Source organism: Mesorhizobium sp. BR-1-1-10 (genome assembly GCF_020165595.1).
Taxonomy (GTDB): Bacteria; Pseudomonadota; Alphaproteobacteria; order Rhizobiales; family Rhizobiaceae; genus Mesorhizobium; species Mesorhizobium australicum.
Map to the genome: position 1 here is coordinate 111296 of NZ_JAIUIL010000008.1, position 190917 is coordinate 302212.

Sequence of the window (190917 nt, forward strand, 5' to 3'; positions counted from 1 at the left end):
CCGGTTGGCGTCTTTCGGGCGCAGGACCGGCCCGGTGAGCTGATGGCCAGCCAAACAAGGAATTGAAATGCCCCAACCACGCAAGATCATCATCGACACCGATCCCGGCCAGGACGACGCCATCGCCATTCTGCTGGCGCTTGGCAGTCCTGAACTGGAGATCGCCGGCATATCGGCCGTCGCCGGCAACGTGCCGCTGAAGCTCACCGAAAAGAACGCCCGCAAGATCTGCGAACTGGCCGGCCGGCCCGAAATCAAGGTCTACGCCGGCGCCATCCGTCCGTTGGCGCGCGAACTGGTCACGGCCGAGGAGGTCCATGGCAAGACCGGCTTGAACGGACCGGATTTGCCCGAACCGACAATGAAGCTGCAGGACCAGTACGCCGTCGATTTCATCGTCGAGACGCTGATGAAGGAGGAGAGCGGCACCATCACGCTCTGCCCGCTCGGGCCGCTCACCAATGTTGCGCTGGCGCTGATCCGAGAGCCCCGGATTGCGCCGCGCATCAAGGAAATCGTGCTGATGGGCGGTGGCTTCTTCGAGGGCGGCAACGTCACGCCCACGGCCGAATTCAACATCTATGTCGATCCGCATGCCGCCGACGTCGTCTTCCGGTCCGGCATCCCGATCGTGATGATGCCGCTCGATGTCACCCACAAGGCGCTGACCACGTCCAAGCGCATCGAGGCGTTCCGCAAGCTCGGCACCAAGGTCGGCATCGCCGCCGCCGAGATGTTGGAATTCTTCGAGCGCTATGACGAAGGCAAATACGGCACGGATGGAGGGCCGCTGCACGACCCCTGCGTCATCGCCTATCTCCTGAAGCCCGACCTGTTCAAAGGCCGCCATTGCAACGTCACCGTGGAAACCGCCTCCGAACTGACCATGGGCATGACCGTGGTCGACTGGTGGGGGGTCACCTCCAGGGAAAAGAACGCCATGGTGATGCGCGACATCGACCACGATGGTTTCTTCGCGCTGCTGGTGGAGAGGCTGGGGCGGCTTAACTGACGTTTGGAAGCGCCGACAAGCGCGCGGTGTCACCGGCGCGCGTTGTCACCCATTGAGCAATCGGTAGGTGTCGACGCCGTGCTTGTGGTGTTGACGTTCAATAGGAACGAGCGAGCCAACAAGATGCGGTCGCTCGACGTCGTCGTCGATCGAAATCCGCGTGTTGTCGTCATCAAGGCGCACGTCGTAGGTGTAGTATAGATTGTGACCTACCATGGCATACGGGCTGACAGGTTTCACTCTGATGTATTCGACCACGGCCATCACGCGTTGAGTGGTGACGACCAGATTGGCCTGGAGCCCTACAATCGCAATGGATTTCATCAGCGCAAAGGCGCAAAAGAAAGCGGTGCCGACCACTGCGTCGCTGTACTCGTATTGCCAAATAAGCAAGCGATCCCGAAAGGAAACGTTTGATTTGCGCATAGTGAAGAGTTGTGCAGCAGCGTACAATTCTTCAATATGTCTCCGCAAAAATTTATGGAGAAGGCGCTTTCGCCGTTACTTTGCCTTCGAAAACGCCAGCCACACACCGCCGCCGACCATGAAGCTGCCGCTGATCCGCGACAGGAGCTTGATGCGGCTGGCCGACAGCATGCGCCCGGCGCGGCCGGCGGCGAGCGCATAGGTCGAGTCCGACATGGCGGCGAAGATCATGGCGGTCAGGCCCATGATGACGATCTGCAGTGGGTAGTTGCCGGCGGGAGAGATGAACTGCGGAAAGAAGGCGCCGAAGAAGATCAGCGTCTTTGGATTGCTCAGCGCCACGGCCAAGCCCTGCAGGAAGAAGCCGCCGCGTGGTTTGCGGGCGGTTCCGTCGGCGTTCAGCGTGCCCTTCGAGCGGAACATCTGCACGCCCATCCAGATCAGGTAGGCCGCGCCGATCAGCCTGACCCACTCGAACCAGTGGCCCATGCCCGAAATCAGCGTGTTGAGGCCGATGCCGACGATGGCGATCATGACTGCAAGGCCGGCTTGCGTGCCGACGACGTTGGCGAGGCCGGCGCGGGAGCCGTGGCGGATGCTGTTGGCGATGATCAGGGTCACCGTCGGCCCAGGCACCAGGATCATCACGATGCAGGCAAGAACATAGGCGGCGTAGAGTTCCAGCGACATGATTTTCCTCGCAATGCCGCCATCGCGGCCTAGCATGCAACAATCAATGCATGACGGCGAGGACGACGCAAGCCGGCGCGCCGGTCTGGCTCAGGCTCCGGCGGGCCAGGGCAGCGTCGTCTCATAGGCAGCCGCAGCCTTCAGCACGGCGAGGTCGCCGCGTGGCCTGCCGACCAGCTGCATGCCCATCGGCCGGCCCCTGTCGTCGAAGCCGACGGGAACATTGACCGCCGGGCAACCGCCCAGGGTGGCGAAGGCCGAAACCTGCATCCAGCGATGATAGCTGTCCATTGCCCGCCCCCCGACTTCGCGCGGCCAATGGGTGCCGACATCGAACGGAAAGACCTGCGCGGTCGGCAGCGCGATGAGGTCGAAGCGGTCGAAGATCGACAGCAGCGTGCGGTACCAGGAGGTTCGGACGACCGAGGCCGCGCGTATCTGCGGCGCCGTCAGCCGCATCGCGTTTTCCACTTCCCATACGGCTTCCGGCTTCAGCAGGCCACGCCTGGCGGGGTCGTCATAGTGTACTTTCAGAGCGCAGCCGCTGCTGGCCTGGCGCAGCGTCACGAAGGCCTGCCAGAGTGCCTCGAAATCGAAATCCGGTCGCAAGGGCTCGGTCAGGAAAGATACATCCGTGAACCGTGCGAGTGCTGCCTCGCATAAGTCGAGGATGCCGGGCTCGATCGGCAGATGGCCGCCGAGATCGCCGAGCCAGGCGATACGGCCACCGGTCGCCGCCGTCGCCAGGCCTTCGAGGAAGGAGCCTTGCTTCTCATAGGAGAGAGGCGCCTGCGGATGGTAGCCGGCCTGCACGTCGAGCAAGAGCGCCATGTCGGCGACGTTGCGGCCCATCGGCCCCTCGACGCCCATCTGCGCGTGGAAGACCTCGAAGTCGGGACCGCTGGGCACGAGCCCCTGTGACGGCCGGAAACCGTAGACATTGTTCCAGGCCGCCGGGTTGCGCAGCGAGCCGCCGAAGTCGCTGCCATCGGCGACGGGCACCATGTCCAGCGCCAGCGCCACCGCCGCTCCGCCGCTTGAGCCGCCGGCGGTCAGCGCCGGATCGAAAGCGTTCAGCGTCGGCCCGAAAACATTGTTGTAGGTGTTGGAGCCGAGCCCGAATTCGGGAACGTTGGTCTTGCCGATGATGATGGCGCCGGCGTCGCGGATGCGTTCGACGAAGAAATCGTCTTCCCGCGGCACGAAATCGGCGAAGATCGGCGAGCCGAACGAGGTCCTGAGGCCGGAGGTCGAGGCAAGGTCCTTGATGGCGATCGGGAGGCCAAAGAGCGCGCCGGTGCCATCGGTCTGGCTGATATCGGCGGCATCGGCCTCGCGCAGTATGTCGGCACGGTCGCGCAGCGAGACGATGGCGTTGACCAGCGGGTTGACCGCGTCGATGCGATCGAGGAACGCCGTCACCACCTCGCGCACTGAGAGTTTCTTCCGGCGGATCGCATCGGCAAGCTCGACAGCCGACAGGCGGCAGATGTCGCTGGCCGCGGGTACGTCATGCTTCGTGCGGGGACGCATCATTTCAACCGGCCTCTTGCAGAGCCTGGTCGACGTTCTTGGCCAGTGGGATCGCCGGCTGGGCGCCGGGCTTGAGGCAAGCCAACGAGCCGGCGGCGCCGGCACGCGCCAATGCCTGTTCGAGCGTGAGGCCCGACGACAGGCCGGCGGCGAAATAGCCGCAAAAGGTGTCGCCGGCGCCGACCGTGTCGACCGGTGTGATTTGCAAAGCGGGGACGGTCAGGAATTCGCTCGGCGTCGCCGCCATCACGCCGTCGCCGCCGAGCGTGACGACGATGATGCGTCCAGTCTTGCTGGCATAGTCGCGCATGCGCGCCGCACGATCGCGGCCTTTCAGGGCAAGGGCTTCGCCATAGAGGTCGAATTCGGTTTCGTTCGCGACCGCATAGTCGGCCTTGCCGAGGAAGGCGGCTGCCCCGCCATGGAAAGGGGCCGTGTTGAGGACAGTGATCGCGCCGGCCGCCCTTGCCTGGTCGAGGGCCGCATCGACCGTCGCGAGCGGAATTTCATGCTGCAGCAGCACGACGTCGCCCTTTGTCAGAAAAGCCTTGGAGAGGTCGCCGGGCACCACGGAAGCGTTGGCGCCGGGCACCACGGCGATGATGTTTTCGCCGTCATCGCCGACCATGATCAGCGCCGTGCCGGTCGAGGCAAAGGTCTCTCCCACGCCCGACAGGTCGACCTTGGCCTCGCGCAGCAAAGCCAGTGCCTCGGGGGCGAAATTGTCCTTGCCAACGGCGCCGACCATGCGCACCTGAGCGCCGGCACGCGCGGCGGCGAGTGCCTGGTTGGCGCCCTTGCCGCCGGGGGCCGTCGTGAAGCTGGAACCGCTCACCGTCTCACCGGGGCTCGGCAAGCGATCGACACTGGCGATAAGGTCGAGGTTGATCGAACCGACTACGATAATCAAGAAATGCCTCCTGCTGATGCGCGGAAGCTATCCTGCCAAGCCGCTCGATGCCAGACCACGCGAATGGTCCAGCGCGATTTGCCGCCTCACTCGCATCGCACGGTGACGATGCCCTGATAGTTGCCGGCGGGAAAGATACCGCTCGACTTGGTGGCGATGAGGTCGATCTGCATGGCGTGGGTGCCATTGGCGACCCTTTGCGGCACGCCCCCATTGTTGTCGACCCCCGAGCCATCGAGGCGGAAGACCGAGGCGAAGGTCACGTTGGTGCCCCCGCCGCTCGGCGCGGAAGAGAATGCGGCAGGCGCCGGCGCTGAAACCGAATAGCAGTCCAGCAAGTTGAGCAGCGAGCACAGCAGGGAACTTGCCACCACGGTGGCGCTGGCGCTTGATCCGCCTGCCTGCTTGGAGCCCAGTATGCCGATGGCCGGATTGGCGGTCATCGTGCCCGATGCCCCGACCATGATGGTGCAGGTGCCGATGATCGCGGCCTGCGCCGGAAGGCAGCAGCCGGCGAGCGCGGCCATCGCGAGCAGCGCGCGGCTATTTCTTCTTCTTTTTCTTGCCATCGCCGCTTCCGGTCCTGATGCTCCAGCCTTCGTTGGCCCATCCGGGTGACGCGGCCACGGGCGTAGGTGCGCTGGCGGCCACGCTCGCGGTCGGCCCGTCACCGCCCAGGCCCATCTTGAGGAGCTTCAGCTCCAGCTGCAGGCGCTCGACCTCAAGCTCGTAGAGGCGGCTGCAATCGACGCGCTTCGGCGTACGCCCGATCGGAATCACCACGCGGCCGTAGGTGGCGATGTCGTTGTTCGCCTGATTGTTGCCTCTGATGACGCCAAGATCGAGATAGGCACCGGTGCCCGATACGGCGGAGCGGCAGGTGGTTCCGTCGGAAGCGTGGACCTCATCCTGCCCTTGCGGCAAGGTCACGCCGGGCAGGTTGAAGCCGCTCTCATTCTGATTGAGGTTGTAGACATCCTCGGCCAGAACCGGCGAGATCCCTGCCCAGGTTGCCGCAAACGCGACTGTCAGGACTTGCGGTGCCCAAAAAACTTTCCGCATATCTGTGCCCTTATCTGCGTCTGTTGATTGGGAAAGGGGATGCTCTCGGTACAGATACGCACTTTACGCTCGGCAGCGCCGCCGAAGGGCACGACCACAAGGACAGGACGGGAAGCCTGCGAGCCCAGTTGGAAAACGCTCGGAGAGATCTTGGCATCCACTGGCTGAAAATTCTGATCGTAGACGTGGATTTCGACCTTGATCTTCTGGCCGTAGGGATTGGCGGGAAACACGCGGACCGCGAAGGCGTCGGTGAAACTGTTGACCTCACCCCGCATCGGCGACATCGACTGGGCGTTGGCGGCAATGGCCGGCAGGCCGACGGCCAGCGCCGCCGCCAGGATTCGTGCATGTTTCAAGGATCCCTCCTTCGCGACGGCTATTCGCAGCGCAGTGTTACCGTTGCCTGATAGTTTCCGGTGGCGAAGCGGTTGCTGCCGCCCTTGGTGCCAGCGAGATGGACCGAGACAAGGTCGGCGCCGGGGACAGCGAGGGCGGTGGCGGCCCCCGTTTCAGCGGTCGTGTGGGCGCCGCTGGCCGAATAGGTCGGTGTCCAGGTGGTGGCGGTGCTGTCGGCGGCGGGCACGGTGGTGAGGGTCACCGGATCGACGCTAAGTGAAACACCTCCGGTGGTGGTGAGCGTGACTGTTCCAGCCGAACCGCCGCTGTTGTGGGAGCTCAGCGACTGAAGGTCGGCGCTCACCGTCATGGTGCCGTTGGTGCCGACGACAAGCGTACAGGTCGCGGTGACCGTGCCATTGAAGATGACATTCTGCGTTGTGGCCATCGCCGCGTGGTCCAGGCACGTGACCAGCAAGGCTGCACCAAACACGGTGCGGAACAACTTCATCGAGATTCTCCTATTAAGTCGGATCGCCCGAATTAATATGGGTCATCATCGCTTTATCGTGGTTAATTTAGCGTAAACTTAAATAAGATATCGAAATAACGCTCGTGAAGAAACCGGCGGTTGTCCACGGTTGTATCCAGAAGTTCCAAAATCAAGCGCAATAATACTGCGTATTTCCAAATACTCATATATTTTCTGTGGCAGAAAGCAAAAATCGACATTTCACGACGAAATCTGCCCTGCCTCCCAGCCGAGGATGGCGCGCTTGCGGGTCAGGCCCCAGTGATAGCCGGTGAGATCGCCTGATTTGCCGATGGCGCGGTGGCAAGGCACCACGAAGGAGAGCGGGTTGGCGCCGTTGGCGGCGCCGACCGCGCGGCTGGCGCTCGGCGCACCGATGCTGGCCGCGATCGAGGAATAGGTACGGGCCTTGCCCATCGGAATCTGGAGCAGCGCCTCCCAGACGCGGACCTGGAAGTCGGTCCCGATCATGACGACATGAAGCGGCTGATCGGCGCGCCACAGCGTCGGCTCAAAGATGCGCGCGGCATAGGGCCCCGTCGCTTCCCTGTCCTCGATATAGAGCGCGTTCGGCCAGCGGCCTGACATATCGGCAAAAGCGGTGCGTTCCTCGCCTGCGTCGCAGAAGGCGAGGCCGGCAAGCCCGCGGTCGGTGGCCATGATCAGAGCAGTGCCGAACGGGGAGGTGTGATAGCCGTAGCGGATGGTGAGGCCGGCGCCGCGCGTCTTGTAGTCGCCCGGTGACATCGCCTCATGGGTGACGAACAGGTCGTGCAGCCGGCCGGGGCCGGACATGCCCAGTTCGAAGGAGGTTTCGAGCAGAGGCATGCCGGAATCAAGCAGCCTGCGCGCATGATCCAGCGTCACCGCCTGCAGGAAAGCCTTGGGCGACAGGCCGGCCCAGCGGGTGAAGAGTTTTTGCAAGCCGGTCGGCGTCTCGCCGACCTCCTCGGCCAGTTCTTCCAGCGATGGCTGGTCGCGATAGTCGAGACTGATCTTTTCGATGGCGCGGCGTACGATTTCGTAGTCGCTGCCCTCAGGCGTGATGTCCTTCTTGAGGACTGCCGTGTGTGTGCTCATGGACTGTCTCCTTGGGCTGGAATATCGCCCCTCGGGGCGCCGATCGCCACCCGAAACCTGCCTTCTTGCAGCACTTGCCCAGATAGACTCGGGATTCGAGCCAGGGAGCCGCTGATGGCTGGCGAAAAAGTCCATCTGACAGGGGCAAAAGAGACCTTGCTCATGACACTCTACGGCAAGGCTTTCCCGGAAATTTCCTGGAATTGCTTTTAGCGCGCCTTGGCGGTCGCCAGCGCGCGCGAGAAGGCGGTGGCGAAGCTCTCGCGCGAATCGGGGTCGAGGAAGCCGCCGATCGGCACGTTCTGGCCTTGTGCTTCCACGGTCATTTTGGTGATGCCGATCTCGGCGTGCCGGGCGATCGAAAACCGTACCCAGAACGGATTGAAGCGATGCGCTTCCGACTTTCCCGAGGGGCCCGTCTTGCGAATGTCGAGGCTGGTGCGCGAGACCGACACTTCCTCGCGGGCGCGTGCAGCCCGGTAATTGACGCGGAAGGCGATGTAGACGGCCACCACGTCGAGGCCGAAGAAGCCGAACACCGGCCAGGCACCGCGCGACAGGAAAAACGCACCCGTCACCAGCCAGCCGAGCATCAGTGCGCCCATCAGGATCAGGAAGCCCGTCCTGCCCAGCGACCGGTGCGGGGTCAGCAATGCATGAAAGAAGGGCTCGTCAGCCTGAAACGAGGCGTTTGTGTCACTCATGACACACTATTATAGGAGGGAAATGGCGCGTCCCAAGTCCAATGAGTCTTCCATGCCCGAAAAAGAGCTGCCGGCCGGACGCCGTGATGGCTCCAATGCCAAGCCGCGCCCTCGGCCGGCGCGGCGCTCGTCCCGCTACAGCCCGGCTGAAGTGCATGAGATTTTCCGGCGTTTTTCGGTGCAGCGGCCGGAGCCGAGGGGCGAACTCGAACACGTCAATGCCTTCACACTGCTGGTGGCGGTGGTGCTTTCGGCGCAAGCGACCGATGCCGGTGTCAACAAGGCAACGCGGGCTCTGTTCAAGGTTGCGGACACGCCGCAAAAGATGCTGGCGCTCGGTGAAACCAAGGTCGGCGACCATATCAGGACCATCGGTCTCTGGCGCAACAAGGCCAAGAACGTCATCGCCCTATCGCAGGCGCTGATCCGCGACCATGGCGGCGAGGTGCCGGATGACCGCGATGAACTGGTCAAGTTGCCCGGTGTCGGGCGCAAGACCGCCAATGTCGTGCTCAACATGGCCTTCGGCCAGCATACGATGGCGGTCGACACGCATATCTTGCGCATCGGCAACCGGCTTGGCCTGGCGCCCGGCAAGACGCCGGAACAGGTAGAGCAGGGGTTATTGAAGATCATCCCGGACGAATATATGCGCCATGCGCATCACTGGCTGATCCTGCACGGACGCTATGTCTGCAAGGCGCGCAAGCCGGATTGCCCGGCCTGCGTCATCGCCGATATTTGCAAGGCAGAGGTGAAGACGACCAGCATTCCGGCGCCCCTGGTGCCGATCGCCCCGCTTGAAACTGTCGCCGCCGAAGATCAGGCGCCGTAGCCGCGCGCCATCGCCGCCGCGAACACCGGGATCAGGCTCGGCCGGATTATCAGAAGAACGACTATCTGGGCTGGATCGGCCGCGCCAAGCGTCCGGACACCAGGCGAAAGCGGCTCGACCAGATGCTGGATGAATTGCAGTGTGGCGGTGTCTACATGAATATGGTTTGGCACGGCTGAAGTTCTGCTTCGATTACTTAGACCTTCCCTGGATGATGGCGCGTATCGCCCTGGCCCTTGCACCGCACCAGCGATTTGCTAAGCGCTGAGGATCAGCGAGGCATATCGTCATGAAAAATCCGCACGGTGTTCCGGTCATCGAGACCGAGCGAACCATTCTAAGGGCGCACCAACTGGAGGATTTCCACGCCTATACCGCCATGTGGGCCGACCCCGTCGTCACCCGCTTCATCGGCGGCAAGCCGCGCACGCGTGAGGAAAGCTGGATGCGCTTCCTGCGCCATGCCGGCCTGTGGTCGCTGCTTGGCTACGGCTTCTGGGCCATCGAGGAGAAAGCGACCGGCCGTTTCATCGGTGAGGCCGGGTTCCACGATCTGAAGCGCGACATGGAGCCGTCGATCGAAGGCATCCCCGAGGCGGGGTGGGCGCTCGCACCGGCCGCGCACGGCGCCGGCCTTGCCACGGAGATCGTCAGCCGCGTGCATGGCTGGGGCGACGAGACGTTCGGACGTGCCAGAACCGTCTGCATCATCGATCCCGAAAATACGGCTTCGCTGAACGTCGCCAGGAAGTGCGGCTATATCGAGCTGACGCAGACCCTCTACCATGATGCGCCGACCATGCTGCTGGAGCGGCTGCCCTGAGGGGTGTCAGGCGAGGCGAGGGCGCCGACAATCACCCGGCCAGGCGCTACAAACGCGCAATCCGGACGGAAAACCGCTGCACACCTTGACCTGCCGCAACCGGCCTTGGGCGCGCATTTCCTTACAGGGGCGGCGAGCGGAAGTTGGAGGCCTTTCCGACGCCATAACCGCTGAGCTAGGGCTAAGCCTCCGTCGCGAGGCTCGCCTGCTCCAGCATGGAGGCATCCTCGCCGAAGGCGCGAGTGGCGCGGGCCGCCGCCTCGAGCAGCGGGCGCTTCATGCGCTCAAGGAACGCAGCGTCGACGCGCGTGCTTGGACCAGCCAGCGTCAAGGCGCCAAGCAGCGCGTGTCCCGGCCCGAAAACCGGCGCCGAGACGCCTGCCGTTTCGGGGTCGCGGTCACCCACAGCGAGACAATTGCACGTTTTGCGAATGGTTTCGTAGGGTTCGCCCTGCTGTCCCGAAAAGGCCGCCAGCACGCGCCCGCCCGAGCCGGCCAGCAGAGGCAATACGTCGCCTTCGCGTATCGTGTAGCGGATCGGACGCTTGGATTCGACCCGGTAAAGACAGGTGCGCACGTCTCCCGAGCGGACGTAGAAGGCAACACTCTCCCAACTTCGTTCGGAGAGATCGCGCATGATCGGCAACAGGATGTCCACCGCCACCACCGAACGCTGGTAAAGCGCGCCCAGCCGAAAGGCGGCGGGTCCGACGCGATAGCGCCCATCGTCCAGGCGCTCGAGCAGTTGCCCGCGCAACAGCGAATTGGCGAGCCGCAGGATCGTGCTTTTGTAAAGACCGGTGCGCATCGCGATTTCAGCAAGACTTAGCGAGCAGTCGGCCGTGCTGAAGGCATCGAGGATGGCGATCGCCCGGTCGAGTGCCGCAACACCTTCGACGGAGGTGCGCCGGATTTCCCCATCAGCCGAGTTGCCTGGTAAGTCCATTGCGGTTCCCAATTCGGTGAAGCCCGAGCGGAACCACTCTGTCGCGCCACCGGACCGTTCTGTCCAGTAGAATGTCGTTCCTGTTGACGGAACAAGGTAAAATCTGCTTGAACTTGATCACGGGTCTGTGAACAGGCGCGTTTTGGCAGGCACCGGAGGAGGTGTCGTGATCTGGAGGAATCCCATGCTGAACAGACGCAGATTTTTGATGAGTACGGCGGCGGCTGGCGCGGCCGGGCTGGTGGCATCGCATTTCTCACCCGCCTTCGCCGAAGGTGCGCCTCAAGTCCAGATCTTCGTGCCGGCGGCACCTGGCGGCGGCTGGGACCAGACGGCGCGCACGATGGATCAGGTGCTGCGCGGCGAGAAGCTCATCTCCGGCTCGCAGATCACCAATGTCGGTGGTGCCGGCGGCACGGTAGGGCTGCCGCAGTTCATCAATCAGTGGAGCGGCAAAGGCAATGCGCTCATGGTCGCGGGCATGGTCATGGTGGGCGCCATCATCGCCAACAAGGCGGCCAACAACCTGACCCAAGTCACGCCCATCGCCCGTCTCACCGGGGAATTCGAGGCGCTGGTGGTGCCGGCGGACTCGCCGTTCAAGACGGCCGCCGATTTCGTCGCGGCACTCAAGGCCGATCCGACGAAGGTTCCTGTCGCGGGCGGCTCGGCCGGTGGGTCCGACCACATCCTGTTCGGCCTGATCGCCAAAACGGTCGGCGTTCCGGCTCCCAGCCTCTCCTATGTACCGTTCGCGGGCGGCGGCGAAGCTCTGTCGGCATTGCTCGGCAACCAGGTGGCGGCCGGCATTTCCGGCTTCGGCGAGTTCTCCGAGCAAGTCAAGGCGGGCGCGCTCAGGCTGCTCGCCATTTCGGCCGACAAGCGCCAGGACGGCATCGACGCGCCGACGCTCAAGGAAGCCGGTATCGATGTGGAACTGTTCAACTGGCGCGGCGTCTTCGCGCCGCCCGGCATTTCCGACGCCGACAAGGCGGCCATGATCACGCTGGTCGAAGCCATGGCCAAGAGCGATGCATGGGCGACCGAATGCAAGAACCGCAACTGGACGTCCATCCTGCTCACCGGCGACGACTATGCGAAATTCGTCACTGAGGATTCGGCTCGCATCGAGGCCATCCTCAAGGATCTCGGTCTCGCCTGATTTCCCCAAGGGGGCGGCTTGTGCCGCCTCCTCCTTTTCTCGACGCATCGATCGCATGCGGCCATGCAGCGTGAAGGTACGACGAAGCCGGCTGCTGGAGGCGGCTGTTTTGGCCACCAGATCGTAGCCATCCATAGCGGGGAGGACATTCATGAGCACCACCGACCAGCAGGCAGTGCCGCCGCGACTCGCCGTACCGGAATTGTTGATCGGCGTCGGCCTCCTGGCCTGCGCCGGGGCCGTGGCCTGGCAGACGCTGGCGATCCCGGTCTCGCCGCTCTATTCCAAGGTTGGTCCGACCGTCTTTCCCTATCTGACCATGGTCGGCCTGGTTGTGCTTTCCCTGCTGCTCATCCTCGCCGCGCTTCGCGGCGGCTGGCAGCCGGAGGAGGAAAAGGAAACGCCGACCGACTGGAAGGCGATGGGCTTCGTCGTCATCGGTCTGCTGGCCAATCTTGTGCTCATCCAGCCGCTCGGTTTCACCGCCGCGTCGGTCATCATGTTCGTTCTCGTCTGCTACGGCTTCGGCAGCAGGCATACGCTGCGCGATGTGCTCACCGGCCTGGTGCTGGCGCTGGCTGCTTATTTCGGCTTTGCCAAGGCGCTCGGCGTCAACATCGGCGCTGGTGTCGTCGAGAACCAGCTGAACATGGTGATCGACGCGTTCACCAGCACGCTGGGAGGCTGACGCCATGGATACGCTCGGCCATCTCGCACACGGTTTCGCGGTCGCTTTCAGCCCGACCAATCTTTTGTGGTGCCTGCTCGGGACGACGCTTGGCACCGCCATCGGCGTGCTGCCTGGCCTTGGGCCAGCACTGACCATCGCGCTGCTCCTGCCGATCACCTATCAGGTGGCGCCGGAGGCGTCCTTCATCCTGTTCGCCGGTATCTATTACGGCGCCATGTATGGCGGCTCGACGACGTCGATCCTTCTCAACACGCCCGGCGAGAGCGCAACCATCGTGACGGCGCTGGAAGGCAACAAGATGGCCCGCTCCGGCCGCGGCGGCGCAGCACTCGCCACCTCGGCGATCGGCTCGTTCGTCGCCGGCACACTCGGCACGCTCGGCGTCGCCTTCCTGGCCCCGGTCGTGGTCAAGTTCGCGCTGGCCTTCGGCCCGGCGGAGTATTTCTCGCTGATGGTGCTGGCATTCATCACGGTTTCGGCGGTGCTTGGGTCGTCGTCGGTGCGGGGCCTGACCAGTCTGTTTGCCGGCTTTGTAATCGGGATGATCGGCGTCGATCTGCAGACGGGCCAGCCGCGCTTCACCTTCGGCATGACGGAATTGCTCGATGGCGTCGACGTCATCATCGCCGCCGTCGGCCTGTTCGCGGTTGGCGAGACGCTCTACATGGCCTCGCGCCGCTATGCCGGCAAGGACGAGATCGTGCCGCTAAAAGGCTCGCTCTACATGACGGCGGCCGAATGGGGCCGCTCGTGGAAGGCCTGGCTGCGGGGAGCGGCGATCGGCTTCCCAATCGGCGCCATGCCGGCCGGCGGCGCCGAGATCCCGACCTTCCTGTCCTATGCCATCGAAAAGAAACTGTCGAAGCACAAGCAGGAGTTCGGTACGGTCGGCGCCATCGAAGGCGTTGCAGGGCCGGAAGCCGCCAACAACGCGTCCGCCGCCGGCGTGCTGGTGCCGATGCTGACGCTTGGGCTGCCGACCTCGGCGACGGCGGCGATCATGCTCTCGGCCTTCCAGAGCTACGGCATCAATCCGGGGCCGTTGCTCCTGACGACACAAGCCGACCTTGTCTGGGGCCTGATCGCCAGCCTGTTCATCGCCAATGTCATCCTGGTCATCCTCAACCTGCCGCTGATCGGCCTGTGGGTGCGGCTGCTGAAAATTCCCGCGCCGCAGCTTTATGCCGGGATCCTGGTATTCGCCACTGTCGGCACCTATGGCATCTCGCAGTCGCCGATCGATCTCGTCATCCTTTATCTCCTGGGCGCCGCGGGCTTCCTGATGCGGCGGTTCGATTTCCCGACCGCGCCCGTCATTATCGGCATGATCCTGGGGCCGCTCGCCGAAACCCAGTTCCGCCGGGCGATGACCATCTCCAACGGCGACTGGTCGGTGTTCTACAAGCATCCGCTGTCGCTGACCCTGCTGACGCTCGCCTTCATAGGCCTGGTCGGGCCGCATATCTGGGCCTTCATCGAGCACCGGCGGCGGCGCGGTCCCGAACATGTGCCGGGCGATGCCTGAGCGATCTGAAAAGATATGACAGACCTGCTTTCCGGTATCCGCGTCCTCGACCTGACCAATGTGCTCGCCGGGCCTTACTGTGCCTATCAGCTGGCCTTGCTGGGAGCTGACGTGATCAAGGTCGAGGGGCCGCAAGGCGGCGACTTGGCGCGCCAGCTTGGCGGCTCTCCAAAGCTCAACAGTGCCGGCATGGGCGCATCCTTCCTGGCCCAGAACGCCGGCAAACGATCGGTCATGCTCGACCTCAAGAAAGAGACGGATCGCGAGCGCTTCCTCGACCTGGTCGCCAGCGCCGATGCGCTGGTGGAGAATTTTCGACCCGGCGTGATGACACGCCTCGGGCTTGGCTACCAAATGCTGAGGGCGGTCCGCCCGGGCCTCGTCTATTGCGCGATATCGGGTTTCGGGCAGAGCGGGCCGATGCGCGACAATCCGGCCTATGACCAGATCATCCAGGGTCTTTCCGGGATCATGAGCATAACCGGCACGCCGGAAACCGCGCCGCTGCGCGTTGGCTATCCCGTCGCCGACACGCTGGGAGGCTTGGTCGGCGCGTTCTCCATCGCCGCGGCACTGGTCAGGCAGAAGACATCGGGCGAGGGTGCGTTCCTCGACGTGTCGATGCTCGAATGCACGCTTTCCGCGCTTGGCTGGCCTGTTTCCAATTACCTGACGGCAGGGGTCGATCCCAAGCCGATGGGCAATGAGAACATGACGGCGGCTCCCTCCGGCGCCTTCCGCACCGGCGATGGGCTCATCAACATCGCCGCCAACAAGCAGGAGCAGTTCGTGACGCTGTGCCGGCTGATCGGACGGCCGGAACTGGCGTCGGACCCGCGCTTTGCCGAGCGTGAGACCCGCAAGCAGAACCGCGCCGCGCTCAAGGTCGAGATCGAGGATGCTCTGGCAAGCGATCCGGCGGCAATTTGGGAAGAGACGCTCAACCGAGCCGGCGTGCCGGCGGGCCGGGTACTGACGATCCCGCAAGTGCTGACCGAACCACAAGTGCTCGAACGCCAGGTGACGGCTCGTTTCGAGGATGTGGCTGGCATGGATGGGCCGCTGACCGTCCTGCGCGGCGGGTTCATGGTAGACGGTACGGCACCGTTGCCGACGCGGCCGCCGCCTGTGCTGGGCGAGCACATGGACGAGGTGTTCGCCGGCCTGCCGCCGCGCGCCAAGGCAAAGGCCCTGACATGAGCGGCGTGGAGAAGAAAACAGGCCGCGCGCGCGGCGAGGAATGGTGGCAGACCGGCATCATCGAGATGAGCCCCGGTGTGATCCGGCTGCGCGGCTACGAGATCCAGGACCTGATCGGCCGCGTCAGCTTCCCGGCTGTCATCTGGCTGATGCTGCGTGGCGAATTGCCCAGCGAAGACGAGGCGGCACTGCTCGGCATTGCCTTGGGGGCGGCCGTCGACCACGGGCCGCAGGCGCCGTCGATCGCCATCGCCCGCATGGCGGCCACCTGTGGCGTCGGCATCAACAGCGCCATGGCCTCGGCCATCAACGTGCTGGGCGACGTGCATGGTGGCGCCGGCGAGCAGGCGCTTTCCTTCTATGGCGATATTGCCGTGGCGCTTGATGGCGGCATGGGCCTCAACGAAGCGGTTTCGACACGTCTCGACCGGTTCTTCGGGCAGGAGAAGGGCTATGTGCCGGGGCTTGGCCATCGCTTCCATCCTGTCGATCCGCGCGCGCCGCGCCTGCTGGAACTGGTCAGAGATTTTGCCGCGCGTGGCGTGGTCAACGGCCGCTTTGCCGACATTGCCGAGGCGATCGAGGCCGACGTCGCGCGGCGCAAGGGCAAAAAAATCCCGCTCAACATCGATGGCGCCACCGCCGTCATCTATGGCGAGCTCGGCTTTCCGCCGCCGCTGACGCGCGGACTCTTCGTGCTGTCGCGTTCCGTCGGCATCCTGGCGCATGCCTGGGAGCAATCTCAGCAGTCCGAGCGCAACAAGGGGCCGCTGCCGCGCGAATGGCTGTGGGCCTATAGCGGCCCGCCGGCACGGCCGCTTCCTGAAGATGAGGGCGCGGACAATTGAGGCTTATGCCTGCTCGAGCGGCGCGGGTCCGGGAAACTTCAAGGTGTTCACCAGCGTCGAGAGATCGGGCTCGTCGATGAGCATCGCGGCGTCGGCCGGCGCCAGCCAGGCCCGCTGCCGCCGCTTGGCTTCCTGCCAATCGGCAAGCTCTTCCGTCACTTCCAGCAGAAACACGACGACGTCGACGCGGACAAAGCGGTTGGCCAAACGTTTCCAGTAGGAATAGGTGCCCGCCGGCTGCTTCAGCGTCTTGCCGAGCACGCCGGCTTCCTCCAGTGCCTCGATGGTGGCTGCCTTGCGCCCGCTCTTGCCTTTCATCGGCCATCCCTTGGGCACGATGAAGCGTCTCGTGGTTCTCGATGTGACCAGCATCACCTCGATGCCGCCATGCGCATTCAGCCGGAAGGGGATCGCCGCCACCTGGCGGATCCTTTCGCCTTTCTTGGCTTGGCGTACGGTCTTTTTCTTGGTGGCTGCCATCTCGATAATCCAGTCGCTGCAATGCCCCTTAGCGTGCTGCGACGCCTTTGCAAAATCCAAACTGCCGCAGGGGCACCTGAAGTGCCCTATCATGTAAGTCGGCTAAATAAAAGAAGCTGCCGTTCGTCAGCGGCAGGTGCTCACGGCGGTGTTGCCGATTATCTGCGTCTGGCAGCTCGGCCTAACCTGCGGCACGACCGGCGGCGGTTGCTGGACGATGATGCGATCCTGGGCACGATACTGCTGTTGCTGCTGCTGAAACTGCTGCCGCTGAACCCGGTTTTGCAACGCCTGCAGATCGTTCTGCTGGATGACTGTGTTGTTTCTGACCGTGGGATTGAGCACCTGCGCGGAAGCGGGCATCGCAAAGCCGGCGCAAACCGCTCCAGCCAGCACCACCAAGGTTGATATCATCGATGAACGACGCGCACACATCCATCTATTCCTGCAAAAAAATCTCATCACACCAGATATATAGGGCTTTTGCCCGACGATGCCATGCGAGAATGCCGATCACCCTCACACCAACCGCGCCCGCTCAAGGGCTGCCACCCGCGCTGGCTGCGTGTTTCCGGCAAGGAAGAAGGGTCGGTTGCAGGCTTCAACTTTTTTCCACCAAGGAGTGGGAGATCGAAGGCCGCTTCGGCGCGGCGGAGAATCTGCTGGCACCCCCCGCATTGCACTTGACGGAGGCGATCGATTCGCCGCTCTATCGGGTCGGCGCCGGCCTCGAGCTGAATTGCGTCGATGGCGTCGGCATGTCCGTCAGGTATAATGGCGCCTTCGGGGAAACGGTCAAACAGAATGCAGTCAGCGCGTCTCTCAAGGTCAGTTTCTAGGCTGGCTCGAGGCGGAGCCGGGCGGGAGAGATCTTGATGAGGAAATACGCGTATTTCGCAGCAGTGCTGGGTGCTGCCTGCATCGCAGGCCTGCCGGCCATGGCGGCGCAAACCAAGGGCGACAAGGTGGCGGCAACGCCGCCCGCCGCAGCTGACGTGCCGCAACTGCCGGGTGGTGCTTCGGCCTTGTCCGAAACCCATGGCGACTGGACGGTCAATTGCCAGATATCGGGCACGAACAAGGTCTGCAGCCTGTCGCACCAGCAGTTCAACAAGCAAAGCAACCAACGGCTTTTGGCGATCGAGCTGTCGAGCAAAACCGGCGAGGATGCGACCGGAACGCTTGCCCTGCCTTTCGGTCTGGCGCTTGCCAAGGGTGTCGCGCTGACCATCGACGATCAGAAGCTCGACGGCAGCCTGCCGTTCAGCACCTGCCAGGTGGTCGGCTGCCTGGTGCCGGTGGCGTTCGATGCCAATGTCACGTCGCTGCTCAAGAACGGCACCACGCTCAAGATCGATGCGTTCGCGGCCGATACGGGGCAAGTCGTAAGCTTTTCCATCCCGCTCAATGGCTTCGGCGGTGCGCTTGCCCGCACGGCGGAGCTTTTGGCCAACTGACGGCTTGGCTCACCGCAAGCGACAGGATGTTGGCGGCAAACGCTTCCGCCGGCACTTGTCAGACGACGATGATTTTCAACCGCTCGGCGACGAGCGCGGCAAGCCGTGCCGCTACCTCGTCCTTGGTCATTTCAGGCCATTCCTCGACGCCGGCCTTCGACACGATCCGCACCCGGTTGCGATCACCCCCCATCACGCCTGAAGGACCGATGCCGCTTTGGTGCGACACATCGTTGGCGACGATGAGATCGGCCCCTTTCTTCGTGAGCTTGGCCTCGGCGTTGCGCAAGAGATCCTGCGTCTCGGCGGCAAAGCCGACGACCAGGCCTGGTCGCTGCTTGTGATGGCCGACACCCGCCAGGATGTCGGGGTTTTCGACCATGCGCAGCACCGGCGGGCCTTCGCCCGCGACCTTCTTGATCTTCTCACCGGCTGAATTCTCGGTGCGCCAGTCGGCAACGGCGGCGACGAACACCGCGGCGTCGGCGGGCAGAAGCTGTTCCACCGCATCGCGCATCTCCTGCGCCCGTTCGACATGGAGGGTCTTCACTCCGGCCGGATCGGCGATGGTGACGGGACCGGAGACGAGGCGCACATCGGCGCCGAGCCTTGCCAATGCCGCGGCGATGGCGTGGCCCTGCTTGCCGGACGAGCGGTTCGCGATATAGCGCACCGGGTCGATCGGCTCGTGCGTCGGGCCTGACGTGACGATGATCTTGCGCCCCGCCAGTGGCCTGGGGCCGGCATCGAGCAGCGCCTCGACCGCGGCGACGATCTCAAGCGGTTCGGCCATGCGGCCTTCGCCGGCCTCATTGCTCTCAGCCATCTCACCCTTGGCAGGGCCGACGAAGGTGATGCCGTCCTTGCCCAAGCTCGCGCGGTTGCGGCGGGTGGCGGGATGCGACCACATCCTGGGGTTCATCGCCGGGGCCATCAGCACCGGCTTGTCGGTGGCGATGAGCACGGTCGAGGCCAGATCGCTGGCATGGCCATTGGCGAGCTTGGCCATCAGGTCGGCAGTGGCGGGCGCCACCACCAGGAGGTCCGCCTCGCGCGACAGCCTGATGTGGCCGACATCGTGCTCATCATTGCGGTCGAACAGGTCAGTGAAGACATGGTCGGCGGAGAGCGCGCCGACCGACAGCGTGGTGACGAACTCCTGCGCCGCCGATGTCATGACGACGCGCACCGCCGCGCCGCGCTCGCGCAGCCGGCGAATGAGATCGAGCGCCTTGTAAGCGGCGATGCCGCCGCCGATGATAAGCAGGATGCGCCTGTTGGAAAGCGTGCCTCGCGGCAAGCTCTTGCCTGCTAATGCTGACGCCGGGGTCGGGGTGCCTTGCGAGGTGGCCAGTTCGTGCAGCGCTTTCTCGATCTGGTCGAGACGGCCAACAGGGCCGACCTGGCTGTCGACGGCGGCCCGGATCATCACCCGCGCCTGTTCTTCCATGGAGCGATCGTTTTCCGCGGCCAGCCGGCGCAGCAACTCCTTGACCTCATCGTCCAGGTTGCGGATCGTGATGCTGGCCATGTGATTGCACTCTACTCATCCCGCTTGATGGCGATGATAGCAATGCAATCAAATTGCCGCAAGCAGCTGGCTTGCCGCGAATACGGGCCTAATGAAGCTGCCAGGCAATGTAGACCAGCGTCAGCGCGATCACCCATAATGCGACACGGCCGGAACGGCTGTAGCGCGCTTCGGCCTTGCCTATGGCGCGGGCGGTCGCCTCATCGAAGCGCAGGCCGTGCTCGGCCATCAGGTCGATCTCTCGCGACAGCCGTTCCATACGGGCCGCGAGTTCCGGCGCCTGGCGGATCAGCGCCAGCATCGCCTTGCCGCCGTCGCGCGCGTCGGCCAGCAAGCCGCGTGGCCCGAGGTTCCCGGCTATCCAGCCGCCGACCACCGGTTCGGCGGTCTTCCACATGTTGAAAGCCGGATCGAGCGTGCGCGCCACGCCCTCGACAACCACCATGGTCTTCTGCAGCAGGATCAATTCCGGCCGTGTCGCCATGTCGAAGAGTTCGGTCACCTCGAACAGCAGCGTCAGAAGCTTGGCCATCGAAATGGTTTCGGCGGGTTGGCCATGGATCGGCTCGCCGATGGCGCGGATCGCCTGCGCGAAGGCAGAGACATTGTGCTGGCGCGGCACATAGCCGGCCTCGAAATGCACCTCGGCGACGCGCAGATAGTCGCGTGTGATGAAGCCGTAGAGGATTTCTGCGAGGAAGCGGCGCTCCTTCTTGCCAAGGCGTCCGGCAATGCCGAGATCGACGGCAACGATGGTGCCGTTCGCCTCGACGAACAGATTGCCCGGATGCATGTCGGCGTGGAAGAAGCCGTCGCGCAGCGTATGGCGCAGGAAGGACTGGATGAGGTTGGTGGCGATTGCCTTCAGGTCATGGCCGGCGCTTTGCAGGCCGGCGATGTCGTTCATCTTGACGCCGTCGACCCATTCCATGGTCAGCACGTCGCGGCCGGTGCGTTCCCAGTCCACCGAAGGGACGCGAAAGCCAGGGTCTTCCCTGGTGCTTTGGCCAAGTTCCGAGAGCGCGGCCGCCTCGAGGCGCAGGTCCATCTCGATCCTGGTGGTCTGCGCCAGCGTCTCGGTCACCTCGACCGGCCTCAATCGGCGCGACGACGGTATGTATTTCTCCTGCAAGCGGGCGGCGAGGAAATAGCTTTCGAGGTCCTGGAAGAAGCGGCGGCGCACGCCCGGCCGGATGACCTTGACCGCTACCTTCCTGGCGACGCCACCATCGACGGTTTCAGCGGCATGGACCTGAGCGATGGAAGCCGCGGCGACCGGGTCGCCGAACTGCTTGTAAAGATCGCCGAGTTTGCGCCCGAGCGAGGCTTCGATGGCGGCCACCGCTTCCGCCGTCGGGAAGGTGTGCATCTTGTCCTGCAGCATGGCGAGATCGAGCGCCATGTCGTTGCCGACGACATCGGGCCGCGTTGCCAGGAACTGACCAAGCTTGACGTAGGATGGGCCGAGCCGGACCACCGCCTTGGCCAGCCGATCGCTGCGCTCATAGGCGAGCGCGCGGCGGCGGGTGAACAGCCGCGCCAGCCGCCAGCCGAATTTCGGCAGGCCGGATAGTTCCTCGCCGGGCAAGGCGGCAACGACGCCCTCGCGCACCAGCACCCAACCGGCCCGTACGAGCCGGAACGCCGCGCTGACGGTGCTCATGGCCGCGTCCGCCCTACCGGTTCATCGAACTGGCGCAAGGCTCGTCGCGTGAGGAAGATCGGCGACGGCTTCAAAGCTTCCAGCCCGAATGCAGGGCCGCTATGCCGCCGGAATAGTTGCGGAAGGAGACGCGGTCGAAGCCGGCCCGAGAAATCATCGCCGCGAAGTTTTGCTGATTGGGGAATTTTGCGATCGATTCGACCAGATAGGAATAGGGCTCGCCGTCCCCGGTGACCAACTTGCCGATCCTGGGGATGGCATTGAACGACCAGGCTTCGTAGACCTTGTCGAGCAGCGGCATCTCGACCTCGGAGAACTCCAGGCACAGGATACGGCCGCCGGGCTTCAGCACGCGGAACGCCTCGCCCAGGGCCACGTCGATATGCGGGACATTGCGAATGCCGAACGCGATGGTGTAGGCGTCGAAGCTGGCGTCAGGGAAGGGCAGTTCCTCGGCATTGGCCTCGACGAAATCTGTGTTGCCGGACAACCCCTTCTTTTCAGCCCTGTCGCGCCCGACGGCAAGCATCGAGCCGTTGATGTCGAGCACGGTGGCATGGGCATGGCCATGGCTGGCATCGACGATGCGAAAGGCGATGTCGCCGGTACCACCGGCAACATCGAGCACGCGCCAGCCCGCGCGCTTGGGCGGATTGAGCCAGGCGACCATGGCATCCTTCCACAGCCGGTGCAGGCCAGCAGACATCAAATCGTTCATCAGGTCGTAGCGGTTGGCGACCTTGTGGAAAACATCGTTGACCAGGGATTGCTTCTCGCCTTCCCCTACACGCTTGAAACCATAGGAGGTTTCCATGCCGCCGGCGGCCGTGGCTCTCTCAACTGACATTTTTTTGATCCGTCATAAAACCGGCGGGACCATAGCCGATCGATGATGCGGGCGCTATTGTTTAAGGCGCGGTGTTCAGCCGCGCTTCCAGGTGGTGGGTTTCAAGACCTGGACTGACCGACGGGATGTTTGAATGCCTCTGAAAGCGGAACTGCACTGCCACATCGAAGGGGCAGCGGCGCCCGATCTCGTCATCCGCCAGGCGCAGAAATACGGCAAGGACACCTCGCCTTATATCCAGAACGGTTGTTTCGCCTGGCACGATTTCACCTCCTTTCTCGCGGCCTATGACTTCTCCGCCGACCTGTTCCGGACCGAGGAGGATTATGCGCGGCTGGCCGACCACTATCTGACCAGCCTGGCCCGCGATGGCGCCATCTACTCCGAGGTGTTCACCTCGCCCGACCACGCGACGAAAGCCGGGCTGTCACCCAAGGCCTACACCGATGCGCTCGGCGAAGGCATGCTGCGCGCCAAGGCAAAGACCGGCATCGAGGGCCGCATGATCGTCACCGGCGTGCGCCATGTCGGTGTCGAGTCGATCGAGCGCGCGGCACGCTTCGCGGCGCGTTGCGGCCATCCGCTGGTTACCGGGTTCGGCGTCGCCGGCGATGAGCGCATGGGCGAGATGGAGGACTATGTCAGGGCTTTCGAGATCGCGCGCGAGGCCGGGCTCGGCATCACCGTCCATGCCGGCGAACTGACGGGCTGGGAAACCGTCCAGGCGGCACTCGACCATATCCGCCCGTCGCGCATCGGCCATGGCGTGCGCGCCATCGAAAACCCCGACCTTGTCCGGCGCATCGCCGACGAGGGTGTCGTGCTGGAATGCTGCCCCGGCTCCAATATCGCGCTCAAGGTGTTCGACAGTTTCGCCGACCATCCCTTTCCCGCCCTGCAGGCAGCCGGCTGCAAGGTGACGCTCAACTCCGACGACCCGCCCTATTTCTGGACCTCGCTGAAGCACGAATACGATATCGCCGCCGAACATTTCTCGATGAGCGAAAAGGCGCTTGCCGCCGTCACCAGGACCGCCATCGAAGCCGCCTTCGTCGACAGGAAGACCAAGACAGCGCTTCTTGGTCGGTTGGACGCGAAAGTTCGATGAACAGTGAGTAGTCAGTAGTCGGTAGTGACGGTGCACGCATCGAGCGGTTGAAGGCCGGCGCTTTCACTGACGCAGGGACTCGCAAATCGGCTCACTATTCACTACTCACTGTTCACCACTCACTATTCCGTCGGAGCACATCATGAAGGGCGTCACCGTCGTCGATCATCCGCTTGTCCAGCACAAGCTGACCATCATGCGCAAGAAGGAGACCTCGACGGCCGGCTTCCGGCGGTTGCTGCGTGAGATATCGCTGCTGCTCGGCTATGAGGTCACCCGCAATCTCGAACTGACGACGACAACGATCGAAACGCCTATGGAGACGATGGAGGCTCCGACGCTGGAGGGCAAGAAGCTGGTCTTCGCCTCGGTGCTGCGCGCCGGCAACGGCTTGCTCGAAGGTTTGCTCGACCTGGTGCCGGCGGCCCGCGTCGCCCATGTCGGCCTCTACCGCGATCATGAAACGCTGGAGGCCGTCGAGTATTTCTTCAAGGCGCCGAGCGACCTCGCCGACCGGCTGGTCATCGTCGTCGACCCGATGCTGGCGACAGCCAATTCGGCGATCGCGGCGATCGACAAGTTGAAAGAGCGCGGCGCCACCAACATCCGCTTCCTGTGCCTGCTGGCGGCGCCCGAAGGCATCGAGCGCTTTACCAAAGCGCATCCGGATGTTCCGGTCTTCACCGCGTCCATCGACCGCCAGCTCAACGAGAAGGGCTACATCATGCCCGGCCTTGGCGATGCCGGCGACCGCATGTACGGGACGAAGTAATACCCGAGCAATGTGCTTGGTATTTTTTACCAGGCGTTTACGCAAAGACGTGGTTCCGGCGCGCGTTAAAGCGGCAAACACCATCCGGCGCTAATGATCAGCTCTTCACAAAGGCCGATCCATGCTGCGCAAGCTTCTCATTCTCAGCGTCTTTGCCGGTGCGTCGGCATCGATCCCGGTCGTCTACCAGTCGAATCCGCGAATATTCGAAAACCTGCTGAAATCGGCGGTGACGGCCAAGCCAGCGGCCGAGACGCAACCGGATGTCAGCCTGGCCTCCGTTCCCGACAAGCCGGTAGCGCCGCTGCCGACCGGCCGGAAGGTCGTGGTCGCGGCGGACGGGCGCGGACACTTCTCGTCGACCTTCAAGCTCAATGGCCGTCAAGTCGACGGCATGATCGACACCGGTGCGACGCTGGTCGCGGTCAATATGTCGACGGCACGCCGGATCGGACTGTCGCTCAATCCCTCCGATTTCAGCCACGAGGTCAACACCGCCAACGGCACCATCAAGGCAGCCGTGGTGACGATTGATCGCTTGCAGATCGGCAGCATCAGCGTCGAGGGTGTGCAGGCGATCGTACTCGACGACAGGGCACTGCGCACCAACCTGATCGGCATGAGCTTTCTCAACAGACTCGGCAAATACCAGGCCGAAAACGGCACATTGCTGCTGGTTCAGTAGGTCCACTCAGCCACGCGGCAGAATCCGCCGGATGACCGACTTGTCGGCGGCCGGCTTCGAAGCGCCGATCGCATAGGCTGAAAGCACGGTCGCGGCCGCCGTCTCGGCATCGGACGGTGAGCGGGCGTGGATCAGAGCCAGCGCATCTCCGGCGTGTACTTCCGCGCCTATGGGCAGCAGCCTTGTGATGCCGACCGAGGGGTCGATCCTGTCCTCGGGCCGGGTGCGCCCGCCGCCCAGGCCGACGACCGCAAGACCGATGTCGCGGGTGGCGATGCCAGTGACGAACCCCTCCGACCTCGCCTTCACCGCGATTTCCGTTGCTGCTTCCGACAGATATTTCTCTGGCTTCTCGATGAAATCGGCGGGGCCGCCAAGCACCGTCACCATGCGCGCGAAGGTGGCGGCGGCGCGGCCGCTGGCGAGCGTCTCGGTGGCGCGGCGCATGCCGTCCTGGTTCGACGATACCAGTCCCGCCGACTGCAGCATTTCGGCGGCCAGCGCCAGCGTCACGTCCTCCAGCCGCCGGTCGCGCAGGCGGCCGGTCAGGAAATCGACCGCATTGCGCACCTCGACGGCATTGCCGGCAGCGGAGGCAAGCGGTTCGTTCATGCCGGTGATCAGTGCCGAGACTTTCAGTCCGGCGCCGCTGGCGACTTCGACGAGGCTGTTGGCAAGCGCGGTCGCATCCCGGGATTTCTCCATGAAGGCGCCATTGCCGACCTTGACGTCGAGCACCAGCGATTGCAGGCCCGCCGCGAGCTTCTTCGACAGGATCGATGCGGTGATCAGCGGCACGGACTCCACGGTTCCGGTCACGTCGCGGATGGCGTAGAGCCGGCGATCGGCAGGTGCCAGGTCGGCGGTCTGGCCGATGATGGCGCAGCCGGTTTCCAGCACGGCTTTGCGGAACAGCGTGATGTCGGGTTGGCTGATATAGCCGGGAATGGCATCCATCTTGTCCAGCGTGCCGCCGGTATGGCCGAGGCCACGGCCCGAGATCATCGGCACATAGGCACCGCAGGCGGCAACGATCGGCGCCAGCATCAGCGAGACATTGTCGCCGACACCGCCCGTGGAATGCTTGTCGGTGACAGGGCCTGGCAAATCCGACCAGTCGAGCACGTCGCCGGAATCGCGCATGGCCAGCGTCATCGCCACCGCCTCGTCGCGGTTCATGCCGTTGAAGAACACCGCCATGGCAAAGGCCGCGACCTGGCCGTCGGTGACGGTACCCGACGTCACGCCGTCGATGAAGGCGGCGATCTCGTGAGGCGCCAGCCTGTGGCCGTCGCGCTTGTGACGGATGATTTCCTGTGGAAGCATCAGCTCTCCAGCAGCCCGTCACGGAACACGCGCTGCAGCACCGTTGCCAGCCGCGATCCGCCAACCGGCGCCATGTCCTTGGTTTCCTGGTGCGAAAGCTCGGCTCCGGTCATGCCGGCGGCCAAATTGGTGATGACCGAACAGGCAGCGACGCGAAGGCCGAGGAAACGCGCGAGAATCACTTCCGGCACGGTCGACATGCCGACGGCGTTGGCGCCCATGATGCGCGCCATGCGGATTTCGGCCGGCGTCTCGAAGCAGGGGCCCGAGAACCACATGTAGACGCCCTTGTGAAGCGCAGTGCCGGTCGCCTTCGCCGCGCCTTCGATCGCGTCGCGGATGCCGGCATCATAAGCTCCGATGAGGCCGACGAAACGGCGGTCGCTGGGCTCGCCGATCAGCGGGTTGGTGCCGGAGAAGTTGATATGATCGGTGAGCAGCATCACCGAACCCGGCGGCATATCCGGATCGACCGAGCCGGCCGCGTTGGTGAGGATCAGTTTCGTGATGCCGATGCCGGCGAGCACTTCCAGTACCGGACGCATCGCCGCGGCATTCCCATGCTCATAGTAGTGGGCGCGGCCGGACAGCATGAGCACCGGAACGCCGGCAAACAGCCCGGCGACCACTTGGCCGGCGTGGCCGCTGACACCGCTCCTGGGAAAGCCGGGCAGGTCGGCATAGGAGACGCGGATGGGATTCTCGATCCGGTCGACCAAGCCGCCCAGGCCCGAACCCAGCACAAGCGCGGTCGACGGCGCCAGGCCGTCCAGCCTTTCGATAAGGTGGTCGACCGTTTTTTGCGTCATATCAGCCAGCTCTTCATTTCAGAATGTCGCCGCGGAAGCCGTAGGGCAGCATGTCGCCCATGGTCACGGTTTCGGCCACGCCGGTGTTGTCGCAGAGATAGAGCTTCGTTTCCGGGCGGCAGAATTCGGCCAGTCGCTGGCGGCAGCCGCCGCAAGGCGAGCATTTGGCCATGCGTTCGGCAAGGACGGCGATTTCAACGATCTTGCCGCTGCCGCCCATGATATAATGGCCAAGCGCGGTGGTCTCGGCGCACCAGCCTTCCGGATAGGAGGCGACCTCGATGTTGGCGCCGGTGTAGACGCGTCCGTCCTCGGTGCGTATGGCGGCACCCACCGGGAACTTGGAATAAGGCGCATAAGCCTTGGCCATGGCAGCCTTGGCCGCTTCGAACAGATCATGCGACATTCAGGTGTTCTCTCCGATGATCGTGTGCAAAACCCGGCGCTCGTCTGCGCCGAACTGTCGACCTTTAGCGTTCCTTGACATAGGGCACGCCGCCGGCGCGCGGCGGGATGGCCTTGCCGATGAAGCCGGCAAGCAGGATGACGGTGAGGATATAGGGCAGGGCCTGCATGAACTGCACCGACACCTTGCCGACAATGGGCAGCGGCGTTCCCTGCAGGCGGATCGACGCCGCGTCGAGGAAGCCGAACAGCAGACAGGCGAACATGGCGTTGACCGGCTTCCATTTGGCGAAGATCAGCGCGGCCAGCGCGATGTAGCCCTTGCCCGCGGTCATGTCCTTCACGAAGCCGCCATTCTGCACCATCGAAAGATAGGCGCCTGCAAATCCGGTCAGGATGCCCGTGCAGATCAGCGCGCGATAGCGCAGCCAGGCGACCGAGATGCCGGCGGTGTCGACCGCGGCCGGATTCTCGCCGACCGCGCGCAGCCTGAGGCCAAAACGCGTGCGAAACAGCACCCACCAGGTGAACGGCACCATCGCAAAGGCGAAATAGACGAGGATTGAATGGCCGGAGATCAGTTCGGCATAGATCGGACCGACGATCGGCACGCCCCTGATTGCATCGGCGCCGGGCCAGATGATCGCCTCGAATCGTTCGCCCGGTTGCAGCGCCGGCGTGCGGCCACCCTGCTGGAACCATGCCTGGCCGAGAATGATGGTCGATCCGGCGGCGACGAAGTTGATCGCAACGCCCGAAACGATCTGGTTGCCGCGATGGGTGATCGAGGCAAAGCCGTGCACCAAAGCGAAGGCGACAGAGATCAGGATCGCCATGCCGAGACCGATAAGCGCCGAATGGAACACGGAAGCCGCGGCAGCACCCGCGAAGGCGCCGACCAGCATCTTGCCTTCGAGGCCGATGTCGAAAATGCCGGCCCGCTCCGAATAGAGGCCGGCGAGGCAGGCAAGCAGCAGCGGCACCGACAGGCGGATGGTAGAGTCCAGCACCTGGATGACCGCGTTGAAGATATCCATCTCAGGCGCCCTTCCCGTTGACAGCCTGCATGCCCACCGATTTCGGGCTGAACGATGCGAACAGAGCCTGGATATAGGGCCTGAACATATGCTCCAGCGCGCCGGCGAAGAGGATGACCAACCCTTGGATGATGACGATCATGTCGCGGCTGATTGCCGGCATCTCGAAGGCGAGCTCGGCGCCGCCCTGGTAAAGCATGCCGAACAGGATCGCCGCCAGCACGATGCCGACCGGATGCAGGCGGCCCATCAGCGCTACGGCGATGCCGACGAAACCGGCGCCCGAAACGAAGTCGATCGCGACATTGTGCTGGTCGCCCATCACAGGGTTGAGCGCCATCATGCCGGCCAGCGCGCCCGAGATCATCATCGCAGTGATGATGATGCGGGTTTCCGAAATGCCGGCATAGCGGGCAGCTTTCGGGCTGTGGCCATAGGTGCGCATCTCGTAGCCGAGCTTGGTGCGCCAGATCAGCAGCCAGACCAGGAAAGCCATCACCAGCGCCAGCAGGAAGCAGATGTTGAGCGGGGCCGAGCGGATCTTGGCGCCGAACAATTCGATGATCCAGTTCAGTTTCGGCAGCTCCGCACCGGCGAGGAAGTTGCGCGTCTGCGGCGCCTGCGACCCTGCCGGCTTCAGCGGACCGACCAGCAGGTAGACCATGATCGAGGCGGCGATGAAGTTGAACATGATTGTCGTGATGACGATGTGCGAGCCGCGCTTGGCCTGCAGGTAGGCGGGGATAAACGCCCACAATGCGCCCACGAGCGCCGAGGCGACGATGGCCAGCGGAAAAGTCAGCCACCAGGGCAGTGTGCTGTCGAAGGAAAGGCAAACGATGGCGATGCCGAGGCCGGCGATGTAGGCCTGTCCCTCGGTGCCGATGTTGAACAGGCCGCAATGCGCCGCCACGGCCACAGAAAGCCCGGTGAATATGAAGGTCGTGGCGTAGAAGAGGGTGAAGGCGATGCCGGTGCCCTTGCCAAAGGCGCCTTCGACCAGGATGACGGCGGCACGGAAGGGGTTTTCGCCGACCAGCATGACGACGAAGCCAGCGACGATGAAGGCGACCGACAGGTTGATCAGCGGGATCAGCCCGTAGTCGGCCCAGGCCGGCAATTTGGCGTAAGGCGTGCTCATTGCGCCGCCTCCCGATGCTCGACACCGGCCATCAGCAGGCCAAGCTCGCCTTCGGTCGCGTCGGGGCCGCGCTCGCCGACGACCCGGCCGGCAAACATCACCAGGATGCGGTCGGAGAGCGAGCGGATCTCGTCTAGCTCGACCGAGACCACCAGCACCGCCTTACCCTGGTCGCGCATGGCGATCAGGCGCTTGTGGATGAACTCGATGGCGCCGACGTCGACGCCCCGCGTCGGCTGGCCGACGATCAGCACGCCGGGGTCCTGCTCGATTTCACGCGCGAGCACGATCTTCTGCTGGTTGCCGCCGGAAAAATTGGCCGTCTTCAGGCGCGGATTGCCGGGACGAATGTCGTATTTCTCGATCTTGTCCCTGGCATCGGCCATGATGGCATCGATGTTGAGAAACGGTCCCCTGAGGTAACGGGGATCGTCGTGGTAGCCGAGGATGGAATTCTCGTTCTCCTCGAAGGCCAGCACCAGCCCGACATGGTGGCGGTCTTCCGGTACGTGGGCGAGGCCACGGTCGCGCAATTCGCCGGGATCGGCCTTGCCGGTGAGATCGATCGGCTTGCCGTCGAGCGTCACGGAACCGGAAACGGCGTGCCTGATGCCGGAAATCGCCTCAAGCAACTCGGATTGCCCGTTGCCGGCAACGCCGGCGATGCCGACGATCTCGCCGGCGCGCAAATCGAAGGAGACGTCGTCGACCATGGTGACGCCACGGGAATCCCTGACCGTCAGGTTCTTGACCGCGAGCTTGACGGCACCGGCCTCGGCTTCGCCCTTTTCGACCCTCAAGAGGACACGCCGCCCGACCATCAGTTCGGCCAGTTCCTCGACGGTGGTTTTCCTGGTCTCCCGGGTCGCCACCATCGTGCCCTGACGCATCACCGACACGGTGTCGGTGATGGCCATGATCTCGCGCAGCTTGTGGGTGATCAGCACCACCGTCTTTCCCTGTTCCTTCAACTGCCTGAGGATGCGGAACAGGTGGTCGGCCTCGGCCGGCGTCAAAACGCCCGTCGGCTCGTCGAGGATCAGGATTTCGGCGCCGCGATAAAGCGCCTTCAGGATTTCCACACGCTGCTGCAGGCCGACCGGCAGTTCTTCGATGATCGCATCGGGATCGACGTCCAGCCCGTATTCGCGCTCCAGCCGGTCAAGCTCGGAGCGCGCCTTGGCGATGCTGCTCTTCAGAAGCGCATCGGTTTCGGCGCCGAGGATGATGTTCTCCAGCACCGAGAAATTGTCGACCAGCATGAAATGCTGGTGCACCATGCCGATGCCGAGCGCGATCGCGTCGTTGGGTGTCTTGATCGATGCCGGCTTGCCGCCGACGCGGATCTCGCCGCTGTCGGCCTGGTAGAAACCGTAGAGGATCGACATCAGCGTCGACTTGCCGGCGCCGTTCTCGCCGACGATGCCGTGGATGGTGCCGCGCGCGATCTCCAGATTGATGTCGCGGTTGGCGCGCACCGCGCCGAAACTCTTGTTGATGCCGATCAGTTCGATTGCGGCTTGCGCCATGCAGCCTGTCCCACTCTTATTTTTTTATCGCTTGGTCAAAACGCCTAGCATGGCGCTCCGCCCATGCCAATTGTCCGGAGCAGCATCCACTCTCGACAAATCCCCGCGCGCTTGTCAATTTCGAACGTGGCCGAAGCTCTCACATTCGCTACTATGGCGAGGTCGATTTGACGTTGCGGCGCAAGGTGTCGCGGTACAAACTGGGGACTTTGCATGATCATGCCCGCCGACCGGCTGACGACGCTGGAAATCCGCGCAGCGGAGCAGGAGAAGACCATCGAGGAACTGTCGGGCCAGATCGCCGAGCAGTGGAAGGTGATCGAACGCATGCAGCGCAAGCTTGATGCGCTGACAGACCGCTTCCTCGCGCTTGAAGAGCAGGCGGCACCGGATGTGCCGGTGACCAAGCCGCCACACTGGTGAGGAGAGGGGGAGGGCACGGATCATGGCCGGTGAGAGCGATCGTATCGCAAGGGCCGGCGACTATGTGCTGGGCCTGATGAACGATGCCGAGCGCGAGCGGGCCGAGCGCGATCTCGAGATCGACCCTGCGTTCCGCGACGCGGTGGTGCAGCTGGCCGAGCGCATGCATGTCTTCGATCGCGCCGAAAAACCAGCCGGCGTCAATCATTGGGAACTGGTTACGCAGCGACTCGCCGAATTGCCGCAGATGCAAGGCGTTGGCCTGGGCGGCAATGATGCCAAGTCGCCGACAGTGATCCGAAGCTTGTCCCGACAGCCGTACGGCGTTGGCGTGCATTCGCTCGGCGGTAGGCGTGGACTTGTCGTGATGGCCGGGCTGATTGCGGCCTTCGCGCTCGGCTATCTCCTGGGCACATTGTGATCGAGCCGGCGCGACATCAGCATCATCGTTTCGCCGTCCTGTTCGCACAGCTCGATCGCGTCCCAGCCGAGCGCCACGTAGAACTCGCGCGCTTGCCAAGTGTAGAGGTAGAGCGTCTCGACGCCGGCTGACGCTGCATGCGCTTCGATCGCCTTGACCAGCGCGGTGCCGGTTCCCTTGCCTCGATGGCCGGCATCGACGACAAGCCCGGCCAGCCACGGTGTCAGATCATGCGCCGGTTCCAGTTCGTGGCGGACCAGCAGGCAGGTGCCTATCGGCACATCGTTCACACGGGCAACCAGAGCCTTTTCGAGGCCGTCGCTGGTCAGCAGGTTGCGGAGCCCTGCCGCATCCTCTTCCAGCGTCCTTCCCGTGCCCTCGAAGAAGGCGGCAATCCGCAGTCGCGCGACGACTTCGATGTCATGCCCGCGGATGGGTTCGATCGTTGGCTGCATTCCTCGCTCCATGCCAGCTTCGTTCGATCGGCAAAAGCAAAACCGCCGGGCTTTCGTCCGGCGGTTGCAGATCATGGCCGTACGGTGCCGCCGATCAATAGGGGCAGGCGTTGTCGGCGGTGTAGTCGTGCACCTTGACAGTACCGGCGATGATGTCGGCCTTGGCTTTTTCGACGGCCGCCTTCATTTCGTCGGTCACCAGTGCCTTGTTGTTGTCGTCCATGGCGTAGTCGACGCCGCCTTCCTTGAGGCCGAGATTCTCGACGCCACCCTTGAAGGTGCCGTTCTTGCCATCCATGAAGGCGGTGTAGACGGCAACGTCGACGCGCTTCAGCATCGAGGTCAGCACCTTGCCGGGCTGCAGTCCGTTCTGGTTGGAATCGACGCCGATGCCGAGCTTGCCGGCATCGGCCGCCGCCTGCAACACACCGACGCCGGTGCCGCCGGCAGCCGCGTAAACCACGTCGGCGCCCTGGTCGATCTGCGTCTTGGCGATCTCGCCACCCTTGGCCGGATCGTTCCACGCCGCCGGCGTATCGCCAGTCATGTTCTGGATGACGTCGGTCGCGCCAGCGGACTTGGCGCCGCCGACATAGCCGCATTCGAACTTACGGATCAGCGGGATATCCATGCCGCCGACGAAGGCAACCTTCTTCGACTTCGACGCCATCGCGGCCATGATGCCGACGAGATAGGAGCCTTCATTCTCCTTGAACACCAGCGAGCGGACATTGGGCAGGTCGACCGCATCGTCGATGATAGCGAAGTTGAGGTCCGGGTATTCGGCCGCGACCTTCTTCAGTGCATCCTCCCAGGCAAAGCCGGCCATGACGATCGGGTTGTGGCCGTCCTCGGCGAAGCGGCGCAGCGCCTGCTCGCGCTGCGAGGCATTGGACACTTCGAACTCGACATAGGCGACGCCGGTCTCGGTCTTGAATTTTTCGGCGCCATGGTAGGCAGCCTCATTGAAGGATTTGTCGAACTTGCCGCCCAGATCATAGAGGATGGCCGGCTGGACATCCGCGGCGAAAGCCGGAAGAACCATTGCGGTTGCGGCCAGAAGGCCGAGAACGATACGTTTCATGTGATCCACACCCTGTCGGTTATTTTTTCCGTTGCACACCGCCTGCAGCCCGGTTCTCCGGCAAGCAAACGACGTTAGCCAGGAGTGTATTGCCCTCCCGCTCCCGGGCAATCTGGCACGGCCCGAAACAAAATTCACGCGGAATTTTGACCTTTTGGAAAAGCGTGCCACGGGCAAGCCACGCCGCGATCCGATCTTGCGCGCAGCTTTCAGCAGCCGGCCGGAACGGTGCGGGAGATGGGTTCAGTTCGCGGCGAACTGTCCCGTGCGCCGCTGCCGCCGATAGCCGATGGCGTACAGCAGCAAGGCCAGCACCGCGAAGACGGCAAAGCCCGGCTGGTTGAGCACCCAGGCGATGACTGTGTCCCACAGCAGCGGACTGGCCTTGGCGCGGACGAAGGTTTCGAAGGCGGCCCGCGTGTCCGGCGAGACGGCCAGCCAACTGGCGTTGAGCGGGGTCAGCACAAGGGCCGAAGCCGCCACCGTGCGCGTCGTGTCGAGCACCGCCATAATGACGGAAACCGATAGCGCGACCATGGCCGCAAGACGAAAGACGAAGCGAAACATCAAGGCTCTCCCCCGGTTCCCCCTGGACGCTGACCAGAAGACCGCCGGTACATGTCCGAAACAGAAATAGAATGCGTGCGGTTCAGCTGCAATCGCGATACGCGAATTTAAGGCCCGCGCTTTTCTGGGCCCTATGCGACCGGCTCGCGCCTGGGGCGGTGAACGAGCCAGACGGCAAGAATGCCTCCGGCAATGGCGCCGACCACCAGCCCGGCCAATCCGATGAAGGCGGCAAAGTAGCCGCAGCCGCCCTCGAAGCAACTGACCTCGGCGACATCGGCGATCACCGAGCCAGCCAGGAAGCCGCCAACCGCGCCAATGATCGCGCCCAGGACGATGCCGAGCAAGGCAGCCACGATGGAAACGAAGACCGACGGCGCTTCGATCCGCGACCTGGCATAGACGCCCTCGGCGCCGGACCCACGGCGCAGCAGATAGATGCAGAGCAGGCCGATGGCGATTTCGACGCCGCCGATAAGCAGGCTCCTGGCGGAAAAGACGAAATCGGGCACGGCGAGCACATAGGCCTGCCTCGCCAGCACCCAGGCGATGGTCGCCACCTGCCAGATGATGAACTGGCGCGGGAAGCGCGCCGAGCGGCCAAAAGCAAGGCCGAGCAAATAAAGCCCCCACAGGATGGTGATGATGTCGACGGCAAGCCCGCCAAGGAGGAAATAGAAAATCCTGTCCGGCAGGCCGGAATTGCCGGTCAGCCACCAGGCGGAGGCCAGGCCGTAGACCGACCACGCCATGACGAAGATGAGCCAGCCCACCGGCACGTAGGACAGCCCGCTGTCCGGGCGCCCGGTTGGCGCCTGCCCCGGCATCCCGCCGCCCGGTTGTTCACTGCCTGATGTCATGCCCGGACGATGCCCCCCGCAAAGCCTCCGTTTCACTCGACAGGTGGCCCGCGACGAAGTCAAGCGCGGCCGGCCTTGCCGGCTCGCCTGTGCACATCATTTGGGGCGTCGGCACCTTGAAACGGATGACGCCGCGCCCTCGCGAAGCGCTGTGTGGCCGGCAAAGCGAATAGACTGTCGTTATGGCTTGGCATTCGGCGCGGGATCGACTAGATGAGCCCCGCGCCTGTTGCTTTGACGGCTCAGGTGCCGGGGAGAGGTGTCCGCTGGTTGGCGGCACCCATAGCGCGGAAATCGCTACTCCTCCCTGAAGGGACTGCATTGTCCCCAACCCGCGCGGCGAAACCGGCCGTCGCGAAAAATGCAAGGACGGAGAGGTGGCCGAGTGGTTGAAGGCGCACGCCTGGAAAGTGTGTTTACGGGAGACCGTAACGCGGGTTCGAATCCCGCTCTCTCCGCCATTCTACAGAAGGTCCGTTCCGGACACATAGGTTACGGTTTATACCGGAGACATGGGTAACACTTTTGGCCCGAAGGGGTTTTGGAGTGGTTCGAGCCTGCATGTCTCATCGTCGAAATATCCCAAATCATAGTCCATGAAGCTAGCCAGCCAGATATGGTCCTCGACCTGTTTGATGCCGACGCTCTGGCCGGCGAAAACGAGGCTGAGGTTGATCTTCTTTCTGTTATAGCAGATGCGGCCGCAGGTAGTGACGATGACAGCCTTGTCGTGAAACGGATAATCGAGATCTGGCAGGCCGGCATAGGGTCGCGTTGAGGGTGCGTAACGCTCTGCCGGACAGTCCATGCCGAGGGCCTGGTGGGGGCGTTCTGAGTTGAACTCGTCGATGAAGTCATCGAACCTGGCCTGCTGCTGCAGAAAGTTGGCGCCTGCCGGTTTGGTGGTTTCCTTCTTCAGGGTCAGGTGCATGCGTTCATGGCGCCCGTTCTGCTGCGGGCAGCCCGGTTTGATGCGCTCGATGTCGATGCCCAGGCGCAGCCACCAGACCGACAGTTTGCTGAGGTTGAACAGCGCATTGGGGCTGGCGAAGGGAACACCATTGTCGGTCCTGATCGCGCTGGGCAGGCCGAACTCCTTGAAAACCCTTTCGAACACGGTGAAGGCATAGGCTTCCTTCGTGGTCGACAGCGCCTCGCAGGCGATGAGATAACGGCTGGCGAAGTCGGTGATCGTCAGCGGATAGCAATAGCGCCGATCGGCGAGCATGAACTCGCCCTTGTAGTCGGCACACCAAAGATCGTTTGGCCGACAGCCGTTGGAAAGCGGTGTTCCCGTCGCCCTGTTGCGCCTTCGCTTGCGGTGCTCGACCATCCCGTGCCGGTCGAGCACGGCGTGCACGGTCGAAATCGCGGGCCGGTGCACATCCGGATATAGCCGGGCCAGCCGCTCGCGTATCTTCGGCGCACCCCAAGTCGGCTTGTCTTGCTTCAGACGCACAATCAGCTTCTCGATTTGAAACGGAAGCTGATTGGCATGGCGGTAGGGCCGGCGCGATCGATCCGTCAGCCCCTCCAAGCCGCTATCATTGTAGCGCGTGAGGATCTTGTAGCCGGTCTTGCGCGAGATATCGAACTCACGGCAAAGCACGGCCATCTTCTCGCCGTCCAGCAGCCGCGCGACGAACTTCAGCCGCTCGTCCATGACGTTACACTCCTTCCAAGGCACCTTGCTCCCCTTGCAAAGGGCCGAAAGTGTAACCCATCTATCCGGAATGAACTGTCACCCATCTCTCGGGAAGGGCAGAATAGCTGAATTTATTCAGCAAAATCAGGACCTCAGTGGATCGACCACCGGCGACTTAGACCAATTACTTAGACCAAACTGGCATCATTCCTCAATCTGCCCTCGGGCACGCTTCGCCGTCTGCCTTGCGACAATAGGCGGTAAGTATACTAGTGTGCCGTTCTGGTGATCTGACCATCGTGCGACGGACACGGCCCTGGAAGGAGACTTGTGCTCGTTAGAGTTATTTGGATTGTGGCTATCATCTGTTGCATCTATTGGTGGGTTCGAACCGTGGTGCCAACGATCCGGTTAGCTCTTTATTCTGGCATCCTAAAGGTGCGCGGGCGAGTTTACCTGCGCGAGATGCAACCCATCCGTTTCTGGCTCGGAGTTACTTTCAACTTCTTTGTCATATTCCTTTTTTTGCTCGGTCTGTGGGCTCTATTGAGCCCAGGGTGTTGTGGAGAAAAGGCCCCGGGCGGGGCGATAGTGGGAGCTTGGGACATCCCGCCTATGCCCAACGACCCGGGGAAGTTGAATTAGAGCCCATGCGCCTTCCGGGCCGCTGCTATGGCCTGAGCATGCCCATGGAACACATGCCATTCACCCTTGGCCGCAGCCCTGCGGAGCGCCGGGTAATCGGCCTCGTCGACATGCTCGAAGTAGGTCTGAAGGTTCAGCCCATGCTGCCGTAGCACGTTCCTATCGAGGTGCTGACTGAACGCAGTCTCGACCACAGCCACCTCAACCTCCTCGATCCCGAAGGCTTCACCCACGGGTATCTCTCCGGTCGCGACGTAGGCGTCCACGATGAATTGCTGCTGGGCCTCGCTGTGGGTTTCCCTGAAGCGGTCAAGGCCCCGGTCGGCCATCCGCACAAACTCGGCATGTTGCTTCTCTTGCTTCTCGTCGTCGTTCAGTTCGTCGTCGGCCTCGGCGTCCTCGGCATTGTCCACGGCGGGCAACTCAGGGGCCGAAGCCCCCTCGCCACTCTCGGCCCCCGTGGTTACCTGAAAGACTTTGGCGCGGTGTAGCCACGGGCAGCCAGACCGTCGACCTCGGCCTTGTTGAACTCGTCCTGCGTGATCTGCCCTCGGCCATGTCCTTGGCCTGCTGGTATGAAACCTCGATACCGCCGAGGACCTTGACCGTGGTCTTCTCGACCTCTGCCGTAGGCGGAACAATCCCGACGTCCTGATACCGGATTGCCCTTGGGTCTTCACACCCATGCGCTGGGCTGCAAGCTGCTGGTTGAACTTGGACATCGAGAGTTCGACAGCACGGTCAATCTCCTCCTGCTTGGCCAGCTCTGCCGCCTCGGTAGCAAGGGCACCTTGCTTGGCCCTGTCAGCGTCAGCCTGTGCTTCCTGTGCCCGGAACAGGCCCTTGGCCACGAGGGTGTTGTCGGTATGGAACTTGTTCGGGTTGTGCTCGACAAGAACCGGTCGTCGCGCATGCGCTCGACGGCTTCGGCCAGGCAGGCCAATGATTGTTCGGTTGGCGGATGGTGGCGAGCGCTTGTGCCGGCTCTGGGCAAGGTTGCATAGTCCAACAAAGCGACTCAGCGTGCTGTGCGCATCGGCTCGGAGCAATCGTGATTGGACTTTATGACATCTGGCCTGCTTTTGTGGTCGTCGCGCTGCTTTGGCCGCTTGCGGGCATGCCGCTGTTTCAGCGGGTAGGTTTCGGATCGAACTCCTCCAGGGTGCGGGCAATAGACGGAATGCGAGGCTATCTGGCGCTTGCCGTCGTGCTTCACCACGCCGTCATCTACCATGAAATGCTGGCGACCGGCGCATGGAAGTATCCGCCCTCGGCTTTCTATGGCCCACTGGGACAGGTAGGCGTATCCTTGTTCTTCATCATCTCTGCCTATCTGTTCTGGGGGAAACTGCTGTCGGCCAGGTCCTCCGTGGATTTTCCGACCCTGTTCCTCAAGCGGGCTTTCAGGATCGGGCCGCTCTATGTTGTGGCCGTCGGCACGGCGATGGCTTTGGAGGTCGCCGATGGCGCGATCGACTATTCGGCCTTCGCAACTTACGAGCAGGCATTTTTCGATCTGCTGTTCGGTGTCTTCGGCTACGTCCCGCTTTCGAGTTCCCGCGTCTGCGCATTGGCCTGCGTAACCTGGACCTTGCCCTATGAATGGCTGTTGTATTTCAGCCTGCCGATCGCGGCGATATTCAGCCGGCATCCGGTGGCCCGCATGGGCTTGCCAGCCGTTCTCCTGGTTTTTTCAATTCTCATGTCAGTGAACGGAGGCCGCCCCGCCTACGGCTTTCTCGGACTTTTCGCGGGCGGAATGTTGTGCGCAACGCTTGAAGCACACGGCCTGCTGGTGAGGTGGCATCGGCATGCCTTGTCCGCCGCCGCCCTTGTGATGCTGGTGTGTATCTTCGCTGTCTATAAGACTGCCTACGCGCCGGGGCCGATGCTGCTATGCATTGCCACCTTCTTCCTGGTGGTGACGGGCGCTGATTTCTTTGGTCTGCTGACGGCCTCACGCTCAGTGCGGCTGGGCGAGATCAGCTTTGGCATCTATCTCTTGCAGGGACTAGCCTTCGTCTCGACATTCTCCATCGCGCCCGTGCGGGCCTTCGCCATGGACAACCCCGCCCAATATTGGCTCGTGATATTGATTGCGATGGTGCTTCTGATCCTCCTGGCGCTGGTCGCGCATCTTGTGGTCGAAAAGCCGGGCGTCTCGCTGGGGAACCGTCTTGCGGCAGTTCTTCGCCTGTCGACGCATCGCGAGGTGCGTGAGACGACAGCCGCTGACGCGGCGCAGCCCTGGGGCATCGCGGACGTCTCACAAGACAGTCTGCAGGCAGCGCATAACGTCCAAGAGCGATGATTTCCGGGCCGTTCGAATGCTGATTGGCCTGTGCTGGCGGGAACGATGGGGGCATGCGATCAGAGCACGACAGCCGCTTTTCATGTGAAATCTCCCGGCCCGGAACCTCTTGGCCCGCGGCGCGTTTCACGGCGTCCCGTCCGTGGACCAGCCCGGATATTTCTCCTGGCGCTGCTATAATCAGGAGCCCGCTTCATGTATGACAAGCTGTTTCATTCGCCCGTCGCACTGACCGTCGGTCTCGGCTTCAAGCGCGAAATCGCCTCGCTGGCCGAAATGCACGATTTCCTCACCAACTGGACGACCTCCCGACGTGGTCCGCTTTATCGCAATGCCGTCGAGGCGTGCAGCCTGGCCTTGGAAGGCTGCATCACGAGGGACGAGGCGCGCCATGCGCTTGTTGAATTCGCGGAAGCCACCGGTATTCTCTGGCCCGAGATCGAGCCGGTCATCGTGGCGAGGGCCGTCGCACGCGGCCATGGAGGCTACGCCGCCTGATCGTTCGAGCTGTCATTGCGATGGCCGGTTCGTACGGCCGCTCCCCGAAAGCCCGGCTTGGCCCTCCGAGCCCGGCTTTTCCGTTCCATCTTGCGGAGGGTCCGCAGACCAGGCCGCGGTCAATCGCACCAGTTCGATGAGATGACGAGCGATGCTTCGAAGACATGGCGCCCGCTCTCGTCGCGCACCTTCACGGTGATGGCCGTTCGGTCGTTTTCGATCATCTCGTCGCGAATGATGTCGGGCAGGATAAGGATTGCCTCGCGCCGCAGACGCTCGCGCGAGTCGAACACCTGACCATGGTCATCCACCGTCAGGCCATCGCCATTGTAAAGGTCGAGAAAGTATCTGGGCATGATGCGGCCGGATCCCGAGCTGATGAAATTTCCAAAAGAGACTTGAGCGACAATTCGCGGGCTAAGCCGTTGTTCCATCAGAGATGATCTTCGTTGGCGAATAAGCGCCTTCTAACAAATGTTAATGCCCGCCGGCGCCCGACGACCTAGTGCTTCGGTAGCCGCCCCTTGCTTTCGACAGTTGGCGATCGGCTCTGAGCCCTTTCGCTGGAGATAGCGGTGCTGGAATCCCTGTATCTGAATCTCGCCCAGCACGACGCGCTTTCCGATGCCGAAAAGGCGCTGCTGGCTGAGGCCATGACTTTCGAGCGGCATTTCGCGGTCGGGCAGGATATCGTCGCATCGGGCGCGCGGCCCACCTATTCGACCCTGATCCTCGACGGTTTGGCGGCGCGCTACAAGGTGCTCGAGAACGGCGGCCGGCAGTTCACCTCGCTGCAGGTGCCTGGCGATTTCGTCGATCTCCACGCCTTCCTCCTGAAGACGATGGATCACGGCATCGTTGCCATGTCGCCCTGTCATGTCATGTTCGCCGATCACAGCCGGCTTCGCGCCATCACCGAGGAAGCGCCGCACCTGACGCGGCTGCTGTGGCTGGACACGCTGGTCGACGGCGCCATCCATCGCGAGTGGATCGTGGCGATGGGCCGCCGCTCCAAGACCTCACACCTGGCCCATCTCCTCTGTGAGCTTTTCGTACGGCTGCAGGTGGTGCAGCGCACCAACGGCATGAGCTTTCACCTGCCGCTCTCACAGGCCGAGCTGGCCGATGTGCTCGGTCTTTCCGTCGTACACATGAACCGCGTCATCGGCGCCTTGCGCAAAGTCGGCGTCGTCAACTGGGCAAATCACACGGTGACAATCCTGGATTGGCACAGGCTCCAGGAAATCGCCGAGTTCGATCCGACCTATCTCAGCCTGACGCGGGAGCCGCGGTAGAGCGTTCCCAGCAAGGCCGCAAAGCGCGGCGGCATATCCTTCCCGGCAATCCGCGTCGACGAACTGCTCTTCGACGGCGAGCCGCGCCGGAAACCTTTATAGAATTCCTATTTCTTTCCCATCCGCCCCGTCTCGATCCTTTATGGCGATCGGGTCCATATTCACGTCGAGCAAAAGCCGTCGGACGCCGCCCAATGCGGCGCGCCGTCTCACGGTATTGCCGACCTGTCTTTGGCGGGCGAACAGTAGAAACTGGAAGCAAGGAAAAGCACAATGGACATTATTGTTCTTGGGATCGGGGTTTTGTTCTTCGGCCTGTCCATCGTCTACGTCAAAGCTTGCGACAGAATTTAAGCTGAAAGATCGAGCCTATGCTTGTCGATTACATCCTCGGCGGTGGCGTGACCTTGTTCCTGCTCGCCTACCTCACCTACGCGCTCATTCGTCCAGAACGCTTCTGAAGGCACGGAAAGCCACAGCCATGACACTGAACGGATGGATACAGATCCTCCTCTATTGCGGGATCCTCGTTTTGCTGGTGAAGCCGCTTGGCTTCTACATGCACCGCGTCTTCAATGGCGATCGCACGCCGCTTTCGCCGATCCTCGGCCCGCTCGAGCGCGGGCTCTACCGCATTTGCGGAACCAGCGAGCGCGAGGAGCAGCACTGGACCACCTATGCGGTGGCTCTCCTGCTGTTCAACCTGGCGGGCTTCCTGGTGCTCTATGTCCTGCAACGCCTGCAAGGCAGTCTGCCCTACAATCCGGCCGGCATGAGCGCGGTCGACCCAGCGCTCGCCTTCAACACCGCCGTAAGCTTCACGACCAACACCAACTGGCAGAACTACGGCGGCGAAAGCACGATGTCCTACCTCGTGCAGATGGCCGGGCTGACGGTCCAGAATTTCGTTTCGGCCGCCACCGGCATCGCCATTGCAATCGCGCTGATCCGCGGCTTCGCCCGCGCTTCCGGAAGATCGATCGGCAATTTCTGGGTCGATATGACGCGCGCCACGCTCTATGTGCTCTTGCCGCTCTGCGTCGTGCTCGCCCTGGTCTATGTCTGGCTCGGCATGCCGCAGACGCTGGGGCCTTACGTCGACGCCACGACGCTTGAGGGCGCCAAGCAGACCATCGCGCTGGGGCCGGTCGCCTCGCAGGTCGCCATCAAGATGCTCGGCACCAATGGCGGCGGTTTCTTCAATGCCAACGCGGCACATCCATTCGAGAATCCCGACGCCATCTCCAACCTGATCCAGATGCTGTCGATCTTCGTCGTCGGCGCCGCATTGACCAACGTCTTCGGCCGCATGGTCGGCAATCAGCGCCAGGGCTGGGCGATCCTCGCCTCCATGGGCGTGCTGTTCATCGTTGGCGTCGCCGTCTGCTATTGGGCGGAAGCCGCGGGCAATCCGCTGGTGCATGCGCTGGGCATCGACGGCGGCAACATGGAAGGCAAGGAGACCCGCTTCGGCATCGCGCTCTCGGCTTTGTTCGCCGTCATCACCACGGCCGCTTCCTGCGGCGCGGTTAACGCCATGCACGATAGCTTCACCGCGCTCGGCGGCATGGTTCCGCTCATCAACATGCAACTCGGCGAGGTCATCGTCGGCGGCGTCGGCGCCGGCTTCTACGGCATGCTGATGTTCATCCTGATCGCCGTCTTCGTTGCCGGCCTGATGGTCGGCCGCACGCCCGAATATCTCGGCAAGAAGATCGAGGCGAAGGAGGTCAAGATGGCGATGCTGGCCATCCTATGCCTGCCGCTGGCGATGCTGATCTTCACGGCGATCGCGGTGGTGTTGCCGAGCGCGGTGGCGTCGATCGCCAATGGCGGGCCGCACGGCTTCTCCGAGATTCTCTACGCCTACACCTCGGCGGCGGCCAACAACGGTTCGGCTTTCGGCGGCCTCAGCGGCAACACGCCCTGGTACAACATCACGCTCGGCATCGGTATGCTGATGGGCCGCTTCCTGGTCATCATCCCGGCGCTCGCCATCGCCGGCGCGCTGGCGGCGAAGAAGACCGTCCCCGCCTCAGCCGGCACCTTCCCGACCGACGGTCCGCTGTTCGTCGGGCTGCTGGTCGGCGTCATCGTCATCGTCGGCGGCCTGACCTTCTTCCCGGCGCTCGCCGTCGGACCTGTCGTCGAGCACCTGGCGATGATCCATGGACAGACATTCTGAGGCAGACATGTCCTGGTTCAGCAACAAGCGCCGCAATATCAGGCATCGGGCCGATCCGGGGAAGGAGGGGCTGCCGCCTCCCTTCCCGACCATGTCGACGTTTCTTGGGCTTGCCGCCGCCATGATCGCGCTTTGGCTGCTGGCCTACGGGCTTCCTCATCTTTTTTCGGCATCCGACCAGTCGCCGCCGCACACCAACACTGAAGCCGGAGCTTCAAAATGAGTCAGTCAAAGTCAGCCAGCATCATGGATGCCGGCATCCTGTGGCCCGCCATCGGCGGCGCCTTCCGCAAACTCGATCCGCGCACGCTGGCCCGCAACCCGGTGATGTTCGTCGTCGCCGTCGTCTCGGCGCTGACATCGGTGCTGTTCGTCAAGGACCTCGTCACCGGCGGCGGTGATTTGCTGTTCACGCTGCAGATCATCATCTGGCTGTGGTTCACGGTGCTGTTCGCCAATTTCGCCGAAGCCGTCGCCGAAGGGCGCGGCAAGGCGCAGGCGGATTCGCTGCGCAAGGCTCGCACCGAAACCCAGGCCAAGCTTTTGACGGGCGCGGACCGCACCAGGTTCAAGCTGGTACCCGGCACCAGCCTGAAGGTCGGCGATATCGTTCTCGTCGAAGCCGGCGACATCATCCCGTCCGATGGCGAGGTGGTGGAAGGCGTCGCCTCGGTCAACGAGGCGGCGATAACGGGCGAATCCGCGCCGGTGATCCGCGAATCCGGCGGCGACCGATCGGCCGTCACCGGCGGCACGCAGGTGCTGTCGGACTGGATCCGCGTGCGCATCACCGCCGCCGCGGGCCACACATTCCTCGACCGCATGATCTCGCTGGTCGAAGGCGCCGAGCGCCAGAAGACGCCCAACGAGATCGCGCTCAACATCCTGCTCGTCGGCATGACGCTGATCTTCGTGCTGGCCACAGCGACCATCCCGAGCTTTGCCCACTACTCGGGTGGCTATATTTCGGTGACCGTGCTCGTCGCGCTGTTCGTGACGCTCATCCCGACCACGATCGGCGCGCTGCTGTCGGCCATCGGCATTGCCGGCATGGACCGGCTGGTGCGCTTCAATGTGCTGGCCATGTCGGGTCGCGCCGTCGAAGCCGCCGGCGACGTCGACACGCTGCTCCTCGACAAGACCGGCACCATCACGCTCGGCAACCGCCAGGCGACGGAATTCCGCCCGGTCAAGGGCGTCAGCGAGCAGGAACTGGCGGACGCGGCACAGCTTGCCTCGCTCGCCGACGAGACGCCGGAAGGCCGCTCGATCGTGGTGCTGGCCAAGGAAAAGTATGCCATCCGTGCCCGCGACATGGCGACATTGCATGCTGCCTTCGTGCCCTTCACCGCCCAGACCCGCATGAGCGGCGTCGACATCGACGGTTCGTCGGTACGCAAAGGCGCGGTGGATTCCGTGCTCGCCCATGTCAGCCAGGCGACATCGACCAGCCGCGCGACGCGCACGAACAGCGACACGATCAGGGATTTGCAGGCGATCGCCGACGACGTCGCGAAATCCGGCGGCACGCCGCTGGCGGTCGAGCGGGACGGGCGCCTGCTGGGTATCGTGCACCTCAAGGACATCGTCAAAGGCGGCATCCGCGAGCGTTTCGCCGAGCTGCGCAAGATGGGCATCCGCACGGTCATGATCACCGGCGACAACCCGATGACGGCAGCCGCCATCGCGGCCGAAGCCGGCGTCGACGACTTCCTTGCCCAGGCGACACCGGAGGACAAGCTGAAGCTGATCCGCGACGAGCAGGCCAAGGGCAAACTGGTCGCCATGTGCGGCGACGGCACCAACGATGCGCCAGCCCTTGCGCAAGCCGATGTCGGCGTCGCCATGAACACCGGCACGGTCGCTGCTCGCGAGGCCGGCAATATGGTCGACCTCGACAGCGATCCGACCAAGCTTATCGAGATCGTCGAAATCGGCAAGGCGCTGTTGATGACCCGCGGCTCGCTGACTACCTTCTCGATCGCCAATGACGTGGCCAAGTATTTCGCCATCATCCCGGCCATGTTCGCCGTCTTCTACGTCGCGCCCGGCCAGACCACAGGTCCGCTGCAAGCGCTCAACATCATGCATCTGGCGACACCGCAGAGCGCCATCCTGTCGGCCATCATCTTCAACGCGCTGATCATCATCGCGCTGATCCCGCTGTCGCTGCGCGGTGTGAAGTACCGGGCGATCGGCGCGGGTGCGCTGCTCAGCCGCAACCTTCTCGTCTACGGTCTCGGCGGCATCGTCGTGCCGTTCGTCGGCATCAAGACAATCGACATGGCCGTCACCGCCCTTGGCCTTGCATAAGGATCATTCCGATGCTCAAGCAGATCAGACCCGCGATCATCATGATCGTTTTCTTCACCGTGCTGACCGGGCTCGTCTATCCCATCGGCATGACCGGCATCGCCCAGGCGCTGTTCCCGCGCCAGGCCAATGGCAGCCTGATCGAGAGGGGCGGCAAGGTGATCGGCTCCGAACTGATCGGCCAGGCTTTCGCCAGCGACACGTATTTCCACGGACGGCCGTCGGCTGCCGGCAACGGCTACGATGCCAGCGCCTCCGGCGGCTCCAACCTCGGTCCGACCAACCCGAAGCTGATCGAGCGCATCAAGGGCGACGCGGAAAAGCTGATGGCTGAGAACCCGGACCAGCCGGTGCCGATTGACCTGGTGACGACGTCCGGCAGCGGCCTTGATCCGCAGATCAGTCCCGAGGCCGCTTATTTCCAGGTTCCGCGCGTGGCCAAGGCAAGGCGCATCGACGAGGCCAAGGTCAAGGCGCTCGTCGACGGCCAGGTCGAGGACCGGGAATTGGGCGTGCTCGGCGAGCCGGCGGTTAATGTGCTGGCCCTCAACCTGGCGCTGGATGCCGCGAAGTAGGTGATGTCCGGCGCCGGGGATCGACACGGTCCCCGGCGCCATTCATGATCGGACCCGATGCCGGACGACAGAAGCTACGTCGAAAACAGACCATCTCCCGACGCGCTGCTAGAGCATGCCGTGCGGGAAGGGCGCGGCCGTCTGCGCATATTCCTGGGCGCGGCACCTGGTGTCGGCAAGACTTACGAGATGCTGATGTCGGGTCGTGCCAGGGTGGCCGACGGTGCCGACGTGGTGATCGGCGTGGTCGAGACGCATGGCCGCAAGGAAACACAGGCCCTGGTCGAGGGGTATGAAGTCATTGCCCGCCGCAGGGTCGACTACAAGGGGCGCGTCCTCGACGAGATGGATATCGATGCCATCCTTGCCCGGCGTCCGGCGCTGGTCCTGGTCGACGAACTCGCCCACACCAACGCGCCCGGCAGCCGCCACCCCAAGCGCTATCTCGATGTCCAGGAAATCCTGGCGCGGGGCATAGACGTCTATACGACGCTGAACATCCAACATGTCGAAAGCCTGAACGACGTCGTCGCCCAGATTACCCGGGTCAGGGTGCGCGAGACGGTTCCAGACTCCATCATCGACCAGGCGGATGATGTCGAGATCATCGATCTGACGCCCGACGACCTGATCAAGCGGCTGGAGGAGGGCAAGGTCTATTTCCCCAACACCGCGCAGCGCGCCGTCGAGAACTATTTTTCGCCCGGCAATTTGACGGCGTTGCGGGAACTGGCGCTGCGCCGAACCGCCCAGCGCGTCGACGAGCAACTGCTCAACCACATGCAGTCCCACGCCATCCAGGGTCCGTGGGCGGCGGGGGAGCGGGTTCTTGTCTGCGTCGATGCCCGTCCGGGCGGGGCAGCCCGCATTCGCTACGCACGCAGGCTGGCTGACAGGCTTCGTGCGCCATGGATGGCGCTTCATGTCGACACGCCCCGCTCCGCCGGCATGTCCGAGGACGACAAGGACAGGCTCGCCACACTGCTGCGCCTCGCCGAGCAGCTCGGTGCCGAGGTGACGACCATCCCGGGCCAGAGCGTCGCGCAGGACATCGTTCGCCATGCGACGGCCAACAATTTCACCCACATCGTGGTCGGCAGGCCGACCCGCTCGCGCTGGCGCGAACTGATCGAAGGGTCGCTCACCTATGATCTGATCCGCAATGCCGGCGACATCAGCGTCCATGTCATCTCCGGAACGGAGCGGGACACCGAAACGTCTTCCAGGAGAGTGAACGCGGCAGCCGAGGAAAGGCATTTCCAGGCCAAGCCGTATTTGCTCGCCACGGCTTACGTTGCCGGATCATTGGCCGTCAGCACCGTTCTCGACCAGTTCCTCGACGTTCGCAATCTGGCGATCGTCTTCCTGCTCTCCGTGCTGACGTCGGCGGTGGCTGGTGGTCTCTGGCCGGCGCTTTACGCCTGTTTCCTCAGTGTCCTTGCCTTCAACTATTTTTTCCTCGAGCCACGCTACACGCTGACGATCCGCGATCCCGAGAGCATCGTCGCGATTGCCGTCTTCGTCGCCGTTGCCGTCATTGCCAGCAACCTGACGGCGCGCGTGCAGCGTCAGGCCGCCGCCGCCCGCTCGCGGGCGCGGGCAACCGAGGACATCTATCTGTTCTCCAAGAAGCTCGCGGGCGCCGGCACGCTCGACGACGTGCTCTGGGCCACCGCCTTCCAGATCGCCTCGATGCTAAAGCTGCGCGTGGTGCTGCTGCTGCCGGAAGATGGCACGATCACCGTCAAGGCAGGCTATCCGCCCGACGACACGCTGGCCGAGGCCGACATTGCCGCCGCACGCTGGGCCTGGGAGCACAACCGTGCCGCCGGACGCGGCGCCGACACGCTTCCTGGCGCCAAGCGCCTCTATCTTCCCTTGCGCACGGGACGCACCGCAATCGGCGTCGTCGGCCTCGACAATGACAAGCAGGGCCCGCTTCTGACGCCCGAGCAGCAGCGGCTGCTCGACGCGCTGGCCGATCAGGCGGCGGTGGCGATCGAACGCATCCAGCTCGTCGCCGATGTCGACCGCGCCAAGCTCGCGGCCGAAGCCGACCGGCTGCGCTCGGCGCTGCTGACCTCGATTTCGCATGACCTGAAAACGCCGCTCGCCGCCATCATGGGCGCGGCCGGCACGCTCAAGGAATTCGCGCCCGACCTCCCCGAGCAGGACAGGGCGGAGCTGCTGTCGACCGTGATCGACGAATCGGAGCGGCTGAACCGCTTCATCGCCAACCTGCTCGACATGACCAAGATCGAATCCGGGGCGATGGAGCCGAACTACGCCCTCCATTATGTCGGCGATATCGTCGGCACGGCGCTCGACCGTGCCCGCAAGATCACCAGCGAGCACAAGATCGAGGTCGATATTCCGCCCAACTTGCCGATGCTGCGGCTCGATCCCGTGCTGTTCGAACAGGTCCTGTTCAACCTTCTCGACAATGCCTCGAAATATTCGCCGCCCGGCTCGACGATCCGCGTCCAGGCCTGGGCGGACAATGGCTCCGTCATCGTGCGGATCATGGACGAGGGATCGGGCATTCCGGCGCAGGACCTGGAACGCGTCTTCGATACCTTCTACCGGGTGCGCAAGGGCGATCAGGTGCGCGCCGGCACCGGGCTCGGCCTGTCGATCTGCCGTGGCTTCGTCGAGGCGATGGGCGGCACGATCGCGGCCGCCAACCGGACCGACCGCCCCGGTGGCGCCTTCACCGTCACGATGCCGGTGCCGGCGCAAGCGCGCGATATCGGCAACCGCGGCGACGAGCCCGGCATGGATCAGCCTCGATGACCAATTCGAATGTCAGGATACTGGTCGTCGACGACGAGCCGCCGATCCGCAAGCTGCTGCGGGTCGGCCTTGGCAGCCAGGGTTACGCGGTCAGCGAGGCGCCGAACGCCAAGCTGGCGATCGAGCTGATGGAACAGGAGAAGCCGGACCTGGTGCTGCTCGATCTCGGCCTGCCCGGCATGGGGGGCCATGACCTCCTGCGCAAATGGCGTGAGGAGGGCGTCGACGTTCCCGTTGTCATCCTCTCCAGCCGCACCGACGAGGCCGGCATCGTCAGCGCGCTCGAACTCGGCGCCGACGACTATGTCACCAAGCCGTTCGGCATGAACGAACTGGTGGCACGCATCCGGGTGGCGCTGCGCCACAAGTTCCAGCAGCAGGGTGAGAAGCCGATATTCCAGAGCGGTGACCTCAGCGTCGATCTGGTCAAGCGCGTCGTCAAGGTCGAGGACAGGGAGGTAAAGCTCTCGCCGAAAGAGTACGACATACTGCGCATCCTGGTGCAGCATGCCGGCAAGGTGCTGACCCACCACTTCATCCTGAAGCAGATCTGGGACGATTCGACAGACGTGCAGTACCTCAGGGTCTATGTCCGTCAGCTCAGGCAGAAGATCGAAAAAACCCCCGACCAGCCGCGCTACATCACCACCGAGACCGGTGTCGGCTATCGCCTGCGTGTCGAGTGAAATAGCCTGTCCGATAAACCTGCGTCAGCCGATCGCCTCCAGAGGCCGATTTGCCGCCGCCGATATCCGCAAGGCGGCGAGACAGCCCAGAATGCCGAGCGGCACGAAGGCAAGGAACAGCCAGCTCGCGACATTGGCCGCGGCGTCGTGATTCAGGCCCTGCGAAAAGCCGCTGGCGTTGGCGACGATGCCGGCAATGGCGGCGCCCACTGCATAGCCGATGCGCTGCATGGTCGGCACCGCGGCCGAGGCGATGGTCTGCTCCTCGGCCGGTGCGGAGGCGACGATGACGCGGGTCAGGAACGGCCAGGCAATGCCGAAGCCGCCGCCCTGCAGCAGGGCGCAGACCAGGATCAGCGGGATCGAGCCCAGCGGTATCGTGTAGGCGAAGCCGGCGATGCCCGCCGCGATCATCAGCGCGCCGCAGACAATGATCAGCCTTTCGCGCCGCGGCGGCGCGTTGGCGACGAGGATCGACAGGATCGACCAGGCGATCGATTCGGCGGCGATGATGTAGCCGGTGGTCAGCAGCGGAATGTCGTGCAGGCTGGTCAAGAGCAGCGGCCCGTAAACGCCGAAGGAGCAGGTCGCGATGGAAAAGGCGGCGACCATCGTCATGCCGGCGCCGACCGGCGTGCGCCAGGAGAACAGCCGCGCCGGGAACAGCCTGGAGCGCGGCTTCAGCGCGTCGACGTAGAAAAACAGCGCGAGGCCCGTCAGGCCCAACACGATCAGCAGCGAGGAACGCAACAGGGCGATGTCGACGCCGGCCGAGGCGATCAGCACCACGGCGACGGCAAGACAACCAAGCGCCACGAAAGGGAAGGGCGGCGCCTTGCCGGCACTCGTGCTGGGTTTCTTCGCCTCCGGCGTGTTGAGTACGAGGAAGCTTGCCAGCGCCATGGCGGCGCCGCCGAGTGTGAAGACGCCGAAGGCCCAGCGCCAGGACAGCACTTCGGTCATAACAGCGCCGAGCAACGGTCCGCTGAACGCGGCGACGCCCCAGATAGCCGACATGATGCCGAAAAGCTGCGGCCAGATGGCACGCGAAAACAGCCGCTCCACAGAGACGAAGGCCAGCGACACCAGCGCGCCGCCACCGAGGCCCTCGATCAAGCGGCCGGCAAGGAACAATTGCATCGAGGGCGAGGTGGCGCAGATCAGCGCCCCGGCGGCATAAAGCAGGGCCGCGACCACCATGTTGGTGCGCAGCGGAACATAACTCACCAGGCGTCCGGCGGCGGCACCGGCGACGATGGCGCCGAGTTCGTAGATCGCCAGGGACCAGCCGACGAGCTGTACGCCGGCCAGTTCGCCGACCATGGCCGGCATGACCGTCGCCACCATCGTCTCATTGGTGGCGTGCAGCAGGATGCCGAGGCTGATGAAGCAGAAGCGGGCGAGGTCGCCGCTTGCCCACAATGCGCGCCAGTCTACCTTGTTGCTGGTGATTTCAGTCATGTTCACCCCTGCCTTTGCCTATCTCGCTTGTAGCGCATGGTGCCAGAGGCCAGTGCGGGCTTCCGGCAGGACCATAAGGATCGACAGCGCCGTATCCAGGCGCTGTCTACCCAAGGGCAGGCTTCTAAAACCTCAAGCATGGTTGAGTTCAAGCGGCGTTTTTGCAGACGTTCGCGAAGCCTCTCAATTTCGTCATCCACGGGCGGAGCAGCCGCGTAGCGGCGTGGCGAAGACCCGAGGATCCATGCCACGACCTGGCTGAGGGGTGCAGCGGTGCTGGGTCCTGGACCGCTGCAGCGCTTCGGAGCCCCGGCATGGATCCTCGGGTCTGCGCCGCGTCGCTACGCTCCTAGCTCCGCCCGTGGATGACGAATCGCTGCGGAAGCCGCCCTCATGGCCCAGTCAATTCTCGGTGCTGCGCAACTGGAATTGGCTGACGCCGATGGCGAGATTGATGCCGGTCTGCGTCTGCAGGCTGAGCGGCTGCAGGGTAAAGGCCTGCGAGGAGCCGCCGACCAGGAGATTGGCGCCGGCGCCGACGGCGGCGGTCACTTCGGCGCTGGCGCCGATATAGTCGCCCGCCAATGCACCCGGCGCGTAGATGTTCTTCAGCGGCGTCAGCACCAGCCAGCGCATCACCGCCTGCTTGGTCGTGCCAATATCGAGTCCGTATTTGTTGACGGCGCCGAAATAGGCTTCCGGCGCGAAGCTCCTGTCGGCCGGGGTGAAGGTGCAGCTCAAATCCTTGCTCGAGCCGAAGATGAAGCCGGTGCCGCCTGAAATGGCGCATTCAAGCGCACCGAGTTCGATACCCTGGTCCTGCGCTCGTGCGGCGCCCGCAAGCATGATCGTGGTCGCGGCAGCGGCGATGGCTGTCCTGAACATGGCGGTCCCCTCAAAATCAAACGGCGCGGAACCATACTATCTGGTTCCGCGCCGCAGGGTGAGGGGTCGTGGAGCGCGTGGCTCCGTGCAATCACTTGAGCGAGTGGATCAGCTCCAGCGAGGTGACGGCGACCGCCAGGTTGACGCCGGTCTGCGCCTGGACGCTGAGTGGCTCCAGCATGAAGGCGCTGTCGAAGCCACCGACCAGCAAGTTGGCGCCGCCACCGGTGACGACGCTCGCCTCGGCGTTGACGCCGTAGTAGCTGCCGGCAAGGTCGCCCGCGTCACGGTCGCGGGTCGCGGCAAACACCGCCCAGACCAACTGGCCCTGGTGCGTCTTGCCGAGATCGACGCCGAGTTTCGAGATGACGCCGGTGTAAATTTCAGACGGCCCGTGATGATAGGGCCGGAACACACAGGACACGCCCTTGTTGGAGGTCACGAGATAGCCGGTGCCGCCATCGATGGTGCAGTCGAGCGTGCCGAGCTGCAACCTGCCGGCGCTGGCCGGGGCGGCAGCGAACATTGTCGTTGCAAGGGCGGCGGCGCAGACGAGTTTCTTGATCATGGGAGGGTCCTTTCGCAATCAGTCTTCAGTAACGTCTCGAGCGCCGCGACCGTTCCGCCGAAAACTTGGCGCGAACAAGGCGAGGGTTAACGGCTTGTCGCGGGGGTTAATACAGGGTTGCCGGATTGGCGGCGATCTTCAACGCCGCGTGTCCTTTCGGATACGCACGATGCAGTGCGCACCTTGCCGTGGGCCTGATGAGCCGACGTCAGCTGACGCGGGCGAGGCCATCCTTGGCCGGCTGGTAGCTGGGGTTGAGGCGCACAGCCTCGCGATAGGCCTTCGCCGCCTTTGCCTTGTCGCCGCGCCGTTCGTAGATCAGCGCCTGGTTGGCCCAGGCCTCGGCATTCTGGCCGTCGAGCTTGATGGCCATGTTGAAATCGGAGAAGGCGTTATCCTCGTCGCCGGTCGCCAGATAGGAGAGGCCGCGGCCGTTATAGGGCTCGGCGGCGTCGGGGGCCAGCGAGATAGCGGTCGAGAAATCCTCAATGGCGAATTTGTGCTGGCCCTGGCTCTGATAGATCAGGCCGCGATTGTGATAGGCGCGGGCGTCCGTCGTGTCGAGCTGGATCGCCTTCTGGAAGTCGTTGAACGCATCCTGGGTGCGGCCCGCCTTACGGTAGAGATTGCCGCGGCCGATATAGGCGGCGTCATAATTGCCGTTGATCTGGATCGAGCGATTGTAGTCGGCAAGGGCTGCTTCCTGGTTGCCGAGGAAACGCTGGATGAGGGCCCGGTTCGAATAGGCCTGGTAGAAATTCGGATTGAGCTGGATGGCCTGGTTGAAATCCTTGAGCGCCGCCTGGTACTGGCCGCCGCGGCCATAGGCCGAGCCGCGGACATTATAGCCTTCCGGATCCTGGGGATTGCGCTGGATGACCGCCGACAGCGAGGAGATATTCTCGCTCGACCCTTGCGCCTTGTCGATGTTGTTGAATTCACCGGCCGGCCCCGATGTCTGGCAGCCGGCAAGCATCAGTCCGGAAAGCAGGGCCGCTGTCAGGGCGAAACCACGCAATGCGGTCCCGCGCTCCACGCTTGTTGCGTTCATGTCTGCCCTGTCCTCACTTGCGCCGTCGTTCAGGTCCGGTTCCCCCTCCGGGCCGGGTCACATCAAAATAAAAGGGTGGCGGCGATTCCGCATCGCGCCACCCTGGTATCCTTCGAAAAGGACGAAATATTGGCGATAATCAGCGCGGCGGACGCGCTGCACCGGCGGCACCGCCAGCAGCGACCGGACGCGGGGTCATCGGCAGCAGGCCTTCGCGCTGTGCGCGCTTGCGGGCCAGCTTGCGGGCGCGGCGAACGGCTTCGGCCTTTTCACGGGCGCGCTTCTCGGAAGGCTTCTCGTAGTGGCCGCGCATCTTCATTTCGCGGAAAATGCCTTCGCGCTGCATCTTCTTCTTCAGCGCGCGAAGCGCCTGATCAACGTTATTGTCGCGGACGAGTACCTGCACGGGCAATCCTGTCTTTCGGGTTTGATATCAACAGGCAAGCAGCCATAGCCGCAAGCCTCCGCGGCGCTCCACACCACGAATTGTGGCGGCTGATAGCAGAATCAAGCCTCGCTGTCCACAGTCGAAATGAGAGACGACAGCCAAATTGCCACGTCGCCTGGAGATAGTGTGCCCGTTACGCCGTCGCCAAGTGCAGCCGCTCGAAATCCTCGAAGAACTCACCGTAGTCGCAGGTGATCTCCTCGCCGATGGCGATATCCCGGGTCGCGGTCGCACCGCCATATTGCGAAAAGTCGGTGTTCGGGGTCGCCGAATGGTTCATGAAGCGGCCATTGTCGACCTCGTAGACCATGAAACCGGGCTTATCCGGGCTCGGATAGGCATAGCGGTCGAGCAATTCCTTCAGGGGCTGGGCTGCGGCCTCATATTTGTCCATCGGAATCAGCCGGTCGAAATCCGGATCCAGGCGCCAGATCGAGGCGCCCTTCCGGATTGGTTCGGCGGCGAACATGCCGACGCCTTCGATTGCGCTCTGGGCGACATAGGTTCGGACCAGCATCATGGTTTCACAACCCGTCTTGGCAAGAAGACCCGTTTCGACAGGAAACGGAATCGCCAAATCGCGCCGAAAAAGCAAGAGCGGCGGCCTGCGTCACAACGACGAACAGGCAGTTCTCCGTAAAAATCCTTCACGTCCGGTTGATCGACACACCGCCATCGGCAAACAACGCGGTACCCGTGGTGAAGCTCGAGGCGTCAGAGGCAAGGTAAAGCGCCGAGCGGGCGATCTCTTGCGGCTGGGCCATGCGTTTCAGGGCATGGAGGCCCTCGACGAAGGCGCGGGCCTCGGGTGTGGTCGTCGTCGCACCCGGTGTGTCGGTGCCACCCGGCAGCAGCGCGTTGACGCGCAGTCCCTTCGGTCCATATTCGGCGGCCAGCACCTGCGTCAAACCGATCAGGCCTGCCTTGGCGGCAGCGTAGGCGGCCATGCCGGGCATGCCGGCGGTGTAACCGACAAAGCTCGATGTGAAGATCAGCGAGCCGCCGCCGCGCTCCAGCATGGCCGGTATCTGATACTTCGCGCCGAGAAAGGCGCTGGTCAGATTGGTATCCATCGTCCCGTGCCATGTCTGTGCCGACATGTCGGGGACGGAGCCCATCAATCCGACGGAGCCGGCATTGTTCAACGCGATGTCGAGCCCGCCGAAGCTGCCGACCGCCAACTCGACGAGGGCTTTCGCATAGGTCTCGTCGGTGACATCTCCCGCGAGAACGACGGCCGTGCCGCCGGCGTCCTCGATTTCGACTGCGAGTGCATCAAGCGCCGTTTGGCGGCGAGCGGAAATGACGAGCTTGGCGCCTTCCTCGGCGAACAGCTTTGCCGTGGCGCGGCCGATGCCGGAACTGGCACCGGTGACGATGGCGATCTTGTTGGCGAGTGCGAGCATGTTTGGCATCCTTGTCCTTCGCGCCAGCTTCGCCGGCGATCGGATGCTTGGTCGCAAATCGGCAGAACAGCAGCCACCCGAAAGCTGCAGAGATTCGCGCCACTACCGCCGCAGCAGCCATGCCAGACGATCCAGCGAGAACGCGTAGCTGATGACGATCAGCAAGGCCATGATGATGGCCGTAATGGTATGGCCCGCCAAATGGAAACCCGCGCCGCCGCCGAACAGGACGATGAATTCCAGCGCCAGCCTGACAGCGCCCGGTACAGGCACCGGTGCCCGGCCCGACCGGCTTGGATCGTTGAGGACCGCGAAGATACCCCATGCCGCGGCTGCGGCGAGCGGCAAGGCAATGGCGAGGACCCAACGCCACGCTTCGTCCGAAAGGCTCCAGCCTGCCATGCCGAGGCCGAGCAAGGCGGCAAGCTCCAGCAGGAAGCGCAATGTGAGATTCCACCAGGCGTTGCCCATCATCATCCTCCGAATCCCAGCGCCGAGAAGTGTGACTGAAGGCAATCGTGGGAGCCAGGCCGGATAGCTCTTTTTCAGCGCGGCGCAAAACGGCAAGCGCCGTCGCAAACAGCGCAAGGGTGGCAGCGCTGTTTCGCTAGTGATACACCTCGCGCGCCGGGGCTTGATGATGAACGCCCGGCTGCCATTTGCGAGGCTGGAACGTGAAGAAATATTCGGTATTCGCCATCGCCCGCGAGGCCATGCGCGGCCACAAGGGCTGGGAGGAACAATGGTCCTCGCCGGAGCCGAAGAAGGAATACGACGTTATCATCGTCGGCGCCGGCGGCCATGGGCTGGCAACCGCCTATTACCTCGCGACCGTGCACGGCATCACCAATGTCGCGGTGCTGGAAAAGGGCTGGCTGGGCGGCGGCAATACCGGCCGCAACACCACCATCATCCGTTCCAACTATCTCTATGACGAGAGCGCCGGGATTTATGACCATGCGCTGAAGCTCTGGGACGGGCTCTCCCAGGAGCTCAACTACAACGTCATGTATTCGGCGCGTGGCGTCATGATGCTGGCGCACAATGTGCACGACATCCAGGTGCTGAAGCGCCATGTGCACGCCAACCGGCTCAACGGCATTGACAATGAATGGCTGACACCCGAGCAGGCGAAAGCATTCTGCCCGCCGCTCAACACCTCCAAGGACGCACGCTATCCGGTGGTCGGTGCGGCGCTGCAGCGTCGTGGCGGCACGGCGCGCCATGACGCGGTCGCCTGGGGTTATGCGCGCGGCGCCTCGGCGCGCGGCGTGCACATCATCCAGAACTGCGAGGTGACCGGCGTCAAGCGGGCCGCCAATGGCGCGGTGACGGGCGTCGACACGACGCGCGGCTTCATCGGCGCCAAGAAGGTTGGCGTCGTCGCCGCCGGACACTCCTCCGTCATCATGAACATGGCCGGCGTGCGCATGCCGCTGGAAAGCTATCCGCTGCAGGCGCTGGTGTCGGAGCCGATCAAGCCGGTCGTGCCTTGCGTTGTGATGTCGAACACGGTGCACGCCTATATCTCGCAGTCCGACAAGGGCGAGCTGGTGATCGGCGCCGGCACCGACCAGTATGTCTCCTATTCGCAGACCGGTGGGCTGCACATTCTTCAGCATACGCTCGACGCCATCTGCGAAATGTTCCCGATCTTCACGCGCATGAAGATGCTGCGGTCGTGGGGCGGCATCGTCGACGTCACACCCGACCGCTCGCCGATCCTGGCCAAGACGCCGGTGCCCGGCCTCTACGTCAATTGCGGCTGGGGCACGGGCGGCTTCAAGGCGACGCCGGGGTCCGGGCATGTCTTTGCCCACACCATTGCCAAGGACGATCCGCACCCGATCAACGCGCCCTTCACCATCCAGCGCTTCCGCACAGGCCGCCTCATCGACGAGGCGGCGGCCGCGGCGGTGGCGCACTGATGATGATGGCCGAGGTGGCAGTCGCGGTGCCGCTGATGCTGGCGGGGGAACAGGGCATGTTCCATGTTCCGACGGCGCAGGAAGTGCGGCTGCAGCCGATCAGCCGTGCGGGAAACGAGACCGGCTGGCCGTTTTCTGTCGACGAGGGAATGCTCGCCTGCGTCTGGAGTGTCGGCCAGAAAGTGGTGATGTTCTTCGAAGGCAGGCCGCATGGGCTGGATGAAGACGAGGATTTCCAGCCGCGTGGCGTCATCGTTACGACAGATCCGATGCAGCTGACGCTCGGCAACATGGCCAACCGCGATCTGTTCAGCGCGGCGACGAGCGTCGAGGAGCGGCTGCGGCTCGTCGCTCCCTTCATGACCATGGGCCAGAAGCTTTGCGATCAACCGGCTGGCGCGCGCGTCGGCCACGGCGAATTGTAGGAACAAACACGATGCTTCTCATCCGCTGCCCCTATTGCGAGGAAGAGCGCCCGGAACTCGAATTCCGCAACGCCGGCGAGGCGCACATCGCACGCTCGGCCAACATATCAGGCGAGAGCGACGACGACTTCGAGAAGTTCTTCTTCATCCGCTCCAATCCAAAGGGCATTATCTATGAGCGCTGGCGCCACATGCATGGCTGCGCGCGCTTCTTCAACGCGGTGCGTGACACCGTGACTGACAAGTTCGTCATGACCTACAAGGCCGGCGAACCGAAACCCTCCAAGCTGCCCGGAGTAGCGAAATGAGCGGCGCGTTGCGCATTCCCGGCGCCGGACGCCTTAGCCAGGCCAAGACCGCGCGGTTCAGCTTCGACGGCCAGTCCTACGCGGGCATCGAGGGGGACACTCTGGCATCGGCGCTGCTCGCCAATGGCGTGCATCTGGTCGGCCGATCGTTCAAGTACCACCGCCCGCGCGGCATCCTGTCGGCCGGCGCGGAGGAGCCGAACGCGCTGGTGCAGATCGTGCGCGACGACGCGCGCAAGACGCCGAACGTGCGCGCCACCGTGCAGGAGCTCTATGACGGGCTCGCCGCCAATTCGCAGAACCGCTGGCCGTCGCTGTCCTTCGATGTCAGCGCGGTCAACGACCTGGCCTCGCCGCTGTTCTCGGCCGGCTTCTACTACAAGACCTTCATGTGGCCGAAGGCGGCCTGGAAGAGCCTTTACGAACCCAAGATCCGCGAAGCCGCCGGCCTCGGTGTTTCGCCCGACAAACCCGATCCCGACCATTATTCCTCGCGCTACGCCCATTGCGACGTGCTGGTGCTGGGTGGCGGCGCGGCCGGCATTGCGGCGGCACTTGCCGCGGCGGAGACCGGCGTGCGCGTCATCCTGGCCGACGAGCAAGCCGAGTTCGGCGGCAGCCTGCGCTTCGAATCTGGTGCGAAGATCGACGGCCAGGACGGCTTTGCCTGGGCACAAGCGGCGATCGCCAGACTGAGCGCGATGGACAATGTCCGGGTGCTGCCGCGCACCACGGCGTTCGGCTATTACGCGCAGAATTTCGTCGGTCTGGTCGAGCGCGTCAGCGATCACCTGAAGGTCCCCGGCCACGATCTGCCGCGCGAACGGCTCTGGCAGGTCCGCGCCAAGCGCGTGGTGCTGGCCTCCGGCGCCATCGAGCGTCACATGGTGTTTGCCAACAATGACAGGCCCGGCATCATGCTGGCGGGTGCGGCGCGCACCTTCCTCAACCATTATGGTGTCGCGGTCGGCCGGAATGTCGGCGTCTACACCGCCAATGATTCGGCTTACGGCGCCGCGATCGACCTGAAGAAGGCCGGCATCAACGTGGCGGCGATCGTTGATTTGCGTGACAACCCGACCGGCCCGGTGATCGATGAGGCCAGGGCCCTCGGCATCGAGATCAATTTCGGCCGTGCCGTGATCCGCGCCGGCGGCAAGCTACGGGTGTCGTCGATGACGGTGCAGCCGAAGAATGGCGGCGGCGAACGCACTATTCCCGTCGATGCGATCCTGATGTCCGCCGGCTGGACGCCGTCGGTGCATCTGTTCTCGCAATCGCGCGGCAAGGTCGCCTTCAACGACGAGACCAAGCGCTTCGTGCCCGGCACCTACGCGCAGGACTGCGTGTCGGTCGGCGCCTGCAACGGCACCGACGGCCTGACGGCGACCGTGGACGAGGCCTATGCGGCGGGCGCCAAGGCGGCGAAAGAAACAGGCGGCAAGGCGTCCAAGGGCGCCAAGCCGAAGGTCGAAGCCTCGGAAAGCTGGTCGCGCGGCATGCTGGGTGCTGGCCCCGGCGCCGGGCCGGACACGACGGTGAAAGCCTTCATCGATTTCCAGAACGACGTGACCGCCAAGGACATCCGCCAGGCGGTGCATGAAGGCATGCGCTCGATCGAGCATGTCAAGCGCTTCACCACCAACGGCATGGCGACCGACCAGGGCAAGACCTCTAACATGCACGGACTGGCGATTGCCGCCGAAACGCTGGGCAAGCCGATCCCGGAAGTCGGCCTGACCACGTTCCGCGCCCCCTACACGCCTGTCACCTTCGGCGCGATCGTCAGCCACGCGCGTGGGCCGCTGTTCGACCCGACACGCAGAACCGCGATCCATCCCTGGGCCGAGGCGAAAGGCGCGGTGTTCGAGGATGTCGGCCAGTGGAAGCGCGCCTGGTACTTCCCCAAGGCAGGCGAGGACATGCATGCGGCGGTCGACCGCGAATGCGTCGCCGTGCGCAACCAGGCCGGCCTGTTCGATGCCTCGACGCTGGGCAAGATCGAAGTGGTCGGCCCCGACGCGGCGAAGTTCATGGAACTGCTCTACACCAATCCGTGGGAGAAGCTGGAGCCGGGCCGCTGCCGCTATGGCATCATGCTGCGCGAGGACGGCTTCATCTATGATGACGGCGTCGTCGGCAGGTTGGCGCCGGACCGCTTCCATGTAACGACGACGACGGGCGGCGCGCCGCGCGTCATGAACCACATGGAGGATTACCTCCAGACCGAGTTCCCGCATCTTAATGTCTGGCTGACCTCGATCACCGAGCAGTGGGCGGTCATTGCCGTTCAGGGGCCGAAGTCGCGCGACATCATCGCGCCGCTGGTCGAAGGCATCGACATGTCCGACGAGGCGCTGCCGCACATGTCGGTGCGCGAGGGCAAGATCTGCGGCGTGCCGACGAGGCTGTTCCGCATGTCGTTCACCGGCGAGCGCGGTTTCGAGGTCAATGTGCCGGCCGACCATGGCCAGGCGGTCTGGGAAGCGTTGTGGGCCGAGGGCCAGAAGCATGGCGCCGCCGCCTATGGTACCGAGGCGATGCACGTGCTGCGCGCCGAGAAGGGCTACATCATCGTAGGCCAGGATACGGACGGTACGGTGACGCCAAACGATGCCGGCCTCGACTGGGCGGTCGGCAAGAAGAAGGCCGATTTCGTCGGCATTCGCGGCCTGACGCGGCCTGATCTCGTCGCCAAGGGGCGCAAGCAACTGGTCGGCCTGAAGACCAAGGATCCAAAGGTGGTGCTGGAAGAAGGCGCGCAGATCGTCCAGGATCCCAAACAGGCGATCCCGATGAAGATGATCGGCCATGTCACGTCGAGCTATTGGTCGCAAAATTGCGGCCGTTCCATCGCGCTCGGGCTGGTGGCCGGCGGCCGTGACCGGATGGGCGACACGCTCTATGTACCGATGCCGAACGGGGTCATCGAAGTGGAGGTTACCGGCATGGTGTTCTTCGACGAGACGGGAGGGCGCCTCAATGGCTAAGGCTGCTGCAAAGACGGCCACGATGGCTTCACCATCAGCAGAGCGGCGTCCGGCATTGGCCGGGCGCACTGTCTCCGCAACGGGTGTCAAGGTCGATGTGCTGCCGCCGGCCGAGCGTATCTCGCTGCGCGCCCCGGAGGCTTCAGTCGCCGCTTTGTCGAAGGCGCTCGGCCTGACCTTGCCGAAGAAGCCAAAAACCTCGGCGTCGAAGGGCGGGCGTACGGCGCTGTGGCTTGGCCCGGACGAGTGGCTTGTCATCGACGAGGCCGGCAAGGACCCACTCGCCGATTGCGCAGGAGTTTCCGCCTTGCATTCGTCGGTCGGCATCTCGCATCGCAACATCGCGATTTTAGTCGCCGGTCCGGCGGCGGAAGCCGCGATCAATTCGGGCTGCCCGCAGGACCTGTCGCTCGACGCCTTCCCGGTGGGCGCCGCTTCGCGCACCATTCTCGGCAAGGCCGAGATCGTGCTGCTGCGCACGGCCGACGAGGCCTTCCGGGTCGAGTGCTGGCGTTCCTTCTCGGACTATGTCTTTACTTTCCTGTCCGAGGGAGCCCGCGACGCCGCCGGCTGACCCCGGAACGTTTGCCGCCCGCGTCCGTTGAGCGGCGACAGTCGAGGGAGAGATGCCGATGCCGTCGAAGTCCGCGCCGAAATCGCCGAAGACCGCGGCGGTCCGTTCGCTCGAACATGAGCGGCATTACGAGGCCGACGCCGAAGAGGAACTTGAGGAAGGCCTCGAGGACACGTTCCCGGCCAGCGATCCCGTGTCGATTACCGGGTCGTCCATTCCTGGAGCACCGGCGAAACCCGGCAAGGCCAAGACCGTCCCCGGCCGCAAGACCCGCAAACCCTGATTTCAGAATTTTTGGCTGACGGCCTCTTCCCAAGACCTCCGTGGATGCGATATTCAAAGCGCTTTGGAGAGGAAAAATGCCTGTTAGAGCCGTTGTCTGGGGTGAAAACGTCCATGAACAGACCAATGCTGCCGTGCGCGACCTCTATCCGCTGGGTATGCATGGCACCATTGCCGCCGCACTCAACCAGGACAAGGGCGTCGAAGCGACCACCGCCACCTTGCAGGAACCCGAGCATGGCCTGAGCGAGACGCGCCTGGCCGCCACCGACGTGCTTTTATGGTGGGGCCATGCCGCCCACGGCGAGGTCAAGGACGAGATCGTCGAGCGCGTGCAGAAGCGGGTCTGGGAAGGCATGGGGTTGATCGTGCTCCATTCCGGCCACTACTCGAAGATCTTCAAGCGGCTGATGGGCACGCCCTGTTCGCTGAAATGGCGCGAGGCGGGCGAGCGCGAGCGTGTCTGGGCGATCAACCGCGGCCACCCGATCGCGCAAGGCATCGGCGAATGCCTGGAGATCGGCGAGACGGAAATGTATGGCGAGCCGTTCGCGGTGCCGGAGCCGCTGGAGACGGTATTTGTCTCCTGGTACCAAGGCGGCGAGGTGTTCCGATCGGGGCTGACCTATCAGCGCGGGGCGGGAAAAATCTTCTACTTCTCGCCGGGCCATGAGACCTATCCGATCTATCACAATGAAGGCGTTCAGCAGGTGCTGCGCAACGCCGTGCATTGGGCGCACAACCCGGCCCCGGCCTGGTCCGGCATCACCAATGCGCCAAACGTGTCGACGGACAAGGCCAAGGAGAAGATCGTCCAGAAAGGCCTGCGCCTGCATGCGGACGGTGACAGGGGACTGAGCTGATGCACCGCCTGCTTTTGCTCGGCACCGGTTGGATCGCGGCGCATCATATCGAGGAGTTCGGTCAGGTCCCGGGCTGCGCCATCGTCGCTTGCGTGGACCACCTGCCGGGCCGCGCGGCGGCGTTCGCAGCCGCCAACAAAATAGGCACTTTCTTTGAAAGCCTCGATGCGGCGATCGCTTGGGGTGAGTTCGATGCCGCCATCAACGCCACGCCCGACCAGGTTCACAAGGCGACGACGCTGGCCCTGCTGGCCGCCGGGAAACATGTGTTCTGCGAAAAGCCGCTGGCGCCGAACCACGCCGATGCGCTTGCGATGAGCGATGCCGCCGAGGCGGCCGGGCTCGTCAACATGGTCAACCTGACCTATCGCAACACTCCGGTGATCCAGGAGGCGCGGCGCATGGTGCAGGCCGGCGAGATCGGCGAGTTGCGCCATGTCGAGGCGGGCTACCGGCAAAGCTGGCTGGTCAGCAAGTTCTGGGGCGATTGGCGGATCGACGACAAATGGCTGTGGCGCCTGTCGGGCCGGCACGGTTCGACAGGTGTTTTGGGCGATGTCGGCATCCATATCCTCGACTTCGCGACCTATGGGGCGGCCGAGGATATCGTCAGCCTGCATGCCGATCTGGTGACGTTTCCGAAGGCGGAGGGCGACCGCATCGGCGACTATGTGCTCGACGTCAATGACAGCTTGGCGATAACGGCGCGGCTCGGTTCAGGCGCGCTGGCCACGATCATGGCCAGCCGCTACACGACAGGCCACGGCAATGATTTGTCGCTGGCCCTGCACGGTACCAAGGGCGCGATCAAGGTCGAGACCGACGGCAAGGTTTCGAAACTGTCCGCTTGCCTGGGTGACGACGTCGATCAGCACCGTTGGCGGACGCTGACGCCTCCAGGCGTCAAGCACAACGCCCAGCGCTTTGTCGATGCGCTGGACACGGGACAGAACGGTGATCCGTCGTTCCGGCGGGCCGCCGACATGCAAAGGCTGATCGACGCCGCCTTCGAAAGTTCAGCGACCAAACTGCCGGTCTCGATCGGCTGAAATCACCATCCGGCCGGCTGAGCCGGCCAGAACCTACTTTCGAAAAATCTCAGTAGGCGCTCGGCATGATCCACGGGTTCACCGTGATGCCGAGCCGGGGACCCTTCCCGTCGGTCGTGGCTTCCGTGGAGGCCTCCTTGTCGACTGAGCCGGTCGAAGCGCAATCGAGCTTCATATTGGTCTTGGTGTCGACGCAGGTCGCGGCGGGAACGTGCTTGACCGCGTGGGTGGCGTTGGCGGCAAAGGCCGAGCCCGAAAGTGCCAGCACGGCGGCGAGGGTGAGGAGTGTCTTTTTCATGGTCTGTCTCCGGTTTCGGCGGGTGAATTTTTTCCGTACATGTACGTTATCTCGTACAGATACGTCCGTCGATCGCGAAGTTCAAGAAAAAATCGTACGCGTACGGTAGTTTTTTGTTAACCAAGAAAGTCGCCGCGGAAGGCTTGGAGGGGCGGTGCGGAATCTGGGAGAACAAAGGATATAGCGCTCAGCAGTTGACCGGTGTCTCGGTCAGTGGCGGCACATATTGCGTGCTGAGCGTGGCAAGGGTGAAGTCGCACATCCGCTTCACGAAAGCCTGCGGGTCGCCGAACGGGTAGAAGGGGAAGGTGATCAAAAGCGAGATCGTGCCATGGCCGACGGCCCACAATATGGTGGCGATGGCGCGTGGATCGCCATGCAATTTGCCGGCGGCGACACAGTCCTCGACCCTGCTGATCAGCGCCTTCATTGCGGGGTTGCTTTCCTCCATGTCCTCGTAGCTCCTGCCTTCCGGCAGCTTGGTCTTTTCGGTCATGAAGACGGTGCGGTATTCGTTGGGGTTGCCGAGCCCGAAGGCGGCATATTCGGTCATGACCGCCTGCAAGGCCTCGATCGGATCGTCGGACGGGTGCTCCTCGATGCGTCGGGCGAGCGTTTCGAACGCGTCCTCGGCCAGGGCGAACAGGATGTCCTGCTTGTCGGCGAAGTAGGAATAGACCGACATCGGCGCATAGCCGACCCGCTTGGCCAGCTTGCGGATGGTCAAGCCTTCATAGCCTTCTTCCTGGACGAGCTTGTGCGCGGCCGCGACAAGCTCCGAGCGCAGTTCGGCCTTTTGTTTCTCGCGGCGTTTCTGGACGCTCAGCGGCAAGTCCGTTGCCCTTGTCTGGTTGGTGCCTGGCTAAATTATATACGCTGTACGGAAACGGACAAGGGCGCCGCGGGTTCCCACGCGGCAGGCGTCAGATCGCGCCGACACCGCCATCGATGGCCAGCGCATGGCCGGTCATGAAGGAATTGGCCGGGTCGGCGGCAAACAGGATGGCCGTGGTGATCTCGTCGACTTCCGCCACGCGCTTCATCGGTATGCCCCGGGTCAGCTCGGCCAACGCCTCTGCCTCCGGAATGCCGGAGACGCTCACGAAACCGTCTATCATGCCCGTTCTGGTGTGGGCGGGGCAGATGGCATTGATGCGCAGACCCTTGCTGGCATATTCGACCGCCGCCGAGCGGGTCAGGCCGATCACGCCATGCTTGGCGGCTGCATAGACCGAAAGCTTCGGCGCGCCCGAAAGGCCGGCGGCCGAGGCAATGTTGACGATGGCGCCGCCCTTGCCGGTCGCCTTGAACTGCCGCTCCATTTGCGGGATCTGGTGCTTCATGGCGTAGAAGACGCCGAGCAGGTCGATCTCGAGCACCCGGCGGGCTTCGTCCGATGGAACCTGCGGCAGGCGCACGAAACTCTGAACGATGCCGGCATTGTTGACGGCGACATCCAGGCGGCCAAATTTTTCCAACGCCAGCGCCACCAGTGCTTCCGACAGTGCCTCCTCGGCAATGTTGCCTGCCAGCATCGCGGTCTCGGTATCGAGCGTCTCGGCGAAACTCATCAGGGCCGTTTCATCCAGGTCCGAGAGAACCAGCCGGGCGCCTTCGGCGGCAAAGCCCTTGGCGGCGCCACGGCCGAGGCCGCCGGCCGCGCCCGTGATCAGCACCGTGGTTCCATCAACGCGGCCCATTGCTTAGTCTTCCTTGTCGATCAGCTCGGCGGCGAGGTGCGACAGCAGCTTCACCGCCTCGCCATAGGTCCTGGCTTTTTCCGGATTGGAAGCATTGCCGTCCAGCGCCCGCTTGTAGACACCCTGGCAGATTGCCGCCAGGCGGAAGAAGGAGAAGGCGAGGAAGAACGTCCAGTTGCCGATGCCGGCGAGGCCGCGCCGCCGGCAATAGGCAGCGACATAGTCTTCTTCCAAGGGCAGGCCGAGGGCCGGGCGATCGATGCCGCCAAGGCCGCGAAAGCCGGAGGCATGCGGCAGGCGCCATTGCATGCATTGATAGGCGATGTCGGCGAAGGGGTGGCCCGATGTCGACAATTCCCAATCGAGCACCGCCAGTACCCTCGGCTGGTCCGGCGCAAAGATCAGATTGTCCAGCCGATAGTCGCCATGCACCAGCGATATCAGGCCGTCATCGACCGGCAGGTGGGTTTCCAGCCAGGCGATCAGCCGGTCCATGTCGGCAATGATACCGGCTTCGGAAGCACGGTACTGGCTGGTCCAGCGTGCCAGCTGCCGCTCGAAGTAATTGCCGGGGCGTCCGAAATCGCCAAGACCCACGGCCTCGACATCGACATCGTGCAGGGCGGCGAGCGTGGCGTTCATGGCGTCGTAGATCGCGGCGCGTTCCTCGTTGCCGTGCGCCTCCGGCAGTGCCGGATCCCAGAAGATGCGGCCGTCGAGGAAATCCATGACGTAAAACATGCGGCCGATGGGCGAATCCTCGGTCGACAGGTGCAGCATTTCGGGCACTGGTACGGCGGTGCCGGAAAGCGCCTTCATCACACGGAATTCGCGGTCTACCTGGTGAGCCGATTTCAGGAGTTGGCCTGGCGGTTTGGCGCGCAGCACGTAACGGCCGCTTGCCGCCGTCAGGAGATAGGTCGGGTTGGATTGGCCGGATTTGAATTTTTCGATGGCCGCGAGTCCGAAAAAACCCGGGATATGCGCGTCGAGGTAAGGCGCGAGCGTCGCCTGGTCGAGCGCGTTGGCGTCGTTCATGCTGTCTCGGGCTGGCGTTCAAGCAAGGTCAGCGTCAGCCAACGGGCGGTGAGCGCCGGTTTTTTGGAGCCTTCGATCTCGATGGTCACGTCGTGCGCCGTCTGCACCCAGCCCGACGGCCTGACCTTGACGTCGGCCAGCACGAAACGGGTGCGGATGCGCGCGCCGGTCTTCACCGGGGCGAGGAAGCGCAGCGAATCGAAACCGTGATTGACGCCCATCTTGCCGTTTTCCAGCGGCGGCATGGTTTCGAACGTCATCGCCGACAGCAGCGACAGCGACAGGAAGCCATGCGCGATGGTGCCGCCGAACGGCGTTTCGCGCTTGGCCCGCTCCGGATCGCAGTGGATGAACTGGTGGTCGTCGGTGGCGTCGGCGAACTGGTCGATCATGCGTTGCGTGACCACCCGCCAGGGCGAAACGCCGACCTCCTTGCCGACACTGGCCAGAAGCACATCGAGACTGATTGGTTCCACGCTCATGTCCTCCAGTTCACCTCCGGCTTCTGCGGCCGGAAAATGTCATTCCTTGAACAAGGTCAACCCATGCTGCACCGACTGCCCGCCGTCGATCGGAAGGATGGCGCCGGTGACATAGCTGCCTGCACGGCTGCACAAATAGAGCGTTGCGCCGGCAATGTCATCCGGTGTGCCGATGCGGCCGATCGGGACATGGCCGCCGACATGCCTGGCCTGCTCGTCCGTGCCGGTGGCAAATGCGGTCATGCGGCTCTGGAAGGGACCGGGGGCAAAGGCGTTGACGGTGATGCGGCGGCCGGCGAATTCGAGCGCCAGCGTGCGTGTCAGGTGATGAACGGCCGCCTTGGAGGCGGTGTAGGAATAGGCGTCGTCGGCCAGCGGCTGCGTTCCCATCACCGAGCCCAGATTGATCACGCGGGCAGGATCTTCGTCGCTGGCGGCGGCATCGAGCAGCGGCAGCAATTCGCGCGTCAGATGGAAGACCGCGGTGACATTGACGCCGAACACCTTGGCCCATGCCGAATAAGGGAAGCTCTCCAGCGGCGCGCCCCAGGACACGCCGGCATTGTTGATGAGGATATCGAGTTTGCCGGTGCGCGCCTTGACCTCGCCGACCAAGGCGGCAATGCCGGCTTCGCTGGAGACGTCGCCGGCAAAGCCTTCCGCTTGGCCCGGAGCGCCAAGCCCGTTCAATTCACTGGCCACCTTGACGCAGTCCTCGCCCTTGCGCGAGGCGATCATCACGCTGGCGCCGGCATTGACCAGCGCGGTCGCCGCCATGCGGCCGATGCCGGTCGCGGCTCCCGTCACCAGCGCGGTCTTGCCGGTGACCGAAAACAGATCGTCCAGATAGCTCATCACAATCCTCCGCACGGCCTGCGGGCAAACAGTTCGCGTTGACAAGGCTATCCGAAGTACGGTCATCCTTGCCACTGACAAAATGCCCGGCCTGCATGAAGGGTTAGCGACCGATGACGGAGATGAATCTCGGCATGACCGAGCGGTTGAGGCCGATCCACGCCCGCGTCGCGGCCATGGTGCGCGACGAGATCATGCCGCTCGACAAGGAATTCCTGAGCGAGGTCGGCAAGGCCGGCGACCGTTGGGTCTACAGCAAGCGCCAGGGGGAGATCCTTGAGGGGCTGAAGAAGACCGCACGGGAGCGCGGCCTGTGGAACTTCTGGCTGACCGGCTCGGAGCGCGGCTACGGCCTGTCCACCGTCGAATACGCCTATTTGGCCGAGGAGATGGGCAAGGCGCATCTGGGCGCCGAAACCTTCAACTGCTCGGCACCCGACACCGGCAACATGGAGGTTCTGGAACGCTACGGCTCGGCCGAGCACAAGCGGGAATGGCTCGAGCCGCTGCTGGACGGAAAGATCCGCTCGGCCTATCTCATGACGGAGCCGGACGTCGCCTCCTCCGACGCCACCAACATTTCCATGCGCTGCGAGCGACAGGGCGGCGACTATCTGCTCAACGGCGAGAAATGGTGGGCGTCGGGTGCCGGTGACCCGCGCTGCGCCATTTACATCGTCATGGTGCGGACCGCCGGCGATGAAGAGCCACAGCACCGCCGCCATTCGATGATCCTGGTTCCCTCGGGCGCGAAGGGTGTGACCAAGGTCCGGGCGATGCAGGTCTATGGCGACGATGACGCGCCGCATGGCCACATGCATCTTCGCTTCGACAATGTGCGGATATCGACGTCGAACCTGATCCTCGGCGAGGGCAGGGGCTTCGAAATCGCGCAAGGCCGGCTCGGCCCCGGCCGCATCCATCACTGCATGCGCGCCATCGGCCAGGCCGAGATGGCGCTGGAGATGCTATGCCAGCGTTCCCTACGCCGCGAGGCCTTCGGCCAGAAGCTGGCGAAACTCGGCGCCAATCTCGACATCATTGCCGAATGTCGCATGGAGATCGAGATGGCCCGGCTGCTCTGCCTCAAGGCGGCATGGATGATCGATCAGGGCGACTCGCGGGCCGCGGCCCCCTGGATCAGCCAGATCAAGGTCATCGCGCCGCGCGTGGCGCTCAAGGTCACCGACGAGGCGGTGCAGATGTTCGGCGCGCAAGGCATCAGCCAGGATACGCCTCTCGCACGCTCGTGGACGCATCTCAGGACGCTGCGCCTCGCCGACGGGCCCGATGCAGTGCATCGGCGGCAGGTGGCACGCATGGAGCTGAAGAAATACACGCATGAAAAGATCTGAGCGCTGCCCGGCAGCGTTGCCGCTGACAAACAAGGAATACCGTCAATGACGATCCCCTCCGAAATGAAGGCGCTGCTCTTGGTCGGTGACGGCTATACGAGGACGCCGAGCGGCAGTGCGCTCGAGGCGATGGAGCCGTATCTCGAGCCGGGCAGCATCCCTGTGCCTGCGCCCGGACCTGGCCAAGTGCTGATCAAGGTCAGCCTCGCTTCGATCAATCCATCGGATGTCGCCTTCATCAAGGGCCAGTACGGCCAGCCGCGCGTTATGGGCCGTCCGGCCGGCTTCGAGGGTGTCGGCACGGTCGTCGCGGGCAGCGAGGAGCCCTATCCCAAGAGCCTTGTCGGCAAGCGCGTCGCTTTCGCCACCGGTCTGAGCAATTGGGGCTCGTGGGCTGAATATGCCGTCGCCGAGGCGGCGGCCTGCATTCCGCTTCTCGATACGGTTCGAGACGAGGATGGCGCTGCGATGATCGTCAATCCGCTGACCGCGATCGCCATGTTCGACATCGTCAAGCAGGAAGGCGAAAAGGCCTTCGTCATGACCGCCGGTGCGAGCCAGCTCTGCAAGCTGATCATCGGGCTGGCGAGGGAGGAAGGGTTTCGGCCTGTTGTCACGGTGCGCCGTGACGAGCAGATCGCGTTGCTGAAACAACTTGGAGCGGCGCATGTCCTCAACGAGAAGGTGCCTGATTTCGAGGCCACGCTGCGCGAGGTGATGAAGGCCGAACAGCCGCGCATCTTCCTCGATGCCGTCACCGGGCCGCTGGCGTCAGCCATCTTCAACGCGATGCCAAAAAGGGCGCGCTGGATCATCTACGGCCGGCTTGATCCCGAGGCAACGATCATCCGCGAGCCTGGCCAGCTGATCTTCCAGCACAAGCACATCGAAGGCTTCTGGCTGAGCGAGTGGATGCGGCAATCCAGGGATCGGCGAGGTCCGGCGGTCCTCGAGGCACAGAAGCGTTTTTCCGACGGACGCTGGTCGACCGACGTGACGGCGGTCATTCCGCTGGCCGAGGCAATGGCGCGAATGCCGGCGGAACTGGCCAAGCCCAACGGCAAGGTGTTCATCCGGCCCTGATGCCGTCTTATGCGGCGCCGGAAGGGCGATCGCAGGCTTTCTGGACGCTTTTTCCAGTTCGGTCGACCATTCTTGGCGATCCCCGAAATTGATCGCCGCGTCTTTCGACCCCTATGCCTCGCCGCTTTGTCCGTGATATGTCGCCGCCATCGAATGCCGGGACGGCGCCAAGGCTGAGGCGTCTTCCCCAATGGCGTGCGGGGTGAATTGATGACGATTTCCAAGCCGGTTTTCGATCGTTTGGGGCTGGGCATGTGGATCGGGGCATTCCTGATCGTTCTCGGCCTGGTGCTATGGTCGCCCGGCACGCGCACGGTGACGCAGGCCTATGGATATGGCAGCGAAGCGTTCCTGACCGGGCGGCCGCTGTACAATCTTCAATCCGAGATGGGGTACCTGTATGCGCCAGCCTTCGCCGCGCTCTACCTGCCGGTGCTGAAGCTCGGACCCTATCTGGGCGGCGTGGTGTGGCATGTGGTGGGCTTCGCAGCGCTCACCTTCGCGGCGATGCGGCAAGTGCGCAAAATCGGCGGTGAGGAATTGCCATGGCTGCTTTCCTTCGGCCTCTTCCTTGCCCTGCCGATGGCGCTGGGTGCCATCCGCAACGGCCAGGCGACGATCCTTTTGACCGCGGCCTGCTGGCTCCTGACCCTGTCGGCGCTCGAAGGGCGGCGCGCCGAAACCTTCTTCTGGGCTTCGGTCGCCATCATCGCCAAACCGACCGCGATCATCATGCTTTTGCTGGTGGGAGCCCTGCGCCTGCGGCTGATACCCGTGCTCGTGCTGGCAGTGCTGTTGGTACTGGCCATACCGTACGCGTTCGCGCCTGCCGGCTACCTCAACCAGCAGTACGGCGATTTCGCCCGCATGTTGACCTCCATGGCCGTCGACAAGTCCGGCCACTTTGTCCCTACCGACTTCACGGCGCCTTTCACCTCGGCCGGGCTGCCCATGCCTGAGTTCGCCGCCACGATCGTGCGCATCGTCGGGGCATTGCTTACGCTGTCGACCGTCCTCTGGTTCGACCGCAAGCTCCAGCCTGGAATAGCCGCACTGGCGATCTTCCTGGCGGCTGCCTTCTACATGTGCGTCTTCAATCCGCGTGTCGAGCCAAATACCTATGCCATGATCGCCGTGCCCGCCGGCCTCGCTATCGCCACACTATGGCGGGAGGAGCGTGGCGGCGTCCTGGCCTCGGTGCTGTCGACGGTATTGTTCCTCACAGGTTTGACCAGCGTCGAGCGCCACATGCATGATTTCTTCTATCCTTGGTTCCGGCCGATCGCGGTCACCTTCATCGCCTGTTCGCTGATCTGGTGGTTCTGGGCCAAGGCGCGCGAAAAGATCGTGAGCGTCGGACCCGTTGCACATGGCTGATCTGCGTCAAAAACTCGACATCGTGGCGCCCTTCTTCAACGAGGCGCAATCGGCGCCGGCCTTTGCCGCCCTGCTCGACAGGCTCGAGGAAGCGGTATCAAGCCGTTTCGGCATGGCCGTCCACAAGATCCTGGTCGACGACGGCAGCCTCGACGATGGCGCCAGGCGATTTTCGCAAGCCCTGTCGGGATCGTGGGAGATCGTTCGCCTCAGCCGCAATTTTGGCAAGGAGGTCGCGGTGCTCGCCGGCCTCGACCAGTCGCGGGGCGACATGGTGCTGATCATGGATTCGGATCTGCAGCATTCCATGGATATCAGCTTGAAGATGATCGCCGAGCTGGTGGAAAGCCCCGATATCGACGTCGTGTACGCGCAGAACGACCGCCGCGAGGCGAGCTGGCGGCGCAGCCAGCTGGCGCGACTTTTCTACAGCCTGATCAACAGCAGCCAGCGTTTCGACATTCCGGAGAACGCCGGTGATTTTCGCGTCATGCGCGGTCCCGTGGTGCGTGCGCTGACCAGCCTGCGCGACAAGCGGCGCTTCAACAAGGGCCTGTTCGCCTGGGCCGGTTTCCGTCAGAAAGCCATACCCTATTCGCCGGAAAACCGCCCCATCGGCACGTCGAAATGGAGCCGGCTCAACCTGATCGCCTTTTCACTGGAAGGATTTACATCGTTTTCCGTCATCCCGCTGCGCATCATCAGCTTGAGCGGGATGCTGGCGGCGCTGGCGGGCGTCGTTTACGGCGCCAAAGTGTTCTTCGAGGTGATGTTCTACGGCGTTGCCGTGCCTGGTTACCCCAGCCTGATGGTCGCCGTCGTGCTGCTCGGCGGCCTCAACCTCACCTTGCTCGGCCTGATCGGCGAATATGTCTGGGTCACGCTGTCGGAGAGCAAGGACCGGCCAGTCTATCTGGTGCGCGATGTGGTGCTCAGCGAGACCGCTCGGGACAAGCCGCCGGGCGCGTCCCGCGGATGACGCGGCGCATTCGCCTGATCGCCGACGACTACGGGCTGGCACCAGGGGTTTGCGCCGGCATTCTCGACCTGCTCGACCGCGGACGCCTGACCGGCACCAGCTGCATGACCGGTTTTCCGGAATGGGCCGAGGCGGCGGCGCGCATAAAGCCGCTGCGCGGCCGCGCGGCGATCGGGCTGCACCTGACCCTTACGGACCAGCCAGCGGTCACAGGCAAATCGAGCCTGGCGCCCGGGGGCCGGTTGCCGCCGCTTCGTTCGCTGGCCCTGCCAGTCCTGCGCGGGCGGGTCGACGAGCGCGACGTCCATGCCGAACTCGACGCGCAATATAGCCGTTTCGTCGAGGCGCTGGGCCGCAAGCCCGACTTCATCGACGGTCATCAGCACGTGCATTTCCTGCCTGTCGTGCGCGGCTGGCTGCGGACACGTTTTCCCGACACTGCCGGCAGGCCGGTGCTGCGCGGCGCTCCGGCGCTGGGCGATGCCGCCGCCGCACCAAAAATCGCGGCAATCGCTGCCGTGGCCGCCGGCTTCAACCGATCGATGCAGCGCGCCGGCTTTGCCGTTTTGAAGCCGCTCGCCGGCATCTATGACTGGCGGCAACCTGAAAAGTTCGCCCCCTTGCTGGAGGCTGCCATCGAAGCGCTGTCGGATCGCGGGCTGTTCATGTGCCACCCTGGCCATGTCGACCAAACGCTGTGCGCGCGTGACCCCATGCAAAGCGTGCGCGAAGTGGAATTCGGCGTTTTGGCTTCGGATGCGTTCGGCGCGAGCCTGGCCCGAGCCGGTGTCGAGATTTTGGACGGCCGGGAATGAATGGCGTTCAGCCACGGCGTTCGACCGGCAGCAAGATCGTCCGTTTTGCGCTGGTCGGACTGGCAAATACGGCCATCGACCTTGCCGGTTTTTTCCTGCTGCTCAAGCTGCACGCCCCGCCGTTGTCCGCCAATGTCATCTCTTGGTCGATTGCCGTCGTCTTCTCTTTCGTGGCGAATGGCTTCTGGTCGTTCGAACGCAATCACGCCATTCGGCTGCATGATGCCTTCCTGCGCTTCGTCTCGGCTGGGGCGTTGATTTCGCTCGGCGTGTCCAGCCTGTCGATCGCACTCTTCGCCGGCATCGGCGGTGTGTGGCCGGCAAAGATCGGCGGGGTCATCGTGGCGGCCGTGCTGAACTTCCTTGCCGCGCGTTGGTCGATCGAGGGCCGGCTGCTGAAATAGGTATCTCTATTCCGCCGGTTCCACGTTGGTGTAGGCGGCTTCCTCGAGTTCGCGCTTCAGCCGTGCTTCCTCATGGGTCTTCGGTGTGACGAAGCGGCCAAGCAGGAGATAAGCGACCGGGGTCAGGAACAGTGTCGAGATGGTGGCCAGGCCAAGCCCGCCGACAATGACCCAGCCGAGCGCCACGCGTGCCTCGGCGCCAGCGCCGGCGGCCAGCACGAGCGGCACACCGCCAAGTATGGTGCAGATCATCGTCATCATCACCGGCCGCAGGCGGATGGTGGAAGCCTGCTCGATCGCTTCGCGCACGCCCAGGCCCCGATCTCGCAGCTGGTTGGCGAATTCGACGATCAGGATGCCGTTCTTGGCCATGACGCCGACCAGAAGCACCAGGCCGATCTGGCTGTAGGCGTTGAGACTGGTGCCTGAAAGCAGCAGCGCGAAAATGGCGCAGGCGAGGCCGAGCGGCACCGTCGCCATGATGATGACGGCGCTGACGAAACTCTCGAACTGAGCGGCCAGCACCAGGAGGATGATGACCAGAGCGAAGCCGAAGATGGTGACCATGGCGCTGTTGGTTTCACCCAAAGTCGCTGCCTCGGCCAGGGGCAGGATGCGGCTTCCAGGCGGCAGGAGCGGCGTGGCGATCTGCTCGGCGCGTGTCAGCGCATCGCCAAGCGCGAAATTGCCTGAGAGGTTGGAGGTGATCGCCACCGATGGCTGCTGCTGTTCGCGCGACAGCGACGGCGGCACGGCGCGCTCGGTCAAGGTGGCGATGGTCGACATCGGCACGAAGCGGCCATCCGCCGTCTTGAGAAAGACATTTTCCAGGTCGGTCGGATCGTTGATCGGATTGGTGGTCGAGACCAGTTTCACGCCGTAGCTGCGGTCGGCGATGTAGACATCGACGACGTCGTTGCCGTCGAGCATGGCTTGCATGGTGTTGGCGAGCCCCGTGATGTCGATGCCGAGATCGGAGGCGCGCTCACGATCTATAGCTACGGCCAGTTGCGGCTGCGTCGGGTCGATCGACAGGCGCGGCGTCTGAAAGCGCTCATCCTTCTGCATTTCGGCGATGATCTTGATCGCTGCATCGCCAAGCGCCTTCCGGTCGTTGCCAACCAGAGCGAATTGCAGGCCGTTGCCGGCGCCGCGGATGCCGAGACTGTTGGGTTGGACCGGGAAGATCCGCACGCTGGGCACCTGCCTGGTCAACTGACTGATCTCGGCCATGATCTCCTGCTGGCTGCGGCTGCGCTCGTCCCACGGCGCCAGCGTCATCACCATGAAGCCCGAATTGTAGGAGCCGTTCTGGCCGGCGTTTTCGAAGGTCGAGCGGATCTCGCCGGAATCGCGCATCGGCTGGATCAGCCGCTCGATCTTCTGCATCTGCTGCGTCGTGTAGTCGAGGCTGACGCCTTGCGGGGCGTTGATACGCAACAGCACGGCGGCGCGGTCCTCGGTCGGCGTCAGTTCCTGGCGGATGGTGCCGAACAGCGCGAAGGCGACGCCGGCAAACAGCACCGCGACCAGAACCACGATCCAGGGCGCGTCGAGGCAAGCGTGCAGCGCGCGCTTGTAGCCGGCATTCAAGACGCCGCCGATGCGAGCGCCGACGCCTTCGCCGCCTTCGTGGTGAAGCGGCGCGCTGGTCAGCATGCGCGAAGCAAGCATCGGGCAAAGCGTCAGCGCGACCACGCAGGACAGAAGCACCGACATCGCAAGCACGAAGCCGAATTCGCGGAACAGGCCGCCGGTCTGGCCGGGCAGGAACGAGATCGGCACGAAGACGGCGACAAGCGTCAGTGTCGTGGCGACGACGGCGAAGAACACTTCCTGCGCGCCGAGCACGGCCGCCGCACGCGGCCCCATGCCTTCGTTGCGGCGTCGCACGATGTTTTCCAAGACGACGATGGCGTCGTCGACGACAAGGCCCGTCGCCAGCACCAAAGCGAGCAGCGTCAGGATGTTGACGGAGAAGCCGGCCAGATAGATGGCGGCGATGGTGCCGATCATGGCGACCGGCATCGACAGGCCGGGGATGAGCGTGGCGCGCCAGTCGAGCAGGAAGATGTAGATGACGATCAGCACCATGGTAACCGACAGCCCAAGCGCGATCTCGACCTCGTGCACCGCACCCTTGACGAAGACAGCGTCGTCGCTGGTGATCTTGATCGACATGCCCTTGGGCAGGTTCTCCTGCAGCTTGGCGACGGCGGCCTGGACACCCGTCGAAATGTCCAGCGTGTTCGATTCCGCCTGGCGGATAATGCCGAGGCCGATTCCGGTCTTGCCGTCCGAACGCAGCGTCGTCTGGCCAACATCGGGGCCGAGCGTGACGGTCGCTACATCGCGGATGCGCGTCGTGCCGCCGATGATGATGTTTTCGAATTCCTCGGGCGTCGTCACGTCGGCCGTGGTGCGGACGATCAGGTCCTGGTTGGTCGTTGTGATCGACCCGGCCGGGGAATCGAAGGCGACGGAGGCAAGCGCCGCCCGGAGGTCGGCGACCGTGAAGCCGAGGCTGGCGAGCTTGTTCTGGTCGACATCGATGCGAAAGATCTTGTCGCGGTCGCCATAAACCTGGACGTCGGCGACGCCGGGCACGGCGGCCAGTTCGTCCTCGATCTGGTCCTGGACCACCACCGTCATGTCCTGGATCGACATGGTGTCCGAAGTCACCGCCAGCCGCATCACCGCGTCGGAATTGGCATCGGCCTTGACGATGCGCGGCGGATCGGCGGTATCGGGCATCTGGTTGGCGACCCGGCCGACGGCATCACGCACATCCGAGGCGGCGACATTGAGATCGACACCGTCGTTGAACTCGATGGTGACGCGGCTCGAGCCGAAGGAGGAGGAAGATGAGATCGACTTGACGCCGGAGACGCGGGCGACGGCGCCCTCGATCGTGTCGGTCAGTTCGCGGTCGACGGTTTCGGCGGCCGCGCCTTCGAAGGTCGTGGAGACCGTGACGACGGCGCGGTCGACGTCGGGCAGTTCGCGGATCTCGACACCGTAGAAGGCAGCGAGGCCGGCAACGGCTATAAGGGTGTTCAGCACGAACGCCATGACCGGCCTGCGGATGAACAGTGCGGTGAAGCCGGTATCGCTGGCGGCGTTGACGGAGCCGGTCATGAGCCTTCCGCGGCGTTGGTGGCGCGCTGCTCCTGGCCCGCGATGCGAACCTCGCCGCCTTCGCTGACACTTTGGGTGCCTTCGGTGACCACCATGTCGCCGCTGTCGATCTCCGCGTCGATCAATACGGTCTCGGTGTTGCGCTGGATGATGCGCACCGGCACGCGCCTGGCCTTGCCGTCCTCGACTTGCCAGACATAGGCGCCGTCCGAACCCCAGAGGATCGCCAGCGGGCTGACGGCCGGATAGGTCTCGCCGGGGAATTTCATGGTGATGGAGAACGACATGCCGGCGCGCAGCGAATCGGCCGGATTGGCGATGGTGGCCTTGACCAGAAGTGTGCGGCTCTTTTCGTCGATATGATTGTCGATCGCCGAAACCGTGCCGGTGTATGCGTTGCTCGGATTGGCGATCGGCGTCGCCGTCAATTGCGCGCCGACCTTGACGGCGGCGGCGAAGCGCTCGGGTACCTGGAAATCGACCAGGATAGAGGACCGGTCGTCAAGCGTGGCGATCGCCGACTGGTTGGTGACGTAATTGCCGGCCGAGATCGGCAGGATGCCGACCGTGCCGGTGATCGGCGCCAAGATCGAGCGGCGCTGCAGTGCAAGCTCGGCATCCTGAAGCGCCAGCTTGGCGCCGGCCAGAACCACTTCGGCATCGGCGACCGCGACCGGTGTCGCCGCGTTGGAGGCACGCAGCGACTTGACGCGGTCGAGCTTGGACTGAGCATCCTGCAAGGCAAGCTTGGCGCGGTCCTGTGCGATGATCTCCGTCTCGGAATCGAGCGTTGCGATGATCTGTCCCTTGTCGACATGAGTGCCGGATTCGACCAGCAACTCGGCAAGACGGCCGGAACTGTAGGGATTGACGGTCACCGAGGCGTTGGCACGGCCGGTGCCGATCGCCTGCAGGCGGTCGTTTATGGTGGCCGTACCGGCAGGCAAGGCGACGACGTTGACCTGCCGGACTCCATTGCGATTGCCAGCCTGTTTCGCGCCGTCCGCACCGCTTCTGGCGGGAGGCGTTGCCGCGTACGCCCAATCCATCCCCCAGCGCGCCAGCACTTCCGGCGCGCCTGGATAGAAGCGTGCCCAGGCGGCCGCGGCGGCGACCACGATCACAAGCGCAACGACAATTTGCTTCCAGGTCCGCATCGACACTCCGGTTTCAGAAATCGTCGGCCATTCCCGAAGGAACGGCACAGTGACGATGCGGGCGGGCGGCAAAAATCCGGCCACGCCACACCCCGATATCAGCGGTTTATGGCAATTATCACGCAATCGTGCACATTAAATCTCGGTAACGTGAAACCGAGACGGCCGCGAAGCCGATGCAATGATCCGGAGGATTCTGCCTATCGCAGGCCTTCCATCTCGCGGATGCGCCGGGCGCCGTCGGCCTCGAGTTGCCTGGTGACGGCGCCGATCAGCGTTTCGGCGACGACGAAAAGTGCCGCTGAGGAATCCCATGCGGAAGGCACGGCGGTTCGTCCGGCGATGACATGGCGAGCAAAGCGGGCGATCGGCGACAGCCACTGGTCGGTGAACAGTACGATCTGAACGCCGCGCTGATGCGCCTTCTCGGCGAAGCGGACGAGGCTGTCCTGGTAGCGCCTGATGTCGAAGATCACCAGCACGTCGCGCTTGCCCATGTCGATCAGCCGGTCACGCCACATGCTCTCCTGGCCGGCGAGGTGAAAGACATCGGGCTGGATGACGGCGAGATGGGCGGCCATGTAGCGCGCCAGGGGGTCGGTAAAGCGGCCGCCGATCAGGAATGTCTTGCCACGCCGCTCGGCCAGCCTGGTGGCAATGTCGGCAAGCTGCTTGTCGGACAGGTGCCTGAAGGTCTCGCGCATATTGTCGAGCGTTGCTTCCAGCATGGGCGACACCGTGCCGCCAATAGGCGAGGGCGGGTTGAGCGTTCGTATCGCCGGCGATTGCAATTGCGCCGCCAGTTCATCCTGCAGGCTCGACTGGAACTCGGGGTAATTCTGGAAGCCCAGCCGGGCGACGAAACGCAGGATCGTCGGCGAGGAAACGCCGGCCGCGGATGAGAATTCGGCGACTGTCTTGAGGCCGATCATCGGATAGCTCGCGATCAGCGTCTGCGCTGCGCGCCGTTCGCCGGCGGGCATCGCGCCGATACGGTCGGCAATCAATTCGGCAATGTTGGAAATCATCTTTTCCCCACCCTTGGCCCGCCGACCGTCTTTTCCCCAGATCGCATTTGACAAAGCCAAACAAACTGTATGAAATCATCCACCGGGACGCAATGAAACAAAATACGTAACATACGATACAGCGCTCCCAGGGGACGGCAGGACTATGGAGACAGCGCGGCCCGCCAGCCTTGCATCGTCTGATACCGTGAGGGTGACGAACCCCGGCGGATCGAGCCCCTTCGTGCTGACCTGCGATCACGCTTCCAATTTCCTTCCGGCTGAATTCGGCACGCTCGGCCTTGCCGTCGACGACCTGTCCCGCCATATCGCTTGGGATCCCGGTGCTTTGCCGGTTGCGCTGCGGATGGCGCAGGCGCTCGATGCGACGCTGGTCGAAGCCCGCATTTCGCGTCTCGTCATCGACTGCAACCGGCCGCTCGATGCGCCGGACCTGGTGCCGCCGGTCAGCGAAACCACTGCCATACCGGGCAATACCGGCTTGTCGGAAAAACAGCGCGCGGCGCGGGTCGCCCTGTCATGGCAACCGTTCCATGGCGCCATCGAGCGCATCGTCGAGGACCGGTTGGCGCGCGGCCAGGAGACCCGCCTGGTTTCCGTTCATTCCTTCACGCCGGTCTATAAAGGCCGCAATCGGCCCTGGCATATCGGCATCATCCATGACGATGATCGCCGGCTGGCGTCGCCGCTGATATCGGCGCTGCAACGGCTCTCAGGCATCACCGTCGGCATCAACGAACCCTATTCGCCGGCCGACCGCGTCTATTTCACGCTGGAACGGCATGCGCGCTCGCGCGGGCTACCCTGCGCGATGATCGAAATCCGCAACGATGAAATCTCCGGCGAAACCGGGCAGCGGAAATGGGCGGATATGCTCACGGGCATTTTTTCGGATCTGGAGCCAGAGGAGGCCAAGGGCTCTCGACGAAGCGCAGTCGGAAAGTCAGTTCAATCGGCCAGCTAAGAACCAACAGGGGAACTCTGACATGACAACACCTGATCACTCTGACAAGTCGGAGGACACAAAAATCCTCCACAGTATGGGCTACGCCCAGGAACTAGCGCGCCGCATGAGCGGCTTCTCCAACTTCGCCATTTCCTTCTCGATCATCTGCATTCTGGCGGGCGGCATTACGTCTTTCCCGCTGGCCATGGCGACCGGCAGCGGTTTCGAGGCGACCATCGGCTGGGTCATCGGCGGCGTCTTTGCGCTCGTGGTCGCGGCTTCTCTCGGCCAGATTGGATCGGCCTATCCGACAGCCGGCGGCCTCTATCACTGGTCCTCGATCCTAGGCGGACGCGGCTGGGGCTGGGCCACGGCCTGGATCAACTTGCTCGGCCTGATCTTCGTCGTCGCTTCGGTGAATGTCGGCGTCTACCTGCTGTTTCAGGGGCTCGTTGCTGGCCCGATCTTCGGCTGGGACACATCGGCCTGGGGCTTCTGGCAACAGACGGCGGCAGTCGTCTTGATTACAGTTACCCAAGGTCTGTTCAATCATCTCGGCATCAAGACGACGACGATGTTGACCGATTTTTCCGGCTACCTCATCCTCGTTGTCGCGGTCGTGCTGACGCTGACCTTCCTGATCTGGGGCGCGCATGGCTTCGACCTCGCGCGGCTGACGACTTTCGTCAACACGACCGGCGATCTCGGTGGTGGCTATGTTCCGACGGCCCGCACCGCACTCGTGGCCTTCCTGATTGGCCTTCTCTACCCGCTTTACACGATCACCGGCTTTGACGCCTCCGCGCATACCGCCGAGGAAACGCACAATGCCCGCGTCGCTGTGCCCAGAGGCATGATCCACGCGGTCCTCTGGTCTCTCGTCTTCGGTTTCGTCATGGCGGTCTCCTTTGTCCTTGCCAGCCCCGATCTCGTGGCGACCGCCAAGGACGGCGGCAATGCCTGGTTCAACCTGTTCAACAATCTGCCGGCGCCAACGTGGCTCAAGGCTCTGCTCGGCATCGCCATCGTGCTGTCGAACTATCTGTGCGCGCTAGCAGGGCTCACTTCGACCTCGCGCATGATCTTTGCCTTTTCGCGTGACGGAGGTCTGCCGGGGTCTTCTTTATGGAAGCAGGTTTCGCCGACCTGGCGCACGCCCGTCCCAGCCATCTGGCTCGGCGTCGTTCTGTCGATCGCCGCCACGCTCTATTCGCCGGCTTTCGCGGCGCTGGCAGCCGGCTGCGCACTCTTCCTCTACGTCTCCTACGCCATGCCGATCGCGGCCGGACTTCTTGCGGAAGGAAAGAGCTGGACCGAGTTCGGGCCATTCCGGCTCGGCATCTGGTCAAAGCCGTTCGCCGTCATCACCGTGCTTGGTGTTCTGGTGTTGATGTATGCCGGCATCCAACCGCCCTTCGACATCTTGATCAACTATGCGATCGGATTGATCGTTCTGCTTGTCGTTTTGTGGTTTGCCGTCGAGAACCGCCGCTTCCAGGGGCCGCCCATCGGCGAGACGGCAATCGCCAAGCGCAGGGCGATCATCGCAGCGGCCGAAAAGGCCGTCGGCGAATCCGCCTAAACAACCAATCAAGCCGTGGCGGGTTCGCTCGCCACGGTTTTTTGTTCTCGTTCAATATGACAAGCCCGAAACGCCAAGCACTGGAGTGCCAAAGGAATGGCCGGAAGTTTCTCGTTCGATCAGTTGAAGAAAGCGGTCTCCAGCGGCGAGATCGACACGGTGCTGGCATGCATTGTCGACATGCAGGGCCGGTTGGCGGGAAAGCGGTTCCTGGCGCAATACTTCGTCGATTCCGCGCATGACGAGACGCATGGCTGCAATTACCTGCTGGCGGCCGACATCGATATGGAGCCGGTGCCGGGCTACAAGGCGGCAAGCTGGTCGAAGGGCTATGGCGACTTCGTCATGAAGCCGGACCTGGCGACGCTGCGGCGCATTCCCTGGCTGGAAAAGACGGCGCTCGTCATTTGCGACGTGCTCGACCACCACACCCATGACGACCTGCCGCATTCGCCGCGCGCCATCCTGAAGAAGCAGGTCAAGCGGCTGAGCGACCGCGGCTATATCGGCTATTTCGCTTCCGAGCTCGAATTCTATCTGTTTAACGAAACCTACGATTCCGCCCGCAAGAAGCATTGGCAGGGGCTCGATACAGCCTCGCCCTATATTGGCGACTACCAGATCGGCATCACCACCAAGGAAGAAGGCGTCATGCGCCGGCTTCGCAACGAGATGGAAGCCGCCGGTATTCCAATCGAGAATTCCAAGGGCGAGTGGGGTCCGGGCCAGGAAGAGATCAATGTGCGCTACGCCGAGGCGCTCGACATGGCCGACCGCCACGTCATCCTGAAGAACGGCGCCAAGGAGATTGCCGAGTCCGAAGGCAAGGCGATTTCCTTCATGTCCAAGTATAATTACGGTCTCGCCGGCAATTCGAGCCACATCCACAATTCGCTGTGGAGCGCGGACGGCAAGACGCCGCTGTTCTTCGACAGACAAGCCGACTGGACCTTGTCGACGCTCGGCCAGCAATGGGCGGCCGGGCAGCTGAAATACGCCAAGGAATTCACCTGGTTCCTGGCGCCCTACATCAATTCCTACAAGCGCTTCCAGGCCGGCACTTTCGCGCCGACCAAGATCATGTGGAGCGAAGACAACCGCACCGCCGGCTTCCGCCTGTGCGGCGAGGGCACCAAGGGCATCCGCATGGAATGCCGCATCGGCGGCGCCGACCTCAATCCCTATCTCGCCTTCGCGGCGCTGATCGCGGCCGGCCTCGCCGGTATCGACGAGAAGCTGGAATTGCAGAAGCCTTTCGTCGGCGACGCCTATCAGGCTTCTCGTTTGCCGGAAATTCCAAAGACGCTGCGCGATGCGACCGAGACGCTGGCGAAATCGAAGATGCTGAAACAGGCGCTCGGCGAGGATGTGCTCGAGCACTATGTCCACACAGCGAAGTGGGAACAGTTCGAATACGATCGGCGTATCACGGATTGGGAACTGCACAGAGGGTTCGAGCGTTACTAAAGCTTTATGCAGCTTTATTGTTGACAATGTAGTTAATGTAGCTCATAGAAGGCTGCAAGCTGCAATTGTTGGGGAGTTCGCAATGTCCAAATATGCGCCGCTGAAGGAATTTCTGGTCGCCCAGAATGCCGACCGTGTGCCTATGTCGTTCGATCAGATCGAAAGCGTGCTTAGTCTGCCGTTGCCGGCATCGAAGCGATACCCCGCGTGGTGGAGCAACAATCCGAGCAACAATCCCATGACCAGGGAGTGGCTCGAGGCCGGGTTCGAAACCGAATCCGTCAACGTAGGCGCTGGCAAGCTTGTCTTTCGCCGCGTTCGCAAGATGCCGACCGGTGACGCCGCACCCGCGGTGCGTACGCACCGTCACCCTGGATTTGGTTTCATGAAGGGCTTGATAGCAATCGAGGCCGGGTTTGATGTCACCAAACCGTTCGATGATGAGCCTTGGGATCGGGGTTATCTGGGCGGTGAAACTCAGGCGCAGCATGGCAAACACATGACGCGCAAATGAGTGAAGAGCCGAGCCTGCTTCTGGACACGTGCGCGATGATCTTCATTGCAAATGACAGCAAAATCGACCCTCAGGCAAGTCAGGAGATTTCCGACGCGGCCTATGATGGTCGCCTCTATCTCTCGCCGATGTCAACATGGGAGATCGGCATCGGTGTGGCCAAGGGCCGGCTCAACTTGCCCATAGCGCCGCTCGATTTCGTAGAGCGGTTCATTGAGCGCATGTCCGCAAAACTCAGCGCGATTTCGCCGGCCATTCTGATCGCGTCTTCCAACTTGCCGGGTTCGCCCCATGGCGATCCTATGGATCGAATACTGATTGCCACTGCAAGGGCCTTGGACATGGTTCTTGTGACGCGAGACGAGCCCATCCTTCGCTACAGCCGCAACGGACATCTGCGTACATTAGCCTGCTAAATGGAGCACCTTTTGGAAACCGTAAAACTCAAATCCCCCATCGACGGCTCGATCTATGCGGAGCGGCCGGTCGCTACCGACCAGGCGATCAACGCCGCGGTCGAGCGTGCCAAGGCGGCGCAGGAGAAGTGGGCGCAGTCGCCGATCGTCGAGCGCGGCAAGTATATGCTGGCGATGCTGGAAGCACTGGTCGCGATGACCGACGAGATCGTGCCGGAGATCGCCTGGCAGATGGGGCGTCCCGTTCGTTATGGCGGCGAGTTCGGCGGCGTCAAGGAGCGTACCAACTACATGGTCGAGATCGCGGAAGCGGCGCTCAAGTCCGTGCCGGCCTCCAACCCGAAGGACGGCTTCCGGCGCTATGTGAAGAAGGATCCGCTTGGGGTGGTCATGGTGATCGCGCCATGGAACTATCCCTATCTGACAGCGGTCAACACCATCGTGCCGGCGCTGATGGCCGGCAACGCCGTCATCCTGAAACATGCCGCGCAGACGTTGCTGGTCGGCGAGCGCTTTCAACAGGCTTTCGACAAGGCCGGCCTGCCAAAGGGCGTGTTCCAGAATGTCGTGCTCAACCATGCACAGACGGAAAAACTGCTGGGTTCCGGCAAGATCGACCATGTCAATTTCACCGGCTCGGTCGCTGGCGGCCGTGCTATCGAAAAGGCGGCGGCAGGCACCTTCATGACGCTTGGGCTCGAACTCGGTGGCAAGGATCCGGCCTATGTGCTGCCCGACGCCAAGATGGACCATGCCGTGGCCAATCTGGTCGACGGCGCCTTCTTCAATTCCGGCCAGTGCTGCTGCGGCATCGAACGCGTCTATGTGCACGAAAAAGTCTATGACGAGTTCGTCGAAGGCTTCATCGCCGAGACCAGGAATTATGTCGTCGGCAATCCGCTGGAGCAGGCGACGACGATGGGACCGATGGCGCAGGCGCGCTTTGCCGACCTGATCCGCGAGCAGAAGGCCGAAGCGCTGCGCAAGGGTGCCAAGGCGCACATCAACATGAAGGTGGCTAACGACAAGGCCGGCTCGCCTTACCTGGCGCCGGAGGTGTTGACGCAAGTCGACCATCAGATGAGCGTCATGCGTGAGGAAAGCTTTGGCCCGATCGTCGGCATCATGAAGGTGCGCAACGATGAGGAGGCGATCGCTTTGATGAACGACAGCCCCTACGGGCTGACGGCCTCGATCTGGACGCGCGACACCGAGCATGCGGTGGCGATCGGCGACCGCGTCGAGACCGGCACGGTGTTCATGAACCGCTGCGACTATCTCGATCCCGCGCTGGTCTGGACCGGCGTCAAGGACACCGGCAAGGGCGTTGCCCTGTCGGCGCTGGGCTATGACAATCTGACCCGGCCGAAATCCTTCCATCTGCGTGAAGCCATCTAATTTTCGAAAGACAAAAATGTCCAAGCTCATCTCCAAATGGAACTACCCCACCACCGTTCGCTTCGGCGCCGGGCGCATCAAGGAACTGCCGGAGGTGCTCGCGGCCACCGGCATCAAGCGGCCGCTTTTCGTCACCGATCCGGGATTGGCGAAACTGCCGGTCGTCGCCTCGACGCTCAGGATTCTCGACGAGGCCAAGGTGCCCTATGGCGTGTTCTCCGAGGTGAAGCCGAACCCGGTCGAGTCCAACCTCACCGCCGGCATCGGGGTGTTCAAGAGGGGCAAGCATGACGGCGTCATCGCCTTCGGCGGCGGCTCGGCGCTCGACCTCGGCAAGCTGATCGCCTTCCAGGCCGGCCAAGTCAGGCCGGTCTGGGACTTCGAGGATGTCGGCGACTGGTGGACGCGCGCCAACTCTGACACCATCGCGCCAATCATCGCGGTGCCGACCACCGCCGGCACCGGCTCGGAGGTCGGCCGCGCCGGCGTCATCACCAACGAGGAGACGCATACCAAGAAGGTCATTTTCCATCCGAAGTTGTTGCCGGCGATCGTCATCGCCGATCCGGAGCTTTCGGTCGGCATGCCTTCCTTCATCACCGCCGGCACCGGCATGGACGCGCTCGCCCATTGCCTCGAGGCCTATTGCGCGCCGGGCTACCATCCGATGGCCGACGGCATTGCCGTCGAAGGCATACGCCTGGTGTTCGAGAACCTGCCGAAGGCTTATGCCAATGGCAAAGATCTCGTCGCCCGCGCCCACATGATGAGCGCGGCCGCCATGGGCGCCGCGGCCTTCCAGAAGGGGCTGGGTGCCATCCACTCGCTGTCGCATCCGATCGGCGCGCTCTACGACACCCATCATGGCATGACCAATGCCGTGTTCATGCCATATGTGCTGGCCTTCAATCGCGACTCCATCGAGGAGCGTATCGCCCGGCTCGCCGCCTATTGCGGCATCAAGGGCGGTTTCGACGGCTTCGCCAAGGCTGTTATCAAGCTGCGCAAGGAGTTGAAGGTGCCGCACGCGCTGCCGGGCCTGATCAAGGGGCTCGACATGGACAAGAAGCGCAAGGGCCTGATCGCCGACATGGCGGTGGTCGATCCGACGGCCGGCGGCAACCCGGTCAAGCTGACCAAGAAGGCGGCGCTGACGCTGCTCGAAAACGCCATCGCCGGGACGGTCTGAGGCCGGTTCCTGGATGCGGAAGTTGATCGGGAAACGAGGGGAAAGGAGAGGGGAAGGGGCGATATAGGGGCGGATTAATGATTAGCCGGAAAATTAAGTGATGGCTAATTGCTACAGTCCGTTAAAAAGAGTTAACTTTTCACGCTGCGAGGCGCCGGTTTCACAAAGCTTTCATCTGGCTGTCACACGAAAACGATACCGCATCGCAGACGTCCAACGGCGTCAGTTCAATGGAGAGAACACATGTTCAAATTCACGGGGAAAGTGCTTTCCCTTTCGGCCGCGACCCTGATGGTGTCGTCGGTGATTTCGTCCGCCGCTTCGATGGACGATCTCATCAAGGCCGCCAAGGCCGAAGGCCAGCTCACCACGATCGCCTTGCCGCATGACTGGTGCGGTTACGGCGACGTCATCGCCGGCTTCAAGGCGAAGTATCCGGAAATCACCGTCAACGAACTCAACCCCGACGCCGGCTCCGGCGACGAAGTCGAGGCGATCAAGGCCAACAAGGACAACAAGGGCCCGCAGGCTCCTGATGTCATCGACGTCGGCCTGTCCTTCGGCCCGACCGCCAAGGCCGATGGCCTGTTGATGCCATACAAGGTGTCGACCTGGGACTCGATCCCGGACAGCGCCAAGGATGCCGATGGCGCCTGGTACGGCGACTATTATGGCGTGCTGTCGTTCATGGTGAACAAGGACCTGATCAAGGAGTCGCCGAAGGACTGGGCCGATCTCCTCAAGCCCGAATTCGCCAACGCGGTCGCCGTCGCCGGCGATCCGCGCGCTTCGAACCAGGCCATCCAGGCCGTCTACGCCGCGGGCCTTTCCGGTGGCGCGGCTGCTGGTGAAGCCGCTGGCACCGCCGGTCTCGACTTCTTCAAGAAGCTCAACGCCGCCGGCAATTTCGTGCCGGTCGTCGGCAAGCCGGCAACGCTTGCCCAGGGCCAGACCCCGATCCTGATCAACTGGGACTACAACGCGCTCGCCGGTCGCGACACGCTGAAGGGCAACCCGCCCGTCGACGTCATCGTGCCGAAGACCGGCGTTGTCGCCGGTGTTTACGTGCAGGCGATCAGCGCGTTCGCGCCGCATCCGAATGCAGCCAAGCTGTGGATGGAATATCTCTATTCCGACGAAGGCCAGGTCGGCTGGCTGAAGGGCTATTGCCACCCGATCCGCTTCAACGATCTGGCCAAGAACGGCAAGATCCCCGCGGACGTTCTGGCCAAGCTGCCGCCGGCGGAATCCTACGCCTCGGCCGCCTTCCCGACGCTCGACGAGCAGGGCAAGGCGAAGGAGACCATCAGCAAGAACTGGGACGCCGTTGTCGGCGCCAACGTCAAGTAAGGCTTGAAATCCACCGGGCGGCCGCGAGGCCGCCCGGCTTCCCCTCGAAGACGGTAGCCGGCGCATGACCGATCTTACGCTTTCAAATCAGTCTGTCACCACCAAGCCCGCGCCGCCGAACGAGGCGACCACTTTCCGCTTTCCGATGCAGTGGATTGGCGTGGCGCCTTTCTTCATCTTCGTCCTGATGTTCCTGATCCTGCCGACGATCTATCTCGTCCTGGGCGCTTTCCAGAATGGCGACGGTCAGCTGACGCTGGACAATATCCTGCAGCTGGTCAGCGATCCCTCGATCAGCGCTTCCTACTGGGTTTCGATCAAGATCAGTTTCTGGTCGGCGGTCATCGGTGCCTTTGCCGGGCTCGCGATTGCCATCGCCATCGTGCGCGGCGGGCTTCCTAACTGGACCCGCTCGGCGACCTTGACTTTTTCGGGCGTCGCCTCGAATTTCGCCGGCTTGCCACTGGCCTTCGCCTTCCTGGCGACCCTCGGCCGCGTCGGCATCGTCACGACGCTTCTGCGTGACGTTCTCAATGTCAACATCTACGCGATGGGTTTCAATTTCCTCACGACATCGGGTCTGATCGCGGTCTATCTGTTCTTCCAGATTCCGCTGATGGTGGTCATCATCGTGCCGGCCATCGACGGCTTGAAGAAGGAATGGGGCGAGGCCGCCGCCACGCTCGGGGCCACCCAGTCGCAGTATTGGCGCATGGTGGTCATCCCGGTCTTGTGGCCGAGCTTCCTCGGCACCGTTATCCTGTTGTTCGCCAATTCCTTCGGCGCCATCGCCACGGCTTATGCGTTTGCCGGCCCGGCACTCAACATCGTTCCCATCAAGCTCTATTCGCAGATCAATGGCGACGTGCTGCACAACCCGCAGCTCGGCTATGCCATCGCCTTCGGCATGATCGTCATCACGGGCTTGGCCAACGTCTTCTACATCTGGTTCCGGACCCGGTCCGAAAGGTGGCTGAAATGAAGTCGGGCAAATTCTGGGCCTGGGTCGTCTTCATTGTCGGCGCGGCCTATTTCTTCATTCCGCTGATGGCGACTGTCGAGTTCTCGTTGCGCATGCGCCGCGGCGTCCATTCCTTCGACGCCTACCAGATCGTGCTGGGCGACGCTCGCTTCCAGTCGACCTTCCTGTATTCGGTGGTAGCGGCCGTCTTCACCATCATTCTCGGCGTGCTGATCGTGGTGCCGGCGGCCTACTGGATCCGGCTGCGCCTGCCGCAGCTCAGGCCGATCGTCGAATTCATCACGCTGTTGCCGCTGGTCATTCCGGCCATCGTCATCGTCTTCGGCTATATCAGGATGTACGGCTCGAATTCCCCGCTGCCGTTCCTGGGCAGCAATATGGGCGCCAATGCCTTGCTGGTGATCGGCTATGCGACGCTGGCTCTGCCCTACATGTATCGCGCCGTCGATACCGGGCTGCGCACCATCGATGTGCGGACATTGACCGAAGCAGCGCAGATCCTGGGCGCCGGCTGGGGCACGATCATTGGCCGGGTGATCCTGCCCAATGTCCTGATCGCCGTGCTGTCGGGCGCCTTCCTGACCTTCGCCATCGTCATCGGTGAGTTCACCATGGCGAGCCTCCTCAACCGTCCGGCCTTCGGCCCGTATCTGCAAAACGTCGGCGCCAACCGTGCCTATGAGCCGGCAGCCCTAGCCATCATCGCCTTCGCCATTACCTGGGGCTGCATGTCGCTCATCCAGATCCTGTCCCGCTTCGCGCCGAAATCGGCGAACCGCCCGAATTGATCGAAAAGCACCTGACCTGAGAGAAAAAGCCATGGCCGAGCCATTCCTGTCCATCCAGCATGTGCGAAAGTCCTACGGGTCCAACACCGTGGTGCAGGATTTCAGCCTCGACGTCGAGCCGGGCGAGTTCGTCTCGTTCCTGGGGCCATCCGGATGCGGCAAGACGACGGTGCTGCGCATGGTCGCCGGCTTCGAGGAGCCGTCGGCCGGCAAGATCGTCGTCGCCGGCAAGGACATCACGCGGCTGAAGCCCAACCAGCGCAACGTCGGCATGGTGTTCCAGGCCTATGCGCTATTCCCGAACTTGACGGTGGCGCAGAACATCGCTTTCGGGTTGAAGGTTGCCGGCATGCCGAAGGCCGACGCGGACAAGCGCGTCGCCGAGATGCTCGACATGATCAGGCTGCCGCAGATGGCGGACCGCTATCCCTACCAGCTCTCCGGAGGCCAGCAGCAGCGCATCGCGCTGGCGCGTGCTATCGCGCCGAAACCAAAGCTCCTGCTGCTCGACGAGCCGCTGTCGGCGCTGGACGCCAAGGTGCGCGTGTCGCTGCGCGAAGAAATCCGCTCGATCCAGAAGAAGCTCGGCATCACCACCATCTTCGTGACCCATGACCAGGAAGAGGCGCTGTCGATCTCCGACCGCATCGCCGTCATGTATGGCGGCAAGGCCGAGCAGGTCGCGACGCCGTTCGAGATCTACAACCGGCCGGCGACCAAGTTCGTCGCCAATTTCGTCGGCACGCTGAACGTGCTCGAAGGCAAGGTCACCGACGCCGTCTCCGGCAAGGTGCAGGTCAACACGCAGGAAGTCTCGCTCAAGGGCAAGCTCAACGGCTCGAAGTCCGGCGACACGCTGTCTCTGGCGCTGCGACCCGAGGCGATTTCGCTCGGCCGCCAGCCCGGCCGCGACTCCAGCCTGACCGGAGAGATTTCCGAAGTGCACTTCCTCGGCTCGGTTATCCGGGTCCGTGTCGGCATCGGCGGCAACACGGTCTCGCTCGACACGTTCAACAACTCCGCCACCCCGCCGCCCGCAGTCGGGGAGAAGGCCGAGATTTCGTTCTCGTCGAGCGATATGCTGGTGCTGCACTAGGTAGTCCGCTGTCGGAAGGCGTCCCAAACGGGCGCGCTCCAGCCATCGGGATTTCTCATGCTGCCGACGGCGACACGGCCCGTGCCAGAGGTGTCCCTGTTGTTTCACGACCATGACTTTGGCACTGCCAATCGCCTCGTTCGGCGGCTACGATAGAGCATGGCTCTTTTCGAACTGACGCTTATCCTCCTGTTGATTGCAGTCGCGCTGACGGCGCTGTCGCGGCGGCTGCAAGTTCCTTATCCGTCGCTGCTGGCGCTGGCGGGCGCGGGCATCGCCTTCCTGCCCGGCATGCCCACCATCGAAATCGACCCGGAACTGGCGCTGGCCCTGTTCATCGCGCCGGTGCTGCTCGACGCCGCCTATGACACCTCGTTGCGCGATCTCAATCGCAACCGGCTGCCGCTCGCCCTGCTGGCCTTGGGGGCGGTCGTTTTCACCACCGCAGCGGTTGCGCTGCTCGGCTGGAAGATGGCAGGCCTGCCGATCGCCGCGGCCGTCGCCCTTGGCGCCATCGTAGCGCCGCCCGATGCCGTCGCGGCGTCGGCCGTGCTCGGACAATTCAAGGTGCCGCATCGCATCACCACCATCCTGCAAGGCGAGAGCCTGCTCAACGATGCAACCGCGCTGCTGATCTACCGTATCGCTGTCGCCGCCGCCCTCGGTCCGTTCCTGTTGAGCAGCGCCGCGCCCATGGTCGTCTTGTCGACCGTTGGTAGCCTGGTGGCCGGCTATGTACTCGGTCGGCTGTCGCTTGCCACGCTGAGCCGCATCGAGGACGCGGCCAGCGGTACCGTGGTGCAGTTCGCCGGTACGTTCGGTGTCTGGATCCTGGCGGACAGGTTGGGTCTGTCGGCGATCATCACCATCGTCGTCTACGCCATGACCATCGCGCGGACCGCGCCACGCCGAATGTCGGCGAGAAAGCGTGTCAGTTCCTATTCGGTCTGGGAGACGGCGGTGTTCGTGCTCAACGTGCTGGCCTTCGTGCTGATGGGTCTGCAGGCGCGGTCGATCGTCGGACGGCTCGCCGGTACGGGAGAGCTCGACGCATTCGTCTTTGCCGCGGCTGTGCTGGCGGTCGTCATCGTTTCGCGCCTGATCTGGGTGCTGGGCTGCGGTGCAGTCATCAGGTGGTTTGCCCGCTTTGGCGGCGCCGAGCATCAGCCGGATACGCCGTCCTTTCGCGGCGGCGTGCTCATCGGCTGGTGCGGCATGCGGGGACTGGTAACCCTTGCCGCGGCATTCGCCCTGCCGGTCGAATTTCCTGCTCGCGACCCGATCGTGCTCGCCGCCTTCACGGTCGTGCTCGGCACCCTGGTGCTGCAAGGAATGAGCCTGAAGCCGCTGCTGCGCGTCCTGAAGCTGGATCCCGACGAAACGGTCGACCGGGAGGTAGCGAAGGCGCGCGTCGTGGTCATGCAGGCCGCGCTTGATGTATTGAGCGGAAAGACCTCGAGCGCCGCAGCCGCGGTGCGCGAGCAATATGCCGCCCAGCGCAAGATCGCCAAAAATCCCGAGGATGCCCAGGCCGCGACCGAATATGACAGGCTGCGTCTCTATGCCATCAAAAGCCAGCGCGATGCCCTGGAGGAGCTGCGCCGCAACGGCACCATCGGTGACGAAGCCTATCACCGTCTGGAGGAAGAGATCGACTGGACGGAACTTGCGGCATCGCCGGCAGGCCGGTTCCAGCCGCTGACCACCGACTAGCAGATACCGCGTCTCGGCCGCTGCCCTGCTGGCCCAAGCCCCGTCCGTCCTCCTGCACATTGCAAGCGATCGGCCGAACCGTTACTGCCACCATCGAAAAGTGAGCCGGATAAGCAATGAAGCTGGTCAGCTACAACATCCAGTACGGATTCGGCAGCGACGGGCGCTACGATCTTTCGCGTGCGGCACGCCTTGTCGCCGGCGCCGACATCATCGCCTTGCAGGAGGTCGAGCGGCACTGGCAGCGCAGCGATTTCGATGACCAGCCGGAGCTGCTTTCCCAATTGCTGCCTGGGTATCACTGGGTCTACGGCCCAGCCTTCGACATGGATGCCAGCGAGCTGCGCGACGGCCGTCTGGTCAATCGCCGCCGGCAGTTCGGCACCATGGTTATGTCGAAGCTGCCGATCGTCTGGTCGCGACTGCACGCGCTGCCGATGCGCCGCACGCTGCGGCCGCTCAACACCCGCAACGCCGCCCTCGAATGCATGATCCGCACGCCGGCCGGGCCGGTCAGGGTGCTGTCGCTGCATCTCGCGCACATCGCGGCGGAAGAGCGGCTGGAGCAGATCGATTATCTCATGGCCGAGCACCGCCGGGTACCATCGGAAGGCGGACCGTGGAGCGGCGCGGACGACGAACCTTCGCGTAACTGGACACATGGGGAAGTCGAGCCGGAAAATCCGCTGGCGACGATCTGGATGGGCGATTTCAACATGGAACCCGGCAGCGCCGAATATCGCCGCATTGTCGGCAGCACGCCCTATCATCGGGGCGCTGCCTATCTCGACGGCTTCGTCGATGCCGCTTCTGTCGCCAGCGAGCCGGTAGCGGATTTCCATACGCATGAGAAGATCATCGACGGCAGGCTGGCAAAGCGCCGGCTTGACCATTGCTTCGTCGGCGGCATGTTGGCCGGGCGTGTGCGTTCGGTTGGATCAGACATGGGCGAGGTGGCTTCCGACCACTTCCCGGTCCGGGTCGACATCGATCTCGAGACGCCCTTCGGCCTGGGAGGTCGATGAGCTCCCCATGACGCTTTTCGTCTTCTTCGCGGTGCTTGCCGCGGCCGCCATGCACGCGATCTGGAACGCGCTGGTCAAGGTGCATCTCGACCGCTTCCTGTCGATCACGCTGATGACGCTCGGCATGGGCACTGCTGCCCTCGTCGTGCTGCCCTTCGTCGAGGTGCCGAAGGTGGAGGTCTGGCCCTACATCATCGCTTCGGTGATCTTCCACATGGGCTATCGCACCTTCCTGATCGGCGCCTACCAGGCCGGCGATTTCGCCCAGACCTACCCGCTGGCGCGTGGCACGGCACCCCTGCTGGCCGCGATTGGCGGCATGTTCGTCGTCGCCGAAGTGCCGGCGCCGCTTGCCATCCTTGGCATCCTGCTGTTGTCGGCAGGCACGCTGGTGATGTCGTTTCGCGGTGGCGCGCATCTGGAGAAGCTGAATCTGCGCGCGGTCGGCTATGCGCTGGGCACGTCGATCTTCATCGCCAGCTACACCCTGTCCGACGGCAGCGGCGCGCGGCTGGCGGCAACGGCGCAGAGCTATGCCGCCTGGCTGTTCATCTGCGATGCATTTGGGGCGCTGGTGCTGTGCCTCGTTTTCCGAGGGCCCAAGGCGCTGCCCGTTCTGGCGCGCGACTGGAAAACGGGACTGTTCACCGGTGTGCTTTCCGGCGCCGCCTACTGGATCGTCATGTGGGCGATGACCAAGGCGCCGATCGCCTCGGTGGCGTCGCTGCGCGAGACCTCGATCCTGTTTGCCATGATGATCTCGGTCTACGCCCTCGGCGAAAAGATGACAGGCTGGCGCGGCGCCGCCGCGCTCAGCATTGTTGCGGGCGTCATCGCGTTGAGGATGGGTTGACCTCTCAGCCGAGCACCGTCATTACCTGGCCGCGCCGCTCCGGACTGAAGCGGATGACGACGATGATGCAGACGGCGACCACGCCGGCAAAAAGCGCCAGCGCATAGCCATAGCTGCCGCCGGGGGCTTCGGCGATCCCGGCCTGATATGGACCGCCATAGGAAGCGGCGAGATTGCCGGCCTGGTAGATGAAGCCGGGCAAGGTGGCGCGCACCGCACCGGGAGAAAGCTCGTTGAGGTGGACCGGGATGACGCCCCAGGCGCCCTGGACCGCGACCTGCATGACGAAGGCGCCGATGGCCAGCATGAACGGCGTTGAACTGTAGGCCCATAGCGGGATCGCCGGCAGGGCGATGATGCAGGCGAGTGTAATGGCGTTGACGCGGCCGATCTTCTCCGACAGCGCACCGAATGCCAGGCCGCCGACGATGGCGCCGATGTTGGCAACGATGGTGATCCAACTCACCGTATGCGGATCGAAGCCGTGCTGCTTCTTCAGGAAGGTCGGATAGAGATCCTGCGTGCCATGGCTGAAGAAGTTGAAGAACATCATCAGCACGACGGCATAGAGCGCGACGCCCCAGTGCTTCTGCAAGGTCTCCAGCATCCCCGGTCGAGCGGTTTTCTGTGCCTCGACGAAGGCAGGAGATTCCGGCACATGCGAGCGGATGAACAGGACGACCAGCGCCGGGACGAAGGAGAGCAGGAACATGGCGCGCCAGCCGATCGTGTAGCCGCCGATCGTCTGCTGGTAGAGCAGGCCATAGACCACCGCCGCCAGCAGGTAGCCGGCCGGATAGCCGCATTGCAGGATGCCCGAGACAATACCGCGGGCGCTCGGCGGGACGGATTCCATGGCAAGCGAGCTGCCGAGGCCCCATTCGCCGCCCATGGCGATGCCGAACAGCGCGCGCAGCGCCAGGAAGATGCCGAGATTGGGCGAGAAGGCGGCGAGCGCCCCGATCACCGAATAGCTGACGATGTTGAGCATGAGAATGGGCTTGCGCCCGTATTTGTCGGCTAGCATGCCAAAGAAGAACGCGCCGATGAAGCGCGTGGCCAAGGTCAGGAACAGTGCCTTTGAGACTGCCGGGACATCCGTCTGGAATTCAGTCGCAATATCGGTGAGCAGGAATGTCAGAAGGAAGAAATCAAAAGCATCGAGCGTCCAGCCCAGGAATGAGGCCAGGACGGTTTTCTTCTGCTCGGTAGTGAGGTTCAAGGCGTCCTCCTTTGCATCCCCCAAAGGAACGATATGTCGCCCTGTCGGCAAAAGAGAACAGCGATCGGCCGGCTTTCGAAAGGCCGGCGGTCACTTTTTCGTAAGATCGAGATCGAAGACCATCAATCCGTCCGCGCCGCCTTCGAGAGCCGCGACCAGGCGAGCGCCGGCACGCTGATGCGCCTCATGGACGAGATAGGCGTCGCGCGCCGCGGCATCGCGGAAATCGATGGTGAAGCCATAGGTGAACCCGCGCGCGAAAGGCTCTGGGCTGACATTGGTGCTGAACTGGACGGTGTCCATGCCTTCGACCACCTGTCGCAACGCCTCGAGGCCGGCGTGGATGGCCGTGCGCTCGGTCGACGACACATCGCTGCGAAATCTGGCGAAAACGCAGTGCCTGATCATTTTACCACTCCCTATGCAGCACGATTGCCGGAAAACACTGCCGGCGGCAGCGGCTCGCGGCCGAGGATCAGGTCGGCACCCTTTTCGCCGACCATGATCGTCGGCGCATTGGTGTTGGAGGAAGGCACGCGGGGCATCACCGAGGCGTCGCAGACGCGCAGGCCCTCGATGCCGCGCAGTCTCAGGTCCGGCGTCACCACCGCCATCTCATCATGGCCCATGCGGCAGGTGCCGACAGGATGGTGATCGGTCTTGGAGGTGCGGCAGGCATAGTCGATCAGCTCATCGTCGCTGGCGAGCGACGGGCCGGGCAGCACCTCGCGCAGCACGTAAGGGGCAAGCGCCTTCTGCCGCATGATCTCGCGCGCCAGCCGCAGCCCTCTCAGCGACATGTCGCGGTCATAGGGATCGGACCAGTAGTTGGGGTCGATCAGCGGGTGGTCGGAGGGATCAGCGCTTTTCAGCCGCACCGTGCCGCGCGAGCGCGGGCGCAGGAAGGCCGAGTTCAAGGTGACGCCCGGGTTTTTCAGCTTCTCGACGCCAGCCTCGATGCCGGAGCCGAGGCCCAGATGGAACTGGATATCGGGCGAGGCGGCGGTCGGGTCGGCGTACCAGAAGCCGCCGGTCTCGAACAGGCTGGACGCCACCGGCCCCTTCTTCAACAGCAGATATTGCAGGCCAGCCCAGGCCGTGCGGTGCAGCTTGGCATAATTGTCATAGGTGTGGTCGCCGGTGCATTCGGCGATGACGAACAGGTCGAGATGGTCCTGCATGTTGGAGCCGACGCCGGGCAGGTCATGCACCGGCGTGACGCCGACCGATTTCAGATGGTCGGCCGGGCCGATGCCCGACTGCATCAAAAGCTTAGGCGAACCGATGGCGCCGGACGAGACGATCACCTCGCGGTCGGAGCGCAGGATTTTTGTTTCGCCGCCCGGCCTGTCGACCACCTCGACGCCGATGGCGCGACCGTTCTCGACGACGATGCGGGTGACCAGTACGTCGGTCCTGACGGTGAGGTTCTTGCGAGCGCGGATCGGCCTGAGATAGGCGACCGAGGCGGAGGAGCGCCGGGCATCCTTCTGGGTCAGCTGGTAATAGCCGACGCCTTCTTGGGCAGCGCCGTTGAAATCCGGATTGAAGGGAATGCCCATCTCCTGGCCGGCGCGGAAATAGGCTTCGCAGATCGGCAGCGGCGCAATCGGGTTCGAAACGCCGAGCGGGCCCTGGTCGCCGTGGAAATCGTTGGCGTAGCGCTGGTTGTTTTCGGCCCGTTTGAAATAGGGCAGCACGTCGCGGTAGCCCCAGCCGGCCAGCCCTTCCTCCTTCTCCCAGGCGTCGTAGTCGCGCGCATTACCGCGCGTGTAGATCTGGGCGTTGATTGAGGAGCCGCCGCCGACCACCTTGGCCTGCGTGTACCAGAAGACGCGGTCGTTCATGTTTCTCTGCGGCACCGTCGACCAGCCCCAGGACGCAATGCCCTTGGTCATCTTGGCAAAGCCCGCCGGCATGTGGATATAGGGATGCCAATCCTTGCCACCGGCTTCGAGTAGCAGCACGGAGTTGGAGGGATCCTCGCTCAGCCGGTGGGCCAGCACGCAGCCGGCAGGGCCGGCGCCCACGATGATGTAGTCGGTCATTGTCTCATCCACTCACAGCCGAGGCACGGAAAGCGCGCCGTCGACATTGATGATCGAACCGGTCGAAAAGCCCAGTCTCCCGGCAGCGAGCGCGGCCACCATGGCGCCGATGTCGGAAACTTCGCCCCAGCGTTTCGCCGGCACCAGGCCGCCGTCTATCAAAGCGTCGTATTTGGCGGTCACGCCCGCCGTCATGTCGGTGCGGATAATGCCCGGCCGCAGCTCGAACACGCCGATGTTTTCCGGGGCGAGCCTGAGCGCCAGATTCTTCACCCACATCGAAAGCCCTGCCTTCGACATGCAATATTCGGAGCGTTCCGGCGAGGCCATCTCGGCGCTGACCGAGGTGATGGTGATGATCGATTTCGCTTCATCGCTGGGCTGGCGGAGCATCGCCTTGGCGACCGCCTGGCTGAGAAAGACGGTGCCCCGCAGGTTGACGCAGATCGCGCGGTCGAAATTGTCGGGTTTGAGGTCCAGCAGGTCGCCCCGCACCACGGCGCCGACGCCGGCATTGTTGACCAGGCAGTCTATGCGGCCGAAGGCGCGCATGGCGGTTTCGACCAAGGCGGCGTGGCTGGAAAGATCGGCGATGTCGCAGCTGACATAGGCGAATTTGGCGCCGCGTTTGGCGACGTCTTGCGCAAGCTCGTCAGCGGGTTTCGCGGCAACATCGGCGACAAGGATGTCAAAGCCGGCATCAGCGAGTGCCTGAGCGCAGGCAAGACCAATTCCGCGCGCGCCGCCGGTGACGATGGCTGCGGGGCGGGTCATCGGATACTCATCCTTATGTCAGCGCCGCCCCTCATCGCCCTGCCGGGCACTTCTCCCCGTATAGTGACGGGGAGAAGGACGCTGTTATCGCCTGCTTCACCATGCGCCAGCATTGCAGAAAAAGCGCCGAGATTGCGGCCAGCGTGCTTCTCCCCGTTTACGGGGAGAAGGTGCCGGCGGGCGGATGAGGGGCGGCGCTGACCGATCATGCGGCGAGGTCCGTCTTGCGGATGTGCTCGGCGACGCGCAGCGCCTGGGCGGCGATCGACAGCGCCGGGTTCACGGCGGCCGAGTTCGGCAGAAAACCGGCGTCGACGACGAACAGGTTCCGGTGATCGAAGGCACGGCAGAACGGATCGAGCGGCGACGTCGCCGGATCCTCTCCGATTTTCACCGTGCCGCACTGGTGCGAGGGCGTGCGTTTGTCGAAAGGGCGCGACAGCACCAGGGGATAACCGCAGGCGCGAAAATTCTCGCGCATCACCTTGGTCAGCCCGTCGAGCGACTGCATGTTGGAGCGCCGCCATTGCATGACGATGTCCTTGCCGTCGGCCATGATGCGGCTTTCGGGATCTGGCAGGTCCTCGCACATCAGGTACCAGTCGACCGCATGGCCGGCCATGAAATCGAGCGCGAATTTCGGCACTCGTTTCACATTGGCCTTGAGCATGTTGCCGTCGATCTTGCCGAGAAGCTGGACATTGCCGAGCGGTTTGCCGCCCTTGCCGTCGGAGAGGTAATAATCGTTGAGCATCAGCGTCTTCTGGTAGACGGCATCGTTCCGGCGGCGCGGATCGATCGCCAGCATGGCGCTCGAATTGTGGTTCATGAAGTTGCGGCCGACCTGGTCGGAGCGGTTGGCCAGGCCCTTGCCGCCCCCCTTGCCATTGCTGGGTGAGGGCGAGCGCAGCAGGATGACCGCTGAATTGACCGCGCCGGCCGACAGGATGACCAGTTTTGGCGACAGCTTTTTCAGCTCGCCGTTCTGGCGGTAATGAACCGCTGATACGGTTTTACCGTCCGGAGCAGTCTCGAGATATTCGACATGGGCGCCGGTTTCGAGCTTGATGTTAGGATCGTTCAGTGCCGCCGCCAGCGGTGCGGTCTGGGCGTCCATCTTTCCCTGGCCAGTGTTCGGAAAAGCGTCCCAGCCGGTCCTGCCTTCCCTGAGCCAGGTGTCGATATCGACGCCGAGCGGCAGCGAGGCCGGATGCAGGCCCAGCTCCTTGAGCTCGGCGCGGGCACGGGCGATCGGCGCCTCGTCGGGCACGGGCTTGTAGGCGTAGGGGATCGAGTGGAACGGCTCGGTCGGGTCCTCGCCAAGCGTGCCGCGGACGCGGAACAGTTGCTCAGCCTTGGAGTACCAAGGCTCGAATTCGTCATAGGAAAACGGCCAGGCCGGAGAGACGCCGCCGAAGTGCTCCATGGCGGAGAAATCCTCTTTGCGGTAGCGGATCAGCACCGCGCCGAAGAATTTCGAATTGCCGCCTACATAGTAGTAATTGCCCGGGTTGAATGCAGCGCCACCGGCCTCGCGCCACATCTCCTTCGGCCGGTAGTGGCCGTCAACGAAGATCGAGCGCGTGTCGCGCGCATGCGGCGTTGCCGGCAAAGGCTCGCCGCGTTCCAGCATCAGGATCGAGGCGCCACTGCCGGCTAAGCCGGAGGCGATCGTGGCGCCGCCGATGCCGGAGCCGATGATGACGATATCCGGGTTTGTCATGGCCTAAAGCGCGCCGCTTTTGAATGGACACATGCGACGCGCTTTAGGTCTATTGTCTTGATGCATGTCGTTGCCCCAAAACCGAACCCACTTTTGGGCGACGCGCATTAGCGAATACGGCTCTCGGTCGCCGGATCGAAGAACACCGCCTTGGTCAGGTTGAAGGCGAGCGGCGTGTTGGTGCCGGGCTGGATGTTGGCATCTGCGCGCAGCCGCGCCACCACGCCTTTGCCGCCGAGGTTGGTGACGGCGAAGGTATCGGAACCGGCCGGCTCGACGACCTCGATATGACAATCGGCGGTGGCGATTTGCGAGGCGTTGCGCTCGGCGCCTTCCGGATCGGTGAGCGCCTCGGGGCGAACGCCGAAGATGACCGGCTTGCCCTTGAACGCCGACAATCCGGCCGGGGCATTGGCCATCGGCAGAGTGATCGGCTGGCGTGCCTCGCGATCGAGCACGACGGCCAGGTCGCCGCCATTGCCGTCGATGGTCGCCGGGATCAGGTTCATCGCCGGCGAACCCATGAAGTCGGCGACGAAGACATTGCTGGGGTTGTTGTAGATCTCGGCCGGCGTGCCGAATTGCTGCACCTCGCCATCGCGCATGACGGCGATCTTGGTCGCCAGCGTCATCGCCTCGATCTGGTCGTGGGTGACATAGACGATGGTTGTGCCGGTGGTGGCATGCAGGCGCTTGATCTCGATGCGCATGTCGACGCGCAGCTTGGCGTCGAGATTGGACAGCGGCTCGTCGAACAGGAACAGCTTGGGGTCGCGCACCAGCGCCCGGCCCATGGCGACGCGCTGGCGCTGGCCGCCCGAAAGCTGGCTCGGCTTGCGGTTCAGCAGATGGCCAATCTGCAGCACCTTGGCCACCTTGTCGATCGCCTTCTGGCGTTCGTCGGTCGGCACGCCGCGCATCTCCATGCCGAAGGAGATGTTCCCGGCGACCGTCATGTTCGGGTAGAGCGCGTAGCTCTGGAATACCATGGCGATGTCGCGCTTGGACGGGTGCAGATCGGTGATGGTGCGGCCATCGACGCGGATATCGCCGGAGGTGATCGTCTCCAGTCCGGCGATGGTGTTGAGCAAAGTGGACTTGCCGCAGCCGGAAGGACCGACCAGCACCAGGAAGCCGCCCTTTTCCAGTTCGAGATTGATCCCCTTCAGGATCTCGACCTGGCCGAAACGCTTCCTCAGACCATCAATTTCCAGAAAAGCCATTGGGTTATCCTTTGACCGCGCCCGCCATCAGGCCACGCACGAAATAGCGGCCGGCGAGCACGTAGACGAGAAGGGTGGGCAGTGCCGCGATCATCGCGGCCGCCATGTTGACGTTGTATTCGACGACGCCTGTCGAGGTGTTGACGACGTTGTTGAGCGCCACCGTCATCGGCATGGCGTCGCCGGTGCCGGCATAGGCGGAGGCGAACAGGAAGTCGTTCCAGATGTTCGTGAACTGGTAGATGACGGTGACGACGAAGATCGGCATCGAGTTCGGCAGCATGATGCGCCGAAAGATCTGGAAGAAAGAGGCGCCGTCGACCTGCGCGGCCTTGACCAGTTCGGTCGGGAACGCCTCGTAATAGTTGCGGAAGAACAGCGTGGTGAAGCCGATGCCGTAGACGACGTGGACGAACACCAGGTTCACCGTCGGGTTGCCGAGGCCGAAGCTGGTTCCGACCGTGTTCTGCAGCGACACGCCAAACCGTCCGAGGCTGCCCAGGATCGTCGCCATCGGCAACAGTACCGACTGGAACGGGATGAAGCAGGCAAACAGCATCAGCCCGAACACCAGGGTCGCGCCGCGAAAACGCCATTTGGTCAGCACGTAGCCATTGAGCGCGCCGAGCATGGTCGAGATCAGCACGGCCGGAACCACCATCTTTATGGAGTTCCAGAAATAGCCCTTGATGCCGGCGCAGGTGAGGCCTACGCAGGTCTCACCCCAGGCCTTCAGCCAGGGGTCGAAGGTCGGCGCCTTTGGCAGCGCCAGCATGTTGCCGTTCTGGATCTCGTCCATGGTCTTGAACGAGGTCACCAGCATGACGAACAGCGGCATCAGGTAGAACAGCGCGAACAGCGCCAGAAGCCCGTAGATGACGATGCGGTTGACAATCTTGACGTTGACGCCGCCGCTGGCCCGGCGGGCGGGAGTGGTCACGGCGCTCATCGCGATTTCTCCCTAAGTTCCGAATAGAGATAGGGCACGATGATGGCGACGATGGTCATCAGCATGATCACGGCGCTTGCCGAACCGACCGCCATTTCGTTGCGCTTGAAGGTGTATTCATACATGAAGTTGGACGGCAGCCAGGCCGAGCCGCCGGGGCCGCCGCTGGTCAGTGCCACGACCAGGTCGTAGGATTTGATGGCTAGGTGCGCGAGCACGATGAAGGCCGACAGGAAGATCGGCCGCAAGAGCGGAATGACGATGCGGCGATAGAGCTGGAAGGTGGTGGCGCCGTCGATCTGCGCCGCCTTCATGATCTCGCCGTCAATACCGCGCAGGCCGGCCAGGAACATCGCCATGATGAAGCCGGAGGCCTGCCAGACGCCGGCGATGACCACGGTGTAGATGACGAAATCCTTGTTCTTGATCCAGTCGAAATGGAAGCTCGTCCAGCCCCATTGATGCAGCGTCTGTTCAAGACCGAGGCCGGGGTCGAGGAACCATTTCCAGGCAACGCCGGTGACGATGAAGGAGAGCGCCATCGGATAGAGGTAGATGGGGCGCAAAACGCCTTCGCCGCGAATCTTCTGGTCGAGCAGGATGGCCAGGAACAGGCCGAGCGCCAGGCAGATCAAGATGTAGAGAAAGCCGAAAATGCCCATATTGGTGATCGACGTGTACCAGCTCGATGGCGGGTCGGTGTCGAAGGTCCAGCCCCACAATCGCTGATAGGCGCGTGCGCCTGTTATGGCATAGGACGGGAAGGTCTTGGAGTTGGTGAAGGACAGATAGATCGTCCACAGGATGAAGCCGTAGACGAAGACGATGGTGATGGCGAAGCTCGGCGCCAGCACGATCTTGGGCAAGGCATCCTGCAGGCGCGAGCGCACCGAGGTGCGCGACCGCTCCGGCGTCAGCTTGATCTGGGTTGTCGCTACACTGCTCATGGGGTTCCTCCCGTCGGCATCCGGCCGATCGGCCTCACGGACCGGAAACCTTCCCCGCCGGAGCGGGGAAGGTGTTTGTGGCCGGCGCTTACTTGGCGTCGTCGATCGCCTTGACCAGTTCGGTCACGGCTTCGTCCGAGGTCTTGATCTGACCGTGGACAAACTTCGAGATGACGTCCTTGTAGGCATTGGCGACAGCCGGAGGCGCGCCATAGCCCTGGGCCAGCGAGCCGAACAGCGTGCCGCCTTCATTGGCCTTCTTCAGGTCGGCGATACCCTTCTTGCCGCAAGCGTCGAAGTCGGTGTCAGGCACGTCGGTGCGGGCCGGAACCGAACCCTTGACGACGTTGAAGGCCGATTGGAAGCTCTTCGACAAGGTGGCGGTGGCCAAAGCGATCTGGGCGGCCTTGCGGTCGTCCGGAACGTTGAACATGCCGAACATGTCGGAGTTGTAGATCACCGAGCCGTCGGTGCCCGGGAAGCGATAGCAGAGGAAGTCCGTACCCGGTGTCTTGTTGGCGGCGTGGAACTCGCCCTTGGCCCAGTCGCCCATGACCTGCACCAGCGCATCGCCCTTGATGACCATGGCGGTGGCCAGGTTCCAGTCGCGGCCAGAGAAGTTCGGGTCGACGTAGGTGACGAGCTTGGCCAGATTGTCGAACGACTTCTTCATCGTGTCGGACTTGAGCGACGCGTCGTCGAGGTCGTTCATCGCCTTCTTGTAGAACTCAGGTCCGCCGGTCGACAGCACGACGGAATCGAACATGGTCGCTTCCTGCCAGTTCTGGCCACCAAGCGCGAGCGGGGTGACCCCGGCCGCCTTGGCCTTGTCGAGCAGGGCGATGAAATCATCGAAAGTCTTCGGCTCGGTGCCGCCGATCTTGTCCATCACCGCCTTGTTGATCCACAGCCAGTTGACGGAGTGGACGTTGACCGGAGCGGCAACCCACTTGCCGTCATAGACGGAGAACTTCTGCAGCGCGGCCGGAACCGACTTGTCCCAGCCTTCCTTCTTCGCCGTCTCGGTGAGGTCGCCCATCACGCCGGCAGCGGCATAGTCGAGCACGGTGTAGCCGAGCATCTGCGAGGCGGTCGGATAGTTGCCGGCCGCGACCATCGCCTTCAGCGCGGTCATGGCGGCATCGCCGCCGCCGCCGGCCACGGGAACGTCCTTCCAGGCATAGCCTTCCTTGGCCAGATCGCCCTTGAGCACGTTGAGAGCAGCTGCTTCGCCGCCCGACGTCCACCAATGCAGCATCTGCACTTCCTTGACGTCCTCGGCATGGGCCGCGAAAGCCAGGCCCGAAGCGAGCGCCGTTCCGATAAGCAGTTTGCGCAACATGTACTTCCTCCCTTGTTGCATTACACGACCGGTGGCAGCCCACCGGGTTCTTCCCAACTCAGCCGACCCACCAACCGGTGCGCTGGCCGCGATGAAACTGGATTGTCTTTTCCTCGGTATAGTCCTCAACAGCGCGCTTGCCGAGTTCGCGGCCCAAGCCCGACTGCTTGTAGCCGCCGAACGGCAGTTCTGGATAACCTTCCATGAACGTGTTCACCCAGACAGTCCCCGAACGCACGCCCCGCGCCACCGACATGCAGGTGTCGATGCTGGCGCTCCACACACCCGCCGACAGACCATAGGGCGTGTTGTTGGCGATGCGCAACGCCTTTTCAATCGATTCAAAAGTCAGCACCGAGAGCACCGGCCCGAACACTTCCTCGCGCGCGACCGTCATGTTTTCGGTGACGTTGCGTAAGATCGTCGGATCGAGATATTGGCCGGCATTGGAAGGGCGTTGCCCGCCGCCGCTGTAGATACTGCCGCCTTCACTCGCGGCAGCCGCGACGTAACCCGTCACCTTGGCCAGATGGTCTGACGAAATCATCGCGCCGACCTTGGTTAGGTCGTCGAGCGGATCGCCCACGGTTACCCTGGCGGTCAATGCCTTCACGGCGCCCAGGAAGTCGTCGGCGATCGCCTCATGCACGATCAGCCGGCTGCCGGCATTGCAGCACTCGCCGGCGTTGAAGAAGCCGCCGAATACCGCGGCATCGGCAGCGGCTTTAAGATCGGCATCGGGGAAGACGATCTGGCCGTTCTTGCCGCCGAGTTCCATCGAAACTCTCTTAAGGGAATTCGAGGCCGCAGCCATGGTCATCTTGCCGACGCGGGTGGAACCGGTAAACGAAACCATCTCGACCAGCGGATGGCTGACCATCGGCGCGCCGACATCGGCGCCGAGACCTGCGAGGATGTTGACGACTCCAGCGGGAACGCCGGCTTCCAACAGGATATCGCCAAGCACGAAAGTCGAGGCCGACGTCATTTCGCTTGGCTTGACCACGGCCGTGCAGCCGGCGGCGAGCGCGAAAGGCAGTTTCTGGCTGACGATGAGGAATGGGAAATTCCACGGCGTGATGATCGAGACGACGCCGATCGGCTCACGCAGGACGACGCCCAGCATGGCATCGCCAAGATTGGCGTAGCTTTCGCCGTGCAACGTTCGGGCCAGTGAGGCGGCATAGCGCCAGATGTCGACGGCGCCGCCGATCTCGCCGCGCGCCTGGGCGATCGGCTTGCCGGATTCCAGCGCATCGAGCCGGGCGATGTCTTCCAGCCGGATCTCGATCAGGTCGGCGGCCTTAAGCAGGATCGCGGCGCGTTCGGACGCTTGCATGCGCGGCCAGGGGCCGGTCTCGAAGGCCCTGTGCGCCGCCTGCACCGCGGCTTCCACTTCGGCGGCACCCGCCTGAGCATAGTGTGAAACCATGAAGCCGTGGCCGGGGCTCTTGCGTTCCAGCATGCGGCCATCGCGGGCATCGACATGCTTGCCGTCGATCAGAAGCTTGTATGCCTTGGGGGCCACGGAGGCCTCGGCAGGCATGGGAATCTTCAGAGGTGCATTCATGTGATTTCCACTCTGTCCTACGAACGCGAAAACACGGGCTTCTGCTTGGTCTTGAAGGAGCCGACGCCGGCCTTGAGATCACCGGTGAGCGCCATGAAGCCGCTGGCCAAGGCTTCTGTCGCAGCGGCGCTTTCCTCGCCCTCCGCCACCGCAATCATCAGCTTGGCGGCTTCGGTGGCCAGCGGTCCGCGTTCGGCGATTTTTTCAGCCCAGATCCTGGCTTCATCCGAGGCCTTGCCGGTTTCGACGACGCGGTCGACGACGCCTAGCGCAAGCGCTTCCGGCGCCAGAAAAATCTCGCCACCGACAGCCATGCGACGCACCGTCTGGGCGCCGAAGCGACGCACCGCGCGCTGCGTGCCGGACCAGCCGGGGACAACGCCGATCGAGGTCTCGGGGAAGCCGAGCTTCACCTGCGTTTCCGCGACGCGGAAATCACAAGCCACAGCCAGTTCCAGCCCGCCGCCGAGCGCATGACCGGACAGAACGGCGATGGTCGGTTGCCGCAGCCGCGCCAGCCGGTCGAAGACACGGTGGCCGTAGCGCACCCATTGCACCTGGAAATCGGCGGCGCTCATGCTCCCCCAGGCCTCGACATCGCCGCCGGCGCAAAACCCCTTGCCTTGACCGCATATGAGGACGATGCGGACATGCTGAGCGCTTTCCGCCTCGTCCAGCGCCGCTTCCAGCGCGCGCAGCATCGGGATATCGAGCGCATTGAACTTTTCCGGACGGCGCAAGGTGACAATGCCGATCGCGCCATCCTGCTCGAAGGTGACGAGGCGCTCAGCCATGCGCGCCTCCGAGCGAGGCGCCGCCATTCAGCGACAGGCCGATCGGCCGATCCTGGTAGAGTGCCGCCGGCGTCACCTTGAGGTCGTTGGCTACGTTGAGCGGGATCTCGGCCTGCGCCAGCACATCGCGCTCGAGGTCGATGCCCGGCGCCAGTTCCATCACCATCAGCCCATCGGGCGTCAGCTTCATGACGCAGCGCTCGGTGACATAGGTGATGTCCTGTCCCTGCGCGACGGCGCGCTTGCCGGAGAAGGAGATGTGCTCGACCTCCTCGACGACTTTCTTGACCTTGCCTTCCGCGTCGATGCGGATGCCGCCATTGGCGAGCGACAGCTTTGCCCCGGCATTGAAGAAGCCGGAAAAAACGATCTTCTTCGCCCGTGACGTGATGTCGACGAAGCCGCCGGCGCCGGCGGTGACATGCGGCCGCGCCGAAAGCCTGGACACGTTGACCGAGCCGTGGCGATCGATCTGCAGGAAGGAGAGCAGCGAAGCGTCGAAGCCACCGGCCTGGAAATAGATGAACTGGTGCGGCGAGGGCATGATCGCCTCGGCGTTGGAGGCGCAGCCGAACTTGAAGTCGAGCAACGGCACGCCGCCGACCGCGCCCTGTTCGATCAGCCAGGTGACCTTGCCGTGCTGGCCTTCTTCCAGAAGAATACGCGGCACGTTGGCCGAAATGCCGAAGCCGATGTTGACGGCCATGCCGTCGCGAAGCTCCATGGCGACCCGGCGCGCGATCACCTTTTGGACATTCATCTCGGCATTGCGGAAGCTCGACAGCGGCCGGAAGATCTCGCCGGAGATTGCGGGATCGTAGGGCGTCAGCGTCGTCTGCAACTGATCCGGCGCAATGACGATATGGTCGACCAGCACGCCCGGCACGCGCACATCATGCGGCTTCAACGTGCCGTTCTCGACGACGCGTTTGACCTGCGCGATGACGATGCCGCCATTGTTGCGGGCGGCGAGCGCCTGCTCCAGCCCGCCGAGATAGGCCCCCTCATGCTCGTAGGTAAGGTTGCCGCGCTCGTCAGCCGTGGTGGCACGGATGATCGAGACCTGCGGCACGATGGCGCGGAAGTAGAGCCATTCTTCGCCGTCGAATTGCTGCACCGACACGATCGGCTCGGCGGCGGCGGCGTTCATGGCGCAGCCCTGGTGGCGCGGGTCGGCGAAAGTGTCGAGGCCGACCTTGGTCAGCACGCCCGGTCGCTTGGCGGCGGCCTCTCGGTGCATGTCGAACAGGATGCCGGACGGCACGTTATAGGCGGCAACCGCATTGTCGCCGATCATCTTCCAGATTTGCGGCGGCTCGGCGGAGGAGGGACCTGACGGATAGGAGCCGCACAGCGTACGCTTCAAGAGGCCGGGCTTCGCCAGATGATCGATGCCCTTGATGCCATACATGTCGCCGGCGGCGATCGGGTGCAGCGTGGTGATATCCTTCGGATGGCCCTCGCCATCGAAGCGTTCGCCGATCGCGGCGAGCACGGCGTCTGGACAGCCGAGGCCGCTCGACGAGGACACCGAGACGACCATGCCGTCCTTGATCAGGCTGGCGGCCTGCGCCGATGAGACGACCTTGCTCAATTCATGCTCCCGAGTTTCGGGTCGATCTTGACGGTCCTGCCGGAAGCCGCCGATTGCAATGCCGCCTCGGCCGCGGCGAGCGACCAGATGCCGTCCTCGCCGGTGGCGGAAGGCTGGCCCTCGCCACGGACCGCGGCATGGAACCCGCGTAGCGACCTGGCGTATAGATCCTCGCGGTCGAAGCTCAACTGTTCTTCGCCGCTGGCGGTGCGCAGGAGGACCGAGCCGGCCGGCTTCTGCGTCATCACATCGCGGGCGATGAGCGAGCCCTGCGAGCCGTGCACCTCGAAGCCGGTGTCGGCAAACCTGGTGGTGAACCCCTCATGCGATTGCGCGATAAGGCCCGATTTGAAGCGCCAGACGCACATGGCGCCATCTTCCAGCCCGCTCCCGGCCATGCCGGCGGATTGCGTGAAAGCGGAAACCTCGACCGGATCGTCGCCAAGCACGAAGCGCAGCGTGTCTGCATCGTGCACGGTGATGTCGAGCACCACCCCGCCGCCCGCCTCGGGCCTGGCGATGCGCCAGCCCTGCAGGTTTTCGGGCAGGTAGACGGAATGGAAGACACGCGCGGCAATGGGGTTGCCGATGCGGCCCGCGGCAACGGCGTCGCGCATGGCACGGTGCGCGCCGGCATTGCGCAGATGATGATTGGTACCGAGCACGATGCCAGCCTCCTTGGCCGAAGCGACCATCTTGCGCGCGTCATCGCTGGTCAGCGCCAGCGGCTTCTCGCACAGCACATGCTTTCCCGCCTTGGCGGCGGCCAGCGCCTGTTCGAAATGCAGTTCATTGGTGGTGGAGATGTAGACGGCGTCGATGTCCGATCCGAGCAAGGCGTCGAGATTCGACACGGCGGCTGGAATGCCATTTTCCCTTGCATAGGCCGTGGCGCGTTCCGCGCTGGAGCTCATGACAGCCGCGATCTCGCCATCGGGTTGAGCGCGAATGGCATCGATCATGAATTGCCGGGCGATCGTGCTGGCGCCGATCAGCCCCCATTTGACGCTCATGTCGCGGTTCCCGTTGACGCTCATGTCGCGGTTCCCGCCGCCACGGGCCTTTTTCGCGTGCGGCGATCCGGGCCGCAGCTTTCCCTGACCACGAGATTGACGGCGCCGACATGATCCTCGGCCCGCGTGGTGCGCGACTGGATCATCTTGATCATGACGTGGGCCGCGCGTTCGCCGAGACCGGCGGAGTCCACCGCTACGCTGGTCAGCGGCGGCATATAATGTTCGGCCTCGACCACATCGTCGAAGCCGACGACAGCGAAATCCGCGCCCGGCTCAAGTCCGCGCTTGCGCAGCGCCAGCATGACGCCAAAGGCAACGGCATCGTTGAAGCACAGGGCCGCGGTTGGCGGCTCGGCCATTGCCAGCGACGTTTCCAGACACGCCATGCCGCCCTTGCGATTGGTCTCGCCCTCGATGATAAGCGCGTCGCGGGCGTCGATGCCGAGCGTCTCGCAGGCCTCGCGAAAGCCGCCCAGGCGCTCATGATAAACGACGAGGTCGGACGAACCGCCGAAGAAGGCCAGGCGGCGATGCCCCTTGCCGACGAGATGCGAGGTCGCGAGATACGCGCCCCGATGATTGTCGGGAGCAATCACCGGAATGCGGCTTTCAGGCAGCCGGCGCATGGCGAAGGCAATCGGCAGACCGGCTATTTCCAGCCGCCGGAACGCCCCTGGCGTCGTGCCGCGCGCCGGGGAAACGATGAGCCCGGCGACGCCCTGTTCCATCAGAGACTTCAGCACTTCTTCCTGGCGCACCGGATTTTCGGCAGTGTTGGCGATGAAGGGCACGATGCCGGCCGACTGGAAGACCCGCTCCATGCCGACCGCCATCTCGGCGAAGAACGGATTGGTGAGGTCGTTGATGACCATGCCGATGACGTTGGAGTGGGCCTTGCGCAGATTGGCGGCGCCGCGGTTATAGACATAGCCGACATCCTCGATCGCCTTGCGCACCTTGACCGCGGTTTCGGGGCGGATCAGGCCGCTGCCCTGGAGCACGAGCGACACCGTCGATTTGGACACGCCTGCTTCGCGGGCGATGTCGAAGATCGTCGCCTTCGGCCGGCTGGCCATCCAGATATCCTCCCCGGTTTTTTCAATCGAATTTATTGGAACGTTCTAATCCTTGCTCCGAGGATGAGTCAATCAGGATTTTTCTCTAGCAAGAGCAGCAGGTCATATGCGGGCAAACGATATGCTACCCAAGGGGTCGTTGTGTTGCAACGCAGCATCGCTGGCCGTCCATCTCAAACCTTAAAGGTTCTTGATTTATTGGAACGTTCCATTTAGGAGACACGAAAGGGAGAGATCCATGGACATTGCCTTGCCTGGCGAGGGTGGCCGCAGCACACCCTACGCGCTTGTCGGACAGCCGGTCCAGCCGGTGACCGGCGCGCGGTTTTCGCGCATCGCCTATGCCGCCGCGCATGTCGTCGCCGATCCGCTGGGAATGACAGATCCATGGTCGCGGCCCGTTATCGATTGGGACAGGACGATGGCGTTTCGTCATCATCTATGGCGGCTCGGCTTCCGCATCGCCGAGGCAATGGACACGTCGCAGCGCGGCATGGGTTTCGATTGGACGAATGCGCAGGAATTGATCCGCCGTTCAATCGCGGAGGCGCGGACCGCCGCTGGCGCCGATCTCGCCTCGGGTGCGGGCACCGACCATCTGGCGCCGTCGAAGGCCCGGACGGTCGACGACGTGGTCGCCGCCTATGAGGAGCAGTTCGCTTTCATCGAAGGCCAGGGCGGCAAGGCGATCATGATGGCCAGCCGCGCGCTGGCGGCCGTGGCGAAGGGGCCGGACGATTACGCCCTGGTTTACGACCGCATATTGGGCCAGGCCTCCGGCAAGGTCATCCTGCACTGGCTGGGCGACATGTTCGATCCGACCTTGAAAGGCTATTGGGGCAGTGACGATTTCGAGACCGCGCTCGATACGGTGATCGCCATCATGGAGCGCAACGCTGGCAAGGTCGAAGGCATCAAGATATCGCTGCTCGACGCCGGCAAGGAAGTGGCGCTCAGGAACCGGCTGCCGGACGGCGTCATGATGTTCACCGGCGACGACTTCAATTATCCCGAGCTGATCGCCGGAGACGGCAAGCGGCACTCGCATGCGCTGCTCGGCATTTTCGACGCGATCGCACCGGCCGCCAATGCCGCGCTGGCGAAGCTGGCTGCCGGCGATCGTGCCGGCTACGACGCGCTGATGGCGCCGACCGTGCCGCTGTCACGAAAAATCTTCGAGGCGCCGACTGAATATTACAAGGCCGGCATTGTCTTCATGGCCTGGCTCAACGGCCACCAGGACCATTTCTCGATGGTCGGCGGCATGCAGTCGGCGCGCGGCATCCGCCATTATGCCGAAGTCTTTCGCCTCGCCGACCAGGCAGGATTGCTGGCCGACCCCGACCTTGCCATTTCGCGGATGAAAAGCCTGTGTGCTGTCGCGGGGGCCTAAAACGCGTTTCGCGATCGGATCACCCGTCGTCCATTCCGGTGAGCGCCAAGACGCTCGCGTATTGATGCAAGGTCCGAATATCTGGGTTGGATGGTGGGCGTGACAGGGATTGAACCTGTGACCCCTGCAATGTCAATGCAGTGCTCTCCCGCTGAGCTACACGCCCATCCGAAGCCGCGCATACACCATTTTTGGTCAGGCGCGTCAATAGCAGGAAAAGAGGAAAAACACGTCGTCCCGCCGCGGCTGTGGACCGACGCCGGCGGCTTGCGAAAGGCGGTTCAAGCCGCCTGCAGCATCTTCTCGACCTCGTTGACCAGATCGCGCAGGTGGAAGGGCTTGGACAGCACCTTGGCGTCTTTCGGCGCCTTGGAATCCGGGTTCAGCGCGACGGCGGCAAAACCGGTGATGAACATGACCTTGAGATCGGGATCGATCTCGGTGGCGCGACGCGCCAGTTCGATGCCGTCCATCTCCGGCATGACGATGTCGGTCAGAAGCAGCGAGAACGGTTCCTCACGCAGCCGCTCATAGGCGCTGGCGCCGTTGTCGAAATCGCTGACCTGATAGCCGGCGCGCTCCAGCGCCTTGACGAGGAACCGACGCATATCGTCGTCGTCTTCCGCCAGAAGAATGCGTGCCATGTTATCCCGTCCGAATCACCCGCCGGAGACTGCCGTCGGGCAGGCCCGTTAACCATCCTGTATATGAGGAGGTGAGAGTAAACATCAAGTGAACGCGGACGCGCCTGACCCACATTTGCCCAGCGGCACGACCGCCGAAATGCTGGACATGCGGCCAGCAAGGTGGCAGTTTCATGCCATGATGCACTGGTGTTTTCGGGTTCGTTCAAATTGAAGACGGCAGCCGAGGATTTTTCGGTCTTTCCACCCTTCGAAATCCGGTCGGGCGCCGAGCAGCGCGTCCCCTTCCTTTTCAACTCGCCGCATAGCGGCCGCTACTATCCCGAACGCTTCCTTGCCATGGCAAGGCTCGATCGCAATGCCATCCGCCGCTCGGAGGATTGCTATGTCGACGAGTTGTTCGGCGGCGCCGTGGCGCTCGGCGCGCCGCTGCTGGCGGCGAATTTCCCGCGCGCCTATCTCGACGTCAACCGCGAGCCCTGGGAACTCGACCCGCGCATGTTCGCCGAGCCGGTGCCGTCCTTCTGCAACATCCGCTCCGCGCGCGTGGCCGGCGGGCTCGGCACCGTGCCGAAGCTGGTGGGCGAGGGGCTCGACATCTATTCGGGCCGCTTGCCGCTCGCCGAGGCGATTGCCCGCATCGAGGCCGTCTACAAGCCCTACCACGAAACGCTGAAGCGGCTTTTGACCAGGACCCACGCCCGGTTCGGCTTTGCCGTGCTGATCGATTGCCATTCTATGCCAGCGAGTATCCGTGTCGGCGACAGCGGGCTGCGGCCGGATTTCATCATCGGCGACCGTTTCGGCATCTCGGCCACCGCGGCCCTGACCGAAACCGCGATCGGCCTGTTGACCGCGATGGGCTATACGGTTGCCCACAACAAGCCTTATGCCGGCGGGTTCATCACCGAGCATTACGGCCGTCCGGCGCGTCATTTGCATGCGCTGCAGATCGAGGTCAATCGCGGGCTCTACATGAATGAGCGGACATTCGAGAAAGCCGCCGGCTTCGACGCGCTGGCCGACGATCTGACGCGGTTTTCAGCCGACCTGATGGCGATGCCGGACCATCATTTCATCGATCTGCCGCTGGCCGCGGAGTGAAGACCACGCCTTGTCCCGTGCGTGCCGTTGCCCAAGATTTTTGTGTGCTTCTTTGGACGGCCCGCTCCAGGAGCGGGCGTGAAAAAAAGACCGCATCGTTTGCACGATACGGTCGAAGTCTAGGGAGGAAACGCCCAAGGAGGGCATGGACAGGAAACCCTGTCCGAGATTGAGGGTATTGTGCAGCGCACAAATGTCAAGCGACGTTTAGGCTTTTTTAATTCAGAGTGATGTGGAAATTGCGTTTCGATGACGTTGGAGTGACATTCCGGCAACAGTCGTCGCGGCGGATAAATCGATAAACAAGCTTGTCTTGACGGGGAAGTCGCGGCAGGCCCGGCTCGGGCGCGCTGCAAAGCGGGAGAATGAGTTGGACATCAGCATCGATTTCATGCGCCGTATCGCGCAAGCGGCGGCGGCGGAGACCTTGCCGCGCTTCCGCGCCCAGGGCGCGGTCGCCAACAAGGAAAAAGGCAGTTTCGATCCGGTCACGGAGGCCGACCGCGAGGCCGAGCGCGCCATCCGGGCGCTGATATCGGCCGAGTATCCCGACCACGGCATCCTGGGCGAAGAGCACGGCAGCGAGAACATCTCCAGCCGGCATGTCTGGGTGATCGATCCGATCGACGGCACGCGCGCCTTCATCTCCGGCCTGCCGGTGTGGGGCACGCTGGTCGGGCTGACGGTCGATGGTGACGCGGTCGTCGGCATGATGGCACAGCCTTTCACCGGCGAGCTGTTCTACGCCAACGCTTCCGGTTCCCACTATGAGGGGCCGGGAGGCCCCCGCAAGCTGACGACCCGCAAGACGACGAAGCTGGCCGAGGCCACGTTGTTCACCACAACGCCGGCGCTGTTCAAGGGCGAAGCGCGCAATCGCTATGACGCGTTCGAGCGGCAAATCCAGCTCGCCCGCTATGGCGCCGATTGCTACGCCTTCGCCATGATCGCCTCGGGGAGCGTCGACATCGTCGCCGATCCTGGATTGAAGCCCTACGACATCGTGGCGCTGATCCCGATCATCGAGAAGGCAGGCGGGGTCGTCACCACTTTCGACGGCGGGCCGGCGGAGAATGGCGGGGACGTTCTAGCGGCTGCAACACCTGAACTTCATGCCGCCGCCATGGCTGCCCTGCGCGGCTGACATCGCCTCCGGTCGGCGGCTTCTCGAGCGCTGGAATGCCGTCGGCGTACGCCCATGGGTCTGCCTGAACGCCGCCAGCGCCTCCTTCCTGAAAAAGGGAGTGTCAGCTACGCCCTCTCGCGGAAGAGCCGCGGCCCGTCAGGCTGTCGGGTCATCGGAGCCGGGGACGAAGGCGTCGAAGGCGGCGAGGAATTGTTCGCGGTAGAGGTCGGCTTCCTGCAGGATTTCGTGCTTGGCGCCGTCGATCATCAACAGCGAACCCAGCCTTAGATTTCTCGCATATGCCTCCACCGCCCTGGTCGAGACGACCTGGTCGGCGCCGGCGGCGATGATCAGCAGAGGCACCTGAATGCGGGCCATGAAGTCGGGGTCGCTGATGGCTGCCGACGCCTTCGCCGCCGCCTGCAGCCAGCGGATCGTCGGGCCGCCGAGCGCCATTTGCGGATATTCTTCATAGATGCGCGTGTTACGGCGATAGCGTTGCGGATCCGATGTAACCTTGTTGGCTTCGAAGGGCAGCGTGTGTCTCGGCCTTGGACCCCAGGCGGCATAGAGCCAGCCGAGCCCAAGGGCGCAGAAAAACGAACAGATCCGGCGCACCGTCCCTATCGAGACCGGCAGGTCGGGCAATGTCAGGAACGGCGCGATCAGCACCATGCGCCGCACGCGGTTCACCATCGACGGCGCGGCAAGCAGCGCGATCACAGCGCCGGCCGAATGGGCGAGGATATAGTACGGTCCGCGGCAGTCCGGCAGCACGATCTCTTCGAAGAACTGCTCGAGGTCAGCCGTATAGTCGCGGAACGACCTGACATAGCCACGCTGGCGATCGCGGATCAGCCTGTCCGAACCGCCCTGGCCGCGCCAGTCTAGGATGGCGACACCAAAGCCGCGCGCGGCGAGGTCACGGATGGTCTCGAAATATTTCTCAATGCACTCGTTGCGGCCGCCGAGCAGCACCACGGTGCCCCGCATCGGCCGCGCCATCGCCGCGAACAGGCCATAACGTATTTTCTTGCCGTCGCGCGTGGTGAAAAAGCCGCCGGTGGCGTTTTCCGGTCGCGGATTGCCCTCGGTTTCGTGGAAGAGCGGAGTGTCGTGGAAAAGATCCATTATTCGGCGCTTTGTACTCGGCGTCCTTGCGTGCCAGCCGGTCGCGGCTGGCCTCGTCACGGTGATAGACGCCAACACATCAAAAGCAAAGCAAATCCGGGTCAGGGAGGACTGCTACGGGTAAGGCCGGAAGCGGCTTTGAGCGCGCTTCCGGCCCCTGTCGATCCGGGAGGAAGGGACGTTAACACCCGGTTCGGCCTCGTTGCGGCACCTTCGCAGATCCGGCGCCGCCAATCCTTGATCTTGAAAGCCACTTTAGCGCTGGCTGTCTGAACGGGCGCCGAAGCGCTGGTTCATCTGCCGTTCATCAAAGGTTGGCCGCTTCGTTCTTTTTTGCCGTCAAACGAAACTTGAAATGCTTTCGAGCGCTCCCCAGATGTGGGTTGCGGTCGCCAATCGGGGCCGCTGGTCCTCCCGAAACGCCGCTCGCGGGTTTCGCACCGACCATACGCAAACCATGTTGCTCAACAGGAGAACACCTCATGCGTCACGTTGATTTTTCCCCGCTTTACCGTTCGACCGTCGGCTTCGACCGTCTCTTCACCATGTTGGATTCGCTTGCGCAGCCCGACGGCGCGCAGACCTATCCGCCCTATAACATCGAGCGCACCGGCGAGGACTCTTATCGGATTTCGATGGCCGTCGCCGGCTTCTCGGACGAGGAAATCTCGATCGAAGCTCACCGTAACGTGCTGACCGTGAAGGGCGAGCGCAAGGACGAGGGCACCGGCGAGGGTTCCGAACTGCTCTATCGCGGCATTGCCTCCAGGGCCTTCGAGCGCCGCTTCCAGCTTGCCGATCATGTTGAAGTCGTCGGCGCCGCGCTGAAGAACGGCCTGCTCTTCGTCGACCTCAAGCGCAACATTCCCGAAGAGCTGAAGCCGCGCAAGATCGCGATCACCTCGGCTCCGGCCAAGGCCAAGCAGATCGAGGCCAAGACGGCAGCCTGACGACCGCATAAAATCTAAAGTCTCCTCCCGAGACGGAAGCGGCGCCGCGAGGCGCCGCCAGATCGCTGACAAACCCCGTCTATTTTAGGCGGGGTTTTGTTTTATGCGACTGAAAGTGTTTGCGATTTCGCGGTCAGGACGATTTGACATGAGGTTGCAGGAGGCAGCGCAATGGTTTGCGGGCCTCAGGCGAGGCCTGGCTTTGACTTTGGCCACAGGCAAAGGGCGATTTTCTTGATGTTCTGAGCCGCGGCTGCGATCAGGCACTGGCAGGCGACGCGAACGTGACTTCGGAAACGGGCGTAGCGGTGGCCATGCAGTTGCTTGGCGTCCGCGAAGGAGCGCTCGACGGTCTCCTTGCGGCGGCGATAGATAAGCTTGCCCCAGCCGGTAAGGCGATTGGCGTCGATGCGCTCTCGCGCATCTTGCCAGACATGACGGGTGATGGTGCGTGTCGCGGCGGCGTTGGTCGTGCAGGAAGCCAGCAGCGGGCAGGCCTGACAGATGGCCGGGTCGCTCCTGTATTGGCGGTAGCCATTGCGATCGGTGGTGGCGTAGCTGAGAAGCTGGCCTTGCGGGCAGCGATAGCCATCCAGGTCCGGCTCATAGGCGAAGGCTGTCTTCCTCATCATGCCGGGCTTTGGCGGTGTTGGATTGCGATAGCCGGTGACGCCGAGGATGTCGCGGTCCTCCAAACCCTTGGCGATGCCGGCGGTCGCATATCCCGCATCGAGCCCAACCGCCCCCACCTGGAAGCCAAAGCGTTGGCGCTGCCGGTCGAGGCGGCCCAAATAGACGATCGAGTCATGCAGGTTGGCCGGCGTGGCATAGGTGTCGGTGATGATGGCATGGGCGGCATCCACCGTGCGGTGGTCGAGATAGAAGAAACCCTTCGGCTTGCCGTCGCGTACCATGTAGCCACTGTCGGGATCGGTACGCGAGACCTTGGTCTGCTTCTCGGCAGGCTGGCGCTCCTTGTTCTTCAGCGGCTTCTTGCCGTGCTGGGCGCGGTCTTCCTCGATTGCGGCATCCAGCGCCTCCCAGTAGTCGGCGCGCGACTTGGCCACCACCGCGAGGTCGAAGCGGTTCTTGTTGGCGTTGGCCTTGAGATGCGTACTGTCCGTGTAGAGCACCGTGCCGTCGACAAGCCCATGCCGGATCGCCTGCTCGACGATCCGATCGAAGATACCCTGCGCGATGGTCTCGTCCTGATACCGCCGGCGCCGGTTCTGCGACAGCGTCGAGGCGTCGAACACCTTGTCCGTCAGCTTCAGCCGCAAGAACCAGCGATAGGCGACGTTGACCTCGATCTCGCGCACCAACTGGCGTTCCGAGCGAACCCCGAACAGGTAGCCCAAGAACAGTGCCTTGAACATCAAGGTCGGGTCGAGCGGCGGCCGGCCATTGTCGGCACAGTACAGCGGCGCGGTCAGATCGTGGATGAAGGAAAAGTCGATCGCGCGGTCGATCTTGCGCAACAGATGATCAGCAGGAACAAGCTGATCCAACGTTACCATCTCGAGCGCGGTCTGTTCGGGGGCGGGTCGCTTCAACATGACCCAGTGAATCAAAAACCCCCGGCAATTGCCAGGGGTTTGTCAGCAGTCTGGCGGCGCCGCGAGGCGCCGCTTTTTTGTCCGAAGATTGACTGTTATCCGGCGATCAGCTGGCCAAAGCGGTCGACTTCCTCAGTCGTCGTGGCAAAGCTGGTGACGAAGCGATAGAGCAGTTCGTCCTCGCCGATATGGCCGTCAAAACCATGCGGCCTGTGCCAGTCATAGAAGGCCGCGCCTGCAGCCTGCAGTCTGTTTGCTTCGGTTTTCTCGATCACCGCGAACACCTCATTAGCCTGCGGCAGCCAAGCGAGCTTTGCCGTGGCCGAATCCTCGATCGCCGCCGCCAGGCGCGCGGCCATGGCGTTGGCATGCCTGGCGGTGTCGAGCCACAGCCCGTCCTTGAAATAGGCTTCGAACTGCGCCGCGACGAAACGCGACTTCGAAAGCAGCTGTGCGGCACGCTTGCGCAGGAAGGCCAATTCCTTGGCACGGTCGAGGTCGAACAGCACGATCGCCTCCGCGCACCAGCAACCGTTCTTGGTACCGCCGAAGGACAGGACATCGACCCCGCGTTTCCAGGTCATTTCGGCCGGGGTGGTGTCGAGCGCGACCAGCGCATTGGCAAAGCGGGCGCCATCCATGTGCAGTGGCACGGAATGCTGTTTGGCGATGGCCGAGATCGCGTCAATGTCGTCCAGACCATAGACGGTGCCGACCTCGGTCGACTGGGTGATCGAGACGGCCATCGGCCGGCCCCAATGGACGACCTCGCTTGCGAAACGGCCGATCGCCCTGCCCAGATTGGGCGGGTCGATCTTGCCCAGGGGGCCGTCGACGGCGTGCAGCCGCGAGCCGCCGGAAAAATACTCCGGCGCGCCACATTCATCCTCGATGACATGCGATTCTCGGTGAGCGAAGGAAATGCCGCCCGGCTTGTTGAAAGTGGTCAACGACAGCGAATTGGCGGCGGTGCCGGTTGCCACGAAGAACACCGCGACCTCGCGTTCGAAAATTTCACTGAAGCGCTGATAAACCGCCTCGTCGAGGGCGCTGTCACCATAGGCGGTGGCAAAGCCGCCGGCCGCGGCCGACAGGCCGGCAACGATATTGGGATGGGCGCCTGCCCAATTGTCGGAAGCGAAGAACATGTATCTGCCTGTGTTGGGGAAATCAGCCGGAGTTGACCGGTTTAACGCGCCGACCGCAAGGGCCAGGCGCCGGAAAACCGTTGAAGCCAGCCAACGTGGCGGCAAGCGTCGGCGACTTAAGCTTACGTTTTTCTCCAACTCCGTGTAATTTTATGTCGCGGAAGCTCCAAGTTTTTTGTGAATCGGTCTTGTGCGCGTTTAGGAATTCTGCCATAAAAATTTAGGACAGTAGTGCTGTCTTATTTTGTCGCACAAAACAGGCCGGATTGGCGTAACATATTGGCCTCTCCGGCTGTTGCCGCGAGCGACAGGTGGACGGCCGGACGCTGGCCTGTACGATACCAGATGCGAAGCATGCGAAAAGCCGCATGGTTCGAAAAGCATTTCGCAAGACGTGCCGCAAGGATCAGGGTGAGCCAAGCGCTTGCCGAGGCAAACCAGCGCCTGGAGGGCTGGAATGGAGGACAGGACAATGACGGAATTGACGCTCTCTGCGACGAACGGCCAGGCCGCGCAGACGAAAGCGGCCGCCGTCAAAAATACCTCCACCAAAAATCGCGCGTCTGCCGGCGGCTTGACCGCCCAGGGCCTCTACGATCCGCGCAACGAGCATGACGCCTGCGGCGTCGGCTTCATCGTCAACATGAAGGGCGTGAAGTCGCATCAGATCGTCAAGGACGGGCTTGCCGTGCTCGAGAACCTGACGCATCGCGGCGCCGTCGGCGCCGATCCGCTGGTCGGCGATGGCGCCGGCGTGCTGGTACAGCTTCCGGATCTTTTCTTCCGTGAGGAGATGGCGGCCCAAGGTATCGAACTGCCACCGGTAGGCCAGTACGGCGTCGGACACTGGTTCATGCCGCAGGATGCTGCCCTTCGTGCACATATCGAAGAGATCATCGCCGAATCGGCGCAGTCCGAGGGGCTGCCACTGCTCGGTTTCCGTGACGTGCCGGTCGACAATTCGTCGCTATCGAAGGCGCCTGACATCGTCGCGTCCGAGCCGTTCCACCGCCAGGTCTTCATCGGCCGCACGGCCGACATTACCGACGACGAGGAATACGAGGCCAGGCTCTACCTGCTGCGCAAGGTCATATCGGGCCGCATCTACGCCGAGAACGACAACAAGGACATCGGTGCCTACTGCGTGTCGCTGTCGGCGCGCACCATCGTCTACAAGGGCATGTTCCTGGCTTATCAGGTCGGGGCCTACTACAAGGACCTCAAGGACCCGCGTTTTGAGACCGCGCTGATCCTCGTCCACCAGCGCTTCTCGACCAACACCTTCCCGTCGTGGAAGCTGGCGCATCCCTACCGCATGGTCGCGCATAATGGCGAGATCAACACGGTGCGCGGCAACAACAACTGGATGGCGGCGCGCCAGGCGTCGGTCGATTCCGAACTGTTCGGCAACAACATCTCGAAGCTCTGGCCGATCTCCTATGACGGCCAGTCCGATACTGCCTGCTTCGACAATGCGCTCGAGTTTCTGTTCCAGGGCGGCTACAGCCTCAGCCACGCCATGATGATGCTGATCCCGGAAGCCTGGGCCGGCAACAAGCTCATGGATGCCGATCGCAAGGCCTTCTACGAATACCACGCCGCGTTGATGGAGCCTTGGGACGGGCCGGCGGCGGTCGCCTTCACCGACGGACGCCAGATCGGCGCCACGCTGGACCGCAACGGCTTGCGCCCGGCACGCTATATCGTCACCGATGACGACCGCGTCATCATGGCTTCCGAGGCCGGCGTGCTGCCGGTGCCGGAAGAGAAGATCGTCCAGAAGTGGCGGCTGCAGCCCGGCCGCATGCTTCTGATCGACCTTGCCAAGGGCCGCATCGTCCCCGACGAGGAAATCAAGTCGGAGATCGCGACCAAACACCCCTACAAGACCTGGCTTGCCAATACGCAGCTCATCCTGGAAGATTTAAAGCCGGTCGAGCCGCGCGCGCTGCGCAAGGATGTCAGCCTGCTCGATCGCCAGCAGGCGTTCGGCTACACCCAGGAAGACACCAAGCTATTGATGTCGCCGATGGCGACCACCGGCCAGGAAGCCGTGGGCTCGATGGGCACCGACACGCCGATCTCGGCGATGTCGGACAAGTCGAAGCTGCTCTACACCTACTTCAAGCAGAATTTTGCCCAGGTCACCAACCCGCCGATCGACCCGATCCGCGAGGAACTGGTGATGAGCCTGGTGTCGTTCATCGGACCGCGGCCGAACATCTTCGACCTGGTCGGCAATTCGCGCCGCAAGCGGCTCGAAGTGCGCCAGCCGATCCTGACCAATGGCGATCTCGAGAAGATCCGCTCGATTGGCCACACCGAGGACCGTTTCGACACCAAGACGATCGACATCACCTATGGGTCGAGCGAGGGTGCTGCCGGCATGCAGGGGGCCATCGACCGGCTGTGCGAGCGGGCGGAGGCGGCAGTCGCCGGCGGCTACAACATCATCATCCTGTCCGATCGCCAGCTCGGACCGGACCGCATCGCCATTCCGGCGTTGCTGGCGACCGCCGCCGTGCACCACCATCTGATCCGCAAGGGGCTGCGCACCGCGGTCGGCCTGGTCGTCGAATCGGGCGAGCCGCGCGAGGTGCATCATTTCTGCTGCCTTGCAGGCTACGGCGCGGAAGCGATCAATCCCTATCTCGCCTTCGACACGTTGCTCGACATGCACAAGCGCGGCGAACTGCCCGAGGAGGTCGACGCCTACGAAGTGGTGTCGCGCTACATCAAGTCGATCGGCAAGGGCATCCTCAAGGTGATGTCCAAAATGGGCATCTCGACCTATCAGTCCTATTGCGGCGCGCAGATCTTCGATGCCATCGGGCTGAAGACCGATTTCGTGCAGCAATACTTCACCGGTACCGCGACACTGATCGAAGGCGTCGGACTGGATGAGGTCGCAGGTGAAACCGTCAGCCGTCACACGGACGGTTTCGGCAGCGATCCGGTGCTGCGCAACAGCCTCGAGGTCGGTGGCGAATACCTGTTCCGCATGCGCGGCGAGGCGCATATGTGGTCGCCCGACGCGGTCGCCACCTTGCAGCACGCCGTGCGCCAGGGATCGTGGGAGACGTTCAAGGACTATTCGGCGCAGATCGACAGCGAGACGGCCCGCGCCCAGACCATACGCGGCTTGTTCAAGATCAAGCTGGCGGATGAGACCGGCCGCACGAAGGTCGCCCTCGACGATGTCATGCCGGCGGCCGACATCGTCAAGCGCTTCTCGACCGGGGCGATGTCGTTCGGCTCGATTTCCAGGGAAGCGCACACCACGCTGGCGCGTGCCATGAACCAGATCGGCGGCAAGTCGAACACCGGCGAGGGTGGCGAAGAGGCCGATCGCTATCTGCCGCTGCCAGGTGGCGGCAAGAACCCCGAACGTTCGGCGATCAAGCAGGTCGCGTCGGGGCGTTTCGGCGTGACGGCGGAATATCTCGTCAACTCCGACATGATGCAGATCAAGGTGGCGCAGGGCGCCAAGCCCGGCGAGGGCGGCCAGTTGCCCGGCCATAAGGTCGACGCAACCATCGCCAAGGTTCGGCATTCGACGCCGGGCGTCGGCCTGATCTCGCCGCCGCCGCACCACGACATCTATTCAATCGAGGATCTGGCGCAGCTGATCTACGATCTGAAGAACGTCAATCCGGCGGCCGACGTCTCGGTCAAGCTGGTGTCGGAGGTTGGTGTAGGCACGGTCGCGGCCGGCGTTGCAAAGGCGCGCGCCGACCACATCACCATCTCTGGCTATGATGGCGGCACCGGTGCGTCGCCGCTGACCTCGCTCAAGCATGCCGGCAGCCCGTGGGAAATGGGTCTTGCCGAAACGCACCAGACGCTGGTGCTGAACGGCCTGCGCTCGCGCGTGGCGCTGCAGGTCGACGGCGGCCTGCGCACCGGGCGCGACGTCATCATCGGCGCGCTGCTCGGCGCCGACGAGTTCGGCTTCTCGACCGCGCCTTTGATCGCGGCCGGCTGCATCATGATGCGCAAATGCCATCTCAACACCTGCCCGGTCGGCGTCGCGACGCAGGATCCGGTGCTGCGCAAGCGCTTCAAGGGTACGCCCGAGCACGTCATCAACTTCTTCTTCTACGTGGCGGAAGAGGTGCGGGCGCTGCTCGCCGAAATGGGCTTCACCCATATCGACCAGATCATCGGTGACGCCGACCTTCTGGAAAAGCGTGACGTGATCCAGCACTGGAAGGCGCGCGGGCTCGATTTCTCGAAGATGTTCTACAAGCCCGATGCGCCGCATGAAGCGGTGCACTGGACCGAGCGGCAGAAGCATCCGATCGACGATGTGCTCGACCGCAAGCTGATCGAACTGGCCAAACCCGCGCTGGAGGCCAAGCAACCGGTCAAGATCGAGGTCGACATCCGCAATGTCGACCGTTCGACGGGCGCCATGCTGTCGGGCGAGGTCGCCAAGCGCTTCAAGCACAAGGGCCTGCGCGAGGACACGATCCAGGTAAAACTCACCGGCACGGCCGGCCAGTCCTTCGCCGCCTTCCTGGCACGTGGCATCTCGTTCGAGCTCGTCGGCGCCGCCAATGACTATGTCGGCAAGGGCCTGTCGGGCGGGCGCATCGTCATCCGGCCACCGGAAGAGGCAAGGATCGTCGCGGCCGACTCCATCATCGTCGGCAATACGGTGCTCTATGGCGCGACCGAGGGCGAGGCCTATTTCGCCGGCGTCGCTGGCGAGCGCTTCGCGGTGCGCAATTCGGGCGTCGCCGCGGTCGTCGAGGGCGTCGGCGACCATGGCTGCGAATACATGACCGGCGGCGTCGTCGTCGTCATCGGCAAAACCGGCCGCAACTTTGCCGCCGGCATGTCGGGCGGTGTCGCCTATGTGCTGGACGAGGCAGGTGATTTCGCCGAGCGCTGCAACATGGCCATGGTCGAGCTCGAGCCGGTGCCGGAAGAAGACGATCTGATGGAAAGGCTGCTGCACCATGGCGGCGACCTCGACCACAAGGGCCGCGTCGACGTGTCCGGCGACATGACCAGTCATGACGAAGAACGGCTTTACCAGCTGATCTCGAACCACGTGCACTATACGGGTTCGGTGCGCGGCCGCGAGATACTCGACGACTGGGCTATTTTCCGGCCGAAATTCCGCAAGATCATGCCGGTCGAATACCGCCGCGCGCTGATCGAGATGGAACGCATGCGCATGGGCGTCGCGGCCGAATAGATTTGAGAATTGCCGGGGGGCCCAGGCTTCCCGGCCCCTTCATCGACAGTTTGACCTCGGGCTCAAGGTTGCCACGGCTGCCTCAAGAGGTTAACGGGTGCGGCGAAAACCGCACCATCTGGACAGCAGGAACTGGACTATGGGCAAGGTAACAGGCTTTCTCGAAATCGACCGGCAGGTGCACAAGTACCAGCCGGCCTCCGACCGCATCCGGCATTTCCGCGAATTCACGCTGCCGATGTCGGACAAGGAAGTCGAGAAACAGGCCGCGCGCTGCATGGATTGCGGCATTCCGTTCTGCCATGGGCCAACGGGCTGTCCGATCCACAACCAGATCCCCGACTGGAACGACCTCGTCTACAACAGAGACTGGGACAACGCGATCCGCAACCTGCACTCGACCAACAATTTCCCGGAGTTCACCGGCCGCATCTGCCCCGCGCCTTGCGAGGAAGCCTGCACGCTGAACCTCGAAGACATTCCGGTCGCCATCAAGACGGTGGAGCAGGCGATCGCGGACAAGGCTTACGAGACCGGCCACATCAGGCCCTATCCGCCGGAGAAGAAGACCGGCAAGCGGGTCGCCATCATCGGCTCCGGCCCAGCCGGCATGGCGGCCGCCCAGCAGCTTGGCCGCGCCGGTCACGACGTGCATGTCTATGAGCGCGAGAGCCGCCCCGGCGGGCTGATGCGCTACGGCATCCCCGACTTCAAGATCGAGAAGCATTATATCGACCGGCGCATCGAACAGATGCAGGGCGAGGGCGTCACCTTCCATTGCGGCGTCAATGTCGGCATCGACAAGCCGGTGGCTGAACTCCTCGCCGAACATGACGCCGTGCTCTATTGCGGTGGTTCGGAAACGCCGCGCGCTGCCGGTATTCCCGGCGACGATCTCGGCGGCGTGCATGACGCGATGCCCTATCTGGTGCAGCAGAACCGCCGCGTCGGCGGCGAACCGATCCAGTCGGTGGCATGGCCGTCGCATCCAATCATCGCCGGTGGCCAGCACGTCGTCGTCGTCGGCGGCGGCGACACCGCGTCCGACTGCGTCGGCACCGCCTTCCGCCAGGGTGCGGTGCGCGTCACCCAGCTCGACATCCGTCCGCAGCCGCCCGAGAAGGAAGACAAGCTCTCCGTCTGGCCCTACTGGGCGACCAAGATGCGCACCTCGTCCTCGCAGGCCGAGGGCGCCGAACGCGAATTCCAGGTGGCGACGCTCGAATTCATCGGCGAGGAAGGCCAGCTTACAGGCGTGAAGTGCTGCGAGGTCGACGACAAGCGCAAGCCGATCGCCGGCACTGAATTCGTCATCCGCGCCGATCTCGCCTTCATCGCCATCGGCTTTGCTGGCCCGGCGATGGCGGGCGTTGCGGCGGAACTCGAGGGGGAGATGAAGATCACCACCGACAGCCGCCGTTCCAGGAATGTCGAGGCCAATGACCGCGATTACAGGACGAGCGTCGACCGGCTCTACGCGGCGGGCGACGTACGCCGTGGCCAGTCGCTGGTCGTCTGGGCGATCCGCGAAGGCCGCCAGGCGGCACGCTCGATCGACGAGGCGCTGATGGGGACGACCGTCCTGCCGCGTTAAGGGCTGATCGCCGTGGTGGTGTCGGACGCTGCCGCTGTCGCCGGACTTGCCTTCGGCGGCCGGGAAAAGTCGTCGGCGCGGCCTGGGGAAGCCTCCGGCGCCTTGCCCTCGATCACCAGCCTTTCGCCAGGGAGAGCCGGATTGGCCTTCGGCGGTGGGGCAGCGCCGAGCAATTCTGTGCCGCCGTCGAGCGCGGGATCGCTGAGCAGCATGGGTTGGGTGCGATCGATGACGATAGGCGCGGCCGCTGGAGCGGGGGTCTCGACCGGTGCGCCCGCCGGCGCCGTCGTCGGTGCCACGCTTCCCGGCGCGGCCAGTCCAAGGATCTTAAGCAGCGGCTTTTCGGTGTAGAAGGCGAGCTTGCGCTTGCCGGCTTTGGACACGTTGATGCCGTCATCGGCGCGCAGTCGCACCGGCTGACCGTTCATGTCGGGGCCAGAGGTGACGAAGGCGCCGTTCTCGTCGACGAAGCCGTCCCAGACATCGACGAATTCGCCGCCGTGGCTTTCGGCGGCCTTGTGGTAGATGTCGTTGAAGGCCAGCATGTCGGAGGTCATCTTCGGCACCCGGAAGGCCGGCATGCCGACCCACAGGAAAGGCACCTTGGCGGTGGCGATTGCCTTGCCGAGCTCATCGGTGCGGCGCTCGTATTCCTTCGTCCAGTTTTCGGAGCGGGGCTGTTCGCGTACGTCGCCGACCTTCATCTGCTGGCGGTCGTTCGACCCGAGCATGACGACCACCGCGGCGGGTTTTTCGGTGTCGATCAGCGATTTGATCTGTTCGGGCCAGTTGTAGAAATCATCGCGCACGAAGCCTGACGAGCCATTGCTGCGGACCACGATCCTGACGCCGGTATTCTCGGCGAAGGCTTCGTCCAGACCCTCGGCGAGGCCGGCCGCCATGAAGTCGCCGACCACCAGGACGGCGCGGGCGTCCGGCGCTTTTTCGACCACGGGCGTTGCCGGCTCCTCTGGTGGGCGAGGCGCACGCGGTTTCTTCTTCGGCTTAGGTCTCGCCTTCTGGATGTCCTGTGGCGGCTCGATCCGCTCGCTGCGGCGCGGAAACAGAAGGTCGCGCAACGACCAGCCCCGGCTTTGCTGCGGCTGTTCCTGCGCCATGGCTGGGGCATGGACGGCTCCGGCCACGGCAATGGCGAGCACGGCGAAGGCCAGGATCAGCACCGGCATGCGACGGACGAACGTCCCGATGCGCGTAGGCCAAACCAATCGCTCCCTCCCTACTCAACTTCGTCAGGCTCTATTTCTGCCTGAGCCATTTCAGCACTTCCAAGCTCGGATAGCCATCCTGGGTCAAGCCAACCTTGGCCTGATAAGCCATGATGGCCGTCTTCGAGCCGTCGCCGATCTTGCCGTCGAATTTGCCGTCGTAAAGGCCGTGCTGGGAAAGTCGCTTCTGCAACTCCTGCCGTTCCTCGAAGCTGAGCTTGGTAAAAGGCCGGTTCCAATCCTGGACCAGGCCGCTGCCACCCGCGATCTCATCGGCAAGCAGACCGACGGCGAGCGCGTATTTGTCGGCATTGTTGTAGGCCTTGATGACCGAAAAATTCCTGACCATCAGGAAGGCCGGCCCGCCACGGCCGTCCGGCACTTTCAGCGTTGCCTTGTCGGTGAGGTTCTTGAACGGCTTGCCGCTGGCGCGGCCCACGCCGAGCGCCTGCCATTGCGCCAGGGTCTTCGACCCGGCGGGAAGTTTGCCGGCCGGCAACGCGACCTCGTAGCCCCAGGTCTTGCCGGCCTGCCAGCCATTCTTCTTGAGCAAATTGGCTGATGTCGCCAGCGCATCGGGAATGGAATTCCAGATGTCGCGCTTGCCATTGCCGTCCATGTCGACGGCATAGTGCTGGTAGCTGGTCGGGATGAACTGGGTCTGGCCCATGGCGCCCGCCCAGGAGCCCATCAGGTGGCTTTCGTCGATATCGCCGGTCTGCAGGATCTTCAGCGCCGCTACCAGCTGGGTGCGGGCGTATTTCGACCGTTTCGCGTCGCCATAACCCAAAGTCGCCAGCGAACGGATGACGTTGCGCATGATGTCGTCGCGCTTGAGAATTTCGCCATAGTTCGATTCCATCGACCAGATGGCCAGGAGAACGTAGCGGTCGACGCCGAATCTCGCCTCGATCCTGTCCAGCCAAGGCTTCCATTTCTTCGCCATCTGCTGCCCGACGGCGACGGACTGGTCATGGACGCGGTTGTCGAAATAATCCCAGGCGGGCGCGGTGAATTCGGGCTGGGTGCGGGCCTTTTCCAGCACCACCGGATCGGGCTCGTTGATGCCCCGGAAAGCCTGGTCGTAAACGGCGCCGGAAACGCCACCCGCCACGGCGGTGGCGCGGAAGCCGGCGACCCATTGCCGGAAACCGGCGTCGGCGAAGGCCGGCCCGGTGGGGACAAGCAAAGCGAGCGAGAGGCTGGCCGCCGTCATGACGCTGGCGAAACGTTTTGCGGCATTGCGAACGGACATTTTTTCCTCCTTCTCTGTCCCAGGAAAGACCATTCTTCGCCGAACCGGGTTAGGAATTAGTTTACCATAGGCGTCGCCTGGAACGAAAAGACACCTCGATGCTTTAACCGGCGGGAGTTTCCCTCAGCCGCCCCACTAATCTTCAATTCCGGCGCGAAAATGTCGTGGGACGGGGATTGCGGAGCTGGCCAGCAAACGGATAATTGAAAGTATGAAGAGAGTTCGCAAGGCAGTTTTCCCGGTCGCCGGTCTCGGCACGCGGTTTCTCCCGGCCACCAAGGCTGTTCCCAAGGAGATGCTGACCGTCGTCGACAGGCCAGTCATCCAGTATGTCGTCGATGAGGCGCGCGAGGCGGGCATCGAGCATTTCATCTTCGTCACGGGCCGCAACAAGGCGGTCATCGAGGACCATTTCGATATCCAGTTCGAACTCTATGATACGCTGGCACAACGCGGCAAGGACGAGCAGCTTGCCCGCCTGCAGCGGCTGCAGCCGGCACCGGGGCAGACCAGCTTCACCCGCCAGCAGGTGCCGATGGGTCTTGGCCATGCCGTCTGGTGTGCGCGCGAACTGGTCGGCGATGAGCCGTTCGCCCTGTTGTTGCCCGACATGATCATGCAGTCGGAAAAGAGCTGCACGAAGGCGATGGTCGAGCTCTACGAGGAGACCGGCAACAACATCATCGCGGTGCAGGAATGCGACCCGGCGGAGGCTCATAAATACGGCATCGTCGGGCGCGGCGAAGACACGCATCACGGCTTCCGCATCACCGAGATGGTCGAGAAGCCGAAGTCGGGCACCGCGCCGTCCAACCTCTACATCAACGGCCGCTACATCCTGCAGCCCGAGATCTTTAGGATTCTGGAAGGCCAGGAAAAGGGCGCCGGGAACGAGATCCAGCTGACCGACGCGATGCTGAAGCTGGAGAAGCAGCAGGCCTTCTACGGCTACCATTATAAGGGCCGCACCTTCGATTGCGGCTCGCCGGAAGGTTTCGTCGAGGCCAATGTCGCCTTCGCGCTGTGGCGCAACGACATGAACCAGAGCATGGCCGGCGTTATCCGCACACTGCTCGACGAGATGAAGCCATCAGAACGGCGCGGGGCAGCCTTTTAGGGCATGCCGATATTCAGGTGATGCCGGCCTGCGAATGGCCGCTTCCTACGCTTCCCAGTTCTACTGCGTCGCAGTAGAATTGTGCTCACGTACATAAAGTACGCTCCGCTGCGGTTCTCGGTATCAGCCATTCTCGACTCGGCCCGACCCTGACTCTCGCCATACCTTGGCGCACACGCCTTCAGCGCTGCACCTTCACGCCGACGAAGATGCTGTTGGCGGTGTAGTCGCGGCCGGGCAGGTTACTGGTCAGCTTTTCGGTCCTTACCCTGCTGGTGAGGCCCGCATAGCGGTTCAGCCACCAGGTCAGCCCGGCCTCGGCGCTCAAGATCCTGTCATGGCCGTCAATGCCGACATAATCGCGCCAATCCAGGCCCAACGCCGCATTCGCGGTAAGATTGGATCGGATCACGCGCTCGCCCGTCAGGCGTCCGGAGTAGAGGATATCGCCGCTTTCGCCCGATGTGGTCGTGGTCTCGACGGTGGTCTTGCCGGTCAAGCCGATGGTGGTGCCGCGCTGCGGCGACCATTTGAGGTCGGCATTGAGGGTGGCCCCCGAAATCGCTTCCAGGCTGTTGTCGTCGATCGCCTCTCTGAGCCAACCGGCCGAGAATTCGCCCGACAGCTTCTCGCCCATGTCGAGTTGCAAGCCGGCGCGGGCGCCAAGACGCGTCGAGGAGCGCTCGAAGCCTTCATTGTCGATGCGCTGGTCGTAGGCCCGGCGGCCGACCTCGATCTCGGTGAAGGGCGTGAGCGCGGGGGAAATCTCGTAGCCGGTGCGCAAGGTTGCAGTGTAGAGCGTATTGTCCTGATCTTTCTGCGACAGCGAGGTGCCGTCCGAGAGCTTGGCGTCACCATAGAAGTCGTGCGAGACCGCCCCGGTCAACGTATACTGCATCTTGCCGACGGCCTTTTCGACGCCGATGCTGCCGTCGATGGTCTGCCGCAGCGGCTGGGTGCTGACGCCAGCGATGGCATCGGGCGAGGACGCGGATTCCGGCACGGCTTCGTAGCCGAGCTTGGCGATGGCACGCAAGTCATTGTCGAGGTCGACATTGAGCTGGCCTTCGATGCGCCCCTGCGCATCGTGAACCGGGTAGCCCGACACGGTTTCACGGAAAATTCCGTAGCCGTCGATGGTCGCGGCGTTTTCACGCCAGTCGGAAGCGGCGGTAAAGCGCAGCGCCGTCTCGGACAGCAGCGCCGATGTGCCGGCACTGCTCGAATCGCCGTTCGTCGTCGCCGTCAGCCCCTGTTCGATGGTCGGCCGGATGATGAAGGAGCCCCATTTGACGCCGGTGGCGGCGAACGGATCGTCCTCGGCTTTCTTGTTCTGGCCCTCGATTGCAGCGGTGCGCTCGGCGCCAGGGTCGAGTTTCTGCCTGTCCACACTGTCGATGGTGAGTGCACGGCGATTGGCCGCTTCCTGATCCGCCGCGACATCGGCGGTGTCGTCGGTCGCGGCCGTCGTGGCGGTGGTGGTTGGATCCGTAGCCGCCATGGTGTTCTTTTTCTTCTTCTTTTTGTCGGCGACCTTGTCCTTTGCCTTGTCGGCCGCATTCTGCCTGGCGGTCGAAGCGCGGCGTGGCTTGGGCGGCGTGGGCGCGTCGGCGGAGGCATCGTCGCCGGCCTGGAGCGGGTCGAAGACGCTGGTGGTCGAGTTCGCGGCGTCCGCGTCGTCAGGCACGGCGCCGGCGCTGGCCGGCAGATAGGTTCGCGCCGGCGCATTGTCCTGCGCGGCCGCGTTGGCCGCCGCTTGCTGTGCAAGAACCAGGTTTCTCGCCTTGCGCTGCTGGTCGGACAGAATCGCCGATTCCGACACTTCTCCGCGCAATTCCGTTTCCTGGGCATGGAGTGGCGTGGAACGCAGCAAGGCAAGGATGCTGGTCGCCAGCAGCAAGGCGCAGATCGCCTTGCCCTGTCGTCCTCTCAATTTTTCTGGCTGGACCCCGGACATCGCCACCACTGCTTGCGCGGCGCACGCGCGCCATACTTACCGAACCGTAAATGGGGATGGTTAACGGAGGGTTGAGGGCGCGCGCAGGACTGGCTCCAAACGCGGATTTCCGCGGGCGCCAATGCGGGTCCGCCTCGGGCCTTCTATTTTGATCCTTGTCGTCGTCCCCAACGACCGCACACATCCGGCCGTCATGCAGAGGCCATTTCTGTTGGACAGGCGGGCGGCAAAGCGCTAATCGCATCACCCATGCATGCGAGATCTCTCGATAAGAAGCCTCTGGACAGGCAAGCGTCGATCGAATCGGCGCTGAGAACGGTAACAACCGAACAGGCGGGAATCGCGGCCCTTGCCGAGGCGCTTGAGAACGGACTGGCGGCACCCTTTGCCCAGGCCGTCGAGACGATCTCGAAGATCGAGGGCCGGCTCATCGTCACCGGTGTCGGCAAAAGCGGCCATATCGGTTCGAAGATCGCCGCGACGCTGGCCTCGACCGGCACGCCGGCCTTCTTCGTCCACCCCGTCGAGGCCAATCATGGCGATCTAGGCATGATCGCCAGGGACGACGCCATCATCGCGATCTCATGGTCGGGCGAGAGCAAGGAGATGATGGGCATCGTCGCCTATTCCAGGCGCTTCTCCATTCCACTCATCGCCATCACCTCCGGAGAAACCTCGGCGCTGGCGCGCGCGGCCGACGTCGTGCTGCTTTTGCCGCGCACCCCGGAAGCCTGCCCGCACGGCCTGGCGCCGACGACGTCGACGCTGCTGCAACTGGTCATCGGCGATGCACTTGCGATCGCGCTGCTCGAGGCGCGCGGCTTCACGCCGGACCATTTCCGCACCTTCCATCCCGGCGGCCAGCTCGGCGCCAACCTGACCATGGTCTCCGAGATCATGCGGGTCGGCGAGCAGATGCCGCTGGCTTCGCTCGGCACCAAGATGCCGGAAGCGGTGATGACGCTGTCGCAGAAGAAGGTCGGCTGCGTGCTGATCGTCGACGCCAATGGCGAGTTGGCCGGGATCATCACCGATGGCGATGTCGCGCGCAACCTGCACCGCAACCTGGCCGACGTCATCGTCGACGAGGTGATGACCCGCACACCCAAGACGGTCGACCCGCAGACGCTTGCAGGCACTGCGATCGCGCTGCTCAACGAGCACAATGTCGGTGCGCTGGTGGTGACCAGGAACAACATGCCGCTGGGCGTGGTGCATTTCCACGACCTGCTGCGCATCGGCGCCGCCTAAGATATTGATCTTCAGGTGAGGCCGGCCTGCGAGCGAAGGCTTTCTGCGCTTCCGGCGTAGGCCGGAGCGCACGGACTTAATGTCCGCCCTGCTCGTCGCAAGAGCGACCCGAAACCCATCGTTCACGACTTGGCCTGACCTGAATCTCAATACTTTAGCGCGTTGGCACTCGCTGGAATTCAGACCCGCTCCACCGTCAGTTCCAGATCCGTGTCCGCGGCGCTTGTCACACGAACCTGAGTGCCGGCGGGCAGATCGGGGCCGGAGACACGCCACAGCGTGTCGCCGAGCTTGATGCGGCCACGACCGTCGCGGATCGGTTCGGCGAGCGTCGCCATCCTGCCGACCATCTGGGCGCCACGGCGATTGAGCAGCGGCTGATCGGTTGGCTGGTCGTGTCCGCCCATGAGTTTCTTGCCGACAAAGGCTGAAACCAGCGACAGCACGAGGAATAGCAGCACCTGGACCTGCCATGTCCAGATGGCGACATCCCAGATCAGCAGCGACACCGCGCCGACGATCAGAGCGGCGATGCCGATCCAAAGCATGAAGAAACCCGGTGCGATGACCTCTACCACCAGCAGCACGAAACCCAGAACCATCCAGTTCCACGGCCCGAGTTCAGAAACGATGCGGTCGATCATGAGAGTGGCCTATCTCAGTTGTCGGAGGGCCTGACGACGGGCGGACGTGCCGCCTGCCTTTGCGCGCCGGTCGTGCCTTCGCTGCGAAAGACTTCCTTGGCGATTTCGCCGATACCCCCGAGCGAGCCGATCAGCGACGATGCCTCGAAAGGCATCAGCACGATCTTGCTGTTGGTGGCGGTGCCGATCTTGCTCAGCGCCTCGGTGTATTTCTGGGCGACGAAGTAGTTCAGTGCCTGGACGTCGCCCTTGGAGATCGCTTCCGACACCACCTGGGTGGCGCGGGCTTCCGCTTCGGCGGAGCGTTCGCGCGCCTCGGCGTCGCGGAAGGCGGCTTCCTTGCGGCCCTCCGCTTCGAGGATCTGCGACTGCTTGAGGCCCTCGGCGGCCAGGATCTGCGCGCGCTTGTTGCGCTCGGCGGTCATCTGGCGGCCCATCGATTCGATCAGGTTGGCGGGCGGGTTGATATCCTTGATCTCGACGCGGGTGATCTTGATGCCCCAAGGATGCGCGGCCTCGTCGACGACGCGCAGCAGGCGCTCGTTGATGGCGTCGCGGTTCGACAACAGCTCATCGAGGTCCATCGAACCCATGACGGTACGGATGTTGGTCATCGTCAGGTTGAGGATGGCGTTCTGCAGGCCGGCAACCTGATAGGCGGCCTGTGCCGCATTGAGGATCTGGTAGAAAGCGATGCCGTCGACACCGACGATGGCATTGTCGCGGGTGATGATCTCCTGGCTCGGAACGTCGAGCACCTGTTCCATCATGTTCATCTTGGCGCCGATGCGATCGACGAACGGAAAGATGAGGTTCAGGCCGGGGCTCAGTGTCTTGGTGTAACGACCAAAGCGTTCGACGGTATAGTTGTATCCCTGTGGGATTGTCTTGATGCCCTTGAACAGCACCAGTACGACAAGCGCCACCAGAACAACGACCGCAATATCGAAACCACTGAAATCCATTTGGCCCTCCCTCATGGGCAGGCCGCGCGAGCCATTCCCGCACAACCGGCTTCACCAAAGACTTAAGTGTGTTTCAGGAACGTTACAATCAGGTGATGAGGGATTGTTTGTGGGTATGCACTCAGCGGTTGAAGGCAAACAGGCTTGCATCCGTGTCTTCAAGCCCGCCGATCGAAGCAGAGATGATCTCGGCGGCGATGCGCGAGAAGGTAATGCCGTTGCCGCCATAACCCATCACGGCATGGATGCGCGGGTGCCTGGGAATGGCGCCGATGTAGGGGAGGCCAGTGGTCGTGGTGCCGAAGGAGCCGGTCCAGGCAAAGTCGGGCCGGGTGTCGAGGTGCGGAAACATCAGGTCGAGTTTTGCGGCAATGCGGGCGCTTTTGTCGGCTATCAGCTTATCGCGCCGCGTCTCGTCAAGGAATTCCTCGTCCTCGCCGCCGCAGATGACCCGGCCATCGGCGGTTGCCCTGACATAGAGGTAGGGATCCGACGCCTCCCAGATGAACGCCGCGCCCGGCCAGAGCTTCCGTGGTTGCGGACATGTCGCAATCGCCCATGTCGAGATGACCCGGTGAGCGGCCGCCGGCACGATGTCGATCAGCTCGTAACCGGTGGCCAGGACAACATGCCGTGCCGTGATGGTGGGGCCGTCCGTGGTTGCCACCACCACCTCATCGGCGCTGTCCTCGATCGCCGTCGCTTCGACGGGAGCGTATAAACGTGCCTTGCGCTCCAGCGCCTTGAGCAGCAGCCCTGCCGTCAGCTTGCGAGGGTCGAGCGCGATGTTGCCATGGCTCAGGATGGCGCCACCCCGATCGATGCCGAATGCTCCGGCCAATGGCGCCGATGTAAGATAGGTCGCGCCGATGCCGGCCATCTGCCGCGCCTCGGCTTCGTCCCGGAGTTCCGATGGGCCGAGCACGGTGCCAGCCAGATAAAGCGATTGGGTGCGGCTTATGCCGCAGTTGATGCCGAGTTCGGCGATGCGGGCGGCAAGGTTGGAAACGGCTAGCCGGGAGCGTCGCCAGGCCTGCCGTGCCTGGCCCTTGCCGATCATCCTCGAGAGCGTTGAAAGCGGCTGGTCGATCTCGAATTGCACAAGCGCGGTTGTTGCCGCCGTCGATCCTTTCAGCGGCCCACGCCGGTCGATGCAGATCACGGCGTGAGCGCCGGCTGTCAGCGCCTCGGCCATCATGGCGCCGCTGATGCCCATGCCGACGATAAGCACATCGGTCTTGACGTCCCGGGTCAGACTGCCAGTCGGTACCGCGGGCGCCCGATAGGCGGACCAGACGGGCCGGCCAGTGCTGAGGTCAAGTTTGCGGAGCATTGAGTTCTCCGGAGGCGCTGCTCAACGCTCCGAGCTGGTGTTGTTCCGGCATCAAGCCCAGCCTGACAGCTCGCGCCGTACCATCGCTTCGATCAGCGCCATGCCTTCAGGGCTGTCATTCAGGCATGGTATGTGGGCGAAGTTCTTGCCGCCGGCATGGTGGAAGGTCTCGGCCGCTTCGCGGCCAATCTCATCCAGCGTCTCGATGCAGTCGACTGAAAACCCCGGATTGACGATGGCGATCGACTTGACGCCGTCCTTGGCCAGTTTCTCCACAGTCTTGTCGGTGTAGGGCTGCAGCCATTCTTGCGCCCCGAAGCGTGATTGGAACGTGGTGATCAGTTTTCTTTCGTCCCAGCCGAGCCTGTCGCGCAGCAGCCGCGTCGTCTTCAGGCAATGGCAATGATAGGGATCGCCCTTCTCAAAATAGGGTTTTGGAATGCCGTGATAGGAGGCGATGACCACCTCGGGCTGGAAATCCAGGGTCGCCAGGTGCCGTTCGATCGAACTGGCCAGCGCCTCGATGTAGACTGGCTCATCATAATAGGGCGGCACGCTGCGGACGGCAGGTGCCGCCCGCATCTTCATCAAGGCGCGAAACAGCTGGTCGTTTGCGGTGGCGGTCGTCGTCGCCGAATATTGCGGATAGAGTGGAAAGCTCAGGATGCGATCGCAGCCTTGTGCGACCAGCCTTTCGGCGACGCTCGACGTCGAAGGGTTGCCGTAGCGCATCGCCCAGTCGACGACCACGTTGGGCAGATCGCGTAGCGCCTCGGCCAGTTTTTCACCTTGTGCGCGGGTATAGGTTCGCAAAGGCGACTCGTTCTTCTCCCGGTTCCAGATCCTGGCGTAGTTGGCGCCCGACTTCTTCGGTCGCGTGGTCAGCACCAGTCCATAGAGGATGGGATACCAGATCGCCTTGTTGAGTTCGATGACGCGTGGATCAGACAGGAACTCCCTGAGATAACGCCACATCGGCCTGAACTCGGTGCCGTCGGGTGTTCCAAGGTTGACCAGCATGACCCCTATCTTGCCGGCCTTGACGGGGGGATGCTCGACCGGTCGTGGGCCAGGGGCTTTCGCGGCTTTGGGATCGATAATAGTGGAAAGCGGCATATGGGTCTCCGAGACGTGAACCTAACCATCCTGCAGGAGCTTTCAATGCCGCGTCTGGCCGCACCTTGCAGCATGTCGCGGCGGATAGGATTAGCCCGACCTGCCGTAAGCTTCTGATAACCGAGGACACCTCCGGGCGACATGCATCAGGCCATGGAGATATAAACCCGCCCGGTTCCCCGGGCGGGCGATGTGGCGGAGCTGGACGAAATTACTTCGCCGGGATGGTCAGTGTCGCGCCCGGCATAAGCCGATGCGGCCTTTGGCCCTTGTTCGCCTCATAGATGAGCTTCCACTTGGTCGCATCGCCATAGGCCTTCTTCGCCAGATCCCAGTAGGTATCGCCGGTCACGACGACATGATTGCCGGTGGCTGGTGTGGCTTCAGCGGGCTTTGCCGGCTCGGCGGGCGCGGGCGTCGCAGGCGCAGGAGTGGCCGGCGCGGGAGTGGTCTCGGCAGGCTTCGCCGGTTCGGCAGGTGCCGGCGGGGCCGGTGGTGCAGGCGCGTTTTCCGTCGATATGGCTGGCGGCGTGTTGGCGATATCGCCTGAGTTGGCAGGCAATTCCGGCATCGCCGGTGCAGCCGGTTTGGCAGCCTCGGCCGGTGCCGGCGCTGCCGGTGCGGTCTCCGCCGGCTTTGCTGGTTCGGCGGCGGGAGCTGCCGCTGTCGTCGCGGCGATCTCGGTGATGCGGCCGTCGAGCTTCGGCGTATAGGGCCGGTGCGCGCCGAGATAGTCGGCCACGACCTGTTCGAGGCCAGGGCCGTAGTCATAAGCGTTCTTGGCCTTTTCGGCGAAGACCTTGTAGCCGTCGCCGCCCTGGCGGACATAGTTGTTGGTGGCGACCAAATAGTCCTTGGTCGGATTTATCGGCGTCCAGGCGCCATTTTCCATCACCTCCACCGACTTGACGCGGCCGGCATTGGGTGCGACCGATCTGTCGAAGGAATATTTGAGGCCCGCCACCTGCGGGAAGCGGCCGGCGCCGTCCTCGATCTGGCTGAGCCCGCCTTCGAGGCCTGCGACTAGGTCCTTGCCGGAAATCTGGAAGGTCGCCAGCGTGTTCTGAAACGGCAGCACGGTCAGCACCTCGCCCATGGTGACGGTGCCCTTATCGATGGAAGCGCGCAGGCCGCCTCCGTTGGAAATGACGATCTCGACGCCCTGTCCCTCGACGCGGTCGAGGATGGCGTCGGAGACGAGATTGCCCATCGCGCATTCCTTGGCGCGGCAGCTTTCGCGGCTGCCGTCGATGACGTCGGTGGTCTCGGCCACTTCCTTGTTCTTCAAGGCCTCGATCGGCGCGCCAAGCTCCTTGATGCGGGCAAGCACGGCCGGGTCCGGCGTGATCGATTTGTCGAGATAGATCGGGTCGCCGCTTGCCGATTTGACGACGCCGTTGTCGTCGAACACCACCTTGAACTCGCCGAGATATTTCGAATAGGACGCCGCCTGCACCACCGGCACCCTGTAGCCGCCGGGGTTGTCGACCATGGTCGGGTAGGGGCCAGCCGCCTTCGGATCGGTATTGGACAGAAGCGTGTGGCTGTGGCCGCCGACCACGATGTCGATGCCAGGGATCTTGGCGATAACGTCGCGCTCCCTGTTGTAGCCGATATGGGTCACGGCGATGATCTTGTCGACGCCTTCTCCCCTGAGTTTCTCGACCTCGGCCGTGATCGACTTGACGTCGTCGTCGATTTTGATGTTGGGGCCGGGGGAGGCGAGTTCGGGCGTGTCGTTGGTGACGGCGCCGATGATGCCGATCTTCTGTCCACCGACCTCGACGACAACAGACGGCTTGACGCGGTCGCCGAGCTTGGACTGCGCGTTGGCCTTGACGTTGGCGCCGAGCACCGGGAACTTGATCATGTCGAGGAACGGCGCCAGCGCCGCCTCGCCGTCGTCGAATTCATGGTTGCCGAGTGCCATGGCGTCGAACTTCATGTCGTTGAGGAACTCGCCTTCGACCTTGCCCTTGTATGTCGTGTAGAACAGCGAACCCTGGAAATTGTCGCCGGCGCTGAGCAGCAACACGTTCTGGCCTTCCAGCTTCTTGCGTTCCTGGGCAATGGCGGTGATCAGCCGGCCGGCGCCGCCGATGCATTCGCCCTTGGTCTCCTCCTCGGCCGAGCAGGTCGATTCGTATTTGTTGTTGCCTTCGATGCGGCTGTGCCAGTCATTGATGTGCAGGATGTTCAGTGTGTAGTCGGCAAAGGATGCGCCGGCCGACAGGCCAAGCGTCGAAGCGGAAAGGGCGGCAATGGCGGCAAGCTTCTTCATCTTCGTCTCCCGGTAGGCTGATCAGAGGCGTCTGGCGCCCTTGCTTGACTGGGTATTACAGCCAGCCTTTCGATCATGTTCCCATCGCGTTCGGGCCGACGCAAGCGGAAATGCGGCGGTATCTCCAGGCGCGAAACCCGGGATATGCCGGTACAAAAAAGAACGGCGGCCGAGGGGCCGCCGTTCTTTGTGACTGGAATGTTCGCCGAGTTCAGGTGCGCCGCGTCAGCACGAAATTCTGGCCGGCGGAGCTGGTGCAGTTGAGCTGGCTGGTCGACACCATCAGGCAATTGAAGCTTACCGGGGTTTGGCGGATCAGCGAGGTGCCGCTGATCTGCACCGACGTGGCGCCGGTCATCGTGTAGCTGCCATCGGCAAGCTTCTGTCCCGTGTCGGTGGCGACGGTCGTGAAGGTGCCGCCGGTGAAGGTCGACAGGCCGGTGCCCTTGGCATCGATCCAGGAACCTTCGACCCCTTTCGGGGCGGCGGCCATGGGCGGCGTATCTGGGCCGCTGGTGGCACAGGCAGCAAGCATCGAGGCAAGGGCGCCCGCCAGGCCCGTCGAAAGAACTTTGCGCGCAATCATCATATGAAATCCTCTCCAAACGCGTCGTCCCAGAAATCGGGCCGATTTCTGGGAATTGACGCGAACGTCCAAAGTGCCGGGGTATGCTTTAGGCGTTCAACGGACGCACATCGCCACCCCAGGCCGCCTCCCTTCAATCGCCCGATTTCCGGGCGATTGCAAGGCAATGGCGCATGGTCCGGGTGGTGCTATCGGACGAGGATGTTGCGGAATTGCCACGGGTCGCTGCGGTCGAGGTCCTCCGGGAAGAGACCCGGGCGTCTGTCGAGCGGCGTCCAGTCGGTATAATAGCCCTTGACCGGCCCGAGATAGGGCGACTGCACGTCCAGGCAGCGTTTGTAATCCATCTCGTCGGCCTCGACGATGCCGGCGGCGGGATTCTCCAGTGCCCAGACCATGCCGGCCAGGACAGCCGAGGTGACCTGCATGCCGGTGGCGTTCTGGTAGGGGGCCAGCTTGCGCGCTTCGGCGAGTGACAGCTGCGAACCATACCAGTAGGCATTCTTGTCATGGCCGTAGAGCAGGACGCCGAGTTCGTCGACACCGTCGACCAGTTCGTTCTCGTCGAGCACGTGGTGCACCGGCTGCGGCTTGCCGGCGGCCCCGAACATCTCGTCCAGCGACAGCATCGCATCGTTGCAGGGATGGTAGGCGTAGTGGCAGGTCGGGCGGTATTGAACCTTGCCCTTCTTGGAGCGCACTGTGAAGAAATCGGCGATCGAGATCGCCTCGTTGTGCGTCACCAGCAGGCCATATTGCGGTCCCGGCGTCGGGCACCAGGAGCGCACGCGGGTGTTGGCGCCGGGCTGCTCCAGGTAGATCGCGGCCTTGGAGCCATGCTTGTGCTTCTTGCCGTTCTTGGGCATCCAGGTCTCATGCGTGCCCCAGCCGAGCTCGGCCGGCTGCAACCCCTCGGAGATGAAGCCCTCGACCGACCAGGTGTTCCAGAACACATCCATCGGCTTGGGCTTCTTGGTGCGTTGCGTGTCGCGCTCGGCAATGTGGATGCCCTTGACGCCGGCCTTCTTCATCAGCTTGGCCCAGCCCTCGCGGTCGTCCTGCGATGGCTCGGAGAATTCCATGCCAAGATCGGTGGCGAGGTTGACCAGCGCCTGCTTGACGAACCACGACACCATGCCGGGATTGGCACCGCAGGTGGATATCGCAGTGGCGCCGCCCGGCTTGTCGTGCTTTTCCTTGATCAGCGCCTCGCGCAACGCATAGTTGGTGCGGCTGGCGTTGTCGGCCTTGGCGTCGAAATAGAAGCCAAGCCAAGGCTCGACGACGGTGTCGATATAGAGCACGCCGAGCTTGCGGCAGAGCCGCATCAGGTCCACCGAGCCGGTATCGACCGACAGGTTGACGCAGAAGCCCTGGCCACCGCCATTGGTCAGAAGCGGCGTCAAAAGCTTCTTGTAGTTCTTCTCGGTCACCGCTTCCTGGACGAAGGCGATGCCGCGCTCGTCGAGCAGCTTGCGATCGGTATCGCGCGGGTCGAGGACTGTCATGCGCGACTTGTCGAACTTGAAATGGCGCTCGATGAGCGGCAGCGTTCCGCGTCCGATCGAGCCGAAGCCGATCATCACCACGGGGCCGGTGATCTCACCGTAAACGGGCCAGTTTTCATTCGCCATTTTATCGGGCACTCCTTCAACTGCGTTCAAAAGCCGGGCAACTGCGTTCAAAAGCTGGGCAACTGCGTGCAAAAGCCCGGCATTTTCGCGCAACGGCCATGCGCTACATCACAGATCATTGTCATAAACCAGCGAAAAGCGCCAACCAGCGACTACGCGTCCTTGGCCATTTGGTTAAGGACAGCGATCAGCCGATCGCGATCCGATGTCAGGCCCTTGTAGTCGAGCTGGGCGACATCGAGCGCTTCGAGCTGCGCGGCAAAGGACGCTGCCAGCGTCGCCCGGTCCGGGTGCCGCGCCAGCACGGCGAGCGGGTCGAGATGGATGCGGATGGTGAACAGGATGTCGCGTGAGGCGGGCAGTTTGCGCAGCGTCTGGCGCTCGACCCGGATGAAGGCGTGCGTCTTCACGTCACCGTCGGGGAAACGCGTCGGCCGGCTGGTGGCGCGGTCGATGCGCTCGATATTGGACAGCGGATGGTAGAGTGCATCGCCTGATTGGATCGACCAATTGTAACGTTCGACGGCCTGGCCCTGCAGGCCATCGAACATCCGGTTGATCAGATCGGCCGGCCTTGTGCCTGGGCCGAAGCCCGGCACCGGCTCGTGGATCTGCTGCAGCGGCTTGCCGAATTTTTCGACAAGCGACCAGGACGAGGGAAAGCACAGCGAACCCGCCGCGAGCCGCCAGCCATCTTCGCCCCGCCGCATGAGGATCAGGTCCTCCTGGACCAGCAGCGAGGCCACGACGAGGGGGGCGCCGGCGAGGCTGGAGGGGATCGTGGGACGGCTCGTCGCACCCACGACCGCAACGCCCGCATCGCTGCGCCGGTGGGTGTCGGGAAATCTTTCCGGCAGGTAAGCGCCGAGCAGTTCGAGCACTTCCTGCTGGGCGTCACGCGTACCGTCCTGCTCGACGAAGACGCGTTCAGGGATTTCGGCATAGAGCCGGCGCTTTTTAGCGAGGCAGGGCAGCAAATGGCCGTCTACCTCGATCCAGTTCGCGGGGTCGAGCGGCTTCAGCCCGATGGTGAAGAGTTTCGACGAGCCGTCATACGGCGTGTGGGCGGGTAGGGACGTCATGCCTCAGATCAGTTTGACTTCAGATTAGTTTGGCCGGGATCAGCCCGCGCAGCGAATTGCCGACGAACAGCGCCTTGGCGGATTTCAGGTCATTCAAGCTGTAGATCGCTTCACTGGCGCGGCCTTCATCCAGAAGCGCGCCGCGCAGTACGCCAGGCAGCAGGCCGCAATCGAGCCGGGGCGTTGCCAGCACGCCGTCGCCGAAATCGGCGAAGACATTGGTGATCGTGCCTTCGCAGATCTCGCCGCGCTCATTGGCCAGCAGCACCTCATCGGCCTGGGTGACGAGGTATTCGGAGCGGGCATGGGTGTAGGGCTGCCGCCGGCTGGTCTTGTGGCGCAGCAGCATGTTGCTCGAATCGAGCCTCGTCCGCGCCAGCCGCAGTGCCCACACCTTGTCGGCGGCAAGCGGTTCATAGGGCTGCGCCGAGGCGTTGGCCTGGCCATTGCGCGACAGGGCGAGCCGCGTGCGCATGGCGACGGGCGATCGATCGACCGCGTCGCTCAGGGCCTCGCCAACCCTTTGCGGATCATAGCTGAAGCCCAGTTCCGCCGCCGAGCCGTAAAGGCGGGCAAGATGGCGATCGAGGCGCAGGAAGCCCGAGGCGGGCTCCCAGCGCATGGTCTCGATCAGCTCGAAACCGGCGGTGTCCCCGTCGCGAAACGGGCTTTGAGCAGACACTCCTGATACTCCTCTTCCGCGACCGAATCGAAGACGATGCCGCCGCCGACATTGTAGACGGCCTCGCCGCTGGCAAAGAGCGAGATGGTGCGGATCGCCACGGAAAAGCGCATCGTGCCGCCGGGCGCGATCCAGCCAATGGCGCCGCAATAGACATCGCGCGGCGTGGCCTCCAGATCGTGCAGGATCTCCATGGCGCGGATCTTCGGCGCGCCGGTGATCGAGCCGCAGGGAAACAGCGCCGCGAATACCTGTCGTATCGAGAGGCCGGGCAGCAGCTTGGCCCTGACGTCGCTCACCATCTGGTGCACGGTCGGGTAGGTCTCGATGCGGAACAGTTCCGGCACCTCCAGCGTGCCGACCTCGCTGATCAGCGATATGTCGTTGCGCAGGAGGTCGACGATCATCCGGTTCTCGGCCTGGTTCTTCTCGTCATTGCGCAGGAAATTCTTCTGCCGCTCGTCCTCGTCCCCGGTTGCGCCGCGCGGTGCGGTACCCTTCATCGGATGCGTCTCGATCATCCCCGCCGCATCGATCTCGAAGAACAGTTCGGGCGAGCGCGACAGGACGATCGGGTCGCCCAGCGCGATCAGGGCGCCATATTTCACGGGCTGGCGTTCGGTCAGCGCGTCGAAGGCGGCGAGCGGATCGCCGGACCATTGCGCGTGCACCGGAAAGGTCAGGTTGCCCTGGTAGCAATCGCCTTGCCTGATGTGCCGATGCAACCGCGAGAACCGCTTCTCGTAGTCCTCGAACGACCACGTTGCCCTTGCGTCGAAGATCGGGCCGTTGGTCGGCGTGCCTGGCGGCGGCACCGCCTCTTGATCAGGAGCATCGAAGACCCCGAGGCAGACCAGCGGGGCCCGGCGCCGGCCCGGCAGCAAGGGAACGAGTTTCGGTTCGAGCAGGTAACCGGCCTCGTAGGAGAAATAGCCGGCCAGCCATTTGCCGGCATCGTGCGCGGCCTGCGCCCCTTGCAACGCCGCCGGGAAGTCTTTGGGCTCATGCGCAACGATGACATCGGCCGGCCGCTTGAAAACGAGCTGGCGTGCGCTTTCGTCGTTGCGGAAAATTGCTGCGGGCAGGGACATGGGAACCGGGATCGATGGAGCTGACGATCGCTCTATATAGGGGGCCGGGCTCGCGCAATCGAGGGAACGGCCCCCTGTCCCTCAAAGCCGACCTTTGCCGGATCGAACCTTGCCGACAAAAGAAAGCGGCGGCGCCCGTGGCGCCGCCGGTCGCATGGCCTCTGTATCCGTCGTTCAGGTATTGCTGGCGGTTCCGGCCGTCGGAAACTGCTTGGCGAATTCGGCCTCGTTGCCAGCGGCGAGCAGCTTGGCCTGCTCGATCCAGCGTTCGCGCGCGATGCGGCCGTCGAAGTTCATCACCTCCTCGATCCGCTTGATGTCGGCTGGTGTCCAGCCGGCGATCTGGGCGTATGTGGTGACGCCTTGCGCCTTGAGCAGCTTTTCGTTGACTGGGCCGATGCCGATCAACCGGCGCAGATTGTCGGGCTTGCCCGACGCCGGCTTGGCCGCTGCCGGTGCGGTCTTCTTTGCAGCGGGTGCTGCCTTGGGCACGGTCGAAGTCTTCGCCGGAGCCTTGGTCGCCGGAGCCTTGCTCTGCGAAGCCATGGCTGCCGGTGCCGAAGCAGTTGCGAGTTTGGCGGCCGCGGGCTTCGGTGCTGCCTTTGCCGGGGCCGCCTTCGCGGCGGCTGGCTTGGCTGCCGCCGCACCGGATTTTGCAACGGCTGGCGTCGACATCAGGGCTGCCGGTGGCTGACTTGACGCCTTTGCTCCGCCGGTGCCCGACGAGGCCTGCGCCTCGCGCAGCTGACGCTCGAGGTCTGAGCGGCTCTTGCCGCATGCACTGAGTTCGCCGGTCAGGCGGTCGCTGTCGGCGCGCAGCTTGTCGCGCTCGCTGCGGGTGCGATCGAGGTCGCCGCGAAGACTGTCGAGCTCACCGCGCAGGCGCCCCCAGATGAACCAGCCGACCAACACGCCTACCAACAACGCCAGGACCACGTAGAAAAAAGTGCCCATTGTCTCTCTCCAGTCAGATCCGTCTGCCGTGGGTCATGGCCTTCGGCGCAGGACTACTCGATGATGGTTCCGCGGTTCGCGGAACAGCCGGCTTCGGTCAAGCTGTCGGCGATCGGCTTTGCCTGCCCATGGCCAACGGCCGTTGTCGCGTTCGCCTGATCGCCACGGCCGGCTGAGATTTCCCTCGCCGATCCGCATGCGCTCCGGCTGAGCTTAAACGGAAAGCTACCATAGAGCTTGCGGAAAGCTATGGGAAAACGTCGATGTAGAGTTCTTCAAGAACAAATATTTAGGGCAAGAAAAGCGCGGCCCGAACATGCATTCCGGCTAAACTGTTCTTGCCGGGCGAGAGGCGTCTCAATCGTCGAGCGTTTCCAGTTCGTCAATCAGGCCGCCGATGACGCCGAGCCCGATCTGCCAGAAGGCCGGATCGGTGGCGTCGAGGCCGAAGGGCGCCAGAAGCTGCGAATGATGCTTGGTGCCGCCGGCACGCAGCATCTCGAAATATTTGTCCTGAAAGCCGCGTTCGGCATTCTGGTAGACGGCGTAGAGCGAATTCACCAGGCAGTCGCCGAACGCATAGGCATAGACGTAGAAGGGCGAGTGGATGAAGTGCGGAATGTAGGTCCAGAACACCTCGTAGCCCTCGCGCAACTTGATCGCCGGCCCCAGGCTTTCGGCCTGCACCTCCAGCCAGAACTCGCCCAGCCTGTCGGATGTCAACTCGCCGTTGCGGCGCTCGGCATGCACCTTGCGCTCGAATTCATAGAAGGCGATCTGGCGCACCACGGTGTTGATCATGTCCTCGACCTTCTGGGCGAGCATGGCTTTGCGTTCGCGCCGGTCGGTGGTCCGCTCGAGCAGCGAGCGGAAGGTCAGCATCTCGCCAAAGACGGATGCCGTCTCCGCCAGCGTCAGCGGCGTCGAGGCCATCAGCGCGCCCTGGCCGGCGGCCAGCACCTGATGCACGCCGTGCCCAAGTTCATGCGCCAGCGTCATCACGTCGCGCGGCTTGCCCATGTAGTTGAGCAGCACATAGGGGTGAGCCGAGGGTACGGTCGGATGTGCGAAGGCACCCGGCGACTTGCCCGGACGCACCGGCGCGTCGATCCAGTTGCGGTCGAAGAAGGTGCGCGCGATCTCGGCCATCTCGGGCGAGAAGCGGTGATAGGCCGACAGAACCGTGTGCCTGGCCTCATCCCAGCCGATCACCGCCTGCGGCGTCTCCGGCAAGGGCGCGTTGCGGTCCCAGTGGTTCATCACCTCCATGCCGAGCCAGCGCGCCTTCATCGCATAATAGCGGTGCGACAGGCGCGGATAGGCCTCGCGCACGGCGGTGGCGAGCGCATCGACCACGCCGCGTTCGACGCGGTTGGCGAGGTGGCGTGAATCGGCAATGTCCTCGAAGCCGCGCCAGCGGTCCGAAATTTCCTTGTCCTTGGCAAGCGTGTTGGTGATCAGCGTAAAGGTGCGCAGGTTCTTGCGGAAGGTCGCGGCCAACGCCTCCGAGGCGCGGCGGCGGACCTCGCCGTCGGCATCCTGCAAGCGATTGAGGGCCGGCTCCAGCGTCAGTTCCTCGCCGTCGATATCGAAGCGAAGATCGGTCATCGTCTCGTCGAACAGGCGGTTCCAGGCGCCGCGCCCGGTTATCGATTTCTCGTGGAAAAGCTGCTCGACACGGTCCTCGAGCTGATAGGGCTTGTCCATTCTGAGATCGAGCACCCACGGGCGGTAATGCCCGAAGGCGGGATCGGCGGCCAGCGCGCCCTCAATCGCCGCATCGTCGATCAGGTTCAGCTCGAGCGCGAAGAACAACAGATGCGCGCTGGCGTCGGTCATCTTCTCCTGGATGTCGCCATAGAGCTTGGCGCGCTGCGGATCGGCGGTATTGCCGGCATAGACGAGGCCGGCATAGGAGACGATGCGGCCGATCAGTTCCTCGAGCGCCTCGTATGCGGCCAGTGCCTCGCCCAGCCTGCCGGTAGTTCCGCGCCCGGCCTCGGCGGCGAGCGTGCCTTTCCAGCGGGCCTCGAATGCGACGGCGTCGGCCGCCGCCTTGGCAATGTCACGCTTCAGTTCCGGCGCGTCCATGCCGGCATAAAGGTCGGCGAGGTTCCATTCCGGCAGATCGCCAAGCCCGGCAGCGCCCTGACCGGACGCTGGCGCTGCAATCCGCCGATCAAACATCATGCGCATCGAGATACCTTCTTTGAATCAAATGGCCTGAGTTGAATCACGTGGCCGCAATCACGGAGCCGGACTCAACGGGAATGGAGAAGCCGGTCAAATCCTAAGGAATTCGTTCACCGGGTTTTTTGAAACCTTATTTAGAACCCTGTGCCAAGATGATCCATGGGGTTTTCGGGCGCGGGCGAAGCAAGACAGTCATGACAGGTTCCATACTCATAGTCGATGACGATCCCGTGCAGCGCCGGCTGCTCGAGGCCGCGGTGACGCGGTTCGGCCATACCGCGATCGTTGTGGATGGCGGTACCGCCGGCCTCGAAGTTCTCGACGGGCCTGGCGCCCGCGATGTCTCGGTCGTGATCCTCGACCTGGTCATGCCCGGTCTCGACGGCATCGGCGTGCTGAAGGCGATGCGCGAGCGCGACATCAGCGTGCCGGTCATCGTGCAGACCGCGCAGGGCGGCATCGAGACCGTGGTTTCGGCGATGCGCCACGGCGCTTTCGATTTCGTCGTCAAGCCGGCTTCGCCCGACAGGCTGCAGGCCTCGATCTCCAATGCGCTCAAGGTCGAGGCGGTAGAGGGCGAGGTCAAGCGCACGTCGCGCAAACGCGGCGGGCTGCTGACCTTCAGGGACATGATCACCCATAGTCCGGCCATGGACCGGGTGATACGTCTCGGCCAGAAAGCGGCGGCCTCTCACATCCCGATCCTGATCGAGGGCGAGTCGGGCGTCGGCAAGGAACTGGTGGCGCGTGCCATCCAGGGCAGCGGCGACCGCCGCTCGAAACCCTTCGTCACCGTCAATTGCGGCGCCATTCCCGACAATCTGGTGGAATCCATCCTGTTCGGCCATGAGAAAGGCTCATTCACCGGCGCCACCGACAGGCACACCGGCAAATTCGTCGAGGCGCATTCCGGCACGCTGTTCCTCGACGAGATCGGCGACCTGCCGCTCGACGTCCAGGTCAAGCTGCTGCGCGCCGTCCAGGAAGGCGAGGTCGATCCGGTCGGCGGCCGCTCGACCGTCAAGGTCGACATCCGGCTGATTTCGGCGACGCACCGCAACCTCCTGCAACAGGTCAAGGACGGCAAATTCCGCGAGGATCTGTTCTACCGGCTGAACGTCTACCCGATCTTCGTGCCGCCTTTGCGCGACCGCCGCGACGACATTCCCCATCTGGTCACGCATTTCATGGAGAAGGTGGCGCCGGCCGACCCGCGCCACCGGCTGAAAGGCATTTCGGCGGCAGCACTTGCGGTGCTGCAGGCTTATGACTGGCCCGGCAACATCCGGCAGCTCGAAAACGCCGTCTTCCGCGCCTCGGTGCTGTGCGAAGGCGATGTGTTGACCGCCGATGACTTCCCGCAGATCCGCGCGCAGGTGGAAGGCACCGTCAATCTCGACGCGGACGACACGTTGGAAGCAAGCAGCGTTGCGCCGCCGCCGTCGCTGGAGCCGCGCGACGAGGACGTTGTGCCCGACGAGACCGCTCCGGCGGCTGTGCTGCCGGCCGGGGTCCAGGCCCGCTTCGGCACGCTGCGGGCGCTCGACGAGCGCGGCAATGTGCGTGCGCTGGCCGATGTCGAGCTCGAAATGATCAAGCTCGCCATCGATCACTACAATGGCCAGATGAGCGAGGTCGCCCGCCGGCTCGGCATCGGTCGCTCGACGCTTTACCGCAAGCTCAAGGAATATGGCATCGACCCGGAAACCGGCCGCGTCGACAGGCTTGCTTCCTGAGCCGCAAGGCAGGCACCAGTTTCCCTCGTCATTATATGGTTCGACAGAGCGCCGTCGACGGATAATGGCGGCGCTCGACGGGGTATTGTTCACGCATTGAGGCCGGCGGTAACAGATCGTGTTCGGCCCAAGCCGGAATCCTGATCTAAACCAGCGGTTTACCAAGAAACCTTGCGGACAATTTTTGACGGGATATCGCCATGGTCTTACCGCATTTTGGCTTCAATAAGCGATGATTAACCATTAGGATCGATATTCGGATGTGAAAACGACACGTCCGTTTGGGCAAATCCGGGGACAAACGGCAGCCTGCAAGGCCTTTTGATTTGAACAGAATCGAACGACTCACAAACGGGCGGCACTATCATTTGAGCGTCTGGCCGAGATGGTTGGCGGCGGTGATTGTCGCATTTGGTTTTGTTGCCGCGGCCGCCACGGGCGCCCAGGCCGAAGTTCGTTCGCTGAAGCTCTACCATCTCCACACGCATGAGAAGGCGGAGATCGTCTACAAGCGCAATGGTCGCTACGTTCCCGAAGGCCTGAGGAAGATCAACATCATTCTGCGCGACTGGCGTCGCAACGAGCCGACCAAGATGGACCCGCGCCTGCTGGATCTGGTCTGGGAGGCGTATCGGGAAAGCGGCGCCACCGATTATATCCAGGTCGTCTGCGGCTACCGGTCGCCGTCCACCAATTCGATGCTGCGCAGCCGCAGCCGCGGTGTCGCCGAGAAGAGCCAGCATATGCTTGGCAAGGCGATGGATTTCTACATTCCCGGCGTACCGCTGAAGAAGCTGCGCAACATCGGCCTCAAGATGCAGGGCGGTGGTGTCGGCTATTACCCGACCTCCGGTTCGCCATTCGTCCACATGGATGTCGGCAATGTGCGCCACTGGCCCGGCATCAGCCGCCAGGAACTGGTCAGCCTGTTCCCCAATGGCAAGACGCTGCATGTGCCGAGCGATGGCCGGCCGCTGCCCGGCTATGAACAGGCGCTGGCCTCCTACAAGTCGCGCAAGGGTTCGGGCACACCGAATATCGAAGTGGCCAGCGCCGGCGGCAGCGGCAAGAAATCCGGCGGGTTCCTCGCTGCCTTCTTCGGCGGCGGTGGCGATGACGAGGCCGACGACAGCGCAGACGTCGAGACCGCTTCGGCCGCACCCGCGCCCAAGGCTAGAAATCTGAAGCCGGCCGCGACAGCCAAGAGCGGCAACCTGCCTGGCATCGCCATCGTGGCCCCCGAGAATGCCCAGCGCGCCGACATTCCGCAGATTGCCGACGAGCAGGCTCCGGAACCGGAGAAGGACACGCCGGAGACAATCATCGCGGCGCTGCCGGCCAAGGAAATCCCGCTGCCCGATTTCGCGCCTCGGCCGAAGGCCGATGTCGGCGCACAGACGCCTGAAAACGTTCCCTTCGCCACGGCGGATGCGACGACCACCACGGAACAGGCCGTGGCGACCGCGCAGGCGCCGGCGAACATGCCTTTCGGCAAGGCCGATCCGGCGCTGGCAGCGGCAGCGGCGGCCGATCCGGCGCAGGTCGCCGTCAACAATATCCCCTTGCCGACATGGCGTCCCGAACGCACGCTGCCGGCGGATCTCGCGCCGCCGCCCAGCAAGGATGTGCTGATGGCGCTGGCCGAAACGGCTGACCTGGGCAAGACCGCGACGGATGCGTTCTCCGTGCTGCCGACGGCGCGTCCCGAGCCGGCCAAGCCGGATGCCGTCAAGGCCGTGCTCGACGAGGCCAATGCCAAGGCCGGCGCCGCCGACGAATATCAGCTGGCCTCGCTGTCCGTAGAACCGCGTTCGGCCTTCAACGATCCGTCCGGTGTCGATGCTGCGTCGCCGCGCCAGGCTGTTGCCGGCCGGCCGGCCGGTTCGGATCCCGCCGCGGCAATCGGCGCCGGTGTGAAGACGACCCGCAAGGAAGCCAGGGCCACCGCCCGCGATCAGAAGCCTGGCCCCAGGGCCGTAGTGGTTGCCGCAGCGCCGCAGGCCGCCCGCTGGGCACTGACCAGCGGCGAGAACGTCGCCACCGTTTCGAGTGCGACGACCGCGCCGGGTTACGCCTACAACATCGTGCATACGCCGCCTAGCGAGGTCTATACGGCCGGCTTCCAGCAGGACAATCAGGTGGCCGACGCCAATCGCTTTACCGGCAACGCCGTCAAGTTCCTGTCTGTCGCCCGCTTCCAGACGAAGTAACGAACAGGCCGCAGTATGAGGCCGCGCCGGGCGACCCGCGCGGCTTCTTGCTGTCCCAGGGTGCGATGCATGCGGCCTCCGACCCCTGAGGATCACGCGCGGCTGAACTTCTCGTGAAGCGGGAACGGCCCACTCATTTCCGGTTTAGTGTGGGTACGCTCCAACCCGGGGATATTCATGAAAAAGATTCTACTGGCATCAGTTATGGCGCTGGCGGCAGCATCGGCCGCGATCGCGCCATCACAGGCGGAGACCGTTGTCGTCAAGACCGACAATCATATGCACATGATGAAGAAGCACTGCCGCACCAGGGTGGTGACGCACTGGCGGCACCATCACAAGGTGACGGAGACGGTCAAGGTCTGCAACTGATCGCAGTCTGGATTAGCCAGTCAAAAAGGCCCGGTCGACGCTCGTCGGCCGGGTTTTTCATGCCGTGCGGAAAGACGCTATTTCCCGAGTTCGCTGGCAGCGCGTGCGAGCGCTTCGATCTGGTCCCACTTGCCGGCCTTGACCATGTCGTCAGGCGCCACCCATGAGCCGCCGACGCAGATGACATTGGACAGGCTGAGATAGTCGGCCGCGTTCTTGCCGGTGATGCCGCCAGTCGGGCAGAACTTGACGTCCGCCAGCGGCGAGGCAAAAGCCTTGAGCGAAGCGATGCCGCCGGACTGTTCGGCCGGGAAGAATTTCAGGAAGCGCAGGCCGGCTTCGCGCGCGGCCATGATCTCGCCGGGCGTGATGGCGCCGGGCAGCAGCGGAACCTCGCTGTCGGAGGCGGCAGCCAGAAGCTCGCGGGTGATGCCGGGGCTGACGATGAAGCGCGAACCGGCCGCGGCCGCTTCGTCGAACTGGCTGGCATCCAGAACGGTGCCGGCGCCGACGATGGCTTCCTCGACTTCGCCCGCCACGCGACGGATCGCTTCGAGCGCATCTGCGGTCCTCAGCGTGATCTCGATCGCCGGCAGACCGCCACGCGCCAGGGCACGGGCCAGCGGCACCGCATCGGCAACGTTGGCGATCTTCAACACCGGAATGACCGGCTGGCCATTGAGGAGCGACAGGAGGTTCTCGGTCTTGCTGGACATTCGGTCTCTCCTTGTCGGGGGCGTATCGAAGGGAATTTCAACCGATTAGCAGACAGGTATTGCCCTGTCCACGGAACCCATCGCGGCGCGATGTCACGCGTTGCCGCTCAGCTTAAAGGTTCTTTCCCGACAGGGCCATGACAGACGGATCGAACCCGTTTCACTTGAATCGGCTTCTACTAGCGTCTAGTTGCTCTGGCAATGACAACACTGCCCGCGCCATCCCAGCCAGCCCGCGTCGCCGCGCTCTACCGTTTTGCCCGGCTCGATGCTTTCGAAGCGTTGCGCGCTCCGCTTGCGGCCTTCTGCTGCGGGCGCGGCATCAAGGGCACGCTGCTCCTGGCGCATGAGGGCATCAACGGCACCGTCGCCGGCAGCGACGAAGCGATCGCCGCGCTGATCGAACACATCGAAGCGATCGACGGCCTGTCGGGTCTCGAGGTCAAGTACAGCAGTGCCGCGGCCATGCCCTTCCATCGCATGAAGGTGCGGTTGAAGCGCGAGATCGTCACCATGGGCGTCGAGATCATCGACCCGGCGGCAAATACGGGCACCTATGTGGAGGCGGGCGACTGGAATGCGCTGATCTCGCAAGCCGACACGATCGTCATCGATACGCGCAACGCCTATGAGGTCTCGATCGGCAGCTTCAAGGGCGCCGTCGACCCGGCGACGGCGAGCTTTCGCGAATTCCCGGCCTGGGTGGAAGCGCATCGGGCGGATCTCGAAGGACGCAAGGTGGCGATGTTCTGCACCGGCGGCATTCGCTGCGAAAAGGCGACCGCCTATGTGAAGTCACTCGGCTTCGAGGACGTGTTCCACCTCAAGGGGGGCATCCTCAAATACCTTGAGGAGGTTCCAGCGGAGCAGAGCCTGTGGCAAGGCGAGTGCTTCGTCTTCGACGAGCGGGTTTCGGTGTCGCACGGCCTCACCGAGGGTGATGCGGAGCTTTGCCGTGCCTGCCGCCATCCGCTGACGGCAAGCGAGCTGGCTTCGCCTCGATATGCCGCCGGCGTTTCTTGCCCGCATTGTTTTGACGCCCGCTCGGACGAAGACCGGAAGCGCTACGCGGAGCGGCAGCGACAGGTCGAGCTCGCGCAAGCGCGGGGCAGGGGACCGCACATCGGGTCCTGATCGAGGGCGCTGGGGCCGGGCAAACCGGGGCACTGTCATTGCAATGTCAAACTTCGGGACCTACGTCTTCGGCGTTCGAAACCTGCCCGTTCGGCTGGGCAAATCCTGGAGGCATCGATGTTCGATCCCAAGAAGCTTCTCGACGATCTGCTCGGCTCGCAAGTTCCCGGTGCTAGCGGCACGGTCCGCGACAAGGCCGGCCAGGCGGTGCAGATGGCCAAGGACAATCCGCTGGCCGCCGGTGCGCTGGCCGCCGTGCTGCTTGGGACCGGCGCCGGCCGGCAGGTGACGGGTGCCGCGGTGAAGCTCGGCGGACTGGCCGCCATCGGTGGTCTCGCCTACAAGGCCTACCAGAACTACAAGGCCGGCAACGCACCGGAACAGGTGCCCGCCGCCGGCGAGCCGGAATTGCTGCCGCCGCCCAAGGACACCGCCTTCCACCCGTCGCAGGCGCCGCAAGGCGAGGATGAGTTCACGCTGACCTTGGTGCGGGCGATGATCTCGGCGGCCAAGGCCGACGGCCATGTCGACGACGAAGAACGGCGGAAGATCGCCGGCAAGCTCAGCCTCGCCGGGATCGGCACCGATGCGGAAAAATTCCTGATGGCGGAACTGGAGAGCCCACTCGACCTCGACACGCTGGTGGCGGGTGCTCATACTGATGCGCAGAAGCTCGAACTCTACACGGCGTCGCGCCTCACGATCGACCCCGACACGCGCGCCGAGCGCGGTTACCTCGACCTGCTTGCCGGGCGGCTCGGCCTGCCGGACTCGCTGATCGACCGTGTCGAGGCGACGGTTTCGGCGGCGAAAGTGCCCACGGCCGAGGGTACGCCACCCAATCCGCAGTGGTAACCCGGATTGGCACACAGGCCGTGGAGGCGTTAACCTTTCGTTAACTCAGGAAGCGCATGATTCTACACAGTCGGATCGGCTTTTCCTCCTCCCAAGCCCGGTTCAGATCAGGGCGGTCGCCAATGACCGCCCTTTTTGTCCGTCCTCGCCGGCTGCCCTCCAAACAAATGGGTTCACTTTTCGAGGCCATGTCCCAGCGGCCGCGCTTGCCATCGCTGCCATCATTTGCGATGCCTTCTCCACCCGAACCAAATTTGTAGATCAGGCGAGCACGCACATCGCTGCCGGAGGACATCAGCCATGACCGAGCAAAAGACCGCCATCGTCACCGGGGCCGGCACCGGGATCGGCAAGAGCGTAGCCACGGCATTGCTCAAGGCCGGCTGGAATACGGTGTTCTGCGGGCGCCGCAAGCCGGTGCTGGATGCCGCGATCGCCGAGATCGGGCCGACCGAGGCCAGAGCGTTGGCGGTTGCCTGCGACATCAGCAAGGCCGGTGAGGTCGACGATCTGTTCGAGACCGTGGCGGAGGCTTTCGGGCGGGTCGATCTGCTCTTCAACAATGCAGGCATGGGCTACAAGTCGACGCCGATCGACGAGATCCCGGTCGAGGTCTGGAACGATATCGTCGGCGTCAACCTCACCGGATCTTTCTTGTGCGCGCGCGCGGCCTTCGGCGCCATGCGCAAGCAGAAGCCGATGGGCGGCCGCATCATCAACAATGGTTCGGTGTCGGCCTATGCGCCGCGCCCGGGCTCGGTGCCCTATACGGCGACCAAGCACGCCATCACCGGGCTGACCAAGACGCTGGCGCTCGACGGCCGCCCCTATGACATCGCCTGCGGACAGATCGACATCGGCAATGCATTAACCGACATGGCGCAGCCGATGACCGTCGGCGTGCCGCAGGCCAACGGCTCGATATCAGCCGAAGCGGTGATGGATGTCCAGCGCGTCTCCGACGCGGTCTTGCACATGGCCAGCCTGCCGCTCGACGCCAACGTGCTGTTCATGACCGTGATGGCGACCAAGATGCCGTTCGTGGGGCGTGGGTGAGCAGCGGGCGCTGGCGGCGCTTTTGCCCGTGCCTCATTTTTCCGCCAGCGGCACGCCGGGCTTGAAGAGTAGAATGGGCCTGATCTCGTAAACGGCGGTCGGATTGACACGACGAAGATCGCGGGCGATCGCGATGGCGTCGTCCCTGGTGACGCAGTCGACGACATAGAGGCCGAGCAACTGTTCCTTGGTTTCGGCGAAGGGCCCATCGATGATCATACCGTCGCCCGGGCCGCGCAAGGTGCAGGCATCCCGTGTCGTTCCCAGACGCGCTGACGGCCCAAGCGTGCCTTCCGCATGAAGCCTGCCGTTGATCTTGAGCAACTCGGCCATCAGCGCCGCATCTTCCTGCGGCGTCAGCGCCTCGATCGCATCTTCCACGTGATAGGCAAGGATTGCATAGAACATGCGAGATTCCCCCATTGGTCCTGATACGGGAATTCGTAGCCGTTTTCGGTATGCCCGCACAGCCTTGGCTACGCGCCTCCGGACGGCTCATGACACCGTCATGGAATGCGGTGGCAAGCTATCCGGCTCGCGCGGCGACGCTGATGCTCACTTGGCCAGAAACGCCCCGATCCGCTCCAGCGCGCGCAGGATGTTCTCCTCGGAATTGGCGTAGGAGAGCCTGATGTAGCCTTCGCCGAGAATGCCGAAGTCGGGGCCGCCGATCAGCGCCACACCGGCCTCATCGAGCAGGGCCGAGGCGAGTTTCTTGGCCTTCCAGCCGGTCTTCGAGACATTGGGGAAGGCATAGAACGCGCCCTTGGGCGTGATGCAGGAGATGTTTGGCAGGGCATTCAGGCCCTCGACCACGATTTTCCGGCGGTTGTCGAAGGCGCGCATCATGGTGTCGACGTCATCCTGCGGGCCGTCGATCGCCGCGATGCCGGCGAACTGGCTTGGTGCGTTGACGCAGGACCAGCAATTGACCGCCAGCTTGCGCACCTTGTCGTAGAGGTGGGCGCCCTTGTCGCCGTTCGGCCAGATCGACCAGCCCATGCGCCAGCCGGTCATCGCCCAGGTCTTGGACCAGCCGTTGAGCACGATCAGCCGGTCGCGGATCTCGGGAAAGCCAAGCAGCGAGCAATGCGTCTCGCCGTCATAAGTCATGACATCGTAGATTTCGTCGGAGAGAATGGCCACGTCTGGATGCTTCTCAAGCCCCTTGACCAGCTTCTCGATCTCGGCGCGCGGGGTGACGCCGCCGGTCGGGTTGGCCGGCGAGTTGAGGATCAAGAGCCTGGTCTTCGGCGTGATCAGCCCCAGCGTCTCTTCGGCCGAGAAGGCGAAGCCGTTCTCCTCGCGCATCGGCACCGGAATGGGGGTTGCACCGGTGAACTCGATCATCGAGCGGTAGATGGGAAAGCCGGGGTCGGGATAGAGGAGCTCGGCGCCGGGCTCGCCGAACATCAGGATGGCGGCGAACATGGTTGGCTTGCCGCCGGGCAGGATCATCACCGCCTCCGGCGAGACCTCGACGCCGGTGGTCGTCAGCGTGCGCCGCACCACCGCCTCGCGGGTCGCCAGCAGGCCATTGGCCGGCGTGTAGCCATGGTGGCCGTCACGCAGCGCCTTGATCGCCGCCCCGACGATGTGCCGCGGTGTCTTGAAGTCGGGCTGGCCGATTCCGAGATTGACGATGTCGCGGCCCTGGCTCGCCAGCGCCGTTGCCCGGGCCAGCACGGCAAAAGCGTTTTCCTCGCCGAGACGGTCGAAGGCCGAAATCGTGTGGAGCATTTTTCCCGTCCCTGTGGTTCTTACTGTTGGCGAGCGTTTTTGTGAGCGTCCGCCCGCAAAAGTCAAACGGATTGGAGTTTTCGGTGTCGGAAAATCTCAAAGACTGGCAGCCGCGCCCGCGCCCGGAGCGCAAGGTTCTAGAGGGCCGCTATGTCAGGCTCGAGCCATTGAGTGCCGCAACACATGGCGACGGCCTCTATGAAGCGTCGTCCGTGGCCGACGTCGACGGCCGCTTCGCCTGGCTGCCCGACTATCCGCCGGAAACCCGCGCCGCCTTCCAGCCCTGGCTGGACAAGGTGGAGGCGAGCGAGGATCCACTATTCTTCGCCATTGTCGACAAGGCAAGCGGCAAGGTCGCCGGCCGCCAGACGCTGATGCGCATCGATCCGACCTATGGCGTCATCGAGATCGGCAACATCTACTGGGGACCGCTCATCTCGCGCAAGCCGGCGGCGACGGAAGCGCAGTTCCTGTTCATGAAATACATCTTCGACGAGCTCGGCTATCGCCGCTACGAATGGAAGTGCAACAACCGTAACGAGCCGTCGAAGCGCGCGGCGGAACGGTTCGGCTTCAAGTTCGAGGGTATTTTCCGCCAGCATCTCATCGTCAAGGGTGAAAACCGCGACACCGCGTGGTATTCGATCATCGACAAGGAATGGCCGGCTCTGCGCAAGGCTTATGAAGCCTGGCTCGATCCGGCCAACTTCGACGCCAATGGCCAGCAGAACCGCCGGCTCGAGGATTTTCGCGCGGAATTCGGCGCCTAACGGGAGTTTGCCATTTGGCGCATATCCACGATCACAGCGGGCACGATCACGGCGGCGGCCATGTGCATGGGTCGACGGACCAGAAGCGCGTCCTGATCGCGGCCTGCCTGACCGCCGGCTTCATGGTGGCCGAGGCGCTCGGCGGCCTGTTCACCGGGTCGCTGGCGCTGCTGGCCGATGCCGGCCACATGCTCGCCGACGCCATTGCGCTCGGCCTGGCCTGGTATGCCTTCCATCTGGCGGGCCGGCCGGCAACCGGCCAGCTCACCTACGGCTTCGGCCGCGTCAAGACGCTGGTGGCCTACACCAATGGCATCGCCATTTTCGTCATCGCTCTGTGGATCGTCTACGAAGCGTGGGATCGCCTGCTGACACCGGCGCCGGTGCTGGGCGGGCCGATGCTGGTGGTGGCGATCCTCGGCCTGCTGGTCAATATCGGCTCCTTCCTGGTGCTGCATGGCGGCGATCGAGACAACCTCAACATGCGCGGCGCCATCCTGCATGTGCTCGGCGATCTGCTCGGCTCGGCAGCCGCGATCGTCGCGGCACTGGTCATCCTGGCGACCGGCTGGACGCCGATCGACCCGATCCTGTCCGTGCTGGTATCGCTGCTGATCCTGTCCACCGCGTGGTCGCTGATGCGCGCCGCCGCCCACGTCCTGCTCGAAGGCGTGCCGCCAAGCCTCGATCGCGACCTGATCGCCGGGGACATTCAGGCAACGGTCCAGGGCGTGCGCGAGGTGCACCATATGCACATCTGGTCGCTCGACGGGTCGAGCAGCATGGCGACGCTGCATGCCTGCCTCAACGAGGGCGTCGATGCCCATCAGGCGGTCAGCGCCATCAAGAAGCGGCTTGCCAGCGAGCACGGCATCAGCCATGCCACCGTGGAACCGGAATTCGGCCGGTGCGCCGACGATGGCGACGACCATCATCACGAGCATGAGCACGATGCGGCCGCGCATCACGGCCACTATCACTAGGATCGATCGATGACCATTGATCGGACCCTCAGGAGTCCTCCAGCTTTGCAACTCAGCTCGATGAACGACCGCCGTTCCGGTGCGGCATGATGGACCGTGACACGCGCAATGCGGCCATTGCGGCGGTCTGGATCATGCTTCTGTTCGGCATTGCCGCTTTCTACCTGCCGACCGTGATGTTGGCACTCGGCAGTTATTCGACCGTGCTGGCGGGTATCTTCGGCACCGTCTTCGTGCTGGCGTTTTTCCTGGTGTTCTGGTTGCGCGCGCGCACCCAGCGCAAAATTCGGAAGTAAGGGATATCGGACATGCGCATTTTGATCACCGGCGCCGCGGGCATGGTCGGCCGCAAGCTCATCGCCCGGCTGGCCAAGGACGGCACGCTGCGCGGCGAGAAGATCACCGCGCTCGACCTGCACGACATCGTGCCGCCGCAAGCGCCAGCCATGGACGGCGTCAGCGTCGCGCTGCACACGGGGGACCTTGCCGAAGCAGGCGCCGCGGAAAGCCTGGTTGTGTCGCGCCCCGATGTCGTCTTCCACCTCGCCGGCATCGTGTCGGGTGAGGCGGAAGCGAATTTCGACCTCGGCTACCGCGTCAACCTCGACGGCACGCGTGCGCTGTTCGACGCCATCCGCCTGGCAGGGTTTGCGCCGCGCGTCGTCTTCACGTCGTCAATCGCCGTTTTCGGCGCGCCGTTCCCGGATGTCATACCGGACGAATTCCACCCGACGCCGCTGACCTCCTACGGCACGCAGAAGCAAATGAGCGAAGCGCTGCTGGCAGACTATTCCAGGCGCGGCTTCTTCGACGGCATCGGCATCCGGCTGCCGACGATCTGCGTGCGGCCCGGCAAGCCCAACAAGGCGGCGTCCGGCTTCTTCTCCGGTATCATTCGTGAACCCTTGAGCGGGCAGGAGGCGATCCTGCCGGTGCCGCGCTCGGTCGTGCACACCCATGCCAGCCCGCGCTCGGCGGTGAGTTTCCTGATCCATGGCGCGGAGATCGAGGGCGCAGCCGTGGGGCCGCGCCGCAACCTGACGATGCCGGGTGTCGCCGTCACCGTTGGCGAGCAGATCGAGGCGCTGGAACGGGTGGCTGGATCGCAGGCGACAAGCCTGATCCGCGAGGTGCCCGACGAGACGATCTGGGCAATCGTCAAGGGCTGGCCGACCCGCTTCGAGGCGCGGCGGTCAAGGGAACTTGGCTTCAGTGCCGAAAAGAGTTTTGACGAGATCATCCGCGCGCATATCGAGGATGAGCTGGGCGGCAACATTCCCAGTTGGTAGCGCACGTTGCCTATCCCATTCCGACGGAATGGTAGGGTCTAAACGCTGCCCGTCAGGCTCGCGGACAGCAGCAGCAGTCCGAACAGGAAGACGAAGGCGGCGCCGCCGATCTCGACGATCGAGTGGATGCGGTTGCCCATGCGGCCGTCGCCGGCGAAATACACCGCCCAGTTCTTGGCGGTCACCGCCAGTGTGGCCAGGGCCGAGACGGTGATCGCGGTTCCGATCGACATTGCCAGCACCGACAGCAGGCCGCCGAGCCAGAGCCCGTTGAGCAGCGCGAAGCTGAGAACGATCAAAGCACCGGAGCAAGGGCGGATGCCGACGGCGGCTACCGCCGACCAGGCGGTGCGCCAATCGAAGCGGTCACCCGACAGCAGCGCCGGATCGGGTGCATGCGAGTGGCCACAGGTGTCGCAGACCTCGCCGCTGGCGTGGTCGTGATGCGTATGATCGTGCGCGCCGTGGCCGTGATGATCGTGCGAATGGCCATGCCCATGGTCGTGATCGTCATGCCCGTGCAGTGCGTGGGAATGAGCGTGCGCCGCATGGTCGTGAGCGCCATGCGAATGGCCGGCATGGGAATGACCGGCGTGAGCCGCCGACAGGCTGTAGGCTGGGCCCTTGCCAAACAGGCGCAGGACGGCTGGACCGAGCTTGCGCCACAAAAGCCAGGCGCCAAAGAGGGTGACCAGGGCAAAGCTCATGATCTCCATGAACCAGGCCGCATCGGTCATCGAGATGGTGGTGCCGCGCAGGACGAAATAGGCCAGCAGCATCACCAGGATCGCCGTCAGGCCCTGCAGCAGCGCCGAGACGAAGGACAACAGGATGCCGCGCTTCAGCGCCACTTCGTTGGCCACCATATAAGACGAGATCACCGCCTTGCCGTGGCCGGGGCCGGCGGCGTGGAAAATGCCATAGGCGAAGGACAGGCCGATGAGTATCCAGATCTTGCTGTTGTCCTGGCGCATTGCCTTCATGGCTGTCGCCAGCGCGCGGTAGAATTCCTGCTGCCTGAGATTGATCCACATCAGGATATGGGCGAACGGACCGGTGGTGGGTGCCATGCCGTCATTGACGCCGATGCCGAGTGAACTCTGGGCGTGCGCGGCATTGGCGAAATGCATCATGGCAAAGGTAAGGGCCAACAGGCCGACTGCCAAACGCAGGGACGGTTTCGAACGGTCGCCGATCAGGTTCACCGGATCTATCCTTCTGGCTGACAGGTCAGTTCGAGTTTGGTGGCGAAGATCTTGCTCATGTCGGTACCTGTCGGATCGTTGAAGAAGGCGTCCGTCAGGGTCTTCTGGTTTTCCTTGATCGCTTCGTCCGGGTCCGGCCGGACGACCTTGCTCGTGCAGTTCGACGGCAGGCCCTCGACGGTGATGTTGGAATCCTCGGTGAAGTCGATGGCCGTATAGAAGGTAGGATCGTAGACGCCGATGTCGATCGTGCCGGTCAGCTTGATAGGCACCTTGGGTTCGGACTCGAACAGGATGATCAACTGGTCGTTGTCGAAATTGGCCATCAGATGCGGCGGCGGCGCCATTGTGACGTCCTTGCCGTTCTGCGTGACGAGCTGGAAGTAATTGAACTCGGCCAGCGAGGCATGGACGGTGTCGGCGACCTCCTTCAGCTCCTTGTCGTCAAGCTTCAGGTCGGAGTTCTTGTCGAACTCCATCATCACCGTACTCGAAAACAGATCGTCGAAGCGCCACAGATGGCGCAACGCTTTCACACTTTGGTGATCCGGGGACAGGATCACGTCGAGGCGCGCCTCGGCGAAGACGTGCGGATGCACCTCGGCCGGTCTTGTCGCGGCAAAGATCGCCGCCAAGGCCGAGGCCAGCATGATTGCGTGCCGTTTCAGATGCATTCGCGGTCGCGATTCCCTTGGCTTTCGAGAGCGTTGTCGAAGGTTACCAGAAAGGGGGCGAAATTGGGACTGCCGGCGCATGTCACCCAAAAATGCGCGAGGCTTTGGGATAGCGCCAAGCACGCACGAGAGTTCAAAGCTGCGGTATCCGGGCTGGGGCGAGTCAGGCGCTCTCGCGCGTCCTGAACCACTGCACCAGGAAGTCGACGAAAACGCGGACCTTCGCCGGGAGGTAACGGCGATGCGGATAGACGGCGAAGATGCCGCCGCCCGACAGGATGCGGTCGTCGAGCACCGCCACCAATTGGCCGCTCTTGAGGTCTGGGGCGGCGATGAAATCCGGCAGGATGCAAAATCCAAGCCCCGACAAGGCTGCGGCGCGCGCGGCCATCGGGCTGTTGACCTCGATCGGGCCGGAGACGGCGATGCTCACCGGATCGCCATTGTCGCCCTTGAAGGGCCAGTTGTTCAGTCCGCGGCCATTGGTGTCGACGATGCAGGGCATGTGGCTGAGATCCTGCGGTCGCGTCGGCATGCCATGCTTGGCGATCAGTTCTGGAGAGCCGCAGAGCTTGATCGAAAACGGCGCCAGCCGCCTGGCGATCAGCGACGAGTTCTCCAGCCGCGAGATGCGCACGGCAAGGTCGAAGCCTTCCTCGACCAGATCGACAAAGCGGTCGTCGAGCTGGATGTCGAGCACGATGTCGGGATACTGCTTAGCGAAGTCGATCAGCGACTGGCCGATCGGCGCGTCGGCGAAGGTGCGCGGCGCCGACAGCTTGATGCGGCCGCGCACGTCGCCGGAGGATTCGCGCACGGCGTCGGCCAGGCTATCGACCTCGCGCACGATTTCCGAGGCGCGGCGGTAGTAGGTGTGGCCGGCCTCGGTCATCGAGAACTGGCGCGTGGTGCGGTTCAGCAGCAGAGCGCCGAGCTCGTCCTCCAGCTCGCGCACATATTTCGACAGCAGCGCCTTGGAGCGGCCGATCTTGCGCGCCGCCGCCGAAAAGCCTTCGGCCTCGACGACGTCGATGAAGGCGCGCATGCGGGTCAGTGTGTCCATTGTTCAGGCTCTTTGTGCTGCGTCGAGAAGTTTTCGGCCGAGCCGTATCAGGGCAATGTCGCTGCCGGAAGGGCCAAGCAGCGACAGGCCGAACGGAGCGCCGGCGACCGAGCCGATCGGCAAGGTGATCTGCGGAAAGCCGGAGAGCCCGGCCAGGCATAGAAGATGGAGCGCGCGTTCGCGGTAGGCCTGGAATTGCTCCGGTGTGCTGTCGACATAGGGTGCCGGACCCGGCACCGTCGGCAGGACAAGGAAGCCGTCCTTGCCAAGCAAGGCGCTGAGTTCGCCGCGAAAGGTCAGCCGGCGCACCTTCTCGGCCTGTGCTGTCCGGTCGTCGACCGCACGGCCAAAGCCGAACCGTTCCTCGACGCCGGGCCCGAGCTCGCGCTCGCCGCTGGTGATCCATTCGCCATGCACTGTCCAGGCCTCCTTGGCCTGCAGGCGGCGAAAGCACCAGTAGAGTTCGTCCGGGGACGAGCTGAAGCGCGTCGCTGGCGTCGCCGGCGTACCGAACACCGTGCCCACCAGCGCCTTCATTCCGGCATATTCGGCGGCCGCCGGCCGGGCGACCATCTCGTCCAGCCAGCCGAGCGCCAGCGGGCGGTCCAGGGAATGCTGGTGCGCATCGCGGCCAAGCAACAGCTTGCCGACAGTCTCATAGGTTTCGATGTCGTCGGCGAACCAGCCGAACGTGTCGAGACTCGGCGCCAGTTGCATGGTGCCGTCGAGGGAAATGCGGCCATGCGTGGTGCGCAGCCCGATCAGCCCGCAGAAACTCGCCGGCGCGCGGATCGAACCCCCGGTGTCTGACCCCGTGGCGATGTCGGCCAACCTGCCCGCCACCGCCGCCGCCGACCCCGACGACGAGCCTCCGGTGACACGGTCGGGAGCCGCGGAGTTCACCGGAAACGGAAAATGCGCGTTCTGGCCGAACAGAGCGAAGGCGAGTTCGTCGGTCTGCGTCTTGCCGATGAAGCGCGCACCGGCGTCGAGAATTGCCTGCACGGCCGGCGCCGTGCGCGAAGCGGCGTGGCCATTGGCGAATTTCTGCAAATTGCCGCAACCGGTGCGGTAGCCGGCAACGTCGTAAATATCCTTGACCGCCAGCCGCAGGCCGGCCAGGGGTCCAAGTTCGGCATGCGCCACCGGCATCTGGCGAAGGTCGAGAAAGGCGTTGAAAGGGCCGTGCGTGCCTGTCATCGTTCGATATCCGTATACGGTTGGCCAACATTGTTCGATGGCAGAAATTTTACAACCTGCGATAAGATTTTTATTGATTGTGAAATGCTTCGCTCTTATATCGCGCTTGCCCAAAGTCGCACGTGCCTGTGGGTGTCCGCCGATCCTCGAATGGTGAGGGAAATCGGTAAGGTAACTGGAGCTAACCCCTCCAGTCGGTTTAGCGGCCAACCGCCAGACCGAGGACACCTTGAAGCAACGACGGTGCGGGCCTTTCTGGTTCTCTGCCGGTTGTCCAAAGACCGGGGTTACTGAAGAGGCACACCTTCATTGCCGGCAGTGCGGAACGGGGTTCGCCCAATCCAAGCCAAGGCAGACAAAGCGAACCGAAGCCGGGCAAGGCTAAGGTTCATCGCCGCGAGACGGCGTTTCATGGTTCCGGGGTCTCCACCGGCTGGTTCCATGGATTTTCCGTCCCGCCTTTGTTTGACCGCGTGTTCGCGAGGCCGACAGCCCGCGCCCGCACCCTTGTGCGCGCCGAAAGGCGCGATGGAGAAACCCGATGGCCACACAGCGCATCCTCGACTTCCTCGCCACCCGACGTCCGTCCGGCCCCTGCCTCGTCGTCGACCTCGACGTCGTGCGCGACAATTTCCGCGCCTTCGAGAAGGCTCTGCCCGATTCCAAGATCTATTATGCGGTGAAAGCAAACCCGGCGCCGGAAATCCTGCGCCTGCTTGCTGCGATGGGCTCGTCCTTCGACACCGCTTCCGTTGCCGAAGTCGAGATGGCGATGGACGCCGGTGCGCCGGCGGACCGCATCTCCTTCGGCAACACCATCAAGAAGGAGCGTGACATCGCACGCGCCTACCAGCTCGGCATCCGGCTGTTCGCGGTCGATTGCGTCGAGGAAGTCGAGAAGATCGCGCGCGCCGCTCCAGGCTCCCGCGTGTTCTGCCGCGTGCTGACCGATGGCGAGGGCGCCGAGTGGCCGCTGTCGCGCAAGTTCGGCTGCGTGCCCGACATGGCCGTCGACGTGCTGCGCCATGCCAGGGGCCTCGGCCTCGACGCCCATGGCGTGTCGTTCCATGTCGGCTCGCAGCAGACCGACCTGACCGCGTGGGACCGTGCTCTGGCCGACGCCAAGAAGGTGTTCGCGACGCTCGCGGAAGAAGGCATCGTGCTCAAGATGGTCAATATGGGCGGCGGCTTCCCGACGCGCTATTTGCGTGACGTGCCGGCGGCCCAGGCCTATGGCCAGGCGATCTTCTCGGCGCTGCGCAAGCACTTCGGCAACGCCATTCCCGAGACGATCATCGAGCCGGGCCGCGGCATGGTCGGCAATGCCGGCGTCATCAAGTCGGAAGTCGTGCTGATCTCGAAGAAGGCCGACAACGACAATGTGCGCTGGGTGTTCCTCGACATCGGCAAGTTCGGCGGTCTGGCCGAGACGATGGACGAGGCGATCCGCTATCCCCTCGTCACCCGCCATGACGGCAGCGAGACCGCGCCTTGCGTGCTCGCCGGCCCGACCTGCGATTCGGCCGACGTGATGTACGAGAAGACGCCCTATCCGCTGCCCTTGTCGCTGACCATCGGCGACGAGGTGCTGATTGAAGGCACCGGCGCCTACACGACCACCTACTCGGCGGTCGCCTTCAACGGCTTCGAGCCTCTCCGATCCTACGTGATCTGACGGCTCATTAGAGCTGTTCAGATCATCCCAGGTGGGCGCCCGTCGCCCACTTGGGCTCGCCTGTGGAACATATCTCCGCTCGTGAAGGGATCGCGGAAATGGAAATGTCAGTCGAATTCGTAGCTCATGCGCCGGCCTTCGCCATGGTCGCCGAAACCACTGCCGACGTGGCGGCGCGCGAAGCCTTGCTCGATCGCGCCATGGGGCCGAAGCGCAAGACCAAATCATCGGAGAAGCTGCGCCGCGGCCGCCGGCCCTCGGAGGGGCTTGCCTTCGTCGCACGCGATGCCTCGGGCGGCGTGGCCGGTACGGTGCGGCTATGGGATGTCACGCTGGGCGAGGGCGGTCCGGCAGCGCTGCTGCTTGGCCCGCTCGCCGTCGACCCATCGCTCAAGAGTGCCGGCATCGGCTCGGCGCTGATGCGGCATGCCATCGCGGAAGCCGCGCGCCTCGGCCACGCTGCGATCCTGCTGGTTGGAGACGAGCCTTACTATGGCCGCTTCGGCTTTTCGGCCGCCAGGACCGGGGCGCTCGCCATGCCGGGGCCTTACGAACGGCACCGTCTGCTGGCCTTGGAACTGCTGGAGGGCGTGCTTGACGGCGCCAGGGGCACGCTGAAGGCGTCCGGCCGCAAGCTCAAGGCACAGGCGCCGACCTTGGCCGCATGAGGCCTTAAGCGCGACTGCCCTTCAAACGAAACGCCGCCTGAAAAGGCGGCGTTTCGTTTACCTCGAAGTCGTGCCTGTCAACCGATCAACTGGCTCAGCGCCATGGCGACGCTCATGTCGCCCTCGACCTTTATCTTGCCGGTCATGAACGCCATGGTCGGGTTCAGGTCGCCCGCGATCAGCGAATCCAGATCGTCGAGTGACAGCTTGATGGTGCAGTCGGCGGGAGCGTCCGTGGTCGAGACGGCCGCGCCGTCGATGACGATGACGCCGTCGCTGCCGGTGTCGAACTTCACGGAACGGTCGAAGCCGCTGCTGGCCACGCGCGACTTGATCTTCTCGGCTATATCCTGAACGCTCACGCTGTTCTCCCTGTCTGGTTGCATCTGTCACGCTACGCACTTCGGTCCAGCCGAAGTTCATGCGGCATCACTGGCGATCATGATCGCTGCCGCATATAGCTTCGGATTGACGTTTACGTCAACGCGAATTGCAGGGATTGGCCCCAACGCCGACTGCTCTAGGGCCTCCGGCACCGGGCCGATAGCTTAGTGCGCGCTGACCGGCTTGGGAGTCTCGGTCGCCTGGGTGCTGGCATCCTGCCGCCGACGCAGCCAGTTATCGCGGATCTCATCCTTGCTCAGGAAATTGACCTGGTCGATCAGGACCTCATGGACCAGGGTTGCGCCGACCCGGGTGTTGATCGTGTCGCGGATCGTGGCGCGAAAGGCATCGAGGTCGAGCGTCGCCTTCTTGGTGAAGTCGATCTGGGGGTTGGCGTAGAGATAGGTGTAGACTTGGTCGGTGATGAGCGCCTCGGCCGGGATCGACAGCTTCTTTATCTGCTCCGGCTCGACGGTGTAGACGAGCTTGGCCAGAAAATAGCCGTCGATCTTGGAGTCGTGGATCAGCGGCACCGAAATGATGTCGGTCTTGACGTAGTCCAGCCCGCCCAGCATCGGCTTGGGTTTCTCACCGACGCCCTGTTCACCGGCGGCCTGGAACGAATAGAACACCGCGCCGAGCGTGGCGGCGCAGATCCAGACCGCTATGGCGATGACCTTGATCATTTTGAACGCGAGCTCGGCATTGCCGCGCTCTAACCTTTCATCCTGCCGAACTCGCCGGCGGAGTAGGTGCCGTCGGTCTCGGCGCGCTGGATGGCACTGCGCAGCAGGCTGGCGACCTCGTTGACGGCGCTCAGATGCGCCAGGATAGCGGCTTCGTTCTTCGCCAGCTTCTGGCGCAGCCGGGTCAGGCCCTCGCGGTGCTGCTCGAGGAATTCGGCTTCGCTGCCGCCCTTCATGGCCCGGGTCAGCTCGTAGAGATAGCGGCTCTTGCGGGCGTTCGACGCCTTGAGGTCATAGCTTGTATCGCTGCGGATGCCGGCGGTCTCTTCCTCGACCACCTCCTCGATGCGGCCGATGATGGCGGCAAGGTTTCCAGGCCGCGCGAAAGGAGTCGGTGCCTCCGACGCGGTGGTGCGCGCGGGCAGCTTGGCGGTGAATTCCGAAGAGTCGGCCATGTGTTTCCCAGTCCTAGATCTTGATGTCTGTTTTTTTGGTTGTCTCGTCGCCGGTCATCGACTTGGCGGCTTTGCGCTGCAGCTCCTGGACGAGCGACGCGGACAGACGGGTCTGCTGATCGATCTCGGTTTTTTCCGGCCCATTCGAGATCGGGCCGATCGGAATCTTGCGCTTGCCGTCCATGTAGTGGTCGGCGAGCAGCGACTTGGCGATGCCGATGCCGCCGCGGTCAGCCATGACGTCGGCGACACGCTCGGCGAGCTGCGATTTCCACATGTCGCCTGCGAGACCCGTGCCATAGACGCCCTCGGTGTCCTTGGGCAGCATGTTCTGGATGAAGGTCTGCAGGACCATCGCCTCGAACTTCTTGAACTTCTTGGCCGGGTCGGCTGTTGCGGCGGCCTTGTCCGCCGTCGCGCGCGACAGGATCGAGCCGGCATCGACCGAAGCCGCGGTGTCGACCGAAAACGTGCCGGCGACGCTGCCGGCGCGCTTGGTCAGCGCGGCGCGGGCAGCCTCGATATCCATCGGATCGGCAGCTCGGACGACATCCATCACGATGTCGCTGGGTGGAGAAATCGCCAAGAAGGTCCGCCTTTTGCCGGGTTTCCTTAGCCAGGACCATGCCTCAACAAGCTTGTGGCAGGCTTGCGGAGGCGGGCTTGATCTGGTTTCTCCGGGTCCAAGCCGTCTAGCCACCTTTCGTCAGGAAGCAGGAAGGCCAGCTCTCGACAGCATTTCGAGGAATCTCGCGTGATGATGATCCTTCACATAGCGAGGCACAAAGCCGGGGCAGACATTGCCCAGGTTGAGATGGGGAAGTTGTGACAGGCAATGGTGTATGGCCCTAGAGGCTTCTTCGTTGTTTCCGGTCGCCGACGCGGACGCGGCCCAGTAAAGGGCGCCGCGAACAAATCCCGGCTTTGTCCTGACCACCCTGCGGGCGACTTCGAGCGCCCGCCGATCGTCGCCGCCCGCAAACAGTGCGACAACCAAGCCATGATGACGCCAGAAATCGATGACGTCATGCGTTCCGAGCCGGATTGCCTCGTTCGCCTCACGCACTGCTTCGTTTACCTCTCCGCGCAATGCCAACAGCATCGAAATGTCGCCGTGGCCGGTCGGATAGCTTGGATTGAGACTGATCGCGTGCTGGCATTCGGCGATCGCTTCGTCGATGCGGCCACAGCTTTCGAGCGCGAATGACAGGATGCAGCGGGCAATTTCGTCGTCAGGCACCGCCCGTACCGACGCCGCCGCAAGCTCGACCGCCCGCTCGATCTGGCCCGGCTCCCTGGGTAACGAGCCGAACGCCACGCCCATTGAAATTATGATCGAGAGCGTCCGCTTCGCACGCGCGTTGTCGGCGCCTATGGAGACAGCTTTCTCGGCAAGTTCTAGCCCGATCAGAAGCGAGTCCCGGGTCATCTCAAAATACTTCATCAAAGCTTCGTTCACCAACCTGCGCACTTCGGGGGGACCAGGCGGACTCTTGTCGCGGACTTTCCAGTTGGTCAGTTGAAGGTCGAGGATCACGGCCAAGACAACAGACTGTGCGATCCTGTCCTGGAATTCGAGCGCATTCTCGGACTGCCCGTCGAACTTCTGGGCCCAGACGTTGTGGCCGCCAGCGGCATCGACAAGCTGGATGTTCACCCTCAGCCCATTGCCCGATCTCTGGACGCTGCCGCTAAGCACGTATCGCGCACGGAGCGTTCCCGGGATCTTGGTTCCTTCGGCACCACTTTTCTCCGCAGGCGGCTGTGCGGAGAGCACGACATAATCGGCCACCTCGGAAAGAGCCGTGGTGATGTCCTGCATGAGCCCCTTGGAGAAAAAGTCGTCGCCTTGCTTTCCGGTCAGATTGATGAAGTCGGCAACGCTGATCGATGGGCGCCCGTGGCGCTGGTTGGCTGGAACAGTATTTGCCGACTGTGTATTCGACGCCGTATCGGTAGACAGCATGGATTGCCAAAGCGCTCGCGTTTCCGGGCCGACCTCGACCCCGAACTCTTTCTTCAACATGCTTCTGCAAACTTCGTATGTCCTGATCGCCCTGTCGCGTTGACCCGACGCAAGCAGTAATTCCATCTTGAGCCGATAGGCCTCTTCCCGCGTCGGTTCCATGACGAGAACGCGATCGACCAGTATGATTCCGGTTTCCGTGTCAACGAGACGGGCCAATTTTTCGAAAGCTTCAAGTGCGCGGCTCAGCAATCTGTCGCGTTCGGATGTGACCCAGCCATCGAACCCATCGCTTCCCAGATAAAACCCGTCGAGGAACGGCCCGTTGTAGTTCGCCAGAGCCTTTTCGAGTTCCGGCACAGAACGGGCCGTGAGGCCTGCTTCGAACTCGTCCACGTCAACCCGAACCGCGTCTGGCGTGAGGCCAATCGATTCCCCGCGGGAATGGATAAGATTCACGCCTGCCCGCGATAAATCCCGGCGCAGAATACTGAGGGTTTGCCTCAGACTGTTGCGGGAGTGTTCGCTATCGCTGTCACTCCAGAATAGATCAGCCAGCCTCTCCCGTGTCGCTGCCATGCCTGGAGACCGGGACAGATAAGCGATGATCGCAGGCCCTCGTTTTCCTGTCAGCCGGAGCGAATCCGCCATGGCATTTTCGATCCTGAAACCACCGAAGAGTGAGATTCTATTTGTCTCGTCCTTATCTTCATTTTGCATTTGCTCTCCCCGCCTGACGAAATTCTAACTCAAAACTAACGCTTCGCAAACAGTAGCGGCCCACCCTCAAGCGCTGCCGTGATGCAGGATTGTCTAGGTCCGGCGAGTTAGGGGGGGACCTTCCCGCGGGTCTGGTTGGGCGAGTCCTTCGCGGCGCTCGCCATGCAACTGAGTTTGCTGGGCTGTTACCTTCTATGGACCAAGGCGGATCTGCTGCTGCTCGGCGCGCGGAGCAAGGTTCTTCGCGAGATTTCCACATGTTGAAAAGTAACTGTTTGAGAATGCCCGTCTTGAGGTGGAGAATGACATGTTGGGTAGTATGCATCGGGGCGTAGGTGCCCTGTCCGTAGCGGCCTCTTTTCGCGAGCAGGCGTGCGCGATATGCAGGGGTACCCTGATATCGGGGACAGAGCGGTCAGCCGAAGGGCCAGCAAAGCGTGCCGGCCTATTTTTGGCGCTGGTAGGGACACTTGGAGCTTCGGTGGTTTGGGCGCCGCAGGCCTGGGCGGCCAACGTCGATGTTGCCGTAGTATTCGCTGTCGATTTCTCATCCTCGGTCGATCCAAAGGTCGCCGATCTACAGCGCGAAGGTCATGCTGCGGCACTTACTTCTCCAGAGATCATCGCCGCCATCGCGCGCAATTACGTCGGCTGCATCAGCGTTGCCTACTTTGAGTGGTCAAGTCCCGGACACTCACGCGTCGTGCTGCCGTGGACAAACATCTGCGGGCTGGAAGACGCCAGAGCGGCCGCATCGGTGATCAGCAAGAAAGGAGATACCGGCTTCGCCCGTCGGGGGCGGAGCGGAACGTCCGTATCGTCGGCTATTGATGTCGGTGCCCTTCTGCTCGACCAGTTTCCGGGAACGGCAGCAAAGAAAGTAATCGACATCTCAGCCAACGGCGAGAATAATGATGGGCTTCCTGTTCAGCCGAGCAGGCTGAACGCCGTTGCCAAGGGGTATACAATCAACGCGATTGCCGTTCCAACGCAGGATGAGGATCCCGATCAACCGTTGGCATCCTATTTTGCCAAATCGGTCATTGGCGGCTCCCAAGCCTTCGTTATAACGCCGAAGGGACCGAGTGACTATGTGATGGCCCTTCGCCGCAAGCTGGTTACGGAAGTAAGCATGGACGTTAGCCGGCAGGCGGATGGACTCTCTACGCAACATTGATGAGTTCGGGCAACGTTCCGGCTCCGCCAATTACTCCTGTCCCCGCTTCTGCGCGATCAGGTCCAGCCGCTCGCGGTCTGATCTCTCGCGCTCGTCGCGGTTGCGCAGGTCCCTGTAGGCGCGCTCGACCATGTTCGTGCGGGCGGTTGCCGCGGCGATGAGGGCGGCTTCTTGTCTCGCGCCTTCCAGGCTCTCCTCCTGGCGCACGACGGCCTGGGCGATGCGGCGATGATAGAGATCGGGGAACAGGCTAGAGAGGGAATTGTCCTGGTCGAAATGGCCGATCAATTCGCGGGCCTCGGTCTCGGCGGCGCTTGCCGCGGCGACGAAGGTGGCGTGGCGGGTTTCGTGCAGGGCTTTCAGCTGTCCCTGCACCTTGACCAGTTTCCTCAGACGATCCTTGCGCGTGCTCATGTCACCTCGCCAGCGTGAGGTCGACGAAGCCGTCGACGAACAGCGACAGCATGGTGCCGGCGGCGAAATAGAAGATCAGCATGCCGCCGGCCATGACGAAGGGCTGCGAGATGAAATAAATCGGGATCTGCGGCGTCAGCTTGTTGACGAAGCCGATCGTCAGATTGACGAGAATGGCATAGGCGACGAACGGGCTGCCGAGGCGGATGACCAGGAAGAAAGTGTCCGACACGGTGTCGGTGATGTCGACCAGCGCCGCCTGCGGGTTGAAGAAGACGTTGACCGGCGCGACCGTGTAGGACGCCACGAGGGCGCGGACGATCTCGTGATCGAAGTCGAAGACGAACAGCATCAGCAGCGCCGAGAACGAAATGATGGCGGCAAGGGCTGCCTGCGGCTCCGGTTCCTCGATCGCCGGTCCGCCGGAACCGCCATAGCCGATCAGCATGGCGATGGCCGAGCCCATGAAGCGAAGCGCCTCCATGTAGAGCCTGGTCATGGCGCCGATCAGCCCGCCGACCAGCAACTCCGAGATGATCATCGGCACCAGGATCTGCGGACGCGGATCAACGAAGGGAAAGATCTTGTCCCACAGGAAGGCAAGCAGGCCGCCGGTGGCGGCGATCGCGACGAACAGCCTGACCTGGACCGGGACGCGGGCGCTGGACAGGCCAGGCATCAGCATGAAACAGGCGCCGATGCGGCAGAAGGCGAGGAACGCCGCGATGACGACGGCCTGAGAGAGAACGCTCACGATATGGTCCCGAGCACCCTGATCTCGACGCCCTTGGCGATTTCGACATGGGAGAGCACCGGCAGCGTGGTGAACAGGCGCTCGATGATCATGCGCACATAAGGGCGGGCGTCGGGCGCGGTGACGAGGACAAAACGCTCGCCGGCTTCGAGGTGTTTCTTGATCGCCTTGGTGGCGTCCTGGCCGAATTCCTCCAACTGGCGCGGATCGATGTCGAATTCGCGCACCTCGCCCTTGGCGTCGCGCTTGAGGCTCTGGTGGAAGGCAAGGTCCCAGCGGTTGCCGAGGCGCAGCACCTTGAGCACGCCGCCTTCGGAGAGATCGCCGCAGATCTGCTGGGCCATGCGGATGCGCACATGCTCGACGATCTGCTCGGTGCGGCGCACATGCGGCGCGATCTCGGCGATGGCCTCGATGATGAGATGCAGGTTGCGGATCGAGACGCGTTCGGCAAGCAGCAGCTTGAGCACCGCCTGCAGGCCGGGATAGGAGATGTGGGTGGTGCAGATCTCGTCGGCGAGCTTGCGGTATTCCTGGTCCTGGCGTTCGAGCAGCGCCTTCATGTCCTTGTAGGACAGGAGCTGCGGCAGGTTGTTGCGGATGACTTCCGAGAGATGGGTGAGCAGCACCGACATGTTGTCGGCGAAGGTGAAGTTCTCGCGCTTCAGATCCTCGGCGAAGGTTTCCATGACGGAGTAGGCGCGCATGCCGAAGGCGGGCTCGCGAATTTCCTCGCCGGGGATTTCGGGTATGTCGCGGTTGCCGAGCAGCACCATGATCTCGCCGACGCGCATCGAATATTCGGCGACCACGGTGCCGTGCACCTTGATCTGGTAACTTTTCGGCGGGATGGCGAAGTCATCGGCGACGCGCACTTCCGGCACGACGAAGCCATACTGCTGGGCGAATTTTTTGCGCATCTTGGACATGCGGAAGACCAGTTCCTGGTGCGAGACCAGGAGCCGGGTGGAAAGCTGCTTGCCGATCAGCAGTTCGATCTCGGCGGTGGCGAGCGAGGCCTTGACCGAGTTCTTTTCTTCCTCGGCCTTGCTCGCTTTTTCCTGGCTCTTCAGCGCCTCGGCCTCGGCGACGGCCCGGTTGTGGCGCATTGGAATGACATAGCCGAGGCCGGCCATGCCGGCGGCGAGCGCGAAGAACGGGAACAGCGGCAGGCCGGGCATCAGGCCGAGCAACACCAGCAGTGCGGCCGCCACGTAGAGCGCGCGCGGATGGGCGCCGAGCTGGCCGAACACGGCCTGGTTGGTCGAGCCGCGCGTGCCGCCCTTGGAGACCAGCAGGCCGGCGGCGAGCGAGACGATGAGCGCCGGGATCTGGGTGACGAGACCGTCGCCGACCGACAGCTTGATGAACACGTCGGCGGCTTCGCCCATGCCCATGCCGTGCCTGATGTAGCCGATGGCGATGCCGCCGACGATGTTGATGGCGGTGATGATGAGGCCGGCGATGGCGTCGCCGCGGACGAATTTCGAGGCGCCGTCCATCGAACCGAAGAAGGAGGATTCCTCTTCCAGTTCGCGGCGGCGCAGTTGCGCGGTCTTGTCGTCGATCATGCCGGCGGAGAGGTCGGCGTCGATCGACATCTGCTTGCCGGGGATGGCGTCGAGGGTGAAGCGCGCACCGACCTCGGCGATACGGGTGGCGCCCTTGGTGATGACGATGAAGTTCACCACGATCAGGATCATGAAGACGATCAGGCCGATGACGAAATCGCTGGCCATCACCAGCTTGGAGAAGCCGGCGATGACATAGCCGGCGGCGTGCGTGCCCTCATTGCCGTGCGACAGGATCATGCGCGTGGTGGCGATGTTGAGCGACAGGCGCAGCATGGTGGCAATGAGCAGCACGGTCGGGAAGGACGAGAAATCGAGCGGCCGCTGGATCCACAGCGCCACCATCAGGATCAGCACCGAAAGCGCGATCGAGAAGGCAAGCCCGATGTCGATGAGAAAGGCCGGGATCGGCAGGAACAGCACGGCCAGGATGACGACGATGCCGAGCGCGAAGAAGACGTCGCGGCCGTTCTTGGCCACCGCGCCGGGCTGGATGCTTTCGCTGATCGCCATTCTCGTCCTCGAAACCCTGGGCTGCCGAGCATGCGACAGCCCGGCGAGGGTAGCTGGCCAAGCTTGCGCGAGGGTGGGAGAGTGACGGAATCGACTCTCTCGCGAAGGACACCTCATGCTGCTGATCATCGGTACGATCCGCCTGCCGCCCGACAGGCTCGACGAGGCAAGGCCGGTGATGGAGCGCATGGTTCGCGCCAGCCGCGCCGAGGACGGCTGCCTTGAATATTCCTATGCGCAGGATGTGCTTGATCCCGGTTTGATCCGGATCACCGAGGTGTGGCGCGCCAGACCGGCCCTGGATGCGCATTTCCGCTCGCCGCATCTTGCCGACTGGCGCGCGAGCTGGCCGGGGCTCGGCATCGGCGAGCGCAATCTCGTGCTCTACGAGGCCGGCGAAGCCATGCCGACCTGAGCGGTCCGGCGCCCGGATCCTTGCCGCGCTCCGGCTCGGTGTACGCATTGTGCTGAAAGGGCACGGTTAGTTCGCAACTGGCGGGCGGCCCCGTCGGCCCAAAGCGGGAAAGGCCGGATCGGGCGGTTTCGCGGCCATAATGGCGCCTTTGATGTCGGCATTGTGGTTGTCACGACGTGCCGCCCGGCGTATCAGGCGGGTCTTCCTTTGCCTTGATATCGGCGAGCCGCCCCGGTGCTTTCCAGAAACCAACCCCAAGTCTACGCCCGCCGGCTGCGCGCGGTTCTTTTGAGGTCAGTCCCTCTGCTGGAGGCGCGCGGTATCGCCGTCGTCATGCTGGCGGGCGTTATCGGCGTCATGGCTGGCATACTGGTCACCGCGATGAGCCAGATCGTACAGGACCTGCACGGGCTGCTGTTCGGCGTCCAGCCCGGCGGGCGCCTGTCTGGCATGTTCTCGCTCGCCAATCCGATACAGGCGCTGATCCCGGCGATCGGCGGCGTCCTGCTCGGGATATCGGTGGTCTGGCTGAGGCTCCGGAAATTCCGCACGCCGGTCGATCCGATCGAGGCCAACGCGCTCTATGGCGGGCGCATGTCTCTGACCGATACCTTCATCATCGTCGTGCAGACGATGATTTCCAGCGGCTTCGGCGCTTCGGTCGGTCTGGAGGCGGGCTATACGCAGGTCGGCTCAGGCGTCGCCTCACGGCTGGCGCGCGCTTTCCGGTTGCGCCGCAACGACGTCCGCATCCTGGTCGGCTGTGGTGCCGCCGGCGCCATATCGGCCGCCTTCGACGCGCCGCTGACTGGCGCCTTCTACGGCTTCGAACTGGTCATCGGCATCTACTCGGTCGCCAATGTCGCCCCTGTCATGACGGCCGCGATCTCGGCGTCGCTGACGGCGGAAGTGTTCGGCGGCGTGCCCTTTCCGCTCGAGCTTTCAGGGTTGCCGCAACTCACCGCCAGCCAATATGTGCCCTTCCTGTTGCTCGGCCTGCTTGGCGGTGCTGCCTCGATCGCCATCATGCAACTGGTGACGTTGATCGAGCGCGGGTTCAACCGCCTGTCGGTCGACGCCTCGCTGCGCCCCGTCATCGGTGGTGTCCTGGTCGGCCTCCTCGGCCTGATCACGCCGCAGGTCCTGTCCAGCGGCCACGGCGCGCTGCATCGCGAGTTCGCCATGAATTACGGGCTGGCGGTGGTGGCCAGCGTCTTCGTGCTGAAGCTGGCGGCGTCGGCGATCTCACTGGGTTCGGGCTTTCGCGGCGGACTGTTCTTCGCCTCGCTGTTCCTTGGTGCGCTGCTCGGCAAGGCGTTCGCCGGTGTCATGGCGCTCGTGTCGCCGGCGACCGGCATCGATCCCTCCGTCGCCGCCGTCGTCGGCATGACGTCGCTTGCCGTCGGCGTCGTCGGTGGGCCTCTGACCATGACCTTCCTGGCGCTGGAATCGACCCGCGACCTGACGCTCACCGGCGTGGTGCTGGCCGCCTCGATCATGGCGGCGATCCTGGTGCGCGAGACCTTCGGTTATTCGTTCTCGACCTGGCGCTTCCACCTGCGCGGCGAGACGATCCGCAGCGCCCACGATGTCGGCTGGATGCGCAGCCTGACCGTCGGCTCGATGATGCGCGAGGACATCAAGACCGTCGATGCGTCGACGACGCTGGCCGCCTTCCGCAAGGAATTCCCGCTGGGTTCGGCCCAGCGCGTGATCGCCGTCGACCCGGGGGATGAGTATGTCGGCGTGCTGATCGTGGCCGAACTGCACAGCGATCCCTCCGGGGGCGAGGTGCCGGTGCGCGACCTTGCCCAGTACAAGGATGCCGTCCTGGTGCCCAGCATGAACGTGCAGGCCGCCGCCGAGACCTTCCAGCGCGCCGGCGCCGAGGAACTGGCCGTGGTCGAGGACTTCGCCGACCACATCGTGCTCGGGCTGCTGACCGAGGGCCATTTGATGCGGCGCTATGCCGAGGAACTCGAAAAGGCCCGCCGGGACCTGTCGGGAGAGGGGTAGGCGCCGCGAACCTTGAATTCGTCAGTGCTCGATCGGCCCCTTGGCCATCACCAACGCGGTGCCGGCGGTCGTCGGACGCTCGATGACGCGGCGCACGCGCGGCGGCTCGTTGCCCGAGTGCAGCGCCCGCAAGCGTTCGCCGACCATGGCGTCGGCTTGGGTGATGCGACCGTTATGCCTGACATATTCGAGCCAGGTCGGCGTGTGGTAGTGCTCGATCCAGATCGCCGGATTTTCGAGATCGCGCGCCAGTGTCCAGTTGCGGGCGCCGTCGCGGCGGCGGATGCGGCCGCGCTCGGCCATGGTGGCGAGGAATTCCGCCTCGTCCTCGTGCCGGATGATGTATTCGATCATAATGGCGATCGGACCGCTGCGCGGCTTCAGGTCAAGTGCCAGGTGCGGCTCCTTGAAGCGGTTGAGCGGGTCGAGGTTGAGCACCTGCTGTTGCGGCAGCGGCAGCACGAGGCCGATGGCGCCCCCGGCCAGCATGGCGATGGCCGCGGCGATCAGCGCCGTCTCGGCGCCATGCGCGTCGGCGACGACACCCCAGATCCAGCTGCCCAGTGCTATGCCGCCGAAGGTTGCGGTCTGGTAGACCGACAGAACCCGGCCGACCACCCAGCGCGGTGTCGCCATCTGCACGGTGACGTTGAAATGCGAGAGCGCGATCACCCAGCAGGCACCGCCGACCAGCAGGCCGAGCGAGGTCTGCCAGGCATGCTGGCTGACGGCGGCGTTGAAGGCGCAGGCCGCAAAGCCGGCGAAGGCACAGCGCACCATCGTCTCGCTGGAGAGCAGCTGCCGCAGCCGCACGCTGATCAGCGCCCCGCCGACGGCGCCGATGCCGAAGGCGCCCAGCATGATGCCGTAGGTCAGCGCATCGCCCTTGACCACATCGCGCGCCACCAGCGGCAGCAGCGCCAGCACCGCGCCGGCGCTGAAGCCAAAGGCGGCGCCCCTGACCAGCACCTTGCCGATATTCGGCGACATGGCGACGTAGCGCAGGCCGGCGCCCATGGCGGCCCCCAATGACTCGCGCGGCAAGGTCGAGGCCGGTAGATCCGGCTTCCAGCGTGCCAGCACGACGATAAGCCCGACATAGCTCACCGCGTTCGCCGCGAAGGCCGCGGCCGCGCCGGCGGCCGCGACGATGATGCCACCGATTGCCGGGCCGACGCTGCGTGTCAGGTTGAAGCCCATGGAATTCAGCGCCACGGCGGCAGGCACCTTGTTGCGCGGAACGATGTCGCCGACGGAGGCCTGCCATGACGGGCTGTTGAGTGCCGTGCCGCTGTCGATCAGGAAGGTAAAGGCCAGCAGCGTCCACGGCGTGATCAGGTCCAAATAGGTGAACGCGGTCAAAAGCACCGAAACGACCAGCATGAAGGTCTGGGCGACCAGCATCACCTTGCGGCGGTCGAAGCTATCGGCGATGGCGCCGGCGACAAGCGCGAACAGCATGATCGGCAAGGTGGTCGAGGCCTGGACCAGGGCGACCTGATAGGGCGAGGTGGCGATGGTGGTCATCATCCAGGCGGCGCCGACGCCCTGGATCAAGCCGCCGAAATTGGAGACGAGGCTCGCGCCCCATACGGCCCGGAAGATGCCATGCCGGAACGGCGCCAGCGCCGAGACGCTTTCGCTATCCGGCTTCTCGTCAATCATGGATGGGTTCCTGCCACGGCGCGCTGATCCTTGCGGGAATCCGTTTCCCCGCATGATTTGCCGAAACTATGGCATCGCGGCGCAAAGGGCGAATGCCTTGCAGGGAAGATCATGGTCCAACAAGGGGATAGCGAAGGGCCACACGCTGGCGCCGCCACCGCAAACCGTCGCGCCCTGAATGGCACTCCACAGCATGTCGCGGCGAACCGGATTCGCCCGACCTGCTGTAAGCTTCTGATTCTATGCACGTCGTTGTTCCGGAACCGGGAACCACTTCCGGGCGACATGCATTAGCCGCAACCCGGACGCCTGCTAGCTGCGTTCCATCCCGGCGCAAATCTGGGCGGAAGCGTCGAGCACCCTTGCTGGAAATCGCTCAGAAACCGTTCTGGATGCGCTCGAAGATGACATTGGTGAAGGCCGATATCTGGCCGCCGATGAAGGGACCCGTAAGCGCCACCACCAGCATGATGGCGACGATCTTGGGCACGAAGGTCAAGGTGATTTCCTGGACCTGTGTCAACGCCTGGATCAAGGCGATGCCAATGCCGACCGCCATGGCGACCAGGACCACCGGAGCGGATGCGGTCAGCACCGTCCACACCGCATACTGGACGATGTCGAGTGCGTCGGCCTCATTCATGTCGGCGGTTGGCCTAGCTCGCCGGCTTGATCGACACGCCCGCGCCGACAGGGACCGTGGTGCCATCCTGCAACACCGCGATCAGTCCGTTGCTGCCAAGCGTCACCGACGCCACCGTGCCCGTTGTCTTGCCATCGGCCGAGGTGATGTTGCGGCCTATGAGAGCGTCGGCCTGCGACAGCGCCGAGGACTGCATGATCTGGTCGAGCTTGGTGTTGGTCTGCACCGATTGCTCGACCTGGGAGAAGGTGGCGAGCTGGGCGACATACGCCGTCGAATCCATCGGTTTGGTCGGATCCTGGTTCTTCATCTCCGCGATCAGAAGCTTCAGGAAGGACTGATAGTCGACCGCCGTCTTCGAGGTCGACGTGGTGGTCTGGTTGGCGCCAACCGGCACCGTCGTCGTCATGTCCACGGTCATCAGTATCGTGCTCCCACGGCCAGCGGGCGCGCGGCGCCCGGAACATCGTCATTGCCGCCAAGTGCGCGGCGTTCGAGAGGATAAAGCGAACGGATCGCCTTCAAGGCCTCGTAGATGTGATCCTCGCCGACCATGCGGTCGACCTGTTTCAGCGCGCTGCCGATCTCGGCGTCTTCGAAACTTGCAATGAGCAGTGGCAGCGAGCGGCGGAACATCTCGCGCGCTTTGTCGGCACCAGCGGGGTTTATCAGCATGACCTGCACGATGAAATAGAGCTGCCGCAATGGCGTCGACGCGTCGTCTGCTTGGATCACATGGCTCTCGAGCAGGAACTGCACGTCGTTCATCAGCTCGATGGTGACCTTGCGGTCGACGCGGATGACCGCGCCATTGATGTAGATCTTCTCATTGGGCTTCAGCGATAACTTCAACGTGTTGGTCATTGAATGCCGTCGCGGATGATCTGGGATACTTCGATCAGCCCCTCGAAATTGTCGGTGCGGCCCTGGCGGATGTCCTCGGCCTCGCGCAGCAGCCACAGGCCGATGGAGATCAGGTTGGCGCGCAACTCCTTGGGGAGTGCATTGTCGCTGGAGCCGAGATCCTCGACGAAGGTTGTCCAGACGCGATTGGTGAAATGCAGCGCCTCCACCGCCTCCATCGAATGCTGGCCTGCCGCGGCGGCGGCCGACAGCATGTCGATCGAGCGGGTCAGGAGGTCCCGCTCGCGGTCCTTGGCGTCCGCGACGGAGGTGCTCTGAACGTCGGCGTAGGAGAATTGGTACATCGGTGGCTCTACCGTTCCGCTGGAGGTGTCAGGTCAGGTAATTCAACAGGCTGAGCTGCTGCAGGCGCGCCGTCAGGGCGAAAGACGTCTCGATATGCTGCGTCAGATTGGCGACGCGGGTCGCCGCTTCCGCCGGATCGACTGCCTCGAGATCCAGAATGTGGCGTTCGAACAGGTCGATCTGCGTCTTCATGCGGTCGCTGGCATCGGAGACGCGCTTCTGCACGATGCCGGTCTGGGATTGGACCTGCGCGATGCCGCTCAGCGCCTCGCCGACCAATTTCTGCGAGTGGTCGATGATGGTGTCCTTCGCCGCCTGGCTGATGTTGGTGGACATCAGGCTGGAGACCAAGGCCGCCGCCATGGCGAGCTTCCTGATGCCGTCGCTGTTGGCCCCGGTCGAGGTCTCGGTGGTTTCGTTGAGCGCGATGCGGCTGACGATCTGCTGGTCGGTCGCATTCGACATGTTGGTCTGCCAGCCCGCGCCGAGGAACTGGGGCGTGACATCGTTGGTGATGAAATCGTCCATCTGGGCCGCGGTGATGTTGGCCGCGGCCGGGTCACTGGGCGGGAAGCCGAACTTGGCGACGAAGGAGGCGTCAAAGGCAGCCTTGGCGGGAGAGCCGGCGGCCGTGAAATCGTTGATCGGCTTGACGTCGGTGTTGGTGCCAGCGAACAGATATTCGCCGTTGACGCTGGTGTTGAGGATCGACGTAAGCTGCTGGATCGTTGTCTGGCCGGTCGATTGGGTCAGGCTGTCGGAGTTGTCGCCCGACGACGCGGTGGTCAGGCTGGACAGGAAAGTCTGCGCGACGCTGGAGAGCTGGCCGAGCGAGGTCTGGGTGGATGAGAGCCGGGCGGCCACCAGTCCGTTGGAATCGACAACGACGTTGAGCCGGTCGAGGTCGCGCGAAAAGGTGACGGACTGGGCGGTACGCCCACCAAGTGCCAGACCGACATCGGCGACCTTGCCGGTCGAGGACTCTTTCGTGGCTTTGACGAGATCGGCCTGCATGCGCATCTGCTGATAGCGCATGGCATTCGTAAGGGCAGCAGAGGAGACAAAGGTCATGGCTTATCCCACCGCGCTCAACAGCGCCGTCATCATGTCGTCGATGGTCTTCATCATCCGGGCGGATGCCTGATAGGTGTGCTCGAGATCGAGCATCAGCGACATTTCCTGATCGACATTGACGCCCGTTGCGTTGGACAAGGCATCGGCACTGCGCTGTGCCAGGGCTTCCTTGGCGTCGGCGGCGGTCGAAGCCTGCTGACGAACGCCCTGCAACCAGCCGATCGAATTGGCGGCGTAGTCGGCAACGCTGGAGGTTGCCGAAATCCCGGCCAAGGGATCGAACGTCATCGGCTTGTCGAGCTGGTCGCCATAGGCGACCAGAAGGTTGGAGTATGAAGCCCCGCCAGTGGTGTTGGCGACGTAGGCGACGCCATTGGCCCCCCCATCGCGCAGCAATGTCGGGTTGCCGCCGGTGCTGGGATCCATCGCGGCATTGATCTTGATCGTTCCAGCAAGGCCGTCGACGAGCGTGCCCGCGGCTGGCACCGCCGGTGCGCCCGACCAGGTGAACAGGCCCGCCGCATTGGGCATCGACGGTGCCGTTTCAGCAAAGGCGGTGATCAGGCCGCGCGCGGTTTCGTCGAGCTGGCTCTGCATGGTCGAGGCGACGCCGTCGCGCAATTGCAGCAGGCCGGCAATGGTGCCGCTGGCGGTGGTGTTGCCGCCGCTGCCCGCCGAGACCGGTACGTTGTCGATATAGACCGTGTTGCCGGCCGCACCCGCGGCGTACCCCGAAGACGGGGCGAAGCTGACGGTGCGTGGGATCGTCTCGAACAATGTCGTGCCGTCACCCGTGGTGATGACCATGTCGTTGTCGCCACGCGTGAAGGTCGACACCGGAATGTAATTGGCGATCTTCTTCAACAATGCGTCGCGTTGGTCGAGCGCATCGGAAACGTCGGTGCCTGAACGGGTTCCGGACATGACCGCGGTGTTGGCATCCTGGAACTGGTTGAGCAGCGAGTTGAGATCCTTGACGGCGGTATCGATCTGGCCGTCGGTTTGGGTACGAAAATCCTGAATGGCCTTGGAGCCTTCATTGAGGGACCGCACGACCTGTTTGGCCGCGTCGATCACGCTCGAGCCAAGATTCTGGTTGGACGGCGAGGTGGCGTATAGCTGCAGCGCCTGCTGCAGATTGCCGATCGCTGTCGAAGGCGAGGAGGCGTTGTCGACGCCATTCACCGATACGTCGAGCTGATCCATGCCGTTGTAGAGCGCGCTCTGGCCGGCATAGGCGGACAGAGCGCCGAGGTTCTGGCGAAACAGCAGGTCGTTGGCCGCACGCTGGACATCAACCGAACGCGCGCCGGGCGTCGTGCTGGTGACCAGCGCGATGCGGCGCGAATAGTTCGGATTGTCGGCGTCTGCCACGTTGCGCGTGACGACGCTTGTCTGCCGCGAGGTGGCCAGAAGCGCCGATTGGGCGATGCTCAGTGCGGAGGAAAGCGACATGCTGGTCTTTCACGGGCGAAGCCCGGTTTATCTCTTCAGGTTGACAAGGACGTCCATCAGGTCGGAACCGGTCTGGAAGACTTTGGAATTGGCGGTGTAGCTGCGCTGGGCCGCGATCATGTCGGTCAATTCCTCCGCGATATCGACGTTGGAATTTTCGAGCGCGCCCGAGATGATCGAACCGGCCTTGCCTTCGTTGGCAAAGCCGACACGGATCGCACCGGAGTCGGTGCCTTGCGCGTAGACATTGCCAGGCAGCGCCTTGAGCTGGTCAGGGCTCTGCACGTCGGCCAGCGGAATTTTGTAGAGCGGCTTGGAGGTGCCATCCTTGTACTGGGCGTAGATGGTGCCGTCCTTGCTGATCTGCACCTTGTCGATGGTGCTCGGCGCGTTGCCGTTCACCTGGGCGTCGGTGACGGTGAAGCCGGTGCCGAGCTGGGTCAGCTTTGACAGGTCGAGGGCAAGGCTGGCGCCGCCCGGTACGGTGAATGAAATGCCGGTCGGGGTGCCGGTGAGCTTGCCGGTGGTGGTATCGAAGGTCAGGTTGGCCGTGCCCAGGGCGCCGCCGGCAGCGTAGGGGAAGCCAGTTCCGGCTGTCGCCTTCGACTGGTCGAAGACCGCCACCTCCCAGGTGCCTGCGCCGGTGTTGGTGAAATAGACGTCGAGCAACTTCTTGTTGCCGAGATTGTCATAGGCGACCATCGACGACTTCGAAGTATACTGCGCTCCCGCCGAGTTCGTGCTGGGCAGGTTGATGGCAGCGACCGGTGTCGCACCTGCCGGCAGATTGCCGCTGAAATTGCCTTGGGTGCTCGGCGTCGCGGTCAGTCCCTGGTCGGAGATGACAACCGGCTCGAGACCTTCGAAGCCGTTCACCGTGGCCGCCGGCGTGCCATTGGCGTAGCTGTAGGCCATCAGCTGGAAACCGGCGGCATTGACCAGCCGGCCCTGTGCGTCGGGAACGAAGGCGCCGGCGCGGGTCAGGAAAGGCGTGCCGCTTGGATCCTGGACGACGAAGAAACCATCGCCGCTGACGGCAAGGTCGGAGACCGAGGTCGTGTATTGAAGTACGCCCGGATCGCTGACCGCCTGGCGGATCGTGGTGGTGACGCCGCCGGAATTATAGGCGCCACCGGTCGACGGCATGATCAATGTCGAAAATTCGGCCGAGGACCGCTTGTAGCCGGTGGTATCGGAGTTGGCGATGTTGTCGGCTGTCGTCGACAGGCGGTTCGCCTGGGCGTTCATGCCCGAAACGCCGGTCCGCATCATTCCGTAGAGGCTCATCGAGATGTCTCCGCAATATCCATGCCACTGGCTTCGAGGCTACGCGTCCTGTCTTGCGCGAGGCTGGCGCGGTGCCGCATCAGAACACGAGCCGGTAGCCGAGGAAGCGCTTGGAATCGATCGGGTCGGTGCCCAGCTTCTCGCGCAGTTTCTTGCGCAACTTGCTGATGTGGCTTTCAACCACGTTCTCTTCGACCTCTTCGTCGAAGATGCCGTAAATGGCATTGAACACCTGGGTCTTGGTGACGCGGCGGCCACGGTTGCTCGCCAGATATTCCAGGATACGGCGCTCGCGGCGCGGTAAGGGCAGCGGCTGCCCGTCGATCTCGGGATCGCGGCCGTCCATGAAGATGCGCATGGCGCCGATCTCGGTATAGGCGACGTCCTCGCTGGCGCGGCGGCGGATGGCGGTGATGCGGGCCAGGATTTCGCGGATGTGCACCGGCTTGCGAATGACGTCATCGACGCCGCTCTCGAACAACCGCAGCGTGTTTTCCAGCGAATGCTGCTCGCTGAGCGCAATGACCGGAGCTCCGGTGCGGTCGCGGATCTGGCGCGGCGAGATCGCGCCGTCGCGACAGTCGCCGATCAGGAAGGCCCGCACCGATCGCAGATCGGTGTCGGCGGCCGAGTTGACCCACTCGCCGAACTCGCCCGGCGCGAACCCGGCGCAGGCGATCCCCTCGCGGTCGAAAAGTGAATTGTAGCCCTCTGTCACGAGCTCTCGCTCGTCAACGATAACGATCATCGGCCCCGCCTCCGAATCAGCACATTTGCCCCGTGGGGAAAGGCGTATCCGCTGGCGGGAATCCTGAACAACCGTCATTTCTTGTAACTAGTTTCTTGGGAGTCCGGAATCGTATCGGTTGCATTAGCGTGCAGCCAGATATGCTTGGGGCCCAAGTCTCGGCCAAGTCGAATCGATCGCTTCGCAGCCACGGGACAGATGTATTAGAAGTGGAAAATGCGCTTACGGGTTGCAGAAGGCGCGTGCGTTCGTGGTCCATTTGCCGAAGCCGGTGGCCACCATGTTGGCGATCACCCTGCAGACATAGACCTTCTGCGCCGGGTCGTTGTCGGGTCCGGCATGATAGCGGGCGACGGCCATGGACCAGGTCTCATGGCGTGCATGGAGGCTGGCCAGGAAGCGTGCCGCGTAGTCGACGTTCTGGCGCGGGTCGAGCATGTCCTCGACGCTGCGGAAATGCGAGGCATGGTAGTGATGGTTGATCTGCATGCAGCCGAGATCGATCAGCGTCTTGCCCTCGCGCTGGGCGTTGGCGAAGGCGGCAAGCGCTTCGTCCCGGCTTCTCGGGAAGACTGCTTTTCCCTCTATATTCAAGGCATTGGGTTGAAGGCTGCCCTTGTTTCCGGTTTCCGTCAACCCGACGGCATAGAGGATGCCGGCAGGCACGCCATAGCGGTCGGCGGCACGCAGGATCTCGGGTTCGCAAGGATTGGTGGCGGCGCCTGCGCTGCTCGCGAGGCTAGATAAAAACACCGCCGCCAGCGCGCTCGCGAGAAGGCGAAGCGGCGCGGCCATGTGCTTGCGCTTCATCATGATTACCCCTTGCGGATTGCTGACCTGACTGCTGGCCGCCGGTTCCACTGTTGCCGCCGCCGGAATTTCCGGGCTGGAAGGATGACGGATCGCGGCCGGGTGCAGCGCTCATCGAGGCGGTTGCATCCGTGCGGGTTGTAGAGGGAATTGCTACCGAAGGTTGCAGGATGGTGACCTTGTCAACCTCGAAGCCCAGCCCGCGCAGCGACTTGACGATCGCCTCGCTGTCACTGGAAAGCCGGCGATAGGCATCGTGTGTTTCGGGCTTCAATTCAATCGACAGTTGTTCTCCGGAGAGCCGAAGATGGGCCGTCACCATGCCCAGTTCGGCCGGGTGAAGTTCGATCTTCAACACATGTGTCGGAACGGCAACAGAGCCTGTCAGCTGAGCGGTCGCGGAGGCCGTGGAAAGCGCCTGGTTCGGACCGCCATCGGCTGAAATGGCGCCGATCACGTTCAGGGCTGCCTGGCTTATCGGTGCCTGCGGCGGCGCGGGGAAGCTGCGCTCGGAAACGACGTCGATGCGTGCAGCCGCCGACTGCTGTTTTCCCGGCTCGGACCGCAACGCGGACTGGAGATCGGCGATCGATTTCAACTGCGGCGCCGCCTGCTTCGTCTCCACGCCCGGCACGTCCGCAGGCGCCTCGGGCAAGGGGCCGGCCGTGACCATACTGTCATGTTTGGGCGTGCCGGCGGCATCACGAATGAGCTGGCCGTCGAGTTTCGTCAACGGTCCGTCGACCAGCGATACCCGCTCGGGCTTGGCCATGGGTTCGAGACCGTCACGTCCGGCGGCGGATTTCTGCCGATAGGCCTTCGGCGGAAGCTGTCCAACGACCGCGGCGTCCTGTTCCGTTCCGGCCGCGCTCTGGTCGGCCGTTTTGGCCGATGTCGAGAAATGGCGCAGGTCATGAAACGCCATCAGCAGCGCTAGATGCTCGTCGAGCGGCGTCGCGCCCGATTCGGCGGCCGGCGCGTCGGCATCGGCATCCTTGTCCGTCCCGGCGTCCTTGCCGTCCTTCATGGATTTCGCGGCAGACGATCCGCTCGGCGTGGTCCTTGCCTTGCCGGCGGGCCTGGGCTCGTCCTCGCCTGCCTTTGCCGCAAGCTCCGCGGCAAGCTTGCTCCACCGCGGATCGCGGGACCCTGGCTCGGCCGGTGGCTGCTTCTCCGAATGGGCAGGGCTTGCGCCGCCGTGCACCATCTCTCCGAACCCGGTGTGGTCCTTCTTTCCGGACGGGGCCGGCTGCTCGGCCGTGCGCGCGGCGGTAAATCCTGGCAGGGCCGGGCCGAGGCTGGGGGTCATTTCGGGGCGGCTCCAAGCATCTGGTCGATCAGGTCTAGCTGTCGACGGGTTTTCGTCATGGCGGCGTCGGTCGGGTCTGTCGTGTCGGCGCTGGCCGCGACCGCCGGGGCCGATGCCGGCAGGACGGTTGCCGCGTCGGTTGCCGGCGCGGACGTGTTCGGCGCAGCGGGCGCAGCGGCCAGGGGCGCCAAGGCCGGCTTCTCGGACACGGCACCCTCGACGGGTGGCAATCCGGCGGCATCCGTGGTCGATGCGGCCGCAATTTCGGGTTCGGGCGATGGTACGGCCGGCGCGGGCGCCGGATTTGCGACCGGAAGGGAAGCAGGCGGCGCCACCACTTCGCCGGCGATCGCCTGGGCCGCGTCGAGCAAGGCCCGGTCGCCGTCCGATAATTTGCTGCGGTCGATCTTGCCAAGTTTGGTGCGCACGTCCTCGATCGTATCGGAGGTCACCGTGGACAGGCTGGAATAGAGCAGGGCGCGCGGATCGTCCTGATTGGTGTTGCCGTCGCGACCCTGTTCGGCCCGCGCCGAGGCGAAGGCCGACAAGTCACTCATGCCGTCAATCGCGGCGCGGCGCGCGATACGCAGATAGATCACCTTCTCGCGCTCGGGGTCCATCATCGAGGTGATGTCGGCCAGCTTGTCCTGGCTGATCGACATATGCAGTGCAATGACGCCGGAGACGAAGGAGTCGGCGAACTGGCTGGCGTAAGGCGAATAGAGGTAGCGCTCGACATATTGGGTGGAGGCAAGCGCGAACCGCGCCGCGTCGCCCTGCGTCACGGCAATGCCGACCGAGCGCCGCAAGGCCGCTTCCTCGACCAGAGTGCCGGGGCTGAGCAGCTTGGCCTCATCGAGCAGCGTGAGTGCGGCCGCCGGCTGATCCGTGGCAAGCAATGACCCTTTGACCAAAGCGAGGAACGCGCCGAGGTCGCCTGGCAGGGTCATCGGGTTGATCGGCCTCAGGGCTTCGATCGCCTCGCCTGGCCGGCCGTTCAGATAGTCGATCACCCCTTTGGCCATGGCAAGGTTCCGCGGATCGGAGGCGGCGCGCGATACGGCCGCCTCGACGGTCACCGGATTGCCGCCGCTCATGCCGTAGACCAGCAACGCGCGAAAATTCTTGGGATCCTTGAAATCCTCGGCGTCCGCCGCGCGCAACCGCGCATCGGTCATCTCGAGCAGCTTGGCCTGCATCGGCATCGCGGCATGATCGCCGGCCGCGATGCGGTCCTGAACGAGCTGCAGCGAGCGGACCAGCTGATAAGGCTGCAGCGTGTCCTGGGCGAGGCCCGCAGAGGGACAAGCCGTGGCCAGCAGCAACAGGCCTATCATACGGCTGGTGAGCGCCGCCCGTTTCATCCGCCGGTCGCCATCAGGATCTCGATGCGGCGGTTGGCCGCCGACAGCGGATCAGCGGCATCCTTGGGCTGGCGATCGGCGAAGCCGGCAACCTCGGTGATGCGGCGTTCATCGACGCCGCCACGCACGAGCATGTAATAGGCCGAGTGCGCGCGCGCCGTCGACAGCCGCCAATTGTCGTAGCTGGCACCGCGGAAGGGACGCGCATCGGTGTGACCGTTGATGCTGATGGTGCCTTTCTGGCCGTTGACGATGCGGCCGATCTTTTCCATCGCCAGCACCAGTTCGCGGGGGGGGGCCCCCCCCCCC

185 protein-coding genes and 2 tRNA genes are annotated in these 190917 nt (G+C 63.6%); 79 read left to right on the forward strand and 108 right to left on the reverse strand.

Annotated features, from left to right (window positions below):
* The first annotated feature begins 67 nt into the window (after positions 1-67).
* A complete protein-coding gene (locus LB555_RS19085) occupies positions 68-1012 on the forward strand; it encodes a nucleoside hydrolase (RefSeq protein WP_015315722.1) in 945 nt (314 codons plus the stop codon).
* Between the two features lie 45 nt (positions 1013-1057).
* Here the strand turns inward: LB555_RS19085 and LB555_RS19090 are convergent, their stop codons facing one another.
* The 10 genes from LB555_RS19090 to LB555_RS19135 all read right to left on the reverse strand — a co-directional run bounded on the left by LB555_RS19090 (position 1058) and on the right by LB555_RS19135 (position 8288).
* Complete coding sequence (locus LB555_RS19090; protein WP_224683488.1) at positions 1058-1465, reverse strand: hypothetical protein; 408 nt, start codon at positions 1463-1465, stop codon at positions 1058-1060.
* A gap of 48 nt (positions 1466-1513) precedes the next feature.
* Entirely contained in the window at positions 1514-2128 is a 615-nt protein-coding gene (locus tag LB555_RS19095; protein ID WP_224683489.1) for a LysE family translocator, read from the reverse strand.
* A 90-nt stretch (positions 2129-2218) separates the two neighbouring features.
* Positions 2219-3664, reverse strand: a complete 1446-nt coding sequence (locus tag LB555_RS19100) for an amidase (protein ID WP_224683490.1) — start codon at positions 3662-3664, stop codon at positions 2219-2221.
* A gap of 1 nt (position 3665) precedes the next feature.
* Positions 3666-4571 (reverse strand): ribokinase, encoded by a 906-nt coding sequence (locus LB555_RS19105; protein WP_224683491.1) that lies wholly within the window; start codon positions 4569-4571, stop codon positions 3666-3668.
* A gap of 86 nt (positions 4572-4657) precedes the next feature.
* A complete protein-coding gene (locus LB555_RS19110; protein ID WP_224683492.1) occupies positions 4658-5140 on the reverse strand; it encodes a hypothetical protein in 483 nt (160 codons plus the stop codon).
* Entirely contained in the window at positions 5115-5633 is a 519-nt protein-coding gene (locus LB555_RS19115; protein WP_140661714.1) for a hypothetical protein, read from the reverse strand. The genes LB555_RS19110 and LB555_RS19115 overlap by 26 nt, the downstream gene beginning before the upstream one ends.
* Entirely contained in the window at positions 5600-5992 is a 393-nt protein-coding gene (locus LB555_RS19120; RefSeq protein ID WP_224587472.1) for a hypothetical protein, read from the reverse strand. The genes LB555_RS19115 and LB555_RS19120 overlap by 34 nt, the downstream gene beginning before the upstream one ends.
* Before the next feature lie 20 nt (positions 5993-6012).
* Complete coding sequence (locus LB555_RS19125; RefSeq protein WP_015315729.1) at positions 6013-6483, reverse strand: hypothetical protein; 471 nt, start codon at positions 6481-6483, stop codon at positions 6013-6015.
* Between the two features lie 222 nt (positions 6484-6705).
* Positions 6706-7584 carry a methylated-DNA--[protein]-cysteine S-methyltransferase gene (locus tag LB555_RS19130; protein ID WP_140713225.1) on the reverse strand — a complete coding sequence of 293 codons (879 nt, stop codon included), beginning with the start codon at positions 7582-7584 and terminating at the stop codon, positions 6706-6708.
* Between the two features lie 209 nt (positions 7585-7793).
* Positions 7794-8288: a DUF2244 domain-containing protein gene (locus LB555_RS19135; protein ID WP_224587470.1), complete on the reverse strand. Its 495-nt coding sequence runs from the start codon at positions 8286-8288 to the stop codon at positions 7794-7796.
* Between the two features lie 22 nt (positions 8289-8310).
* Here LB555_RS19135 and nth point away from each other — a divergent pair, with 22 nt between their 5' ends.
* The 3 genes from nth (at position 8311) to LB555_RS19150 (ending at position 9946) form a co-directional block, all read left to right on the forward strand.
* Positions 8311-9123 carry an endonuclease III gene (gene nth, locus LB555_RS19140; protein WP_140661718.1) on the forward strand — a complete coding sequence of 271 codons (813 nt, stop codon included), beginning with the start codon at positions 8311-8313 and terminating at the stop codon, positions 9121-9123.
* 74 nt (positions 9124-9197) lie between these two features.
* On the forward strand, positions 9198-9302 hold the full coding sequence (locus LB555_RS19145; protein WP_140619009.1) for a YdeI/OmpD-associated family protein: 105 nt from the start codon (positions 9198-9200) through the stop codon (positions 9300-9302).
* Between the two features lie 110 nt (positions 9303-9412).
* Positions 9413-9946: a GNAT family N-acetyltransferase gene (locus tag LB555_RS19150; RefSeq protein ID WP_140875125.1), complete on the forward strand. Its 534-nt coding sequence runs from the start codon at positions 9413-9415 to the stop codon at positions 9944-9946.
* Positions 9947-10127: 181 nt separating this feature from the next.
* Here the strand turns inward: LB555_RS19150 and LB555_RS19155 are convergent, their stop codons facing one another.
* Entirely contained in the window at positions 10128-10892 is a 765-nt protein-coding gene (locus tag LB555_RS19155; protein WP_224683493.1) for an IclR family transcriptional regulator, read from the reverse strand.
* 184 nt (positions 10893-11076) lie between these two features.
* On the opposite strand from LB555_RS19155, the gene LB555_RS19160 reads away from it, so the two are divergent.
* The 5 genes from LB555_RS19160 to LB555_RS19180 all read left to right on the forward strand — a co-directional run bounded on the left by LB555_RS19160 (position 11077) and on the right by LB555_RS19180 (position 16318).
* The gene (locus LB555_RS19160) at positions 11077-12054 is read left to right on the forward strand and encodes a Bug family tripartite tricarboxylate transporter substrate binding protein (RefSeq protein ID WP_015315736.1); all 978 of its coding nucleotides are present in this window, start codon (positions 11077-11079) and stop codon (positions 12052-12054) included.
* Positions 12055-12205: 151 nt separating this feature from the next.
* Positions 12206-12742 carry a tripartite tricarboxylate transporter TctB family protein gene (locus LB555_RS19165; protein ID WP_140823876.1) on the forward strand — a complete coding sequence of 179 codons (537 nt, stop codon included), beginning with the start codon at positions 12206-12208 and terminating at the stop codon, positions 12740-12742.
* A 4-nt stretch (positions 12743-12746) separates the two neighbouring features.
* Positions 12747-14270 carry a tripartite tricarboxylate transporter permease gene (locus LB555_RS19170; protein WP_224683494.1) on the forward strand — a complete coding sequence of 508 codons (1524 nt, stop codon included), beginning with the start codon at positions 12747-12749 and terminating at the stop codon, positions 14268-14270.
* A 15-nt stretch (positions 14271-14285) separates the two neighbouring features.
* A complete protein-coding gene (locus LB555_RS19175) occupies positions 14286-15470 on the forward strand; it encodes a CaiB/BaiF CoA transferase family protein (protein WP_140721193.1) in 1185 nt (394 codons plus the stop codon).
* A complete protein-coding gene (locus LB555_RS19180; protein WP_140618843.1) occupies positions 15467-16318 on the forward strand; it encodes a citryl-CoA lyase in 852 nt (283 codons plus the stop codon). The genes LB555_RS19175 and LB555_RS19180 overlap by 4 nt, the downstream gene beginning before the upstream one ends.
* A gap of 3 nt (positions 16319-16321) precedes the next feature.
* Here the strand turns inward: LB555_RS19180 and LB555_RS19185 are convergent, their stop codons facing one another.
* Entirely contained in the window at positions 16322-16798 is a 477-nt protein-coding gene (locus LB555_RS19185; RefSeq protein ID WP_140618841.1) for an NUDIX hydrolase, read from the reverse strand.
* 126 nt (positions 16799-16924) lie between these two features.
* The gene (locus tag LB555_RS19190; protein WP_140618839.1) at positions 16925-17233 is read right to left on the reverse strand and encodes a hypothetical protein; all 309 of its coding nucleotides are present in this window, start codon (positions 17231-17233) and stop codon (positions 16925-16927) included.
* A gap of 71 nt (positions 17234-17304) precedes the next feature.
* Here LB555_RS19190 and LB555_RS19195 point away from each other — a divergent pair, with 71 nt between their 5' ends.
* Entirely contained in the window at positions 17305-17637 is a 333-nt protein-coding gene (locus LB555_RS19195) for a hypothetical protein (protein WP_224683495.1), read from the forward strand.
* A gap of 36 nt (positions 17638-17673) precedes the next feature.
* Positions 17674-18255, forward strand: coding sequence for an invasion associated locus B family protein (locus LB555_RS19200; RefSeq protein WP_224683496.1), 582 nt, complete (start codon positions 17674-17676; stop codon positions 18253-18255).
* Between the two features lie 58 nt (positions 18256-18313).
* Here the strand turns inward: LB555_RS19200 and coaBC are convergent, their stop codons facing one another.
* The 3 genes from coaBC to ubiE all read right to left on the reverse strand — a co-directional run bounded on the left by coaBC (position 18314) and on the right by ubiE (position 22296).
* Positions 18314-19786, reverse strand: coding sequence for a bifunctional phosphopantothenoylcysteine decarboxylase/phosphopantothenate--cysteine ligase CoaBC (gene coaBC / locus LB555_RS19205; protein WP_224683497.1), 1473 nt, complete (start codon positions 19784-19786; stop codon positions 18314-18316).
* An 88-nt stretch (positions 19787-19874) separates the two neighbouring features.
* Positions 19875-21449: a 2-polyprenylphenol 6-hydroxylase gene (gene ubiB / locus LB555_RS19210; protein WP_224683498.1), complete on the reverse strand. Its 1575-nt coding sequence runs from the start codon at positions 21447-21449 to the stop codon at positions 19875-19877.
* Positions 21450-21519: 70 nt separating this feature from the next.
* Positions 21520-22296: a bifunctional demethylmenaquinone methyltransferase/2-methoxy-6-polyprenyl-1,4-benzoquinol methylase UbiE gene (gene ubiE / locus LB555_RS19215; RefSeq protein WP_224583225.1), complete on the reverse strand. Its 777-nt coding sequence runs from the start codon at positions 22294-22296 to the stop codon at positions 21520-21522.
* A gap of 133 nt (positions 22297-22429) precedes the next feature.
* On the opposite strand from ubiE, the gene LB555_RS19220 reads away from it, so the two are divergent.
* From LB555_RS19220 to LB555_RS19230, 3 genes are all read left to right on the forward strand, one after another.
* Positions 22430-23404, forward strand: coding sequence for an adenosine deaminase (locus LB555_RS19220; protein ID WP_224683499.1), 975 nt, complete (start codon positions 22430-22432; stop codon positions 23402-23404).
* Positions 23405-23546: 142 nt separating this feature from the next.
* Positions 23547-24176 carry a uracil phosphoribosyltransferase gene (upp, locus tag LB555_RS19225; RefSeq protein ID WP_015315749.1) on the forward strand — a complete coding sequence of 210 codons (630 nt, stop codon included), beginning with the start codon at positions 23547-23549 and terminating at the stop codon, positions 24174-24176.
* A 121-nt stretch (positions 24177-24297) separates the two neighbouring features.
* Complete coding sequence (locus LB555_RS19230) at positions 24298-24861, forward strand: TIGR02281 family clan AA aspartic protease (RefSeq protein WP_023793785.1); 564 nt, start codon at positions 24298-24300, stop codon at positions 24859-24861.
* 6 nt (positions 24862-24867) lie between these two features.
* On the opposite strand, the gene deoA is transcribed toward LB555_RS19230, so the two are convergent.
* From deoA to LB555_RS19260, 6 genes are all read right to left on the reverse strand, one after another.
* Positions 24868-26187, reverse strand: a complete 1320-nt coding sequence (gene deoA, locus LB555_RS19235) for a thymidine phosphorylase (protein WP_224683500.1) — start codon at positions 26185-26187, stop codon at positions 24868-24870.
* Positions 26187-26996 (reverse strand): purine-nucleoside phosphorylase, encoded by an 810-nt coding sequence (locus LB555_RS19240; protein ID WP_224683501.1) that lies wholly within the window; start codon positions 26994-26996, stop codon positions 26187-26189. The genes deoA and LB555_RS19240 overlap by 1 nt, the downstream gene beginning before the upstream one ends.
* A 13-nt stretch (positions 26997-27009) precedes the next feature.
* Positions 27010-27402, reverse strand: coding sequence for a cytidine deaminase (cdd, locus tag LB555_RS19245; RefSeq protein ID WP_224683502.1), 393 nt, complete (start codon positions 27400-27402; stop codon positions 27010-27012).
* Positions 27403-27466: 64 nt separating this feature from the next.
* Positions 27467-28438, reverse strand: a complete 972-nt coding sequence (locus LB555_RS19250) for an ABC transporter permease (protein ID WP_224683503.1) — start codon at positions 28436-28438, stop codon at positions 27467-27469.
* A 1-nt stretch (position 28439) separates the two neighbouring features.
* Complete coding sequence (locus LB555_RS19255; RefSeq protein ID WP_224683504.1) at positions 28440-29579, reverse strand: ABC transporter permease; 1140 nt, start codon at positions 29577-29579, stop codon at positions 28440-28442.
* Entirely contained in the window at positions 29576-31108 is a 1533-nt protein-coding gene (locus LB555_RS19260; protein WP_140661734.1) for an ABC transporter ATP-binding protein, read from the reverse strand. Before LB555_RS19260 ends, LB555_RS19255 begins: the two co-directional genes overlap by 4 nt.
* Before the next feature lie 216 nt (positions 31109-31324).
* On the opposite strand from LB555_RS19260, the gene LB555_RS19265 reads away from it, so the two are divergent.
* Positions 31325-31531 (forward strand): SlyX family protein, encoded by a 207-nt coding sequence (locus tag LB555_RS19265; protein ID WP_123151274.1) that lies wholly within the window; start codon positions 31325-31327, stop codon positions 31529-31531.
* Between the two features lie 22 nt (positions 31532-31553).
* The gene (locus LB555_RS19270; RefSeq protein WP_140618821.1) at positions 31554-31952 is read left to right on the forward strand and encodes a hypothetical protein; all 399 of its coding nucleotides are present in this window, start codon (positions 31554-31556) and stop codon (positions 31950-31952) included.
* Here the strand turns inward: LB555_RS19270 and LB555_RS19275 are convergent.
* The 4 genes from LB555_RS19275 to LB555_RS19290 all read right to left on the reverse strand — a co-directional run bounded on the left by LB555_RS19275 (position 31931) and on the right by LB555_RS19290 (position 34918).
* Positions 31931-32407 carry a GNAT family N-acetyltransferase gene (locus LB555_RS19275; RefSeq protein ID WP_224528850.1) on the reverse strand — a complete coding sequence of 159 codons (477 nt, stop codon included), beginning with the start codon at positions 32405-32407 and terminating at the stop codon, positions 31931-31933. The genes LB555_RS19270 and LB555_RS19275 overlap by 22 nt on opposite strands.
* Before the next feature lie 94 nt (positions 32408-32501).
* Positions 32502-33491 (reverse strand): BMP family protein, encoded by a 990-nt coding sequence (locus LB555_RS19280; RefSeq protein ID WP_015315759.1) that lies wholly within the window; start codon positions 33489-33491, stop codon positions 32502-32504.
* 243 nt (positions 33492-33734) lie between these two features.
* On the reverse strand, positions 33735-34058 hold the full coding sequence (locus tag LB555_RS19285; RefSeq protein WP_140661735.1) for a hypothetical protein: 324 nt from the start codon (positions 34056-34058) through the stop codon (positions 33735-33737).
* A gap of 131 nt (positions 34059-34189) precedes the next feature.
* Complete coding sequence (locus tag LB555_RS19290; RefSeq protein WP_224683505.1) at positions 34190-34918, reverse strand: DUF2569 domain-containing protein; 729 nt, start codon at positions 34916-34918, stop codon at positions 34190-34192.
* Positions 34919-35289: 371 nt separating this feature from the next.
* Here LB555_RS19290 and LB555_RS19295 point away from each other — a divergent pair.
* Positions 35290-35379, forward strand: a tRNA-Ser gene (locus LB555_RS19295).
* 38 nt (positions 35380-35417) lie between these two features.
* On the opposite strand, the gene LB555_RS19300 is transcribed toward LB555_RS19295, so the two are convergent.
* Positions 35418-36605 carry an IS481 family transposase gene (locus LB555_RS19300; protein WP_041163264.1) on the reverse strand — a complete coding sequence of 396 codons (1188 nt, stop codon included), beginning with the start codon at positions 36603-36605 and terminating at the stop codon, positions 35418-35420.
* A 599-nt stretch (positions 36606-37204) separates the two neighbouring features.
* On the reverse strand, positions 37205-37621 hold the full coding sequence (locus tag LB555_RS19305; RefSeq protein WP_224683506.1) for a hypothetical protein: 417 nt from the start codon (positions 37619-37621) through the stop codon (positions 37205-37207).
* A 255-nt stretch (positions 37622-37876) separates the two neighbouring features.
* On the opposite strand from LB555_RS19305, the gene LB555_RS19310 reads away from it, so the two are divergent.
* The 3 genes from LB555_RS19310 (at position 37877) to LB555_RS19320 (ending at position 40017) form a co-directional block, all read left to right on the forward strand.
* Entirely contained in the window at positions 37877-38212 is a 336-nt protein-coding gene (locus tag LB555_RS19310; RefSeq protein ID WP_224683507.1) for a hypothetical protein, read from the forward strand.
* 47 nt (positions 38213-38259) lie between these two features.
* Positions 38260-39519, forward strand: coding sequence for an acyltransferase family protein (locus LB555_RS19315; RefSeq protein ID WP_224683508.1), 1260 nt, complete (start codon positions 38260-38262; stop codon positions 39517-39519).
* A 195-nt stretch (positions 39520-39714) separates the two neighbouring features.
* Positions 39715-40017, forward strand: a complete 303-nt coding sequence (locus tag LB555_RS19320; RefSeq protein ID WP_140661736.1) for a DUF982 domain-containing protein — start codon at positions 39715-39717, stop codon at positions 40015-40017.
* Positions 40018-40136: 119 nt separating this feature from the next.
* Here LB555_RS19320 and LB555_RS19325 read toward each other — a convergent pair whose 3' ends face one another.
* On the reverse strand, positions 40137-40373 hold the full coding sequence (locus tag LB555_RS19325; protein WP_141906306.1) for a DUF6894 family protein: 237 nt from the start codon (positions 40371-40373) through the stop codon (positions 40137-40139).
* Positions 40374-40592: 219 nt separating this feature from the next.
* On the opposite strand from LB555_RS19325, the gene LB555_RS19330 reads away from it, so the two are divergent.
* From LB555_RS19330 to LB555_RS19365, 8 genes are all read left to right on the forward strand, one after another.
* Positions 40593-41312 (forward strand): Crp/Fnr family transcriptional regulator, encoded by a 720-nt coding sequence (locus LB555_RS19330; protein WP_140661737.1) that lies wholly within the window; start codon positions 40593-40595, stop codon positions 41310-41312.
* 371 nt (positions 41313-41683) lie between these two features.
* Complete coding sequence (gene kdpF, locus LB555_RS19335) at positions 41684-41773, forward strand: K(+)-transporting ATPase subunit F (RefSeq protein ID WP_015315765.1); 90 nt, start codon at positions 41684-41686, stop codon at positions 41771-41773.
* Between the two features lie 20 nt (positions 41774-41793).
* Positions 41794-43497, forward strand: a complete 1704-nt coding sequence (kdpA, locus tag LB555_RS19340) for a potassium-transporting ATPase subunit KdpA (protein ID WP_224683509.1) — start codon at positions 41794-41796, stop codon at positions 43495-43497.
* Between the two features lie 7 nt (positions 43498-43504).
* Entirely contained in the window at positions 43505-43720 is a 216-nt protein-coding gene (locus tag LB555_RS19345) for a hypothetical protein (RefSeq protein ID WP_015315767.1), read from the forward strand.
* Complete coding sequence (gene kdpB, locus LB555_RS19350; protein WP_224683510.1) at positions 43717-45810, forward strand: potassium-transporting ATPase subunit KdpB; 2094 nt, start codon at positions 43717-43719, stop codon at positions 45808-45810. The genes LB555_RS19345 and kdpB overlap by 4 nt, the downstream gene beginning before the upstream one ends.
* 11 nt (positions 45811-45821) lie before the next feature.
* Entirely contained in the window at positions 45822-46385 is a 564-nt protein-coding gene (gene kdpC, locus LB555_RS19355) for a potassium-transporting ATPase subunit KdpC (RefSeq protein ID WP_015315769.1), read from the forward strand.
* 57 nt (positions 46386-46442) lie between these two features.
* On the forward strand, positions 46443-49178 hold the full coding sequence (locus LB555_RS19360; RefSeq protein WP_224683511.1) for a sensor histidine kinase: 2736 nt from the start codon (positions 46443-46445) through the stop codon (positions 49176-49178).
* The gene (locus tag LB555_RS19365) at positions 49175-49864 is read left to right on the forward strand and encodes a response regulator transcription factor (protein WP_015315771.1); all 690 of its coding nucleotides are present in this window, start codon (positions 49175-49177) and stop codon (positions 49862-49864) included. Before LB555_RS19360 ends, LB555_RS19365 begins: the two co-directional genes overlap by 4 nt.
* Positions 49865-49888: 24 nt before the next feature.
* On the opposite strand, the gene LB555_RS19370 is transcribed toward LB555_RS19365, so the two are convergent.
* The 8 genes from LB555_RS19370 to LB555_RS19405 all read right to left on the reverse strand — a co-directional run bounded on the left by LB555_RS19370 (position 49889) and on the right by LB555_RS19405 (position 56160).
* A complete protein-coding gene (locus LB555_RS19370) occupies positions 49889-51325 on the reverse strand; it encodes an MFS transporter (RefSeq protein ID WP_224683512.1) in 1437 nt (478 codons plus the stop codon).
* A gap of 402 nt (positions 51326-51727) precedes the next feature.
* Positions 51728-52210 (reverse strand): DUF992 domain-containing protein, encoded by a 483-nt coding sequence (locus LB555_RS19375; protein ID WP_140618787.1) that lies wholly within the window; start codon positions 52208-52210, stop codon positions 51728-51730.
* Positions 52211-52301: 91 nt separating this feature from the next.
* Positions 52302-52778 carry a DUF992 domain-containing protein gene (locus tag LB555_RS19380; RefSeq protein WP_023770564.1) on the reverse strand — a complete coding sequence of 159 codons (477 nt, stop codon included), beginning with the start codon at positions 52776-52778 and terminating at the stop codon, positions 52302-52304.
* Between the two features lie 208 nt (positions 52779-52986).
* The gene (locus tag LB555_RS19385) at positions 52987-53829 is read right to left on the reverse strand and encodes a tetratricopeptide repeat protein (protein WP_015315775.1); all 843 of its coding nucleotides are present in this window, start codon (positions 53827-53829) and stop codon (positions 52987-52989) included.
* 139 nt (positions 53830-53968) lie between these two features.
* On the reverse strand, positions 53969-54235 hold the full coding sequence (gene rpsU, locus LB555_RS19390; protein WP_010911429.1) for a 30S ribosomal protein S21: 267 nt from the start codon (positions 54233-54235) through the stop codon (positions 53969-53971).
* 175 nt (positions 54236-54410) lie between these two features.
* Positions 54411-54797, reverse strand: coding sequence for an SET domain-containing protein (locus tag LB555_RS19395; protein WP_140713328.1), 387 nt, complete (start codon positions 54795-54797; stop codon positions 54411-54413).
* 127 nt (positions 54798-54924) lie between these two features.
* Positions 54925-55683, reverse strand: a complete 759-nt coding sequence (locus LB555_RS19400) for an SDR family oxidoreductase (protein ID WP_140713330.1) — start codon at positions 55681-55683, stop codon at positions 54925-54927.
* Positions 55684-55785: 102 nt separating this feature from the next.
* Entirely contained in the window at positions 55786-56160 is a 375-nt protein-coding gene (locus tag LB555_RS19405) for a DUF2568 domain-containing protein (protein ID WP_224683513.1), read from the reverse strand.
* Between the two features lie 197 nt (positions 56161-56357).
* Here LB555_RS19405 and LB555_RS19410 point away from each other — a divergent pair, with 197 nt between their 5' ends.
* The 8 genes from LB555_RS19410 to LB555_RS19445 all read left to right on the forward strand — a co-directional run bounded on the left by LB555_RS19410 (position 56358) and on the right by LB555_RS19445 (position 64102).
* Positions 56358-57611 carry a sarcosine oxidase subunit beta gene (locus tag LB555_RS19410; protein ID WP_140713332.1) on the forward strand — a complete coding sequence of 418 codons (1254 nt, stop codon included), beginning with the start codon at positions 56358-56360 and terminating at the stop codon, positions 57609-57611.
* Between the two features lie 2 nt (positions 57612-57613).
* Positions 57614-58036, forward strand: coding sequence for a hypothetical protein (locus tag LB555_RS19415; RefSeq protein ID WP_140619005.1), 423 nt, complete (start codon positions 57614-57616; stop codon positions 58034-58036).
* An 11-nt stretch (positions 58037-58047) separates the two neighbouring features.
* A complete protein-coding gene (locus LB555_RS19420; protein ID WP_015315781.1) occupies positions 58048-58344 on the forward strand; it encodes a sarcosine oxidase subunit delta in 297 nt (98 codons plus the stop codon).
* Entirely contained in the window at positions 58341-61334 is a 2994-nt protein-coding gene (locus LB555_RS19425; RefSeq protein ID WP_224683514.1) for a sarcosine oxidase subunit alpha, read from the forward strand. The genes LB555_RS19420 and LB555_RS19425 overlap by 4 nt, the downstream gene beginning before the upstream one ends.
* Positions 61327-61908 carry a sarcosine oxidase subunit gamma gene (locus tag LB555_RS19430; protein ID WP_224683515.1) on the forward strand — a complete coding sequence of 194 codons (582 nt, stop codon included), beginning with the start codon at positions 61327-61329 and terminating at the stop codon, positions 61906-61908. The genes LB555_RS19425 and LB555_RS19430 overlap by 8 nt, the downstream gene beginning before the upstream one ends.
* Positions 61909-61966: 58 nt before the next feature.
* Entirely contained in the window at positions 61967-62191 is a 225-nt protein-coding gene (locus LB555_RS19435; protein ID WP_041163323.1) for a hypothetical protein, read from the forward strand.
* 76 nt (positions 62192-62267) lie between these two features.
* Positions 62268-63053 carry a ThuA domain-containing protein gene (locus LB555_RS19440; RefSeq protein ID WP_015315785.1) on the forward strand — a complete coding sequence of 262 codons (786 nt, stop codon included), beginning with the start codon at positions 62268-62270 and terminating at the stop codon, positions 63051-63053.
* Positions 63053-64102 (forward strand): Gfo/Idh/MocA family protein, encoded by a 1050-nt coding sequence (locus tag LB555_RS19445; RefSeq protein WP_224683516.1) that lies wholly within the window; start codon positions 63053-63055, stop codon positions 64100-64102. The genes LB555_RS19440 and LB555_RS19445 overlap by 1 nt, the downstream gene beginning before the upstream one ends.
* A 49-nt stretch (positions 64103-64151) precedes the next feature.
* On the opposite strand, the gene LB555_RS19450 is transcribed toward LB555_RS19445, so the two are convergent.
* The 6 genes from LB555_RS19450 to LB555_RS19475 all read right to left on the reverse strand — a co-directional run bounded on the left by LB555_RS19450 (position 64152) and on the right by LB555_RS19475 (position 68475).
* Positions 64152-64400 (reverse strand): DUF680 domain-containing protein, encoded by a 249-nt coding sequence (locus LB555_RS19450; protein WP_140661748.1) that lies wholly within the window; start codon positions 64398-64400, stop codon positions 64152-64154.
* A gap of 187 nt (positions 64401-64587) precedes the next feature.
* On the reverse strand, positions 64588-65232 hold the full coding sequence (locus tag LB555_RS19455) for a TetR/AcrR family transcriptional regulator (RefSeq protein ID WP_224683517.1): 645 nt from the start codon (positions 65230-65232) through the stop codon (positions 64588-64590).
* Between the two features lie 91 nt (positions 65233-65323).
* Entirely contained in the window at positions 65324-66100 is a 777-nt protein-coding gene (locus LB555_RS19460) for an SDR family NAD(P)-dependent oxidoreductase (protein ID WP_224683518.1), read from the reverse strand.
* 3 nt (positions 66101-66103) lie between these two features.
* Complete coding sequence (locus LB555_RS19465; RefSeq protein WP_224683519.1) at positions 66104-67138, reverse strand: phosphotransferase; 1035 nt, start codon at positions 67136-67138, stop codon at positions 66104-66106.
* Positions 67135-67620: a MaoC family dehydratase gene (locus LB555_RS19470; protein ID WP_023770549.1), complete on the reverse strand. Its 486-nt coding sequence runs from the start codon at positions 67618-67620 to the stop codon at positions 67135-67137. Before LB555_RS19470 ends, LB555_RS19465 begins: the two co-directional genes overlap by 4 nt.
* A gap of 39 nt (positions 67621-67659) precedes the next feature.
* The gene (locus LB555_RS19475; RefSeq protein ID WP_224596296.1) at positions 67660-68475 is read right to left on the reverse strand and encodes an SDR family oxidoreductase; all 816 of its coding nucleotides are present in this window, start codon (positions 68473-68475) and stop codon (positions 67660-67662) included.
* A 113-nt stretch (positions 68476-68588) separates the two neighbouring features.
* Between LB555_RS19475 and LB555_RS19480 the strand changes: the two genes are divergently transcribed.
* The 6 genes from LB555_RS19480 (at position 68589) to LB555_RS19505 (ending at position 74488) form a co-directional block, all read left to right on the forward strand.
* A complete protein-coding gene (locus LB555_RS19480) occupies positions 68589-69830 on the forward strand; it encodes an acyl-CoA dehydrogenase family protein (protein WP_224683520.1) in 1242 nt (413 codons plus the stop codon).
* 45 nt (positions 69831-69875) lie between these two features.
* Positions 69876-70913, forward strand: coding sequence for a zinc-binding dehydrogenase (locus tag LB555_RS19485; RefSeq protein WP_015315794.1), 1038 nt, complete (start codon positions 69876-69878; stop codon positions 70911-70913).
* 210 nt (positions 70914-71123) lie between these two features.
* Positions 71124-72290 (forward strand): glycosyltransferase family 87 protein, encoded by a 1167-nt coding sequence (locus tag LB555_RS19490; protein WP_015315795.1) that lies wholly within the window; start codon positions 71124-71126, stop codon positions 72288-72290.
* Complete coding sequence (locus LB555_RS19495) at positions 72283-73269, forward strand: glycosyltransferase family 2 protein (RefSeq protein ID WP_224683521.1); 987 nt, start codon at positions 72283-72285, stop codon at positions 73267-73269. Before LB555_RS19490 ends, LB555_RS19495 begins: the two co-directional genes overlap by 8 nt.
* On the forward strand, positions 73266-74084 hold the full coding sequence (locus LB555_RS19500) for a ChbG/HpnK family deacetylase (RefSeq protein ID WP_224683522.1): 819 nt from the start codon (positions 73266-73268) through the stop codon (positions 74082-74084). Before LB555_RS19495 ends, LB555_RS19500 begins: the two co-directional genes overlap by 4 nt.
* Entirely contained in the window at positions 74081-74488 is a 408-nt protein-coding gene (locus LB555_RS19505; protein ID WP_140661756.1) for a GtrA family protein, read from the forward strand. Before LB555_RS19500 ends, LB555_RS19505 begins: the two co-directional genes overlap by 4 nt.
* Positions 74489-74494: 6 nt before the next feature.
* On the opposite strand, the gene LB555_RS19510 is transcribed toward LB555_RS19505, so the two are convergent.
* The 3 genes from LB555_RS19510 to LB555_RS19520 all read right to left on the reverse strand — a co-directional run bounded on the left by LB555_RS19510 (position 74495) and on the right by LB555_RS19520 (position 79811).
* A complete protein-coding gene (locus tag LB555_RS19510; protein ID WP_140875167.1) occupies positions 74495-77626 on the reverse strand; it encodes an efflux RND transporter permease subunit in 3132 nt (1043 codons plus the stop codon).
* On the reverse strand, positions 77623-78783 hold the full coding sequence (locus LB555_RS19515) for an efflux RND transporter periplasmic adaptor subunit (protein ID WP_140823098.1): 1161 nt from the start codon (positions 78781-78783) through the stop codon (positions 77623-77625). Before LB555_RS19515 ends, LB555_RS19510 begins: the two co-directional genes overlap by 4 nt.
* Before the next feature lie 200 nt (positions 78784-78983).
* Positions 78984-79811 (reverse strand): MurR/RpiR family transcriptional regulator, encoded by an 828-nt coding sequence (locus tag LB555_RS19520; protein ID WP_140661758.1) that lies wholly within the window; start codon positions 79809-79811, stop codon positions 78984-78986.
* A 145-nt stretch (positions 79812-79956) separates the two neighbouring features.
* On the opposite strand from LB555_RS19520, the gene LB555_RS19525 reads away from it, so the two are divergent.
* From LB555_RS19525 to LB555_RS19590, 14 genes are all read left to right on the forward strand, one after another.
* The gene (locus LB555_RS19525; protein ID WP_224528780.1) at positions 79957-80775 is read left to right on the forward strand and encodes an N-formylglutamate amidohydrolase; all 819 of its coding nucleotides are present in this window, start codon (positions 79957-79959) and stop codon (positions 80773-80775) included.
* 22 nt (positions 80776-80797) lie between these two features.
* On the forward strand, positions 80798-82339 hold the full coding sequence (locus LB555_RS19530) for an amino acid permease (protein ID WP_015315803.1): 1542 nt from the start codon (positions 80798-80800) through the stop codon (positions 82337-82339).
* Between the two features lie 96 nt (positions 82340-82435).
* The gene (locus LB555_RS19535; RefSeq protein WP_224683523.1) at positions 82436-83806 is read left to right on the forward strand and encodes a glutamine synthetase family protein; all 1371 of its coding nucleotides are present in this window, start codon (positions 82436-82438) and stop codon (positions 83804-83806) included.
* A gap of 82 nt (positions 83807-83888) precedes the next feature.
* A complete protein-coding gene (locus LB555_RS19540) occupies positions 83889-84320 on the forward strand; it encodes a hypothetical protein (protein ID WP_224683524.1) in 432 nt (143 codons plus the stop codon).
* Positions 84317-84736 carry a type II toxin-antitoxin system VapC family toxin gene (locus LB555_RS19545; protein ID WP_224683525.1) on the forward strand — a complete coding sequence of 140 codons (420 nt, stop codon included), beginning with the start codon at positions 84317-84319 and terminating at the stop codon, positions 84734-84736. The genes LB555_RS19540 and LB555_RS19545 overlap by 4 nt, the downstream gene beginning before the upstream one ends.
* Entirely contained in the window at positions 84737-86134 is a 1398-nt protein-coding gene (locus LB555_RS19550; RefSeq protein ID WP_224683526.1) for an aldehyde dehydrogenase family protein, read from the forward strand. It begins immediately after the preceding gene.
* 16 nt (positions 86135-86150) lie between these two features.
* Complete coding sequence (locus LB555_RS19555; protein WP_224683527.1) at positions 86151-87323, forward strand: iron-containing alcohol dehydrogenase; 1173 nt, start codon at positions 86151-86153, stop codon at positions 87321-87323.
* Positions 87324-87566: 243 nt separating this feature from the next.
* Positions 87567-88673 carry an ABC transporter substrate-binding protein gene (locus LB555_RS19560; protein ID WP_224528774.1) on the forward strand — a complete coding sequence of 369 codons (1107 nt, stop codon included), beginning with the start codon at positions 87567-87569 and terminating at the stop codon, positions 88671-88673.
* Positions 88674-88737: 64 nt separating this feature from the next.
* Positions 88738-89655: an ABC transporter permease gene (locus LB555_RS19565; RefSeq protein ID WP_140619323.1), complete on the forward strand. Its 918-nt coding sequence runs from the start codon at positions 88738-88740 to the stop codon at positions 89653-89655.
* Positions 89652-90443, forward strand: coding sequence for an ABC transporter permease (locus LB555_RS19570; protein WP_015315811.1), 792 nt, complete (start codon positions 89652-89654; stop codon positions 90441-90443). The genes LB555_RS19565 and LB555_RS19570 overlap by 4 nt, the downstream gene beginning before the upstream one ends.
* Before the next feature lie 31 nt (positions 90444-90474).
* On the forward strand, positions 90475-91539 hold the full coding sequence (locus LB555_RS19575; RefSeq protein WP_224683528.1) for an ABC transporter ATP-binding protein: 1065 nt from the start codon (positions 90475-90477) through the stop codon (positions 91537-91539).
* Between the two features lie 159 nt (positions 91540-91698).
* On the forward strand, positions 91699-93252 hold the full coding sequence (locus tag LB555_RS19580) for a cation:proton antiporter (protein ID WP_224683529.1): 1554 nt from the start codon (positions 91699-91701) through the stop codon (positions 93250-93252).
* A 116-nt stretch (positions 93253-93368) separates the two neighbouring features.
* Entirely contained in the window at positions 93369-94277 is a 909-nt protein-coding gene (locus LB555_RS19585) for an endonuclease/exonuclease/phosphatase family protein (protein WP_224683530.1), read from the forward strand.
* Between the two features lie 7 nt (positions 94278-94284).
* A complete protein-coding gene (locus LB555_RS19590) occupies positions 94285-95130 on the forward strand; it encodes an EamA family transporter (RefSeq protein ID WP_224683531.1) in 846 nt (281 codons plus the stop codon).
* Between the two features lie 4 nt (positions 95131-95134).
* Here LB555_RS19590 and LB555_RS19595 read toward each other — a convergent pair whose 3' ends face one another.
* From LB555_RS19595 to LB555_RS19660, 14 genes are all read right to left on the reverse strand, one after another.
* Entirely contained in the window at positions 95135-96352 is a 1218-nt protein-coding gene (locus tag LB555_RS19595; protein ID WP_015315816.1) for an MFS transporter, read from the reverse strand.
* Positions 96353-96442: 90 nt separating this feature from the next.
* Complete coding sequence (locus tag LB555_RS19600) at positions 96443-96760, reverse strand: Dabb family protein (RefSeq protein ID WP_015315817.1); 318 nt, start codon at positions 96758-96760, stop codon at positions 96443-96445.
* An 11-nt stretch (positions 96761-96771) separates the two neighbouring features.
* Positions 96772-98400 (reverse strand): GMC family oxidoreductase, encoded by a 1629-nt coding sequence (locus tag LB555_RS19605; RefSeq protein WP_224683532.1) that lies wholly within the window; start codon positions 98398-98400, stop codon positions 96772-96774.
* 12 nt (positions 98401-98412) lie between these two features.
* Positions 98413-99174 (reverse strand): 3-ketoacyl-ACP reductase, encoded by a 762-nt coding sequence (locus LB555_RS19610; RefSeq protein ID WP_224683533.1) that lies wholly within the window; start codon positions 99172-99174, stop codon positions 98413-98415.
* A gap of 205 nt (positions 99175-99379) precedes the next feature.
* Complete coding sequence (locus tag LB555_RS19615) at positions 99380-100897, reverse strand: FAD-dependent oxidoreductase (protein ID WP_224683534.1); 1518 nt, start codon at positions 100895-100897, stop codon at positions 99380-99382.
* 107 nt (positions 100898-101004) lie between these two features.
* Entirely contained in the window at positions 101005-102120 is a 1116-nt protein-coding gene (locus tag LB555_RS19620) for an ABC transporter ATP-binding protein (protein WP_224683535.1), read from the reverse strand.
* 4 nt (positions 102121-102124) lie between these two features.
* Entirely contained in the window at positions 102125-103069 is a 945-nt protein-coding gene (locus LB555_RS19625) for a carbohydrate ABC transporter permease (RefSeq protein WP_140713381.1), read from the reverse strand.
* Positions 103066-104016 (reverse strand): carbohydrate ABC transporter permease, encoded by a 951-nt coding sequence (locus tag LB555_RS19630; protein ID WP_015315823.1) that lies wholly within the window; start codon positions 104014-104016, stop codon positions 103066-103068. Before LB555_RS19630 ends, LB555_RS19625 begins: the two co-directional genes overlap by 4 nt.
* Positions 104017-104104: 88 nt before the next feature.
* On the reverse strand, positions 104105-105358 hold the full coding sequence (locus LB555_RS19635) for an ABC transporter substrate-binding protein (RefSeq protein WP_140789006.1): 1254 nt from the start codon (positions 105356-105358) through the stop codon (positions 104105-104107).
* 58 nt (positions 105359-105416) lie between these two features.
* Positions 105417-106928: an aldehyde dehydrogenase family protein gene (locus LB555_RS19640; protein ID WP_224683536.1), complete on the reverse strand. Its 1512-nt coding sequence runs from the start codon at positions 106926-106928 to the stop codon at positions 105417-105419.
* Between the two features lie 17 nt (positions 106929-106945).
* Entirely contained in the window at positions 106946-107722 is a 777-nt protein-coding gene (locus tag LB555_RS19645; RefSeq protein WP_224683537.1) for an enoyl-CoA hydratase/isomerase family protein, read from the reverse strand.
* Positions 107715-109316, reverse strand: coding sequence for an acyl CoA:acetate/3-ketoacid CoA transferase (locus tag LB555_RS19650; RefSeq protein WP_140619356.1), 1602 nt, complete (start codon positions 109314-109316; stop codon positions 107715-107717). The genes LB555_RS19645 and LB555_RS19650 overlap by 8 nt, the downstream gene beginning before the upstream one ends.
* A complete protein-coding gene (locus tag LB555_RS19655; protein WP_015315828.1) occupies positions 109313-110329 on the reverse strand; it encodes a Gfo/Idh/MocA family protein in 1017 nt (338 codons plus the stop codon). Before LB555_RS19655 ends, LB555_RS19650 begins: the two co-directional genes overlap by 4 nt.
* 20 nt (positions 110330-110349) lie before the next feature.
* Positions 110350-111408: a LacI family DNA-binding transcriptional regulator gene (locus tag LB555_RS19660; RefSeq protein ID WP_140875197.1), complete on the reverse strand. Its 1059-nt coding sequence runs from the start codon at positions 111406-111408 to the stop codon at positions 110350-110352.
* A gap of 238 nt (positions 111409-111646) precedes the next feature.
* Between LB555_RS19660 and LB555_RS19665 the strand changes: the two genes are divergently transcribed.
* Complete coding sequence (locus LB555_RS19665) at positions 111647-112801, forward strand: dihydrodipicolinate synthase family protein (protein ID WP_224683538.1); 1155 nt, start codon at positions 111647-111649, stop codon at positions 112799-112801.
* A 91-nt stretch (positions 112802-112892) separates the two neighbouring features.
* Here LB555_RS19665 and LB555_RS19670 read toward each other — a convergent pair.
* Together LB555_RS19670 and cpdR are read right to left on the reverse strand one after the other, a co-directional pair.
* Positions 112893-112967, reverse strand: a tRNA-Val gene (locus LB555_RS19670).
* A 115-nt stretch (positions 112968-113082) separates the two neighbouring features.
* On the reverse strand, positions 113083-113445 hold the full coding sequence (gene cpdR, locus LB555_RS19675) for a cell cycle two-component system response regulator CpdR (RefSeq protein ID WP_006199474.1): 363 nt from the start codon (positions 113443-113445) through the stop codon (positions 113083-113085).
* 162 nt (positions 113446-113607) lie between these two features.
* On the opposite strand from cpdR, the gene LB555_RS19680 reads away from it, so the two are divergent.
* Together LB555_RS19680 and hisN are read left to right on the forward strand one after the other, a co-directional pair.
* Positions 113608-114549, forward strand: coding sequence for an N-formylglutamate amidohydrolase (locus LB555_RS19680; RefSeq protein ID WP_224683539.1), 942 nt, complete (start codon positions 113608-113610; stop codon positions 114547-114549).
* Between the two features lie 370 nt (positions 114550-114919).
* Positions 114920-115693 carry a histidinol-phosphatase gene (hisN, locus tag LB555_RS19685; RefSeq protein ID WP_224683540.1) on the forward strand — a complete coding sequence of 258 codons (774 nt, stop codon included), beginning with the start codon at positions 114920-114922 and terminating at the stop codon, positions 115691-115693.
* 138 nt (positions 115694-115831) lie between these two features.
* On the opposite strand, the gene LB555_RS19690 is transcribed toward hisN, so the two are convergent.
* Positions 115832-116806 carry an alpha/beta hydrolase gene (locus LB555_RS19690; protein ID WP_263489198.1) on the reverse strand — a complete coding sequence of 325 codons (975 nt, stop codon included), beginning with the start codon at positions 116804-116806 and terminating at the stop codon, positions 115832-115834.
* Positions 116807-117288: 482 nt separating this feature from the next.
* Here LB555_RS19690 and LB555_RS19695 point away from each other — a divergent pair, with 482 nt between their 5' ends.
* The gene (locus tag LB555_RS19695) at positions 117289-117756 is read left to right on the forward strand and encodes an Hsp20 family protein (RefSeq protein WP_013893124.1); all 468 of its coding nucleotides are present in this window, start codon (positions 117289-117291) and stop codon (positions 117754-117756) included.
* A gap of 185 nt (positions 117757-117941) precedes the next feature.
* Here the strand turns inward: LB555_RS19695 and LB555_RS19700 are convergent, their stop codons facing one another.
* Both LB555_RS19700 and LB555_RS19705 read right to left on the reverse strand, forming a co-directional pair.
* Positions 117942-119312 carry an IS1182 family transposase gene (locus LB555_RS19700; RefSeq protein ID WP_224683541.1) on the reverse strand — a complete coding sequence of 457 codons (1371 nt, stop codon included), beginning with the start codon at positions 119310-119312 and terminating at the stop codon, positions 117942-117944.
* 95 nt (positions 119313-119407) lie between these two features.
* Positions 119408-120460: a threonine aldolase family protein gene (locus tag LB555_RS19705; RefSeq protein ID WP_224683542.1), complete on the reverse strand. Its 1053-nt coding sequence runs from the start codon at positions 120458-120460 to the stop codon at positions 119408-119410.
* 472 nt (positions 120461-120932) lie between these two features.
* Here LB555_RS19705 and gltB point away from each other — a divergent pair, with 472 nt between their 5' ends.
* Both gltB and LB555_RS19715 read left to right on the forward strand, forming a co-directional pair.
* On the forward strand, positions 120933-125666 hold the full coding sequence (gltB, locus tag LB555_RS19710; protein WP_224683543.1) for a glutamate synthase large subunit: 4734 nt from the start codon (positions 120933-120935) through the stop codon (positions 125664-125666).
* A 139-nt stretch (positions 125667-125805) separates the two neighbouring features.
* A complete protein-coding gene (locus LB555_RS19715; protein ID WP_015315836.1) occupies positions 125806-127260 on the forward strand; it encodes a glutamate synthase subunit beta in 1455 nt (484 codons plus the stop codon).
* Here the strand turns inward: LB555_RS19715 and LB555_RS19720 are convergent.
* Both LB555_RS19720 and LB555_RS19725 read right to left on the reverse strand, forming a co-directional pair.
* Positions 127257-128447, reverse strand: a complete 1191-nt coding sequence (locus LB555_RS19720; protein ID WP_224683573.1) for a DUF459 domain-containing protein — start codon at positions 128445-128447, stop codon at positions 127257-127259. The two genes, LB555_RS19715 and LB555_RS19720, sit on opposite strands and share 4 nt — an antisense overlap.
* A gap of 70 nt (positions 128448-128517) precedes the next feature.
* On the reverse strand, positions 128518-129741 hold the full coding sequence (locus LB555_RS19725) for a lytic murein transglycosylase (RefSeq protein ID WP_015315838.1): 1224 nt from the start codon (positions 129739-129741) through the stop codon (positions 128518-128520).
* Between the two features lie 211 nt (positions 129742-129952).
* Here LB555_RS19725 and galU point away from each other — a divergent pair, with 211 nt between their 5' ends.
* On the forward strand, positions 129953-130858 hold the full coding sequence (gene galU, locus LB555_RS19730) for a UTP--glucose-1-phosphate uridylyltransferase GalU (protein WP_015315839.1): 906 nt from the start codon (positions 129953-129955) through the stop codon (positions 130856-130858).
* Positions 130859-131039: 181 nt separating this feature from the next.
* Here the strand turns inward: galU and LB555_RS19735 are convergent, their stop codons facing one another.
* Positions 131040-132815 carry an outer membrane beta-barrel protein gene (locus tag LB555_RS19735; RefSeq protein WP_224683544.1) on the reverse strand — a complete coding sequence of 592 codons (1776 nt, stop codon included), beginning with the start codon at positions 132813-132815 and terminating at the stop codon, positions 131040-131042.
* Positions 132816-133064: 249 nt separating this feature from the next.
* On the opposite strand from LB555_RS19735, the gene LB555_RS19740 reads away from it, so the two are divergent.
* Entirely contained in the window at positions 133065-134066 is a 1002-nt protein-coding gene (locus tag LB555_RS19740) for an SIS domain-containing protein (protein ID WP_140619376.1), read from the forward strand.
* 179 nt (positions 134067-134245) lie between these two features.
* Here LB555_RS19740 and LB555_RS19745 read toward each other — a convergent pair whose 3' ends face one another.
* The 12 genes from LB555_RS19745 to LB555_RS19800 form a co-directional block, all read right to left on the reverse strand.
* Complete coding sequence (locus tag LB555_RS19745; RefSeq protein WP_015315842.1) at positions 134246-134710, reverse strand: NfeD family protein; 465 nt, start codon at positions 134708-134710, stop codon at positions 134246-134248.
* 14 nt (positions 134711-134724) lie between these two features.
* On the reverse strand, positions 134725-135675 hold the full coding sequence (locus LB555_RS19750; RefSeq protein ID WP_224683545.1) for an SPFH domain-containing protein: 951 nt from the start codon (positions 135673-135675) through the stop codon (positions 134725-134727).
* A gap of 121 nt (positions 135676-135796) precedes the next feature.
* Complete coding sequence (locus tag LB555_RS19755) at positions 135797-137008, reverse strand: NAD(P)/FAD-dependent oxidoreductase (protein WP_015315844.1); 1212 nt, start codon at positions 137006-137008, stop codon at positions 135797-135799.
* A 51-nt stretch (positions 137009-137059) separates the two neighbouring features.
* The gene (gene hemH, locus LB555_RS19760; RefSeq protein WP_224683546.1) at positions 137060-138124 is read right to left on the reverse strand and encodes a ferrochelatase; all 1065 of its coding nucleotides are present in this window, start codon (positions 138122-138124) and stop codon (positions 137060-137062) included.
* Between the two features lie 211 nt (positions 138125-138335).
* Positions 138336-140405: a bifunctional metallophosphatase/5'-nucleotidase gene (locus tag LB555_RS19765; RefSeq protein WP_224683547.1), complete on the reverse strand. Its 2070-nt coding sequence runs from the start codon at positions 140403-140405 to the stop codon at positions 138336-138338.
* 211 nt (positions 140406-140616) lie between these two features.
* Complete coding sequence (locus LB555_RS19770) at positions 140617-140994, reverse strand: hypothetical protein (protein ID WP_224641108.1); 378 nt, start codon at positions 140992-140994, stop codon at positions 140617-140619.
* Positions 140995-141179: 185 nt separating this feature from the next.
* On the reverse strand, positions 141180-142625 hold the full coding sequence (locus LB555_RS19775; protein WP_140661790.1) for a homospermidine synthase: 1446 nt from the start codon (positions 142623-142625) through the stop codon (positions 141180-141182).
* Between the two features lie 152 nt (positions 142626-142777).
* On the reverse strand, positions 142778-143707 hold the full coding sequence (locus LB555_RS19780; protein ID WP_224683548.1) for a heme-dependent oxidative N-demethylase family protein: 930 nt from the start codon (positions 143705-143707) through the stop codon (positions 142778-142780).
* 19 nt (positions 143708-143726) lie between these two features.
* A complete protein-coding gene (locus LB555_RS19785) occupies positions 143727-144389 on the reverse strand; it encodes an aminotransferase class IV family protein (RefSeq protein ID WP_140875213.1) in 663 nt (220 codons plus the stop codon).
* The gene (locus tag LB555_RS19790; RefSeq protein WP_411970780.1) at positions 144338-145492 is read right to left on the reverse strand and encodes an aminodeoxychorismate synthase component I; all 1155 of its coding nucleotides are present in this window, start codon (positions 145490-145492) and stop codon (positions 144338-144340) included. The genes LB555_RS19785 and LB555_RS19790 overlap by 52 nt, the downstream gene beginning before the upstream one ends.
* A 162-nt stretch (positions 145493-145654) precedes the next feature.
* Positions 145655-146434 carry a proton-conducting membrane transporter gene (locus tag LB555_RS19795; RefSeq protein ID WP_140789040.1) on the reverse strand — a complete coding sequence of 260 codons (780 nt, stop codon included), beginning with the start codon at positions 146432-146434 and terminating at the stop codon, positions 145655-145657.
* Positions 146435-146791: 357 nt separating this feature from the next.
* The gene (locus LB555_RS19800) at positions 146792-148630 is read right to left on the reverse strand and encodes a M3 family oligoendopeptidase (protein ID WP_224683550.1); all 1839 of its coding nucleotides are present in this window, start codon (positions 148628-148630) and stop codon (positions 146792-146794) included.
* 191 nt (positions 148631-148821) lie between these two features.
* Between LB555_RS19800 and LB555_RS19805 the strand changes: the two genes are divergently transcribed.
* The 3 genes from LB555_RS19805 to LB555_RS19815 all read left to right on the forward strand — a co-directional run bounded on the left by LB555_RS19805 (position 148822) and on the right by LB555_RS19815 (position 152945).
* Positions 148822-150363, forward strand: a complete 1542-nt coding sequence (locus tag LB555_RS19805; protein ID WP_140619396.1) for a sigma-54-dependent transcriptional regulator — start codon at positions 148822-148824, stop codon at positions 150361-150363.
* A gap of 368 nt (positions 150364-150731) precedes the next feature.
* The gene (locus tag LB555_RS19810) at positions 150732-152573 is read left to right on the forward strand and encodes a DUF882 domain-containing protein (protein ID WP_263489201.1); all 1842 of its coding nucleotides are present in this window, start codon (positions 150732-150734) and stop codon (positions 152571-152573) included.
* Between the two features lie 177 nt (positions 152574-152750).
* Positions 152751-152945, forward strand: coding sequence for a hypothetical protein (locus LB555_RS19815; RefSeq protein WP_140721389.1), 195 nt, complete (start codon positions 152751-152753; stop codon positions 152943-152945).
* A gap of 77 nt (positions 152946-153022) precedes the next feature.
* Here LB555_RS19815 and LB555_RS19820 read toward each other — a convergent pair whose 3' ends face one another.
* A complete protein-coding gene (locus LB555_RS19820; RefSeq protein ID WP_140619401.1) occupies positions 153023-153661 on the reverse strand; it encodes a 2-dehydro-3-deoxy-phosphogluconate aldolase in 639 nt (212 codons plus the stop codon).
* A gap of 201 nt (positions 153662-153862) precedes the next feature.
* Between LB555_RS19820 and LB555_RS19825 the strand changes: the two genes are divergently transcribed.
* From LB555_RS19825 to LB555_RS19835, 3 genes are all read left to right on the forward strand, one after another.
* On the forward strand, positions 153863-154795 hold the full coding sequence (locus tag LB555_RS19825; RefSeq protein ID WP_224683552.1) for a rhodanese-related sulfurtransferase: 933 nt from the start codon (positions 153863-153865) through the stop codon (positions 154793-154795).
* A 117-nt stretch (positions 154796-154912) separates the two neighbouring features.
* On the forward strand, positions 154913-155650 hold the full coding sequence (locus tag LB555_RS19830) for a tellurite resistance TerB family protein (protein ID WP_224683553.1): 738 nt from the start codon (positions 154913-154915) through the stop codon (positions 155648-155650).
* A gap of 300 nt (positions 155651-155950) precedes the next feature.
* Entirely contained in the window at positions 155951-156706 is a 756-nt protein-coding gene (locus LB555_RS19835; protein WP_224683554.1) for an SDR family oxidoreductase, read from the forward strand.
* Positions 156707-156739: 33 nt separating this feature from the next.
* On the opposite strand, the gene LB555_RS19840 is transcribed toward LB555_RS19835, so the two are convergent.
* Positions 156740-157114 carry a YciI family protein gene (locus LB555_RS19840; RefSeq protein ID WP_015315862.1) on the reverse strand — a complete coding sequence of 125 codons (375 nt, stop codon included), beginning with the start codon at positions 157112-157114 and terminating at the stop codon, positions 156740-156742.
* A gap of 147 nt (positions 157115-157261) precedes the next feature.
* A complete protein-coding gene (locus LB555_RS19845) occupies positions 157262-158446 on the reverse strand; it encodes a pyridoxal phosphate-dependent aminotransferase (RefSeq protein ID WP_224683555.1) in 1185 nt (394 codons plus the stop codon).
* Positions 158447-158529: 83 nt separating this feature from the next.
* On the opposite strand from LB555_RS19845, the gene LB555_RS19850 reads away from it, so the two are divergent.
* The 4 genes from LB555_RS19850 (at position 158530) to denD (ending at position 161488) form a co-directional block, all read left to right on the forward strand.
* On the forward strand, positions 158530-159216 hold the full coding sequence (locus LB555_RS19850; RefSeq protein ID WP_141906230.1) for a GNAT family N-acetyltransferase: 687 nt from the start codon (positions 158530-158532) through the stop codon (positions 159214-159216).
* Between the two features lie 14 nt (positions 159217-159230).
* Positions 159231-160199 carry a cation diffusion facilitator family transporter gene (locus LB555_RS19855; RefSeq protein WP_015315869.1) on the forward strand — a complete coding sequence of 323 codons (969 nt, stop codon included), beginning with the start codon at positions 159231-159233 and terminating at the stop codon, positions 160197-160199.
* Positions 160200-160285: 86 nt separating this feature from the next.
* Positions 160286-160495, forward strand: a complete 210-nt coding sequence (locus LB555_RS19860; RefSeq protein ID WP_224683556.1) for a hypothetical protein — start codon at positions 160286-160288, stop codon at positions 160493-160495.
* A gap of 12 nt (positions 160496-160507) precedes the next feature.
* The gene (gene denD, locus LB555_RS19865) at positions 160508-161488 is read left to right on the forward strand and encodes a D-erythronate dehydrogenase (RefSeq protein WP_224683557.1); all 981 of its coding nucleotides are present in this window, start codon (positions 160508-160510) and stop codon (positions 161486-161488) included.
* A gap of 38 nt (positions 161489-161526) precedes the next feature.
* On the opposite strand, the gene LB555_RS19870 is transcribed toward denD, so the two are convergent.
* The 4 genes from LB555_RS19870 to LB555_RS19885 form a co-directional block, all read right to left on the reverse strand.
* Positions 161527-162621 (reverse strand): nickel/cobalt transporter, encoded by a 1095-nt coding sequence (locus tag LB555_RS19870; protein ID WP_263489207.1) that lies wholly within the window; start codon positions 162619-162621, stop codon positions 161527-161529.
* Positions 162622-162698: 77 nt separating this feature from the next.
* Positions 162699-163367: a DUF1007 family protein gene (locus LB555_RS19875; RefSeq protein WP_224683558.1), complete on the reverse strand. Its 669-nt coding sequence runs from the start codon at positions 163365-163367 to the stop codon at positions 162699-162701.
* A 163-nt stretch (positions 163368-163530) separates the two neighbouring features.
* Complete coding sequence (locus tag LB555_RS19880) at positions 163531-164430, reverse strand: LysR family transcriptional regulator (RefSeq protein ID WP_127275856.1); 900 nt, start codon at positions 164428-164430, stop codon at positions 163531-163533.
* 3 nt (positions 164431-164433) lie between these two features.
* Positions 164434-165630 (reverse strand): amidase, encoded by a 1197-nt coding sequence (locus LB555_RS19885; RefSeq protein WP_224683559.1) that lies wholly within the window; start codon positions 165628-165630, stop codon positions 164434-164436.
* A gap of 541 nt (positions 165631-166171) precedes the next feature.
* On the opposite strand from LB555_RS19885, the gene odc2 reads away from it, so the two are divergent.
* Positions 166172-167305, forward strand: coding sequence for an ornithine/lysine decarboxylase (gene odc2 / locus LB555_RS19890; protein WP_015315876.1), 1134 nt, complete (start codon positions 166172-166174; stop codon positions 167303-167305).
* A gap of 98 nt (positions 167306-167403) precedes the next feature.
* The gene (locus tag LB555_RS19895; RefSeq protein WP_224683560.1) at positions 167404-167973 is read left to right on the forward strand and encodes a GNAT family N-acetyltransferase; all 570 of its coding nucleotides are present in this window, start codon (positions 167404-167406) and stop codon (positions 167971-167973) included.
* A 77-nt stretch (positions 167974-168050) separates the two neighbouring features.
* Here the strand turns inward: LB555_RS19895 and LB555_RS19900 are convergent, their stop codons facing one another.
* The 5 genes from LB555_RS19900 to LB555_RS19920 form a co-directional block, all read right to left on the reverse strand.
* Complete coding sequence (locus LB555_RS19900; protein ID WP_224530278.1) at positions 168051-168335, reverse strand: SCP2 sterol-binding domain-containing protein; 285 nt, start codon at positions 168333-168335, stop codon at positions 168051-168053.
* A 186-nt stretch (positions 168336-168521) separates the two neighbouring features.
* Positions 168522-169043 carry a hypothetical protein gene (locus LB555_RS19905; protein ID WP_140721409.1) on the reverse strand — a complete coding sequence of 174 codons (522 nt, stop codon included), beginning with the start codon at positions 169041-169043 and terminating at the stop codon, positions 168522-168524.
* A 29-nt stretch (positions 169044-169072) separates the two neighbouring features.
* A complete protein-coding gene (locus LB555_RS19910) occupies positions 169073-169498 on the reverse strand; it encodes a hypothetical protein (RefSeq protein WP_140713433.1) in 426 nt (141 codons plus the stop codon).
* 13 nt (positions 169499-169511) lie between these two features.
* Positions 169512-170084, reverse strand: coding sequence for a rod-binding protein (locus LB555_RS19915; protein ID WP_181172903.1), 573 nt, complete (start codon positions 170082-170084; stop codon positions 169512-169514).
* 120 nt (positions 170085-170204) lie between these two features.
* Positions 170205-172184, reverse strand: coding sequence for a BTAD domain-containing putative transcriptional regulator (locus LB555_RS19920; protein WP_224683561.1), 1980 nt, complete (start codon positions 172182-172184; stop codon positions 170205-170207).
* A gap of 307 nt (positions 172185-172491) precedes the next feature.
* On the opposite strand from LB555_RS19920, the gene LB555_RS19925 reads away from it, so the two are divergent.
* Positions 172492-173361 (forward strand): DUF1194 domain-containing protein, encoded by an 870-nt coding sequence (locus LB555_RS19925; protein ID WP_224683562.1) that lies wholly within the window; start codon positions 172492-172494, stop codon positions 173359-173361.
* A 30-nt stretch (positions 173362-173391) separates the two neighbouring features.
* Here LB555_RS19925 and LB555_RS19930 read toward each other — a convergent pair whose 3' ends face one another.
* From LB555_RS19930 to flhA, 3 genes are read right to left on the reverse strand one after another with little or no spacing between them, the layout of a single operon-like run.
* Complete coding sequence (locus tag LB555_RS19930) at positions 173392-173775, reverse strand: hypothetical protein (protein WP_140619426.1); 384 nt, start codon at positions 173773-173775, stop codon at positions 173392-173394.
* A gap of 1 nt (position 173776) precedes the next feature.
* A complete protein-coding gene (gene fliR / locus LB555_RS19935) occupies positions 173777-174529 on the reverse strand; it encodes a flagellar biosynthetic protein FliR (protein WP_140619428.1) in 753 nt (250 codons plus the stop codon).
* Positions 174526-176613: a flagellar biosynthesis protein FlhA gene (gene flhA, locus LB555_RS19940; protein WP_015315887.1), complete on the reverse strand. Its 2088-nt coding sequence runs from the start codon at positions 176611-176613 to the stop codon at positions 174526-174528. Before flhA ends, fliR begins: the two co-directional genes overlap by 4 nt.
* A 115-nt stretch (positions 176614-176728) precedes the next feature.
* Between flhA and LB555_RS19945 the strand changes: the two genes are divergently transcribed.
* Both LB555_RS19945 and LB555_RS19950 read left to right on the forward strand, forming a co-directional pair.
* Positions 176729-177028, forward strand: coding sequence for a putative quinol monooxygenase (locus LB555_RS19945; protein WP_015315888.1), 300 nt, complete (start codon positions 176729-176731; stop codon positions 177026-177028).
* 234 nt (positions 177029-177262) lie between these two features.
* Positions 177263-179044, forward strand: a complete 1782-nt coding sequence (locus LB555_RS19950; protein WP_224683563.1) for a chloride channel protein — start codon at positions 177263-177265, stop codon at positions 179042-179044.
* A gap of 21 nt (positions 179045-179065) precedes the next feature.
* On the opposite strand, the gene LB555_RS19955 is transcribed toward LB555_RS19950, so the two are convergent.
* The 13 genes from LB555_RS19955 to LB555_RS20015 form a co-directional block, all read right to left on the reverse strand.
* Positions 179066-180709 carry an MFS transporter gene (locus LB555_RS19955; RefSeq protein ID WP_140619434.1) on the reverse strand — a complete coding sequence of 548 codons (1644 nt, stop codon included), beginning with the start codon at positions 180707-180709 and terminating at the stop codon, positions 179066-179068.
* 376 nt (positions 180710-181085) lie between these two features.
* Positions 181086-181352 carry a flagellar biosynthesis protein FliQ gene (gene fliQ, locus LB555_RS19960; protein WP_013893193.1) on the reverse strand — a complete coding sequence of 89 codons (267 nt, stop codon included), beginning with the start codon at positions 181350-181352 and terminating at the stop codon, positions 181086-181088.
* A gap of 13 nt (positions 181353-181365) precedes the next feature.
* Complete coding sequence (gene flgD / locus LB555_RS19965; RefSeq protein WP_140661809.1) at positions 181366-181773, reverse strand: flagellar hook assembly protein FlgD; 408 nt, start codon at positions 181771-181773, stop codon at positions 181366-181368.
* Positions 181773-182216, reverse strand: a complete 444-nt coding sequence (gene flbT, locus LB555_RS19970) for a flagellar biosynthesis repressor FlbT (RefSeq protein WP_224683564.1) — start codon at positions 182214-182216, stop codon at positions 181773-181775. The genes flgD and flbT overlap by 1 nt, the downstream gene beginning before the upstream one ends.
* Entirely contained in the window at positions 182213-182560 is a 348-nt protein-coding gene (gene flaF, locus LB555_RS19975; RefSeq protein ID WP_015315893.1) for a flagellar biosynthesis regulator FlaF, read from the reverse strand. The genes flbT and flaF overlap by 4 nt, the downstream gene beginning before the upstream one ends.
* Positions 182561-182588: 28 nt before the next feature.
* On the reverse strand, positions 182589-183632 hold the full coding sequence (locus LB555_RS19980; RefSeq protein WP_015315894.1) for a flagellar hook-associated family protein: 1044 nt from the start codon (positions 183630-183632) through the stop codon (positions 182589-182591).
* Between the two features lie 3 nt (positions 183633-183635).
* Positions 183636-185090, reverse strand: coding sequence for a flagellar hook-associated protein FlgK (flgK, locus tag LB555_RS19985; RefSeq protein ID WP_015315895.1), 1455 nt, complete (start codon positions 185088-185090; stop codon positions 183636-183638).
* Positions 185091-185117: 27 nt separating this feature from the next.
* On the reverse strand, positions 185118-186377 hold the full coding sequence (locus LB555_RS19990; protein ID WP_140661810.1) for a flagellar hook protein FlgE: 1260 nt from the start codon (positions 186375-186377) through the stop codon (positions 185118-185120).
* Positions 186378-186456: 79 nt separating this feature from the next.
* A complete protein-coding gene (locus LB555_RS19995) occupies positions 186457-187125 on the reverse strand; it encodes a response regulator transcription factor (RefSeq protein ID WP_015315897.1) in 669 nt (222 codons plus the stop codon).
* A gap of 222 nt (positions 187126-187347) precedes the next feature.
* Positions 187348-187935, reverse strand: coding sequence for a transglycosylase SLT domain-containing protein (locus LB555_RS20000; protein ID WP_181171169.1), 588 nt, complete (start codon positions 187933-187935; stop codon positions 187348-187350).
* Complete coding sequence (locus LB555_RS20005) at positions 187865-189244, reverse strand: flagellar hook-length control protein FliK (RefSeq protein WP_224683565.1); 1380 nt, start codon at positions 189242-189244, stop codon at positions 187865-187867. The genes LB555_RS20000 and LB555_RS20005 overlap by 71 nt, the downstream gene beginning before the upstream one ends.
* Positions 189241-190608, reverse strand: coding sequence for a chemotaxis protein MotC (locus LB555_RS20010; protein WP_224683566.1), 1368 nt, complete (start codon positions 190606-190608; stop codon positions 189241-189243). The genes LB555_RS20005 and LB555_RS20010 overlap by 4 nt, the downstream gene beginning before the upstream one ends.
* A partial coding sequence (locus LB555_RS20015; RefSeq protein WP_224683567.1) for an OmpA family protein occupies positions 190605-190917 on the reverse strand: 313 nt, incomplete at its 5' end. The genes LB555_RS20010 and LB555_RS20015, both read right to left, overlap by 4 nt.

Bases quoted from the DNA above. Each gene is read 5' to 3' on its own strand.
- ubiE (WP_224583225.1), bottom strand. From the start codon at position 22,296: ATGTCAGTTGAGAGAGCCACGGCCGCCGGCGGCATGGAAACCTCCTAT.
- LB555_RS19460 (WP_224683518.1), bottom strand. From the start codon at position 66,100: ATGGGCCGCGTTGATGGAACCACGGTGCTGATCACGGGCGCGGCCGGC.
- LB555_RS19495 (WP_224683521.1), top strand. From the start codon at position 72,283: ATGGCTGATCTGCGTCAAAAACTCGACATCGTGGCGCCCTTCTTCAAC.
- LB555_RS19735 (WP_224683544.1), bottom strand. From the start codon at position 132,815: ATGTCCGGGGTCCAGCCAGAAAAATTGAGAGGACGACAGGGCAAGGCG.
- LB555_RS19690 (WP_263489198.1), bottom strand. From the start codon at position 116,806: ATGGATCTTTTCCACGACACTCCGCTCTTCCACGAAACCGAGGGCAAT.
- LB555_RS19260 (WP_140661734.1), bottom strand. From the start codon at position 31,108: ATGGCGCAAGCCGCAATCGAACTGATCGGCATCAACAAGAGTTTCGGC.
- LB555_RS19135 (WP_224587470.1), bottom strand. From the start codon at position 8,288: ATGAGTGACACAAACGCCTCGTTTCAGGCTGACGAGCCCTTCTTTCAT.
- LB555_RS19405 (WP_224683513.1), bottom strand. From the start codon at position 56,160: ATGATGATGGGCAACGCCTGGTGGAATCTCACATTGCGCTTCCTGCTG.
- LB555_RS19470 (WP_023770549.1), bottom strand. From the start codon at position 67,620: ATGAGCGTGGAACCAATCAGTCTCGATGTGCTTCTGGCCAGTGTCGGC.
- LB555_RS19085 (WP_015315722.1), top strand. From the start codon at position 68: ATGCCCCAACCACGCAAGATCATCATCGACACCGATCCCGGCCAGGAC.
- LB555_RS19815 (WP_140721389.1), top strand. From the start codon at position 152,751: ATGAAAAAGATTCTACTGGCATCAGTTATGGCGCTGGCGGCAGCATCG.
- cdd (WP_224683502.1), bottom strand. From the start codon at position 27,402: ATGTCGCATGATCTGTTCGAAGCGGCCAAGGCTGCCATGGCCAAGGCT.
- LB555_RS19660 (WP_140875197.1), bottom strand. From the start codon at position 111,408: ATGGCCAGCCGGCCGAAGGCGACGATCTTCGACATCGCCCGCGAAGCA.
- LB555_RS19755 (WP_015315844.1), bottom strand. From the start codon at position 137,008: ATGCTCCGCAAACTTGACCTCAGCACTGGCCGGCCCGTCTGGTCCGCC.
- flhA (WP_015315887.1), bottom strand. From the start codon at position 176,613: ATGGCGATCAGCGAAAGCATCCAGCCCGGCGCGGTGGCCAAGAACGGC.
- LB555_RS19345 (WP_015315767.1), top strand. From the start codon at position 43,505: ATGTCCTGGTTCAGCAACAAGCGCCGCAATATCAGGCATCGGGCCGAT.
- flgD (WP_140661809.1), bottom strand. From the start codon at position 181,773: ATGACCGTGGACATGACGACGACGGTGCCGGTTGGCGCCAACCAGACC.
- LB555_RS19360 (WP_224683511.1), top strand. From the start codon at position 46,443: ATGCCGGACGACAGAAGCTACGTCGAAAACAGACCATCTCCCGACGCG.
- LB555_RS19910 (WP_140713433.1), bottom strand. From the start codon at position 169,498: ATGGCCGACTCTTCGGAATTCACCGCCAAGCTGCCCGCGCGCACCACC.
- LB555_RS19625 (WP_140713381.1), bottom strand. From the start codon at position 103,069: ATGAGCGCCGTGACCACTCCCGCCCGCCGGGCCAGCGGCGGCGTCAAC.
- LB555_RS19570 (WP_015315811.1), top strand. From the start codon at position 89,652: ATGAAGTCGGGCAAATTCTGGGCCTGGGTCGTCTTCATTGTCGGCGCG.
- LB555_RS19720 (WP_224683573.1), bottom strand. From the start codon at position 128,447: ATGCCGGTGCTGATCCTGGCCTTCGCCGTGCTCGCCATTGCCGTGGCC.
- LB555_RS19615 (WP_224683534.1), bottom strand. From the start codon at position 100,897: ATGACAAACCCGGATATCGTCATCATCGGCTCCGGCATCGGCGGCGCC.
- cpdR (WP_006199474.1), bottom strand. From the start codon at position 113,445: ATGGCACGCATTCTTCTGGCGGAAGACGACGACGATATGCGTCGGTTC.
- LB555_RS19880 (WP_127275856.1), bottom strand. From the start codon at position 164,430: ATGGACACACTGACCCGCATGCGCGCCTTCATCGACGTCGTCGAGGCC.
- LB555_RS19365 (WP_015315771.1), top strand. From the start codon at position 49,175: ATGACCAATTCGAATGTCAGGATACTGGTCGTCGACGACGAGCCGCCG.
- LB555_RS19435 (WP_041163323.1), top strand. From the start codon at position 61,967: ATGCCGTCGAAGTCCGCGCCGAAATCGCCGAAGACCGCGGCGGTCCGT.
- LB555_RS19945 (WP_015315888.1), top strand. From the start codon at position 176,729: ATGCTGCTGATCATCGGTACGATCCGCCTGCCGCCCGACAGGCTCGAC.
- LB555_RS20005 (WP_224683565.1), bottom strand. From the start codon at position 189,244: ATGACCCCCAGCCTCGGCCCGGCCCTGCCAGGATTTACCGCCGCGCGC.
- LB555_RS19255 (WP_224683504.1), bottom strand. From the start codon at position 29,579: ATGAGCACGCCTTACGCCAAATTGCCGGCCTGGGCCGACTACGGGCTG.
- LB555_RS19635 (WP_140789006.1), bottom strand. From the start codon at position 105,358: ATGTTGCGCAAACTGCTTATCGGAACGGCGCTCGCTTCGGGCCTGGCT.
- kdpC (WP_015315769.1), top strand. From the start codon at position 45,822: ATGCTCAAGCAGATCAGACCCGCGATCATCATGATCGTTTTCTTCACC.
- LB555_RS19530 (WP_015315803.1), top strand. From the start codon at position 80,798: ATGACAACACCTGATCACTCTGACAAGTCGGAGGACACAAAAATCCTC.
- LB555_RS19715 (WP_015315836.1), top strand. From the start codon at position 125,806: ATGGGCAAGGTAACAGGCTTTCTCGAAATCGACCGGCAGGTGCACAAG.
- LB555_RS19885 (WP_224683559.1), bottom strand. From the start codon at position 165,630: ATGACAGGCACGCACGGCCCTTTCAACGCCTTTCTCGACCTTCGCCAG.
- LB555_RS19500 (WP_224683522.1), top strand. From the start codon at position 73,266: ATGACGCGGCGCATTCGCCTGATCGCCGACGACTACGGGCTGGCACCA.
- LB555_RS19280 (WP_015315759.1), bottom strand. From the start codon at position 33,491: ATGAAACGTATCGTTCTCGGCCTTCTGGCCGCAACCGCAATGGTTCTT.
- LB555_RS19770 (WP_224641108.1), bottom strand. From the start codon at position 140,994: ATGATGATTGCGCGCAAAGTTCTTTCGACGGGCCTGGCGGGCGCCCTT.
- LB555_RS19895 (WP_224683560.1), top strand. From the start codon at position 167,404: ATGGAAATGTCAGTCGAATTCGTAGCTCATGCGCCGGCCTTCGCCATG.
- kdpA (WP_224683509.1), top strand. From the start codon at position 41,794: ATGACACTGAACGGATGGATACAGATCCTCCTCTATTGCGGGATCCTC.
- LB555_RS19370 (WP_224683512.1), bottom strand. From the start codon at position 51,325: ATGACTGAAATCACCAGCAACAAGGTAGACTGGCGCGCATTGTGGGCA.
- flaF (WP_015315893.1), bottom strand. From the start codon at position 182,560: ATGTACCAATTCTCCTACGCCGACGTTCAGAGCACCTCCGTCGCGGAC.
- LB555_RS19385 (WP_015315775.1), bottom strand. From the start codon at position 53,829: ATGAACGCAACAAGCGTGGAGCGCGGGACCGCATTGCGTGGTTTCGCC.
- LB555_RS19795 (WP_140789040.1), bottom strand. From the start codon at position 146,434: ATGGGCACTTTTTTCTACGTGGTCCTGGCGTTGTTGGTAGGCGTGTTG.
- LB555_RS19740 (WP_140619376.1), top strand. From the start codon at position 133,065: ATGCATGCGAGATCTCTCGATAAGAAGCCTCTGGACAGGCAAGCGTCG.
- upp (WP_015315749.1), top strand. From the start codon at position 23,547: ATGAAGGGCGTCACCGTCGTCGATCATCCGCTTGTCCAGCACAAGCTG.
- LB555_RS19655 (WP_015315828.1), bottom strand. From the start codon at position 110,329: ATGAGCGTCAAATGGGGGCTGATCGGCGCCAGCACGATCGCCCGGCAA.
- LB555_RS19170 (WP_224683494.1), top strand. From the start codon at position 12,747: ATGGATACGCTCGGCCATCTCGCACACGGTTTCGCGGTCGCTTTCAGC.
- LB555_RS19705 (WP_224683542.1), bottom strand. From the start codon at position 120,460: ATGTTCTTCGCTTCCGACAATTGGGCAGGCGCCCATCCCAATATCGTT.
- LB555_RS19575 (WP_224683528.1), top strand. From the start codon at position 90,475: ATGGCCGAGCCATTCCTGTCCATCCAGCATGTGCGAAAGTCCTACGGG.
- LB555_RS19325 (WP_141906306.1), bottom strand. From the start codon at position 40,373: ATGCCCAGATACTTTCTCGACCTTTACAATGGCGATGGCCTGACGGTG.
- LB555_RS19285 (WP_140661735.1), bottom strand. From the start codon at position 34,058: ATGTTTCGCTTCGTCTTTCGTCTTGCGGCCATGGTCGCGCTATCGGTT.
- LB555_RS20000 (WP_181171169.1), bottom strand. From the start codon at position 187,935: ATGAAGCGCAAGCACATGGCCGCGCCGCTTCGCCTTCTCGCGAGCGCG.
- LB555_RS19620 (WP_224683535.1), bottom strand. From the start codon at position 102,120: ATGGCTTTTCTGGAAATTGATGGTCTGAGGAAGCGTTTCGGCCAGGTC.
- LB555_RS19545 (WP_224683525.1), top strand. From the start codon at position 84,317: ATGAGTGAAGAGCCGAGCCTGCTTCTGGACACGTGCGCGATGATCTTC.
- LB555_RS19750 (WP_224683545.1), bottom strand. From the start codon at position 135,675: ATGGATTTCAGTGGTTTCGATATTGCGGTCGTTGTTCTGGTGGCGCTT.
- LB555_RS19905 (WP_140721409.1), bottom strand. From the start codon at position 169,043: ATGATCAAGGTCATCGCCATAGCGGTCTGGATCTGCGCCGCCACGCTC.
- LB555_RS19555 (WP_224683527.1), top strand. From the start codon at position 86,151: ATGTCCAAGCTCATCTCCAAATGGAACTACCCCACCACCGTTCGCTTC.
- LB555_RS19490 (WP_015315795.1), top strand. From the start codon at position 71,124: ATGACGATTTCCAAGCCGGTTTTCGATCGTTTGGGGCTGGGCATGTGG.
- LB555_RS19115 (WP_140661714.1), bottom strand. From the start codon at position 5,633: ATGCGGAAAGTTTTTTGGGCACCGCAAGTCCTGACAGTCGCGTTTGCG.
- LB555_RS19180 (WP_140618843.1), top strand. From the start codon at position 15,467: ATGAGCGGCGTGGAGAAGAAAACAGGCCGCGCGCGCGGCGAGGAATGG.
- LB555_RS19110 (WP_224683492.1), bottom strand. From the start codon at position 5,140: ATGGCAAGAAAAAGAAGAAGAAATAGCCGCGCGCTGCTCGCGATGGCC.
- LB555_RS19870 (WP_263489207.1), bottom strand. From the start codon at position 162,621: ATGATGCATTTCGCCAATGCCGCGCACGCCCAGAGTTCACTCGGCATC.
- LB555_RS19190 (WP_140618839.1), bottom strand. From the start codon at position 17,233: ATGTGTGCGCGTCGTTCATCGATGATATCAACCTTGGTGGTGCTGGCT.
- LB555_RS19980 (WP_015315894.1), bottom strand. From the start codon at position 183,632: ATGACCTTTGTCTCCTCTGCTGCCCTTACGAATGCCATGCGCTATCAG.
- LB555_RS19535 (WP_224683523.1), top strand. From the start codon at position 82,436: ATGGCCGGAAGTTTCTCGTTCGATCAGTTGAAGAAAGCGGTCTCCAGC.
- LB555_RS19590 (WP_224683531.1), top strand. From the start codon at position 94,285: ATGACGCTTTTCGTCTTCTTCGCGGTGCTTGCCGCGGCCGCCATGCAC.
- LB555_RS19400 (WP_140713330.1), bottom strand. From the start codon at position 55,683: ATGCTCGCACTCGCCAACAAGATCGCCATCGTCACCGGTGCCAGTTCC.
- LB555_RS19185 (WP_140618841.1), bottom strand. From the start codon at position 16,798: ATGGCAGCCACCAAGAAAAAGACCGTACGCCAAGCCAAGAAAGGCGAA.
- LB555_RS19860 (WP_224683556.1), top strand. From the start codon at position 160,286: ATGATGGACCGTGACACGCGCAATGCGGCCATTGCGGCGGTCTGGATC.
- LB555_RS19420 (WP_015315781.1), top strand. From the start codon at position 58,048: ATGCTTCTCATCCGCTGCCCCTATTGCGAGGAAGAGCGCCCGGAACTC.
- LB555_RS19825 (WP_224683552.1), top strand. From the start codon at position 153,863: ATGACAACACTGCCCGCGCCATCCCAGCCAGCCCGCGTCGCCGCGCTC.
- kdpF (WP_015315765.1), top strand. From the start codon at position 41,684: ATGCTTGTCGATTACATCCTCGGCGGTGGCGTGACCTTGTTCCTGCTC.
- LB555_RS19930 (WP_140619426.1), bottom strand. From the start codon at position 173,775: ATGAGCACGCGCAAGGATCGTCTGAGGAAACTGGTCAAGGTGCAGGGA.
- LB555_RS19475 (WP_224596296.1), bottom strand. From the start codon at position 68,475: ATGAGCTATCTGGACGATCTGTTTTCGGTCACCGGCAAGACCGCGCTG.
- LB555_RS19925 (WP_224683562.1), top strand. From the start codon at position 172,492: ATGTTGGGTAGTATGCATCGGGGCGTAGGTGCCCTGTCCGTAGCGGCC.
- LB555_RS19995 (WP_015315897.1), bottom strand. From the start codon at position 187,125: ATGATCGTTATCGTTGACGAGCGAGAGCTCGTGACAGAGGGCTACAAT.
- LB555_RS19270 (WP_140618821.1), top strand. From the start codon at position 31,554: ATGGCCGGTGAGAGCGATCGTATCGCAAGGGCCGGCGACTATGTGCTG.
- LB555_RS19775 (WP_140661790.1), bottom strand. From the start codon at position 142,625: ATGGCGAATGAAAACTGGCCCGTTTACGGTGAGATCACCGGCCCCGTG.
- LB555_RS19250 (WP_224683503.1), bottom strand. From the start codon at position 28,438: ATGGATATCTTCAACGCGGTCATCCAGGTGCTGGACTCTACCATCCGC.
- LB555_RS19845 (WP_224683555.1), bottom strand. From the start codon at position 158,446: ATGCTCCACACGATTTCGGCCTTCGACCGTCTCGGCGAGGAAAACGCT.
- LB555_RS19175 (WP_140721193.1), top strand. From the start codon at position 14,286: ATGACAGACCTGCTTTCCGGTATCCGCGTCCTCGACCTGACCAATGTG.
- LB555_RS19510 (WP_140875167.1), bottom strand. From the start codon at position 77,626: ATGACCGGCTCCGTCAACGCCGCCAGCGATACCGGCTTCACCGCACTG.
- LB555_RS19155 (WP_224683493.1), bottom strand. From the start codon at position 10,892: ATGGACTTACCAGGCAACTCGGCTGATGGGGAAATCCGGCGCACCTCC.
- fliQ (WP_013893193.1), bottom strand. From the start codon at position 181,352: ATGAATGAGGCCGACGCACTCGACATCGTCCAGTATGCGGTGTGGACG.
- LB555_RS19165 (WP_140823876.1), top strand. From the start codon at position 12,206: ATGAGCACCACCGACCAGCAGGCAGTGCCGCCGCGACTCGCCGTACCG.
- LB555_RS19425 (WP_224683514.1), top strand. From the start codon at position 58,341: ATGAGCGGCGCGTTGCGCATTCCCGGCGCCGGACGCCTTAGCCAGGCC.
- LB555_RS19520 (WP_140661758.1), bottom strand. From the start codon at position 79,811: ATGATTTCCAACATTGCCGAATTGATTGCCGACCGTATCGGCGCGATG.
- LB555_RS19240 (WP_224683501.1), bottom strand. From the start codon at position 26,996: ATGACGCAAAAAACGGTCGACCACCTTATCGAAAGGCTGGACGGCCTG.
- LB555_RS19830 (WP_224683553.1), top strand. From the start codon at position 154,913: ATGTTCGATCCCAAGAAGCTTCTCGACGATCTGCTCGGCTCGCAAGTT.
- LB555_RS19375 (WP_140618787.1), bottom strand. From the start codon at position 52,210: ATGTTCAGGACAGCCATCGCCGCTGCCGCGACCACGATCATGCTTGCG.
- hemH (WP_224683546.1), bottom strand. From the start codon at position 138,124: ATGCCGCTTTCCACTATTATCGATCCCAAAGCCGCGAAAGCCCCTGGC.
- LB555_RS19195 (WP_224683495.1), top strand. From the start codon at position 17,305: ATGCCGATCACCCTCACACCAACCGCGCCCGCTCAAGGGCTGCCACCC.
- LB555_RS19415 (WP_140619005.1), top strand. From the start codon at position 57,614: ATGATGGCCGAGGTGGCAGTCGCGGTGCCGCTGATGCTGGCGGGGGAA.
- LB555_RS19320 (WP_140661736.1), top strand. From the start codon at position 39,715: ATGTATGACAAGCTGTTTCATTCGCCCGTCGCACTGACCGTCGGTCTC.
- LB555_RS19275 (WP_224528850.1), bottom strand. From the start codon at position 32,407: ATGCAGCCAACGATCGAACCCATCCGCGGGCATGACATCGAAGTCGTC.
- LB555_RS19820 (WP_140619401.1), bottom strand. From the start codon at position 153,661: ATGTCCAGCAAGACCGAGAACCTCCTGTCGCTCCTCAATGGCCAGCCG.
- LB555_RS19445 (WP_224683516.1), top strand. From the start codon at position 63,053: ATGCACCGCCTGCTTTTGCTCGGCACCGGTTGGATCGCGGCGCATCAT.
- LB555_RS19505 (WP_140661756.1), top strand. From the start codon at position 74,081: ATGAATGGCGTTCAGCCACGGCGTTCGACCGGCAGCAAGATCGTCCGT.
- LB555_RS19480 (WP_224683520.1), top strand. From the start codon at position 68,589: ATGACGGAGATGAATCTCGGCATGACCGAGCGGTTGAGGCCGATCCAC.
- LB555_RS19465 (WP_224683519.1), bottom strand. From the start codon at position 67,138: ATGAACGACGCCAACGCGCTCGACCAGGCGACGCTCGCGCCTTACCTC.
- LB555_RS20010 (WP_224683566.1), bottom strand. From the start codon at position 190,608: ATGAAACGGGCGGCGCTCACCAGCCGTATGATAGGCCTGTTGCTGCTG.
- kdpB (WP_224683510.1), top strand. From the start codon at position 43,717: ATGAGTCAGTCAAAGTCAGCCAGCATCATGGATGCCGGCATCCTGTGG.
- flbT (WP_224683564.1), bottom strand. From the start codon at position 182,216: ATGACCAACACGTTGAAGTTATCGCTGAAGCCCAATGAGAAGATCTAC.
- LB555_RS19160 (WP_015315736.1), top strand. From the start codon at position 11,077: ATGCTGAACAGACGCAGATTTTTGATGAGTACGGCGGCGGCTGGCGCG.
- flgK (WP_015315895.1), bottom strand. From the start codon at position 185,090: ATGTCGCTTTCCTCCGCACTGAGCATCGCCCAATCGGCGCTTCTGGCC.
- LB555_RS19450 (WP_140661748.1), bottom strand. From the start codon at position 64,400: ATGAAAAAGACACTCCTCACCCTCGCCGCCGTGCTGGCACTTTCGGGC.
- LB555_RS19540 (WP_224683524.1), top strand. From the start codon at position 83,889: ATGTCCAAATATGCGCCGCTGAAGGAATTTCTGGTCGCCCAGAATGCC.
- LB555_RS19150 (WP_140875125.1), top strand. From the start codon at position 9,413: ATGAAAAATCCGCACGGTGTTCCGGTCATCGAGACCGAGCGAACCATT.
- LB555_RS19130 (WP_140713225.1), bottom strand. From the start codon at position 7,584: ATGAGCACACACACGGCAGTCCTCAAGAAGGACATCACGCCTGAGGGC.
- LB555_RS19695 (WP_013893124.1), top strand. From the start codon at position 117,289: ATGCGTCACGTTGATTTTTCCCCGCTTTACCGTTCGACCGTCGGCTTC.
- LB555_RS19990 (WP_140661810.1), bottom strand. From the start codon at position 186,377: ATGAGCCTCTACGGAATGATGCGGACCGGCGTTTCGGGCATGAACGCC.
- LB555_RS19725 (WP_015315838.1), bottom strand. From the start codon at position 129,741: ATGTCCGTTCGCAATGCCGCAAAACGTTTCGCCAGCGTCATGACGGCG.
- LB555_RS19290 (WP_224683505.1), bottom strand. From the start codon at position 34,918: ATGACATCAGGCAGTGAACAACCGGGCGGCGGGATGCCGGGGCAGGCG.
- LB555_RS19430 (WP_224683515.1), top strand. From the start codon at position 61,327: ATGGCTAAGGCTGCTGCAAAGACGGCCACGATGGCTTCACCATCAGCA.
- gltB (WP_224683543.1), top strand. From the start codon at position 120,933: ATGACGGAATTGACGCTCTCTGCGACGAACGGCCAGGCCGCGCAGACG.
- denD (WP_224683557.1), top strand. From the start codon at position 160,508: ATGCGCATTTTGATCACCGGCGCCGCGGGCATGGTCGGCCGCAAGCTC.
- LB555_RS19580 (WP_224683529.1), top strand. From the start codon at position 91,699: ATGGCTCTTTTCGAACTGACGCTTATCCTCCTGTTGATTGCAGTCGCG.
- LB555_RS19780 (WP_224683548.1), bottom strand. From the start codon at position 143,707: ATGACGTCCCTACCCGCCCACACGCCGTATGACGGCTCGTCGAAACTC.
- LB555_RS19550 (WP_224683526.1), top strand. From the start codon at position 84,737: ATGGAGCACCTTTTGGAAACCGTAAAACTCAAATCCCCCATCGACGGC.
- LB555_RS19515 (WP_140823098.1), bottom strand. From the start codon at position 78,783: ATGCGGACCTGGAAGCAAATTGTCGTTGCGCTTGTGATCGTGGTCGCC.
- LB555_RS19610 (WP_224683533.1), bottom strand. From the start codon at position 99,174: ATGACCCGCCCCGCAGCCATCGTCACCGGCGGCGCGCGCGGAATTGGT.
- LB555_RS19200 (WP_224683496.1), top strand. From the start codon at position 17,674: ATGAGGAAATACGCGTATTTCGCAGCAGTGCTGGGTGCTGCCTGCATC.
- LB555_RS19565 (WP_140619323.1), top strand. From the start codon at position 88,738: ATGACCGATCTTACGCTTTCAAATCAGTCTGTCACCACCAAGCCCGCG.
- deoA (WP_224683500.1), bottom strand. From the start codon at position 26,187: ATGCTTCCACAGGAAATCATCCGTCACAAGCGCGACGGCCACAGGCTG.
- LB555_RS19700 (WP_224683541.1), bottom strand. From the start codon at position 119,312: ATGTTGAAGCGACCCGCCCCCGAACAGACCGCGCTCGAGATGGTAACG.
- LB555_RS19600 (WP_015315817.1), bottom strand. From the start codon at position 96,760: ATGATCAGGCACTGCGTTTTCGCCAGATTTCGCAGCGATGTGTCGTCG.
- coaBC (WP_224683497.1), bottom strand. From the start codon at position 19,786: ATGGCCAGCATCACGATCCGCAACCTGGACGATGAGGTCAAGGAGTTG.
- odc2 (WP_015315876.1), top strand. From the start codon at position 166,172: ATGGCCACACAGCGCATCCTCGACTTCCTCGCCACCCGACGTCCGTCC.
- LB555_RS19640 (WP_224683536.1), bottom strand. From the start codon at position 106,928: ATGAATGCACCTCTGAAGATTCCCATGCCTGCCGAGGCCTCCGTGGCC.
- LB555_RS19765 (WP_224683547.1), bottom strand. From the start codon at position 140,405: ATGAAGAAGCTTGCCGCCATTGCCGCCCTTTCCGCTTCGACGCTTGGC.
- LB555_RS19645 (WP_224683537.1), bottom strand. From the start codon at position 107,722: ATGGCTGAGCGCCTCGTCACCTTCGAGCAGGATGGCGCGATCGGCATT.
- LB555_RS19835 (WP_224683554.1), top strand. From the start codon at position 155,951: ATGACCGAGCAAAAGACCGCCATCGTCACCGGGGCCGGCACCGGGATC.
- LB555_RS19230 (WP_023793785.1), top strand. From the start codon at position 24,298: ATGCTGCGCAAGCTTCTCATTCTCAGCGTCTTTGCCGGTGCGTCGGCA.
- LB555_RS19745 (WP_015315842.1), bottom strand. From the start codon at position 134,710: ATGATCGACCGCATCGTTTCTGAACTCGGGCCGTGGAACTGGATGGTT.
- galU (WP_015315839.1), top strand. From the start codon at position 129,953: ATGAAGAGAGTTCGCAAGGCAGTTTTCCCGGTCGCCGGTCTCGGCACG.
- LB555_RS19095 (WP_224683489.1), bottom strand. From the start codon at position 2,128: ATGTCGCTGGAACTCTACGCCGCCTATGTTCTTGCCTGCATCGTGATG.
- LB555_RS19220 (WP_224683499.1), top strand. From the start codon at position 22,430: ATGCCTCTGAAAGCGGAACTGCACTGCCACATCGAAGGGGCAGCGGCG.
- LB555_RS19560 (WP_224528774.1), top strand. From the start codon at position 87,567: ATGTTCAAATTCACGGGGAAAGTGCTTTCCCTTTCGGCCGCGACCCTG.
- LB555_RS19125 (WP_015315729.1), bottom strand. From the start codon at position 6,483: ATGAAGTTGTTCCGCACCGTGTTTGGTGCAGCCTTGCTGGTCACGTGC.
- LB555_RS19395 (WP_140713328.1), bottom strand. From the start codon at position 54,797: ATGATGCTGGTCCGAACCTATGTCGCCCAGAGCGCAATCGAAGGCGTC.
- ubiB (WP_224683498.1), bottom strand. From the start codon at position 21,449: ATGAGCACCGTCAGCGCGGCGTTCCGGCTCGTACGGGCCGGTTGGGTG.
- LB555_RS19605 (WP_224683532.1), bottom strand. From the start codon at position 98,400: ATGACCGACTACATCATCGTGGGCGCCGGCCCTGCCGGCTGCGTGCTG.
- LB555_RS19630 (WP_015315823.1), bottom strand. From the start codon at position 104,016: ATGAGCAGTGTAGCGACAACCCAGATCAAGCTGACGCCGGAGCGGTCG.
- nth (WP_140661718.1), top strand. From the start codon at position 8,311: ATGGCGCGTCCCAAGTCCAATGAGTCTTCCATGCCCGAAAAAGAGCTG.
- LB555_RS19805 (WP_140619396.1), top strand. From the start codon at position 148,822: ATGACAGGTTCCATACTCATAGTCGATGACGATCCCGTGCAGCGCCGG.
- LB555_RS19100 (WP_224683490.1), bottom strand. From the start codon at position 3,664: ATGATGCGTCCCCGCACGAAGCATGACGTACCCGCGGCCAGCGACATC.
- LB555_RS19585 (WP_224683530.1), top strand. From the start codon at position 93,369: ATGAAGCTGGTCAGCTACAACATCCAGTACGGATTCGGCAGCGACGGG.
- LB555_RS19875 (WP_224683558.1), bottom strand. From the start codon at position 163,367: ATGCATCTGAAACGGCACGCAATCATGCTGGCCTCGGCCTTGGCGGCG.
- LB555_RS19440 (WP_015315785.1), top strand. From the start codon at position 62,268: ATGCCTGTTAGAGCCGTTGTCTGGGGTGAAAACGTCCATGAACAGACC.
- LB555_RS19485 (WP_015315794.1), top strand. From the start codon at position 69,876: ATGACGATCCCCTCCGAAATGAAGGCGCTGCTCTTGGTCGGTGACGGC.
- LB555_RS19525 (WP_224528780.1), top strand. From the start codon at position 79,957: ATGGAGACAGCGCGGCCCGCCAGCCTTGCATCGTCTGATACCGTGAGG.
- LB555_RS19800 (WP_224683550.1), bottom strand. From the start codon at position 148,630: ATGCGCATGATGTTTGATCGGCGGATTGCAGCGCCAGCGTCCGGTCAG.
- LB555_RS19665 (WP_224683538.1), top strand. From the start codon at position 111,647: ATGGACATTGCCTTGCCTGGCGAGGGTGGCCGCAGCACACCCTACGCG.
- LB555_RS19955 (WP_140619434.1), bottom strand. From the start codon at position 180,709: ATGATTGACGAGAAGCCGGATAGCGAAAGCGTCTCGGCGCTGGCGCCG.
- LB555_RS19380 (WP_023770564.1), bottom strand. From the start codon at position 52,778: ATGATCAAGAAACTCGTCTGCGCCGCCGCCCTTGCAACGACAATGTTC.
- LB555_RS19920 (WP_224683561.1), bottom strand. From the start codon at position 172,184: ATGCAAAATGAAGATAAGGACGAGACAAATAGAATCTCACTCTTCGGT.
- LB555_RS19840 (WP_015315862.1), bottom strand. From the start codon at position 157,114: ATGTTCTATGCAATCCTTGCCTATCACGTGGAAGATGCGATCGAGGCG.